General features: G+C 65.8%; 210 protein-coding genes and 12 pseudogenes (1 of these 222 cut by a window edge). 114 read left to right on the plus strand and 108 right to left on the minus strand.

The genetic code is table 11. The features are described from left to right. Positions 1-183: 183 nt before the first annotated feature. Positions 184-357, minus strand: a pseudogene (locus LGN19_RS13045) (IS30 family transposase); the annotation flags it as partial. A 190-nt stretch (positions 358-547) separates the two neighbouring features. Next, positions 548-1201: a TetR/AcrR family transcriptional regulator gene (locus LGN19_RS13050; RefSeq protein WP_226215088.1), complete on the minus strand. Its 654-nt coding sequence runs from the start codon at positions 1199-1201 to the stop codon at positions 548-550. 94 nt (positions 1202-1295) lie between these two features. Between LGN19_RS13050 and LGN19_RS13055 the strand changes: the two genes are divergently transcribed. The 3 genes and pseudogenes from LGN19_RS13055 to LGN19_RS13065 all read left to right on the plus strand — a co-directional run. After that, complete coding sequence (locus LGN19_RS13055; protein ID WP_226215089.1) at positions 1296-1988, plus strand: DAPG hydrolase family protein; 693 nt, start codon at positions 1296-1298, stop codon at positions 1986-1988. Between the two features lie 41 nt (positions 1989-2029). Next, positions 2030-2295: pseudogene (locus LGN19_RS13060) on the plus strand (IS3 family transposase); the annotation flags it as partial. Positions 2296-2433: 138 nt separating this feature from the next. Next, positions 2434-2715, plus strand: a pseudogene (locus LGN19_RS13065) (IS21 family transposase); the annotation flags it as partial. A gap of 311 nt (positions 2716-3026) precedes the next feature. Here the strand turns inward: LGN19_RS13065 and LGN19_RS13070 are convergent. Continuing rightward, the gene (locus tag LGN19_RS13070) at positions 3027-3821 is read right to left on the minus strand and encodes an IclR family transcriptional regulator (protein ID WP_122950547.1); all 795 of its coding nucleotides are present in this window, start codon (positions 3819-3821) and stop codon (positions 3027-3029) included. A gap of 221 nt (positions 3822-4042) precedes the next feature. Between LGN19_RS13070 and LGN19_RS13075 the strand changes: the two genes are divergently transcribed. The 14 genes and pseudogenes from LGN19_RS13075 (at position 4043) to LGN19_RS13140 (ending at position 16173) form a co-directional block, all read left to right on the plus strand. Then, on the plus strand, positions 4043-4885 hold the full coding sequence (locus LGN19_RS13075) for a cyclase family protein (RefSeq protein WP_164462936.1): 843 nt from the start codon (positions 4043-4045) through the stop codon (positions 4883-4885). 2 nt (positions 4886-4887) lie between these two features. Further along, positions 4888-5235: a cupin domain-containing protein gene (locus LGN19_RS39900; RefSeq protein ID WP_122950549.1), complete on the plus strand. Its 348-nt coding sequence runs from the start codon at positions 4888-4890 to the stop codon at positions 5233-5235. Continuing rightward, positions 5232-6035: an SDR family NAD(P)-dependent oxidoreductase gene (locus tag LGN19_RS13085; RefSeq protein ID WP_226215091.1), complete on the plus strand. Its 804-nt coding sequence runs from the start codon at positions 5232-5234 to the stop codon at positions 6033-6035. Before LGN19_RS39900 ends, LGN19_RS13085 begins: the two co-directional genes overlap by 4 nt. A gap of 9 nt (positions 6036-6044) precedes the next feature. Next, positions 6045-6959, plus strand: a complete 915-nt coding sequence (locus tag LGN19_RS13090; RefSeq protein WP_226215092.1) for a 3-hydroxyacyl-CoA dehydrogenase family protein — start codon at positions 6045-6047, stop codon at positions 6957-6959. Positions 6960-6963: 4 nt separating this feature from the next. Beyond that, positions 6964-7902 (plus strand): 3-keto-5-aminohexanoate cleavage protein, encoded by a 939-nt coding sequence (locus tag LGN19_RS13095; RefSeq protein WP_226215094.1) that lies wholly within the window; start codon positions 6964-6966, stop codon positions 7900-7902. A gap of 44 nt (positions 7903-7946) precedes the next feature. Beyond that, the gene (locus tag LGN19_RS13100; RefSeq protein WP_226215096.1) at positions 7947-9143 is read left to right on the plus strand and encodes an amino acid ABC transporter substrate-binding protein; all 1197 of its coding nucleotides are present in this window, start codon (positions 7947-7949) and stop codon (positions 9141-9143) included. A gap of 22 nt (positions 9144-9165) precedes the next feature. Continuing rightward, positions 9166-10053 (plus strand): branched-chain amino acid ABC transporter permease, encoded by an 888-nt coding sequence (locus LGN19_RS13105; RefSeq protein ID WP_226215098.1) that lies wholly within the window; start codon positions 9166-9168, stop codon positions 10051-10053. Further along, positions 10053-11048, plus strand: a complete 996-nt coding sequence (locus LGN19_RS13110; RefSeq protein ID WP_226215100.1) for a branched-chain amino acid ABC transporter permease — start codon at positions 10053-10055, stop codon at positions 11046-11048. The genes LGN19_RS13105 and LGN19_RS13110 overlap by 1 nt, the downstream gene beginning before the upstream one ends. Further along, positions 11045-12592: an ATP-binding cassette domain-containing protein gene (locus LGN19_RS13115; protein WP_226215102.1), complete on the plus strand. Its 1548-nt coding sequence runs from the start codon at positions 11045-11047 to the stop codon at positions 12590-12592. The genes LGN19_RS13110 and LGN19_RS13115 overlap by 4 nt, the downstream gene beginning before the upstream one ends. Before the next feature lie 60 nt (positions 12593-12652). Beyond that, a pseudogene (locus LGN19_RS13120) lies at positions 12653-13780 on the plus strand (porin). 145 nt (positions 13781-13925) lie between these two features. Next, a complete protein-coding gene (locus LGN19_RS13125; protein WP_226215104.1) occupies positions 13926-14612 on the plus strand; it encodes a DAPG hydrolase family protein in 687 nt (228 codons plus the stop codon). A gap of 325 nt (positions 14613-14937) precedes the next feature. Further along, positions 14938-15039 (plus strand): DUF6429 family protein, encoded by a 102-nt coding sequence (locus LGN19_RS13130; RefSeq protein ID WP_413227206.1) that lies wholly within the window; start codon positions 14938-14940, stop codon positions 15037-15039. A gap of 116 nt (positions 15040-15155) precedes the next feature. Continuing rightward, positions 15156-15749, plus strand: coding sequence for an SMI1/KNR4 family protein (locus LGN19_RS13135; protein WP_226215106.1), 594 nt, complete (start codon positions 15156-15158; stop codon positions 15747-15749). Positions 15750-15786: 37 nt separating this feature from the next. Next, on the plus strand, positions 15787-16173 hold the full coding sequence (locus tag LGN19_RS13140) for a VOC family protein (protein WP_226215108.1): 387 nt from the start codon (positions 15787-15789) through the stop codon (positions 16171-16173). 25 nt (positions 16174-16198) lie between these two features. Here LGN19_RS13140 and LGN19_RS13145 read toward each other — a convergent pair whose 3' ends face one another. Next, positions 16199-16639, minus strand: a complete 441-nt coding sequence (locus tag LGN19_RS13145) for a nuclear transport factor 2 family protein (RefSeq protein ID WP_226215109.1) — start codon at positions 16637-16639, stop codon at positions 16199-16201. A 214-nt stretch (positions 16640-16853) separates the two neighbouring features. Between LGN19_RS13145 and LGN19_RS13150 the strand changes: the two genes are divergently transcribed. Next, a complete protein-coding gene (locus tag LGN19_RS13150; protein WP_174957345.1) occupies positions 16854-17264 on the plus strand; it encodes a VOC family protein in 411 nt (136 codons plus the stop codon). 117 nt (positions 17265-17381) lie between these two features. Here the strand turns inward: LGN19_RS13150 and trpS are convergent, their stop codons facing one another. Then, entirely contained in the window at positions 17382-18395 is a 1014-nt protein-coding gene (gene trpS / locus LGN19_RS13155) for a tryptophan--tRNA ligase (protein ID WP_226215114.1), read from the minus strand. Positions 18396-18607: 212 nt separating this feature from the next. Beyond that, positions 18608-18763, minus strand: coding sequence for a hypothetical protein (locus LGN19_RS13160; RefSeq protein WP_164462939.1), 156 nt, complete (start codon positions 18761-18763; stop codon positions 18608-18610). 498 nt (positions 18764-19261) lie between these two features. Here LGN19_RS13160 and LGN19_RS13165 point away from each other — a divergent pair, with 498 nt between their 5' ends. The 7 genes from LGN19_RS13165 (at position 19262) to argE (ending at position 25322) form a co-directional block, all read left to right on the plus strand. Next, positions 19262-19420: a hypothetical protein gene (locus LGN19_RS13165; RefSeq protein WP_226215115.1), complete on the plus strand. Its 159-nt coding sequence runs from the start codon at positions 19262-19264 to the stop codon at positions 19418-19420. 146 nt (positions 19421-19566) lie between these two features. After that, positions 19567-20661, plus strand: coding sequence for a tetratricopeptide repeat protein (locus LGN19_RS13170; RefSeq protein WP_226215116.1), 1095 nt, complete (start codon positions 19567-19569; stop codon positions 20659-20661). 96 nt (positions 20662-20757) lie between these two features. Further along, on the plus strand, positions 20758-21060 hold the full coding sequence (locus tag LGN19_RS13175) for a hypothetical protein (protein WP_226215117.1): 303 nt from the start codon (positions 20758-20760) through the stop codon (positions 21058-21060). Positions 21061-21626: 566 nt separating this feature from the next. After that, the gene (locus tag LGN19_RS13180) at positions 21627-22967 is read left to right on the plus strand and encodes a flavin-containing monooxygenase (RefSeq protein WP_226215118.1); all 1341 of its coding nucleotides are present in this window, start codon (positions 21627-21629) and stop codon (positions 22965-22967) included. Between the two features lie 75 nt (positions 22968-23042). Then, the gene (locus tag LGN19_RS13185) at positions 23043-23480 is read left to right on the plus strand and encodes a RidA family protein (RefSeq protein ID WP_011349682.1); all 438 of its coding nucleotides are present in this window, start codon (positions 23043-23045) and stop codon (positions 23478-23480) included. Between the two features lie 8 nt (positions 23481-23488). After that, complete coding sequence (locus tag LGN19_RS13190) at positions 23489-24166, plus strand: DUF1028 domain-containing protein (protein WP_226215120.1); 678 nt, start codon at positions 23489-23491, stop codon at positions 24164-24166. Next, a complete protein-coding gene (argE, locus tag LGN19_RS13195; RefSeq protein WP_226215122.1) occupies positions 24159-25322 on the plus strand; it encodes an acetylornithine deacetylase in 1164 nt (387 codons plus the stop codon). The genes LGN19_RS13190 and argE overlap by 8 nt, the downstream gene beginning before the upstream one ends. A 69-nt stretch (positions 25323-25391) precedes the next feature. Here argE and LGN19_RS13200 read toward each other — a convergent pair whose 3' ends face one another. Further along, complete coding sequence (locus LGN19_RS13200; RefSeq protein WP_042973786.1) at positions 25392-26315, minus strand: LysR substrate-binding domain-containing protein; 924 nt, start codon at positions 26313-26315, stop codon at positions 25392-25394. Between the two features lie 395 nt (positions 26316-26710). Between LGN19_RS13200 and LGN19_RS13205 the strand changes: the two genes are divergently transcribed. Both LGN19_RS13205 and LGN19_RS13210 read left to right on the plus strand, forming a co-directional pair. Beyond that, a complete protein-coding gene (locus tag LGN19_RS13205; protein WP_122950569.1) occupies positions 26711-28132 on the plus strand; it encodes a purine-cytosine permease family protein in 1422 nt (473 codons plus the stop codon). 330 nt (positions 28133-28462) lie between these two features. Continuing rightward, positions 28463-28849: a RidA family protein gene (locus LGN19_RS13210; RefSeq protein ID WP_175220615.1), complete on the plus strand. Its 387-nt coding sequence runs from the start codon at positions 28463-28465 to the stop codon at positions 28847-28849. An 87-nt stretch (positions 28850-28936) separates the two neighbouring features. Here the strand turns inward: LGN19_RS13210 and LGN19_RS13215 are convergent, their stop codons facing one another. The 4 genes from LGN19_RS13215 to LGN19_RS13230 form a co-directional block, all read right to left on the minus strand. Further along, positions 28937-31216: an FdhF/YdeP family oxidoreductase gene (locus LGN19_RS13215; RefSeq protein WP_122950696.1), complete on the minus strand. Its 2280-nt coding sequence runs from the start codon at positions 31214-31216 to the stop codon at positions 28937-28939. Between the two features lie 125 nt (positions 31217-31341). After that, positions 31342-34182, minus strand: coding sequence for an ATP-dependent Clp protease ATP-binding subunit (locus tag LGN19_RS13220; RefSeq protein ID WP_226215123.1), 2841 nt, complete (start codon positions 34180-34182; stop codon positions 31342-31344). A 621-nt stretch (positions 34183-34803) separates the two neighbouring features. After that, a complete protein-coding gene (locus LGN19_RS13225) occupies positions 34804-35073 on the minus strand; it encodes a hypothetical protein (protein WP_226215125.1) in 270 nt (89 codons plus the stop codon). 102 nt (positions 35074-35175) lie between these two features. Then, positions 35176-35991 (minus strand): family 1 encapsulin nanocompartment shell protein, encoded by an 816-nt coding sequence (locus LGN19_RS13230; protein WP_122950573.1) that lies wholly within the window; start codon positions 35989-35991, stop codon positions 35176-35178. 449 nt (positions 35992-36440) lie between these two features. Here LGN19_RS13230 and LGN19_RS13235 point away from each other — a divergent pair, with 449 nt between their 5' ends. Next, positions 36441-36830, plus strand: coding sequence for a GIY-YIG nuclease family protein (locus LGN19_RS13235; RefSeq protein WP_226215127.1), 390 nt, complete (start codon positions 36441-36443; stop codon positions 36828-36830). A gap of 205 nt (positions 36831-37035) precedes the next feature. Here the strand turns inward: LGN19_RS13235 and LGN19_RS13240 are convergent, their stop codons facing one another. Further along, positions 37036-38097, minus strand: a complete 1062-nt coding sequence (locus LGN19_RS13240) for a Dyp-type peroxidase (RefSeq protein WP_174957333.1) — start codon at positions 38095-38097, stop codon at positions 37036-37038. A gap of 368 nt (positions 38098-38465) precedes the next feature. Between LGN19_RS13240 and LGN19_RS13245 the strand changes: the two genes are divergently transcribed. The 6 genes from LGN19_RS13245 (at position 38466) to LGN19_RS13270 (ending at position 42163) form a co-directional block, all read left to right on the plus strand. Continuing rightward, complete coding sequence (locus tag LGN19_RS13245) at positions 38466-38837, plus strand: LysR family transcriptional regulator (protein ID WP_226215129.1); 372 nt, start codon at positions 38466-38468, stop codon at positions 38835-38837. Further along, positions 38834-39283 carry a phosphate-starvation-inducible protein PsiE gene (locus tag LGN19_RS13250; RefSeq protein ID WP_122950578.1) on the plus strand — a complete coding sequence of 150 codons (450 nt, stop codon included), beginning with the start codon at positions 38834-38836 and terminating at the stop codon, positions 39281-39283. The genes LGN19_RS13245 and LGN19_RS13250 overlap by 4 nt, the downstream gene beginning before the upstream one ends. A gap of 54 nt (positions 39284-39337) precedes the next feature. Further along, entirely contained in the window at positions 39338-39535 is a 198-nt protein-coding gene (locus tag LGN19_RS13255; RefSeq protein ID WP_122950579.1) for a hypothetical protein, read from the plus strand. A gap of 68 nt (positions 39536-39603) precedes the next feature. Then, entirely contained in the window at positions 39604-40059 is a 456-nt protein-coding gene (locus tag LGN19_RS13260) for a DUF1269 domain-containing protein (RefSeq protein ID WP_226215131.1), read from the plus strand. 34 nt (positions 40060-40093) lie between these two features. After that, the gene (locus LGN19_RS13265; protein ID WP_175220606.1) at positions 40094-40348 is read left to right on the plus strand and encodes a hypothetical protein; all 255 of its coding nucleotides are present in this window, start codon (positions 40094-40096) and stop codon (positions 40346-40348) included. A gap of 390 nt (positions 40349-40738) precedes the next feature. Next, the gene (locus LGN19_RS13270) at positions 40739-42163 is read left to right on the plus strand and encodes a PLP-dependent aminotransferase family protein (RefSeq protein ID WP_226215133.1); all 1425 of its coding nucleotides are present in this window, start codon (positions 40739-40741) and stop codon (positions 42161-42163) included. A gap of 30 nt (positions 42164-42193) precedes the next feature. Here LGN19_RS13270 and LGN19_RS13275 read toward each other — a convergent pair whose 3' ends face one another. Further along, positions 42194-43354, minus strand: coding sequence for an NAD-dependent formate dehydrogenase (locus tag LGN19_RS13275; protein WP_226215135.1), 1161 nt, complete (start codon positions 43352-43354; stop codon positions 42194-42196). A gap of 239 nt (positions 43355-43593) precedes the next feature. Here LGN19_RS13275 and LGN19_RS13280 point away from each other — a divergent pair, with 239 nt between their 5' ends. Together LGN19_RS13280 and LGN19_RS13285 are read left to right on the plus strand one after the other, a co-directional pair. Then, positions 43594-45126: an FAD-dependent oxidoreductase gene (locus LGN19_RS13280; RefSeq protein ID WP_226215136.1), complete on the plus strand. Its 1533-nt coding sequence runs from the start codon at positions 43594-43596 to the stop codon at positions 45124-45126. 37 nt (positions 45127-45163) lie between these two features. Beyond that, positions 45164-45541 (plus strand): DUF5594 family protein, encoded by a 378-nt coding sequence (locus LGN19_RS13285; protein WP_226215138.1) that lies wholly within the window; start codon positions 45164-45166, stop codon positions 45539-45541. A 38-nt stretch (positions 45542-45579) separates the two neighbouring features. Here LGN19_RS13285 and LGN19_RS13290 read toward each other — a convergent pair whose 3' ends face one another. After that, positions 45580-45798: a DUF6566 family protein gene (locus tag LGN19_RS13290; RefSeq protein WP_011349700.1), complete on the minus strand. Its 219-nt coding sequence runs from the start codon at positions 45796-45798 to the stop codon at positions 45580-45582. 134 nt (positions 45799-45932) lie between these two features. Here LGN19_RS13290 and LGN19_RS13295 point away from each other — a divergent pair, with 134 nt between their 5' ends. Continuing rightward, the gene (locus LGN19_RS13295; protein ID WP_226215140.1) at positions 45933-46571 is read left to right on the plus strand and encodes a MarC family protein; all 639 of its coding nucleotides are present in this window, start codon (positions 45933-45935) and stop codon (positions 46569-46571) included. 45 nt (positions 46572-46616) lie between these two features. After that, entirely contained in the window at positions 46617-47087 is a 471-nt protein-coding gene (locus LGN19_RS13300; RefSeq protein WP_226215142.1) for a hypothetical protein, read from the plus strand. 196 nt (positions 47088-47283) lie between these two features. On the opposite strand, the gene LGN19_RS13305 is transcribed toward LGN19_RS13300, so the two are convergent. Then, entirely contained in the window at positions 47284-47958 is a 675-nt protein-coding gene (locus LGN19_RS13305; RefSeq protein WP_226215144.1) for an HAD family hydrolase, read from the minus strand. A 203-nt stretch (positions 47959-48161) separates the two neighbouring features. Here LGN19_RS13305 and LGN19_RS13310 point away from each other — a divergent pair, with 203 nt between their 5' ends. Beyond that, entirely contained in the window at positions 48162-49346 is a 1185-nt protein-coding gene (locus tag LGN19_RS13310; protein WP_226215146.1) for a sugar transporter, read from the plus strand. Positions 49347-49406: 60 nt separating this feature from the next. On the opposite strand, the gene LGN19_RS13315 is transcribed toward LGN19_RS13310, so the two are convergent. Further along, positions 49407-50183 carry an SDR family NAD(P)-dependent oxidoreductase gene (locus LGN19_RS13315; protein WP_226215148.1) on the minus strand — a complete coding sequence of 259 codons (777 nt, stop codon included), beginning with the start codon at positions 50181-50183 and terminating at the stop codon, positions 49407-49409. A gap of 182 nt (positions 50184-50365) precedes the next feature. On the opposite strand from LGN19_RS13315, the gene LGN19_RS13320 reads away from it, so the two are divergent. Together LGN19_RS13320 and LGN19_RS13325 are read left to right on the plus strand one after the other, a co-directional pair. Continuing rightward, a complete protein-coding gene (locus LGN19_RS13320; RefSeq protein ID WP_226215150.1) occupies positions 50366-51268 on the plus strand; it encodes a LysR family transcriptional regulator in 903 nt (300 codons plus the stop codon). Between the two features lie 231 nt (positions 51269-51499). Further along, positions 51500-51931 carry a hypothetical protein gene (locus LGN19_RS13325; protein WP_226215153.1) on the plus strand — a complete coding sequence of 144 codons (432 nt, stop codon included), beginning with the start codon at positions 51500-51502 and terminating at the stop codon, positions 51929-51931. A gap of 8 nt (positions 51932-51939) precedes the next feature. Here the strand turns inward: LGN19_RS13325 and LGN19_RS39905 are convergent, their stop codons facing one another. Next, a complete protein-coding gene (locus LGN19_RS39905; RefSeq protein WP_226215154.1) occupies positions 51940-52206 on the minus strand; it encodes a transposase in 267 nt (88 codons plus the stop codon). Between the two features lie 24 nt (positions 52207-52230). Here LGN19_RS39905 and LGN19_RS13335 point away from each other — a divergent pair, with 24 nt between their 5' ends. The 10 genes from LGN19_RS13335 (at position 52231) to kdpA (ending at position 63421) form a co-directional block, all read left to right on the plus strand. Then, positions 52231-52944, plus strand: coding sequence for a helix-turn-helix transcriptional regulator (locus LGN19_RS13335; RefSeq protein ID WP_226215155.1), 714 nt, complete (start codon positions 52231-52233; stop codon positions 52942-52944). Positions 52945-53047: 103 nt separating this feature from the next. Next, positions 53048-54520 carry an indoleacetamide hydrolase gene (gene iaaH / locus LGN19_RS13340; protein ID WP_226215156.1) on the plus strand — a complete coding sequence of 491 codons (1473 nt, stop codon included), beginning with the start codon at positions 53048-53050 and terminating at the stop codon, positions 54518-54520. A 562-nt stretch (positions 54521-55082) separates the two neighbouring features. Next, entirely contained in the window at positions 55083-56219 is a 1137-nt protein-coding gene (locus LGN19_RS13345) for a muconate/chloromuconate family cycloisomerase (protein ID WP_226215157.1), read from the plus strand. A gap of 52 nt (positions 56220-56271) precedes the next feature. Beyond that, positions 56272-57216, plus strand: a complete 945-nt coding sequence (gene catA, locus LGN19_RS13350) for a catechol 1,2-dioxygenase (protein ID WP_174957319.1) — start codon at positions 56272-56274, stop codon at positions 57214-57216. Between the two features lie 114 nt (positions 57217-57330). After that, a complete protein-coding gene (locus LGN19_RS13355) occupies positions 57331-58689 on the plus strand; it encodes a Rieske 2Fe-2S domain-containing protein (protein ID WP_226215158.1) in 1359 nt (452 codons plus the stop codon). Continuing rightward, positions 58686-59174 (plus strand): benzoate 1,2-dioxygenase small subunit, encoded by a 489-nt coding sequence (gene benB, locus LGN19_RS13360; RefSeq protein ID WP_174949956.1) that lies wholly within the window; start codon positions 58686-58688, stop codon positions 59172-59174. Before LGN19_RS13355 ends, benB begins: the two co-directional genes overlap by 4 nt. 39 nt (positions 59175-59213) lie before the next feature. Then, positions 59214-60236, plus strand: coding sequence for a benzoate 1,2-dioxygenase electron transfer component BenC (benC, locus tag LGN19_RS13365; protein WP_226215160.1), 1023 nt, complete (start codon positions 59214-59216; stop codon positions 60234-60236). A gap of 2 nt (positions 60237-60238) precedes the next feature. Beyond that, positions 60239-61009: a benzoate diol dehydrogenase BenD gene (benD, locus tag LGN19_RS13370; RefSeq protein WP_226215162.1), complete on the plus strand. Its 771-nt coding sequence runs from the start codon at positions 60239-60241 to the stop codon at positions 61007-61009. A gap of 89 nt (positions 61010-61098) precedes the next feature. Beyond that, on the plus strand, positions 61099-61497 hold the full coding sequence (locus LGN19_RS13375) for a RidA family protein (RefSeq protein WP_226215571.1): 399 nt from the start codon (positions 61099-61101) through the stop codon (positions 61495-61497). Between the two features lie 115 nt (positions 61498-61612). Beyond that, positions 61613-63421 carry a potassium-transporting ATPase subunit KdpA gene (kdpA, locus tag LGN19_RS13380; RefSeq protein WP_226215164.1) on the plus strand — a complete coding sequence of 603 codons (1809 nt, stop codon included), beginning with the start codon at positions 61613-61615 and terminating at the stop codon, positions 63419-63421. A gap of 92 nt (positions 63422-63513) precedes the next feature. Here kdpA and LGN19_RS13385 read toward each other — a convergent pair whose 3' ends face one another. The 4 genes from LGN19_RS13385 to LGN19_RS13400 all read right to left on the minus strand — a co-directional run bounded on the left by LGN19_RS13385 (position 63514) and on the right by LGN19_RS13400 (position 66429). Beyond that, positions 63514-63735 carry a hypothetical protein gene (locus tag LGN19_RS13385; RefSeq protein ID WP_174957313.1) on the minus strand — a complete coding sequence of 74 codons (222 nt, stop codon included), beginning with the start codon at positions 63733-63735 and terminating at the stop codon, positions 63514-63516. A gap of 441 nt (positions 63736-64176) precedes the next feature. Next, positions 64177-64389 (minus strand): hypothetical protein, encoded by a 213-nt coding sequence (locus tag LGN19_RS13390; protein ID WP_226215166.1) that lies wholly within the window; start codon positions 64387-64389, stop codon positions 64177-64179. A gap of 114 nt (positions 64390-64503) precedes the next feature. Continuing rightward, positions 64504-66171 carry an NRAMP family divalent metal transporter gene (locus LGN19_RS13395; RefSeq protein WP_226215168.1) on the minus strand — a complete coding sequence of 556 codons (1668 nt, stop codon included), beginning with the start codon at positions 66169-66171 and terminating at the stop codon, positions 64504-64506. Positions 66172-66288: 117 nt separating this feature from the next. Next, positions 66289-66429, minus strand: coding sequence for a hypothetical protein (locus tag LGN19_RS13400; RefSeq protein WP_164462854.1), 141 nt, complete (start codon positions 66427-66429; stop codon positions 66289-66291). A 799-nt stretch (positions 66430-67228) separates the two neighbouring features. Between LGN19_RS13400 and LGN19_RS13405 the strand changes: the two genes are divergently transcribed. From LGN19_RS13405 to LGN19_RS13415, 3 genes are all read left to right on the plus strand, one after another. Beyond that, positions 67229-68041 (plus strand): creatininase family protein, encoded by an 813-nt coding sequence (locus LGN19_RS13405; RefSeq protein ID WP_226215170.1) that lies wholly within the window; start codon positions 67229-67231, stop codon positions 68039-68041. A 61-nt stretch (positions 68042-68102) separates the two neighbouring features. Continuing rightward, positions 68103-69281, plus strand: a complete 1179-nt coding sequence (locus tag LGN19_RS13410) for a hypothetical protein (RefSeq protein WP_226215172.1) — start codon at positions 68103-68105, stop codon at positions 69279-69281. Positions 69282-69520: 239 nt separating this feature from the next. Further along, positions 69521-70003 (plus strand): DUF1641 domain-containing protein, encoded by a 483-nt coding sequence (locus tag LGN19_RS13415; protein WP_122950603.1) that lies wholly within the window; start codon positions 69521-69523, stop codon positions 70001-70003. A gap of 159 nt (positions 70004-70162) precedes the next feature. Here the strand turns inward: LGN19_RS13415 and LGN19_RS13420 are convergent, their stop codons facing one another. From LGN19_RS13420 to LGN19_RS13440, 5 genes are all read right to left on the minus strand, one after another. Beyond that, positions 70163-70873, minus strand: coding sequence for a response regulator (locus LGN19_RS13420; RefSeq protein ID WP_226215573.1), 711 nt, complete (start codon positions 70871-70873; stop codon positions 70163-70165). A 388-nt stretch (positions 70874-71261) separates the two neighbouring features. Further along, positions 71262-71726 (minus strand): hypothetical protein, encoded by a 465-nt coding sequence (locus LGN19_RS13425; protein WP_226215173.1) that lies wholly within the window; start codon positions 71724-71726, stop codon positions 71262-71264. A gap of 460 nt (positions 71727-72186) precedes the next feature. Then, a complete protein-coding gene (locus LGN19_RS13430; RefSeq protein ID WP_174957306.1) occupies positions 72187-72726 on the minus strand; it encodes a GNAT family N-acetyltransferase in 540 nt (179 codons plus the stop codon). A 523-nt stretch (positions 72727-73249) separates the two neighbouring features. Beyond that, positions 73250-73471: a hypothetical protein gene (locus LGN19_RS13435; protein WP_021158205.1), complete on the minus strand. Its 222-nt coding sequence runs from the start codon at positions 73469-73471 to the stop codon at positions 73250-73252. Between the two features lie 64 nt (positions 73472-73535). Continuing rightward, entirely contained in the window at positions 73536-73799 is a 264-nt protein-coding gene (locus LGN19_RS13440) for an HPr family phosphocarrier protein (RefSeq protein WP_226215175.1), read from the minus strand. Positions 73800-74160: 361 nt separating this feature from the next. Between LGN19_RS13440 and LGN19_RS13445 the strand changes: the two genes are divergently transcribed. Next, a complete protein-coding gene (locus tag LGN19_RS13445) occupies positions 74161-74505 on the plus strand; it encodes a zinc ribbon domain-containing protein YjdM (RefSeq protein WP_021158207.1) in 345 nt (114 codons plus the stop codon). Between the two features lie 42 nt (positions 74506-74547). Continuing rightward, positions 74548-75384: a spermidine synthase gene (locus tag LGN19_RS13450; RefSeq protein ID WP_226215177.1), complete on the plus strand. Its 837-nt coding sequence runs from the start codon at positions 74548-74550 to the stop codon at positions 75382-75384. 33 nt (positions 75385-75417) lie between these two features. Here the strand turns inward: LGN19_RS13450 and LGN19_RS13455 are convergent, their stop codons facing one another. Both LGN19_RS13455 and LGN19_RS13460 read right to left on the minus strand, forming a co-directional pair. Beyond that, positions 75418-75603, minus strand: coding sequence for a ribbon-helix-helix protein, CopG family (locus tag LGN19_RS13455; protein ID WP_021158209.1), 186 nt, complete (start codon positions 75601-75603; stop codon positions 75418-75420). 87 nt (positions 75604-75690) lie between these two features. After that, on the minus strand, positions 75691-76449 hold the full coding sequence (locus LGN19_RS13460) for a YoaK family protein (protein ID WP_122949778.1): 759 nt from the start codon (positions 76447-76449) through the stop codon (positions 75691-75693). Positions 76450-76700: 251 nt separating this feature from the next. On the opposite strand from LGN19_RS13460, the gene LGN19_RS13465 reads away from it, so the two are divergent. Then, entirely contained in the window at positions 76701-77051 is a 351-nt protein-coding gene (locus LGN19_RS13465) for a hypothetical protein (RefSeq protein WP_174957450.1), read from the plus strand. Beyond that, positions 77048-77260, plus strand: a complete 213-nt coding sequence (locus LGN19_RS13470; protein ID WP_006489184.1) for a twin transmembrane helix small protein — start codon at positions 77048-77050, stop codon at positions 77258-77260. The genes LGN19_RS13465 and LGN19_RS13470 overlap by 4 nt, the downstream gene beginning before the upstream one ends. 319 nt (positions 77261-77579) lie before the next feature. On the opposite strand, the gene gcvA is transcribed toward LGN19_RS13470, so the two are convergent. Further along, on the minus strand, positions 77580-78470 hold the full coding sequence (gene gcvA, locus LGN19_RS13475) for a transcriptional regulator GcvA (RefSeq protein WP_175220561.1): 891 nt from the start codon (positions 78468-78470) through the stop codon (positions 77580-77582). A gap of 129 nt (positions 78471-78599) precedes the next feature. Between gcvA and LGN19_RS13480 the strand changes: the two genes are divergently transcribed. Together LGN19_RS13480 and LGN19_RS13485 are read left to right on the plus strand one after the other, a co-directional pair. Continuing rightward, positions 78600-79997: an MFS transporter gene (locus LGN19_RS13480; RefSeq protein WP_226215179.1), complete on the plus strand. Its 1398-nt coding sequence runs from the start codon at positions 78600-78602 to the stop codon at positions 79995-79997. Beyond that, positions 79994-80617, plus strand: a complete 624-nt coding sequence (locus tag LGN19_RS13485) for a glutathione S-transferase family protein (protein ID WP_226215188.1) — start codon at positions 79994-79996, stop codon at positions 80615-80617. Before LGN19_RS13480 ends, LGN19_RS13485 begins: the two co-directional genes overlap by 4 nt. 156 nt (positions 80618-80773) lie before the next feature. Here LGN19_RS13485 and LGN19_RS13490 read toward each other — a convergent pair whose 3' ends face one another. Next, complete coding sequence (locus LGN19_RS13490) at positions 80774-81328, minus strand: hypothetical protein (RefSeq protein WP_226215190.1); 555 nt, start codon at positions 81326-81328, stop codon at positions 80774-80776. Between the two features lie 785 nt (positions 81329-82113). On the opposite strand from LGN19_RS13490, the gene LGN19_RS13495 reads away from it, so the two are divergent. Continuing rightward, a complete protein-coding gene (locus LGN19_RS13495) occupies positions 82114-83331 on the plus strand; it encodes an acyl-CoA dehydrogenase family protein (protein ID WP_226215192.1) in 1218 nt (405 codons plus the stop codon). A 44-nt stretch (positions 83332-83375) separates the two neighbouring features. Here LGN19_RS13495 and LGN19_RS13500 read toward each other — a convergent pair whose 3' ends face one another. After that, positions 83376-84563: an LLM class flavin-dependent oxidoreductase gene (locus LGN19_RS13500; protein WP_226215194.1), complete on the minus strand. Its 1188-nt coding sequence runs from the start codon at positions 84561-84563 to the stop codon at positions 83376-83378. Between the two features lie 388 nt (positions 84564-84951). Further along, a complete protein-coding gene (locus LGN19_RS13505) occupies positions 84952-86136 on the minus strand; it encodes a porin (protein ID WP_174957284.1) in 1185 nt (394 codons plus the stop codon). A gap of 486 nt (positions 86137-86622) precedes the next feature. On the opposite strand from LGN19_RS13505, the gene LGN19_RS13510 reads away from it, so the two are divergent. Together LGN19_RS13510 and LGN19_RS13515 are read left to right on the plus strand one after the other, a co-directional pair. Continuing rightward, on the plus strand, positions 86623-86967 hold the full coding sequence (locus LGN19_RS13510; RefSeq protein ID WP_226215196.1) for a DUF3088 domain-containing protein: 345 nt from the start codon (positions 86623-86625) through the stop codon (positions 86965-86967). 50 nt (positions 86968-87017) lie between these two features. Further along, complete coding sequence (locus LGN19_RS13515) at positions 87018-88016, plus strand: ABC transporter substrate-binding protein (protein WP_226215197.1); 999 nt, start codon at positions 87018-87020, stop codon at positions 88014-88016. Here the strand turns inward: LGN19_RS13515 and LGN19_RS39910 are convergent. From LGN19_RS39910 to LGN19_RS13530, 3 genes and pseudogenes are all read right to left on the minus strand, one after another. Further along, positions 88017-88280: pseudogene (locus LGN19_RS39910) on the minus strand (integrase); the annotation flags it as partial. Between the two features lie 30 nt (positions 88281-88310). Next, positions 88311-88382 (minus strand): annotated as a pseudogene (locus tag LGN19_RS39915) (hypothetical protein); the annotation flags it as partial. After that, complete coding sequence (locus tag LGN19_RS13530) at positions 88375-89304, minus strand: LysR family transcriptional regulator (RefSeq protein ID WP_226215199.1); 930 nt, start codon at positions 89302-89304, stop codon at positions 88375-88377. The gene LGN19_RS13530 and the pseudogene LGN19_RS39915, both read right to left, overlap by 8 nt. Positions 89305-89398: 94 nt before the next feature. On the opposite strand from LGN19_RS13530, the gene LGN19_RS13535 reads away from it, so the two are divergent. Further along, on the plus strand, positions 89399-90496 hold the full coding sequence (locus LGN19_RS13535; protein ID WP_226215201.1) for an alpha/beta fold hydrolase: 1098 nt from the start codon (positions 89399-89401) through the stop codon (positions 90494-90496). A 1-nt stretch (position 90497) separates the two neighbouring features. Here LGN19_RS13535 and LGN19_RS39920 read toward each other — a convergent pair. Beyond that, a pseudogene (locus tag LGN19_RS39920) lies at positions 90498-91009 on the minus strand (Tn3 family transposase); the annotation flags it as partial. A gap of 32 nt (positions 91010-91041) precedes the next feature. After that, positions 91042-91362 carry a hypothetical protein gene (locus LGN19_RS13545; protein ID WP_122949822.1) on the minus strand — a complete coding sequence of 107 codons (321 nt, stop codon included), beginning with the start codon at positions 91360-91362 and terminating at the stop codon, positions 91042-91044. A gap of 417 nt (positions 91363-91779) precedes the next feature. Between LGN19_RS13545 and LGN19_RS13550 the strand changes: the two genes are divergently transcribed. Together LGN19_RS13550 and LGN19_RS13555 are read left to right on the plus strand one after the other, a co-directional pair. Further along, positions 91780-95556, plus strand: coding sequence for a tetratricopeptide repeat protein (locus tag LGN19_RS13550; RefSeq protein WP_226215203.1), 3777 nt, complete (start codon positions 91780-91782; stop codon positions 95554-95556). A 283-nt stretch (positions 95557-95839) separates the two neighbouring features. Beyond that, complete coding sequence (locus tag LGN19_RS13555; protein WP_226215204.1) at positions 95840-97429, plus strand: tetratricopeptide repeat protein; 1590 nt, start codon at positions 95840-95842, stop codon at positions 97427-97429. A 164-nt stretch (positions 97430-97593) separates the two neighbouring features. On the opposite strand, the gene LGN19_RS39790 is transcribed toward LGN19_RS13555, so the two are convergent. Then, positions 97594-98838: a glycosyltransferase family 9 protein gene (locus tag LGN19_RS39790; protein ID WP_226215205.1), complete on the minus strand. Its 1245-nt coding sequence runs from the start codon at positions 98836-98838 to the stop codon at positions 97594-97596. A gap of 656 nt (positions 98839-99494) precedes the next feature. Here LGN19_RS39790 and LGN19_RS13565 point away from each other — a divergent pair. The 3 genes from LGN19_RS13565 to LGN19_RS13575 all read left to right on the plus strand — a co-directional run bounded on the left by LGN19_RS13565 (position 99495) and on the right by LGN19_RS13575 (position 103436). Next, on the plus strand, positions 99495-100967 hold the full coding sequence (locus LGN19_RS13565; protein WP_226215206.1) for a benzaldehyde dehydrogenase: 1473 nt from the start codon (positions 99495-99497) through the stop codon (positions 100965-100967). Positions 100968-100981: 14 nt separating this feature from the next. Continuing rightward, positions 100982-102109 (plus strand): NAD(P)-dependent alcohol dehydrogenase, encoded by a 1128-nt coding sequence (locus LGN19_RS13570; protein ID WP_175220503.1) that lies wholly within the window; start codon positions 100982-100984, stop codon positions 102107-102109. Between the two features lie 163 nt (positions 102110-102272). Next, entirely contained in the window at positions 102273-103436 is a 1164-nt protein-coding gene (locus tag LGN19_RS13575; protein WP_226215575.1) for a helix-turn-helix domain-containing protein, read from the plus strand. A 58-nt stretch (positions 103437-103494) separates the two neighbouring features. Here LGN19_RS13575 and LGN19_RS13580 read toward each other — a convergent pair whose 3' ends face one another. The 5 genes from LGN19_RS13580 to LGN19_RS13600 form a co-directional block, all read right to left on the minus strand. Next, complete coding sequence (locus LGN19_RS13580) at positions 103495-104442, minus strand: NAD(P)H-dependent flavin oxidoreductase (protein WP_226215207.1); 948 nt, start codon at positions 104440-104442, stop codon at positions 103495-103497. Positions 104443-104516: 74 nt separating this feature from the next. Beyond that, positions 104517-106163, minus strand: coding sequence for an AMP-binding protein (locus LGN19_RS13585; protein WP_226215208.1), 1647 nt, complete (start codon positions 106161-106163; stop codon positions 104517-104519). Further along, the gene (locus tag LGN19_RS13590; RefSeq protein WP_226215210.1) at positions 106156-106941 is read right to left on the minus strand and encodes an enoyl-CoA hydratase/isomerase family protein; all 786 of its coding nucleotides are present in this window, start codon (positions 106939-106941) and stop codon (positions 106156-106158) included. The genes LGN19_RS13585 and LGN19_RS13590 overlap by 8 nt, the downstream gene beginning before the upstream one ends. An 86-nt stretch (positions 106942-107027) precedes the next feature. Beyond that, the gene (locus LGN19_RS13595) at positions 107028-108224 is read right to left on the minus strand and encodes a CaiB/BaiF CoA transferase family protein (RefSeq protein WP_175220495.1); all 1197 of its coding nucleotides are present in this window, start codon (positions 108222-108224) and stop codon (positions 107028-107030) included. After that, positions 108221-108985 (minus strand): enoyl-CoA hydratase/isomerase family protein, encoded by a 765-nt coding sequence (locus LGN19_RS13600; RefSeq protein ID WP_226215211.1) that lies wholly within the window; start codon positions 108983-108985, stop codon positions 108221-108223. Before LGN19_RS13600 ends, LGN19_RS13595 begins: the two co-directional genes overlap by 4 nt. A gap of 335 nt (positions 108986-109320) precedes the next feature. Here LGN19_RS13600 and LGN19_RS13605 point away from each other — a divergent pair, with 335 nt between their 5' ends. The 12 genes from LGN19_RS13605 (at position 109321) to LGN19_RS13660 (ending at position 122396) form a co-directional block, all read left to right on the plus strand. After that, on the plus strand, positions 109321-110313 hold the full coding sequence (locus LGN19_RS13605; RefSeq protein WP_226215213.1) for a hydroxymethylglutaryl-CoA lyase: 993 nt from the start codon (positions 109321-109323) through the stop codon (positions 110311-110313). Continuing rightward, the gene (locus LGN19_RS13610; protein ID WP_175220488.1) at positions 110306-110737 is read left to right on the plus strand and encodes a PaaI family thioesterase; all 432 of its coding nucleotides are present in this window, start codon (positions 110306-110308) and stop codon (positions 110735-110737) included. Before LGN19_RS13605 ends, LGN19_RS13610 begins: the two co-directional genes overlap by 8 nt. 50 nt (positions 110738-110787) lie before the next feature. Continuing rightward, on the plus strand, positions 110788-112221 hold the full coding sequence (locus LGN19_RS13615; protein ID WP_175220486.1) for an NAD-dependent succinate-semialdehyde dehydrogenase: 1434 nt from the start codon (positions 110788-110790) through the stop codon (positions 112219-112221). Positions 112222-112686: 465 nt separating this feature from the next. Continuing rightward, positions 112687-114045 (plus strand): aminotransferase, encoded by a 1359-nt coding sequence (locus LGN19_RS13620; RefSeq protein WP_175220484.1) that lies wholly within the window; start codon positions 112687-112689, stop codon positions 114043-114045. Positions 114046-114143: 98 nt separating this feature from the next. Next, on the plus strand, positions 114144-115202 hold the full coding sequence (locus LGN19_RS13625) for an ABC transporter substrate-binding protein (protein WP_226215215.1): 1059 nt from the start codon (positions 114144-114146) through the stop codon (positions 115200-115202). 36 nt (positions 115203-115238) lie between these two features. Further along, positions 115239-116303 (plus strand): ABC transporter ATP-binding protein, encoded by a 1065-nt coding sequence (locus LGN19_RS13630; RefSeq protein ID WP_226215216.1) that lies wholly within the window; start codon positions 115239-115241, stop codon positions 116301-116303. A gap of 2 nt (positions 116304-116305) precedes the next feature. Next, the gene (locus LGN19_RS13635) at positions 116306-117223 is read left to right on the plus strand and encodes an ABC transporter permease (protein WP_226215218.1); all 918 of its coding nucleotides are present in this window, start codon (positions 116306-116308) and stop codon (positions 117221-117223) included. A gap of 1 nt (position 117224) precedes the next feature. Further along, a complete protein-coding gene (locus LGN19_RS13640; RefSeq protein WP_175220478.1) occupies positions 117225-118040 on the plus strand; it encodes an ABC transporter permease in 816 nt (271 codons plus the stop codon). Positions 118041-118160: 120 nt separating this feature from the next. Continuing rightward, the gene (locus LGN19_RS13645; RefSeq protein ID WP_175220476.1) at positions 118161-118715 is read left to right on the plus strand and encodes a MarR family winged helix-turn-helix transcriptional regulator; all 555 of its coding nucleotides are present in this window, start codon (positions 118161-118163) and stop codon (positions 118713-118715) included. Between the two features lie 223 nt (positions 118716-118938). Further along, on the plus strand, positions 118939-120108 hold the full coding sequence (locus LGN19_RS13650; protein ID WP_226215220.1) for a porin: 1170 nt from the start codon (positions 118939-118941) through the stop codon (positions 120106-120108). Positions 120109-120249: 141 nt separating this feature from the next. After that, entirely contained in the window at positions 120250-121272 is a 1023-nt protein-coding gene (locus LGN19_RS13655) for a histone deacetylase family protein (RefSeq protein ID WP_226215221.1), read from the plus strand. A gap of 62 nt (positions 121273-121334) precedes the next feature. Continuing rightward, a complete protein-coding gene (locus LGN19_RS13660; protein ID WP_226215222.1) occupies positions 121335-122396 on the plus strand; it encodes an ABC transporter substrate-binding protein in 1062 nt (353 codons plus the stop codon). A 182-nt stretch (positions 122397-122578) separates the two neighbouring features. Here the strand turns inward: LGN19_RS13660 and LGN19_RS13665 are convergent, their stop codons facing one another. The 5 genes and pseudogenes from LGN19_RS13665 to LGN19_RS13685 form a co-directional block, all read right to left on the minus strand. Then, on the minus strand, positions 122579-123010 hold the full coding sequence (locus tag LGN19_RS13665; protein WP_226215223.1) for a MarR family winged helix-turn-helix transcriptional regulator: 432 nt from the start codon (positions 123008-123010) through the stop codon (positions 122579-122581). Continuing rightward, positions 123003-123425, minus strand: coding sequence for an SRPBCC family protein (locus LGN19_RS13670; protein ID WP_174957275.1), 423 nt, complete (start codon positions 123423-123425; stop codon positions 123003-123005). Before LGN19_RS13670 ends, LGN19_RS13665 begins: the two co-directional genes overlap by 8 nt. A 116-nt stretch (positions 123426-123541) precedes the next feature. Continuing rightward, positions 123542-123758 (minus strand): annotated as a pseudogene (locus LGN19_RS13675) (integrase); the annotation flags it as partial. Between the two features lie 148 nt (positions 123759-123906). Continuing rightward, complete coding sequence (locus tag LGN19_RS13680) at positions 123907-124590, minus strand: DJ-1/PfpI family protein (RefSeq protein WP_175220466.1); 684 nt, start codon at positions 124588-124590, stop codon at positions 123907-123909. A gap of 24 nt (positions 124591-124614) precedes the next feature. Further along, complete coding sequence (locus tag LGN19_RS13685; RefSeq protein ID WP_122949833.1) at positions 124615-124986, minus strand: DUF6616 family protein; 372 nt, start codon at positions 124984-124986, stop codon at positions 124615-124617. 148 nt (positions 124987-125134) lie between these two features. Between LGN19_RS13685 and LGN19_RS13690 the strand changes: the two genes are divergently transcribed. Continuing rightward, positions 125135-126166 carry a GlxA family transcriptional regulator gene (locus tag LGN19_RS13690; protein ID WP_175220462.1) on the plus strand — a complete coding sequence of 344 codons (1032 nt, stop codon included), beginning with the start codon at positions 125135-125137 and terminating at the stop codon, positions 126164-126166. A gap of 479 nt (positions 126167-126645) precedes the next feature. Here the strand turns inward: LGN19_RS13690 and LGN19_RS13695 are convergent, their stop codons facing one another. Next, positions 126646-127602 carry a PDR/VanB family oxidoreductase gene (locus LGN19_RS13695; RefSeq protein WP_226215224.1) on the minus strand — a complete coding sequence of 319 codons (957 nt, stop codon included), beginning with the start codon at positions 127600-127602 and terminating at the stop codon, positions 126646-126648. A 1-nt stretch (position 127603) separates the two neighbouring features. After that, a complete protein-coding gene (locus tag LGN19_RS13700; protein ID WP_174957270.1) occupies positions 127604-128653 on the minus strand; it encodes an aromatic ring-hydroxylating dioxygenase subunit alpha in 1050 nt (349 codons plus the stop codon). A 111-nt stretch (positions 128654-128764) separates the two neighbouring features. On the opposite strand from LGN19_RS13700, the gene LGN19_RS13705 reads away from it, so the two are divergent. Further along, positions 128765-129694, plus strand: coding sequence for a LysR family transcriptional regulator (locus tag LGN19_RS13705; RefSeq protein WP_226215225.1), 930 nt, complete (start codon positions 128765-128767; stop codon positions 129692-129694). 239 nt (positions 129695-129933) lie between these two features. Here LGN19_RS13705 and LGN19_RS13710 read toward each other — a convergent pair whose 3' ends face one another. Next, positions 129934-130776, minus strand: a complete 843-nt coding sequence (locus LGN19_RS13710) for a hypothetical protein (RefSeq protein ID WP_122949838.1) — start codon at positions 130774-130776, stop codon at positions 129934-129936. Positions 130777-131046: 270 nt separating this feature from the next. Here LGN19_RS13710 and LGN19_RS13715 point away from each other — a divergent pair, with 270 nt between their 5' ends. Next, positions 131047-131397 (plus strand): hypothetical protein, encoded by a 351-nt coding sequence (locus LGN19_RS13715; protein WP_226215227.1) that lies wholly within the window; start codon positions 131047-131049, stop codon positions 131395-131397. Positions 131398-131479: 82 nt separating this feature from the next. Here the strand turns inward: LGN19_RS13715 and LGN19_RS13720 are convergent, their stop codons facing one another. Continuing rightward, entirely contained in the window at positions 131480-131821 is a 342-nt protein-coding gene (locus tag LGN19_RS13720) for a rhomboid family intramembrane serine protease (RefSeq protein WP_226215229.1), read from the minus strand. After that, positions 131733-133273: pseudogene (locus tag LGN19_RS13725) on the minus strand (AAA family ATPase). Before LGN19_RS13725 ends, LGN19_RS13720 begins: the two are co-directional and overlap by 89 nt. Positions 133274-133763: 490 nt before the next feature. On the opposite strand from LGN19_RS13725, the gene LGN19_RS13730 reads away from it, so the two are divergent. The 3 genes from LGN19_RS13730 to LGN19_RS13740 all read left to right on the plus strand — a co-directional run bounded on the left by LGN19_RS13730 (position 133764) and on the right by LGN19_RS13740 (position 135980). Next, positions 133764-134237 carry a hypothetical protein gene (locus LGN19_RS13730; RefSeq protein ID WP_122949840.1) on the plus strand — a complete coding sequence of 158 codons (474 nt, stop codon included), beginning with the start codon at positions 133764-133766 and terminating at the stop codon, positions 134235-134237. Between the two features lie 143 nt (positions 134238-134380). Beyond that, complete coding sequence (locus tag LGN19_RS13735; protein WP_226215233.1) at positions 134381-134851, plus strand: universal stress protein; 471 nt, start codon at positions 134381-134383, stop codon at positions 134849-134851. Positions 134852-134990: 139 nt separating this feature from the next. Then, positions 134991-135980 carry a zinc-dependent alcohol dehydrogenase family protein gene (locus LGN19_RS13740; protein WP_226215234.1) on the plus strand — a complete coding sequence of 330 codons (990 nt, stop codon included), beginning with the start codon at positions 134991-134993 and terminating at the stop codon, positions 135978-135980. A gap of 25 nt (positions 135981-136005) precedes the next feature. On the opposite strand, the gene fnr is transcribed toward LGN19_RS13740, so the two are convergent. From fnr to LGN19_RS39925, 3 genes and pseudogenes are all read right to left on the minus strand, one after another. After that, on the minus strand, positions 136006-136779 hold the full coding sequence (fnr, locus tag LGN19_RS13745) for a fumarate/nitrate reduction transcriptional regulator Fnr (protein ID WP_226215235.1): 774 nt from the start codon (positions 136777-136779) through the stop codon (positions 136006-136008). A gap of 337 nt (positions 136780-137116) precedes the next feature. After that, positions 137117-137764 (minus strand): response regulator transcription factor, encoded by a 648-nt coding sequence (locus LGN19_RS13750; RefSeq protein ID WP_174962675.1) that lies wholly within the window; start codon positions 137762-137764, stop codon positions 137117-137119. Beyond that, a pseudogene (locus LGN19_RS39925) lies at positions 137761-138126 on the minus strand (sensor histidine kinase); the annotation flags it as partial. The gene LGN19_RS13750 and the pseudogene LGN19_RS39925, both read right to left, overlap by 4 nt. Positions 138127-138803: 677 nt before the next feature. On the opposite strand from LGN19_RS39925, the gene LGN19_RS13760 reads away from it, so the two are divergent. Beyond that, positions 138804-139274: a universal stress protein gene (locus LGN19_RS13760; protein WP_122949846.1), complete on the plus strand. Its 471-nt coding sequence runs from the start codon at positions 138804-138806 to the stop codon at positions 139272-139274. Between the two features lie 48 nt (positions 139275-139322). On the opposite strand, the gene LGN19_RS13765 is transcribed toward LGN19_RS13760, so the two are convergent. The 4 genes from LGN19_RS13765 to LGN19_RS13780 form a co-directional block, all read right to left on the minus strand. Then, a complete protein-coding gene (locus tag LGN19_RS13765) occupies positions 139323-140156 on the minus strand; it encodes a universal stress protein (protein WP_122949847.1) in 834 nt (277 codons plus the stop codon). Then, the gene (locus LGN19_RS13770) at positions 140153-140656 is read right to left on the minus strand and encodes a universal stress protein (RefSeq protein ID WP_226215237.1); all 504 of its coding nucleotides are present in this window, start codon (positions 140654-140656) and stop codon (positions 140153-140155) included. The genes LGN19_RS13765 and LGN19_RS13770 overlap by 4 nt, the downstream gene beginning before the upstream one ends. A gap of 83 nt (positions 140657-140739) precedes the next feature. Continuing rightward, entirely contained in the window at positions 140740-141939 is a 1200-nt protein-coding gene (locus LGN19_RS13775; protein ID WP_226215238.1) for an acetate/propionate family kinase, read from the minus strand. An 8-nt stretch (positions 141940-141947) separates the two neighbouring features. Then, a complete protein-coding gene (locus LGN19_RS13780; protein ID WP_174962684.1) occupies positions 141948-142787 on the minus strand; it encodes a universal stress protein in 840 nt (279 codons plus the stop codon). A gap of 395 nt (positions 142788-143182) precedes the next feature. Between LGN19_RS13780 and LGN19_RS13790 the strand changes: the two are divergent. Together LGN19_RS13790 and LGN19_RS13795 are read left to right on the plus strand one after the other, a co-directional pair. Next, positions 143183-143392: pseudogene (locus tag LGN19_RS13790) on the plus strand (phosphate acyltransferase); the annotation flags it as partial. 41 nt (positions 143393-143433) lie between these two features. Continuing rightward, complete coding sequence (locus LGN19_RS13795) at positions 143434-144474, plus strand: zinc-dependent alcohol dehydrogenase family protein (protein WP_226215239.1); 1041 nt, start codon at positions 143434-143436, stop codon at positions 144472-144474. A 70-nt stretch (positions 144475-144544) separates the two neighbouring features. Here the strand turns inward: LGN19_RS13795 and LGN19_RS13800 are convergent, their stop codons facing one another. After that, a complete protein-coding gene (locus tag LGN19_RS13800; RefSeq protein WP_122949853.1) occupies positions 144545-145948 on the minus strand; it encodes an MBL fold metallo-hydrolase RNA specificity domain-containing protein in 1404 nt (467 codons plus the stop codon). 286 nt (positions 145949-146234) lie between these two features. On the opposite strand from LGN19_RS13800, the gene LGN19_RS13805 reads away from it, so the two are divergent. Then, complete coding sequence (locus LGN19_RS13805) at positions 146235-146681, plus strand: hypothetical protein (RefSeq protein WP_226215240.1); 447 nt, start codon at positions 146235-146237, stop codon at positions 146679-146681. Between the two features lie 28 nt (positions 146682-146709). Here LGN19_RS13805 and LGN19_RS13810 read toward each other — a convergent pair whose 3' ends face one another. From LGN19_RS13810 to LGN19_RS13835, 6 genes are all read right to left on the minus strand, one after another. Next, positions 146710-146865 carry a hypothetical protein gene (locus LGN19_RS13810; RefSeq protein ID WP_226215242.1) on the minus strand — a complete coding sequence of 52 codons (156 nt, stop codon included), beginning with the start codon at positions 146863-146865 and terminating at the stop codon, positions 146710-146712. Between the two features lie 87 nt (positions 146866-146952). Continuing rightward, positions 146953-148077, minus strand: coding sequence for an ABC transporter permease (locus LGN19_RS13815; protein WP_122949855.1), 1125 nt, complete (start codon positions 148075-148077; stop codon positions 146953-146955). 2 nt (positions 148078-148079) lie between these two features. Then, a complete protein-coding gene (gene rbbA, locus LGN19_RS13820; protein WP_226215244.1) occupies positions 148080-150875 on the minus strand; it encodes a ribosome-associated ATPase/putative transporter RbbA in 2796 nt (931 codons plus the stop codon). Next, positions 150872-151945, minus strand: coding sequence for an HlyD family secretion protein (locus LGN19_RS13825; RefSeq protein WP_122949857.1), 1074 nt, complete (start codon positions 151943-151945; stop codon positions 150872-150874). Before LGN19_RS13825 ends, rbbA begins: the two co-directional genes overlap by 4 nt. Beyond that, positions 151942-153450: an efflux transporter outer membrane subunit gene (locus LGN19_RS13830; protein ID WP_226215246.1), complete on the minus strand. Its 1509-nt coding sequence runs from the start codon at positions 153448-153450 to the stop codon at positions 151942-151944. The genes LGN19_RS13825 and LGN19_RS13830 overlap by 4 nt, the downstream gene beginning before the upstream one ends. Positions 153451-153539: 89 nt before the next feature. Further along, complete coding sequence (locus LGN19_RS13835) at positions 153540-153902, minus strand: hypothetical protein (protein WP_226215247.1); 363 nt, start codon at positions 153900-153902, stop codon at positions 153540-153542. A gap of 265 nt (positions 153903-154167) precedes the next feature. Here LGN19_RS13835 and LGN19_RS13840 point away from each other — a divergent pair, with 265 nt between their 5' ends. The 6 genes from LGN19_RS13840 to LGN19_RS13865 all read left to right on the plus strand — a co-directional run bounded on the left by LGN19_RS13840 (position 154168) and on the right by LGN19_RS13865 (position 160972). Further along, positions 154168-155220, plus strand: a complete 1053-nt coding sequence (locus LGN19_RS13840; RefSeq protein WP_175220382.1) for an ABC transporter substrate-binding protein — start codon at positions 154168-154170, stop codon at positions 155218-155220. After that, positions 155217-155402 carry a hypothetical protein gene (locus LGN19_RS13845; RefSeq protein WP_226215248.1) on the plus strand — a complete coding sequence of 62 codons (186 nt, stop codon included), beginning with the start codon at positions 155217-155219 and terminating at the stop codon, positions 155400-155402. The genes LGN19_RS13840 and LGN19_RS13845 overlap by 4 nt, the downstream gene beginning before the upstream one ends. Positions 155403-155469: 67 nt before the next feature. Beyond that, on the plus strand, positions 155470-157083 hold the full coding sequence (locus tag LGN19_RS13850) for an ABC transporter substrate-binding protein (protein WP_226215249.1): 1614 nt from the start codon (positions 155470-155472) through the stop codon (positions 157081-157083). 53 nt (positions 157084-157136) lie between these two features. Continuing rightward, positions 157137-158150: an ABC transporter permease gene (locus LGN19_RS13855; RefSeq protein ID WP_226215250.1), complete on the plus strand. Its 1014-nt coding sequence runs from the start codon at positions 157137-157139 to the stop codon at positions 158148-158150. Beyond that, entirely contained in the window at positions 158147-159103 is a 957-nt protein-coding gene (locus LGN19_RS13860; RefSeq protein ID WP_226215251.1) for an ABC transporter permease, read from the plus strand. Before LGN19_RS13855 ends, LGN19_RS13860 begins: the two co-directional genes overlap by 4 nt. Further along, complete coding sequence (locus LGN19_RS13865) at positions 159104-160972, plus strand: ABC transporter ATP-binding protein (protein WP_226215253.1); 1869 nt, start codon at positions 159104-159106, stop codon at positions 160970-160972. Positions 160973-161036: 64 nt separating this feature from the next. On the opposite strand, the gene LGN19_RS13870 is transcribed toward LGN19_RS13865, so the two are convergent. Genes LGN19_RS13870 through LGN19_RS13885 form a run of 4 tightly spaced genes read right to left on the minus strand, consistent with a single transcriptional unit; the run spans position 161037 to position 167636 of the window. Then, entirely contained in the window at positions 161037-162263 is a 1227-nt protein-coding gene (locus LGN19_RS13870; protein WP_226215255.1) for an MFS transporter, read from the minus strand. A gap of 29 nt (positions 162264-162292) precedes the next feature. Continuing rightward, on the minus strand, positions 162293-163702 hold the full coding sequence (locus LGN19_RS13875) for an aldehyde dehydrogenase family protein (protein WP_174962706.1): 1410 nt from the start codon (positions 163700-163702) through the stop codon (positions 162293-162295). 11 nt (positions 163703-163713) lie between these two features. Beyond that, complete coding sequence (locus LGN19_RS13880) at positions 163714-165315, minus strand: GMC family oxidoreductase (RefSeq protein WP_226215257.1); 1602 nt, start codon at positions 165313-165315, stop codon at positions 163714-163716. A 26-nt stretch (positions 165316-165341) separates the two neighbouring features. Continuing rightward, on the minus strand, positions 165342-167636 hold the full coding sequence (locus LGN19_RS13885) for a TonB-dependent receptor family protein (RefSeq protein ID WP_226215259.1): 2295 nt from the start codon (positions 167634-167636) through the stop codon (positions 165342-165344). A 464-nt stretch (positions 167637-168100) separates the two neighbouring features. On the opposite strand from LGN19_RS13885, the gene LGN19_RS13890 reads away from it, so the two are divergent. Then, positions 168101-169219 (plus strand): LLM class flavin-dependent oxidoreductase, encoded by a 1119-nt coding sequence (locus LGN19_RS13890; RefSeq protein ID WP_226215261.1) that lies wholly within the window; start codon positions 168101-168103, stop codon positions 169217-169219. A 76-nt stretch (positions 169220-169295) separates the two neighbouring features. Here the strand turns inward: LGN19_RS13890 and LGN19_RS13895 are convergent, their stop codons facing one another. The 3 genes from LGN19_RS13895 to LGN19_RS13905 form a co-directional block, all read right to left on the minus strand. Then, positions 169296-172004: a TonB-dependent receptor gene (locus LGN19_RS13895; protein WP_226215262.1), complete on the minus strand. Its 2709-nt coding sequence runs from the start codon at positions 172002-172004 to the stop codon at positions 169296-169298. A 111-nt stretch (positions 172005-172115) separates the two neighbouring features. Then, positions 172116-173333, minus strand: coding sequence for an LLM class flavin-dependent oxidoreductase (locus tag LGN19_RS13900; RefSeq protein WP_226215263.1), 1218 nt, complete (start codon positions 173331-173333; stop codon positions 172116-172118). A 316-nt stretch (positions 173334-173649) separates the two neighbouring features. After that, entirely contained in the window at positions 173650-173916 is a 267-nt protein-coding gene (locus LGN19_RS13905) for a hypothetical protein (RefSeq protein WP_226215264.1), read from the minus strand. A gap of 50 nt (positions 173917-173966) precedes the next feature. Here LGN19_RS13905 and LGN19_RS13910 point away from each other — a divergent pair, with 50 nt between their 5' ends. The 4 genes from LGN19_RS13910 (at position 173967) to LGN19_RS13925 (ending at position 177825) form a co-directional block, all read left to right on the plus strand. Continuing rightward, positions 173967-174431: a hypothetical protein gene (locus LGN19_RS13910; protein ID WP_226215265.1), complete on the plus strand. Its 465-nt coding sequence runs from the start codon at positions 173967-173969 to the stop codon at positions 174429-174431. Positions 174432-174659: 228 nt separating this feature from the next. Then, complete coding sequence (locus LGN19_RS13915; RefSeq protein WP_226215266.1) at positions 174660-175013, plus strand: hypothetical protein; 354 nt, start codon at positions 174660-174662, stop codon at positions 175011-175013. Positions 175014-175500: 487 nt separating this feature from the next. After that, positions 175501-175815, plus strand: a complete 315-nt coding sequence (locus LGN19_RS13920; RefSeq protein WP_226215267.1) for a helicase — start codon at positions 175501-175503, stop codon at positions 175813-175815. Positions 175816-176454: 639 nt separating this feature from the next. Next, positions 176455-177825: an MFS transporter gene (locus LGN19_RS13925; protein ID WP_226215269.1), complete on the plus strand. Its 1371-nt coding sequence runs from the start codon at positions 176455-176457 to the stop codon at positions 177823-177825. A 306-nt stretch (positions 177826-178131) separates the two neighbouring features. Here the strand turns inward: LGN19_RS13925 and LGN19_RS13930 are convergent, their stop codons facing one another. Both LGN19_RS13930 and LGN19_RS39930 read right to left on the minus strand, forming a co-directional pair. Then, entirely contained in the window at positions 178132-178320 is a 189-nt protein-coding gene (locus LGN19_RS13930; protein WP_122949870.1) for a hypothetical protein, read from the minus strand. Between the two features lie 136 nt (positions 178321-178456). Beyond that, complete coding sequence (locus tag LGN19_RS39930; protein WP_368041706.1) at positions 178457-178513, minus strand: hypothetical protein; 57 nt, start codon at positions 178511-178513, stop codon at positions 178457-178459. 164 nt (positions 178514-178677) lie between these two features. Here LGN19_RS39930 and LGN19_RS13940 point away from each other — a divergent pair, with 164 nt between their 5' ends. Together LGN19_RS13940 and LGN19_RS13945 are read left to right on the plus strand one after the other, a co-directional pair. Continuing rightward, positions 178678-180819, plus strand: coding sequence for a radical SAM protein (locus tag LGN19_RS13940; protein ID WP_226215586.1), 2142 nt, complete (start codon positions 178678-178680; stop codon positions 180817-180819). A gap of 109 nt (positions 180820-180928) precedes the next feature. Beyond that, positions 180929-181468 (plus strand): DUF4303 domain-containing protein, encoded by a 540-nt coding sequence (locus tag LGN19_RS13945; RefSeq protein WP_226215270.1) that lies wholly within the window; start codon positions 180929-180931, stop codon positions 181466-181468. 194 nt (positions 181469-181662) lie between these two features. On the opposite strand, the gene LGN19_RS13950 is transcribed toward LGN19_RS13945, so the two are convergent. After that, a complete protein-coding gene (locus LGN19_RS13950) occupies positions 181663-183993 on the minus strand; it encodes a putative bifunctional diguanylate cyclase/phosphodiesterase (protein ID WP_226215272.1) in 2331 nt (776 codons plus the stop codon). Positions 183994-184046: 53 nt separating this feature from the next. Continuing rightward, the gene (locus LGN19_RS13955; RefSeq protein ID WP_226215274.1) at positions 184047-186149 is read right to left on the minus strand and encodes a putative bifunctional diguanylate cyclase/phosphodiesterase; all 2103 of its coding nucleotides are present in this window, start codon (positions 186147-186149) and stop codon (positions 184047-184049) included. Positions 186150-186252: 103 nt separating this feature from the next. On the opposite strand from LGN19_RS13955, the gene LGN19_RS13960 reads away from it, so the two are divergent. After that, entirely contained in the window at positions 186253-186483 is a 231-nt protein-coding gene (locus tag LGN19_RS13960; RefSeq protein WP_226215276.1) for a hypothetical protein, read from the plus strand. A 75-nt stretch (positions 186484-186558) separates the two neighbouring features. Here the strand turns inward: LGN19_RS13960 and LGN19_RS13965 are convergent, their stop codons facing one another. The 3 genes from LGN19_RS13965 to LGN19_RS13975 form a co-directional block, all read right to left on the minus strand. Beyond that, positions 186559-186810, minus strand: coding sequence for a hypothetical protein (locus tag LGN19_RS13965; RefSeq protein ID WP_226215278.1), 252 nt, complete (start codon positions 186808-186810; stop codon positions 186559-186561). A gap of 110 nt (positions 186811-186920) precedes the next feature. Next, the gene (locus tag LGN19_RS13970; RefSeq protein ID WP_226215280.1) at positions 186921-188618 is read right to left on the minus strand and encodes a M4 family metallopeptidase; all 1698 of its coding nucleotides are present in this window, start codon (positions 188616-188618) and stop codon (positions 186921-186923) included. A 686-nt stretch (positions 188619-189304) separates the two neighbouring features. Continuing rightward, entirely contained in the window at positions 189305-190519 is a 1215-nt protein-coding gene (locus tag LGN19_RS13975) for an MFS transporter (RefSeq protein WP_226215282.1), read from the minus strand. Between the two features lie 472 nt (positions 190520-190991). On the opposite strand from LGN19_RS13975, the gene LGN19_RS13980 reads away from it, so the two are divergent. Beyond that, positions 190992-191522: a toxin gene (locus LGN19_RS13980; protein WP_174961941.1), complete on the plus strand. Its 531-nt coding sequence runs from the start codon at positions 190992-190994 to the stop codon at positions 191520-191522. A gap of 18 nt (positions 191523-191540) precedes the next feature. On the opposite strand, the gene LGN19_RS13985 is transcribed toward LGN19_RS13980, so the two are convergent. The 6 genes from LGN19_RS13985 to LGN19_RS14010 form a co-directional block, all read right to left on the minus strand. Beyond that, positions 191541-192290, minus strand: a complete 750-nt coding sequence (locus LGN19_RS13985; RefSeq protein ID WP_226215284.1) for an SDR family oxidoreductase — start codon at positions 192288-192290, stop codon at positions 191541-191543. 244 nt (positions 192291-192534) lie between these two features. After that, positions 192535-192942, minus strand: a complete 408-nt coding sequence (locus LGN19_RS13990; RefSeq protein WP_226215286.1) for a VOC family protein — start codon at positions 192940-192942, stop codon at positions 192535-192537. Positions 192943-193258: 316 nt separating this feature from the next. Continuing rightward, a complete protein-coding gene (locus tag LGN19_RS13995) occupies positions 193259-194059 on the minus strand; it encodes a hypothetical protein (RefSeq protein ID WP_226215288.1) in 801 nt (266 codons plus the stop codon). A gap of 528 nt (positions 194060-194587) precedes the next feature. Next, the gene (locus LGN19_RS14000) at positions 194588-194878 is read right to left on the minus strand and encodes a hypothetical protein (RefSeq protein ID WP_226215290.1); all 291 of its coding nucleotides are present in this window, start codon (positions 194876-194878) and stop codon (positions 194588-194590) included. 124 nt (positions 194879-195002) lie between these two features. Beyond that, positions 195003-198617 (minus strand): YadA family autotransporter adhesin, encoded by a 3615-nt coding sequence (locus tag LGN19_RS14005; protein WP_226215292.1) that lies wholly within the window; start codon positions 198615-198617, stop codon positions 195003-195005. Positions 198618-199531: 914 nt separating this feature from the next. Next, complete coding sequence (locus tag LGN19_RS14010; protein ID WP_164462876.1) at positions 199532-199669, minus strand: hypothetical protein; 138 nt, start codon at positions 199667-199669, stop codon at positions 199532-199534. Positions 199670-199751: 82 nt separating this feature from the next. Between LGN19_RS14010 and LGN19_RS14015 the strand changes: the two genes are divergently transcribed. Beyond that, complete coding sequence (locus LGN19_RS14015) at positions 199752-200558, plus strand: response regulator (protein ID WP_226215294.1); 807 nt, start codon at positions 199752-199754, stop codon at positions 200556-200558. A 9-nt stretch (positions 200559-200567) separates the two neighbouring features. Here the strand turns inward: LGN19_RS14015 and LGN19_RS14020 are convergent, their stop codons facing one another. Further along, positions 200568-201593, minus strand: coding sequence for an AraC family transcriptional regulator (locus LGN19_RS14020; RefSeq protein WP_226215296.1), 1026 nt, complete (start codon positions 201591-201593; stop codon positions 200568-200570). Between the two features lie 351 nt (positions 201594-201944). Here LGN19_RS14020 and LGN19_RS14025 point away from each other — a divergent pair, with 351 nt between their 5' ends. The 6 genes and pseudogenes from LGN19_RS14025 to LGN19_RS14050 all read left to right on the plus strand — a co-directional run bounded on the left by LGN19_RS14025 (position 201945) and on the right by LGN19_RS14050 (position 208199). Continuing rightward, positions 201945-203192, plus strand: a complete 1248-nt coding sequence (locus LGN19_RS14025) for a dienelactone hydrolase family protein (RefSeq protein WP_226215298.1) — start codon at positions 201945-201947, stop codon at positions 203190-203192. A 40-nt stretch (positions 203193-203232) separates the two neighbouring features. Next, a pseudogene (locus LGN19_RS14030) lies at positions 203233-203972 on the plus strand (SDR family oxidoreductase). A 64-nt stretch (positions 203973-204036) separates the two neighbouring features. Further along, positions 204037-205275: a styrene monooxygenase/indole monooxygenase family protein gene (locus LGN19_RS14035; RefSeq protein ID WP_226215300.1), complete on the plus strand. Its 1239-nt coding sequence runs from the start codon at positions 204037-204039 to the stop codon at positions 205273-205275. Between the two features lie 5 nt (positions 205276-205280). Continuing rightward, positions 205281-205808: a flavin reductase family protein gene (locus tag LGN19_RS14040; protein ID WP_226215303.1), complete on the plus strand. Its 528-nt coding sequence runs from the start codon at positions 205281-205283 to the stop codon at positions 205806-205808. A gap of 36 nt (positions 205809-205844) precedes the next feature. Then, a complete protein-coding gene (locus LGN19_RS14045) occupies positions 205845-206801 on the plus strand; it encodes a transporter (protein WP_122950613.1) in 957 nt (318 codons plus the stop codon). Between the two features lie 135 nt (positions 206802-206936). Then, positions 206937-208199: a serine hydrolase domain-containing protein gene (locus tag LGN19_RS14050; RefSeq protein ID WP_226215307.1), complete on the plus strand. Its 1263-nt coding sequence runs from the start codon at positions 206937-206939 to the stop codon at positions 208197-208199. 198 nt (positions 208200-208397) lie between these two features. On the opposite strand, the gene LGN19_RS14055 is transcribed toward LGN19_RS14050, so the two are convergent. The 20 genes from LGN19_RS14055 to LGN19_RS14150 form a co-directional block, all read right to left on the minus strand. Then, a complete protein-coding gene (locus tag LGN19_RS14055; RefSeq protein ID WP_226215311.1) occupies positions 208398-210341 on the minus strand; it encodes a heavy metal translocating P-type ATPase in 1944 nt (647 codons plus the stop codon). Then, complete coding sequence (locus LGN19_RS14060; protein ID WP_226215313.1) at positions 210338-211381, minus strand: SPFH domain-containing protein; 1044 nt, start codon at positions 211379-211381, stop codon at positions 210338-210340. Before LGN19_RS14060 ends, LGN19_RS14055 begins: the two co-directional genes overlap by 4 nt. Continuing rightward, complete coding sequence (hflC, locus tag LGN19_RS14065; RefSeq protein WP_175221173.1) at positions 211378-212421, minus strand: protease modulator HflC; 1044 nt, start codon at positions 212419-212421, stop codon at positions 211378-211380. Before hflC ends, LGN19_RS14060 begins: the two co-directional genes overlap by 4 nt. A gap of 93 nt (positions 212422-212514) precedes the next feature. Continuing rightward, positions 212515-214410, minus strand: a complete 1896-nt coding sequence (gene hflK / locus LGN19_RS14070) for a protease modulator HflK (protein ID WP_226215314.1) — start codon at positions 214408-214410, stop codon at positions 212515-212517. Positions 214411-214612: 202 nt separating this feature from the next. Then, positions 214613-215110 carry a hypothetical protein gene (locus LGN19_RS14075; protein ID WP_226215316.1) on the minus strand — a complete coding sequence of 166 codons (498 nt, stop codon included), beginning with the start codon at positions 215108-215110 and terminating at the stop codon, positions 214613-214615. A gap of 406 nt (positions 215111-215516) precedes the next feature. Next, positions 215517-216494, minus strand: coding sequence for a type II secretion system F family protein (locus LGN19_RS14080; protein ID WP_226215318.1), 978 nt, complete (start codon positions 216492-216494; stop codon positions 215517-215519). Between the two features lie 36 nt (positions 216495-216530). Next, positions 216531-217508 (minus strand): type II secretion system F family protein, encoded by a 978-nt coding sequence (locus tag LGN19_RS14085; protein ID WP_175221167.1) that lies wholly within the window; start codon positions 217506-217508, stop codon positions 216531-216533. Between the two features lie 33 nt (positions 217509-217541). Continuing rightward, entirely contained in the window at positions 217542-218909 is a 1368-nt protein-coding gene (locus LGN19_RS14090) for a CpaF family protein (RefSeq protein WP_122949891.1), read from the minus strand. A 19-nt stretch (positions 218910-218928) separates the two neighbouring features. Then, a complete protein-coding gene (locus LGN19_RS14095; protein ID WP_122949892.1) occupies positions 218929-220137 on the minus strand; it encodes an AAA family ATPase in 1209 nt (402 codons plus the stop codon). Positions 220138-220159: 22 nt separating this feature from the next. Then, the gene (locus LGN19_RS14100; protein ID WP_226215320.1) at positions 220160-220603 is read right to left on the minus strand and encodes a TadE/TadG family type IV pilus assembly protein; all 444 of its coding nucleotides are present in this window, start codon (positions 220601-220603) and stop codon (positions 220160-220162) included. Beyond that, positions 220600-221133, minus strand: coding sequence for a TadE/TadG family type IV pilus assembly protein (locus LGN19_RS14105; protein WP_226215322.1), 534 nt, complete (start codon positions 221131-221133; stop codon positions 220600-220602). Before LGN19_RS14105 ends, LGN19_RS14100 begins: the two co-directional genes overlap by 4 nt. Before the next feature lie 13 nt (positions 221134-221146). Further along, positions 221147-222418, minus strand: coding sequence for a pilus assembly protein TadG-related protein (locus LGN19_RS14110; RefSeq protein WP_122949895.1), 1272 nt, complete (start codon positions 222416-222418; stop codon positions 221147-221149). Between the two features lie 25 nt (positions 222419-222443). Continuing rightward, positions 222444-222737 (minus strand): hypothetical protein, encoded by a 294-nt coding sequence (locus LGN19_RS14115; protein ID WP_122949896.1) that lies wholly within the window; start codon positions 222735-222737, stop codon positions 222444-222446. A gap of 20 nt (positions 222738-222757) precedes the next feature. Continuing rightward, the gene (locus tag LGN19_RS14120; RefSeq protein ID WP_226215324.1) at positions 222758-224695 is read right to left on the minus strand and encodes a type II and III secretion system protein family protein; all 1938 of its coding nucleotides are present in this window, start codon (positions 224693-224695) and stop codon (positions 222758-222760) included. 104 nt (positions 224696-224799) lie between these two features. Continuing rightward, positions 224800-225639, minus strand: coding sequence for a Flp pilus assembly protein CpaB (cpaB, locus tag LGN19_RS14125; protein WP_122949898.1), 840 nt, complete (start codon positions 225637-225639; stop codon positions 224800-224802). 35 nt (positions 225640-225674) lie between these two features. Next, entirely contained in the window at positions 225675-227075 is a 1401-nt protein-coding gene (locus LGN19_RS14130) for an ATP-binding protein (RefSeq protein WP_226215332.1), read from the minus strand. 32 nt (positions 227076-227107) lie between these two features. Further along, complete coding sequence (locus LGN19_RS14135) at positions 227108-227647, minus strand: prepilin peptidase (RefSeq protein ID WP_226215334.1); 540 nt, start codon at positions 227645-227647, stop codon at positions 227108-227110. Between the two features lie 28 nt (positions 227648-227675). Further along, positions 227676-227882, minus strand: a complete 207-nt coding sequence (locus tag LGN19_RS14140) for a Flp family type IVb pilin (protein ID WP_226215336.1) — start codon at positions 227880-227882, stop codon at positions 227676-227678. A gap of 91 nt (positions 227883-227973) precedes the next feature. After that, positions 227974-228156, minus strand: a complete 183-nt coding sequence (locus LGN19_RS14145) for a Flp family type IVb pilin (RefSeq protein WP_122949902.1) — start codon at positions 228154-228156, stop codon at positions 227974-227976. Positions 228157-228296: 140 nt separating this feature from the next. After that, positions 228297-228488, minus strand: coding sequence for a Flp family type IVb pilin (locus tag LGN19_RS14150; protein ID WP_122949903.1), 192 nt, complete (start codon positions 228486-228488; stop codon positions 228297-228299). 1051 nt (positions 228489-229539) lie between these two features. On the opposite strand from LGN19_RS14150, the gene LGN19_RS14155 reads away from it, so the two are divergent. Further along, positions 229540-230686: the 5' portion of a glycosyltransferase family 87 protein gene (locus LGN19_RS14155; protein ID WP_174962597.1), read on the plus strand. It continues 95 nt past the right edge of the window; only the first 1147 of its 1242 coding nucleotides appear in the window; it begins with the start codon at positions 229540-229542; its stop codon lies off the right edge, out of view.

Consider the following 230686-nt stretch of genomic DNA (forward strand, 5'->3'; position numbering starts at 1 on the left):
TTGCCGAATTGCTCCAGCAACTCGGCGGGAATCGCCGGCAGCTCCGCCGGCTTGGTTTTCGGTTTGCGAGGCATACATTCTCCTTGGGAGCATCATATGCCTTGAACACGAAATTACTGACAGGCCCTGAAGAAGCTCTCCATCGGTGCGTTGTTCCACGCGTTGAAACGCCGGCTCATCGATTCCGATCGCAGATCGGTTCAAGCCGATGATCAGGTTGCCTTCCCAATGCCCCGGTACAGCACGATCTTGAGATTCCGCCGGGCGTCCGGAGATCATCACGTCTTCGCTGACATGTGCCCACGCCTTGGCTTGCGGCCTGGCCCTCGGCACTCTCAGTGCTCGTCCGCGGCGCAGAAACCAGACGGGGTACCGAATGGGGCAGAACCTTGCCGATGCGCCGACATTCCAACGTTGTGGCGTGCGCGCTAGCCAACGAGCTGGCCCGCATCGCTTCAGGGCATCATTTATTGGCCGCATACAGCTGGAACATGGGCCTCACAAGCTCCGCTCTTTGCGACAGCCCGCGCGCGCTGGGCAAACCTGGCTACAGCTCCCGACTGCTCGGTTGAACAATTAGAAGCGAAAGCACCTTCATGCATGCATCAAGGTGAGAGCCGACGGTTCCTTCTGGCAGAGGGCGCATCACACCGAGCGCGATTTGGCGCAGGGGCTCGGCCACTGCCACTGCCAAAATGGCATTCGCCAGCAACGCTGGCTCCGGGGCATGCAAAAGCCCCTTGCGTGACTGCTTTTCAAGCCAACCGGAAAGCAACATCCTCCCCCGTTCGATACCGTTGCGCTCATAGCTGTCCAAGAGCTCTCGTTTACCGGGGAACTCTGTTGTCAGCAGACGGAAGAGACTGACCGCCGTTTCGGACAGTACATGCGTGCAGATGTTTTCCAGGATCGCTCGAAGTGCTTGAGCAACGTCGCCAGCATCCTGCGGATCTGTCTGCATGGACGGAGCATATTCCTCCGTCCACTGGCGAACCGCCAAGCCAATCAGTTCTTGTCGATTCGCTGCATAGCGGTATGCGGTTTTCTTGGCTACGGCGGCGCGCTTGGCTATCGCTTCCATCGTGGCGCCTTCATAGCCGCTTTCCAGCAACACATCCATGGCACTTTGCAAAAGCTCCCGTCTCGCATCTTCTTCTGCTCGGGGCGGTCGTCCTCGCTGTCTTTTCGTTGGCTGGGTCATTGGAATTTCTTCGCTGTGAAAATCACGCACATGATATAGGAAACGATGATCGTTTCCTATATCATGTGTCCGTCTTCAATCTCAAAAGAACCCGATGATGTCGCTACTCGCCAAACCGTGGCTTGACCACACACCCCTTCTCAATCCCGCTCCCATGACACTGGAGATGGGGGTGCAATATCTCGAAAACGGCAATCTGCTGGTAGCAGTGCGTACTGATCTTCATGGCTGCAAGGGAAGGATGCTTGATTGGTGGTTCACGTTTTTCGAAACTACTCAGCACATCAAATGGTGGCATCCGGTGGATCACGTTGAACATTCGGGATGGGATTCAAACTGGAGGAAGGGTGCGAGCTACCACGGTGCCAGCATCTCTGCTATCGAATCCTTGGCGGAAATCCCGCCAGTTGCCGCCAAGCTCAAATTCCATGATCCCCGCGATATCTTTACCCCCAAAACAGTAGAAGACGTTTTCGCCAGCGGCCAGGTGTCCGCCATCGTTGCCGCCCGGATCGGTTTTGGAGATCAGGTGAAGCTGGATGAGAATGGTGATCCAATGAGCGGACAAATGTTGCATGTCGCCAGGGACACACCTTTTGGTTGTGTGCTTCGCAGTCGTTTCGTCCTGGGGTTGGATGATGAACATGCGGATCATGCGCCGAGTGAAGCCATGGGGCTGGCGCTGATGCGACATTGCTATACGGAGTTCACCTTCCTTTCCCGCTTTTTGCCATCGCTTTATTATGGTGAAAAGGCCAACGGTGAGGATGTCCCTCTGCCATGGTGAAGTTCAAATTCCGATGGATCAGGTTTGCGTGCAAATCAACGCCAGGTGGAACCCGGCCGCCGATTCAAGTCCTGAAGGCGTTTGCCGATCGGCATCGCAGCGCCTTCGTGCATGATCTTATGGATTGCCCCGTCGGGGTACCGACGCTATGGTGTACGGCTTCGTGATTCGGCCAAACGCTGCACTCGCGCCAAACGCGATGAGATGCTGCGACGGGAGATCAAGCGTGTCTGGCAGGCCAACGCAGGTCGATGGTGTGCCGAAGGTCTGGAGGCGGATTAATCGGGAAGGCATCGTGGTTGACCGGTAGGCGGGGCGGGCCAACGAATGATGCAATGTCATCTGGAAGGTCGGGACGAGGCTCGGCTTCGATCTGATCGATTGTCAGGATGTCTGATTAAAGTGCGGGCAGGATCTCGCGCATGAGTTGGTATTCGGCCACGCCCAGGTGCTGCGTTATGGCCCACGCGCACCGCAACCGTGCGTGCTCGATCCGTTCGTCCACTACGTCACCGAACGTGTGCGCGAGTTTCCGGACCTGAGCGTCGAGAGTCCGCTGCGCTAGACTCGGGCCATGGGGTATATCGGTACCCGCACGGCGCTGGGCGATCTGGTTCGAGAGGTCCGGCCACCTCGCCAACGCGATTTCAAGGTGCGCTTTGAGATGCCTGCCGGGCATCAACCGCAGGTGGATTTCGCCCGCTTTAATGTCGAGTTGCGTGACGCGCTCGAAGTGTTCGGCGATAGCGTAGTCGCCGCGGCGCGGTGCAACCTGCCGTCTTCCCTGAATCTCGCGCCCGCTGAACCGGTTCAGCGGCGCCCGGCTCGCCCTCGAAGGAGCGAGACAAATCCGGTTCTGGCCCGTAGTACCAGGATGATCGGCAAGCAGCTACTCGTCTAACTGCACATCTCGGGCAGCTGCGATCTGCGTGCCTGCGCGCTACCTCGCACAAATTTGTCGATGAACCACTGGCGCCCGTCGGCTTGTTCTGCAATCACTTTGGACCACGTCAGCCGAATGCCCCTTGGACGCTGCTCCTAAAGGCGCTGCTGCAATTTATCGCACTGTTCCAGAAGTAGCGCCTCCAGTTGCCCACGAATATCCATAAAGCGTTGCGTGGGAACAGGAATCGAGATGGCTGCAAATTCGCCAGTCGGCAGTCGTAGCGATGCCGCGATTGCGCAAATGCCTTCTGCGTTTTCTTCAAGATCGCTACTGATGCCGCTACGACGGATCTCCGCGAGGGCGGCGTCGAGTTCTGTCCATGAATCAATGGTTCGGGGCGTGAGCTTACCTAGGCGCAGCACCTCCCTGAAGTGCTCAAGTTCGTCCTTCGGAACCGCAGCCAACATTGCTTTCCCTGGTGCACTTGAATGCAGCGGGAATGAAATCCCTACATCGGATTCGGCACGTAGCCGATGGGTGCCGCGGACCTGATCCACGAATACAACCTTGTCCGCATCGAGTAGCGAAAGATCGACTGTCTCCCCGCACTCACGCGAGATGTGCTGAAGCGTTGGACGCGCAATATCGACAAAGCCAAATTTGGCTGCTGCTGCCAACGGCAGAAGCGCCGGCCCCAGTCGCACCCCTCGCGCAAGTGAGGCGGCAATTACAAGATTCTCCGCATGTAGCGCATCAACGATGCGCTGAACCGTTGAGCGCGGCAGAGCGAGAAGTTTTGCAAGTTCCCCCAATGAAAGACCGTCGGGATGTGCCTTCAATGCCCTGAGCACTGCGGCTGCTCTGGCGATCACCTGTACAGCCGGCCGCTCTTCAGGTGACTTCGCGGCCTCCTGATGCTCGATCTCTTTCTGTCTCGCCCTGCTCATCTCACTCTGCCCGGTAAGTAAATGTCGATAGTTTGCCAGAGCTTCGCGCCAGCATCCGTTCTAGTCACTGAAATATGTCGAAGCCCGAATCTGGTCTCTCCGGGTTCATCCCTATGGTTTCAACTTCTCGCAGGATTAGTATCCATGTCACCGATAAACGGTACAAGTGTACCGCAATACGGTACACAATTCAACGATATTTTTTAGACCGGAGCACGCAAATGACAGTGACCGTCAGAGGCATCAATTATCAGGAGAACTTACATAACGACATGGGGCTCGAATTCTACGACCTCAGTCATCCGTGGGGCCTCGGTCAGCCCTGCTGGCCGTATTTCGAAGACGTGAAAATCGAGCGCCTTCATAACATGGCCAAATCCGGTGTCCTGACCCAGCGCATTACGACCGTGATGCACTCGGGCACTCACATCGATGCCCCAGCACACGTCGTCGAGGGCACGCCGTTCATGGACGAGGTTCCGCTGCCTCACTTCTTCGGAACGGGCGTCGTGGTCTCGATTCCGAAGGGCAAGTGGGAAGTGGTCACGGCGGAGGACCTCGAAAAGGCGAGCCCGCAGATTCGCGAAGGTGACATCGTCATCGTCAACACCGGCTGGCACAAGCACTACAGCGACAGCCGCATGTATTACGCCTATTCGCCTGGATTCTACAAAGATGCCGGCGAGTGGTTCGCGAAGAAGAAGGTGAAGATGATCGGCACGGACACGCAGGCGCTCGATCACCCGCTCGGTACCGCGATCGGACCGCACGGCCCCGGCTGGCCGAACGGGCTGCTTCCGCAGGTAAACATGGAGTACGAGCGCGAAACGGGGCGCAAGGTCATCCAGGATTTCCCCGAATGGGAACCCTGTCACCAGGCGATCCTGAGCGCTGGCATTTGCGGCATCGAAAACGTCGGCGGTGAAATCGACAAGGTCACCGGCAAGCGCGTCACGTTCGCGGCATTCCCGTGGCGCTGGACGCAGGGCGATGGCTGCATCGTGCGTCTCGTTGCGATTGTCGACAAGCGCGGCACCTACCGTATCGAAAACGGGGAAGGCTAACCATGATAGTCACCCGCATCGGCGAGGCCCGGCGTTATGAAGCACCCAATCATCACGAAGTGTGCGCATTGCGGCTCCAGGGTTTTGCACCCGGTGGGCCGGAGTCTTTCTGGGTTGGACTCTCGCACTTTCTGCCAGGAGGTGGCGCAGGACCGGACAGCTCTCCGCTGGAAAGGGTCTACGTTGTCCTCGCCGGCGAGGTGACTGTCCGAACCGGGGCTCAGGAGGTCGTTCTGGGCCCGCTCGATAGCTGCACCATCCCATCCGATGAAGTACGCGAAGTCAGAAACAACGGTAACGATGTGGCCACGATGCTCGTCGTAGTGACATACGCGGAGGCAGTTGCATGAGTACAGATTGGATCAAGTCCCCGGGCTCACTCTTTGACGTCCGCGGCAAGGTTGCGGTCGTAACCGGGGCATCAGGGGCCTTTGGTGCACTTGCGGCGCAGGTGCTGGCTGGAGCGGGAGCGAAGCTTGTGCTCGTCGCCGGCAACGAAGAAGCGCTCGGCGAAACTGCACGGAAATGCAGGGATCTCGGTGCGCACGTAGAGACTATCGTCCGCAGGCCTGGCAATGAAGAGGATTGCGAAGCAATAATGGATGCCGCATTGGCGGCGTTTTCAGGGCTAGACATCCTGGTCGTCGCGTCCGGGCTTAACGATCCGTGCCCAATCATTGAAATGTCTCCCGAGCGATTTGACACTGTGATGCACGGCAACATCACCGGTGCCTGGCTGCTGTCCAGAGCCTTTGGCAAGCGGGTCATCAGACACGCGACTCGCGGGAAAGTCGTGCTTGTATCGTCGGCCCGCGGCAAGCTCGGACATCCCGCAGGCTACTCCGCATATTGCGCGTCCAAGGCAGCGACTGATGGTTTGACCCGTGCATTGGGATGCGAATGGGGCAAATACGGCATCACGGTGAATGCGATCGCACCGACCGTATTTCGCTCCCCACTGACTGCGTGGATGTTCGAGGACACGGAAAAAGCCAACAAGGTCCGTTCCGAATTTCTCTCGCGCGTGCCTTTGGGCCGGCTGGGAGAGCCTGAAGACCTTGCCGGGCCTTTGCTCTTCCTGTGCTCGAAAGCGTCCGATTTTCACACCGGGCATACCGTTTATGCCGATGGTGGCTACACAGCGGGGTGAATGAAAACTATGGAAAAGATCGGTATCGTCGGCGCGGGCCTTATGGGTCAGGGAATTGCCCAGGTTTTTGCCCTGGCGGGCCACCACGTCAAGGTATTCGACGTGAATGGCGATGCGCTCGCGTCGCTGGTGACACGCACGACGCGCAACCTGCTCGACCTTGAACTCGACACCTCCGTGGTTGCGAACATCGCTCCATCGGCAGATCTCGAAGAGGCAGTCAACGACGCCGACGTCGTATTTGAAGCCGGCCCCGAAAATCTCGCATGGAAGCAGGAACTCTTCGCAAAGCTCGAGAAAGTCGCACCGGCGAGCGCAATCCTGGCAAGCAACACCTCCGCGATTCCGATCACCAGCATCATGAGTAAGGTTGAATCGGGGCACCGGGCCATGGGAACGCACTGGTGGAATCCCCCGTTTCTCGTTCCGCTCGTGGAAATTGTCAAAACGCCTGCGACTGATCACGCGGTTGCCCTTCGGATGTTCGATCTGCTGACACGCGTGGGCAAAACGCCTGCAATGGTCGAAAAGGATATTCCGGGATTTATTGGCAACCGCCTCCAGCATGCCCTCTGGCGCGAAGCGATTTCCCTCGTAGCCCATGGCGTCTGTGACGCCGAAACCGTCGATACGGTGGTAAAGGCAAGCTTCGGTCGACGACTGCCGGTTCTCGGACCGCTGGAAAACGCCGACCTCGTCGGCACCGATCTCACGCTCGCGATTCACCAGGTGCTGCTGCCTGCTATCGAATCTGAAGCAGAACCGTCGCCGTATCTGGACTCGCTTGTCAAGCGTGGACATCTGGGCATGAAGACCGGGCAAGGCTTCCGTCAATGGACCGCCGAACAGCAGGCGAATCTGCGCTCGGAGGTGTTTCAACATCTAAAGGCAATGGATGCGGCAAGTCGTCGCGAGGAAAAGTAATCAAATGGCCAGGAACCAGAAAAAGGTAATCATCACGTGCGCCGTGACCGGTGCGATCCACACGCCGTCCATGTCGCCGTATCTTCCGTTGACCCCGGCGGAGATTACGACACAAGCCGTTGAGGCCGCCGAGGCTGGCGCCGCAATTCTCCACCTGCATGCGCGCGATCCGAACGATGGTCGACCCACAGCCGATCCCGCGATATTCGAGCGGTTCCTTGGCCCGATCAAATCGCAAACCGACGCGGTCATCAATATCACGTCTGGGGGCTCAACGAAGATGACGCTTGAGGAGCGGCTCGCACCTCCTCTCCGGTTCAAGCCGGAAATGGCGTCATTGAATATGGGCTCAATGAATTTCTCAATTCATCCAGCCGCGCAAAAAATCAAGGAGTGGAAATATCCGTGGGAGAGGGACTACGTCGAAGGAACCGAAGACATCATCTTTCGAAACACCTTTCGCGACATTCGCCACATCCTTGAGCACCTTGGTGACGGCTGCGGAACGCGCTTTGAATTCGAGTGCTACGACGTTGGCCATCTCTATAACCTCGCCCATTTCGTCGACGCGGGGCTGGTCAAGCCTCCGTTCTTTATCCAGACGATCTTCGGCATCCTCGGTGGAATCGGGCCGGATCCCGAATGCGTGACTTTCATGCGAGAAACGGCGAACCGACTCTTCGGGGAAAGCTATCAGTGGTCTGTACTTGCGGCTGGCCGTCATCAGATGCCGCTACTGGCGCAGGCTGCCGTCGCCGGTGCAAACGTGCGCGTCGGTCTGGAAGACAGTCTTTACCTGGGGCGCGGCCAGATGGCACAGAGCAATGCCGACCAGGTCCGCAAAATCCGGCGCATCCTCGATGAGCTGGGGCTGGAGATTGCAACGCCAGACGAAGCCCGTGAGATGCTGAATCTCAAGGGATCAGCTAACACCGCATTTTAGGCACAAGAAATAGAACTAAAAAAACACATATACCAGGAGACAAAATGGATAGGCTTCGAAACAGATGGGCGATTGGCCTCGTTTTCACTTCGGCTGTCGTGTTCGCAACGGCGGCTACGGCCGATGAGATAACGATTGGTGCTTCCCTGCCACTTTCCGGCCCGCTTGCAGGTTTCGGAGCCTATCAGAAGTGGGGTTATGAAACGGCTGTGAGCGACGTCAACAAAGGCGGCGGGCTCAAGGTCGGAAACGCGCAGTATCAGGTAAAACTCGTTATCCGCGACGATAAAACGGATCCGAATGTTACCGCGAGCAACACCGAGACGTTGATCTCCAGGGATGGTGTTGTCGGGATGCTTGGCTCATGCACGCCGGCGCTGGTGAATGCCGGCTCGCTTGTTGCAGAGCGTCGAAGCGTCCCGATCGTTTCCGGTTGCGTCCCACTTGGCGCGTTCAAGGCGGTCCGGCGATGGAAGTATGCATGGGCAGTCTTCTTCGACGAGTCTGAATTGGGCGTCGCCCCATTCCGGATGATCGCTGACTACCGCCTTCAGACGAACAAAAAGGCGGTGATTTTGTCCGACAACGGTCCGGATGGACGAGTCGTCGGCGGACGGATCTGGCCCAACGCCATATCAACAGGCGGCTTCACGCTCGTTCAGCAAAACTCGTTTCCCGTCGATTCACAGCAGTTCACCACCATGATCGCGCAAGCGAAGGCGGATTACGCTGACATTGCACTGGTTGACGCGATCCCGCCACAGGCGATCGCGATGCGAAAGCAGATGGCCGCGGCGGACTTTCATCCCAAGTTGCTGGTCATGGAAAAGGGGGGGGAGCCCGAACAGTTTGCCAGGGCCTTGGGCAAGCTCTCCAATGGAGTCCTGGTGGGCGGTTATTGGGATCCCAGTTTTCCTTATCCTGGTGCGGCTGAACTCGGCAAGCGCTTCGAAACGGAAACGCATCAAACACAAAGCCAGCATATCGCCGACTCATACGCCGCCGCCCAGGTCCTCCTGGATGCAATCTCGGCGGCCGGTAGCATCGACCGCGAGAAGATCAATCAGGCAATCGGCAAAACGGACAAGTCGTACGTCGTGGGTCCGGTGAAATTTGATGCAGACCATACGTCACGCATCCCGGTCGTCGTCATGCAATGGCAAGACGGGAGGGCGGTGACCGTATGGCCCAAGGAAAAGGCCAACGGAAAATTGGTCTTTCCGCTCCCGGCACTTCACTAACGCATGGTTTGAGGAATTGATCATGCTCCAGATATACCATCCAAATTTATCAGTTATCCTGAGTGGTATTGCGTCAGGATTCCTCCTGGGCGGAATGCTCGCGCTTACTGCTTTGGGCCTGTCTATCGCACTTGGCGTGATGCGCCTTGTCAACCTTGCACACGGAGAGCTTCTGGTTGGTGGGGCCTACATCGGCTTCTTTCTCGTTCAGTTCGCTGGCATCGATCCACTTCTGGGCCTTCCACTTGTCGCCGCGATCATGGGGGCAATCGCGTTGCCGTTCCATAAGGTTCTTGTCCGGCCACTGGCGAACAAGGGGATGGAAGCGCCGATGATGACAATGTTTGGCGTTTCCATCATCCTCCAGAATCTTTACCTGCTCTGTTTCAGCGCGGACACACGTGCCATCAACACGGACTATGCAGCGCGTCCACTTGTTTTTGGTCCAGTGACGATCGGCGAAATCTACGTGATCGGATTCGTCGTTTCCGTCGCGCTTACGCTCGGCGTGCACGCCCTGATCACCCGGACCCGGTTCGGTCGTGACCTTCGAGCAGCCGCAGTGGACCCCTCGGCCGCGGCCGTGATTGGCGTCGACGTCGCAAAAGTGCACGCGCTGACATTCGCGCTGGGAGCAGCTTGCGCCGCAATGGGAGGCGTGCTCATTGCCACCGCATTCTCATTTACGCCGAGTACCGGTTCGACCTACCTGCTCATGAGTTTTGCGGTCGTCGTGATGGGCGGGATCGGCAACATATTTGGAACACTCGCGGCCGGAATCACGCTCGGTATTTTGCAGAGCATCGGCGCACTCGCATTCGGCGATGGCTATCGTGATCTGGTGGGCCTGGTCATCTTTCTTTTCGTTCTTGCGCTGCGTCCTCAGGGCATGGTGCCGGGAGTACGCTAATGACGAATCTATCAAACAATCCGGCGACTTCTGTAACGGCAGGGCAGATACGCAATGCGCTCTCCCGATCGACCGCGACTGCCTCGGTTCCAGTTGCCGTCACCGCAGTCCTGCTCGTTCTCATCGGAATCGTCGTGCCTCGGATGGGGGACTATGCGCTTGAAGTCGGGTTCAGACTATTGCTGCTACTGACTATCGCCGAAGCATGGAATCTCATGTCCGGTTTCGGGGGAATGGTCTCGCTCGGCGCAGCTGCATTCTTCGGTGCCGGTGCGTATTCGATGACTGGCCTCGTCAATCTGCTGGACATGCCACCGTGGCTGGCCGTACCCATGTCAGGGTTCACGGGAGCCGTTCTAAGCGTGGTCGTCAGCAGAGGTGTGTTCCGGCTTCGCGGTCTGTACTTCACTGTCGGCACCCTTGCACTTGCGGAAGCACTCCGTCTTTTCATGGTCAACTACAGCGGCTTCGGTGGTGCATCGGGGCTCGTGCTCGCTCTGGATCCGCCGGGGCTGCGCACGTTGTTCCTCATGGCTCTCGCCCTGGCCACCGTGACCATTGTATTGATGAGCATCGCAACACGCTCGCGGTTCTCGGTGTTGTTACGCGCCGTGCGCGACGATGAGGACGCTGCATCGCAAATGGGCGTGCGTACGTTTCGGATCAAGCTTCTCGCCTTCTTGGTGTCGAGTGCGCTGACCAGTATCGCGGGTGCCCTTCAGGCCTTGAAGCTGGGGACAGTCGAACCCTATGGCACGTTCGGCATTCAATGGACGGTCAGCGCACTGTCCATCGTGATAATCGGGGGGCAGGGGAAACGTGCCGGCCCATTTCTGGGGGCAATCTTCGTTGTCGTGCTAGGCGAGTTGCTCGCTGACTGGCCGGCGCTCCACCTCGCCATTACCGGCGCCATTCTCATTACAGTCATCCGGTTCGCTCCTCAGGGAATAGCGGGACTGCTCCAGAAAATCGCAAACCGGAAGGCAATGTCATGAGCATCGAACATTCCACACCACTTCTTCATGCTACAGATCTCGTCAAGCGTTATGGCGGACTCGTTGCTACCGATTCCGTATCCATTTCTGTTTCGCACGGCGAAGTTCTCGGCATGGTCGGCCCGAACGGCGCCGGAAAGTCCACTCTCATCGGTTTGCTGGGCGGAGCGGTGAAGGCGGACGGCGGCTCTGTCTATTTGGACGGTGAGGACATAACCAGGTTCGGATCTGCCGAACGCGCGCGCTGCGGGATCGGTCGGACTTACCAGATTCCGCGTCCATTCATGGATATGACCGTGCGCGAAAACCTGCTTGCGGCCCGGTTCAGCCTGCATCCTTTCTGCCCGAAGCGCGAAGCGCTCCTCGCTTGCGACAGGATCCTCGAGCGTACCGGTCTGCTCGAATCGGCGAACCTGCCTGCGCGCCAACTGCCGCTGCTTCGAAGAAAGCGCCTGGAGGTCGCAAGGGCTCTTGCCCTGGACCCGAAGATTCTCTTGCTGGACGAGGTAGGTGCAGGCCTTGTCGACAGTGAAGTGACTGAACTCATCGACCTCATTCATTCGCTTTCGGGCGAGATTCAGGGCGTCATCATTATCGAACACGTCATTCGCGTGGTCCGGGAGTGCTGCCAGCGCCTGATCGTTCTGAATTTCGGCCGCAAGTTTGCCGAGGGGCCGACGAGGGAAGTCCTCTCAAGCGACGAGGTCGCTGCTGTCTACCTCGGCACGGCGCATCGCAGCCTCCCGGATACCCCGTCGTCAAAAGTGAAACATGAACACGTCGAGTCCGCCTCGACGGCGGTGCCGCGTGTTCGGGAAGAGGGCGCTTCGGCCCCGCTACTGGAACTGAGCGATATCCACGCCGGATACGGTCAGGCCCGCGTGCTTAACGGGATCGATCTGACCGTCCACAGCGGAGACGTCATTGCGATCCTCGGTACGAATGGCGCAGGTAAGACGACCCTCGCAAACGTGCTTTCTGGAACGGTGCGTCCGACCGCAGGGGAAATCAAGGTCGACGGAAAGGTACTCGGCGCAAGCGCGCCCCATCGTTTCGCGGCGCTGGGCTTGGCCCAATGTATGGAAGGCCGCCGGATCTTCAGTTCGCTGACAGTTGAGGAGAATCTCGTTCTCGCTGCACGTAACGCCCCGGCCAATGACGTTCAGGAGCGCCTTGATCACGTATACAGCCTCTTCGCCGACCTGCGAGAGCGGCGCAGAAACGCGGGTACTTCGATGTCCGGCGGCCAGCAACAGATGCTCGCGATAGGCCGGGCCTTGATGGCCCGCCCCCGTCTCATCGTCTTTGACGAAATCAGCCTTGGGCTGGCTCCAGTAATGATGGACCGCCTATACCTCGCGCTGCGCGAGCTGAAGGCAGCGGGCATGACGATGTTGATCGTCGAACAGGACGTAGAGCGCGCGCTCGATCTGGCGGACCACGTCCACGTGATGGAACACGGACGCTTTGCCCTCTCCGGCCCGATCGATTCCATCCGCAACGACCCACGCCTCCGACATCTCTATCTCGGGACGGCCGACTAGTACAGACAAACGATAGAAACACCGCAGTGCAACATCACAAATAGAACTATCGGAGACAACATGAGGAGACACGCAATTACACTGGTGGCAGTGTCGGTCGCTGCTGCGAACGCACACGCACAAAGCTCGATCACGATGTTCGGATTCCTGGATGCCGGGATTACTTACGTGAGCAACCAAGGGGGACATTCGAACACACTGCTCGACACTGGCGTCTGGGCACCGAGCCTGTTCGGCTTGAGAGGCGCCGAAGACCTCGGCGGTGGCACGAAAGCGATTTTCATGCTCGAAAGCCAGTTTGATACGGCCAACGGTTCGACGATACCTTCTGCGGGTGCTCTTTTCGCACGTCAGGCGTGGGTCGGCCTGTCGGACCCGAGGCTGGGCGACATCACGGCCGGCAATCAACACGACTTCATGTGGGAGTCGCTGCTGTTCGGAGAGTTTCACGACCAGAACGCCGGCTTTGACGGCTCGCTTCTCTATGGCGGCTTCTATAATTTCAGGCAGGGTCCATTCTCTGCACTCGGGATTCCTAATAATGCTACGGGATCATCCGACTTCGATCGCGTGGCCGGATCGTCCCGCGTCTCGAACTCAGTCAAGTACAAATCACCCGATTTCTCAGGCTTCACATTCGGGGCGCTTTACGGCTTTGGACAGGTCGCAGGAGATTTCTCGTCCAGCAATTCGGTCAGCTTCGGTGCCAACTACTCTCGCGGCCCGTTCGCTGTTGGGGCGGCCTATACGGAAGTCAAGTACCCCCAGATGAATAACGGCCACGACGGCATACGAAACTACGGTGTTGGCATGCACTACAACTTCGCAGGGATTGTTCTCGCCAACGTGCTCTATACCAATACGAAGAACACGTTGACCGGCGCGCGTATTGACGTCGGGCAGATTGGCGCGAACTGGTTTATTTCGAATGTCTGGACGCTCGGTGCGAACTACGAATACATGAAGGGCAACGAGACCTTGCTGAACAACAAGGCTCACTAGGTGACCGGCGCTCTGATGTACTGGTTCTCCAAACGCACCGCGGTCTACCTGGAAGGGGTGTATCAGCACGCCTCCGGTGACAACCCGGATACCGGAGCCTGGATCAACGGACTGTTTGGCCCGACAGCCGCTTCGTCCAGCCACTCACAAACCATTGGTCGCCTGGGGCTGACAACGGCGTTCTGAGGTTCTACAGCCTCGAACAGCGCCGCTGCCGGCGCAGCCGGCTTCGCGGTTCGCCGCGAACCGACATGCCTCGCACGTGAGTCACAGCTGTAGCTGTAACGCAAGTTTCGGCATCGGTGCCGAACAACCTATCGTGGAGAGAGAGATGAAACTCGAAGAAGTTGGTCAACTGCTGAATCCGGCCCCGCTGCGCATGGAGACGGGCTACGAACGACTGGAAAACGGCGTGCTCCACGTCGCTTGCCGTACCGATCTGCACAATTGCACCGGTGAGATGTTCGAGTGGTGGTTTCGGTCCCGCCCGGACACCCGCCACTATCGCTGGTGGCATCCGGTGGATCACGTGAGCAGCGCGTGGGCGGAGGGCACACCCGATACCCACGTGGGGTCGGTCCATCTCGTTGAGGAGTTTTTCACGGGACTGCCGGCACAGCGGCTGGCAATTCAGTTCAGGGATGCGACCGAGTTTTTCGAGGCAGATGCGTACGAGAAGGCGCGTAGCGATGGCCGCCTGAGCGCCGCGGTATGTGGTCGTATTGGCTTGGGCGAGAACCCTGAACGGACTGCTGACGGCAAGGTTATCGGCGGGCGGCTGCTCCATATTGGCCGGGACGCGGAATGGGGCCTTGCGCTGCGCAGTCATTTCTACATTGGGCAGGACCTTCCCGCTCTTGGAAACAGCCCGTCGGAGATCGCTGAAATCTTCCCCGACGCTTTCGGACAGGCGTTGCTCATGCACTGCTACAACGAATTCACGTTTCTCTCGCGGTTTCTCCCGTCGCTGTTCCTCGGCGACAACCGTGAAAGCCTCAAGATCCCATTGCCTTGGTAGGCAAACAAAACCGAACGGGGAGACGCCCCAGTGTTCACTCGATCCGGTATCAAGGGTGTAGCAAAGTCGAGCATGCGCTTTCTTCGTGAGTGGATCGTAGCCGGCATGAGACTGCGGGCTCAGGGAGACATGCTGTACGTCCCTGAAGATGACACTCACAATCAAGCAGGAGGCGCGAACGAAGATGAGACCCGTAGTACCGGCGTGTCCCGCTCTCAAAGGGCGAGACCGCGCCAATATTCAGACGACGAACAGGATACGGAAATATGAACTGACAAATTGACCAAGCGGTTCAGCGAAACTGCGGGTCACTCGGCAAACCGTCTTGAATTGGGATGCACTCAACCGACCCGATGACCGCGGTCTCATTGGCGATCTCGTCAGCAAAACGAGATCGGTGATCCTCACCGACGACGGTTTGCGCTAATCCGAACGTCTGTTCAAGCAGCACTGCGTCACCGCAGGCAGCAAAATCGATTCATGAAACGAATTTGCAACTCACGACACTAAAATGGCGTGTGCCCGTTCTTCGGACCTGACGCAATGACCCTCGTCGATACCTATCTCGCCGGCCTGCGCGCCGCGCTGCCCGATACCGACAACGCGGCGCTTGCCGCCGCCACGGGCGCGACGCCCGCGCAGCTCGACGCGCTGCGCGCCGCGTATCCGCAGTGCCCGGCCAGCCTGATCGAACTGCTCGGCAAGCTCGACGGGACCTACCGGCGCGACTACGGCGGCACGACGGTCAAGGTGCTGGTGCTGGGCTCCGACGTCTACGAATACCCGTATTACCTGCTGTCGGCCGCCCAGATGCTCGAGAAAGGGGCGAAGTACCGCGACAGCATCGAGGAGATGTATGGAGACGACGCAAACGACGACGGCGAACTCGTCGATCCGCGCATCGACATCGCGCTGCCGTTGGGCCGGCGGCTGTGCTTCTCGCATTGCGTGAACAACGGCGGCACGTCGCAGCTCTACATTGATTTCGACCCGGCGCCGGGCGGCAAGGTCGGGCAGGTCGTGCGCTACCTGCACGATCCCGACAACTATGCGGTGATCGCCGACGACTTCGACGGCTACCTGCGAAAGCTGATCGACGGCGGTTATGCGTTTGTCATCGATTTCGACGAAGAATAGTGGCGGGGCGGTGGCTGCCGCTACAGGAGAGATGGAAATGCGAATCTACGTGACGAGTATCTTCGTCGACGATCAGGACAAGGCGTTGACGTTCTATACCGACAAGCTCGGTTTCAAGCTGAAGAACAACGTGCCGGTAGGCGAGTACCGCTGGCTGACCGTGGTGTCGAAGGACCAGCCGGACGGCACCGAGCTGCTGCTCGAGCCGAGCCACCATCGCGCGGTCGGGCCTTACAAGCAGGCGCTGTACGAGGACGGCATTCCGGCGGCATCGTTCCAGGTCGACGATCTCGACGCGGAGTTCGAGCGGCTCAAGGCGCTCGATGTCCGCTTCACGCTGGAGCCGATGGACGCCGGGCCCGTGCGCGTCGCGGTCGTCGACGATACGTGCGGGAACCTGATTCAGCTGATGCAGATGAAGTGAAGTAAGGCGCCGCCGCGCGGGGCATTCAGTCGGTTGCGGCCGGCAGCGCATCGTGCATCCAGCTGCGCTCCTGCGTGCGGCTCCGGATGCGCCACCCGCATTCGGTCCGCACCAGCAGGTCGCGATACCAGAGCCCGACGAAGCACACGCGGTCGACGCCCGTTTCATCGGCCGAGATCATCATCGCGTGGCCGGCCGTTCGCGCGGTCGCGGCGTCGCCGTCGACGACCAGCAGCGACGTCGAGATCGTGTGCTGCGTGCCGCGCATCGCCGACGTCACCTGTTCCAGATAGGCGGCAATTTCCGCACGGCTGCCGACCGGGCCGCCGAAGGCCGTGTAGTCGAGGGTCGCATTGGTTGCGAAGAGGCGCTCGAATTCATGCCAGTCGTGGCGGTCGACCGCGTGGCAATAGCGGGTCAGCAGATCCTGGATCTCCATCCGGTCGATCGTTTCCTGGGGCGTCATGGTGTCGTGGGTGGGTGGATGACGGGGAAACGATAGCGGGGGCGGGCGGGGGTGGCATCGGCGGAGTGGACTAAGGGCCGGCCCGTTGTCGGCGCGAACGACTTCGCACGTGTCGGTGGCGGGCGCTCGGGTATCGCCCACGAGCAGCAGGGTGACTTCGATGCGAAATGCCACGCTCATGTAGACTCGTGTGCCCTTCAACGGAGTAGATGCGATGCAACTGCTTGATCACGTGTCAATCAGCGTGCCGGATATCGAACTGGCCCGTCCGTTCTACGATGCCATCATGGCCGCGCTGGGCGCAGCCAAGGTCTATGACCGTCCGACCGCGCTCGGCTATGGAGAACGCTGCAATGCGAACGACACCGCGTCGACATTTCTGGCGGTCTATCTGGATCCCGCTGAAATCGGCGTGAGCAAGCGGCACTGGTGCTTCAAGGCCGCGAGCCGCGAGCAGGTGGACGCGTTTTTCAAGGCTGGCCTGTCGACGGGCGGGCAGTCCGACGGCGAACCCGGCTTGAGGCCGCATTACCACGGCGAATACTACGGCGCGTTTCTCGTCGACCCGGCCGGTAACAGGGTGGAAGCGGTGTGTCACGCGGCCGTGCCAACGCACGCATCGTGATGAGGGTGCGGTTGCATCGACGCTCGCTTGCGCATGTGACGCGGCGGTGATCGCCACACGCCGGCCCGATACCGGCCGGCGCGCGGAGCGCGTTCGCATGCTCGCAGCCTGCGCCGTTCAATCGAAGTAGTTCAACCCCATCGCTCCCTTCACCTCCGCGAGCGTCGCGCCGGCGACGTCCCGCGCGTGCATCGTGCCGCGCTTCAGGATCGCCATCACTTCGGCCTTGTCGGCCTCGAATTCGCGTCGGCGTGCGCGGATCGGCTCGATCAGCGCCTGCAGCCGCTCGTTCAGCACGCGCTTGACGACGCTGTCGCCGAGCCCGCCACGACGATAGTGGGCCTTCAATTCGTCGACCTTCTGCACGTCGGGCTCGAACGCATCGAGGAACGTGAACACGACGTTGCCCTCGACCTGGCCGGGATCGCTCACGCGCAGGTGGTTCGGGTCCGTGTACATGTCCTTCACGGCCTGCGTGATCTCGTCCGGCGTCGAGCCGAGCGTGATCGCGTTGCCGAGCGACTTGCTCATCTTCGCCTTGCCGTCGATCCCCGGCAGCCGCGTGACCGCCGACAGCACGGCCTCGCATTCGACCAGCACGGGCTGCTCGACGGTTGCGTTGAAGCGGCGCACGAGTTCGTTGGTCTGCTCGATCATCGGTAGCTGGTCGTCGCCGACCGGCACGTGCGTCGCCTTGAACGCGGTGATGTCGGCCGCCTGGCTCACCGGGTAGGTCAGGAAGCCGGCCGGGATGTCGCGCTCGAAGCCGCGCAGGCGGATCTCTTCCTTGATGGTCGGATTGCGTTCGAGGCGCGCGACCGTGACGAGGTTGAGCAGGTATTGCGACAGCTCGGCAAGCTCGGGCACCTGCGACTGCACGACGATCGTCGAGATCGCCGGGTCGATGCCGACGGCGAGATAGTCGAGCGCGACTTCGATCACGTTCTCGGTGACGCGCTGGCGGCGGCCCATGTTGTCGGTGAGCGCCTGCGTGTCGGCCAGCAGCAGGAACTGCTTCGCTTCGTGCTGCATTTGCACGCGGGCGCGCAGCGAGCCGATGTAGTGCCCGAGGTGCAGCGGGCCGGTCGTGCGGTCGCCGGTGAGGATGGTCGGACGGGTCGGGCGGGTCATGTTGGTCGTTGCTCCGGGTTATCGAAGCCGCCAGCCATGGTGTCTGCGCAGAAACGCAAATGCCGCCATCGCTGGCGGCATCACGTTTGGGACATGCAAAAGGAAACGGGCCGCCTGGGTCAGGCGCGCCACCAGCAATGCACGTTCGGCGAGGCGGGTCGGGTTTCCATTGCGAGAGTATAGCGTAGTGCGGAGATGGACGGCCGTGCGCGTCAGCGGATCACCGACTCCATCGCGAGGTAGGCGGTTTCGGCCGACGGCCACAGCAGGTACAGCAGGCCGGCCATCAGCAGCAGCGCGCCGGTGCGCGCGAGCGGCGTGCGGTCTTTGCCGTGCGGAGGACGGGGGGACTGCTTCGGTTTCTTCATGCTTGCAGGCGCGGGGAGCGCCACTCCAACGGTTGCTGCAACGGGTCGCGCGGGGCGATGCCGGGGTGTTGCGGGGGTGTTGCGGGGTTCAACGGGGCGTCCCGACACGTCGTACTGCGTTTGACCATGCATTCGGTACGTGGGGCGGCCCGGCACACGACGATCCCGGGCAGATCGGTCGCATGCGACGCGCATGCTATCAGCTTGGCAGACCGAGAACCGTCAAGAATTGTCGGGCAATGGCCGGCTCGACGTGCGTTCAAACACGGCGACGTTTGTCGCCGGCCTTTAGAAAGAATGAAAAAATCAATAAAATCAATGAATTGTATTTCGTCGAGGCTTCATCAAGCCTTCCGTCGCGCGATCGCGCGGCCGCTGGCATGGTGCGATTGTTTTTGCGTGAACGTTGCAATTAAAATCAATGACCAAACAATTAAGTGCGCAGGTGGCTTGGCGGTCTGAGAGCGCCGTTGCCGAATGCCCTATCGACAAGTGAACGTGACCGAAATGCTGCGCGCCTTCGTTGGCGCGCTCGATCAGAACAATCGTGCGATCCGGTTTCACTGGGGCCGTCACCAGGATGCGCTGGCCCACGTCCTGGTACCGCAAACATCGATTGGCCGGAAGGCCTCGGTGCCGGGAGCGAAGGGCACCTGACCTGCCAGTCTTCATGCCCGGATCTTCCGCCCTCCACCTTTCTGGGGTTGCCGCTTGCGGTGCAACCGAGATGGATCGAGGAAGCCGTACCCGATCAACGGGATCATCACTGATGTCCGCGCCGACCGGCTTCCCGCATCCGTTCCATGATGCGCGTGCAACAGGCGTTCGCTTTTCCTGAGCAGGCTTCCCAAATCGTGCTGAATCAATTGCGTTCGACTCCCGCCAACCGCATCGGCTTGACCCGGTTGATTTCGGCTTTCCTGTTCGTTGCATGCGCAGCCTGCTCAATGAACGATTCTCCTTCTCGCAACATGTCGTTGACCGCCTTCAACCCTCATCGCGCAGCGTTTGAGTGCAAGCACGAGGTTGACGTGGCTCCCCCGCTCGATCCCGAGGCCGATCGATGGAATCAGCAGGCATTGGTGCAGACCAGCGCGCTGTTGTGGCCGAACCAGCGCGATTACAAGGGCGCTGTCGATTTGTGGACGAAGGCGGCCGAGCGCAAGCACTGGAAGGCAATGCTGAATCTGGCGAATGCCTACGCCCAGGGGGAGGGGGTGGATCGTGATCCCGAACATGCGCTGCAGATCACCGAACAGGCGATGAAACTGGGTATTCCGGCGGCCTACGATCTGATGGGTACGTATCACATGGACGGGATGGGCGTAAAGCAGGATGCCAGTCGCGCCTATGCATTCTGGCAATTGGCCGCCGATATGGGTAGTCCGAGTGCGATGGCGTATCTGGGTGACAAGATGGACGCGCTCTATGACAATCCCAAGGCGGGGTTCTGGGGCAACCGCAAGATCGCACTCCAGATGCTTGAATGTGCGGTGGCGCAGGACAACGGACGTGCGGCGTATGTGTTGGGAACGACGATTGCGGGCGATCGAGCCGAGTTGGGCGAGAACAACGAACGCGCGCTCAAGACGCTGCATGCGGGCGTGAAATTCGGCAGTGCCGAGAGTGCTGGATATTTGTTCGGTGCGTTCGATGATGGCGATCCGGTAGCCGGTGGCGTGAAGGATCGCGCTCGTGCCGAGCGTTATTTCGTCCTTGCCGATCGCCTGGAACGCGACCCCGACCTGCGTCTGCCGAACCTGGACAAGGTGGTGCCGCTGCCGCCGGCCAAACTGCCCAAGTGGGACGGCAACAAGGAGACGTTGATCAACGCGGCGAAGGCGGCGACATCCGCGCCGGCGTCGCCGGCCGAGCCCGCCGTGAACCCGGGTCGCTGAGTACGGGCCGCGCGCACGTGCCCGATGGCGACATGCCGCTGCAGAAGCCGCAGGTCAATGTCGGCAACGCTGCCGAGAACGCTTGACGGAGCAGAGATGCGTAAATCGACGATTGCAGCGATGGTGTGTGTCGGCGGCCTGATCCTGACTGCCTGGGCTGCGTTTGCAGTATTGCAGGCCGTGGCCCAGATCAGCGGAGGTGGCTACGGTTCGCATGATGTTAACGATTTTGCGATCGAGCATTTCCTGCTTCTCGGTCCGCTGCTTGCGTTGGGTGGCTTGGTCGCGTGGTTCGCCAGCCGGGGTTCGGCGACATCTGACGACGATGTGGATGAACAGCCCTCGGGCAAGGATGAACGCGATCCGGCCGCGCCCGCGCACCGGGACGCCGACCGATAAGCCGTGTTGAAATAGCCTGCAGGCAAGATCGGTGCAGTTTTAAATGCCCCGGTCTTGTGGGCCAGGGGCACTTGAGCGCGTCGGGCGAGATCCGCCTGCGGAGGTGGCGGCCGGTCGGCGAAATTCGACACGGCGTTGCCGGCGCGCGCATGGGCGGCCGACTCGATCTGCATGGCCAACACGCTGCGCGACCACCCATGCTCGAGCGATTTTTCCGCATATCCAGGCCGCTGCAGGGCGTCATCAAACGTGTCGAGCAGTGTCACAACGTGCGACCACGGTCATTGTGAAACGGGCGGGTGCACACATTCCGGCCGCGGAAAGGCTTGTGCGAGGGCGCGCATGTACTGGATTCGCACCGCAGCCAGACATGGCCATCGTCTCTCGCGTGAGCGCCGTAAAGCTACCCGCACCGCTCACCACCCCCGCCGCCCCCAGCTTTTTGTTCATCAACACCAACAAAAATCATCATTTCGCGCCCGCCTGCGCATCAGCAGAATGTCTCCATTCCAACTCACGCGACAGCACGAGCGTCGCACTGAGCCGCACTTCAGAAGGAGACAGCCGTGGCAGTCGAAACAACCTCAATCGATACACTCGTCGTCGGCGCCGGTCAGGCCGGCGTGGCCATGAGCGAGCACCTGGGCAAGCTGGGCGTACCGCATCTCGTGCTGGAGCGCAGCCGCATCGCCGAGCGCTGGCGCACGGGGCGCTGGGATTCGCTGGTCGCGAACGGCCCCGCGTGGCACGACCGCTTCCCCGGGCTTGAATTCGACGGCCTCGATCCTGACGCGTTCGCGTCGAAAGACCAGGTCGCGGACTACTTCGAAGCGTATGCGCGCAAGTTCAACGCGCCGATCCGCACGGGCGTCGAGGTAAAGAAGGTCGTGCGTAATACGGGCAAGCCGGGCTTCGTTGTCGAGACGTCCGACGGCACGATCGAGGCGAACCGCGTGGTCGTCGCGACCGGGCCGTTCCAGCGCCCGGTGATTCCGCCGATCGCGCCGGACGACGCGCGCCTCGTGCAACTCCATTCCGCCGACTATCGCAACCCGGCGCAGCTTCCGGAAGGCGCGGTGCTGGTGGTCGGCGCGGGGTCGTCGGGCGTGCAGATCGCCGACGAGCTGCAACGCGCTGGCCGGCAGGTCTACCTGTCGGTCGGCCCGCACGATCGCCCGCCGCGCGCGTATCGCGGCCGCGACTTCTGCTGGTGGCTCGGCGTGCTTGGCGAATGGGACAAGGAAATCGCGACGCCCGGCCGCGAACACGTGACGATCGCGGTGAGCGGCGCGCGCGGCGGCCATACGGTGGATTTTCGCAAGCTCGCGAACCAGGGCGTGACGCTCGTCGGGCTGACGAAGTCGTTCGACGGCGGCGTGGCCGTGTTCGAACGCGATCTCGCGATCAATCTCGCGCGCGGCGACGAGAACTACCTGTCGCTGCTCGACGCGGCCGACGCCTACGCGGCGCGCAACGGCCTCGACCTGCCGGAAGAACCGGAAGCCCGTCGCATCCTGCCGAACCCCGCCTGCGTCGCGCATCCGATCCTCGCGCTCGACCTTGCCGGTGCGGGTGTCACGTCGATCATCTGGGCGACGGGCTACGCGGTCGACTACGGCTGGCTGAAGGTCGACGCGTTTGCCGACAACGGCAAGCCGCAGCACCAGCGCGGCGTGTCGAAGGAGCCGGGCATCTATTTCCTCGGGCTGCCGTGGCTGTCGCGGCGCGGCTCCAGCTTCATCTGGGGCGTGTGGCACGACGCGCGGCACATCGCCGATCACATCGCGACACAGCGCACCTACCTCGACTACCACGACGCATCGCAGCGCCGCTCGACCTCGCACGCGGAGCAGGACGGCGCCGCGTCGCACGCCGACGCGCAGCCGCTTGCCGACGCGGTGAACTGACCGAACCCATGCCGCCTGCCGCACCGCGTTCGCGTCCGGTGCGGCGGCGTGATCCCTGACGACTGAAGGATTTCGATGAGCCAACCCACCCATACCCGTATCCGCATGTTCAACACGAAGGATACCTACCCGAACCAGACGCTCGACAACGACCTGTGCCAGGCCGTGCGGGCCGGCAACACCGTCTACGTGCGCGGCCAGGTCGGTACCGATTTCGACGGCAAGCTGATCGGCCTCGGCGATCCGCGCGCGCAGGCCGAGCAGGCGATGAAGAACGTCAAGCAACTGCTGGAGGAAGCTGGCAGCGACCTCACGCACATCGTGAAGACGACGACCTACCTGATCGACCCGCGTTATCGCGAGCCCGTGTACCAGGAAGTCGGCAAGTGGCTGAAGGGCGTGTATCCGATCTCGACGGGGCTCGTCGTGTCCGCACTCGGCCAGCCGCAGTGGCTGATGGAAATCGACGTGATCGCCGTGATCCCGGACAACTGGCAGCCGAACCGCGCGTAGGAGGCGACATGACATTCTCCATCGTCGGGCGCTGCCCGGAGACGGGCCAGCTCGGGATCGCGATCAGCTCGTCGAGCATCGCGGTGGGTGCGCGCTGCCCGTGGGTGCGTGCAGGCGTCGGCGCCGTGGCGACGCAGAACATCACGCTGCCGGCGCTCGGCCCGCAGATCCTCGACCTGATCGAACACGAGCAGCTTGCGCCCGCGGCGGCGCTCGACCGCGCGCTCAGCGCGAACGGCTGGAGCCAGTATCGGCAGGTCACGGTGATCGACGGGCAGGGGCAGACGGCGTGCTTCACCGGCAAGGAAGCGCTCGGTACGTATCACGCAGTGCGCGGCGACCAATGTGTGGCCGCCGGCAACCTGCTGGCCGCGCCGGCTGTGATCGACGCGATGGCGCGTGCCTTCGAACAGGCGCCGGGCCTGCTCGCCGATCGCCTGCTGGCCGCGATGCATGCGGCGATGGCGGCCGGCGGCGAAGCAGGGCCGGTGCATTCGGCCGCGTTGAAGGTGGCCGGCGACGTGACCTGGCCGATCGTCGACTTGCGCGTGGACTGGGCCGATACTGACCCGATCGGGGCGCTCGACGCGCTTTGGCAGGCGTATCGGCCGCAGATGCAGGACTACCAGACACGCGCGCTGAATCCGACCGCCGCGCCGAGCTACGGGGTGCCGGGCGATGAATGACACGTCGAGCCGCGCGCTGCTCGAACGGCTGATCGCTTTTGCGACGGTCAGCCGCGATTCGAACCTCGAGATGATCGGGTTCATCCGCGATTATCTTGTGGGCTTTGGCGTCGAGAGCGAACTGTTCCATAACGCGGAACGCACGAAGGCGAGCCTGTACGCGACGATCGGGCCGCGCGATCGCGGCGGCATCGCGCTGTCGGGTCATACCGACGTGGTGCCGGTCGACGGGCAGGCGTGGACGGTCGAGCCGTTCCGGCTGACCGAGCGCGACGGCCGCCTGTACGGCCGCGGCACGGCCGACATGAAGGGCTTCATCGCATCGGTGCTCGCAGCCGTGCCGGCGTTCGTCGCCCGGCCGCTGAGCGTACCGGTGCATCTCGCGTTCTCGTACGACGAGGAAGTCGGCTGCCTCGGCGTGCGGCCGATGCTCGAAGCGCTGGCCGCGCGCGAGCACCGGCCGCGCCTGTGCCTGATCGGCGAACCGACCGAACTGAAGCCGGTGCTCGGTCACAAGGGCAAGCTCGCGATGCGATGCCACGTGAGGGGCGCCGCGTGCCACTCCGCGTATGCGCCGTCGGGCGTCAACGCGATCGACTATGCGGCGAAGCTGATCGGCCGGCTCGGCGAGATCGGTGATGCGCTCGCGCGGCCCGAACGGCACGACGAGCGATTCGATCCGCCGTTCTCGACCGTGCAGACGGGGCTGATCAAGGGTGGCCGCGCGCTAAACATCGTGCCGGCCGAATGCGAGTTCGATTTCGAGGTGCGGGCGCTGCCGGATTTCGATGCGCAGGACGTGCCGAGGAAGCTGCAGGACTATGCGGAATCCGAACTGTTGCCGAGGATGCGCGCGGTGCAGCCCGATACCGACATCCGGCTGCAGCCGCTGGGCGCGTATCCGGGGCTTGCGACCGCACCGGACAGCGAGGCCGCGCGCCTGCTCGCGATGCTGAGCGGCTCCGATGCGTTCGGTACGGTGGCGTTCGGCACCGAGGGCGGGCTGTTCTGGCAGGCCGGCATTCCGACCGTGGTATGTGGGCCCGGCAGCATGGACCAGGGGCACAAGCCCGACGAGTTCGTCACGCTCGACCAGCTTCACGGCTGCGACGCGATGCTGGGCCGGCTGGCTGCGCATCTCTCTGCGGCCGCCTGAACTGCCGAGCGGCCGGCACGCACGCAACGCATCTCGCGGCGCGTGCGTTTTCCTGTTCATTCCCGTTCCTTATCGCGCCGTTTCCGCGACGATCTGCGCGAGCCGCTCGCGGCAGAAATCGACGAACGACTGCGCCTGCTTCGTGAGCTGACCGCGCTTCAGCCGCGCACTCACGAGCCCCGACGGGCTCACCGTTTCGCTGAGCCCGATCGTCACGACCCGCTGGCCGTCGTACGTGTATTCGGAATGCGGGCGCGTGACGAGCAGCGAGAAGCCGAACCCCTGGCCGACCATCCCGCGCACCATCTCGATCGAAGGCGACCCGAACACGATGTTCGGCGTCAGTCCGAGCTCGTGAAAGAGGCTGACGAAATACGTGCGGCTCGGCTGCACGTCGAGCAGGATCATCGGTTCGACGCAGAGGTCGCGCAGCGACACGTGCGTCTGGCCCGCGAACCGGTGGTTCTCCGGCAGCAGCACGTACGGCTGCTGCGGCGGCATCAGCGGCTCGGTCTCGATCGTGCCGTCGAGATCGTGGTCGTACATGAGCGCGAGATCGAACGTGCCGGACGTCAGGCCCTGCACGAGTTCCTGCTGGTCGCCGTCGCGCAGCCGGATGTTCACGCCCGGGTAGCGCTCGCGAAAGCCTGCGATCAGTTGCGGCAGGTAGAGCGGCGCGACCGTCTCGAAGCAGCCGATGTCGATCTGCCCGGTGATCACGTCGTTGTCGGCGAGCGCGTTCTGCTCGAATTCGTGCGCGATGCGCAGCAGCTCCTGCGCTTTCCGGTAGAAGCGCGTGCCGCCCGGCGTGAGCGACACGCCCTGCGCGTGATGGCGGATGAACAGCTTCACGCCGAAGCTTTCCTCCAGCCCCTTGATCGCGCTGGAGATCGACGGCTGCGCGATGAAGAGCTGGCGCGATGCCTCGGCGACGCTGCCGGATTCCACCGTCGTCACGAAGTATTTCAATTGCCGCAAAGTGTAGTGAGCCACAAGCACCTCTGATGCACGGCCCCGGCGTGCCGCCGCGGGCGCAATCTGTCCATGGTTGTGCGTAGCACCTTACCTGAAAGCCCCCCGGGGCCGGAATGTCCGCTGCAGAGCTTTTTCGTATGTCCCGGAAATATTTTTAGTATTTTCCGGCCACGATGCGCGTGGCGCACCATCGTCTCCAACCTGGATCACGACGATCACGAAGCGGTTGCGCACGCGGCAGCGGGACATGTCATCCGTCCCCGCATGCGCATCGTCCGCGTCGTTCGACACCGCCGCGCGTGCACGCGGTGCGTCGTCGCTCGTGTATCCGGACCCGATTGCAGGCGCGTACCCCAACGCGCGCCGGCTGACACGGCACGCGCGCATCGCCGCGCAGGACAGGAGACATCGCCATGACGAACGTGGACCGCAATGCGTCCCCGATGATAGAGAAGCACACGATCGGCTACGTGCCGCCCGCGGAACGCCACGGCAAGGTGCGCGACCTGTTCACGCTCTGGTTCGGCGGCAACATCGCGCCGCTGCCGATCGTGACCGGCGCGCTCGGCGTGCAGATGTTTCACCTGAACCTGATGTGGGGCATCGTCGCGATCGTCGTCGGTCAGGCGGTCGGCGGCGTGCTGATGGCGCTGCATTCGGCGCAGGGGCCGCAGATGGGCATCCCGCAGATGATCCAGAGCCGCGCGCAGTTCGGTTCGTGGGGTGCGCTGCTCGTGACCGTGATCGCGGCCGTGATGTACGTCGGCTTCTTCGCGTCGAACATCGTGCTCGCCGGCAAGTCGGTACACGGCATCGCGTCGTCGGTGCCGGTACCCGTCGGCATCGTGATCGGCGCGGTGGGCTCGGGGCTGATCGGGATAGTCGGCTACCGGTTCATCCACATCCTGAACCGGATCGGCACGTGGGTGCTCGGCATCGGTATCGTCGTCGGCTTCTGGATGATCCTCACGCACGTGACGACCGACGATTTCCTGACGCGCGGCGGCTTCGACTTCGCGGGATGGCTCGCGACGGTATCGTTGTCGGCCTTGTGGCAGATCGCGTTCGCGCCGTACGTGTCGGATTACTCGCGCTATCTGCCGGAAGACGTCGGCGTGGCGTCGACGTTCTGGGCGACCTATCTCGGCTGCACGATCGGCTCGACGCTCGCGTTCATCTTCGGCGCGGTCGCGGTGCTCGCGGTGCCGGCCGGCGCGGACACGATGGACGCGGTCAAGCAGGCGACGGGCCCGCTCGGCCCGCTGATGCTCGTGCTGTTCCTGCTGAGCGTGATCAGCCACAACGCGCTGAACCTGTACGGCGCGGTGCTCGCGGTGATCACGTCGGTGCAGACGTTCGCATACAAGTGGATTCCGACCGCGAAGGCGCGCGCGGTGGTGTCGGTCGTGATCTTCGTTGCGTGCTGCTACGCGGCGATCGGCGCGTCGACGAACTTCGTCGGCAACCTCGTCGATCTCGTGCTCGCGCTGCTCGTCGTGCTGGTGCCGTGGACGGCGATCAACCTGATCGACTTCTACGTGATCCACAAGGGCAAGTACGACATCAAGTCGATCTTCATGGCCGATGGCGGGATCTACGGCCGCTTCAACCCGCAGGCGCTGCTCGCGTATGCGATCGGCATCCTCGTGCAGATTCCGTTCATGAACACGCCGATGTATGCGGGCCCCATTCCCGCGCATCTCGGCGGCGCGGACCTGTCGTGGGTCGTGGGGCTGGTGCTGACGTCGCCGTTGTACTACTGGCTCGCGACGCGCGACAGCGCGTACCGGCGCCGGCAGACGGCCGCGACGATGCCGCCGACAGCGGCGCGTTGAGCGGCGCATGGCGCGGTGCGCGGGAGGCGGGCAGCGTGCCGTCTCCCGCGCTGCGTGGTGGAGGGGGCGATGAATGCCGAATACCGAATGCAGGCTTGCCGTGCAGTCATCGCACCACGGCCCCGGCTTCGGCAGGCAACGTGTCCGGTCGTTCGCGACGAGATGCGGAATCCGCCGATGGAGTAGAGTGCATCGTCCGGTCCGGCCGGATGTGCGGGAAACGCAGCGACGCGCCCGCGCATGCGGCCACACACGACCGGATCGCATCTCCATCCGCTGATGCCGGCAACCGGCCGACGCGAGCCCGACAATCGATCGTGGAGCAGGAACATGCCCCTTCAGCTGCATAATCCGGCCGGCGTTGCCGAGCCGTTTTCCCGTTACAGTCACGGCGTCTCGGCGCCGGCCCAGGCACGCTGGCTGCACATTTCCGGCCAGGTCGGGGTCGCGCCCGACGGCAGCGTGCCGGACGATCCCGAGCGGCAGATGGAACTGGCCTGGGACAACCTGTTCGCCGTGCTGGCCGACGCCGATATGGTGGCGTCGGATCTGGTCAAGGTGGACGGGTTCCTGACCCGTCCGGATCTGGTGCCGCTCTATCGCACCGTGCGTGAGCGGCGGCTGGGCGGCCACGCGAGCGCGTCGACCGTCGTGATCGTCAGCGGCCTGGTCGTGCCGGCGCTGCTGGTCGAGATCCAGGCGGTCGCGGCGAAGTAGCCGGGCGAGCCGTGCGCGGCACGGCGTCGCCGGCCGGCGGCAGGCCCGCGCGGCGCGCCGATCCGCGCCCGCGAGCCTGCCGCTGCTTCAGACCACCGCCGAGCGCGCGACGCGCACCGGCACCGACTTGTACGACGGCGTGCCGCTTTCCTTGTCGATGTAGTCGAGCGGCACGAGCACGTTCGCTTCCGGGTAGTACGCGCCGACCGACCCCGGCGCGATGTCGTACTCGATCGCGGTGATCTTCTCGAGACGCAGCGTCCGGCCCGACGCGGTGACCGTCTCGATGTCGACGAGGTCGCCGTGTTCGAGCCCGTACTTCGCGAGATCGGCGGGGTTCATGAACAGCACGTCACGCCGGCCGAACACGCCGCGATAGCGGTCGTCGAGCCCGTAGATCGTCGTGTTGTACTGGTCGTGGCTGCGCAGCGTGATCAGCCGCAGCACCTGCTCGGCGCCCAGCACGTCGGCATCTTCCTTCACACCCTTGTAGACCGAGAACATCGCCTTACCGGTCGGCGTCGGCCACACGCGCTCGGTGGGCGGCAGCGGCAGGCGGAAGCCGCCCGGCGTGCGGATGCGCTCGTTGAACGCCTCGAAGCCGGCCACCGTGCGGTCGATCAGGTCGCGGATGCGGTCGTAGTCGTCGATCAGGTCGAGCCATGCGACCTTGCTCGCCGGCAGCGTCGCATGCGCGATCCCCGCGACGATCGCGGGCTCCGAGCGCAACTGGTCGGACGCCGGCTTGAGCTTGCCGGCCGATGCGTGGACCATCGACATTGAATCCTCGACGGTGATCGACTGCCGGCCGGTTGCCTGGATGTCGAGCTCGGTGCGGCCGAGCACCGGCAGGATGAAGGTTTCCTTGCCGACCAGCAGGTGCGAACGGTTCAGCTTCGTGCCGAGATGCACGCTCAGGTCGAGTTTCGCCATTGCCGGGAACGACAGCTCGGGATCGGGCAGCGCGACCGCGAAGTTGCCGCCGAGGCACAGCAGCGCTTTCGCGGTGCCGTCGACCATCGCCTGCATCGCCTGCACCGCGTCATGCCCGTGATGCGCGGGCGGCGTGAAGCCACACACGTCCTCGATCTTCTTCAGGAACTCGGCTGACGGCTTCTCGGTGATGCCGACCGTGCGGTTGCCCTGCACGTTCGAATGGCCGCGCAGCGGGCAGACGCCGGCGCCGGGCTTGCCGATGTTGCCGCGCATCAGCAGCAGGTCGGCGATCAGGCGCACGGTTGCCGTGCCCTTGTTGTGCTGCGTGACGCCCATTCCGTACGTGACGATCGTCGCGTTCGACTTCGCGTACGCGAGCGCGACCTGTTCGAGCTGCGCCTGGCTGAGCCCGCTCGCGCGCTCGATGTCGTCCCACGACGTGGCTTCGAGATCGGCCGAGAACGCGTCGAAGCCGTTCGTATGCTGCGCGATGAAGTCGCGGTCGAGCACGTCGCCGCGTTCGGCTTCGAGCTGCAGCAGCGCCTTCATGATGCCCTTCAGCGCGGCCGCGTCGCCGCCGGCGTCGAGCTGGTAGTACGTCGATGCGATCCGCGTCGAGCCGAACGACGCCATCTCGATCATGTCCTGCGGATCCGCGAAGCGTTCGAGCGCGCGCTCGCGCAGCGGATTGAACACGATGATCGGCACGTTGCGGCGCGAGCACTCGTGCAGCGTGCCCATCATCCGCGGGTGGTTCGTGCCGGGGTTGTGGCCGATCGAGATGATCAGCTCGCAGTGGTCGAAATCCTCCAGCGACACGGTGCCCTTGCCGATGCCGATCGACTGCGGCAGGCCGACGCTGGTCGGTTCGTGGCACATGTTCGAGCAGTCGGGGAAGTTGTTGGTGCCGAGCTCGCGTGCGAACAGCTGGTACAGGTACGCGGCCTCGTTCGATGCGCGGCCCGACGTATAGAACTCGACCTGCTCGGGCGGCAGCGCGCGCAGCACTTCGCCGATGCGCGCGAATGCGTCGTCCCATTCGATCGCGCGGAACGTGTCGGTCGCGCGATCGTAGACCAGCGGATGCGTGAGCCGGCCCATGTTCTCCAGCTCGTAGTCCGACATGCGCAGCAGCGACGACACGGTGTTCGCCGCGAAGAACTCGGGCGTCACGCGCTTGGTCGTCGCTTCCCACGTGACGGCTTTCGCGCCGTTCTCGCAGAACTGGAACGTCGACTTGTGTTCCTTGTCGGGCCATGCGCAGCCGGGGCAGTCGAAGCCATCGGGCTGGTTGGTCCGCATCAGCACGATCGGCGCCTCGATGGTGTCCATTTGCGTGCGCACCGCATCGGCCGTCGCGCGAAGCGCGCCCCAACCACCGGCGGGCCCGTCGTACTTCCTGATGCCTGGCACTTCGCGTCGATTTGTCATGTGAATCTCCATCTGCCGGTCCCGATACGGGCGGCTCGGTTTGCGCCGTGTCGCGGCGTGGGGCGGCTCCGTCGCATGGACGGAGCCGGTCATGCGTGCCCCGGGCGAGCGGGGCATGCGGGGTTTCAGTGCGCGTCCTTCTTCGCGCCGGACGATTTCCTGGTGGACGGTTTCGCGGCGGGTGCGGGCGGCGGTGTGTCGGCGGGCGTGTCGCCGGCCTTCGCATCGTCGGTGGCCTTGGCCGTCTTGCCGTTCGGTTTCGCCTTGCCGTCGGCGTCCTTCTTGGCGTCCTTCGCTTCAGCCGCCGCGAGCTTGTTGAACTTCACTTCGTCGCTGGCCTTGTCGTAGTCGACTTCGCATCGATCGCCCGACTGCAACCGGTCGGCAAGGATTTCCTTCGCGAGCCGGGTCTCGATGGTCTGGCGGATCTGGCGCTTCAGCTCGCGCGCGCCGAACTCCGGCTGGTAGCCGGCTTCGGTCAGGTGCTCGACGAGCGAGTCGCCCATCACGAGCGTGATGTCCTGCGCGGCGGCCGTGCGCACCACGCGGTCGAGCTGGATCTGCACGATCGCGCGGATGTTCTCCTTCGACAGCGCATGGAAGACGATCACCTCGTCGATCCGGTTCAGGAACTCGGGGCGGAAATGGCCCTTCAGCACCTGCATCAGTTCTTCGCGGATCGCCTTGTCGGTCTTGCGCGCGGCTTCCGGCTGCGTGAGGTTGTCCATGATGATCGCCGCGCCGAGGTTGCTCGTCGCGATGATGATCGTGTTGCTGAAGTCGACCACGCGGCCCTTGCCATCGGTCAGGCGGCCGTCGTCGAACACCTGCAGCAGCACGTTGTAGACGTCCGGATGCGCCTTCTCGATCTCATCCAGCAGGATCACGCTGTACGGGCGGCGCCGCACGCGCTCGGTGAGCTGGCCGCCTTCGTCGTAGCCGACGTACCCGGGCGGCGCGCCGATCAGCCGTGCGACCGCGTGCCGCTCCATGTACTCGGACATGTCGATGCGGATGATCGACTGCTCGTCGCCGAACACGGTCTCGGCGAGCGCCTTCGCGAGCTCGGTCTTGCCGACGCCCGTCGGCCCGAGGAACAGGAACGTCGCGATCGGCCGGTGCGTCTGGCCGAGCCCCGCACGGGACAGCCGCACCGCATCGCTGACGGCCACCACCGCGTCGCTCTGGCCGACCACGCGCTCGCGCAGCTGCTCTTCCATCTTCAGCAGCTTCTGGCGTTCTTCCTGCGTGAGTTCGGACACCGGGATGCCGGTCAGCCGCGACACGACCTCGGCCACCGACTCGACGGTCACTTCGAGCGTTTCGGAGCCGGTCTTGCGCTGCCACGCCTCCATCATCTCGTCGACGGCTTTCTGTTTCTCGGTGATCTGCTCCTCGAACTGCTTCGCCTGGTCGAAGCGCTTGCGCGACGTCGCGTAGTCCTGCTCGCGCTTCAGTTGCGCGATCTGCGCTTCGCCTTCCTGGATGTCGACCGGGCGCGACGTCGCACCGATCCGCACGCGCGCGGCGGCCTGGTCGATCAGGTCGATGGCCTTGTCGGGCAGGAAGCGCGACGTGATGTAGCGGTCGGCGAATTCCGCGGCCGCGACGAATGCATCGTCGGCGAACGTCACCTGGTGGTGCGCCTCGAGGCTGTCGCGCAGCCCGCGCAGGATCACGATCGTCTGCTCGACGCTCGGCTCCGGCACGAACACCGGCTGGAAGCGCCGTTCGAGCGCCGCGTCCTTCTCGATGTACTTCTGGTATTCGTTGAGCGTCGTCGCGCCGATCAGGCTCAGCTCGCCGCGCGCGAGCGCGGGTTTCAGCACGTTCGCGATATCGAGGCCGCCTTCGCCGCCGCCCTGGCCGGCACCGACGATCGTGTGCAGCTCGTCGATGAACAAAATCAGTTCGTCCTGCTTCGCAGTGACCTCGTCGATCAGCTGCTTCGCGCGCTCCTCGAATTCGCCGCGATACTTCGCGCCGGCCACCATCGAGTTGATGTTGACTTCGACAAGGCGCTTGTCGCGCAGCACTTCGGGCACGTCGCCGTTGACGATCCGCTGCGCGAGCCCTTCGACGATCGCCGTCTTGCCGACACCCGGCTCGCCGATCAGCACCGGGTTGTTCTTCTTGCGGCGCGCGAGCACCTCGATCGTGCTCTCGATTTCCTGCGCGCGGCCGAGCACCGGGTCGAGCTTGCCCTGGCGCGCGATCGCGGTGAGGTCGCGGCCGAACTTGTCGAGGTTCGGCGTGCCGGTCGGCGCATCGACGCGGCCGTCCTCGGCGCCTTTGCCGACCACCTTCACGACTTTCTGGCGCAGCGCCTCGGGCGTCACGCCGTATTTCTTCAGCAGCGTGCCGGCGACGCTGTCCGGCACCGACGCGAGCCCGATCAGCAGGTGCTCGGGGCCGATGTACGAATGGCCAAGATCGCGCGACGCCTGGAACGCGTACTGCACGGCCTTTTTCACGCGCGGCGAGATCGACAGCTTGTCGAGCGGCGCATCGGGGTCGGCCGTGCCGGTGTGCGCATGCTCGTCGATGTATGACCGGAGGTCCTGCGGCGACAGCTTCAATTCTTTCAGCAGCGCGGCGCACACGTCGGTGTCCGCGAGCGCGTACAGCAGGTGTTCGGAATCGAGCTCGCTGCGGCGCAGCTCGTGCGCCTTCTCGGCCGCGCGCTGCAGCAGTTCCAGCGTCTGCTCGCTGAACGCGTCGGTCGGATCGACCGATTCGCGCGGAATCTCTGCGGCGAGCGGCGCGTCGTCGTCGAGCCCGCCGAACAGCGACGACGAGCCGCCGCCTCCCAGCAGCGAATCGAACGGGTTCAGCATGCTCTGATGCCGCATCAGCTGACGGAAGTGGTAATCGCAGATCGAGATCGTCTTGCGCTCGCCGTCCTGCATCACGGTTGCGCGCGCGACGGCCGGCCGGGCGTGGCAGATATCGCAAAGTGCGGGCATGGTGGTCTGGCTCCTGTCGGTGAAAGTGGGTCGAAGGGTGAAGTCCCGATGCGGTGCGGCGCTTGGCGCTTCCCGACCGCGAACGCACGGCACGCAACACGGCGGTGCGCGGGCGGCACCCATGCTGTCGCGCAGCGCGCGCCGGCGTCTTGCACGGTCGCGGTCGGGGCGGCAAGCGTGCGTGCCGGGAGGAGCCCACGGCATCGCTTCGACTGCGTTCAAAATAGCGAATCGGCGGAGGCCATCCAAGACACAGTTCCGCAGCGGCTCGGCCGCGAATTGCACCCTCGCATGCACTTGCGCACGGGTGGCAAGGAGTACAGACGGGCACGCGCACGGCGGCACGGGCGTGCGCGGCGTGTGCGGCGTGTGATGGCAGGAAGCGGGAGCGGGTGGAACGCGAACGGATCGTGGTGCGACATCGGCGCGCAGGGCGCCGGTTGCCGGTGGGGGGAGGGCACCGCGGGTGCGCAGGCGCGACACAAACGCCGCAGGGGGAACGTGCCGCGACCGGCTAAGTGAGACCGCACACGCACCGCGGGCGATGCGTGTGTGACGGCCGAAGGAGAGGGCGGGTTGCACGGTCCGGGCCGGACACGGCGCAACCTTGGCGTGCCGCGCTCAGTCCGGAAGTGTCATCGCGTGCCGTTGCCGCGCGATCTGCTTCACGTCGGTTGACAGTGCCGCATTCGGCAGACCATTGGCCCAGACGGAGAACGAATCCTCGATCAGGTTGCGCGTGTCGGGCGGCAACTCCGCCAGGACCAGCGACATGACGGTGAACAGCACGGCGGTGTCGCCGGCGTGGCTGCTCGCGTTCGCATCGACCGCCTGCTTCAGGTGGTCGACCGACGCCTGCAGCGCCTGCAATGCCTCATTCGAATCGCTCATCACACACTCCATGCAAGATGGGTTCGATCGGCGACGAACATGCTCGGCGGTGCGGCCAGCCGCGCGCGACGCCTGGCGGGCATCGCGCGCGGGCAACCGCGGTCAGGCCGCCGTGCTGCCCTGCGGCGCCACGGCCACCGATGCTTCGCTCGTCAGCATCAGGAACGTGAACGTTTCGCGCAGGTACAGGCGGACGGCCTTGTCGGTATGGCTCGTGTAGCCGATGGATACGTCTTCCCCGAGATGCAGCTCGTAATCGCCGCCGCGCGTGGACAGCACGCAGCCGCCGCTGATCGCCGGCGCCCAGATGATCTCGCCGCTGACGATCCGCTTGATATGGCCGAGGACCGGATAGCCCTGGTCGCGCGCTTCGCTGAGCGCCGTGTACGCGTCCGAACCGAGCACCACCGAGTACGGGCCGTCGACGCCGGCGAGCCGCAGCGCCTCGAGCGCGTCGCTGATCGCGTCGGGATACGCGCCGACGTCCGCGGGCAATGTGAGCTTGCGGTTCGACGTGCCTTCGCGGATGCCGACGATGCCTGCCGCCTGGTAGCCGTCGAAAATCGCGCCGTCTTCGGCGAACGCGAGCCGCTGCGCGGCGTCCTTCGCCGGTTGCCAGTCGGCGTCGCGCGCGCCGCGCTCGACGCTGTCGATCGCATCGCGGCTCAGCTCGAACGGCACCGTCAGCTCGACGATCGTGCGGACTTCGCGCAGCCGCGCATTCACTTGCTCGCGCGGCGCGGCAACGTCGACCAGGTGCCCGGTGCCGACGGCCGACAGCTCGGGGCCTTCGGGGCCATCGACGTCGACGACGCGGCGGCCGGCCACGGATCGTTTGAACGTGCGTGCCACTTCCTCCTCGATTTGTTCCCAGGCGGACGCGGAGATCGGGGCGAGTTCGCGGTGCAGGTTGTTCATGGGTTCTTGTTGCCTCACGTCAGCGAAAACACTTCATGGTGGGCCGATCGGCGGAAGAACTGCGCCTGATGCCAGGCGGGCCGATCACGGGCGAAAATGCATATTAGCAGGCTCGATTGACACCACTGCAGCACAAATCGAAACGACACCGTGCGGTGGCGCAACTGTTATGCAATTCGCGCGTGGGGCGAGGGTGGGTGCATGCGCGGCATGCCGCGACTGGATTGCGACACCCGGGGTTCGTGCCGACGCTGACGCCGTTCGGGCCGCGTTCGACGCTGTGCGGAATCCATTCCGGTCGACGGCCTATCGCATGTCGTGCATTCTTACGAACATTCATCCAGCCGGGTTTCTGGAAGCCGGGGTGAGCGGCGTTCCGTCGTCGCGACCGAGTCCGGATGAATCATAGACGCAGCCTATTGAAGCTTCACAACAAGTGGAGGTCGTTCATGGCACTGCAACTCGTCTCGCCCGAAGACAAATACATGCTGAAGACGGGCGTCATCAATCACGAGGATGTCATCGGGCATTTGCGGCAGGTGTTGAACGCGTTTGCCGCGAAGCCGGAGTACAGCAAGTTCTATATCGGCATCACCAGTGACCTGAATACCCGGCTGGCGAAACATCGCGCCACCAAGCCCGATTTCAAATTGATGTGTCCGATCTATCTCGAAGCGCACAACCTGGTCGGGAACGCGTTCGACCGTCTGGAGCGCAAGGCCATCGAGACCTTCCGCACCGGCATCACGCACCCGCAATCCGGCGAACGGCTGCTTGCATGCAGCAACGGGCCGGGCGGAGCGCTGCCGAAGAACTGGCTCTATATCCTGGTCGGTTGATTCGCGCGGACGGCGTGCGGGGAATGTAAGCCTGCGCACGTCACGGCGTGCACTCGGCGGTATCGCGGAAGGGCGGCGCCTGCGCAGCGCCGCACGCCGCGCCACGCCGCGCCACGCCGCACGAGCGCCCCGGCCGACTGAACTGCAGCCGTTCCAGACCAGCCCGGCGCGGGGTAGCGCGCCGGACTGCCGTTGGCACCTTGCGTTACGACGGCACGCCTTTCAGCGAGCCGATTTTCAGCGAACCGTCGCGATGTGGCGCCGCCGCCGACGGTTCCGGCTGCGCCGCATCGGCGGCCGGTGCCGCGCGATCGGCGAGCGCTTCGAGCAGGTCGGCGGACGGCACGAAGAACAGCGATCCGGTGACCGCGCGGCTGTAGTCGAGCAGGCGGTCGTAGTTGCCGGGCGGGCGGCCGACGAACATGTTCTCGAGCATCTGCTCGATCGGCGCCGGCGAACGCGCATAGCCGATGAAGTAGGTGCCGAATTCGCCTGCGCCCGGGCGCCCGAACGGCATGTTGTCGCGCAGGATCTTCACTTCCTGGCCGTCCTCGTCGAGCGTGGTCAGCGAGCTGTGCGAACACGACGGCTTCACGTCCGGCGCGAGCTCGATATCGGCGAGCTTGGTGCGGCCGATGATGCGCTCCTGCGTCTCGACCGCGAGCGCGTTCCAGCCGGCCATGTCGTGCAGGTACTTCTGCACGATCACGTAGCTGCCGCCCGCGAATTCATCATCCTCGTCGCCGATTACCGTGAAGTCGACCGCCTCGCGGCCTTCCGGATTCTCGGTGCCGTCGACGAAGCCGATCATCGCGCGCTGGTCGAAATTGCGGAAGCCGTGCACCTCGTCGACGACCGTGACGGCATCGCCGAGCGCGCCGAGCAGTTGCGTCGCGAGTTCGAAGCACAGGTCCATCGCTTCCGCGCGAATGTGCAGCAGGATGTCGCCCGGCGTCGCGACCGCGACGCGCTGCCCCGCGCCGAATTCACGGAACGGATGCAGCGCGGCGGGGCGCGGGTTGCCGAACAGCGCATCCCACGCGTCGGCGCCGAAGCCGCACACGCAGGTGAGGTTGCCGCCCGGCACGCGCTTGCCGACCGAACGCACGAGCGCGGCGATGTCGCCGCACCATGACCGGATCGTGTCGGCGTGATCGGCACCGGGATTGATCGTCGCCACGAGGAAGATCGCGCTGCGCGTGATCGTGCTGTGAACGTTTTGGGAGAGCGGGGGAGGTGTCTGCATCGTGGCCTGCCGGTCAGTCATGTCGGGACGGAAGTGCCGTGGCGCGCGAAGGCGAACGGTTGAACGGTGTCATGCGACTGTTCTCTTTGTGTCATGCGGATGAAGGACGTTGCGCGGATCTCGCGCAACGGGCCGCAGCGGTGGCGGCCGGCCGCACGGTGCGTGACCTGCCCGCACCGCGTAACGTCGTCGAGCAAGCAATCTAGCAGCTTCGGCCAGTCTTTGGAACACGTATCGCCAATCTGTCATTCGAATGCGTCAAACAGGGCCGGATTTCGTGCGATGCCCGCGCAGCTGTACTCCTGGCGTGCGCGGCGCTGTGCTCTTGAGCGCGGGTGCCGCGTGCAGTAGATTAGGTCCCGCTGCGCCCGCCGACGAGGAGCGTCATCATGAACCTGCTGGAAGCGATGCGTGTATATGTCGCGGTGGTCGAGCATGGCGGCCTGTCCGGCGCCGCGTCCGAACTGCGGCTCGACGAAATGCAGGTGAGCGAACGGATCGACGGCCTCGAACGGTATCTCGGCTGTCGCCTGCTGCTGTGCCGCGAGCCCGACGACGTTGCCTGCACCGACGCGGGCGACGCGTTCCACGTGTGTTGCCGCCGGACGCTGTCCGCGGTCGAACAGGCGATCGGCGCGGCTGGCCAGCACGTGGCGGATGTGCCGGACACGCACGATACCGCGCATGCCGCCGCACGTGATGCGGATTTCCCGCCGCCGCCCGGCGCCGCTCATGCCTCAACACAGCGACTGTCACCTTGAATACGACCACCGTTCCCTGCTCGCCGGCCGAGCGCATTCGTCGCCGCTTCGGCCATTTCCTTCACGCGGCCGAACTGGCCGGGCTGATCGTGATCGGGCTCGCGACCGCGTTCGCGATGGCGCAGGAAGCGTGGAAGGTCGTGCTCGCGGGCGAAGTGTCGCTGACCGACCTGCTGCTGATGTTCCTGTATCTGGAAGTGCTCGCGATGGACGTGCGCTACCTGCGGCTCGGCCGGTTGCCGGTGCGGTTTCCGCTGTTCATTGCGATGACGTCGCTCGCGCGCGACCTGATTCTGCGCGGTGCGACCGACAGCCCCGAACGGATGCTGATGACCACGTTCGGGATCGTGCTGCTCGCGGTGGGCGTGCTGATCCTGAGTTTCGGCCAGCATCGCTTCCCGGCCGACGTCGCGGATGTCGAGGACGATGCGCATGCACACAGGTGACGCACGAGCGGCAGGCCGCGTGAATTTTCCCTGTTCCTGCAAGGAGGGTGCCCGATGAGCACGGATTCCGTCGAAACGAAACAGGCGATCGAACTGCAGCGCGTGGCGTCGGACGCCTACCGGCTGGCGCGCGACACGCGCGATGCCGATCCGGCGCTCGCACGCGCGCCGTCCGTCGCCGGGCTGCAGCGGGAGGCGGCGCACGCCTATGCCGACGCGGCGCGTGCGCGCGTGGCGGCCACCGGCATCTGAATCGAATTCCGGCCAGCCGCATGCGGTGCGGCGGCTGAAACTGACCATCCAACCGAGCGAGGTGTCGAATGACCAAGCAACTGATCGTCGCCGTGTTCGGCAGCGTCGACACGGCCCGCCAGGCCGCGAACGATATCGAGGCGCTGTCGGAGAAAAACGAAGGATTCAACGTCGAGAACGGCGTCGTCGTCGAGAAGGACGCGACCGGCAAGCTCGCGGTACTCCATGCCGAATCGCGTCCGTTCAAGGGCGGTGTGATCGGCGCGATCGCAGGCGGTTTGCTCGGCCTGCTCGCCGGGCCGATTGGCGTGGTCACGGGCATGGCGGCCGGCGCGGGGGCCGGCATTCTCGCGGAAGCGGCCGGCAACGCGCTGCTCGACGGCACGTTCGTCGAGACGGTTGCGGCACGGCTCGTGCCCGGCAGCGTCGCGATCATCCTGGAAGCGAAGGAAGACATGCCGTTCTCGGTCGACAACGTCGTGACGGGATTCGGCGGCAAGGTCTACCGTCAGGCGCTCGATTGAGACCATCCATTTCGACCGACTTCGGGAGAACCGCATGCGCATCGATCAATCGTACCGTCGCTTCGACATCGCGGCGACGCTGTCGCCGCTGCCCGGCAACGGCAAGCGCGCGATCGCGATCGTCGACGTGACGACCGACGATCCGGCCCGCCTCGCCGATCTCGGCACCGGGCAATTCCTGCAGATCCGCAAGTGGGTCGAGTCGAACGACGTCGCATTGCTGACGGTGGTGTTCGACGAGTGCAAGGTCGCGATCGATCACTACGCGGACAACGTCGACGACGCTTGAGCACACGCGGGGCCCGTGCATGACCGGGCTTCGCGCGATGGCTGCCCGACTGCCATCGGCAAATCGCGATGACGCGCGCCGGCACAGCGCCCGGCGAATGGTTGCCGCGCGATCGCGCGGGGCCGCGCCGTCGCGTTCGCATCTGTTCACCACGCCGGCCGGATTTGATGTTTCCTCGCCAAACTGTCACTTACATTCGTCGAAATGACGCAGTAGGATGCCGAACCTTGTCTTGATGAGATTCGCATTGCTATCCGCCTTCAATTTCGATAACGGACGAGGTTCGCACCGGGACACCCGCGCCCGGGCACGGCTATCCGGCTTCGTGCACCGGCGCGGTCGTGCCGCTCACGCATCGCAGGCCGGTTCATCGCTGGCGGGGCGAGGCGGATGAAGCTCTACGAGAAATTTGCAAACGACGTAGAGCGACTCATCCGGCAAGGCGTATATCGACACGGCGATCGTGTGCCGTCGGTGCGGCAGGCGAGCCAGCAGCACCGGATCAGCATCACGACCGTGCTGCACGCGTATCTGCTGCTGGAAAGCCGCGGGCTGCTGGAAAGCCGCCCGCAGTCCGGCTATTTCGTGAACCTGCGGCGCGACGACAGTCATGCGCCGGTGCGCGAGTTGCGGCCGTCGAAGCCGATCGCGATCTCGTCGTCGGTCGACGTGAGCCGGCTCGTGCTGTCGACGCTGCGCTCGATCGGCACGGACGACGCGGTGCCGCTCGGCTCGCCGTACCCGGACCCGAGCCTGTTCCCGTTCGAAAAGCTGAACCGCTACGCGTACGCGGCTGGCCGTGACAAGTCGCTGTGGGGCGTGACGGACGGGCTGCCGCCCGGCCATCCACGGCTGATTCGGCAGATTGCGCGTCGCTACCTGGAAAACGGGATGTCGGTGGACCCGAACGAGATCATCGTGACGGTCGGCGCGACGGAGGCGATCAATCTGTGCCTGCAGGCCGTTGCAAAACCGGGCGACACGATCGCGGTGGAGTCACCGACGTTCTACGCGATGCTGCACGCGATCGAGCGGATGGGGATGAAGGCGATCGAGGTGGCGACGCATCCGGAATACGGGATCGACATCGCGGCGCTGGCCGCGATTGCGAAGTCGCAGCCGATCGCCGCGTGCATGGTGATGCCGAACTTCCAGAACCCGCTCGGCTTCCAGATGCCCGACGAACGCAAGCGTGAACTGGTCGAGTTCGCCGCGAAAGCCGATCTGCCGATCATCGAGAATGGCGTGTACAACGAACTGTACTTCGGCAACATCCATCCGAGCACGCTGAAGGCGTTCGACCGTCACGACATCGTGCTGCATTGTTCGTCGTTCTCGAAGAGCCTGACGGCCGCGTACCGGATCGGCTGGGCGCTGCCGGGCCGTTATCGCGAGCAGGTCGAGAAGCTGAAATTCCTGAACACGCTCGCGACGCCGTCGCTGCCGCAGCTCGCGATCGCGGAGTTTCTCGAACGCGATGGCTACGAGCATCACCTGCGGCGGATTCGCAAGGCGTATGCGCAGCAGGCGAACCTGATGCGGACGATGGTGTCGCGGTTTTTCCCGGAAGGTACGCGCATTTCGAGCCCGGCCGGCGGGTACGTGCTGTGGATCGAGCTGCCCGCGCAGGTCGACGCGATGCGGCTGTACCAGCTCGCGCTGGAGCAGGGGATCACGATCGGGCCCGGCTACATGTTCTCGATCGCGGACAGCTACCGGAATTTCATCCGGCTGAACTACAGCAGCCCGTGGTCGCCGGAGATCGAGCAAGCGGTCGTGACCGTCGGCAAGCTCGCCGCCTACTGTCTCGACTGAACATACCGCCGCGCGTCGAGCGTAGCGTCGTCAAGTCAGCCGGTACGACTGCGCGCCCGTTCCCGCGAGCGCGCCGCCATCGACGATCAGGTATTCATTGCGGATCGGCTTGCCGTCGAACCAGCATTGCAGGATCTCCAGCGTGCCGGCCGCGTAGCGTGCCTGCGCGGACAGCGACGTGCCGGAGATGTGCGGCGTCATCCCGTTGAACGGCATCGTGCGCCACGGGTGATCGGCCGTCGCCGGCTGGGGAAACCACACGTCGCCGCCGTAGCCCGCGAGATGCCCGGACGTGACGGCGTTCACGACCGCGTCGCGGTCGACCAGCTTCGCGCGCGCGGTGTTGATCAGGTACGCGCCGCGCTTCATGCGCGCGATCATCGCCGCGTCGAACAGGTGCTCGGTCGACGGGTACAGCGGGATCTGCAGGTTGACGATGTCGACGGCGCTCGCGAGTGATGCGGCATCGGCGTGATACGTGAGCCCGAGTTCCTGCTCGATCGATGCATCGAGCCGGTGGCGCTGTGTGTAGTGCAGATGCAGCCCGAACGGCTTCAGCCGGCGCAGCACGGCGAGCCCGATGCGCCCCGCGCCGACCGTGCCGAAATGCATGCCTTCGACGTCGTAGCTGCGCGACACGCAATCGGCGATGTTCCAGCCGCCTTCCTGCGCGATGGCATGTGACGGCAAGTAGTTGCGCACCAGTGCGAGCGTCGTCATCACCACGTGCTCGGCCACGCTGATGCTGTTCGAGCCGGTGACTTCGGCGACGGTGATGTGCGCGCGCGCGGCGGCGTCGAGATCGACGTGATCGGAGCCGATGCCGGCCGTCAGCGCGAGCTTCAGTTTCGGCGCGCGGGCAATCCGTTCGGCCGTCAGGTACGCGGGCCAGAACGGCTGCGAGATCACCACGTCCGCTTCGGGCAGCCGGCGCTCGAATTCGGAGTCGGGGCCGTCCTTGTCGCTCGTGACGATCAGCGTGTGGCCGTGCGCCTCCAGATAGCCGCGCAGCCCGAGCGCGCCGGACACCGAGCCGACGAGTTCGCCGGGCCGGAAGCCGGGCGGGCCGGCGGGCGTCGGCGCGGTTTGTCCGTCCGCGTACTGCGTGATGACCGGAATCGCATCGCGCACGTAGCGCGGCGGATAGCCGTCCACGGGATCGGGGTAGAGCACGCACAGAACGGTGGCCATCGGGTAGCACTCCGGGTGACGGGGGGAAGGCGCGCGGCATGCGGATTGCGCACGACGCGCGACGTGCGCCGCGGGTGGCGCGCGTGTTGCGCCGCAACGTTGATGACGTTCTACGCCCGTCATGGATCTCGTACAAGCTACAGTGCGTGTTTGCGTGCGCTGCGGGGGCGTCTGTACCTGTTCTTTTCATGAAGGACGCCGATAATGGGATCGTTACCTGACTCTGCGGGAGCGATGTCATGTCCGGAAGCGATTCCTCGTCTTCACGTCCCGATCTCACGCAAGGCATCGCGCTCGACGATCTCGCCGACGGTGCAATGATCGAGGGCCATGTCGGTGACGCAGCGGTGCTGCTGGTGCGCCGCGCCGACGAACTGTTTGCCGTGGGCGCGCAATGCCCGCACTACGGCGCGCCCTTGGCCGACGGCCTGCTGGAGGGCGACACGATCCGCTGCCCGTGGCATCACGCGGCGTTCTGTCTGCGCACCGGCGAGTTGCTGCGCGCGCCGGCGCTCGACGGGCTGCCATGCTGGCGCGTCGAACGCCGCGACGGCCGCGCCGTCGTACTCGATGCGCAGCCGGCTGCCGTGCCGCCTGCATTGAATGCAGCAGGACTGCCTGCTTCGATCGTGATCGTCGGCGGCGGCGCAGCAGCGATCGCGGCGGCCGTGACGCTGCGGCAGGAAGGCTATCCGCATCCTGTCACGCTGCTGACTGCCGATTCCGATCCGCCTTACGACCGGCCGAACCTGTCGAAGGACTATCTCGCCGGCACGGCCGAGGCCGACTGGCTGCCGCTGCGCTCACCGTCGTTCTATGCCGACCACCACATCGACGTGCGGTGCGGCACGCGTGTCGTACGCATCGATCCCACGCAGCAAGCGGTCGAACTGGCCGACGGCAGCCGTGTCGGATACGGCGCGCTGCTGCTGGCAACGGGGGCCGAACCGAACCGGTTGACCGTGCCCGGCGCGGATCTGCCGCACGTGTGCGTGCTGCGCTCGCGCGCCGATTGCGATGCACTGATCGGCAAGCTGAAGACGGCGCGCCGCTGCGTCGTGGTCGGCGCGAGCTTCATCGGGCTCGAAGCCGCCGCCGCGTTGCGCACGCGCGGGCTCGACGTGCAGGTCGTCGCGCCCGATGCGCATCCGATGGCGCGCGTGCTCGGCGAAGCGCTCGGCAGCACGATCCAGGCCCTGCACGAGTCGCACGGCGTGGTGTTCCATCTCGGCGCGACGCCGGCGCAGATCACGCCGGACAGCGTGACGCTGTCGACCGGCGACGTACTGCCGGCCGATCTCGTGGTGGTCGGCATCGGCGTTCATCCGAACGTGGCGCTCGCGCAGGACGCGGGGCTGGCCGTCGAGCGCGGCGTGACGGTCGACCGCTTCCTCCAGACGAGTGCGCCCGGCATCTACGCGGCCGGCGACATCGCGCGCTGGCCCGATCCGCTGACGGGCGAGCGCATTCGCGTCGAGCACTGGGTCGTTGCCGAGCGGCAGGGCATCGTCGCCGCGCGCAACCTGCTCGGGCAGCAGCGGCCGTTCGATGCGGTGCCGTTCTTCTGGAGCCAGCATTACGACCTGACGATCAACTATGTCGGGCATGCGGAGCAATTCGATCGTGTCGAGATCGATGGCGACCTCGGCGCGCACGATTGCTCGATCGCGTACTGGCGCGACGACACGCGGCTCGCGGTCGCGACGATCGGCCGCGATCTCGACAGCCTGAAGGCGGAAGCGGCATTCGAGCGACAGATTGCAGCCGCGTGACAGCGGCGTGACGACATGATTCGAACCTGGAGGCGAGATGAATCCCGATGTCCGTGCCTGTTTCGAAACCGAGTTTGCGCCGCGTATCGCGGCGCGCGTGCTCGGCCTGTATCAGCCTGGCGATGTGAGGGTGGACGTCGTGCCGCACGACGGGCAGGGCAGCCCGACCTGTGTCGATGTCATCGGCCTCACGTCGACGGTCGGATTGCCGAACCGGCTGAATGCACGGCTCGCGTGGCGTGACGACGCGATCGATGCGCTGCTGGCCGAGCCCGACCGCAGCCGCTTCGACCGCTATCTCGCGGCGCTGCCGGTCACGATCCAACGCTGGCAGATGGAATTGCCGGTCGATTTCAGCACACGAACCCAGCGCGATCGCGAGATCCTGATCGGCGATCTGGATTTCGATGCGTGAAATGCGCCGTGCGCTGCGCACCGATGAGCCGGTTGCCGCTACCGGTCGCGTGTCTTGATGATCACGCGGCCCTGATCGATGCCGCCGCGCAGCGCTTCGTCGCACGTGAGCCATTCGGGCGTGACGAGCTCGGGTGCGGGCAGGTCGACCGGCGCGCCGTCGCGGAAGATCCGCACCTGCGCGACCCACGCGCCGTTCGCGTTGCGCGTCGCGTCGACGCGAATCTCGTGATCCATGAAAGTGTCGGTGGCTTGCATCGGTCGGGGCCCTCCGTCGTGCGTGAACGCGGTGCGTCGATCGTAGCAGCATGGCGGGCGCCGTGCATCCGATACGAAGCGGAACCTGCGCGCGATTCGAAGCACGTGTCGACGCGCGAGACGGGAGCGAACCTGTGGCCTTCGACCTGACCTTTTCCATTAAGGTGTTTGCGGCACTGTTCGCGATCATGAATCCGATCGCGAACATCCCCGTGTTCCTGTCGCTGACGGAAGGCGCGGCGGACGGCGTGCGCCGCAAGGTCGCGCTGACGGCGGCGATCGGCGTGACGGTCGGCTGCATCGTGTCGGCGGTCGCGGGTGGCGCGATCCTGCATGTGTTCGGCCTGACGATCGACGATTTCCGCCTCGCGGGCGGGCTGCTGGTGCTGCTGATCGCGCTGTCGATGCTGCACGGCGCGCCGAGCCGCCAGCATGCGCCGGGCGAAAGCGAAGGTGCCGATCCGGCGACGGCCGAGAGCGTCGCGATCTATCCGCTGACGATCCCGCTGCTCGTCGGCCCCGGCACGATCGCGACGATGATCGTGCTCGGGCACAGCGCGTTGTCGACCGGGCAGGAATTCGCGTTCGCGCTCGGGCTCGCCGCGTTTCTCGTGTTGCTGGCCGTTTCGTTGCTGTCGGCACCGCTGATCGGCCATTACCTGTCGCCGCGCGTGACGGCGGTGACGCAGCGGCTGATGGGGATGATTCTCGCGGCGATCGCGATGCAGATGATCGTCGCGAGCCTGAAGGCCGCGTTCGGGCTGCCGCATTGAGCGCGGCGCATCCTGAACCGGCCGCCTGATTTTACGGAGTGGCGGATGAATACGCTGATTGTGTTGTCCTATCCCGACCTCGCGGCCGCCCATCGTGCGCTTGCCGAACTCGATACGTTGCGCGACCGGCATGTCGTCGCGCTGTCGGGTATCGCGATCGTCGAGTGCGCAACGGATGGACAGTTGCGCGCGCATGCAGTCGACCCCGGACGCACGCCGCCCGGATCGCTGCTCGACAGCGTGGTCGAGCACATCGAATCGTCGCTCGATGCGTGGCGCGAGCGGCCGGTGGACGACGCGCTGATCGACCGCGTCGCGCGCAAGGCGCGCCCCGGCACGGTGTCGCTCGGGCTGGCCGCGACGCAACTCGACATCTATGCACTGAGCACGGGGCTTGCACCGTTCGGCGGCGAAGTGATCGACACGACGCTGTCGATCGACGACGAACTGAAGCTCGTCGAAGCGATCTCGAACGCACGTGACGGTGGCGGTGGCAGCGATGCAGCGACCGGCTGACGCGCACGGGCGTTTTCAATTGCGCAGCCGAGCGGTCTGTGCCGCGCATCGCAGGCTGGTCGGGCATCGATGCGCATGACCCTTCGTAGCAGGGCCTGAATCGAACGCAAGCGGCCGCGCCCGTTCATCGCCGCGACCGCAATGGCCCCGTGCAGCCCTGCATGCGGCGCGGCGGGATCGATGTCGAACCGGCGGTTCAGGGCCGCGCGGCAATCTCGTCGAGATGCCACAGCAGATCGGCCGGATCGTCGTACACGCGCAGCGCGCCCGCGCGTTCGAGTTCGTCGCTGCCGTATCCGCCCGACAGCAGCCCGACGCCGAGCGAGCGGCAGCGGGCAGCGGCAAGCATGTCCCAGATGCTGTCGCCGACCACGACCGTATGTTCGATCGGCACGTTCAGCTGCGCGGCGGCCGTCAGGAACAGGTCGGGATCCGGCTTCGCATACTTGACCTGATCGCGCGTGACCACGACGTTCTTCGCCGGATCGACGCCGAGCGCCTCGAGATTGATGGCGGCCGTTTCCATCCGCCCGCTGGTCGCGATCGCCCAGCGAATCCCCGCCGCCGACAGCGCGGCCAGCAGTTCACGTGCACCCGGCAGCGGCCGCACCTGCGCGCGCAGCCGCTGGTACGCGGCCGCGTGCAGCCGGGCAAGCCGCTCGACGCGCTCGGCGTCGAGGTCGACCGACGTCTCGCGCAGCAGCTGGTTCAGGAACAGGCCGCCGCTCATGCCGATCTTGCGGTGGATGCGCCACACCGACAATTCGATGCCTTCGGCATCGAGCGCCTCCTTCCAGGCGAGCACGTGCTGGTAGACGCTGTCGACGAGCGTGCCGTCGAGATCGAACAGAAAGGACGTTTCAATGCGCATGGGATTCTCCAGGCTCGACAGGGATCGAGCGAACGGGTCGTGGAAGCCGGTCGGCACATTATCGGCGCATGGCCGTGTCATGACCATGTCCCGCGGGCAACCCGCACCGCGCCGTGTCATATGCCGCTGGTACAATCGCGACGATCGCCGGGCCGGGCTCTCCGCGCCGCGCGCCCCCAACTCTCGTCTCGTCGATTCCAGGTATGGCCACACCGGACGCCGTCAGTTCCAAGCACTCGTGGTGGGGCGTACTGGCCCTGGCACTCACCGCCTTCATCTTCAATACCACTGAATTCGTGCCCGTCGCGCTGCTCAGCGCGATCGGCGACAGCCTGCACATGCAGCCGACCGACGTCGGCCTGATGCTGACGATCTACGCGTGGGCCGTGGCCGTCGTGTCGCTGCCGCTGACGCTGGCCACGCGCCATGTCGAGCGCCGCAAGCTGCTGATGGGGGCGTTGCTGGTGTTCATCGGCAGTCACGTGGTGACCGGTGTCGCGTGGAATTTCGCGGTGCTGATGGTCGGCCGGCTGGGCATCGCGTGCGCGCATGCGGTGTTCTGGTCGATTTCCGTGCCGCTGGCCGTGCGCCTCGCGCCGAGCGACTGGAAAAGCCGCGCACTGAGCCTGCTGGCGATGGGCACGGCGATCGCGATGGTGGCCGGCATCCCGCTCGGGCGTGTGGTGGGCGAGACGTTCGGCTGGCGTGTCACGTTCCTGATCATCGCCGGCGCGGCGGGTGTCGCGTTGCTGCTGCTGCGCGCGACGTTGCCGGTGCTGCCGAGCCAGGGCGCCGGGTCGCTCAGCAGCATCGGCGTGTTCCTGCGCAAGCCCGCGCTGGTGGCGCTGTACGCGATCACCGTGCTGGTCGTGACCGCGCACTTCACGTCGTATACGTACATCGAACCGTTCGTCCAGAGCGTCAATCACGCGAGCAGCAGCCGGATTACCTACGTGCTGATCCTGTTCGGCATCGCCGGCATACCGGCCGCGATCTGCTTCAACCGCGTCTATCCGCACCGGCCGGACGACTTCCTGCTCGGGTCGATCGTCGCGCTGGCGGGATGCCTGCTGATCCTGTTCCCGTGCGCGCTGAACATCGTCACGCTGTCAGTGCATACGCTGGTCTGGGGCGGCGCGATCGTCTGCTTCGGGCTGGCGATGCAGGCATGGGTGCTGAAGCTGGCGCCGGAGGGCACCGACCTGGCGGTGTCGATCTTCTCCGGGCTGTACAACGTCGGCATCGGCGCGGGCGCGCTGATCGGCAACCATATCGCCGGCGACTTCGGGCTGCCGTGGGTCGGCACGTTCGGCGGCGTGGTCGGCGCGGTGGCGGTCGGGATCGCGTGGCTCGCGTTGCGGCTGCATGCGAGGCAGGCGGTGGCGTAGCCGCCGCCGGGCCGCGGCGTGCGGCGAACACGGCCACCGCCCGGCCTCGCGCCTCACCGGTCATGCAACCGAGTAACCGCCGTCGGCCACGAGCGCGTGCCCTGACACATAGCTGGAGTCATCCGACGCGAGGAACGCGACGATCGTCGCCATTTCCTCGGCGGAGCCCCAGCGTCCTGCCGGCGTCGATGCGGCAAATGCCTGTTGCGCATCGTCCGACGGCCAGATGCCACGGTGATGGAACGGCGTTTCGATCAGCCCCGGGCACAGTGCGTTCACGCGCACGCCGCGCTTGAACCATTCGATCGACGCGGTCTTCGTCATCCCGATCACCGCGTGCTTGCTCGCGATATAGACCGACGCATTCTCGAAGCCGATCAGCCCGCCCATCGACGCGTTGTTGATGATGCTGCCCGACCCCTGCCGCAGCATGATTTCGGCGGCGTACTTCATCGAATTGAATACACCGCGCACGTTCGGTTCGAACACCCTGTCGAACCGCTCGGCATCCTGCTCGAGCAGCGGCGCGAACACGCCTTCCGTGCCGGCATTGTTGAACGCGATGTCGAGGCGTCCGTAGGTCGATGCCGCGAAATTGAACAGCTTGCGCAGATCGTCTTCGTTCGCGACGTCCGCGACGAAAGCCTTGGCGTCGCCGCCGGCGGTCATGATTTCGTCGACCAGCTGGTCGAGTTCGGCCTTGCGCCGGGCGGAGACGACGACCTTGGCGCCGCGACGCGCCAGTTCGATCGAGGATGCGCGGCCAATGCCGGAACTGGCGCCCGTCACCAGGGCGATGCGGCCGTCGAGTTGGGCCGGTTTCGTGCTTGCGTTCATGATGAGATTCTCCAGAGTGAGGGATGAAAGCGCCGCATGTGGCTGAGTCGGATCGGTTGCGATGCACGCTTGATGTGCATTGTGGTCGCTCGCTCATCGTAAAAAAATGGAACAATGGCGCATTCAGAATTCCCGTTTTAGGAATGAAAAACGCGACCGCATGCGCGTCAGGAGGGTTCTCCATGCTCAACCGACTCGATATCCTGAAGATCTTCTCCGCGGCTGCTGCGGCACCCACGTTTCGCGAGGCGGCTGCGCGTCTCGGCGTATCGCCGCAGGTCGTGACGCGTGCGGTGCGCGAACTGGAGGAGATGCTCGGCGAAACGCTGTTTCACCGGACGACCCGGAGCATCCGGATTACCGCGTTCGGGCAGGCGTTCGCGCGCGACGCGCAGACGGCGCTGGCCGCCGTCGACGGGCTGTTCGGGCCCGCGACCGGCCAGGCCGACGAGCCGGTGGGCGTCGTCCGGATCACGGCGCCGTCGGGCATGGGGCGTCATTACGTCCAGCCGATCCTGAGCGATCTCATGCGGCGCTATCCGGGGCTCGTGCCCGACCTGCGGCTGTCGGACGTGCCGTCGCCGGTGGTCGACGAACAGATCGACATCGGCGTGCGCGTCGGGGCGATCGGCGACAACCGCTTCGTCGCGCGCATGATCGGACCGTTGCCGATGTGGATCGTCGGCGCGCCGTCGCTGCTCCGGCGGTTGGGTGAGCCGAAGAACCGCAAGGAACTCGAATCGATGCCGGTCACCTGCCTGATCGATCGCGCGAGCGGGCGGGCATGGCCGTGGATGTTTCGCGGGGAGCACCAGTTCGTCCCGTCGTCGCCGGCGTATCTGACCGACGACACCGAGGTGGAGATCGAGGCCATATGCGCGGGGGTGGGGCTCGGCCAGTGCTCGGAGTATCTCGTCCGGCCTTACATCGACAAGGGGCGCCTCGTGCGGCTGCTGCCCGGCCTCGACCCCGAACCGTGGAAGCTGCACGTCTATCGGCCGCGACGCGGGCCGATGCCCCGGCGCATCCGGGTCGTGTACGACGAGCTGGTGGCGAAGCTTGCGGACGCAACGTGGCGGGGGTAGACGGTGCGGCCGGGCTGTCCGGCCGCTGATCGCGTTGGCGCGAAGCGGCGTCACCCACCGCTCGACGGCATCGGCGCACCGGCGCAACAGCAGCGTGCCCAGCGCGCGGCCATCCGGCCACGGGTGGTCGCACCATTCGCCCCCAGACACGCGGCAAGCCGACATATTGCGGCATCATCATGGTGCCGCCGCACCGGCATTCGGTGCCCGATATTCGACTGGAGACTGTGCATGCCGATACCCCGGATTGAAACCCGCGACGCGATGGGCGATCCCGATGTGGTCTATCTCAACCCGGATCACGTGCTGTGGATGTCGCAGCCGACCGCTGCGCAGCGGCGGCCGGGCGGCACGGCCATTCGCGTGGACGACCGCGTGAAGGGCGGTTCGCTGCTGATGGCCGACAATCCCACGCGCCTTCTGCAGGATCTCGGGCCGTTCGTGACGGTGACGCTGGCGAACCCGTCGTCCGACTATCCGGACGGTCTCGTGCATGTGCGTGCGCAGGCGATCGTCAAGATCGCGACGGACGACCACGACAAGCCGCTCGCCGAGCGCACGCTTGGCTGGGTCCATGTCCAGGACGGCTCCGCTTTCAAGGTCAGGGATTACGCCGGCGTGGCCGCGCAATGGCAGGCGTCGGTGGCGGCTGCCGGCCGCTGAGCAGGTCTTCACGCGTGCGCCATGACGCGGCGGCCCGTCGTGCGGCAGTTGGCCGGCCGTGTTTCTCGTCGGAATACCGGCTGTCTTGCCTCGTGCGCCGCGGCGAACTGCCCGGGCGTCGGATGGCCGGGTGAACTATGAGCCCGCCCGGTGTCGGATTCGATACGCGATGGGTCGATCAGCCGGGTAACATGGCGCATCGTGACGAACCCGTGCTCGTTCGGGCCCTGGTCGCGGAATCGCCCGTCGAAGCGCTCGATACAGGTGTTCTCCACCGGCTTGCCGAGGAACCGTCCGCCATGAACCTTGCCGTGTCCGATATCACGCCGGAGGAACTCCGGCTGTTCGGCGACATCGTCGCCCGCCTGGAAGAACTGGGGCCGGTCGTCGACGTGAGGAAGGTCGTGCTGCCCGCGATCACGCAGCTGCTTCGCGCGGATTTCGCCGCATCGTTCGATTGCGATGAACAAACCGGCCTGTGGCGAAACGGGTTCGCGTACAACGTCGATCCGATGCAGATCGCCCGGTACGAAGCGTGGTTCCAGCATATCGATCCGGTCACGTCGCAACTGCGCGCGCGCCGCGTGGCGACCTGCGTCGACGAGGTGGTGAGCCGGCGCGAGCTGGAACAGACCGAGTTCTACAACGATTTCCTGCGCCGCGACGGCATGCACCACGGTATCAACGTGTATGCGTTCGACGGCGCGACGCATGTCGGCGACCTGCGCATCTGGCGGGCGCAAGGGCGGCCCGATTTCACCGAACGCGACAAGCTGCTGCTGAACGGCATCGAGCCGTTTTTCCGGCGTGCGCTGCTGCGGCGGCGCCATGCATGCGCGGGGCTGACCGAGCGCGAGAGCGACGTCGCGCGGCTCGTCGCCGCCGGTTATACCGACAAGGACATCGCGCGCACGCTCGGCATCGGGCTGTCGACGGTCCGCACGCATCTGCGGCGCGTGATGGCGAAGAAGGGCGTCGCCAACCGCGCGAGCCTGGCGGCCGCACTGGCGTGACCGGCTGCGCGGCCGACGCCCCGGGGTCATCCATTGTGATGATGGGCGTCAAAATCGGCGCGCCCTACCTTGTGACGATCCCCTGTTACGAGGAACGACGACGATGCCCACCCTGGGACACCTGACGCTCACCGAAGCCCGGCACGCGCTCCTGCGCCGGGAGTTCTCCTGCGTCGAATACGCGTACGCAATGATCGAGCGGCACGCACGCTGGCGCTACCTGAACGGCTTCACGTGCGTCGACGATGCGCGGCTGCTCGCCGAAGCGGCCCGCTGCGACCGCGACCTCGCGACGGCGGCCACTCCGCACGCACTGCTGGGCCTGCCGATCGCGATCAAGGACAACATCGACACCGCGTGCCTGCCGACCGGCAACGGCACGCTGGCGTTGCATAACCGCGTGCCGCCGCAGCATGCGCCGGTCGTCGCGCGGCTGCTGGCGCACGGGGCGCTGATCGCGGGCAAGGCCAACCTGCACGAGCTGGCATTCGGCGTATCGGGCAACAACCGCGTGACGGGCGCGGTACGCAACCCGTATGACTTCAACCGGATTCCGGGCGGCAGCAGTAGCGGCTCGGGCGCGCTGGTCGGCGCCGGCGTGGTGCCCGCCGCGCTCGGGACGGACACCGGCGGTTCGGTGCGGATTCCGGCGGCGCTGTGTGGTGCCGTCGGCCTCCGGCCGACCGTGGGGCGCTACCCGTCGGGCGGTGTGGCGCCGATTTCGCGTACGCGCGACACCGTCGGCCCGATCGCGCGGTCGGTCGAGGACATCGCGCTGCTCGACGCGATTCTGTCGGGCACCGGCACGCCGACATCGCTGCCCACGCGCAACACAACGCGCCCGGTGCGCCTGGCGGTCCCGCGCACGACGTTCTGGCGCGGCCTCGCGCCGGATGTCGACGCAGTGGCGAATGCCGCGGTGGCGAAACTGTCGCAGGCGGGTTTCGAGTGCGTCGACATCGACCTGAACGACTATCCGGGGTTCTTCGACGACGAGCCGGCTATCATCGCGATGTACGAATTCCGTTCGTCGATGCATGCGTATCTGATCGAGAACGGCTATGACCTGTCGGTCGACGACATCGTCGCGAACGTGGGGAGCCCGGACGTCGCGAAGATCGCCCGCCACATCACCGGCCCCGATGGTATCGGCGAAGCGGCGTACCGCACCGCGCTCGACCGGCGCACGCGGTCGCGTGCCGCGTATCGGCAGTGCCTCGCCGACAGCGGGGCCGACGCGCTGGTCTTTCCGGCCGCGATCGCGACCGCGTGCCCGATCCCGTCGGGTGACGCGATGATGCTCAACGGCGAACCCGCTTCGGTGTTCTCGACCTACATCCGGAATACCGAGCCGGGCAGCAATGCCGGCGTACCGGGCATGACCGTCCCGGCCGGCCTGACGGCGGCCGGGCTGCCGGTCGGTCTCGCACTGGATGGGGCGGCCGGCACCGATCTCGAACTCATCGCGGTCGCGCTGGAGGTCGAGCGGGTGCTCGGGCGGCTGCCGGCGCCGGACGATGGGTATGGGGTGGAGGGCAGGTTGGGCGGGTACCCGGGCGGCGACGGTACGTCGTGACGCTGTGCCGCTGCGCCGGGGCGGTGCGGCGGCTGAATGAATCGCCAAAGCCGCCGGCGCTCGCGACGAAGCCGGCCAGGCACGTCCTGTGGATTGCCCGGACGCCGCCCCCCGCACGTGCTCGACCCGGTGCGCAAGCACCGCTGCCGTGATTCCTGTCGGCACCACATCGGCTTGCGCCGACAATCGGTCGAACGAACGGCCGCGAAGCCGGCCGCCGACCGCGCATGCCGAGAAACTGCCCACGAGCCCCCGGGTGAGGCATCAGGAAAACCCTGACAGCGGCCCGCCGAGGCCGCTTTGTTGCGTCGCTGCGCGCGTGGCGACCGATGCCATCCCCATCTGCGGCCGCCCGCATCCCGGGTGGCCGCTCCCCTCGATCCAGCATGGCTTCCAGGCCGTATCGCCTGTCATGGAGGGTATGGTAAACCGTGAAATCAAACGAATATTTCCGAATTTCAATACCTGTCAGGTATTGAAATGGCCGCCTAAAAGTATTGGACGCTCGATTCGGCCGAGACGTATAAATCGCCTCAAGAACTTCACCCCCACGGCGTGCCCCATGTCCTCCGTCACCATCGAACGCATCGAAACCCGCCTCGTCGACCTGCCGACGGTCCGCCCGCACAAGCTGTCGGTGGCCACGATGTACGGCCAGACGCTGATGCTCGTGAAGGTGTTCTGCAGCGACGGCGTGACGGGCCTCGGCGAAGGCACGACGATCGCCGGCATGGCGTATGGCCCGGAAAGCCCCGAGGCGATGAAGCTCGCGATCGACACGTATCTCGCGCCGGCGATCGTCGGCCAGGATGCGACGCGCATCCAGACGCTGATGGCGTTCCTCGGCAAGCTCGCGAAGGTCAACCACTTTGCGAAGAGCGCACTCGAAACCGCGCTGCTCGACGCGCACGGCAAGCGGCTCGGCGTGCCGGTGAGCGAGCTGCTCGGCGGCCGCCGCCGCGATCGCCTGCCGGTCGCGTGGACGCTCGCGTCGGGCGACACGGCCACCGACATCGCCGAAGCCGAGCGGATGCTCGACCAGCGCCGCCACAACGTGTTCAAGCTGAAGATCGGCGCGAAGGCGCTCGATACGGATATCCGCCACGTGGCCGAGATCAAGAAGGCCGTCGGCGATCGCGCCTCGGTGCGCGTCGACGTGAACATGGCGTGGAGCGAAACGCAGGCTGCACGCGCGATTCCGGCGCTGGCCGATGCCGGCTGCGAACTGGTCGAGCAGCCGGTGGCGTCGGCCGCGGCGCTGGCGCGCCTGATGCGCCGCTTCCCGATCGCGCTGATGGCCGATGAAATTCTGCAGGGCCCCGACAGCGCCTTCGATATCGCGAAGCATCACGGCGCGGACGTGTTCGCGATCAAGATCGAACAAAGCGGCGGCCTGTTCGCGGCGCAGCGCGTCGCCGCGATCGCGGACGCCGCCGGCATCGAGCTGTACGGCGGCACGATGCTCGAAGGCGCGTTCAGCACGGTGGCGTCCGCGCACCTGTTCGCGAGTTTCGCGAACCTGCAGTGGGGCACCGAACTGTTCGGGCCGCTGCTGATCACCGAAGAGATCCTGACGCAGCCGCTCGATTACAGCGACTTCGAACTGACCGTGCCGGACGGCCCTGGCCTCGGCATCGAACTCGACGAGGACAAGGTCAGGCGTTTCACCCGCGACGGGCTGACGAAAGTCGCGCGATAACCCGAGCCAGGCAACGGCCGTCATTCCCCCTAATACACGTGGAGACACCATCATGAGCGTCAAAGTTTTCGATACCCGGGAAGTGCAGGATCTGCTGAAGGCCGCGTCGAACGCGGGTGCGGACAGCACGAACGGCGGCAACGCGCGCACGCAGCAGGTCGTGCTGCGGCTGCTCGGCGACCTGTTCAAGGCGATCGACGATCTCGACATCACGCCCGACGAAGTGTGGGCCGGCGTCAACTACCTGAACAAGCTCGGCCAGGACGGCGAAGCGGCGCTGCTCGCGGCCGGCCTCGGTCTCGAGAAGTATCTCGACATCCGGATGGACGCCGCGGACAAGGCAGTGGGCCTCGACGGCGGTACGCCGCGCACGATCGAAGGGCCGCTGTATGTCGCGGGCGCACCGGTGCGCGATGGCGTGTCGAAGATCGACCTCGACGCGGACGACGGCGCGGGCCCGCTCGTGATCCACGGCACGGTGACGGGCCTCGACGGCAAGCCGATCGCGGGCGCGGTGGTCGAATGCTGGCACGCGAACTCGCACGGCTTCTATTCGCACTTCGACCCGACCGGCAAGCAGAGCGATTTCAACCTGCGCGGCGCGGTGAAGACGGGTACCGACGGCAAGTACGAATTCCGCACGCTGATGCCGGTCGGGTACGGCTGCCCGCCGCAGGGCGCGACGCAGCAGCTGCTGAACGGCCTCGGCCGCCACGGCAACCGCCCGGCGCACGTGCACTTCTTCGTCGACAGCCACGACCACCGCAAGCTGACGACGCAGTTCAACATCGACGGCGATCCGCTGATCTGGGATGACTTCGCGTATGCGACGCGCGAGGAGCTGATCCCGCCCGTGGTCGACAAGACCGGCGGCACGGCGCTCGGCATGAAGGCCGATGCGTACCAGGACATCGAGTTCAACTTCGTGCTGACGCCGCTGGTACAGGGCAAGGACAACCAGATCGTCCACCGCCTGCGCGCAGCCGCGACGGCCTGACCGCCCGCCGGCGCGGCGCGGATGCGCCGCCGCCGGCCGGGTTCCCGCGAGATTCAACCGATTACCGATGCGAGCGTGCTTGCAGGACGCGGCACGCGCATGGAAGGAGCCAACATGTCCGCCACGATCGACCAAGCCACCGACCTGGATCACCTGCTCGCCACCGCCGTGCAGGACGACAAGGCGGCCGGCGTATTCCGCTGCCGCCGTGACATCTTCACGAACGCCGAGCTGTACGAGCTCGAGATGAAGCACATCTTCGAGAGCAACTGGGTGTACCTGGCGCACGAAAGCCAGATCCCGGCCAACAACGATTACTACACGACGTGGATCGGCCGCCAGCCGGTCGTGATCACGCGCGACAAGACCGGCGAGCTGCACGCGGTGATCAATGCCTGCGCGCACAAGGGCGCGATGCTGTGCCGCCGCAAGCACGGCAACAAGGGCAGCTTCACGTGCCCGTTCCACGGCTGGACCTTCTCGAACACCGGCAAGCTGCTGAAGGTGAAGGACGAGAAGACGACCGAGTACCCGGTGCAGTTCAACACGCACGGCTCGCACGACCTGAAGAAGGTCGCGCGCTTCGCGAACTATCGCGGCTTCCTGTTCGGCAGCCTCAGCGCCGACGTGTTGCCGCTCGAAGAGTATCTCGGCGAAGCGCGCGTGATCATCGACCAGATCATCGACCAGGCGCCGGACGGGCTCGAAGTGCTGCGCGGCAACTCGTCCTACATCTACGAAGGCAACTGGAAGATGCAGATGGAGAACGGTTGCGACGGCTACCACGTCAGCACCGTGCACTGGAACTACGCGGCGACGATGGGCCGCCGCAAGGAAGACGGCACCAAGGCCGTCGACGCGAACAGCTGGAGCAAGTCGGTCGCGGGCGTGTACGGCTTCGACAACGGCCACATCCTGCTGTGGACGCAGACGATGAACCCGGAAGTGCGGCCCGTGTATCAGCACCGCGAAGAGATCAAGGCGCGCGTCGGCGACGTGCAGGCCGACTTCATCGTCAACCAGACCCGCAACCTGTGCGTGTACCCGAACGTGTTCCTGATGGACCAGTTCAGCACGCAGATTCGCGTGGTGCGGCCGCTCGGCGTCGACAAGACCGAAGTCACGATCTTCTGCTTCGCGCCGAAGGGGGAGAGCGAAGCCGATCGCACGATCCGGATCCGCCAGTACGAGGATTTCTTCAACGTGACGGGCATGGGTACGGCCGACGACCTCGAGGAGTTCCGCGCGTGCCAGGCCGGTTATGCGGGCATCACGGCGATGTGGAACGACCTGTCGCGCGGCGCGCCGCTGTGGGTCGACGGCCCGGACGAGAACGCGAAGAAGATGGGGCTGAACCCGCGCATTTCCGGCGAGCGCAGCGAGGACGAAGGGCTGTTCGTGTGCCAGCACGAACACTGGGTGGATGTGATGCGCGATGCGCTGAAGAAGGAACGCGGGGAGGTGGCAGCATGAGCTTCGATTACCGGACTGTCTGCGCGGCGCTGTATCGCGAAGCGCGCCTGCTCGACGATCGCCAGTGGGACGAGTGGCTGACCTGCTACACGGAGGACGTCACGTACTGGATGCCCGCGTGGGACGACGACGATCGGCCGACCGAGGATCACCAGAGCCAGATCTCGCTGATGTACTACCCGGACCGCGGCGGCCTCGAGGATCGCGTGTTCCGGATCAAGACCGAGCGCAGCGGCGCATCGACGCCCGAGCCGCGCACCAGCCACAACGTGACGAACGTCGAGGTGCTGGCCGAACGCGACGACGAGGTGGACGTGCGCTACAACTTTCACACGCTGAACCACCGCTACCGCGTGACCGATCACTTCTTCGGGACGATGTTCGTCACGTTGCGCCGTGCGGGCGATGAACTGCTGATCTCGTACAAGAAGATCGTGCTGAAGAACGACTACATCCGGCAGGTGCTCGACGTCTATCACGTCTGACACCATAGCTTTGTCATGAAAGGAAGTGGAGGTGACGCCATGTCCAACTACAAGATTGCACTGAATTTCGAGGACGGGGTAACCCGCTTCATCGACTGCAAGGCCGGCGAGAAGGTGCTCGACGCGGCCTTCCGCGCGAAGATCAACCTGCCGATGGATTGCTCCGACGGCGTGTGCGGCACCTGCAAGTGCCGCGCCGAAAGCGGCAGTTACGACCTCGGCGACGACTACATCGACGACGCGCTCACCGAGGACGAAAAGGACGGCGGCCTCGTGCTGACCTGCCAGATGGTGCCGCAAAGCGATTGCGTGATCGCGGTGCCGACGTCGTCGGTCGCGTGCAAGACGGGCCAGAGCGGCTTTGCCGCGACCGTGACGAAGGTCGAGCAGCACAACGACGCGGCTGTCGTGCTCGAACTCGACGTCGGCGCGGCCGCGCCTGTCTTCCTGCCGGGTCAGTACGTGAACATCGACGTGCCCGCGAGCGGCCAGCACCGTTCCTACTCGTTCTCGTCGGCGCCGGCCGACACGAAGGTCAGCTTCCTGATCAAGAAGATTCCCGGCGGCGTGATGAGCACGTGGCTCGAATCGGCGCAGCCCGGCGACAAGCTGGAACTGCACGGGCCGCTCGGCAGCTTCTACCTGCGCGACGTGGCGCGGCCGCTGCTGTTCCTCGCGGGCGGCACGGGGCTTGCGCCGTTCCTGTCGATGCTCGAGGTGCTCGCGCGCACCGGGTCGCAGCAGAAGGTGCACCTGATCTATGGCGTGACGCGCGATCTCGACCTCGTGCTGGTCGAAGCGATCGAAGCCTACGCGGCGAAGCTGCCGAATTTCAGCTTTGCGACGGTCATCGCGGATGCGGAGTCGAGCCATCCTCGCAAGGGCTGGGTCACGCAGCACATCCCGGCCGATGCGCTGAACGACGGCGACGTCGACGTCTATCTGTGCGGGCCGCCGCCGATGGTCGACGCGGTGCGCAAGTTCTTCGACGACGAAGGCGTGAAGCCGAACAGCTTCCACTACGAGAAGTTCACCCCTAACGTCACGGCAAAGGCGGCGTGATCATGCAACGATTCTCTGGCAAGGTCATCGTCGTCACGGGCGCCGCGCAGGGCATCGGCCGCGGCGTCGCGCTGCGCGCGGCGGCCGAGGGCGGCAGGGTGCTGTTCGTCGATCGCGCGGATTTCGTCGCCGAGGTCGCGGCCGAAGCGACGGGTTGCGAGACGGCCGGCTTCGTCGCCGATCTTGAAACGTACGAAGGTGCGCACGCGGCGATCGCGCACGCCGTGCAGACGTTCGGCGGCATCGACATCCTGATCAACGGTGTCGGCGGCGCGATTCGCATGCGCCCGTTCGCCGAATTCGAGCCGGCGCAGATCGATGCGGAAATCCGCCGTTCGCTGATGCCGACGCTCTATACGTGCCACGCGGCGCTGCCGCACCTGCTCGCGCGCGGCGGCGGCACGATCGTCAACATCTCGTCGAACGCGACGCGCGGTATCCGCCGCGTGCCGTACTCGGCGGCGAAAGGCGGTGTCAATGCGCTGACGGCGGCGCTCGCGATGGAATACGCGGAACACAACATCCGGGTCGTGGCCACCGCGCCGGGCGGCACCTGCGCGCCGGCGCGCCGCGTACCGCGCAATGCGGCCGGCGACAGCGAACAGGAACAGGCATGGATGGGCGAAGCCGTGCGTCAGGTCACGGATTCGACGTTCTTCAAGCGCTACGGCAGCCTCGACGAACAGATTGCGCCGATCCTGTTCCTCGCGTCGGACGAGGCGAGCTACATCACCGGCACGGTGCTGCCGGTTGCGGGCGGCGATACGGGTTGAGCGGCGCGTCGTGACGCCGCTTGCAAGTGTTCAACGTGTTCATCGACAACCCACCGGCCGGCGCGAAGACGCCGGCCACGGAGACCTCCATGCGTGATCGCAAAGCCATCGTTCCGGCGGGAATGGAAGCGGTGTACGAGAAGATTGGGTACGCGCCCGGCCTGAAGGTCGGCGATACGCTCTACGTATCCGGCCAGATCGGCCGCGATGCGGCGATGCAACTCGTCGAAGGCCGTGAAGCCCAGATCGTGCAGGCGTTCGAGAATCTGAAGCTTGTGCTGGAGGCCGCCGGCGCATCGTTCAACGACGTGGTCGACCTGACGACCTTCCATACCGACATGCGCGACCCGCCGTTGTTCATGCGGGTGCGCGACCGCTACCTCGACGCCCACCCGAAGCCGGCGTGGACGGCGATCGGTGCGCACATGCTGGGCGGCGCGCTCGGCTATATCGTCGAGATCAAGGCGGTGGCCGTGTTGGCGGCGTGATTCGCGTTGACGGGATGTTTACGCGATGTCCCGCAGTCTATGCATCGATTTGACTTTTCACGAGATGAAATAGGGTGAGAGACTCTTCGATGCACAGTGGCTGCGGGAGGAAGAGATGGTTGCAAGTGCCGGCTTTCAGGTCGGACTGTTTCTGGTCGTACTGATTGCGCTCGTCAAGCCGCTCGGGCTTTATATGGCGCGCGTGGCCGATGGCGACGCGCCGTTGCTGTCGGCAATCGGGCGACCCGTCGAGCGCTGGATCTACCGGGCCGCCGGCGTCGATCCGAAGGCCGAAATGAGCTGGAAGACCTACGCGTTCGCACTGCTGCTGTTCAGTGCGGTCGGCGCGCTCTTCCTGTATGTGCTGCAGCGCGTGCAACCGTGGTTGCCGCTCAATCCGCAGGGGCTGCCGGCCGTGGCGCCGGATTCCGCGTTCAATACGGCGGTGAGTTTCGCGACGAACACCAGCTGGCAGGGCTACGCGGGCGAAACGACGTTGAGCTACCTGAGCCAGATGCTCGGCATCACGGTGCAGAGCTTTCTCTCCGCGGCCAGCGGCATGGCCGTGATGTTTGCGTTGATGCGAGGCATTGCGCGGCGCGGCTCGGCGACGGTCGGCAACCTGTGGGTCGACCTCACGCGTGCGACGCTCTACGTCCTGTTGCCGCTGTCCGCGGTGTTCACGCTCGCATTCATGGCGCAGGGCGTCATCCAGAATTTCTCCGCGTATCGTGACGTGGACACGGTGCAGGCCGTGACGTGGCAGCAACCGACGCTGGACGCGCAGGGCCAGCCGGTGCACGACACCGCCGGTAACGTCGTGCAGCAATCGATGCGCTCGCAACGACAGCACCTGTCGCTGGGTCCCGTCGCGTCACAGGAATCGATCAAGCTGCTGAGCGGCGACGGCGGCGGTTTCTTCAACGCGAATTCCGCGCATCCATACGAAAACCCCACGCCGTTGACCAATTTCCTGCAGATGATCGCGATCCTGCTGATACCGGCCGCGCTCTGCTACACGTTCGGTGTCGCCGTCGGCGACCGGCGGCAGGGATGGGCGCTGCTGGCCGCGATGACCGCGATGTTCGTCGCCGCGGCCATGATCACGATTCATGCGGAGCAGCAGGGCTTCGGGCCGCTCGCCGCGCCGCATGACGGGGCCGCGGCCCTGTCGATCGAGCGAGGCGGCAACCTGGAAGGCAAGGAGACGCGGTTCGGCGTCGTGTCGTCGGCGCTCTATGCGACCGTGACGACGAGCAGCGGCGACGGCGCGGTCGACGCGATGCACGATTCGTTCACGCCGGTGGGCGGTCTCGTGCTGATGGCATTGATGCAGACGGGCGAAGTCGTGTTCGGCGGGCCCGGCTCCGGCCTCTTCAGCATGATCGTCGTCGCGATCCTGGCCGTGTTCATCTCCGGGCTGATGATCGGCCGTGCGCCGGAATTTCTCGGCAAGAAGATCGATGCGTACGAGATGAAGATGGTGGCCGTTGCGATTCTCGCGACGCCGCTGCTGGTGCTGGTCGGCACCGCGATTTCCGTCGTCACGCCGGCCGGGATCGCTGGGATCGGCAACCCGGGCCCGCATGGGCTTAGCGAAATCCTGTATGCGTTTTCTTCAGCCGCCAACAACAACGGCAGCGCGTTCGCGGGCCTGTCGGCCAACACGCCGTACTACAACGGGATGCTGGCGATCGCGATGTGGTTCGGCCGCTTCGCGGTGATCGTGCCGGTGCTCGCGATCGCGGGGTCGCTCGCGGGCAAGCGGCGGCGCGCGGCGGGAGCCGGGACGCTGCCGACGCACGGCGCGCTCTTTGTCGGGCTGCTGATCGGGACGGTAATCATGGTCGCGTCGCTCACGTACTTGCCGGCACTTGCGCTGGGGCCGATCGTCGAACAGCTGAGCGCGGCGGCGGGCCGCTAGCCGGTGCCTGCGTGCGACGAATCGCGGGCCCTTCGTCAGCGCGGCATCCGGCGTCTCGATGAAGCGCCGCCCAGGCGATGCATCACGGCAACCTACTGGCCGTGCAGCAAGGCCGACAGACAGTATTTTCCGTAGACGAGGCAATGCACCGGTTGCGCATCCGGTGTCCGGGGCGTGCCTTCGGACGTGGCGGGCGGGGCGGCGGAGGGTGAACGGCAAACGCTGCCCAGGATCGTCAGTGCCGACACGAGCGCCACCATGCCGCCCAGGATCGGCGCGACGCTTGTCTTGTGAAGCGGGTGTGCGTGATTCATGTCGAGGACTCCCATTCGCACAGGTAACGCAGTCTCGCGATGTCCGGGGGCGCCGTCGTCAAACCACGCCACGCGGGCGTGACTTGACGCGTATCGCCCCTCGGCCGGCCAGGTGCCCGGGGTTACTGGCTGGCGCCGGAAGCCGGTGACGCAGAAGCGGCTTCCTCCGACGCCGCCGGGTCGTCTGCCGCGGCCGACGTGCCCGACGCCGCGGTACCGCTATCCGCAGCCGCAGCCGGCGCCGACGCGGATGACGCGTTGGCGGGAGTGCTGGGCACGTCATCGTCGTCGGCATGACTGCATGCAGCGAGTGCGACAACGGCGGCTAGTGTTGCGACGTAAAGGTATTGCTTCATGTGTTGATCCCGTGGTTGAAGTGTGAACTGCGATTGAATGCTCATGGTTTGTATGAAGGCATCCTGATGATCTTTTCTGGCGTGATCACGGCGCGATGCGCATGGCGCGAACGAGCCCGACCAGCAACGACGCCCAGACCAGCGACGTCAGCATGCAGGCCCACAGGATGAGCAGGACGCGCTCGGTCAGGCTGAGCGGCGCGTGACGTAACGTACGGCGTACGCGCGACAGGCGCACGCGGGCCTGTTGCCCTGCCAATCGCATGGAACGTGCTGAGACGATACGAATCCGGCTCACGATGTCGGTTCCTTGTTGACCTGGACGCACCCCTGCCACACACCCGGCGGATGGCAGGCGCGTGGACGAGGCCTGCGGCACGCATGTCGGCGCATGCATGCCGCAGTGCGATGCTTACTTGATGAACGTCATTTGCACGACCTTGACGACGACGAGCGCCACGGCAAGCAACAGATAGCCGCGCAACACGCCCATCCAGACCCGCTTGGCCAGGGTCAGGCGGGGCGGCGGCAGCTCGTCGAGCGGCGGCATCCGCCACGTGTCTCGCGCGCCTTCCGGCCACACCTGCACCGTCCCCGAGCCGTCTGCCGGATCACGTCGCAGCTTGCGGACGGCGACCGTCGCCGCATAGCCGACGATGGCCAGCAGCGTGCCGCCGGCCAGCATGTCGAGGATCGTTTGTCCGCTCATGTCCGGGTACATCACCGAGGCCGTCAGGATGATGGACAGCATCACGAGCACCCAGATCACCGCGCCCGTGAACACGTTCAGCTTCTTCGAATTGACCCACGGGCCCAGCACCGCCTTGTCGTTGCAGAGCAGCAGCAGGAATACCGTCGCGCTCGGGAGCAACACGCCGGCGAGCGTTTGTACGGCTTCCGTCAGCAGGCCGAGCGGGCTGCCGGGAATCAGCACGATCGCGGCGGCGGCGGCCACGATGCCGAAGTAGACGAGATAGAAGCCCTTTGCATCCGTCACGCTGCGATGCAGTGAATGGCGGATCTTGAACACGTCGCCGATCGCGTAAGCGGTCGACAACGACACGGCTGCCGCGCCGATGATCGCGGCGTCGAACAGCGCAACGGCGAACAGCACGGCCGACGTGTGGCCTGCGTATTTGTCCAGCCCGTTGATGATGCCGCCGGCATCGGTGAAGTTGCCGAACTCGGGTTTGCCGGCATAGAGCTGCGCACAGAACGCGATCATGGCCACGGCGCCGACCAGCACGAAGCCGATGCCGATCCAGAGATCCGCCTTTTCGTACTTCATGAAGCGCGGCGTGATGCGCTTGTCGACCACGTAGCTCTGCTGGAAAAACAGCTGCCAAGGCGCCACCGTCGTGCCGACGATGCCGATCACGAGCAGCATCACGTCGGAGAGCTTCGAATGCGCGGGCCAGTTCGGAATGAAGAAGTCGCGCGCCATCTGGCTGACCGGCGGGTGGATCGAGACGAGCACCGGCACCAGCAGCAGGCTCAGGAGGCACAGGAACACGGCGAAGCGTTCAAACCGCCTGAAATTGCCCGTGCTGACGGCTGCCATCGTGAGCGCGGCGGCGATGCACACGCCCGCGATCTTGGATACGCCGAAGAAGTCGAGTACGAACGTGATGCCGATGAACTCGGTCACGATCGTCAGCGCGTTCAGGAGAAACAGGTCGATGACGCTGAACGCCCCCCAGAACTTGCCGAATCGCTCGAATATGAGCCGCGCGTGCCCGACTCCCGTGACCGCGCCGAGCCGCAGCACCATTTCCTGGTTGACGAACAGCACCGGTACCAGGAGCAGCATGGTCCATAGCAACGTCGTGCCGTAGTTTTGCCCTGCCTGCGTATAGGTACCGAATGCGCCGGCGTCGTTGTCGCCGACCATCACGATGAGACCGGGGCCGAGAATGGCGAGCAGCGTCCGGAAGCGGGCCCACCAGCTGGTGCGTGGCGCGACGTCGTGGTGCGCGATGGTGCCGAGCGCGCCCTTGATGTCGCCGAGGTGGGCTTCGTCGAGGACAGCACTGCGTTCGTGCGCAGTGTCGCGAGGTGAGATGTTGGCAGGTACCGACATTTTGTTTTCCTCCCTGATGAGCGATGAGCGAAACGGGTAGGCGCCGCCGGTATGCGCAAGGACGCGAATCGTCGAACGATCGTGTCGCTTGCGTATGCGGGAGCGGGGCGTGAACGGTTACGAAACGAGGGCCTTGAGGCCGAGCCAGAAAGCGGCGAACCGGTGCGATTCGCATGGTTTGAGCGACAGCATCGCGTCGTAGCAGACGCGCGAATCGTCGATGTGCGGCAGATTCGACAGGAGAAGGCCGAAGTTCATGATCGTGCTCCGTGCGCCTGGCTTGACGCGTGATTGCGAAAAGCCAGCAGACACGGAAATCGCGCGCATCATGGGCGCGGCGACTGGGGCCTACTCGCTTTCCTCAGTGAATGACAACACTGGCGATGAATGACATAAGGGATAACTGTCGGTGCCGGGCATTTCGGTTCCTTGCGAACGATTGGCACGCACGATGGCTGCGCACGTGTTTATCCACGCGCCTGCGAATGAATGATCGAGGCGCGAACGAATGCGGCCGCGAGCCGATGCTCGCGACGCAGTGCCCAAGTGGAGCGCACGCGAACGCACGCGCCAGAAGGCGTCAATCAACAAGGTGCACGGAGGGTGTTGCCGGGCGCGCACCGTCTGCCTGATGGCAAGACGGCGGCTGGGAAAAGGGAGCGCGGACGTCCTGCCGATCAGGCAGCGAAACTGTTCGAAGATCGACTACTGCAACTGTCCAAGGTATCAGCCCCTTTTGTGAAGACCTTTAAATTTTAGGTGGCGCGAGATTGTGAAGTCAATACGCTTCGATAAGCATAACCAATATATTTTTAGAGTGTGTGATCGCCGCGAATTAACGTCCCATCCGGGCGGGCCTGATCCTTTCAAATTGGAATGATCGGATTATTTTCCTGAAAGAAATGTCTGATGGAAATGAGAAGCGGAATCACGGAGAAGCGTTTTCTCATGACCGTCGACATGAGTCGTTGCTCTGCACTCGGCGACAAGTCGGGCGAGTTCGTTTATGGTGCGAGGGAACGCAACGTCGCCTCTTTCCTTCCGCCGAGAATCCGCGATGAAATGCCTGCCACGCACCATCTTCGCCGCCCTCGCTTTCACCGTCGCGCAAGCCGCGCTTGCCCAGGCGCCGGGAACGGTGCAGCTCGAAGACATGACCTGGACCGAACTGCGCGACAGCATCCGGGCCGGCAAGACCACGATCCTGATTCCGATCGGCGGGACCGAGCAAAGCGGGCCGTACGTCGCGCTCGGCAAGCACAATGCGCGGGTCAGGGTGCTGTCCGAACGGATCGCGGAAGGCCTCGGCAACGCGATCGTCGCGCCCGTCATCGCCTATGTGCCCGAGGGCGGCTATGCGCCGCCGACGTCGCACATGCGCTTCCCGGGCACGATCACCGTGCCCGACGACGTCTTCGAAAAGACCCTCGAATCCGCAGCCAACAGCTTCCGGGTCCATGGCTTCACGAACATCGTGTTTCTCGGCGACCACGGCGGCTACCAGAACGACATCAAACAGTCGGTCGCCCGGCTCAACAAGTCGTGGGCCGGCACGGGCACGCGTGCGTTCATGCCGGCCGCGTATTACGGCACCAGTTCCGACGGTTACGACCAGATCCTGCGCGAGCACGGCGTGCCGGCCGCGGATATCGGCACGCATGCGGGGTTGGCCGACACGTCGCTGCTGCTGGCGGTCGCGCCGGGCATGGTCCGGGCCGACAAGCTGCGCAATGCCGCGAAGCCCGGTGCCGTCGACGGCGTCTACGGTGGCGATCCACGTCATGCGAGCGTCGAGCTCGGCCGGCTGGGCACCGACGCCATCGTGTCGCGCACCGTCGACGCAATCAGAAAGGAAATCGCCGGCCGCTGATGCAGCCGCACCGTCGCGCTACTTTTGCCGTCGTTCCATTCAATCGAACAGGGACCCCGTCATGCAACCGCGCTTTAGCCGTCACTTCCGCTTCCCCCGTCTCGCGATCGTCATTGCGGCAGCGCTTGCCGGCATCTGCGCCGACAGCGCGATCGCGGCGTCCGCCGTTGCGGCCGTACCCGGCATGCCGCCCGTCATCAACCCCGACAACCTGTACAGCGAGGCGCAGGCCGGCCGCATGAGCGTGGCGGTGTCGGGTGCGTTGCCGCGGATCTATGTGCCGAACCTGAGATCGAACGATGTTTACGTGATCGACCCGGCCACGTACAAGGTCGTCGACAGGTTCGCCGTCGGCCGCAGTCCGCAGCACGTCGTGCCGGCGTGGGATCTGCAGACGCTATGGGTCGCGAACAATGCGGAAGGGCGGACCGACGGCAGCCTGACGCCGATCGATCCGAAGACGGGCAAGCCCGGCCAGGAAGTGAGCGTCGACGATCCGTACAACATGTATTTCACGCCCGACGGCAAGGAGGCGATCGTGGTGGCCGAGGCGCATGCGCGGCTCGACTTCCGCGACCCGAAAACGATGGCGCTGAAATCGAGCCTCGATGTCCCGCAATGCAAGGGCATCAACCATGCCGATTTTTCGATCGACGGCCGGTATGCGCTCTTCACGTGTGAGTTCGGCGGCAAGCTGGCCAAAATCGATCTCGTGAACCGCAAGGTGATCGGCTACCTCGAGCTCGACCGGAAAGGGATGCCGCAGGACATCCGCGTGTCGCCGGATGGCAAGGTGTTCTATGTCGCCGACATGATGGCAGACGGCGTATACGTCGTCGACGGTGACCGCTTCGCGAAAATCGGCTTCATCCCGACCGGCGTCGGGACGCACGGGCTGTATCCGAGCCGCGACGGCACGAGGCTCTATATCGCGAATCGCGGCTCCAATCTCGTCCACGGGCCGCGCCACGGCAAGGGCAGCGTATCGGTGCTCGATTTCGCCACGCGCAAGGTGGTCGCGACCTGGCCGATCCCCGGTGGCGGCAGCCCCGACATGGGCAACGTCAGCGCGGACGGCAAGACGCTGTGGCTGTCGGGCCGCTTCGATGACGTCGTCTACGCGATCGACACCGCGAACGGCGCGGTCCGGTCGATTCCCGTCGGCATGGAGCCGCACGGCCTGACGGTGTGGCCGCAGCCGGGGCGCTATTCGCTGGGGCATACGGGAAACATGCGGTAGGACGGCGGCCGGTCGGCGCGTCTCGACACGGCCGTTCGACAGGCGGGCGCATGGCTCGCCGATGGAGACGGCGCTAGCAGCCGGCGCGGCTTAAACGGCGCGCGGTTCGAGCGCCTGCCTGGCCCGTTGCCACGCATCGCGGCGGCGGCTGCCGGGCACGCGGGGCGATGAGCGAGACGCAACCGGCGTGCGTGGCAGCCGTCGTGACGGCCACGTGGCGTCCCAACCGGAGAAAGCCGATGACCGAACATCAGTCCCCCGACACGAACCCTCCGCACGCGGAGCCCGGTGCGCACGACGCGCTCGAACACCTGCTCGGTAGCCTGCACCGGCATGGATTCCTGCATTTGGCGAGCGAGGTCGTCAGCGCGAACGCGCGGCTGGCCGACACGTTCGTCGATGCGCTCGACAAGCCGGGCATGCAGAGCGGCATGCAGAATCTCGCGGTGCTCTTGATGGCGCTGTCGCGCATTCCGCCGGAGCAGTTCGGCAAGGCCGTGTTCGCGGCCGCCGACGCGCTGCACCACATTGGCGCGTGGCAACCGGCGCAGCATGCGCATGTCGCACCCGGCGTGCGCGGCGCCTACCGGCTGCTGCACGACGAAGCGCTGTGGGACGCGCTGACGCCGTTGCTCGAAGGATTGAAGGTGTTCGCGCAAGGGCTTGCGCGCGATCCGGAGACGCCCGTCACCGCGCTCGGCGAGAAGACGAACGGCACGTGACGGTGTCCGGTTGCGTGCCGGCCTCGACGTGCGCGAGCCCGAACGGCAACGGCTGCAGGTGCTGCACGCGTGCAGTGGCAAGTGCGCGACCGGTCAACGCGTGCGCTCGTGTGTCACGACAGGCCGCACGCGAAGCAGCGTGCCGACCCGTATGCCGCGCTATTCCCATGCGTGCTTGCTGAACTGATAGCCCTTGCTGCGGATCGTCTTGATCCGCTTCGGTTCCGTGATGTCATCGAGCAGCTTGCGGCGCAGCTTCGAGATCCGGCCGTCGATCGAGCGATCGAAACCGTCGAACTCGATGCCGCGCAACAGCACCGTCAGGTCTTCCCGGCTGACCACCTCGCCGGCGCGGCAGGCAAGGGCCCACAGCAGGTCGAATTCGGTTGACGTCAGGCGAGGCGCGCTACCGTCAGGAAGGCGAACCTTGCGATCCGCCCGGTCGATCGAAAACTTGCCGAACTCGAATCGCTGCGGGGAGGCCGGCACGTAGTCAACCGGCCGCATGCGTAGCCGCCGCAGGTGGGCCTTGATCCGCGCGAGCAGAATGCGCGGCTCGACCGGCTTGTGGAGAAAGTCGTCCGCGCCGAATTCCAGGCCGAGCAGCTCGTCGAACAGTTCGTCGCGGGCCGTCATCATGATGACGATGCCGTCGTACTGCAAGCGTGCCTCGCGGCAGATTTCGAAGCCGTCCTTGCCCGGCAGGTTGATGTCGAGCAGCACCAGGTCGGGGCGGCACGTGACGATCGTCGACACGGCATCGGTGCCGTCAAGCAGCGTGTCTACTTCGTACTGATGCTTGCGCAGATAGTCTGCGGTCAGTATGGACAATTGAACGTCGTCTTCAACGAGCAGGATTCGGATGGGCATCGCTAAACGAGGGGGCAAAACGGGAAAATGGCGAGCGGTTAGGCCCAGTCCGAACGCGTGGTAGCCGAAGCGACGCGGATAATACTGCGTAACATTCCAGAGGAATGTGACGATATCTGCATCGTCCGCTGAACCTGTCGAAACGGAAATCTTTGCCGCCTTGCAGTAAACGCCGACGAACGGCTCGACGATCGGGCAAAATGCGTCGGCGCGATATCCGGCGCGTTGCCGGGACAGAACCCCGACCCGGCGCCGTTCGGGCAAAAACGTTGGCGGAAATCGGCTGGTGCGGACGCCGCTACGTCACTCGACTTAGGCCAGGTAAAGATTACTCGACAGATCATTACGAAATATTACACGATCTACCTTCAAGGCTCCTTACAGTTCTTCAATTGATGAGGAACAGGACGAGACGCGTGTCCGGCCCGCTGTCAAAGACCGGGTGAAGACAACGGCGACGACCGGTACTCGCGGCGACCCGCACCCGGTGCGTGACTGCCGCCATTGCATGCGTGCGGATCGGCGCTGACGCCGCAGCGGCCGTTGAGGGGTGTTCCGGTGTTCCTGTCGACGGCACGATCGACGAATAGGAATGCGAAATTCTGCCGTTGCACGTCATCCACAGCCTCCAGGCGCTCAGGAATGTGATCGAAGTCGGGTCGCCCGCGTCGACTGGAGCGAGACCGTCGGGGCTGCGGAAACCCGTTTGGTGCTCTTGATGACGCTCGCGCCCGATCAACCGGACGAGGCTCACACGGCGATCCGGGTAATGCGGGAGATCGATATCCGGATCTCCACCGCAGCACGGGAAGCGCTGCAAACACGTGTCACCGGGGGCCGGAAAGCGTTGCATGAGACCCGGTGCGTGGCGCAGGCGTTGACGGCGCAGCCGCCGTTGCCCGGGGCGGGAGGCCGTGGCCTCCCGATCCCGTTCATGGCCCGCATGAGTTTCGCGGCTCCGCGGCGATGCACATGCTCAATACGCGGACAGGTCGATGGACGTGCCTGTCACGTCTCAGCGTTTCGGCGATCGAGAAAACGCATCGGTGATGTCGATGCAACACGGTGGTGCGTCGATGGCGACCATGACCGGGGGGAGCCCCGCGAAGGGGGCGGGCGGTCGCCACGCCGGAAGGCTGATGTCCGGTGAAACCGGGTGACTGGCTATTGATGGATGAGCGTGGCAACTGCTGGCCGATGGACAACGGGCGCTTTACCCGTCTCTACGAACCGGTCGCGCGGTGAGCGGGGATCAAGCACCGGCGCCGCAAGCCGATGCGGCGCGCTGACGATGGCCGGTACGCGATCGTCGCTTACCGGCTCGCGCGCGAAAACAGCAATGAGTCGGTGTCGTTGAACCGGATCCGCTTCGGCTCGCCATACCCGGCTTTCTCCGCCACGCGGATCGAGGCGACGTTGGTCGGCGCGATCACGCACACGCTGCGCTCGAACCGCTGCTGCCCGTCGAGCCACGCAAGCGCGGCCGCGAGTGCCTCGGTCGCGTAGCCCTTGCCGTGCGCCCACGTCGCGAGTGCCCAGCCGGCTTCCGGCACGCCGCGAATCGACGGCTCGATGAGACGGTAAAAATCGGCGAAGCCGAGATCGCCGACATAGCGGCCCGACGCCTTCTCGCGAATCGCCCAGTAGCCGTAACCGAGCAGCGGCCACAGCCCGCGATACGCGAGCATGCGCATCCACGAGTCACGCGTCGCGGACGGTTCGCCGTTGAAGATGTGCTCGACGACCTTCGGCTCGGCCCACATCGTGGCGAGCGCATCGAAGTCGCCGAGCGGATGGCCTTCGAGGATGAGGCGCGGCGTGTCGAGAACGGGCGGGGAGGAGACAGGCAGCATCGTGATTTCCGGAAAGGAGGCAGCTTGAGACGGCCAGGCCGTCAGCACGTCGATGCCGCGCTGGTTGTGTCCCGTCCGCGCACCCGCTGGCAGATCGGGCGGCGATGTTCCTCGACGAGCGACGGCGTGCGATCAACGGCAGGCGACGGCGGCACTCTGCGAGCGGGCATGTCCATTTCGGCAAGACAGGGAGCCGGAATGATAGCAAAACCCTTGCACGGACGGGCGCTGCGCCGAGCGCCCGGGATTGACGCCGCCGCATCGGCGGCGACCGCTAACAGGAAGGGAGCGGTGCCGCCGGCGACCTTGCGGACTTGTACGCAGACGCCGACGATTGCCCCGGCGGCGGATTCGACGCCGGGACGGCGATGCGGCGCATCACTGGCTTCCTGATCGGAACGCTGCCTGATGCCCGTTCATTCCGGGTGACGCCACTTTACAAGCGCGGAACGATCCTCATGAGACGCACATTTGCCAATACGGTGCTCCAAAAGGATCGAGCTGATTCACCGCCGCTGGCGATCTACTTGCGGCTCTTCAGGAAGGTTCGCCCTTCGGCCGTGATCGACGCGCCGGAGCGGCCATGTGCGGAATGGCTGACGAAGCCTGCGCTGACGAGCTCACGCGCGATCGACCAGCCGAGTGCCGGCGCATCGCGCCCGTAGCGGACGTCGGCGAGGCGTTCGAGCGCCCAGATGGCGGACGCCGACAGGTTCGGGGTGTTTGACGTGAAGTTGTCGCTCATCGCTTCCTCGTGAAGTGGGGATTCGGGTTGGGCGGGATGCCATGACATCGGGTGGCGCGCGATGTCAGCGCGCTTGCAGCACGGGCAGTAGCGCCTGCAGTGCCGCCTCCTCGTCGGGGCCGGTGGCCAGCACTTGCGCGGACGTGCCGCCGTGCACCTGCAGCGCCGCGATGGCGGCGCCGTCTTTCGCGTTGCTGCTGATTCCGTTCGCGATCAGCAGGATGTCGCTTGCGAAGCCGCGCGCCGCGTCGACGGCTGCTTCTCGTGCGGCGTAGCCGCGGTTGCGGTTCCACGCGGGGCCGATTTCAACGTACACAACGGTTGCCACGATGTCGGAAAGCCTCTGGACGGGACGTCGGAATCGGTGTGCGGCGCCGGGCCGGCAGTGCGCCAGGCACGCGTGAAACGCGCTGTCCCGTACGACTCAGGGCGACCGGCAGCGCAGCCGGGGTATGTCATCCTGCTTGGATGTGCCGGCATTCTCGGTGAAACGGGCCGCAAGTCCGGCGAACGGCCCGAAAGCGAGAATTATAATACAGCGGTCAAGATATGTGTATTGCATTATAATGTCGTGTGCGCCGACGGCGGCCCGCCGATCCGTCGGCGCGTGCCTTCTGGCCATTCGGGCGACGCTGCCAGCGCGCCCGGCATTATTTCGACGACCCAACTCCTCCCGAATGGAAGCTGCAATGAACGCCGCCCCCGCCTGCCCGCAATGCGCGATGGAAAACACTTACCCGGACGGCACGCTGACCGTATGCGCGGACTGCGGCCATGAATGGTCGGCCGGTGCCGGCGCCGAAACGGGCGACGAACCGGCGGGCGACGTCGTCAAGGACGCGAACGGCAACGTGCTGTCGGATGGCGATTCCGTCGTGCTGATCAAGGACTTGCGCGTGAAGGGCTCGTCGATCACGCTGAAGATGGGTACCAAGGTCAAGAGCATTCGCCTCGTCGGCGGCGATCACGAGGTCGACTGCAAGACCGACATGGGCGGCTTCATGCTGAAGGCCTGCTACCTGAAGAAAGTCTGAGCGCGCAGTCCCGATCGACCGCTTGCAACTCACTATCCGCACATGGCCGAGGAACGAATTTCCTACGACGCGTTCGTCAGATTCCTGGCGACGCCGCTGAACGACGGCCGGCCATTCGTGCTGGAGACGCAGCACGCGCTTTCGCTGCACTTCGACCATTTCGGCACGCAGAGCTTCATGTCGCTCCGGGATCCGGGGCGGCTTGAACTCGGCTATACGCGCGTGATGATGGGCTTTCTGCTGCTGCAGCCCGAACCCGCGCACATCTGCATGCTCGGGCTCGGCGGCGGTTCGCTGGCGAAGTACTGCTACCGGCACCTGCCCGGCGCGGCGATCGACGCGGTCGAGATCAACCCGGACGTGATCGCGCTGCGAGACGTATTCAGGATTCCTGCCGATGACGGCCGGTTCAAGGTGGTGTGCGCCGACGGCGCGGATCATCTGGAACGGGCGGATGTCAGGACGGACGTGATCCTGCACGATGCGTTTGTCGCCGACGGCCTGCGGGGTCGGTGTACGGGCGCCGCATTCCTGGCTGCATGCCGCGAGCGCCTGAGCGACACCGGCGTGCTGGCGATCAACTTCATGGACGACGATCCGGCGTTGCCGCAGCATCTCGAGCACCTGCGATCGGTGTTCGGTGCGTCGTATACGCTGGTGCCGTGCGGCGACGACAACAACTTCATCGCGTTTGCGTGGAAGGGCGGCAACCGGTTGCCGTCGTTGCGCATCCTGCTCGAGCGCGCACTTGCGTGCGCCCAGGCCGGCGAGCTCAAGCTGGCGGCCACGGCGCGGCGCATGAAAGCCGGGGAGGGCGTCGAGCCTCGGCGGCTGGTGCAGCGCGCGCAGCCGCACGAGCGATGGGAGATCGGCGCGTAACCGGCGCCGCGGGCGCGGCCTGTGCGGCCGCGCTTACTTCACGCGCTTGCCGAGCGCGCTTTTGGTCTTGTACGTCACGCCGTGGCGGTCGAGATACTCGCGGATCAGTTGCCGCACGACCTGCGAAGGCGTGAGATCCTGCTCGGCGCAGAGCATCTCGAAAGCTTCCTTCTTCGCGGGGTCGATCAGGACGGTCAGGCGGGCAGTTTTCGTTTCCATTGCGGGGCGAGGGTGGTCGGTATGTTAATCAAATTATAATCGATCCGCCTTCGGCGCCACCGCCGAAAACGCTCTCCTGATGCGCGATCAGCGCTTGCTGCGGAGCAGCGCGAGCAGGTCGTCAATCACCGGCACGATCGCGAGCGCGACGAGCACCGCGGCGAGCGGCACGGTCGACACGTAGCCGACATGCTTGAAGCCGATCGCGCCGGCCAGGCCGCCGATGAAGAACGACGCGAGCATCGTCGCGTGAATCCGCAGTTTCGAGCGGTTGGCGATGACCGCATGCGCGTCGACGTCGACCGCCGACCGGTTCCAGTAGAACAGCTTCCCGAGCTCGATGCCGAGGTCGGTCACGATGCCGGTCATGTGCGTCGTGCGGATCTCCGCACCCGACAGCTTCGTGATCGTCGCGTTCTGCAGCCCCATGATGAAACACAGCAGCGTCACGGTCACCGGCACGAAGAAGGTTTCCCACAGCGCGAGGTGGCTGCCGAGCAGCCCGAACAGGAGCAGCAGCGCGGCCTCGACCAGCAGCGGCAGCACGAACTGGCTGTGCAGGCCGCGGCGGCGGCCCCAGTTGACGAGGATCGCCGAGCAACTGGCGCCGACCAGGAACGACCCCAGCGAGCTGATGCCGGCCAGCGCGAGCCGCACGTCGCCGAGCGCCGTCTGGTCGGCGATCGCCGACACGATGCCGCTCATGTGCGACGTGTATTGCTTGACCGCGAGGAAGCCGCCGGCATTGGCCGCGCCGGCGACGAACGCCAGCGAAAACCCGAGCTGACGGTTCGCGGTCGCGCTGCGGTGTTTTCCCGTCAGGTTTCGAAAGTACTGCGCTGGCATAAGGGCTTCGCTCAATCGCCGCGGATCGCGGGCACGGACATGAAGACCGGCGCCGGGCGGCAGGGCGGGCACGCCGCCTGCGCATGGGCGCCGGGTCTCTCGAATTATGTGACGAAAATGATAATCACATTATCATACTCTGTTAGCCGCATAGGGCTTTCAGTACAATGTCATGCGGCGCGGCCTGACGGCGGCTTCGCTGCCGGATGGCCGCGCCGCCCGCCTTCGCGATCACTTCTGCCCACCGTTTCATGACCCCGATCAAGTTCATTCTTCGCTACACGGCGATCCCGTTCACGGCCATCGTGGCCGTGGTGATCTGGACTGTCATACCATCGTCGAAAGAGATCGATGCGAGACAATATGCGGCGCTGTCGCGCGCGTACGCGAGTTTCCCGCTGCCGTTTAGGCGCGAGATCTCGGAAACGATGGACCACGGCCGGATCAACGACCGGCGCTACCAGGCGCTCGTGCGCGATTCGCTGGGCAATGGCGTCGCGCTGGACTGGCCGGCGTCGGGCGTTGGCGGCCTCGCCGACGAGCGGCAAAAACTGGCCGAACTGATTCAGGCCGATTCCGATCTTCAAGGGCATCACCAATGAAAACTCTGCTGGTTTCCGTGGCATTCGCGATGATCATCGCGAGCCTGATCTTCGCGCTGTATTTCATGAATCACGATCGCGGCAAGTCCAAGCGGATGGCATGGTCGCTTGCGGCCCGCGTCGGGCTGTCGGTCACGCTGTTCCTGTCGCTGCTGATCGCTTACAAGCTGGGCTGGATCGAGCCCACGGGGCTGCCGATCGGGCGCTGAAAGACGGACGCCCCGTTGCATGCGGGGCGTTCGCGAAAACGCAGGTTTGGATCTCTGATCGAGCTATTGTGATAAGAATACTTATCTTTATAGTTCGATTCTCCGTTCGAGTTCGGGTCTGGTGCAACGTGTGATCGGGGCTGGTGGCGCTGCAATGGCGCCGCACGGGCGTTGACACCGCGCTTTGCGACGCTGCGCGCGGTGCAGATTCAATTCGCGGCAGACAACCTGGCCATCGCCGGATCCGGCGGCGATACGGCAGTTCGGCAGTTCGGCGGTGGGGCGACGACAAAGAAGAACTGATAACGAAGGGCTTGATTCAGGCCGATGCTTTCGCTTCTTCCGCGATCCAATCCGCGAACGCTTTGACTTCCGGGCGCTGCATCGCACCCGGCAGCGTGACCAGGTAATAGGCGAAACGTGCCGGCCAGGGCTTGTCCAGCACCTGCACCAGACGCCCTGCGGCGATTTCCTCGCGTGCGTATTCCTGCGGCACCAGGGCCAGTCCTTGACCGGCCTCGGCCGCCCGGATCAGCAGGTAGTCGTCCTCGAACGCAGTGCCGCGCTCCGCCCGTGGATCGTCAGTCACGCCGTGCGCTGCGAACCACAGCGGCCAGTCAGCCCGGTCGCAATCGTGCAGAAGCGGGTAGTTCAGGCAGTCTCCCGGTTCTTTGACGGCATGACTGTCTGCCACCAGGCCGGGGCAGGCCACCGGCACCAACACCGGAGCCATCAGGCGAGTGACTTCCAGGCCAGGGTAGTGTCCCAGCCCATGCCGCAGCGCCACATCCACCCGGTCACGGCGCATGTCCGCCAGCGCCGAAGTCGCCTCGACCCGCACTTCGATCTGCGGATGCCGCTCGTTGAAGCGCCCCAGGCGCGGCACGAGCCACGATGCGGCAAAGGTGGCGACGGTACTGACGGTCAGGGTCTGGCGTCCTTTGATCGCTTCCAGCCTATCGACGGCCTTGTCGATTTGCGCAAAGGCTTCGAGCAACGACGGATGCACGCTGGCCCCGGCTTCGGTCAGACGCAACCCCTGCCGCTCCCGAGTGAACAGCGCCATCCCGAGCCGGTCTTCCAGCAAGCGGATCTGCTGACTGATCGCGCCGGAGGTGACGTGCAACGTTTCGGCAGCAGCCTTGATGCTGCCGCGCTGGCCGACTTCAACAAAGGTGCGCAGCGCTTGCAGGGGGAGTGATGCAGCCATTTGATTTAGGTTTTCTAAAGTCTGAACGCAAAAATGATCGCTTCTGATAACTCATAGTCACGGCGATGGTGGCACAAGTTTATGGACGATGCGCTGCTTTAGTAAAACTACATTGACTGGACGATAACCATGACCCATCCGCATTGGCGGCTATGCCTGATCCTGCTTTGCACGACGCAGTTCGTTGCGTTGCTCGACTTTTCCATCACCATGATCCCGCTGCCTCAAATCCAGCAAAGCCTGGGTTTCACGCCCGGCGGGTTGCAATGGGTCATCAATGCGTATGGCGTAGCCATCGCGGGCTTTCTGCTGCTGGGCGGCCGCGCTGCCGACATGTTTGGCAGGCGGCGGATGTTTCTGATCGGGCTGACGCTCTTTACGGCGGGTTCGCTGCTGGGCGGCTTCGCACAAGGCCCGGCGATGCTGATTACCACGCGTGCCATGCAGGGCTTGGGTGCCGCGATGTTTTCGCCTGCGGCGTTCTCGTTGCTGCTGGCGGTCTTTCTCGACCCTCGGCAACGAAACCGGGCGCTGGGCGCCTGGACGGCGGTGGCCGCCAGTGGGTTCGTCGCGGGCCTGATCCTGGGCGGCATCATCACGGACGTGCTGGGATGGCGCTGGGTGTTGTGGATCAACGTGCCGGTCGGTGTGCTGGTCATCGCGTTGTCGGGTGTACTGCCGCTTGGCAAGCCGGATGCCCACACTGCGTCCGGGCGCCTGGATGTATGGGGCGCGGTGCTGGTTGCCAGCGGCGCGGCAACATTGGTCTTCGCTTTTGCCAATAGCGAACACGTCGGCCTGGCATCCCCTGCGACCTTCGGGCTGATTCTGCTGGCGCTGGGCCTGCTGGCTGCCTTCGTGCAGGTGGAAAGCAAGGTCGCGTCTCCATTGATGCCGTTGCCGATTTTCTGGCGGCGCTCGACGGGCGGGGCGAACCTCGTCTCCCTGCTGGCGAATACCGCGTTGGGGCCGACGTTCGTGGTGGTCGCGCTCTACATGCAGGAGGTCCTGGGTTTTACCGCAACACAGACCGGGCTGGGCCTGCTTCCGATGGCAACCGCTTTCACGCTCTCCAGCGCGTGGGTCGGGCCGGTCCTGATCGCAAGAATGGGCACCAAGCCCGTCATCCTTGGCGGGATGGCGCTGTTCATCGGCGGTCTTGCATTGCTGGGCACATCGTTGTCGGCGGATGCCTCGTGGAGCACGTCCATTCTGCCGGGCACCTTGCTGGCCGGCATCGGCTATGGCGTCGCTTTTCCTGCCTGGACAGTCGCCGGCATCGAAGGCGTCGATTCTGCCGACCATGGCCTGGCGGGCGGAATGCTGACCACCACCCAGGAAATCGGCTCGGCAGTCGGTCTTGCGGTCGGTGTTGCCGTGAGCATTGCCGTCCTCGCCAATGGCGGCAGTGCGGCCCAAGGCTTCAGCTACGCCATCCTCGTTTCCGCCTGCATGGTTCTCGTCGGCCTGGTTTGCGCGGCAGCCATCCTGCCGGGGCAAGCCACCCGTTTGGGCGTGACGCGATGATCGACCTTTACACCGACAGCTCACCCAATGGCTTCAAGGCAACGATCGCCCTGGAAGAACTGGTGCTGCCTTACCGCCTGCATCATGTCCGCATCGAAGCGGGCGAGCACCGGCAGCCGGATTTCCTGGCCCTGAACCCGCATGGCCGCATTCCGGTCATCACCGACGATGACACCGGTATCACGCTGTTCGAGTCGGCCGCCATCCTGCTCTACCTGGCCGAGAAGACCGGCCGGCTGCTGCCGCAGGAGCCGGCGGCACGCTGGGAGGCGATCAAGTGGCTGCAATTCCACTCGTCCAGCGTCGGCCCGATCATCGGGCAGCGGGTCCACTTCGAACTGTTCGCCGAGGAAAAGCTACCCGCCGCCATCGAGCGTTACCGCCGCCTGACGGAGGGCGTGTTCGCCGTGCTCGACAGTCATCTGGCCCGGCACCCGTACCTGGCCGGGGACGATTATTCCATCGCCGACATTGCGCATTTCGGCTGGACGCACATCGCCCGCATCATCGGCTTCGATTTCAGCCGGCACCGGCACATGAGCGTCTGGCATGAACGGGTGGCGCAGCGGCCTGCCGTGCGCAAGGGCATCACGCTGCCCGAACCGGCAACACGCGCATGAGGGAGGCTGACACGATGCGCACCGCCATGATCCTGACCATCAACGTGCATTATCGGAAGCCATCGGCTCCAATTGAGCGAGGTTGATTCGCCATCCGAAATTTTTGATGAGGCAGGGCATACCTTTCAAAACAGGCTCACATCTTTTCCTCGATATCTATTCGACGTCCGACGATACACGGCGGCTGTCCAGATCCTTCAATGCCGGAAATGCGTCGCGGTCCCACGAATGCAAGCCATACGATTTCCAGACGATATTGCGCCTGACGAATATTTCGAAGGTGGGTGTGCCTGGCGACAGGTTGCCCAGTCGCTGGCGTCGCTCAAACAGCCATTGGACAACGGGTGGATAGCTGTCGATGGTTTCGGGCACGGCGATGGCCTCCCGCTCCACGATGAACAGATGGACGTCGGGATGCGTCTTGGCCCACGACTCGAAATCCCCTTTGCCGCCCAGTGAACCTTCCCAGCGCTGGCAATAGACGCAGTCCTTGGCCGAATGCACGATCAGGACGATCGGTTCGCCCTTTCGCACTTTTGCCTGACGAATGCGATCTGCCCAGGAGAGCTTCGGCGGTGGCTCCGGTGTGTTCTGGCCGGTGTTCGCAGTCGGTTCGTCGCCGGCCAGAACGACTTGTGGTGAAACGAGTGCCAGCGATAAAGACGCTGTAGCCACCCATGCCAAGCGCGGGACCCACTTGCGAGGCGCCATTTTCGTGCTCCTGCGAAGAATCGCGGACGTCAATTGACGAAAGGACCGGGTCCGCCACGGGAAGTATTGTAGTGACTGCGCGTCGGCGATTGCAAACTCCAAACCCCTGTTCGTTCGGCCGTGTCGAGGCGTCAGCCATCCCTGCATGGTCGCCCGTGCCGCCACGCGTATGCCGCCGCGCATGCAATCGGCCCGGGAGCCGTCGAGCGCGCACGGCATAGTCAAGATTGACCATGTACGTCTTGCGCGTCTTCGCCGATAAATTCACTGACGGAGCGCGGAGACCAGACTTTGCGTTCGGTTGAGCGGCGCGGACACGCCGCATGGCATGCTGACCACGTCGAGCCCGACCTTTCCGATCCCGATCGCGGCCAATGCCATCCGCCCGTCGTCAAGGCCGATGTGGCCAACACCCGGCCGAGTGCGAAATCGCCGACCGCGCGAGCGCGGAGGTCGTACCGCCAATACGCATCCGCGACGAGCACGGGCTGATCGACATCCGGAATCTGGAAGGCACCGTGCACGTACTCGACCCGTCGACGCAGTCGCGACGGCCGCGCTCGGCCCGGTTCGTATTCGACACGCGCGACCGTGCAGCGCCAGCGCACCCCACCACGGCGCGATGAAGGGCGACCATTCCCGGCCCACGCATAACAAAAGCTGAAATCGGTTTTTAGCGCGCGCCGGGTGCATCCCTATACTTTGCGATGCTGCGCATGTGGCGGTTCGCGAATGCCGCGATCGCGCGACGCAGCGCCCGATCTTCTCGAACCAGGACCTGCCGAATGACTGCCCGTGATGCCGTCGATCCGCGCGCCGCGTTGCGCGACGCGCTTGCCGCGCTGCCCGAGCTCGCGAACGCGATCGGACAGGATGCCGCGCAACGCGAGGCGCGGCGCGAGCTGCCGTTCGAGGGTTTCGCGATCTTCCGCCGCTCGGCGCTGGGCGTGCTGCGGATTCCGGTCGCGCGCGGCGGTCTCGGCGGCACGCTGGTCGATCTGTTCGACACGGTCGCGACGCTGGCCGCCGCGGATTCGAATCTCGCGCACGCGCTGCGGATCCACTACGACCAGACCGAGACGCTGCGGCTGTCGGCGCGCACGCCGTTCAACGACGTGCAGCTCGAACGTGTGCGGGCCGGCGCGATCTTCGGCGGCGCGTCGACCGAACGCGGCACGTCGCGGCCCGGCGAGAACACCGCCGTGCTGCGCCGGGACGGCGATCACTATCGCGTGGCGGGCCGAAAATACTATTCGACCGGCACCGCGTTTGCCGATTTCGCACGCATCAATGTGGAAAACGAGCAGGGCGATGCCGTCGCCGTGATCATTCCCGTCGCGCGCGACGGCGTGCAGGTGCTCGACGACTGGGACGGCATGGGGCAGCGCATGACCGCGAGCGGCAGCCTGCTGCTCGACGACGTGCAGGTGTTCGCGGATGAAGTGGCCGCGCGCGACGGCTCGACGCTCGTTGGCCGCCATTGCGGCGCGCTGCGGCAGCTGCATCTCGTCGCGACGGGCGCGGGCATCGTGCGCAACGTGGTCGCCGATGCGCGCCGCTACGTGCTCGCGCACGGCCGCCCGGCGCTGCACAGCCCGGCGCCGACCGCGCGCGACGATCATTTCATCCAGCAGGTCGTCGGCGAGCTGTCCGCGCACAGCCACGCGATCGATGCGCTCGTGCGCGAAAACGCGCGGGCGCTCGACCGCTCCGCCGACGCGATCGAAGCCGGCGATGCCGATGCGCATGCACTCGTGCTCGACAGTGCGCTCGCCACGGCGCGCACGCAGCTCATCGTCAGCAAGCTTGCGCTGCATGCGGCGGAGCGGCTGTTCGAAGTCGGCGGGGCATCGGCGACGGCGCGCGAACACAACCTCGACCGGCACTGGCGCAACCTGCGCACGATCTTCAGTCACAACCCGCTGCTGCACAAGGCGCGCGTGATCGGCGACTACGAGCTGAACGGCGTGACGACGCACCTGACAGAAGGCCGGGTGTTCTAACCTGACCGTGTCGTGCCGGCGCGCACCGCAATCACTTCCTGACGTCAGCGCCGCAGGCCGGCGTCACGCAGCAGCGGCAGCACGCGCTCGCCGAAGAAGTCGAGATCGGGCTTGAAGTCGTAGAAGCTCAACTGGATGCCGTCGATGCCTGCACGGTGCAGTCGCACGATGGTATCGGCGACTTCGTCCGGCGAGCCCGTAATCGAGATATTGCCGCCGATCGCGCGTGCCGCGGCCTGTGAGCGCTGCTCGAATCCGCCGCGCCAGGCATGGGCATCGCTGTCGAAGCGATGAAAGCTGCCTTCGTCCGCATGCGCGACGATCGCGTCGCGGTACGCGCGAGCTTCGGCTGCCGTCTCGCGGCAGATCACGAGCGGGTTGAGCAGCGTGCGGATCGTCCGGCCGCGCGCCGCGGCGGCGGCCTTCACGCGTGCGGTATGTGCGGGCAGCGCATCGAGCGCGCGTTCGGCGTCGGGGCCGGCCGGGCTCGTGACGAACACGATGTCCGAATAGCGTGCCGCGAAGTCGATGCCTGCGTCGGAGCCCGTTGCATTGATCAGCAGCGGACGGCCATGGCACGGCTTCGGCGTCACGAATGCACCACCCAGCCGCCAGCTCGACAGCGCGGGCGTGTAGCTGAAATTGTCCGGTTGCGCCCACAACTGCTGGACCGCATCGAGGAACTCGGCGGCCATGTCGTAACGCCGGTCGTGCTCGATCCGGTTCCAGCCGAACATCTCGTGCTCGATCGCGCGGTGGCCGGTCACGACGTTGATGCCCCAGCGCCCGCGCGAGATGTGATCGAGCGTCGCGGTGAATTTCGCGAAATGCAGTGGATGCCACGGCCCGTAGAGCACGTGGCTCGTCGCGACGAGGATGATCCGTTCGGTACGCGCGGTCAGCGCGGCCAGCGTCATGAACGAGTCGAGCGCGTGGCCGTCGAACACGCCGCCGTAGCCGCCTTTCGGCAGCCACTGCGACAGCGCGAACACGAGATCGAAGCCGAGCGCCTCCGCGCGCGCGACCAGGTCGGCGTTGTAGTCGAACGTCCAGTCGGTCGTGCGCGGTAGCGTCGACGCGCTCCAGCCGCCGGCCTGGATCGGCAGGAACAGCCCGAGCATCAGCGGCTGCGCGAGGACGCGCGACACTGGGCTGTCGGGGAAATCCGCCGGCGAGCGAACGTCGACGAACGGCGACGGCGCGACCGGCGTGGCGACGGAGGTGTCGCTCATGATGGCTTCCTTGCGGGTTGGGCACGCACCGAACGGCAACGTCGGGCGCTGAGGAGGATCACGTCGCGTTGGTGCGGCTTCGGTGAGCCGTAGGGCGGCGGCAGCGACTGCGCGCGTGTCAACAGCGGCAGGCCGAGCGGGACGCGCGGTTGGCTCGCCAGCGTGCCACCGGCAGGCAACACTGCGGTCACCCATCCGTTGCCGAGCTGGTGCAGTGCCGCGCGCCAGCTGCTGCGCGGCGCGCGAGGAGGGAGACGGGAGTCGATCATGGTCAAACACGTATCGCACGCGGGAAACGCCCATTCTCGACAACCGGACACGGCGCGGCAAACAACGATTCCCGCTTTGCTTATCGCGCGATGCTGCGCCGTGCCCGATGCGCGTGCCGTCAGAACTTCACGCGCAGCCCGCTGACGAGCGCGACCTGGCGGTTGGTCGACGACGCGCTGCCGATGTTCGAGATCGCCGCGATCGTGCGATAGCCGCCCGCCGTTGCCGTGCTCGGATCGCCGGCCGCGAGCTGGTAGATGCCGGACAGGTAGAGGTCGGTGCGTTTCGACAGCGCATAGTCGAAACCGAGCGTGAACTGGTGCCAGCGCGGTTTCAGCGTCTGGCCGCCGGTGCCCGGCAGGCCGCTCGCGCGCCCGTCGGTGAACGTATAGACGCCAATCAGCGTGGCCGCCGGCGTGATCTGGTAACGCGCGTTCACGTCGTAGTTGTTGAACTTGCGCGACGAGCCGTCGAGATAGTCGAGCTGCGTGTGGCTCCACGCAAAGCCGAGCGTCGCCCGGCCGAGCGCGTAGTTCGCGCCCACCACGCCGATCTGCTGCTTGCGCACGCCGCCGTTCAGCCCGTAGAAGAACGCGCCGCTGTAGTCGTTGCCGGTGGTCGAGGTCGCGCCGCCCACGGCGCCGCTGGTATTCGACGTCGAATTCGGATGATTGAAGCGCACATAGCCGGCGCCCACCGACAACGGGCCGTTCACGTAGTTCGCCGACGCGCCCCACGCGTTGTTATTCGAGAACCCGGTGCCGGCGCCGCCGTTGGCCTGGTTGCTGAACGCATAGAGCAGGTCGGCCGTGAAGCCGGCGATCGTGTCGCTGCGGAACTTCACCGCGTTGTTGAGCCGGAAGCTCTGGTTCATGTTGTCGTTGTCGCCCACGTGCGTGGCGGGCGACCAGAAGCCGGACCCCGAGTACGGCGCGACGAGGTCGGTGATCGGTTCGTACTGGCGGCCGAAGGTCAGCGTGCCGATGCCCGACTTGGCCAGGCCCACGTACGCGGAGCGGCCGAACAGGCGGCCGCCCTGGCCGAGCCCGCCGTCGCTCGGCCGGAAGCCGCTTTCGAGCGTGAAGACCGCCCGCAAACCACCGCCGAGATCTTCCACGCCTTTCAGGCCCCAGCGGCTGCCGCTCAGCTTGCCGCTCGTCTGCTGGATGTTGCTCGCGCCGCCCTGGTTGTTCGTATAAGCGAAACCGGCATCGACGACGCCGTACAACGTGACCGAACTCTGCGCATGCGCGCTGACCGAAGCGATCGAAACCAAACCCAGGACTACCGATTTTTTGATCACGACTATCCTCTGTTTTTATGGGTACATCTGCGAGGATCACGATGCTATTGATGACGGACGTGCCGGCGAACGGCCGATCCGTGGTTTGTAAATCGCGGCGCGGCCGATTTGCAATGTGCGTCGCCGCACGCCCGGCATGTGCGTCGCGATCGCGTCCGGCATTCATGCTGCGGCGAACGCATTGCACGAACGGCGAACGTCACGCGCCCGAAACGCGCGAGCGTCGTCATATCGATCGATGAAATCGTTCGATATCCGCAATACATCCGGCCCGGCGCACGATGTTTTTATGCAACGCACGCTGTGCGGCGGGTGCCCGATGCGCTACATGCATCCGCATATCGATTCCGCAAAACGTTGGTAGGGCCGTGCGATGGAGGACGGTAGAGTCGGGCATCCGGCCTCGGGCCGGCATGCTCCGGGAACGGAAGGGCGCACAAGCGCGCGTTCGTCCCGGCTGAACAACCTACACGGGAGCCGTTTGACATGAGTCGCGATGTGCTGTTTCTGCTGGAACCGGGCTTTGCCGATCCGAAGCATCCGGGCCAGCGCTTCGTCTGTCCGCATGGCCTGTCGATCGAGGGGCTGCTCGCGAGCGCGCCGGATCGCGCGGGCCGCATCGACGTGAAACGCGTCGGCTTCGAGCGGCCGCGGCACGCGGTGATCGACGCGCTCGACGATGCGCACCAGGGGCTGCCGGTCCTCGTGCTCGGCCGCGACCAGCCGGCACCGGAGGACGCACGGACGCTCGGCGACGTGCGCTTCGTCACCGACGCGCGCCGCATCCTCGAGCTGCTGGCCGAGCGCCACGGATTTCCGGTGCTGCATTGACGCGGCGGTTTTCACGTCCCATCCGATCGACCGACTGACAGGAGTATCCGATGTCGTCCATTTCGGCGGCACGCCGCCGTTTGCTGCTGGCCGGCACCGCGGTCGTGGCGGCCCCATTCGCCGCGAAGGCCGTGCTCGCGGCGGCCGTCGTCAACGCCGATCTCGCCGGCACCACGTTGCGCGTCGCGACCTACAAGGGCGGCTGGCGTGCGCTGCTGCAGGCGGCCGGGCTGGCCGACACGCCATACCGGATCGACTGGCGCGAGCTGAACAACGGCGTGCTGCACATCGAGGCGCTCAATGCGGATGCGCTCGACATCGGTTCGGGTAGCGAAATTCCGGCCGTGTTCGCCGCGCGCCAGAAGGCCAACGTCCGGCTCATCACCCGCGTGCGCGAAGATCTCAACAACCAGGTCACGCTCGCGCGCAAAGACACGTCGATCCACAGCATCGCGGATCTGAAGGGCAAGCGCGTCGGGTACGTGCGCGCAACGACATCGCACTACTTCCTGTATCGCCAGCTCACGGAGGCCGGCCTGGGCTTCTACGACATCCAGCCGATCAACCTGTCACCGACCGATGGGTTGTCCGCCTACGACCGCGGCGATATCGACGCATGGGCGATCTACGGCTACAACGGCCAGCTCGTGCGCAACCGCTACGGTGCGCGCGTGCTGAAGACGGGGAAGGGCTATCTGTCGGGCAATTTTCCGGTCTATGCGAACCCGCGCACGCTCGACGATGCGCGCCGTCGTGCGGCGACGGGCGATCTGCTGCTGCGATTTCGGCGCGCGTATGCGTGGGCGAACGGGCATGTCCGCGACCATGCGCTCGCGCAGAATCGCGAGACGCGCGTGCCGGTTGCCGATCTCGTCGCGATGTTCGACCAGCGCAGCGAAGACTACGCGCTGCTGCCGGTCACGCCCGACGTGGTGGCGCAGCATCAGCAGGTCGCGGATGTGTTTGCGCGGATCGGTGTGCTGGATGGGCCGGCCAATGTCGCGCCGCTCTGGGATACGTCGTTCAACGCGCTGCTGGCGGCGACGTGATCGGAGGCCATGAGAAGACGCCCGGGTGAGCGGGAGATTCGGGCGAATACGCGCTGTCGAAAGCTCGTCCTGGATCGCATCGGCGACCAGCACGAAAAACCGCCTCGGCACGCGCCAGAGTCGAGTGCTTTCGATACGGGTGCCGTCCTCCTCGAGACTTGCGACAAGCGGCGTCGCCGGGTTCCAGCGCGAGGGCGTGACCGGCAGTCCTCGCTGAACGAGAGCTGCCGTCAGGTATCCGCTGTGGCTGCTATCGGCGAGCGCTTGCCGGCGACACCTCATCTTGCGGATTTCGTTGTTGCGGGAGTCTGCTGCGTACACGTTGCCGCTGGCGTCGACCGCAACGCCAGTCGGACCATTAGACAAGGCTGCCGCCTCTCGTGGACGTTGGAACGCTATCGATCGCGTCGCTCGCTTCGTATTCCTGGAACAAGCGCCACACCCTTTTTACATGGGGCGATGCGGGCCGCTGGCTCATGAACATGGCGAGGGGCCACGTCGGGAGACTCGCGTCCAGGACGCGAGCATAGCGAACCCCTGCGAACTGGAGGCGTTGTGTCGAGGTCGGCAAGAGCGTGGCGCCGAGTCCGGCGGAGACCAGCGATAAGAGGCTCAATGCGCGGTTGGCTTCCGCGACGATCCGTACATCCATTCCTGCCTTGGTAAAAGTATCGAGCAATTGTGCATGCAGGACCGGCCCTTGAGAGGCGGGGAACAAGATCAGCCCCCGGTCGGCAATGTCCCGCAGCGTGGTATCTCCGTGTTGTCCGTCGTCGAACAGCGCCGCGATGCTGTTCTCCGGGGTGAAGGGATGAACACGTAGTGGGCCAGCGAGGTTGAACGGCGGGTGGGCGAATCCGATATCGATCCTGCCGCTTGCGAGCGCACTCAACTGGTCGTTAGTCGAAAGCTCGCGCAATTCGGGTTGAATTGCCGGGAACCGCGTCCTCATGGCGAGTAACCGTCGGGGCAGGTGCTCGTACAGGGCGGCCGAATCGAACCCGATTCGAACGACCCCTGCCTCGCCGCTTTCCACTGACTGTGCGATGGCGGTCGCGCGATCGGCATGGTGGACTGAGGCTTGCGCCTCCTCACGGAAAGCTGCGCCCGCGACGGTCAAGGTCAAGCGCCGATGGGCGCGGGCAAACAACCGAATTCCCAGTTCCTTTTCCAGGCGTGCAATGGATTGACTGAGCGGTGGTTGCGCCATGCCAAGCCGCTGAGCAGCGCGTCCCATATGCAATTCCTCGGCGACAGCAAGAAAATGGCGCAGGTGGCGAAGTTCCATATCGCAGCGATATCAAAAATATTCAAAGCCATTATAGATAGATCATCGATAGATCGGGACAATCTTCCCTACCGCTACTGCCTTTGGGGACACGATGCGTCATGCCAAGTGGGCCATCGCCACATTGCTTAGTTTTGCTTCCTACTCTGCGCAGGAAGTTCGTGCTGAAGTGATGCGTCGCGACTACACCGTACGGGCCGAAGATGGCCTGAAAATTTTCGTGCGTGAACTGCGCGACGACAAGGCGTGCGTCGATCGCGGCCCCATGCTTCTGGTCAACGGCGGCAGGCCGGGCGTTTTGGCGAGTTGGGACGTCGATGCGAGGGAGCCTTCCACGGCGGAGGCGTTCGCAAAGGCCGGACATCATCTCTATCTCATGGATGTGCGTGGTTTCGGGCGATCGGAATTTCCGCCCGAAATGGACGACGGGCGCCTTGGCGCACCTCCGGCCGTGCGATCCAACCAGGCGGTGCGGGACATTGCGACGGTCGTTCGCGAGATTCAGCGCCGCAACCCGGGGGAAATGCGCCTGACGGCGATGGGATGGGCCACTGGCTCGCAGTGGCTCGGCCATTATGCGTCGCTCTACCCGGAAAGCATCTCGCATCTGATCTACTACAACGGCGCGTATGGCGGCCCGGCGGGCGGCTGGCACTTGCAGGCGGAGTTCGGCGATCCGGACGATCCCGCACAACTGGACCGGAAGCGTTATGGTGCCTACCAGTCCTCGACCGCCGGTTCGCTGGGCAACCGCTGGCGCGACGAAGGCATCGATCCTGCCTTTCTGGAGCGCTACGTTGCGGTGGCCATGGAAGGAGACAAGGCCGCGAAGACCCGGCATCCTGCCAGTTTTCGCCATCCCACCGGGCCGCTTGCTGATACCTTGCTGATGGTCAACGGCCGGCCCATCTTCGATGCGTCGTTCATCCGCTCGCACGTGCTGATCCTGCGGTCGGGCAATGATTTCTGGTCACGGCCGGTGGATGCGCAGACCTTGTTGGCACATCTGACTAATGCGGCTTCCACACGATTCGCCGAACTGCCGGGCGCATCCCACTACGCGCACCTGCTGCCCGGCCCAGATCGGCGCGCATTCATCAAAACCGTGCTTGCCTTTACGGCACCGCTGGCCGCAGGGAGCGACACCGTGAGGCGGGAGTGTGCCGATAACAAGCGGGGGGTGCATTCGTAAATTCATCGGCGAGGATATCGGCGACGCCGTTGAGCAGGACCACAAGGTCTTCGACCTGATCACGCTGCTTGCGCTGAATCACCTCCCACTCGTCGCTCGCACGCTTGTGGATGGCGCCCATGGGCTGCATGAACATGTCGGCGAGATCGTTGCGGGCGCGCACCCGTATGCGATTGAGAAGCGCGACGATCAGCGTATAGCGCTTCTCAGGCAGCGTGTCGTTCTTGAGCGTCGACGCATCGAGCACCATCGCCTGCTGGGCGAGCGTGCGTAGTTTCGCAGCGGAAATGCCGGCCGTGGCGAGCGCGAAATCGCCGAGTCTGTCGAGCCAGCCGATCTGGTCGATCAGCAGGTCCAGGCGTTGCCGGGACAGGCGTTTCGCATGGCGCCTGATGCGGTTGTAGGCGGTCTGCCGGCTCGACAGATTAGCGCGAGCAACCGGTCCAGCGCGAGCTTCTGTTCGTCAGTCAGGCGCCGTGTGACGTGCTTGAATAGCCGCGACTGCGCACGGTGTGAGCCGCGTCGTGAATGCCTGCATGACCGGATCAGGCGAACGTCGTCGCCACCATGATGCCGAACACGACGCCGATCGCAATCCCACAGAGCCGGCCGTAAATCGATGCGCGCACATTGTCGTCGAGCACGAACGGCGAGCGTTTGTGCTTCCATACCGTGCTGAATGCCACCGGGCGGGTCAGCAGGGCGATACATGCGAGCAGTACCGGCGTGGCGATGAGCATCGCGATGCGTTGCCCGTTCCAGTCGACGCCGTGCATCGCCAGCGAAACGATCGCGGCAAGCGGAACCTCGACGCACAGGCCCAGCAACGAGCCGTTGACGAAGGAATCTCCGGGGGACTGAAACATGATCGGTCCTAGCGTTCGAATGAAATCGGCGCTCGGCTCGAGCTCCCGACAATAAAAAAACCACGGCCGTTGCCCAAGGTCGGTCGACCGTATTCGACATAAGCCAGGATGACGGGCGGATAGTACGGCAAATCATTGGCCCGTTGGCGGTCATTCAAGCTATTTAACAAATGTCGCGGGCAGCGATGCATTTTTATGCTGCGCCGGGATGTCGCGCCGTGATAATAATCGGGCACCTTGTCGTCGGTGGCGTGCGTGAAGGCTGCGCGTCGACATGGCCGAAGCCGCAGCATTGCCGTTCCGGCACGAAATATGACCCTGATCGGTTTCCGAAGCATCTGCCGGGCTTGTTCCGGAGCGGGGCACCGGGCGGATTGAACCGATGGCCATGGCGAAGCGTCACCCATCCAGTCGAACATGAGCGAACACAACGTTACGGGCAGCGATGCGCCACGCGTCGGCGCGGCAAACGCGGAATTTTCAGCAGGTGTCGCCGCGCATCACGCCGGGCAGGCGGCGGATGCGGCGCGGCATTACCGGGCGGCGATTGCGCTTTACCCCGATCACACCGAGGCACTGAACAATCTCGGTATTCTGCTCGAGGACGATGGGCATGCCGGCGAGGCCGAGCATTGCTACCGGCGAGCCATCGAGATTCACCCCGACAACGTGGACGCGTGCGTCAATCTCGGCCTGCTGCTTCATGATGGACAGCGCTTCGATGAAGCGGAGGCCTGCTACCGCCGCGTATTGGCGTTGCATCCCGGCCATGGTCCGGTGCTGCGCAGGCTCGGCCTGCTGCTGCAGGTCACGGACCGTCACGCTGAAGCCGAACGTATGTTGCGCGATGCGGTGATTGCCCGCCCGGGCGACGCCGTGGTTCATGCCGATCTGGCGATGCTGCTTCAAGTGCTCGGGCGAGCCGACGAAGCAGAGAGGCATTATCGGGAATCGCTCGTGCATGAGCCGAACGCCCTCGCGACGCTCAACCGGTTCGGCGCGCTGCTTCACACGCTCGGACGGTTGCCGGAGGCCGAGACGTGTTTCCGGCGTGCGGTTTCGCTGCAACCCGACGCGCGCGAGGCGCGCGGCAACCTCGGCAACGTGCTGTTCGCCCAGCAGCGATACGGCGAAGCCGAAGCGTGTTACCGCGACGTGCTCGCATACGATCCGTCGTTCGCGGAGGTATGGAACAACCTCGGCCGGCTGCTGCATGAGGTCGGCCGGCTGGACGAGGCCGCCGCTGCGTTGAGACACGCGTTGACGCTCGATCACGACCGCGTGCCGACCACGTTCAACCTGAGCCTGGTGCTGCTGGCGATGGGGCAGTACGAAGCAGGATGGCGGCACTACGAAGCGCGCTTCCAGCCTTCCTCGCACTGGGGCGACGCTTCGTCGTATCGCGTCCTGGCAAGCCTGCCGGCGCCGTGCTGGCAGGGCGAACCGCTCGACGGCAAATCGCTGGTCGTCTGGCCCGAGCAGGGGTTCGGCGATGTCGTGCAATTCGCGCGCTATCTGCCGCTGCTCAAGCAGCGCGGCGTGTCGATGCTGACGGTGGTGTGTCCGGCTGCGTTGACGCGCCTGATCGCAACGGTCGATGGCGTGGATCGTTGCGTCGGGATTGACGAAGCGGCGGCGCTCCCGGCACACGATTACGCCGTCCCGATCATGAGTCTTCCGTTGCGCTGCGGCACGACGCTCGACACGATACCCGCGGCGGTGCCCTATCTGCACGTGCCGGCACCGCTCGTCGAGCACTGGCGGGGCAGCGTGCCGGCTGCCGGCCTGAAGGTCGGGTTGGTCTGGGCTGGCGATCCGCGCCCCGATCAGCCGCAGGCACACGCGACGGATCGCCGGCGCTCGCTTCCGGCAAGCGCGTATCTGCCGCTGCTGACGATTCCGGGCGTGAGTTTCGTGAGCTTGCAGAAGGGCGAAACGGCCCATCGGCAGATCGACACGATTCCGTCGTCGCTGCGTCCTGTCGATCCGATGGCGCACGTGCGCGACTTCGCGGACACGGCGGCGATCATCGCCCATCTGGATCTCGTGATTACCGTCGATACGTCGGTTGCGCATGTGGCGGGCGCATTGGGCAAGCCGGTCTGGATCCTGTCGCGCTTCGACGGCTGCTGGCGCTGGTTCGCGGATCGCGACGATTCGCCGTGGTATCCGCGTGCGCGACTGTTCCGTCAATCGGAACCGGGGCAGTGGAACGATGTCGTCGAGCGTGTAGCGGGGGCCCTCGAGCACCTGCGTGACGAACGGAATGCGTCGCGCGTATCGGCAGCACCTCAGGAAGCACTGGATCGGCAGTTTTCGCAGGGCCTGCAGCTGTGTCAGCAGCGCCGTTTGGCGGAGGCGCTCGCCTTTTACGATGCAGCGCTCTCAACCGCGGCGGATCCGTCCGTTCGAGCGTACCTGCTGGGCTATCGGGCGCAGTCGCTCAACGGTCTTGGCCGCGTCGACGAAGCGCTTGAGCAGACCGATCACGCGTTGCAACTCGATCCTTCCCAGTTGAGTGCGCTCTGCACGCGCGCTTATGCGTTGTTGCTGAAGCAACAATTTCAGGCGTGTCTCGAATGCTGCGACCGAGGGCTGGCATTCCATCCCGGCCGAATCGAACTGCTGCACAACCGTACCGCCGCGCTGGCCGGGCTCATGTGCAATGAAGCGGCGCTGGAGACGAGCGAACGCATCCTGGCGCAGAACCCGAACGATGCGAGGGCGCTCAACAACAGCGCGGTCATGCTCGACCGCTTGGCGCGTTACGACGAGGCGGCCCAGCGTTACAAACGCGCGGTTGCGATCAATCCCGACGAGCCGTGGGTGCTGGGCGCGTTGTTGACCGCGCAGCTGCGCACGTTCGACTGGGACGGGCTTGACGGGCTACAGCGGGGCATCGCCTCCCGGGTGGCCGAGGGCCGCCCGACCATCGAGCCGTTTCGCTACCTGGCCGTATGTGCCGACCCGCAGCAGCAACTGGATGCGGCCCGGATCTATGTTGCCCAACGCATCCCCAGGCCCGCGACGCATTCGGTCTTTCGGTCCGCAGGCATGCCGCGCAGAAAGATCCGTATCGGCTATTTTTCATCGGACTTCCGCACGCATCCGATGATGGAATTGATGGCTGAAGTGTTCGAGCTGCACGATCGGGAGCAGTTCGAGATCCATGCATTTTCGTTCTTCGACGACCCGCACGACCCGGCACAGCGGCGAGCGCGAACGGCCTTCGATCGCTTTCACGATGTCGACGGCATGACATCGGACGAGATCGTTGCCATCGCACTGAACGAGACGCTGGATATCGCCATCGACCTGAACGGACACACCATGGGCGCGCGGCCGACGGTGTTCGCGACGCGCATCGCGCCGGTGCAGATCGCCTACCTGGGCTATCCGGCCAGCACGGGTGCCGACTATATCGATTACATCGTCGCCGACGAGGTCGTGATTCCGCGCACGCACCGGCACTTTTATTCAGAGCAGGTCATTTACCTGCCGGGTTCGTTTCAGCCCAACGATCGTCATCGCGAGCAGCCTGGCAGGCGACTGGATCGTTCGGCCTATGGGCTGCCGGCGCACGGATTCGTATTCAGCTGCTTCAACGATCCCGTGAAGCTGCTGCCGTTCATGTTCGAACGCTGGGTCAGCATCCTCAAGGCGGTCGACGGCAGTGTGCTCTGGCTCCACTGTCGAGACAGTGAAGTTGCACAGGGCAACTTGCGGCGCGAAGCGGCCGCGCGCGGGCTCGATCCCGAACGGATCGTCTTTGCACCACGCGTGCCGTTGGCCGACCACTTCGCACGTCAAGCCTGCGCCGATCTCTTCCTCGATACCGTTCCGTTCAACGCCGGAGCCACGGCAAGCTGCGCGCTTTGGTGCGGGTTGCCGGTACTGACGGTTCCGGGCGACACGTTTGCCAGCCGGTATGGCGCGAGTCTGCTGGCGGCGCTCGGGTTGCCGGAGTTGATCGCGCCGGATCTCGACATGTATGAAGCCATCGCAGTGGATCTTGCACGCTCGCCAGGCAAGCTCGGCGCAATCAGGCAAAAGCTCCGTGACGCACGGGATCGGTCACCGCTCTTCGACACGCGTCGCTTCGTGCGTCATCTGGAGCACGCTTACCGCATCGTCGTGCAGCGATATGCGAGCGGTTTGCCGCCGGACAGCATCGACCTGGCGAACGCGGATTGACCACGCTAAATGCGCCGGCGCGACGAATATCGGGGAAAAAGGAACTGCTGGATAATGCGCAACAAAGTCAAACCTGGCGCTCGCGCCGCCAGACGAAATTCGAACACTGCGGAGAACGCCGGTATGCGGGCCTGTTCGGCCCATGAGATCGAGTCGCCGCCACACTGAATTGGCGTGGCCGATCGGCAATCGTGCGTTGCGCCCATCCAAGTGGCGTAGCGCGCAGAAGCATGATGGGCAGGTCGATGCTGTCGAATTGCATAACTAACTATCGGGGAACGGGATGTCGTTTGATGAGGACTTCAATGGCGTCGCTGCACAGGTGCGCGACGCGGAGGCTGCCGGACAGTTCGATCGGGCGGCTGAGCTTTTCCAGGTCCTGTTTGAAAAGTATCCACGTCACGACATCGCTCTGAAAGCCTATCTGGACGCACGCTTGCGTCAGGGGCAGACAGGAAAGGCACTCGAGGCTTGCGATCGCGCCATCGCCGCGACTCCCGAGTCGACCATGCCGTGGCGCGAAAGGGCGCTGATCTGCTTCAATCATCTGAACGATCGCGCCGCCGCCATCGCCAGTCTAAAAGACGGCCTGGCCGCATTTCCGTCCAATGCCGAGTTGCATCTGATGCTGGCCGACGCGAGTTTTCAGATGCTCGACTTCGATACGACACGCCGGCATGGCTTGAAGGCGGCTGAATTCGGCGACCTGACCATCGCGTTGCGGGCACGCCATCGATTCCTCGAAGATCATGAAGGGGCCGTACGCATCGCGCGCGCGATCCTGGAGCAGTACCCGACGGAGATGGGCGCGCTCGTGCAGGGCGGCATCTCGCTCTACTTGCTGGGGCGCTTCGAAGAAAGCCTGGGCTATCTGTACCGGGCCGCCGAACACGATCCCTATCGAGGCGACGTCCTGTTTCCCCTCGCGAATCTGCTTTTGCTGCTGGGTGACACGAAGGCCGGCTGGCGCCGATATGAAATGCTGGCGGATCTTGCATCGCTCGGCAGCGGCCCCGGTGTCCTGACCGCCCATCACGACCGCTTGTGGCGCGGGCAGTCTCTCGAAGGCAAGCGCATTCTGGTGATCAGCCATCTCGGCCTTGGCGATTGCCTGATGTACGCACGTTATGCCCGAGACCTGAAGGCGGCGGGCGCCCATGTCACGCTCTGCGTCAAACCGGAGTTGATGCGGCTTCTGCGCGAACTCGAAGGCGTCGACGAATTGTTGAGCGCCTGGCCTGTCGAGACCTGGAGCAACTACGATTACTGGATCTTCGAAAACTTGCTGCCCGCGAGACTGGGGGCGAGCGAAGGGGTGGTACCTACCTACCGGGACGGCTATATCAAGCTGAAGGCCCCGGACTTCGCGAAGGCACTGGCCGACCGCCGTCGCGCATCCGACCGGCTGCGAATCGGCTTGTGCTGGGACACGTCACCCAATTATTTCGCGGGGCGCGCTCGCAGTCTCGCACCTGAAGATCTTCAGCCGTTGGCCGAGATTGAAGACGTCGACTGGTTCGTGCTTCAGAAGCATCCGCTCGAGCCGGATTTCGCGGCACGTAGCGGACTGTCCCTTCTGAATCGATCCGCTGAATGGAACGATCTTTACGATACGGCGGTATTTGCCGCATCCCTGGACCTGACTCTCTCGATCTGCTCGGCGCCCGTGCACCTGGCCGGCTCGCTGGGGCTGCCCGCGTGGGTCATGCTCGGTGCGCCGGAGTGGCGCTGGGGCACGCACGGCGATACGGGGCCGTGGTATCCGCAGATCCGGACCTTTCGTCAGGCGGCACCCGGTAACTGGCGCAGCGTTACCGAGGCGGTGCGTGACGCACTGGAAGCGGCGCGCGGGAGCTTGCGCCACGTGGAGTGACGGGCGACACATCGTCGTCGCAGCGGGCATCGACGCGCGCCGGGCGCGGCGATCATCGCTTTGACGAGTGAGGCGTGCGGTGCCCGGCATTCCGGTTCAATCACGACGCCGTGGGTACGCGTACCGACAGGTGCGCGTGCCGCGGCGCCAACACGTGGTATCGGCTACCACGCTGAGTCGTTGCCGGACAACGCATCCGCGATCTCCAATACCGGTCTGCTCCAGTCGCCCAACGTTGCCTGCCGATACAACTGCATGGATCGGTACCACGGCGTATCGCGATGGCTGTTGGACCAGCGCTCATCGCATGCGGCCGACAGCAACAGCCACACTGGGCGCCCAAGTGCGCCTGCGAGGTGAGCCGGCCCGGTATCCACCGTAATCAGTAAATCCAGCGCATCGAGGATGACGGCCGTATCACCGAGATCGTTCAACGCATTGCCCATGACGCCAATACCGTGTTTATCCAGCAGCGCATGCTCTTCATCGGTGATCGTGCCGAACTGTAGCGCGTGGAAACGGGTCGCCGGCGCACCGAACAATGGCTCGAGTTGCGCCAGTGAGATGGATCGATACGGTTCGTGGCGCACCGAAGTATTGCTGCGCCAGATCAGACCGATCTCGCGAACGCCATCGCGTCGATTGTTGAACGTGTCGGCGATACGTGGCGGCAGTTCTCGTCCGGCAGGCGCCTGTACGTATGGATTCGTCCAGCTGGGGAAGTAGGGCGTCGTTTGATACCGGGCAAAGAGGTCGAAGGTGCAGAGGATGCCGTCGCTTTGATCAATGGCTTCGCTGGCGTTCTCGACAATCGTGATCCAGTCATAGGCGGCGAATACCGGTGCCAAGATGCGTGGCACCTGCAACACGATGGTCGACGCACCTTCGTCCCGCAACAAGTGCAGATACCGGGAAAACATGATCACATCGCCAAGACCGCCTTCCTGAAGGATGAGCACGCGCCGTCCGGCGACCGACTCGTCGAATCGAAGCAGCTTGTCGATAATTCGCCCGTACTCGCTCGTGTGCGCGGGATAAATATTCGAAACCACACCGGCTCGCCCCCATGCATCGCGCGATCTCCGATCGAGCGCGCGAGCTTCGCGGAAATGACCTTGAGCGTAGTGTGCGATCACGAGTTCGGCGCTCAACACCCGGAGGTCGGGTTCGTGGTGAAGTTCCGTGAGCGATTGCTTCAACAGCGTTTCGGCCTGCGCAAACAGGCCGAGATGGTTCATGTCGATACCGATCTGCGCGCGCAGAAACGGATCTTCAACCCGGTCTGCGATTTCTTGCACCACCCGGATCGCTTCTTCGGCGTAACCCGAGCGTCTGAGCGCGCGACACAGCGCAAGTCCGGTGCTCGCGGATTTGTCCCGCAGGTAGGCCTGGTATGCGCTGTCGAGCACGGATTGGTCGCTTGTCAATTTACCCCCTGTGAAATGGAGCTGGCCCGGTCGCGAACATATGCTCGACGTCTGCTTCTGTCTCGGGCACGGTTTGCGCTACGACGGGTGCTTCAACCTGGCGCAACGAGAGCGGCGACCTCGGTGATATGCGCTCGCCTTCGCACGGGCCTGTGTTGCGAAACGATCCCGATTATCGCGCATTGCTTGCACGACGCGGTGCGTTCTCGGCAAGCCGGTTGCCGACCGAACCTGGCGCCCCGGGTCTTCACGTTCGCCGATGGCTCGTTCGACGTTGGGCCCGCGGTGCCGGACACGTCGACAGCGCACGCCTGCAACGACCTTTCCTATGCGGTGATCCGGTTGGGATGCACATCGATCGGTGCGTCGGTTCGACCGGCGTCCGGTTGCCCTCGACTGCCGCCAGAGCCACTTTGGCATGGGCCGTGGGTGCGGAATCGACACGCCCTTCGCGCGGCGTATCGAAGTGTTCAGTTTCCGCACACGTCGATGCCTTCCCCCACCGACCGGCGCGGGTGCGGCGGGTGGGAACAAACCCGGATAGCGCCGTGTCCTCCCGGTCGCCTACCGTCGCGCGGATGCCGGTCGGGGTGATCCCGATCTCGATTCGGCGGGTCGCGATTTCATCAGGAGCGTACATGGATAGCAGCAACAACACGGCACTGTTCGACGCCGCCGTCTGGCACGGCAAGACCTTCAACGGACGCTGGCACGCGAGCCCGCACGTGGCCGACGTGATCGAACCCGCGACCGGCAACACGCTCGGCCGCATCGGCGTCGCGGACGGTGCGGCCGTGGCCGACGCGGCGGTGGCCGCGCATCGCGCGCAGCGCGCGTGGATCGGCCTGCCGTACGACGAGCGCGCGGCGGTTCTGCGCCGCGCGGCAACCGTCGCGGAAACGCACTTCGATGCGATCGTCGACTGGCTCGTGCGCGAGAGCGGCTCGACGCGCCCGAAAGCGGCGTTCGAGACGTCCATCACGATCAAGGCACTGCACGAGGCGGCCGGGTTGCCCTCTCGCGCGGCCGGAGAGGTGCTGCCGTCGGCGGCTGGCCGGCTGTCGCTCGCGCGCCGCCGCCCGCGAGGCGTGGTCGGCGTGATCTCGCCATTCAACTTCCCGCTGTACCTCGCGATGCGCGCGGTCGCGCCGGCGCTCGCGCTCGGCAATGCGGTCGTGCTGAAACCCGACCCGCGCACTGCCGTGAGCGGCGGCGTCGCGATCGCCCGCGTGTTCGAGCTGGCCGGCTTGCCGGAAGGCGTGCTGCACGTGCTGCCCGGCGACGGCGCGGCCGGTGCGGCGCTGGTCGCCGATCCGCACGTCGCGATGATCCAGTTCACCGGCTCCACCGCGGCCGGGCGCAAGGTCGGCGAAGCGGCGGGCCGCCACTTGAAGAAAGTGTCACTCGAACTCGGCGGCAAGAACTCACTGATCGTGCTCGACGACGCCGATCTCGAGCGCGCGGTCGCCAACACGGCATGGGGCGCGTACTTGCACCAGGGCCAGATCTGCATGGCAACCGGCCGCGTGCTCGTGCAGCGCGAGATTCACGACCGCTTCGTCGCGAAGCTCGTCGAGAAGGCGCAAAGTCTGCGGGTGGGAGACCCGGCGACCGCGGACGTCGGCCTCGGCCCGCTGATCAATGCCGCGCAACGCGACCATGCGGCGAGCCTGGTCGACGCGGCCCGCCGCGCCGGCGCACGCGTCGAGACGGGCGGCGGCCATCGCGACCTGTTCTTCGAGCCGACCGTGCTGAGCGGCGTCGCGCCGGGCAATCCGGCGTTCGACAACGAGATTTTCGGGCCGGTCGCGGTCGTCGTGCCGTTCGATACCGACGAGGATGCCATCGCGCTCGCGAACCAGAGCGAATACGGGCTGTCGATGGCGATCCTGTCCGCCGACGTCGGTCGCGCGCTCAGGATCGGCGAGCGGTTGAATACCGGGCTGTTGCACATCAACGACCAGACGGTCAACGATGAAGTGATCAATCCGTTCGGCGGCGTCGGCGCATCGGGCAACGGCTCGAGCATCGGCGGCAGCGCGAACTGGGAAGAATTCACGCAGTGGCAGTGGCTGACGATCAAGGGTGACGCGCCGCTGTACCCGCTTTGACAAGGAGACCGACCATGTACACCGAAAACGATACACGCGTGATGACCGCAGCCGTGGCGCGCGCCGCCGGCGCGCGCTTCTCGATCGAATCCGCCCGGATCCGTGCGCCGCGCGGCGACGAGGTGCTGGTGCGCGTCGTCGCGACGGGCTTGTGCCACACCGACCTGATCGTGCGCGACCAGTACTACCCGGTGCCGCTGCCGGCCGTGCTCGGTCACGAGGGCGCCGGCGTGGTCGAGGCGATCGGCCCGAACGTGAAGACGCTCGCCGCGGGCGATCACGTCGTGCTCACCTATGGCGCGTGCGGCCACTGCACGTCGTGCGTCGGCGGTCACGGTGCGTACTGCCGACAGTTCTTTCCGCTGAATTTCGGCGGCGCCGACGCCGACGGGCAGACCGCGATCCGCGACGCAGCCGGACAGCCACTGCACGATCATTTCTTCGCGCAGTCGTCGTTCGCGAGCTATGCGCTCGCACGCGAGAACAATGCCATCAAGGTGCCGACGGAAGCGCCGCTCGAACTGCTCGGGCCGCTCGGCTGCGGAATCCAGACCGGCGCCGGCGCGGTGATTCATTCGCTCGCGGTGCGTCCGGGCAGCAGCTTCGCGAGTTTCGGCGCAGGCGCGGTCGGCATGAGCGCCGTGATGGCCGCACGCGTTGCGGGCGCCAGCACCATCATCGCCGTCGACATCGTACCGTCGCGGCTCGCGCTGGCCCTGGAGCTCGGCGCGACGCACGCGCTCAACAGCAAGGACGTCAACGTCGTCGACGCGATTCGCGAGATCACCGGCGGCGGCGTCGACTTCGCGCTCGAATCGACCGGGTTGCCGGCCGTGCTGTCGCAAGGGATCGACGCGCTCGGCTCGCGCGGCACGATGGGCGTGGTGGGGGCGCCGAAGCTCGGCACGAAAGCCGAATTCGACGTGAACAGCCTGCTGCTCGGCGGCCACACGATCCGCGGTATCGTCGAAGGCGATAGCGTGCCGCAGACGTTCATTCCGCAGCTCGTGCAGCTCCATCTGCAAGGGCGGTTTCCCTTTGACCGCCTGGTGAAGTTCTATCCGCTCGAACAGATCAACCAGGCAGCGGAGGACAGCAGCAACGGCCTGACACTCAAGCCGATCCTGCGTTTGCCGCAGTGAGCGCGGGGCGCCGCCGTGGGCGACCCCGAGTCGACCGCGCGCGGCGGCGCCCCCGTGGAAAACACGCCGTTTCGGACACTGGGCTATATTGCGAATTCGCGCGACACGCCGGGCCGGTACGCCCGGCCCGGACATTCGACCCCATATGGAACGCAGCGTGAAGATGGCCTCTGAATCCCTTTCACGGCCCGTCGACCTCGACCGGCTCCGCGCCCGCTTCGCGGCGGGTGAGCCGCTGCCGGAGACCGCGTTGCCGGCCAGCGTCGCGCGCTCGTGGCTGCGTTCCCGTGACGCCGGGCTCCGGCCGTGGCAAACCGCCCACTACGAAATGCTCGGCGAGCTCGACGACTCGCGCGCGGGCCGGCGGCTGTACCGCTGCGTCGCGCAGGAAATCGAATCGCTGTGGGCCGCGTTCGGCGGCAGCGACTGGACGATCTTCTGCGTCGATCCGCACGGCACGGTCGTCCATGTGCGACGCAGCCCGCATTGCGACGAAGCGCTGCTGACGCCGATCGTTGCCGGGCGCCGGATCGTCGAGCCGAACATCGGCACGACCGCGCCGAGCTGCGTGATTCACGACGGTGCGGAGGCCGTCGTCGCGGGCGCCCAGCACTATCTTGACGAACTCTCGCGGGTCTTCTGTCTCGCGGTGCCGCTGGTCGGCTTCGACGGCGAGGTGATCGGCGCGCTCGACATCACCGGTATCGGGCGGCGCAATGTCGTGCAACTGCATGAGCAGTTCCGCCATGCGGCGCTGTCCGCCGAGCAGCGGCTGTATGCAATGCTGCGCGACTGCCATCTGCTGCAGGTGCAATACGATCCGCGCTGGCTCGGCACGCCGCTCGCCGGCGTCGTCGCACTCGACGAAACAGGCCGCGTTCGCGCGGTGAGCCGCCTGGCGCGCCAGATGCTCGATCTTGCACCGGCCGGGCCGATCGGCGCGTGCGAGGTTCGGCAGTTGTTCCCCGGCGCGACGCCTGCGCAACAGCGTCGTTTGCTGACACCGTCGCGCACGCCGCAGCGGATCGCGCGCGACGACGGCAGTCACGTTTGGGTGCGTACCGTGCGCGCACCGCTCGATCGGGTGTCGATGCCGCGCCAATCCGATACGCTCGAGTACGCAGCCGACGTCTGCGGCACGGCGTCGGCTGCCAGTCCGCTGGCCAGCCTGCACGAGCAGTCGCTCGATGCAATCCGCCGGGCGCTCGACGAACACGACGGCAATGTGTCGGCCGCCGCGCGGCAGCTCGGTATTTCGCGCACCACGCTGTACGCGAAGCTCAGGCAGCTCGATGCGGCGGGACTCAAGCACAGCGGGCCGCACTGACGCATCGCGCATTAGGCGGAAGAGACCGACGCGTTCGCGCCGCGGTATGCGCATCGATTCACGACAGGCGATCGACAGCCGCCCGATACTCGTCCACGAGCCGGGCCACCACGTCGCCCGCGCCGGGCAGGTCGGTCACCAGCCCGGCCGACTGCCCGAGTTCGACCTTGCCGCGTTCGGTGTCGCCGTTGAGCGCGGCCTGTTTCAGCGAACTGGCGGCAAACAGCGCGGCGTAGCGGTCGTCGTCCAGCCGCTCCGCATCGGCGCGCAGTACGTCCTGTGCGAACGCGTTGCGCGTCATCCGGACGGGCAGCTTGCGAATGCCAACGAGCGCGGTGCCGTCGATTTCCGTCTCCAGCACCGCGCGCTTGTAGTTGTCGTGCACGCCCGCTTCCCGCGTCGCGATGAAACGCGTGCCGAGCTGGACCGCGTCGGCGCCGAGCGCGAGCATCGCGGCAACGCCGAAGCCGTCGGCGATGCCGCCGCCGGCGACGATCGGCATGTCCGGCAGCACCTGGGCCACACGCCGCACGGCGACCAGCGTGCTGACGCCGTTCACCGGTGGATGACCACCCGCTTCCGCGCCGACCACGACCAGAGCATCGACGCCCGCATCGGTGGCCTTGCGCGCGTGTTCGAGCGTCGACACGACGTGGATCCAGCGCGTGCCGAGCGCGTGAAAGCGGGCGAGATGCGCACGCGGACCACCCTGCGACGCGATCAGGATCGGCACCCGTTCGGTCTCGATCACGTCGAGGAAACGCTCGGCGTCGGGGCGGTAAAGCGGCAGGTTCACCGCGAACGGCTTGCCGCCGACTGCGTCGCGCACGGCGCGCACCGTGTCGCGGAACGCATCGAGGTACATCGGGCCGGCGGCGATCACGCCGAGTGCGCCGGCCTGCGTGACGGCGATGGGCAGCGCCGCGTTCGAGGACGCCCAACTCATGCCGGCCTGAATGATCGGATAGCGGAGGTCGAGCAAACGCGTGAGGCGGGTGGGCTTCATGTGAGGGGGGTCCGGGAAATGAGGGGCGATCCGGCGGGCCGCCCGCACCGATCGGGAGCGGGCGGCGCCGGCGGTCAGGCGAGTCCGAATTCGCGGATCGCGTAGTCGCGCAGCTTGTTCTTCTGCACCTTCGAGCTGCCGGTCATGCCGATCTCGTCGAACGACGGCACGATCCGCAAATAGCGCGGCACCTTGAAATTCGCGCAGCGCGCCTTGCAGAAGGCGATCAGGTCCTCGCTCGACGCATGCGCGCCGGGCCGCAGCACGATGAACGCGGCGGGCACCTCGCCGAGACGCGCGTCGGGTACGCCGACCACCTGCGCAAGCTGCACGGCCGGATGGCCGAACAGCGTTTCCTCGACTTCGGCCGGCGCGACGTTCTCGCCGCCGACGCGGAACACGTCTTTCAGGCGCCCGAGCATCCGCAGCCGGCCGTCGTCGTCGATCACGCCGAGATCGCCGGTACGCAGCCAGCCGTCGTCGGTGAATGCCGCCGCGGTCTCGTTCGGCTTGTTGTAGTAGCCCTTCATCACGCTCCAGCCACGTACCTGGATCTCGCCCGGCGCGTTCGGCGGCTGGAGCGTGCCGGTGTCGGTCGCGACCGTGCGGATCTCGATGCCGGGATGCGGATGCGCCCAGCCGGCGACGCGCACCGCGAGCGGATCGCGCCAGTCGTTCAGCACGACGTTCGGCGACGCCTCCGACTGCCCGTAGGCGCCGACCATGTACGGCACGCCCATCACGTCGTGGATCTGCTGCATGATCTCCGGCCCCGCGGCCGCCCAGCCGCCGCGCAGATGGATCCGCTCGCGGCGGAATGACGGATCGCTCATCAGCATCAGGAAGATCGTGTCGTTTCCGGACGTCAGCGTGCAGCGCTCGTCGTCGAGCAACGTCAGCACCTTCGCGACGTCGAACGACGGTATCGACAGCAGGCACGCGCCGGTCACGAGTGCGACGAGCAGCGACATCGTCGTGCCTGCGACATGGAAGAACGGCCGCACGCTGAAATAGCGGTCGTCCGGCAGCACGCCGATCCGCAGCGCCGACGCGGCCGCGTTCATCAGCATGTTGCGATGGCTCAGCAGCACACCTTTCGGAAACGACGTGGTACCGGACGTGTACTGGATCAGCAGCGTATCGTCAGGCATGACCCGCTGCGCGCGCCGCGCAACCGCGTCGCGCAGCGCGGGCGTGTCGGGCAGCGCCTCGAAGCGCTCGACGCCGGCCGGCAGCGCACGATCGGTCACGCCGACCCGCACCGCGCGCCGCAGCAGCGGCAGCACGTCGCCGGGCAGCGACCGGTCGAACGCCGGCTCGACGTCGCGCAGCAGTTGCGTGTAGTCGATCTTCAGGAACGTGTCGACGTAGAACAGCACGCGCACGTCGCCTTGCTTCAGGCAGTAGTTCAGCTCGTCGGTCTTGAAGCGGGTGTTGACCGGCACGGTAACCGCACCGATCGACGCGGCCGCGTAGAACAGCACGACCCAGTCGATCGAGTTGCCCATCATGATGCCGACGTGCTCGCCCGGCTCGACGCCCAGGGCGATCATCCGTGCGGCGGCACGCGTCACGCGTTCGGCGAGTGTCCGGTAGTCAATGCGCTCGCCATCGATCACGAGCGCCTCCGCGTCGGGTGTGCTGCTCGCGCGGGCCGCGAGGATCGCGGGCAGGGTGATCGGGTCGCGCAGACCGAATCGTTCGACGAATGAATCAGTCATGGCGATGCTCCCCGTTCGATCCGCCGGACGCGGACGTGCCAAAGTTCGAAATCGTGCTTTTCCAGTCCGCATTCTGCAGCAACGTGTCGATCGCCAGGATCTCGATCGCGAGCGCGCCGGCCGGATCGGATTCGACGCCGCGCTCGATGCAGTCGCGCGTGAGCTGCATCGCGAGCGGTGGCGCGGCGGCAATGCCGCCGGCGAGCGCGCGGATCGTTGCGAGCGCGTCGGCCGCGTCGACGACGCGTGTGACGAGACCGGCGTCGTGCGCCTCGGCAGCGGACAGCGTCCGGCCGGTGTACGCCATGTCCTTCGCGAGCCGCTTGCCGACTGCGCGCGGCAAGCGCTGCGTCGCGCCGACGGTGCCCCACAGCGCCTCCGGCGTGCGAAAGCTCGCGTTCGGCGTTGCGACGATGAAGTCGCACGCCATCGCGATCTCGCCGCCGGACCCGACGGCCGGGCCCTCGACGAGTGCGATACACGGCTTGCCGATGCGCTCGAGCGCGTCGTACGCGGCAAACGCCTTCTGGCGGCGGGCCCGGACGGCATCGATGTCCATGCCCTTGCGCTCCTTCAGGTCGGCGCCGGCGCAGAACACCGGGCCGTTCGCGCGAACGATCACACAACGCACGGCGCCGTCGCCGCGCAGCGCGACCGCCGCGGCGCGCAACGCGTCGCACATGGCGCCGTTCAGCGCGTTGCGCTGGTCGGGCCGGTTCAGCACGATCTCGGCCACCGCGTCGCGGCGCTCGACGATCAGAACAGCGGATTCATCCATACAGTCTCCTCGTATCGCCGCGGCGCGTTTCGGGTTCCGCGCCACGCGATGTCGCCGGATCTCGTCCGGCCTGGGTCGGGTGGGGTTCAGATCGCGCCGTCGCGGCGCAGCATGTCGATCCGTGCGTCGTCATAACCGAGGCGCTCGCGCAGCACCTGATCGGTGTGTTCGCCGAGCAGCGGCGGACGCGCGATGTCCGGATTCGCGAAGCCGTCGAAGCGGAACGGCATCGGCAGTGCACCGAATTCGCCGATCCCGGGATGCGTGAACGCGCCGACCATCCCGCGCGCGCGCACCTGCGGATCGTCGAGCACCTGCGCGACGTCGTTGATCGGGCCCGCCGGCACGTCGGCCGCGTCGCAGGCCTCGCACAGCGCGGGTTGGGTCCATCCGGCGATCGCCTGCGTCAGCGCGGCCATCACGCGCTCGCGATGCGCGACGCGACCGGCATTGGTCGACAGTGCCGGATCCGACGCGAGCGCGTCGAGCCCGAGCAGGCGACACAGCGGCAGCCAGTGCTGGTCGCTGCAGGTGATGTGCACGTGACGGCCGTCCACGCACGCGAAGGTCGCCGACGGCACGCGCCCCGGATGCTCGGTGCCGAGCCGCGGCGGCACCTCGCCGAGCGCGAAGTAGCGCGCGGCCGCCAGCGTCAGCAGGCTCACCTGGCCGTCGAGCATCGAGAAATCGACATGGGTGCCGGCGCCCGTCAGCGCACGCCCGTTCAGCGCCGAGAGGATCGCGATCGCGATCCACAGGCCGGACGACAGGTCGGCCATGGGCAGGCCCGGCTTCACCGGGCCGCCGTCGCGCTCGCCGGTCAGGCTCATCAGCCCGCCCATCGCCTGGAATACCGTGTCGTAGCCCTTGCGTTTCGCGTACGGGCCGGTCTGGCCGAAGCCCGTGCACGACACGTAGATCAGGCCCGGATGCGCGGCGCGCAGCGACGCGTGATCGAGCCCATAGCGCGCGAGGGTGCCGACCGGGAAGTTCTCGAGCAGCACGTCGGCGCCGCCCGCGAGTTCGCGGACGATCGCCCGGCCCGCGTCGGTCTTCAGGTTCGCGGTGACCGACAGCTTGCTGCGGTTGCACGCGAAGTAATACGCGGACTGATCGCCGACGCGCGGCTCGAACGTGCGGGTCTCGTCGCCGCTACCGGGCTGCTCGATCTTGATCACGGTCGCGCCGAGTTCGGCGAGGATCATGTCGGCGAACGGGCACGCGAGCACGCGCGCGAGTTCGACGATCGTCACGTTCGACAGCGGTTTGACGGGCGCGCTCATGCGGCATCCCCGCGCGACGCGCGGAAGCCGCGCATCATCATGTTGGTGTCGAGCGCGGCATCGAGCGCGGGCAGCAGCGGCAGGTCCGCGACACGGTGGAACAGCCGCTTCGTGGCGGCCATCGCGGGCGCATCGAAGGCCGCGAGACGGTCGGCGAGTTCGATCGCGGTGTCGAGCATCGCGCCGTCGGGCACGACGCGGTTGACCAGCCCGAGCGAGCGCGCGCGCTCCGCGTCGAGCGTATCGCCGAGCGACACCAGCTCGAACGCAGCCTTGCGCCCGACCTGGCGGACCAGGTTTGCCATCACGATCGCAGCGACGATGCCGTGCTTCAGTTCCGGGTAGCCGAGCTTCAGGCTGCTGCCGGCGACCACCAGATCGCATGCGATCGCGAGACCCGCGCCGCCGCCCATCGCGTAGCCGTGCGCAGCGGCCACCACTGGCTTGCCGATCTGCGAAAACGCGCGATGCAGGTTCGTCGTCAGATGGGCGCGCGCGAGCGCCGCTTGCGCGGCGGACCCCGTATCGGCCGGATTCACGAAACCACCGAACTCGGTGATGTCGGCGCCCGCGCAGAACGCGTTGCCAGCCCCCGTCAGCACGATCGCGCGGATCGCAGGATCGCGATCCGCGTCATGCAGCGCGGCGAGGAGCGCCGTCGTCAGCGCATGGTTGAGCGCATTGCGCTTGTCGGGGCGATCCATCGTGAGTACGCGTACGGCGCCATGATCGTCTGTCTGCAGGCTGGAATGGGTGTTCATCGGCGAGTCGTCTTCGGAAGGCACGGCAGGAGGTTGCCGCAGTGAATGCAGGTTAATTCATGATGCGTGATTCAGTCAAATAAATACGTGACACTGAATCATTGTTCTTTCGTAGCCATGTCGGTGTTTACCCGCTCAAGATACTCTGGACGGGACGTCTTCTATCCCGGAAAGCACGCTATCACGGCTGTGGAAATTTCATCAAATCATTGATGTAAATGGATATTTGTCGGAATGTGAGCGCCATTGAGTCTTTCCAAGTCATCCCGATGCACGACGAATCAGACGATTCGCTTCCCCGGAAATGATTGACATCGAATCATTGTTTTGATTTGATGCGTGTCATTGTCAACGACTTCCAGACCACTGCGACTCCCGACATGGCCGACCTGATCCTCTGCGAATGCTTTGCCCGCGACGGGCTTCAGCATGAATCCGACTTCGTCGACACCGCGCGCAAGGTCGCGCTGATCGACCAGTTCGCCCGTGCCGGCTTCGCCCGCGTCGAGGCGACTTCGTATTCGAATCCGGCGGTCGTGCCGCAATTCGCGGACGCAAGCGACGTGCTGCGCGCGCTGCCGCGCGTCGACGGCGTGCACTACAAGGCGACCTGCGCGAACGTGCGCGCGGTCGAACGCGCGCTTGCCGACCTGGACGCCGGATTCGGCGCGAACGAGATCAGCCTGCTCGTGTCGGCCAGCGATGCGCATTCGCAGCGCAACCTGAAGCAGACGCGCGACACGCAGTGGGCGCGTATCGACGCGATGGCCGCCGTCGCGCATGGCCGCTTCCGGCTGGTCGGCACGATCTCGGTCGCGTTCGGCTGTCCGTTCGACGGCGACATCGACCCGGTGTCGGTGTTGCGTGACGTCGAGCGCTTCGCGCGCGCCGGCGTGCGCCACGTGACGCTCGGCGACACGATCGGCGTCGCGACCCAGGCGTCGACGCGCGCGCTGTTCGCGCAGATGCTGCGCGAATTCCCCGACGTGCACGCGATCGCGCATTTCCACGACACGCGCGGTACCGGCCTCGTCAATTACCTGGCCGCGCTCGAGGCTGGCGTCCGCTGCTTCGACGTCGCGTTCGGCGGGGTCGGCGGCCATCCGGCGAAGGTCCGCTATGGCGGCGGCGTGACCGGCAACGTTTGTACCGAGGATTTCGTCAACGTACTCGAAACGATGGGCGTCGATACCGGCATCGACCTGGCCGCGATGATCGACGCATCGCGCGCATGCGAGGCCGCGCTCGGTCGCGAACTGTCGAGCCGTGTCGCGCGCACCGGGCTGAACCCGCGGCTCGCCGCGCGTGCCGAGCACGCGCATGTCTGAGCGTGCCGCCGACACGTCGTCGGTCCGCATCGATTCGGCGTTCTGCGTCGACCACGGCTTCGTGCTCGTCGCCCATGGCGACGGCTGGGCCGAAGTCGCGTGCGAGACCCGCGACCGTCACGTCAACCGGCACGGCAACGCGCATGGCGGGCTGATCGCCGCGCTGCTCGACACGTCGATGGGCGTCGCGACGCGCGCCGGCGGCGACGTCGACAACCTCGGCACCGCGACGCTGAACGTGTCGTACCTGCGTCCCGCACGCGGCCGGCTGATCGCGCGTGCGTCGGTGTTGCGCAGCGGCGCCAGGCTCGCGTTCTGCGAAGCCGTCGCACGCGACGGCGGCGGCGCGATCGTCGCGACCGCGAGCGCGGTGTTCGCCGTCGCGCGCCTGTCGCCCGAACCGGGGCCCGACGGCGCGCGGTGACGCGGCGCCGGGCTCAGTCGATTTCCTTTCTACGAACGAGGACCGCTTTCATGTATCAGGATGTGCAGTTGTATATCGACGGAACCTGGCGCAACGGTGCGGACGGACACACCATCGACGTGCTGAATCCGACGAACGAGACGGTGCTCGGCACCGTTGCGGTCGCGGCGCGCGCGGATCTCGACGCCGCGCTCGACGCCGCGCAGCGCGGTTTCGCGACCTGGCGGCGCGTCAGCGCCTGGGAGCGCGCCTCCATCATGCGCCGCGCCGCGCAATTGCTGCGCGAGCGCGCGCCCGACATCGCGCGGCTGATGACGCTCGAGCAGGGCAAGCCGCTCGCCGAGGCAACGGGCGAAGCGATGTCGGGGGCCGATCTGATCGACTGGTTCGCGGACGAGGGCCGTCGCGCGTACGGCAAGCTCGTGCCGTCGCGGATTCCCGGCTCGTACCAGATGGTGATCAAGGAGCCGGTCGGGCCAGTCGCCGCGTTCGCTCCGTGGAATTTCCCGATCAACCAGGTGGTGCGCAAGCTGTCCGCCGCGCTCGCCGCCGGCTGCTCGATCGTCGTGAAGGCGCCGGAAGAAACGCCTGCCGCGCCGGCCGCGCTAGTGCGCGCGTTCGCGGATGCCGGCGTGCCGGCGGGTGTGATCAATCTCGTGTACGGCGATCCAGCCGCGATTTCGTCGTATCTGATTCCGCATCCGGTGATTCGCAAGGTGTCGTTCACGGGCTCGACCGTCGTCGGCAAGCAACTGGCCGCGCTCGCGGGCCAGCATATGAAGAAGGTGACGATGGAGCTGGGCGGGCACGGCCCGGTGCTGGTGTTCGACGATGCCGACGTCGAAACGGCCGCCGCGCAGCTCGCCGCGTTCAAGCTGCGCAACGCGGGGCAGGTCTGTACGTCGCCGACCCGCTTCATCGTCCAGCGCGGCGTGTTCGCGCGCTTCGCCGACGCGTTCGTCGACGCAATCGGCCGGGCGCGAATCGGCGACGGCCTGGAGGAGAGCACGACGATGGGGCCGCTGGCGAACGCGCGCCGGCTGGATGCGCTCGAGCGTCTTGTCGGCGACGCCGTGTCGAACGGCGCGACGCTGCGCGCAGGCGGTGCGCGCCTCGGCGCGCGCGGCTACTTCTTTGCGCCGACGGTGCTGACCGGCGCGAGCCCCGCCGCGCGCATCATGAACGAGGAGCCGTTCGGTCCGATCGCGGTGCTGAACGCGTACGACACGATCGACGCGATGATCGCCGAAGCGAACCGGCTGCCGTACGGGCTCTGCGCATTCGCGTACACGCGCTCGGCACGCACTTCGCATCGCGTCGTCGACGAAGTCGAGAGCGGCATGATCACGCTCAACCAGATCGCGATCGCGTTCCCCGAGGTTCCGTTCGGCGGCGTCAAGGACAGCGGCTACGGCACCGAAGGCGGCGCCGAGGCGCTCGATGCGTACCTCAACCTGAAATACGTATCGCAACTCGACCTCTGATCGATCCGCGCGGGTGCGCGCGACGACCAGGCACACGCAAAAGAACGGAGGCGGGCGATGAACCTGGAACGGCCGGCAGCAGCGCATGGCGCTGGAGCGACCGGGTCGCACCTTTATTCATGTTGACTAAGTCACAAATAAATTGCCGTATTCGTTCGCCAGGGACATCGATGGCCGGTGCTTCTCAGACGCCTCGGCGAAGTCGTCTCCGTTCGCGTTAAAACCGAATTCACATCGGTATTGATAGTGAAATTTGCCTAAAAAACGTCGCCTCGCCCTTGATGCGCAGCGCTGCAGGCAGTCGAAAGAGGCTGCGCCACCGAGGGTAAATCACGACGTTCGATTTGTTTTTGATTGTTTGACATGCGTGACATGGTCACTTAATCTGAATTCCAGACGATGCCGCGGACTGCAAGCGCGGCCCGCTTCTTTCACCCATTCATTCTTTCGAGGTAGACAGCTGCCATGGAACACACTTCGCTGCGGTCACGCGATGTCGCGTATCAGATCCATCCGCACACCAATTTCGGCGCGCACGAGTCGTCGGGGCCGATGGTGATCGCATCGGGCCGGGGCATCTTCGTGACCGACGAGTCGGGCCGGGAATACCTCGAAGGCATGTCGGGGCTCTGGTGCACGAACCTCGGCTTCAGCGAGCCGCGGCTGGCCGACGCCGCTGCTCGCCAGTTCGCACGGTTGCCGTACTACCAGAATTTCGCCAACAAGGCGACGGAACCGGCGATCGCGCTCGCGGAGAACCTGATTCGTCATGCGCCGGCACCGATGTCGAAAGTGCTGTTCCAGAGCTCCGGCTCGGAGGCGAACGACACCGCGATGAAGCTGGTCTGGTACTACCACCACGGCATCGGCAAGCCCGACAAGCGCAAGATCGTCAGCCGCCAGCGCTCGTATCACGGCACGTCGGTCGCGACCGGCAGCCTGACGGGTTTGCCGCACATTCACCGCGACTTCAATCTGCCGATTCCGGGCATCGTGCACGTTGCCTGCCCGCATTTCTATCGCGGCGCCGAACCTGGCGAGACCGAGGACGATTACGCCGCGCGGCTCGCCGACGAGCTCGAACAGACGATCCTGCGCGAAGGCCCGGACACCGTTGGCGGCTTCATTGCCGAGCCGGTGATGGGCACGGGCGGCGTCGTGGTCCCGCCGCGCGGCTACTTCGAGCGTGTGCAGGCGGTGCTGCGCAAGTACGACGTGCTGTTCATCGTCGACGAGGTGATCTGCGGGATGGGCCGCACCGGTCACTGGTGGGGCGCCGACGCCTACGCGCTGCAGCCGGACATGCTGGTCAGCGCGAAAGGGCTGTCGTCCGCCTATCTGCCGATTTCGGCGCTGCTGATCAACGAGCGCGTCTATGCGGTGCTGAAGGAACAGACCGCGAAGATCGGCCTGTTCGGCCACGGCTACACGTATGGCGGCCATCCGGTGTGCGCGGCAGTCGCGAACGAGGTGTTCGACATCTACCGCGAGCGTGACGTGATCGGCCACGCGAAGCGCGTCGGCGATTACTTCCAGCGCGCGCTGCGCAAGCGCGCCGACCATCCGCTCGTCGGCGAGGCGCGCGGCCTCGGGCTGATGGGGGCGCTCGAACTGGTCGCCGACAAGACGACCCGCGCACCGTTCCCGGCGGAGCGGAAGATGGCGGCGACGGTGTCCGCCCGCGCGCAGGACGCGCTGCTGAACGTGCGCCCGCTTGGCGACGCGATCTGCATCGCACCGCCCGTGATCATCACCGAAGCCGAGATCGACCTGCTGTTCGAGCGCCTCGACACGGCGCTCGACCAGGCCGCCGCGTCGCGCTGAGCGACGGCTGGCTGCCCATGCCGCGACGGCACCGTCCGCGCCTTGAGTGCGGGCGGAACGCGGCCGATCACAACACCATGCAGAACGGAGAAGGAGACATGAGTCACACGTGCATCAAGTCACGCGGCCGGGCGGCCGCGCTCGCAGCGGTCGCGCTGCTCTGCGTGAACGTGCCTGCCCGGGCGGCCGGCAGCGTCACGTTCGCCGGTTACGGCGGCGATTATCAGAAGAACATCGTGAAGGCGTTGATCCGGCCGGCCGCCGACAAGAACGACGTCACGCTGCGCACCGAGAGTCACGACGGTCTCGCGACGGTGCGCGTGCAGGTGTCATCGGGGCGCCCGGCGTGGGACATCGTGCAGCTCGGCGCGGAAGAGTGCGCGACCGGCAGCGCGCAGGGGCTGTTCGAGAAGCTCGATTACAAGCTGATCAACGTCGACGGCATCCCGGCCACCGCGCGCGCGGACGACTGGATCGCGAGCAACTACTACTCGGTCGTACTCGCGTATCGCACCGACAAATACAAGAACAACCCACCGAAGACCTGGGCTGACTTCTGGGACGTGAAGAAATTCCCGGGACGCCGTGCGTTGGCGCTGCAGCCGCAGGAAACGATGGAAGTCGCGCTGCTCGGCGACGGCGTGAGCCCGGACAAGCTCTATCCGCTGGACCAGAAGCGCGCGCTCGCGGCGCTCGGACGGCTGAAGCCGGACGTCGCCGCATGGTGGACGAGCGGCGCGCAGTCCGCGCAATTGCTGCGTGACGGCGAGGTTGACATGGAAGCGATCTGGGGCAGCCGGATCGCGCCGGTGATCGACTCCGGCGCACCCGTTGCCTTCACGTTCAACCAGGGGCTGCTCGCGTATGCGTGCCTTGCGATTCCAAAGGGTGCGAAGCACGTGGCCGAAGCCCGCAAAGTGATCGCCGACGTGATGACGCCGCCGATCCAGGCCAATATTCCCGAGGTGATGCCGTTCTACGGGCCGGTGAACATGAGGGCGTTCGACGTGCGCAAGTTCTCCCCGGACGTGCTCGCGAAAGCGAATTCGTCGCCGCGCAATCGAACAATGCAGGTGCAGATGAATGGTGCGTACTGGGGACAAAACCAGAACTTGCAGCAAGGCAACGAGGCGCTGCGCGCGCTGATCAGCCGGTAACGGCATGCCGCACGGCGGCTTTTGAGCGAGGTTGAAATGGCATCGCAAGTGTCGATCAGGAATGTCTGCAAGACCTACGAGAACTTCACGGCGCTGCGCGACGTGTCGCTCGACGTCAGCGCGGGCGAGTTCGTCACGTTGCTCGGACCGTCCGGATCGGGCAAGACCACGTTGCTGATGGTGCTCGCCGGATTCGTCCGGGCCACATCCGGCAGCGTCAAGGCAGGCGGCGACGAACTGCTGCTGAAGCCGCCCCACCGGCGCGGCATCGGCATGGTGTTTCAGAATTACGCGCTGTTTCCGCACATGACGGTCGCGCAGAATGTCGCGTATCCGCTGCGGCTGCGCAAGATGGACCGCGCCCGGATCGCCGAGAAGGTCCGGCATGCGCTATCGGTCGTGCGGCTCGACGATCTCGGCGGGCGCAACATCGCGCACCTGTCCGGCGGTCAGCGCCAGCGTGTCGCGCTGGCCCGCGCGATCGTGTTCGAGCCGGACATCATGTTGATGGACGAACCGCTGTCGGCGCTCGACAAGCAGTTGCGCGAGCACATGCAGATCGAGATCCGCCGCCTGCACGAACAGCTCGGGATGACGACCATCTACGTGACGCACGATCAGACCGAAGCACTGACGATGTCGGATCGCATCGCGATCATCAACAAAGGGCAGCTCGTGCAGTTCGATACGCCCGACACGATCTACGAACGGCCGGCGAGCAAGTTCGTCGCCGATTTCATCGGCGAGACGGCGTTCGTGCCGCTCGACGAGCAGCGCGGCGAATTCTCCGCGTTCGGCCAACCGTTCCGGACCCGGGGGCCGACTCCGGACGGCGTCGGCCGGCCGTGGCTCGCGCTGCGTCCGGATCGCGCGATCCTGCTCGACGCGCCGGCGCCGGAGCTGAACTGCCTGCCGGGCGTCGTGCGCCAGCGCATATATCAGGGCGATTCGCATCTGTTCTATGTCGATCTGCCGCACGGGCACGAGATCATGATCCGCCGCGGCACGGGCGGCGCCGACGGCGGCGCGCGCCGGCTGGAGCCGGGCGACCGGATCACGGTCGGGGTACGCGCGGAAGACACCGTGGTGGTACGGGACTGACCATGAAAGACGCTACCGTGATGATGCATCCGATGCCGGCCGGGGCCGGCGGCGCCGAGAACCAGGCCGCGCTCGCGCGCAGCCGCCTCGTCGAGCAGCTACGTCTCGGCGTGCTGATGGTGCCGGCGCTGCTGGTCGTGCTGGTGGTGCTGGTCGCGCCGATCCTCTGGCTCGGCTGGCAGTCGCTGTTCGACCTGTCCGGCATGCTGACGCTGTCGAACTACACACGTCTGCTGACGCCGGTGTACCGCCACGCGTTCGTGTCGACGTTCGAGATGTCGGCGCTCGTAACGGCGCTCGTGCTGCTGCTCGGCTATCCGCTTGCCTACCTGCTATCGCAACTGCCGGCGCGCATCGCATCGATCTGCATGGTGTTCGTCGTGCTGCCGTTCTGGACCTCGACGCTCGTGCGGACTTACGCCTGGATGGTCCTGCTGCAACGCACCGGGCTGATCAACACGTGGCTGACGAGTACCGGCCTGATCGATCATCCGCTGCAGCTCGTCAACAACTTCACCGGCACCGCGATCGGCATGACCCATGTGATGCTGCCATGCCTGGTGCTGCCGCTGTACGGCGCGATGAAGGCGATCGACCCGGTGTACATGCGGGCCGCGGCGAATTGCGGCGCCACGCCGGTACAGTCGTTCTGGCAGGCGTACTTCCCGATGACCGTGCCGGGGCTGTCGGCCGGCATCGTGCTGGTGTTCGTGCTGTGCCTCGGTTTCTACGTGACGCCCGCGCTGCTCGGCGGCGGCCGCGTGAACATGCTGTCGATGCAGATCCAGTCGGACGTCGCGATGTCCGGCGATCCGGGGGCGGCGAGCGCACTCGGCATCGTGCTCGTGATCCTGACGATGGTCGTGCTTGCCGCGATCGGCAGGCTGTTCGGGATCGAACGCATGTATGGAGGGAAATGACATGTTCGGCTATGCCACCGACACCCAGATCACGCATGCGCAACGGCTCTGGCTGTACGCGTTCTGCGCGGTCGTGATGCTGTTCCTGATCGTGCCGTGCGCGATCGTCGTACCGATGTCGTTCTCGAACGCGAGCTTCCTGGAGTTTCCACCGCGCGTCTGGGGGTTCCGCTGGTATCACGCGTATTTCTCGTCGCACGAATGGCGGGCGGCGACCGGCGTGTCGCTGCGCGTCGCGGTATCGGCGACCCTCGCAGCGGTGATCGCCGGCACGGCGGCGGCCTACGGGCTGCGCGCAATCGAGAGCCGCTGGGCGAAACGGCTGCGCACCGTGCTGATGCTGCCGATGATGGTGCCGCTGATCCTGGTCGCGATCGGCACGTTCTTCGTCTACGTGCGCGCCGACCTGAACAACACGCTGACCGGCCTGATCATCGCGCATACGATGCTTGCGTTGCCGTTCGTCGTGATTTCGGTCAACGGCGGTCTCGAGACCTACGACGCGAACCAGGAACTCGTCGCGCGCAGTCTTGGCGCGTCCAGGCTGACCGCGTTCCTGACCGTCACGTTGCCGCAGATCCGGCTGTCGATCTACGCCGCGGGATTCTTCGCGTTCATGACGTCGTTCGACGAGGTCGTGATCGCGCTGTTCGTGTCCGGCGGCGAAAACGCGACGCTGACGCGGTTGATGTTCGAGGACATCCGCGATCAGCTGGATCCGACGATCACCGCGATCTCGACGCTGCTGATCTCGATTTCGGTGATCTCTCTGATCGCGCTTCAATGGGTCGGCGGGCGGCGCCGGGCGCGGGCCTGACGCGCGACGCGGTCCAGCCGGCTTCGGCGGGCCGGGCCGCGGGTAACGCTCTGGTAGACTGTGTGACGTTGTCATGCAATTCCGCCTGTCGTCGGACAGGCATCGTGGCGGGAGCAGAACGTGAATACGTCGGAAAAAAAGAGCAGGCAGAAACATCCGGATTCGAGCGTGGTGGGCCTGCGCGATTTGCGCGATCTGGTGTCGTTCCAGTTGCGCCAGTTGACCAACATCTACACGAAGGGATCGTCGAGCGCATACGAACGGCGCTTCAACCTGACGATGAACGAATGGCGCTGCATCGCGTTGCTGCACGGGCGGCGCGGCATCTCGATGAATCGTCTCGCCGAGCATGCGCAGTTCGATCGCGGCCTGACGAGCCGTACCGTACGCGGGCTCGAGGAGCGTGGACTGGTCGAACGCGAGGCCGACGAGCATGACGGCCGCGGTGTCGTGATTTCGTTGACCGACGCGGGCCGCACGCTGGTCGCGGAGGTCTTCCCGGTGGCCGACGAGCGCAATTCCCGGTTGCTGTCGTGCCTGACCAAAGCCGAGCGCGACATCCTGCCCAGCATCCTCGAAAAACTGACCCACCAGGCGCGCGCGATGCTCGACCAGGAGCGCGAGGAGGCCGGGGGGTACGACGAACCCGGCGCACACGAGCGTGCCTCCGGCTGACGTGACTGCGCAGGCTGGCCGACGGTCAATCCGTCGACCGGCCGCACACTTCCGATTCGTGCGCCGCGACCGGCGCATTTCCTGAACGAAGAACGATTCGCGTCATCCGGCGAAGGGTGTCGCTCGACTCCGGCCTGCATTGGCAACCGGGTATTTTAATTAGTAGTGCAAATCTGTAGTGCAAGCCGATGGACCACGCAATTTCAATTCAGAGGAGACCGGAATGAGCAAGCGGGTGATGGCGGCAGGCGGGTGGATCGTAGTGACGGGGCTCGCGCATGCACAGGGCAGCGTGACGCTATACGGGCTGATCGACGAGGGCGTGAACTATACCAACAATGTCGGCGGCAAGGGGCTCGTCGCGATGTCGAGCGGCGATGTGCAGGGCGGCCGCTGGGGGATGAGGGGCAGCGAGGATCTGGGCGGCGGACTGTCGACCGTGTTCAGGCTCGAATCGGGCTTCGACGTCAACACCGGCAGGCTCGGGCAGCAGGGCCGTGCGTTCGGGCGGCAGGCGTTCGTCGGACTGTCGAGCACCCACTTCGGCACGTTGACGGTCGGGCGCCAGTACGATTTGGTCACCGACTACCTGGCCGGGCTGACCGCGAACGGCAACTGGGGCGGCGGCGTGTTCACCCATCCGTACGACAACGACAACACCGACGATACGTTCCGGCTCAACAATGCGATCAAGTATGCGAGTGTCGATTACCGTGGTTTCAGTTTCGGCGGACTGATCGCGCTCAGCAATGGCACGTCATTCGGCCGCAATCGTGCGGTGAGCGCCGGCGCGCAGTATCGGAACGGCCCCCTCGCGCTCGGTGCCGCATATCTCGACATCGACTATCCGAACGCCGACTCGTCGGGCGCGGTGTCGATCGGGCCGAACGGCAATCCGGACGGCAGCTGGACCGCACGACGCCAGCGGATCTGGGGGGCTGGCGTGAACTATACGATCGATGCGACCACGCTCGGGCTCTCGTTCATTCGGACCGATCTTGCGAATCCGACCGGCACGCAATATGCGAACTACGCGGCCAGCCCGACGCTCGGCGCCGCGTCGTCGATCCGCTTCGACAACATCGAATTCAACGTCAGGTATCAGTTCACGCCTGCCTTCTACGCGGGCGGCATGTACACCTATACGCGTGCGACGCTCGATGGCACGTCGGGACACAGCGCGTCGCCGAAATATCACCAGTTCGGTGTGATGGCCGACTACAACCTGTCGAAGCGAACCGACGTCTATACGCAGGCCGCCTACGTGCTCGTCGCGAACGCGTCGTCGGTGGCCGGCACCGGTCTCGAATTCGCGGCGAACCCGGATACCGCCGGACCTTCTTCCACCAACCGTCAGGTGATGGCTCGGATCGGGATCCGTCACAAGTTTTGAGCGTCGCGTGCGCCGGCTCGGCAAATGCCGCGCCGGCGCGTGCCAGCAGGTTCGATTGCGTCGGCGGCAGTGTGTGAATCGTTCATGCACGTGCCGTCGATGCCGCAGCGGCCGCGCGAGCGGCCGGAGAGGAGGGGAGTCGTGCTGGCTGTCTACCACCCGGATCAGGAAGCGCATCGACCGTTGACGCGGCTCGTTTACGGAGTGCTGAAAGACAACTTCGAGACGCCCGAGCGCGCGACGCTGCTGCTCGACGCGTTGCATGCCGAGCGATCGCCGATCGTCGAGCCGGACGATTATGGACGCGATCCGTTGCTGCGGATCCATTCGAGCGACTATCTCGCGTTCATCGAGCACTGCCATCGCGAGTGGCAGGGAATTCCCGGCGCCGGCACGGAAGTCAGGCCGAGCCTGCATCCAAATCGCTACATGGATCGCCGCCCGGACGACCTGCTCGGGCGCGCCGGCTACTACATGGCCGATGCAGGCTGTGTGGTGCTCGACGGCACATGGAAAGCGGCGTATGCGGCGGCGCAGACGGCGATCCATGCCGCCACGCTCGTCGCCGGCGGTGCGCGGGCCGCCTATGCGCTGTGCCGCCCGCCCGGGCATCATGCCTATCGCGATATGGCAGGCGGCTTCTGCTACCTGAACAACGCCGCGATCGCAGCCGGTGTGCTGCGCGAGTCGTTCGGTCGCGTCGCGATCGTCGACGTCGACGTGCATCACGGCAACGGCACGCAGGCGATCTTCTACGCACGGCCGGACATCGCGTTCGCATCGGTGCATGCGGACCCGCTGACGACGTATCCGTACAACGCCGGCTACGCAGACGAAACCGGCAGCGGGGCAGGCGTGGGCCTGACGTTGAACGTTCCGCTGCCGCCAGGCAGCGGCGATTCCGCATGGCTGGACGCCACCGGGCGTTGCATGCGGTTCGTGGCCGGGACCGACGCGGAAGCACTCGTGATTTCCCTGGGTCTCGACGCGTCGGTCAACGATCCATTCCGCTGCATGCAGGTGTCGCATCGCGGGTTCGCGGCGATCGGGCAGCGGCTCGCGGCAGCCGGTCTGCCGACGGTGATCGTGCAGGAGGGCGGATATGTATCGCCGTCGCTACCGGTCGATCTGGTTCATTTTCTGCGCGGATTCGGAACGGTTTGAATTCGCCGGTTCAACCCCGGGTGCGGAGGCGTGCGGTACCGGCCCGTCAGCGAGGAGAAGTCATGCGAAAGCAGTTCGGATTCGGAGGCCAGGCATCGCGATGCGCATGCGGCGCGATGGCTGCCGCGGCCCTGTGTGCGTCCGCGCAGGCGCAGGATGTGGTCACATTCGCGAGCTACGGCGGCGAATATCAGAAGAACATCGTGAAAGCGTTGATCGGGCCGGCCGCCTCGGAGGCGGGTGTCGGGTTCCGGCAGGAAACGCACGACGGTCTCGCGCCGGTCCGGTTGCAGGTCCGCTCCGGCAGGCCGGCGTGGGATCTCGTGCAGCTTGGCACGACCGAGTGCTCGATCGGCAGCGCGGAAGGGCTGTTCGAAGCGGTCGATTACCGGCAGGTACCGAAAGACGGGCTACCCGCCGATGCGACGAGCCGCGACTGGGTCGGCACGAACTACATGTCGGTCGTGCTTGCATACCGGACCGACAAGTACCGCGATCGTCCGCCACAAACCTGGGCCGACTTCTGGAACACGGCGAAATTTCCTGGCAGGCGTGCACTGGAAGGGACGCCGGAGGAAACCATGGAGATTGCGCTGCTCGCCGACGGCGTCGCACCGGACAAGCTCTATCCGCTCGACCAGTCGCGCGCACTCGCCGCGCTGAAGCGGATCCGGCCACAGGTGGTCGCGTGGTGGACGTCGGGGGCGCAGGTCACGCAGTTGCTGCGCGACGGCGAGGCGGACATGGTGCAGATCTGGGGCAGTCGCGTGCCGCCGCTGATCCGCGACGGTGCGCCAGTGGCATACACGTACAACGGCGCGCTGCTGACGTATTCGTGCATGGCCATCCCGAAGGGGGCACGTCATGCCGCTGCGGCGCAACGATTGCTCGCGCACATCGTATCGCCGGCCGTCCAGGCGAATCTGATCACGGTGATGCCTTATTACGGGCCGGTGAATACGCGGGTATTCGAGCGCGGCCACTACACCGCGGCCCAGCTCGCGGAAACCAATTCCGCACCTGGCAATCGCGCGAAACAGGTCGTGCTCGATCCGGGTTACTGGAGCCGGCCGGGGTTGCAGCAAAAAGCGTCGCTCGCGTTGCGCGCGTTGATCAGCGAATAGCGGGCGCCAATATCGTGACGCACCATGCGCGCAGCCGTCGTCGCGCATGGTGCGAGCGGTTCGACGTCATATGGCGTGACATCGAGCCGGCGCAAAGTCGAAGACGGCTAAAGGGGCGCTTGAGAAAACGGAAAATAAAGCACGTTCAGCGGCACGAGGCCACAACGTCGCATTGGCAGGAATCATCGACCAAGCGCTTTTAGCACGGCCATCAGCGCCTGTTGGTCCTCAACGACTTCAAAGAAGGCACGATCTGCATCTTCAACAACCTTCACCGCCCGAACGGCGAGGTCTGCGCCCCCGGACGTGATGTCGATGATCCAGGCTCGCGAATCAGATGGATCAGGCATTCGCGTCAGCAGCTCCCGCTCGGCGAGTACGCGGAGGACCTGCGAGGTCATCATCGGGTCTGTATTGGCGTGCTCGGCAATGCGGCGCTGACTTGGCGTCTCCCCGGCAACACGTGTGATCCACCAGGTACTGGTCAGCAAGACGAATTGAACGTGCGTGAGCCCCAACGGCTTCAGCGCTGCAGTAATACGACGCTGCCAACCCAGCGTCGCCCGCCAGAGGAGAAGTCCGGGACTGTCGCCAGGTTGAAGGGATTCACTCACCCAACTGCTCCGCCCGCAAACCAAGGGCAGCGATCACATCTGCGAAGTCGGACGTGACAGCCTCACCGACCGTCCCGGCAACCGGCTCCGGTCCGTCGACTTCGCAGCGATACGTGATCAGCGTGCCACGCTCGGTCGGCGACAGTTCGTGACGAACGCGAACAAGCACCCCGGCGTCCGGTACTTCAGTGACATCCTCGAAGCCCTTGTCGGCCTCAACCCACGCGAAGCGGAACGGCAATCTCGTCGAGTCCGGCAGAACCATCACCGCCGTCGTGCCTGCCTGGAACGCCCCGTGCATCTCGATTCTCAGGACACCTTTGTTCCATTCCGACCATTTCTCCGGCTCCGCCAGGACGCTGAAGACCTGTGCCGGTGTCGCGGCACATTCGCCTGTAACCTCAACTGACCACATGCCTGCTCCTTTTTTGAAATAGTATGCGCGCATAGTATTCAGAAACAGGTTCCGTCGTCAACCATCTCACGGCCAGCAGCCGTGAGCCACGGTAGCCCGGTAGCGTGGGTATCCAGTTACGGTGCTGCGAATGCCTGGTCCATCTGTCGGAAGCGTTTTGCCTCGTCGCGCTGAAGGTAGATCGAGGTCGTTGCGATAGAAGCGTGGCGCAGGTTGTCCCGCACGGTGGTCAGCTCCGCGCCGCGAACGGGCGGGCGCGTGCGTGGCGTGGGTATCGCGTGTCCGGTGGCGGCTGGCGCGACGCAACTTCTCAGCCAGCACGGGATGATCGGCGCCGCTGGCATACCCACGGAGACGCTCTTGGACGCGGCCGCGCATCGGACGTCACGCCACACGGTTGCGGTGCGATCTCCCTGCCGTGTCACTTCCTGATTCTGATCACATGTGGGCCGTTGGCGAGTACCCGATGATGCTTGCGACGTCAGGCGCCGAAACCGCGACGCTTCGCTGTCTCGTCGACTACCGCGTTGGGCATTTCCTTGGCCAGGATCTCGTTGGCCGCCGCCAGCACCTCCGGCGGCGCGAGTTCGGGCAGGCCGGCGTTGTACGGCGGTTTCGGCGCGTACTCCATGCACAGCTGGGTCAGCTGCCCCGAGAAGTCGCCGGCCCAGAGGCCGATCATGCCGAGCGCGAAATCGATTCCGGCGGTCATGCCGCCGCCGGTCGCACGGTTGCGATCGACCACGATGCGCTCATTGACCGGCTCGGCACCGAACCTGCGCAGGTAGTCGCGCGAGTACCAGTAGCAGCCGGCCTTGTAGCCCTTCAGCAAGCCGGCCGCGCCCAGCAGCAGCGAGCCGTTGCACACGCTGGTCACCCAGCCGGCCTTGGCTCCCAGGCGGGCTACGTGGTCGATGAAGCGGTCGTCCTGCAGCGCTTCGAATACACCGCTCGCGCCACCCGGAACCAGCAGCACATCGGGCTCCTGGAAGCAGTTGTCGAAGTCGTGCGTGGCGTTGACCGTCAGGCCGATGTCGGTGACCACCGGGCCGGCCTTTGCGGCCGCCAACTGGATCTGGACCCCCGGGATGAACATCCAGGTATTGGTGGGACCGATCAGGTCGATGGCGGTGAAGCCCGGGAACAGGGCGGCGAGAATCTTCATGCTGGGTCTCCGGTGGAGCAGGGATCAGTTGCCGGCGCCCGAGGCGGTGCCGGGCATGACGAGCTGGATGTGCTGGCGGAGCATGTCCGGCGGAGCCACCTGTGTGCCGCCGGCGTTGACGTGCTCGAAGTAGTCATACCAGCCGGAACCGGCAACGGCCTTCTGAAACTCCTCGAACAGCGCCCGGTTGGGCATGCGGTATACGCCGAAGGCGTCGTAGTCGGCACGGCGGTCCACGCCGGGATCGTTGTAGCCCCAGGCGACGATCTCGATGCCCGCGGAGAGGAGGTCCTGCAGCGCAGGCAGCAGGTTTTCGACGTACCGGGTTCGAACGTCCACGCCGGCGTGCTTCCAGCTGTCCTTGAATTTCCAGAATTCGATGAAGATGTGTTCCATGACCAGTGCTCCTGCACGAGTTGAGAGGGAAGGGTGTCGGTAGAATAAGCAGCCCACGCTTCACGCTTCGGACAATCGACTGTCAAATCCTGCCAGGGCTGCGGCAGTTCGATCACGGCCCGTCGTCGGCTCCAAACGCTCCGCTACCATGACCCTGTCCTTTCCCGCTGCCCGTCAACCGACCGCCGACACGGCATCGCCGCGCACCGTCGTCATCCTCGCCTTTGACGAGGTGACCGCCTCGGACATCTCCAGTGCCGCCGACGTCTTTGCCGTGGCCACGAGGTTTCACCAGGGCCCGCACAACTGCGCCTATCGGGTCGTGGTCGCCTCCGTGCACGGCCAGCCGATCACGAGCTTCTCGGGCATGACCATCGCCACCACGCCGCTGTCGGCGATCGACCCGGCATCGATCGAGACGTTGATGGTGCCCGGCGGCGGCCCGCCGGAGGCGCCGCCGGTACCGCGGGACGTCGTCGAATGGCTGGCACGCGAGGGGCGGAAGGCGCGGCGCCTGTGCGGCATCTGCACCGGCACCTTCCTGCTGGCCGAGGCCGGGTTGATTGGCGAGCGGCGGGTGACCACCCACTGGCAGGCAACCGAGGCGTTGAAGACGCGCTACCCCCGGTTGCGGGTCGAGCCGGACCGGGTCTATCTGCACGACGATGGGCTCTGGACCTCGGGCGGTTTCACCGCGGGCCTGGATCTCGGCCTGGCGCTGCTGGAAGAAGACCAGGGCCACGCCACGACCATGGCCGTGGCGCGCTCGCTGCTGCTGTTCGTCAAGCGACCGGGGGAACACGCACAGGTTTCCGCCGCGCTGTCCAGTCAAGCCGCGTCGGATCGGCAGTTCAGTCATCTCCATGCCTGGATCATGGATCACCTCGACGAGGATCTGCGGGTGGAGGTGCTCGCCGAGCAGGCCGGCATGACCCCGCGCACTTTCGCACGCCACTACACCAGGCAGACTGGCCACACGCCGGCCAAGGCGGTGGAGGCCATGCGCATGGAAGCGGCGTTGCGCGAATTGAATGATGCCGGCACGAGCCTGAAGCAGGTGGCGCGCAGATGTGGTTTCGGCAACGAACAGAACTTGCGTCGCACCTTCCTTCGGCTGCACGGCACCACGCCCGAGCACTACTGCCAGCTGCGTCCGCGGCTCGATGGCACGACGGGGTGATGCCGCGCATCAGCCGGCGGCGTAAGCCCCTCAACCCGGTGGCAACGGCCAGCGCCACGCGTCGCCGGGTGGGGAATCCCACGCCTCGCGACATCGCGACCTCGGGATCGCGTGGCCCCGGATGACGGCAGCTGCCTGCAGCGACAGGTCCCCGCGATGGTCTCGATCACGTTGGGCGCTTCGGATATTCGGTAAGCGGTATCAGGACGGGAGCCTGTTGGCGGCAAGGCGGGGAGGGGCGAAGTCATACCGGCGCCGGAACCGGCCGACGCACACTAGCAGGTTCGGGAACGTCAACACCTGCCGCCGCGTCTGTGCTGAGTGCGAGGGGCTTCCTTTTGCTGGAGTTGTACGCGAACGCGAAGGCCCCATGCGCCGCTTCAGCGCCGCCCGCGAACGTGCGAGGCGGCCTGCACCCGGACACGGGGACGTCATTGCGTGAGCCAAATTCAGTGGAAGTTGAAAGTGCGCTTCGACGCCTAGAGATCGATCACCAACTCGCTGGACCTGGCGCGCGAAACACAAATCATCAGCGATCGGTTCGCCTTCTGCTCATCGTCGCCAAGCACGTAGTCGCGATGGTCCGCCTGGCCCGACAGGAGCGCCACTTCGCAGCTCCGGCACAGGCCCTCTCTACACGAATGCGCCGCACGTACGCCGTGGCGTTCGAGGCATTCGAGAATCGATTCGTCAGGCTCGACCACGCATCGCAGACCCTGTCGGGCAAGCACGACAGAGAACGATCCGTTTTCCGCGACATCCTCACTTTGGGCGGGCGCAGCAAATCGCTCGAAGTGAAGCCGCTCCGGTGCGAGCGCCGCTTGTGCGCCATGGGCCGCTACGGCATCCATCAGACCCGCGGGTCCGCAACAATAAAGATGCTCATCGGGAAGCACATCGCGCATCATCGCGCCGACGTCGTGCGGAAGAGACCCTGCGTTCTCGTCATCGGCGTACACATGAACCGGTCCACCGAACGAGCGCAGTTCGTCGATCCATCCCGCATGTGCACGCGAACGAACGCAATAGTGGAGTTCCCACGGCAGTGCGTAACGCACGCACCAGCGGATCATCGCGAGTATTGGCGTAATGCCGATGCCGCCTGCAATAAACCGATGCCGCTTCGCCACCGGAGACAACCCGAACAACGCGCGCGGCTTGCCGATCATCAGCGTGTCGCCGAGTCGCAGCCGTTCATGAACGTAGGCCGACCCGCCTCGCGACGTCGCGGATCGGCCGATCCCGAGGCAATAACGCGACCTGTCCCACGCCTCGTTGCACAACGAGTACTGACGCGTCATGCCATCGGGCAGATGAACATCGACATGCGCACCTGGTTCGAACGGCGGAAGCGGCGCGCCGTCAGTGGGACGCAAATCGACACCGACGATTCCTTCGGCCTCGATTCGAAGCGCCGTCACTTTCATCTCGATCATGTCAGCGCTCCGCTCCGGCCTGTGTTCGGGCCTCGCATTCCTCTTCCAGACGGGCTTTCACGGCCCAACGAAACTGGGAAAGCGCCGAGTCGATACCGAAGGGCGTCATTTCAAAGCCGGGGTCGAGTGCCAGGTTCCTTTGCTGCGCCGTAATGATGTCCCGGTCTTCATCGAACGCATCGACGACGGACTGGTGAACGGAGCGAGTGACATCAGGGTTGTCGATCGCAAAGTTGTGGGGATGCGCGAAGAAGTAATGCGTCGAACTTTCCGTTTCGGGCGTCAGCGCCTGACATCCGCGAAATTCAGCCGCATCGACGCGTACACCGTCGTGCGCGCCCGTGCCTGCCGGCGCCATGCCAGAGTCCATGCGCAGAATGGCGGGCAGCGTGAAGTCGTAGATATTCCACCGATCCACCTTTCCGGGCCAGCCCTTTACGGCCACCGCGAACGGCGGCGGATCGGTATTCAACACCCAGCGCGTGATGCGCACGCCGTTTTCGATACGCTCGACCTTAGGCTGCACTTTCGCGTAATCCTCGGAGCCGCCGAGCGTCGTCGGATGAACGAAGGGCAGATGCGAGAAGTCGAGCAGGTTGTCGCAGATGAGCAGGTAGTTGACGTGATAGTGAATGTACCCGGGCAGGCTGCGCCATGAAGGATCGTCGACCCAATGCGTATCGGGAATGGTGTTCGGGTCGGCAAGCGCGGGATCGCCCATCCAGATCCAGATCCAGCGATGCCGCTCGACGACGGGGTAGCTCCTGACTTTCGCGCGCGGCGGAATGCGCTGCTGGGCGGGTGCTTCAACGCACACACCGGCGCTGTCGAACTTGAGTCCGTGATACATGCAGCGCACGCAATCGCCTTCGCGCCGGCCGACGGAAAGCGGTGCACCACGATGGCAACACCGGTCTTCAAGGGCAACGATGCCCCCGTCATCCTTGCGATACATCACCACCGGTTTTCCAATGACGACGCGTGAAAAGAGCGCATCGGATGCGACTTCGTGAGACCACGCGATCACATACCACGTGTTCTGGATGAACATGCTCGTCTCCTTGAATTCTTGTCTGCGCCGGCTCGTCGGGCGCTTGACTGCAAGATAGGATCGACGTGATTATGCGTCAAGCTAATGCCATTAATGGAGACAATGCACGCCATGCATATCAGAGACCTGGATCTGAATCTGCTGGTCGTGTTCGAAGCCCTGTTCCGCGAGCGGAGTGTGACGCGTGCGGCGCAGGATATCGGGCTGACACAGGGCGCGATGAGTCACGCGCTCAACCGCCTTCGGACATTCTTCGAAGACCCGCTATTCGTGAAGACAGCGGAAGGCATGATGCCCACGGCGAAGGGCGATCAATTGGGCGGCACCATCTCGGAAGTGATCGCATCGATTCGGGAAAAGGTCGTCGCCGAGGCCGGCTTCAACCCGCTGACTGCTCAGCGTGCTTTCGTGCTCTGCATGACCGACATGGGGGAGCTCGTCTTTCTGCCGCCATTGATCCGCCGGCTGCGCAAGATCGCGCCGCATTGTACGTTGCGCTCGCTACAGGGGCCGCTGGAACAGATCGAAGGGATGCTGTCCTCCGGTGAGGCGGATTTGGCGCTTGGCTCGATTCACGCCGCGCCGGAGGGGCTGTATCAGCAGCAGCTCTTCATGCATTCGTTCGTGACGCTGGTGAGTGCTCGAAACCGGAAGATCGGCAAGACACTGACGCGTGCGCAATTCGAATCGATGCCGCAAATCGTCGTCTCGCTGACGGGGCGTGCCAGCGCAGCGTACGACAGTGCGTTCGACGCCTATGGCATCAGACGGAACATCTTTCTCACCACGCCGCACTTCCTGGCCGTGCCCCATCTGATCGACGCGCAACCCGACCTCATCGCGACGGTTCCGCTGGAACTCGGCAAGGTCTTCTCGAAGCTGGGTACCGTCAGGATGTTGCCTCCGCCCGTCGAACTGCCGCCGTTCGCCCTTCGTCAGCATTGGCATTCGCGGTTGAATACCGATCCAGCCAACGTCTGGCTCCGCCACCTGATCAAGGAGACGTTCAAGGACTATCCGAACATCAACGAGCAGGACTGAGGTCAAGGGTCGTTGCGCGGTGCAAACAGATGGTTGCGGAGTCGGCACGAGCTGCGCATGGTGCGCCGATTTCGGCCGCCGGCATGCCCGGCTCGGCTTGCTTCAGCGCAATTCATCGCCGCGCTCAAGAAGAGGGAGTCGGCGCCGGCGTGTCTATCGCGCCGGATATCCTCGTGCGGTACGTGTGATGTCCCGGCAACCGGGCGCGCCGTATTCCGATGCGCGCCCGTTCACGTGCATCAGGCGGTGAAAATCCGGCGTTGATAGTCGAGGATCAGCCGGTCGATGTCATGACCGGAACGCCGCGGCTGGCTTTTCGGCTCGAGCCAGATCCATCGCATCATCCGGTAACGCGCCTCGACGCACATGAGCCACGCGTCCCAGTCCGACCAGTGGCGCAGCAACGGGATGTTGCGAATGTCCCGCAAGCCGTCGCGAATCTCGTACACGTGGAAATGCTCGCTGGCGCGCTGGCTCAATTCGTCGAACGCGCGTGCGGCTTGCTCCGGGTCGGCCAGCAGGAAATCATGGATTTCGATGATGACGTGGCTGCCGGACAGCTGTTCCAGCAGCGCGTGGTCGAACAGCTCGAACTCCGCGCCCTCGATATCGCACAGGATGACCCGTTCGGCCGGCTCGCCGCCGTGCTCCGCCAGGATGACGGGCAGGTTGCGATCGGCCTGGCCGAACACGGCGACCCGGTCCGCCAGCCCCATCTCCGCGGCGCGATGCTGGATGGCCTGGCGGCGCTGCTCGTCCATTTCGAAACACACGCTGCGGGCGAAGACGTTGTTCCGGACCAGGCCGATGCCGAAAATCCCGTCGGCGGCCCCCAGGTCGACCAGCACCTTTTCGGGCGAGCCGAGCGCTTCGAGAATCGCGCAAACGGCGATCTCGTAAGTGCCGAGCAGGTAGCCGCCCACCGCGACTTCCGCCCAGTGGCTGACGCCGATGGGTAAGCCCCGAAGGATGCCGTACTGGACGATCGAGCCGGTCTGCTCACGCAGTAACTGCGTCAGATAGTGCAGACGAAGATTCGCGGCCTGAATCGAGCTTTGGCTGAAGTACTGCGCGTGGTCCATTTTTCTCGGTCTCCCGGGGTGAAGAAGCGCGTCGGAAAGGCGGCGATGACGGGATGTCGTCTGTGAATGCGACGCGTGTTGCTTTGCGTTGCCTGGGAGGAGAATATAACGCGCTTGTTGCGGCAGGGGGCGAGAGCGGCTGGCGGCTGACGTGGCATCGGTCGCGGGCTCGAGAAGAGAGGGATGTGTCGGCCTCCCTGAAAGACATCGCTGGGGATCGTTGCGATTTCACCTATCGATCAGGCGATTGGGCAAGCCAGAGTGGATGCGATGGATTTTGGCACCATTCGCCCGTCACTCGCCTGGTACCCATCCAATTTCATTTGGAAGATTCCAATGATTGAACTCGAGCAGTACTACGGAGGCGACGAATCCTGGGAAAATTTCTCCGGTTTATTTGCCCAATACATCGACCTCCCGGAAGTCAAGGAGTTGGCCGCGGATCTCAACGGCCACATTGATCTCGCTTATACGATCTATTGGGTGGCTGGCCCGAGATCGGCCAAGAAATGGATTGTTTCGAATGTGCCAGCACTCGACGGAATTCGGCCTGTCGATTGCGTCAATGATCCAGCGCTTGTCAAGCGTCTACGCGAGTGCCTGATGCGCATGCCAAATTGAGCGGCGAAATACGTTTGAAACTCGACGCCTATGGAACCGCTCGGGCGTGTCAGTTCGTCAACGAAGATCACGCATCGCGCTTTCAGGTGCCCGTCACGTGGCGGCCGCGGCACAGGCGGCGCGCGTGTCCCAGCACGCGTTCGACGTCGGGGCCGAACATGCAGAGCCCGAACATGTTGAACGAGACATGCGCGAGACCCGCATGCAGCCTGCCGCAGGTCAGCGACTGCCAGATGTGGAAATCAGCTGCCGCAGGCGCCCCCGTCCGTGAAGGCGGCCACCGACGAGCAGCCAGCCGCTCGTTTCGACGATGAATCCGGCAAGCTTCGCCAGAATCAAGGTGCAGGTAATGGGAAAGCCATCCGTGGAACGAGCGTGGCGAGCAACGGCGCCCAGAACGCACGGCTTCCGTACGCCGCGACATCGCAGTCGGTCTCGAAGCGGATCGCGATCGCGGCCTCGGACCCATCCAGCGGGTCGGCATGCTCGATCTGCCGGGCCAGTACGGCCGTGTCGGCGTCGGATGCGTCCCGCCCGCGTGCGGCCCGGGCCGCGACACGCGCGGCGAGCGTCGCGTGGCTCGCGGTGAAGTCGAGAATCGCGACGCGCACGCCGAGCTGCGCGGCGAGCGAGATGAAGGTCGCCCGGTTGTGTCGGTGCAGGAACGTCGCATCGACGATCGCCGTGTAGCCGCTGGCGAGCACCACGCCGGCCTGCGCTTGCAGTTTTTCGTAGATCGCGTCGATGGCCGTGTCCGAGTAAGCGGCAGCAGGCAGCCGGGTGTGCTCGGGCGCGCAGGCATCGCGCTTGCGCTCGACGTCGCTGGACAGCCTGATCGCGCCGAGCCGTTCCGCCAGCGAGCGGCTGGCCACCGATTTGCCCGAGCCGGACACGCCATGACACAGAAGCAGCACGGGTTGCGCATCGCGCCGCGTCTGCGCCATGTCCGACGCAACACGCAGGTAGCGGCTGCGCGCCGCCTCGTCGCCGCGCAGCCGCGCAGTCATCGCACGCACCAGCGCGCGATAGACGAAGTAGCACGGCAGCACGCCTAGTGCCGCATGGTCGCCCGTGCGTGCGATCCATCCGGACAGGAGACGGTGAGCGCAGTCAGTGCGCCCGCGGGCGGAATAATCCATCAGCGCAAACGCGAGATCGCTCGCCACGTCGATCCAGCGCAGCGTGTCGTCGAACTCGATGCAGTCGAACATCAGGATGCGGTTTCGCCAGCGGACAATGTTCTCGAGATGCAGGTCGCCGTGGCACGCGCGCACGAAGCCGTGCGCATGCCGCTCGGCGAGCCACGGCACGATGCGGGCCAGCTCGGCCTCATACCAGCGGCGCAGCGCGGCTTCTCCGGGCACCGTGACGTCGAGCGTGTCGCACAACGGCCGGCATTGAGCCGCGACGCTCGCCACGCTGCCCGGGCGGCCGCGCGGCGCCCGGCGTGGCGCGTGAAGGTGATGGCGGGCCAGTGTCTCCGCGAGTGCGTCTGCGTCCGCCAGCCCCACGTCGCGCGACGCGCTGCGCACCGATAGCATCGCAGCCGCATCGAACCGGCGCATGCGCACCACATACTCGCCCGGTACCGCCGCGTGCCGGCGAACGGCCGGTTGAGCGTGCACTCCGCGAGCGCGCAGCGGCGCCGCTGCGCGGGGCGCACCAGATCGACGAAGGCGAATCGAACGGGCTTGATGCGCTTGTACGCATAGCGCCCCGCCAGATACACGACGGACAGGTGCGTTTCGATCCGTTCGATCCGGCCGGCGGGGTGCGCATAGGTGGCGGGCCGACGCAATGCGCGATCGAACTGCATGGTCTTTCGTCGTGCGGCTCCGCGACTCGACTTGAACGGCAGGCGTAGTGCTCGGGTCATGGTGAACGGATCGATGGGCAGGGTGCCGGCATGTCGCAGCGCCAGCGGGTTGTAGTCGAACGGAAACGGCACGTTCCCGTCTGCTCGATGTCGCGGGATCGGGACGGCAGGCCCGGGGGCACGCGTGCGACGCCCCTCATTGCAGCCGACTGTCGCCGGTTCCGGCTTGATGCGTGTCAAGCGCGTCGATGGTGCGTCTGCGGACGGCTTCCCGAGGCCCGGCGCCGGTGCGGTATCAGCGCAACGCCGTCCGCATTCACGCCTTCGACAACCTTCCGGCTCGTGCGCACCGCACCGTACCGGCACGCGATTGACGCAGGTCAACCGCATTCCCCATGGCCGCCATACAGTCGATTCGAGCGTTCGGGCGATGCGGCACATGACCGCGTGCTGAATGCGGGCAGTCAGCCATCGCACGGCCGGATGGTTGTCGAGCGGATTCATGCCGCCCGATTTCGAGCGGAACTCGATGTGTTGCGGAGCAGTGGCGATGAAACAACGCGGATGGGCGGTCGGCATGCTGCTGGCATTGGCGGCATGTGCCGGTCCGGAACGGAACGCGGCTTTCCGGTCGACGGAAACGCAATTGTTCGCGACGCGCCAGGCCGCGGTGCTGCGGTGTTCGACACCTGCCGAGTGCGACCGTGCGTGGGACTTCGCACGCCGCTACGTCGAAGCACATTCGTCGACCCGAATCACGCGCGCCGGAGCGGAGACGATCGAGACGGCGCCCCCGTTCCTGGCCGGCGAAGTCTATTTGTGGGCATCACGCACGGCGTCGGGTGGCGGCGCGTCGGTGATCCGGCTCAAGGCGATGTGCAAAGGCATGTACGACAGCGATGGGGGCCCGGGCTGGCAGTACGACGCATGCGCGACGAAGATCCTCGACATCGAGCGAGGCTTCGGGGCGTACGGGAACCTGGCGCGCTCCCCGGATGCGCCGACGTCGGTCGTGCCGCGATGATCCGGTGCTTCGCGCCGACGCGCATGCCGGTTCGCGTGTGATTTCGAACCGTTGATTTCCGTCAACGCCTGCGTGCGGCGAACGCCGATGATGAAAACCAATCCGAACGCCGCCGGCGCGTCGGGTCATCCAGCGAGGTCGGTATGTACACGAACATCATGGTCGCCGTGGACGGCAGTCCTTCATCGCAACGGGCGCTCGACGAGGGCCTGAAGGTGGCGCGATCATGTGGCGCACGCCTGTTCGCGGTTTTCGTCGTCGACAAGTCGCTGCTGATCACTTACAGCGGGCGCATGGATCCGGATGCATTGCTCGACGAGATCCGGCGCGACGGTGCGTCGGTCCTGCGACACGTGGAACGAACCATCGCGTACGCGGCAGTCAACGGCGAAACGGAACTCGTCGAGACCGAGCTCGGCGAGGATATCGCCGCACGGCTGCAGCGCTACGTCGCCGACCGGTCGATCGATCTGGCCGTGGTCGGCACCCACGGACGGCGTGGCGTCCGGCGGCTGTTCCTCGGTAGCGTCGCCGAACGTTTCCTGCGTGGATCGAGTTGCCCGGTCCTGCTGGTGCGCGGCAGTGACGCCGCACCGGCCGCGGCGGCGGCGTGACGCTATTTCATCGTGTCAGCAACCGGCCGGCGGCCGTTGACCCACGTCAAGCGCGCGTCACCGGGGCGTGCGCAACCGGCGGCAGGCGACTAGCCTTGGAATGCGAAGCGCGCGCGAACGATCGCGCGGGGAGGCGAGCATGCTTGCGATGATGTTTGACGGCACGACACCGCACCTGCGCGAGGCGCGCGTGCCGGACCCGCTGCCGGCGGCGGGCCAGTTGCTGATCGACGTACACGCATGCGGCGTATGCCGGACGGATCTCCACGTCGTCGACGGCGAACTCGCGCATCCGAAACTGCCGCTGATCCCGGGGCACGAAATCGTCGGCACGGTGCGCGCGCTCGGCGCAGGCGTGACGGGCTTCGCCGTGGGCGATCGCGTCGGTGTTCCGTGGCTCGGGTCGACGTGCGGCCATTGCGCGTATTGCACGACCGGCCGCGAAAATCTGTGCGACACCCCGGGATTCACCGGTTATACGATCGACGGCGGCTACGCGGAGCGCACCGTCGCCGACCATCGGTATTGCGTGCATCTGCCGCGGCGCTATTCCGATCTCGAGGCCGCGCCGCTGCTGTGCGCCGGCCTGATCGGTTATCGAACCTTGCGCATGGCGGGCGATGCGCGTCGCATCGGCATCTACGGCTTCGGCGCGGCAGCGCATCTCGTCGCGCAGGTTGCGCATGTCGAGGGGCGGAAGGTGTTCGCGCTCACGAAGCCCGGCGATACCGTGGCGCAGCAGCTGGCACGTTCACTCGGTGCCGCGTGGGCAGGCGGCAGCGACGAGGCGCCGCCGGAGCCGCTCGATGCCGCGCTCATCTTCGCGCCGGTCGGTGCACTGGTGCCGGCCGCGCTTCGCGCGCTCGACAAGGGCGGGATCGTCGTGTGCGGCGGCATCCACATGAGCGACATCCCCGGCTTTCCGTACGCGTGGCTGTGGGGCGAGCGCCGCATCGCGTCGGTGGCCAACCTGACGCGGGCCGACGCCGTCGAATTCATGCGGATCGCCGATGCGATGCCGCTGCGGGTCGAGGCCGTCCGCTACGCGCTGACCGACGCGAACCGCGCGCTCGACGACTTGCGCTCGGGGCGCGTGTCGGGCGCCGCGGTGCTCGGCATGCGCGGCTGATCCACGCGCCGCGTGCGCGGCGCGGTCAGATCCGCCCGAGGCCTTCCGGATCGACGATGCGGATCTGCTTGCCTTGCGCGGCGACGAGCCCGTTGTGCTGGAACTTCGACAGCATGCGGCTGACCGTTTCGAGCTTCATCCCGAGATACTCGCCGATCTCGTCGCGCGTCATCCGCAGCACGAATTCGGCGGCGGAGTAGCCGCGCGCCTTGAAGCGCGAGGAAAGGTTAAGCAGGAACGCGGCCACGCGCTGCTCGGCGGTCATCGTGCCGAGCAGCAGCATCAGCGCGGATTCGCGGACGATTTCGCCGCCCATCATCTGGTACACGTGATGCTGCATCGGCCGCACCTCGCGGCACATCTGCTCGAGCTGGCCGAACGGAATGATGCAGACGGTGCTGTCCTCGAGCGCGACCGCATCGCCGTTGTGGTGCCCCGTGTGCACGCCGTCGAGCCCGAGCGATTCACCGACGATCTGAAAACCGGTGATCTGCTCGTCGCCGTCGCGATGCATCACGACGGTCTTGAACGACCCGGTCCGCACCGCATAGATGCTGTTGAACGCGTCGCCCGCGCGAAACAGCGTGTCGCCGCGTCTGACGTGCCGCGTCGTGCAGATCATCGCATCGACACGCGCGAAATCGTCGGGCGAAAGGTCAGCCGGCATGCAGACGGTGCGCAACGAACACGTCGAACAGCGGGACGCGGCGCGCTTCGGTTGTTCCGCCCGTTCGACGGGATGCAACGGGACGAACGGGCGTAACGGCATGGTCGGCGAAACATTGGCATGACTCTGCATGATCGGCTCCAGTATGTTGGGGACAGCGGCGAAGCGCCGTGCGGCGGGATCGCGCTGGTGGTAGCGCCGGCGGCTCTGGTGGTAGCCGCCCTCATAGGGGAAGCACCGCGCCCGACGGGCCGGGAGACCTGTCCCGACGGCGATTGCCGCCGTTGCTCCGCGAGGCGCGTGCTTGTTTTTCTTGATCCGGAGTATGGATGTTGCGCGGCGTCAAGGAAATCAGCAGGCGTTGAAGATGCGGTAGGGCACTTGGAAGCGTTGTAGGCGGTTTCCTACACGGGTGCGGCATTCTGTCTCGGGCGACGTGGCGGAGCAGCGGTCGCGTGCCGCAGCCGCATCAGAGATCGTCCGGATCGTCGAACAGCTTGTGGCGCATCGCATAGCGTACGAGCGCCGTGTCGTTCGGCATCTGCATCTTCTCGAGAATCCGCGTCTTGTACGTGCTGACCGTCTTGACGCTGACACAAAGTGCCTCCGCGATTTCGGAAATCGACTCGCCGGTGGTGACACGCCGGAACACGTCGAACTCACGGTCGGACAGGCGCTGGTGCGGCAGGAGATCGGTCGGTTCGTTCAGGCTCTGCGCAAACTGTTCGGCCATGGTCAGGCTGACATAGACGCCCCCGGCCGCGATCTTGGTCAGTGCCGCGACCAGCTCGGCGCTCGCGCTCTCCTTGGTCATGTAGCCGGACGCGCCGGCGCGGAAGGCGCGCACCGCGTATTGCTGCTCGGCGTGCATCGTCAGCACGAGGATATGCAAGGCCGGTTTCTCGTCCTTGATCTGCTTGATGAGCTCGACGCCGTTCCGGCCAGGCATCGACAGGTCGAGCACCAGGACATTCGCGGCCGTGTCACGCACGAGCGCGATGGTGGACGCACTGTCGCTGGCTTCGCCCGCGACTTCGAACCCGCTTGCGCTCTGCAGGATGTGCCGCAGGCCGTCCCTGACGAGGGCGTGGTCGTCGGCGATGAGTACCCGGATCATGACAGCACATCTCCTTGCTCGATGGCGTGAAGCGGCAACGCCACGGTAATCGCGAATCCCGTTCCCGGCCGGTTGTCGATCGTCACCGTGCCGTCGGGCATGGGTGCGCGCTCGCGGATGCCGATCAGGCCGAACGACGGACGATCATGCTCGTCGCGAGCGCTTTCCGTTGCACCGTGACCGTTGTCCGCGATGCGCAGCATGCGGTAGCCGTCTTCCACTTTCAACGCGAGCGTCACGTGCGTCGCATCGGCGTGCCGCGCGACGTTGGTGAGCGCCTCCTGCACGAGGCGGAACAGCGTGGTGGCCCCGGCGCTGGTGAACGCGCCATCGGCAGGGGCGATGTCCCGGTCGACCGCGACCTTGCCGCTTTCCGCCGTTCGCTGCAGCGCCAGCCGGGGCGCCTGATTGTCGTCGGCGGCGCTCGGCTCGATTCTTCCGACGCTGCGGACGGGCGACTGCAAACCGTCCAGATTGAGACGGGCAAGGTAGCGGCGCCACGCGTCGCCGGATTGCGGCACGGCCAGCGTCGATGCGAAGCCACGCGCGCCACGCAACACGGTCGCGGCGCCGAGGAGGCTGCGCCGCAGGTCGGACGTCGCGAGCGTCGCCGATTGCGCGAAGCGCGCCTGGGCGACTTCCTGCGCCCGGTTCTGCAGAAGCCGGGAGGCGACAAACGACGACGCCATGCCGCGCGCCAGCGTCAGCAGCGCGGCCAGGGTCGCATATCGCGCAGGCCGAATCCTGCGCGGAGCCGGCCCGGCCTTGAAGGAGGGCGCATTGGCTGTCATTGCCGTTCATCCTGACGGATTTTGCCGGCGGCGGGCGGGCGGCGGGGCGGGCGCGAGGCACGGGAAGCGGGGCGGGCCGACACTGCGATGTCGCCCGAAAGTGTGCGCGTTTTGTCGGGGTTAGCCAATCGGGACCGATGCGTACGCCGGCTGCCGGGAGGGCTTGACCGGCGTCAACCGGATGATGCGCGGCGGGCCCAGACTGGTTGGACATTTCAATCGAAACCGGACGGCAACAGGGAGGCAGCATGTATGCACGGATCTTTGCGGCACTCGACGGCAGCCGCAGTTCGCGACTCGCGCTCGACGAGGCAATCGCGCTCGCCCGCGATTCAGGTGGCCTGATCGTCGCCGTGTGCGTGGTTGAGGACGCGCCACGGCTGGCCGACGTCGACAGCGGCTATATCGACCAGCGCGATCCGTCAGGACTGGATGCGGACAAGGCCGCGATCGCGGTGGCGGACGCCGAGACCGCGTTTCGGCTGTGCGGTGTGCGCGGCACCGCCCGCACGATCGACGCGTGCGGCGAGAACGTGTCGTCCGTGCTGGCGCAAGCCGCCGCCGAATGCGAGGCGGACCTGATCGTGATGGGCACGCACGGGCGTCGCGGCGTGCGGCGCGCGTTGCTTGGCAGCGTTGCCGAATCGCTGGTGCGCACCGCAGACCGGCCGGTGCTGGTCGTGCGGGAGGGGCGGGGTGCGTGTGCGGCCGTGTTGTGACCGGAGCGGGCAGCCGCGAGCGGCTGCCCCGTTGTCATGTGTGCGGCGTCAGTGAGACAGCAGCACCGGTACCGTCATCGTCTCGAGGATCGTGCGCGTCGCACCGCCCAGCACGCGTTCGTGCATGCGCGCATGGCTGTACAGGCCCATCACGAGCAGATCCGCATGCAGGTCGGTCACCCGGTTCAGCAGCGTCGCGCCTACGCCGACCGACCGGTCGCGCGGCGTCGTCGAGAACGACGCGCGAACGCCGTGCCGTTCGAGGTACGCGGCGACATCGACGCCCGCCGGCGTCTTGTCCGGATCGGGTTGACCGCGGACGACCGTCTCGACGTTGACGAAGCGCGCGCGGGCCAGCAGCGGCAGTGCATCGGCCATCACGCGGGCGGCTTCGCGCCCGCCATCCCAGCCGATCAGCACGTTCTCGCCGATCGTTCGCACGTCGCCCGCGTAGGGCACGACGATCGCCGGGCGGCCGCTGCCCATCACGACATCCTCGATGAAATGGCGTGCGACGTAGGTCATGCGATCGTCGGGGTCTTCCTGGCCGAGTATCAGCAGATCGGCGTGGCGGGCGTGCAGAATGGCGGCAGCGGTCGCTTCGCCGGTCGGTGCCTGCCATTCGACGCTGCGTCCCGCGCGCTCGGCGGCCGTCAGGAATCTTTCTTCGGCGTCCTTGCGCCGCTGGTCGCACAGGCGCTCGTAGACGGCCAGCTTGAGCGGTTCGTCGGGCCTTCGCAACGGTTCGAAGAGATCCTGGCAAACCACGTAGAGGCCGATCAGATGCGCGTTCCAGCGTCCCGCGAGTTCGAGCGCGAGGTCGACGCGCGTCGCGCAGCGCTCGCTGTCGTCCAGGTGGACGAGCAGGGTCTTGTAGCTCATGACGGTTCCTTTTCGGTTGATGCCGCGGCGGTTTCGGCGGGTTTCTCCGACGGGCAGCTCGCCGGAATCATCAGGACCGGGCGCGTCGCCAGACGCAGCACGCGCTCGGCCACGCTGCCGAGGAAGAGGCGCTGAACGCCGCGCCGGCCGTGCGTGCCCATCACGATCAGGTCGGCCTCGAGTTCGTCGGCAAGCGCGACGATCCGGTGCGGAATGTCTTCGCCCGCCGGCTCGACGTTGGAGATCTGCGGCGTGCCGGCGACGTCGCGCGCCTTCAGGCGTCGCGCCGCGTCCTCGGTGACGCGCAGCCCTTCTTCACGAAAGGCGTCGACCAGGATCGACGGATCGTAGCCGTACATGTCGTAGGCCGGCACCAGGAAATCGACGACGTAGACGGGAGTCAGCCGGGCACCCGTTTCCGCCGCGATAGCCAGCGCGGCGTCGAGTGCACGGGACGACGTGTCGCTGCCGTCGAGCGCAACCAGAATGTTCGAGTACATGGCGTTTCCCTTCAGCGGATGTGGATGAAATCATCATCGGCGCGTGCGCGACGATCGCGCTGATCTGGATCAAGCGTCCCGATTCAAGCGTCCCGATTGCCGCGCAGCACGCGCACGGCGGCGCGCGCCGCGATCCACGCTTCGTTGGTCGGCTCGACGACCACCGTGACCGCGCTCGACGCGGACGATACGACCTGCGCATGGTCCGCGTTCGCTTGAGGGTCGATGGCGATGCCGAGCCAGCCGAGCGCCGCGCAGATCCGCTCGCGCAACACGGCCGAGTGCTCGCCGATGCCTGCGGTGAAGACCAGCATGTCGAGGCCGCCAAGCAGCGCGATCAGCGCACCGGCTTCACGGACGATGCGATGGACGTAGAGTGTCAGCGCATCGCGGGCCAGTGCGTCGCCGGCGGCTTCGCACGCCAGCAGCACGCGCGGGTCGCCCGATGCGCCCGACACGCCCTTGAGGCCCGACTCGTGGTACAGCATGTGACCCAGCGTATCGCCCGACAGCTTGCCGATCTCGAGCAGGTGCAGGACGACACCGGGATCGAGCGTTCCGCAGCGCGTGCTCATCATCAGGCCGTCGAGCGCCGAAAAGCCCATCGTCGTCGCGACGCTGCGGCAGTCGAGCATCGCGCACAGGCTGGCGCCGCTGCCGAGATGGGCGGCGATGACGCGGCCGTGTGCACGCGCGCCGAACTGCTCGTCGAGCGCGACCGCCAGATATTCGTACGACAGACCGTGGAACCCGTAGCGCCGCACGCCCTGGTCAAACCATACGTGCGGCAACGGCAGCAATTGCTCGGCGCGCGGTAGCGTGCGATGAAACGCGGTATCGAACACGGCGACCTGCGGCACCTCGGGAAACACGTTGCGCAGCATGTCGATTGCATCGAGGCTGTGCGGTTGATGCAAGGGCGCGAGTGGTGTCAGCGTGCGAAGCGCGTCGAGCACCGCGTCGTCAACGACGACCGGGTCGACGTACCGGGCACCGCCGTGCACGACACGATGCGCAATCGCGCCCAGCGCGATATGCGGCAGCTGCACGCGGATCCACATCGCGATCTGCGCGAGCACGGCGCGGTACGGATCGCCCGCGCCCAGCGGCAGCGTGCCGCCCGGGGCCGCGTCGAAGCGGATCGACACGCTGTTGCCCGTTGCGACCGCTTCACCCTCGTGCAGCGATCGGCGCACGGGATCGCCGTGCGGCGGATACGCAAAGACCGCGAACTTCACGCTCGACGAACCGGCGTTGACGACGAGCAACGCGAGCGTGCGCATCGACCGGTTCAGTGCGACATCAGGACCGGCATCGTCATCGACGCCAGCACCGTGCGCGTGGCACCGCCCATGACGAGTTCGCGCCAGCGCGCATGGCCGTAGGCACCCATGACCAGCAGGTCGGAACCCGTTTCATACGCACGTGACAGCAGCGTGTCGCCGACCGACTCGCCCGTGCCGGTACCGATGTCTTGCACGTTCACGTCGTGCGCATGGCGCGCCAGCATCAGCGCGGCATCGGCGGCTGGAATGCGGGTGGTCGCGGCTTCCGAATCGCCGTCGACCACGGCGACGATCGTCGTGCGCTTCGCATGCTCGATAAAGGGGAGCGCGTCGTGCGCGGCGCGGGTCGCTTCGCGGCTGCCGTCCCATGCGACGAATACCCGATCGCCGATCGACGGGAATTCGCCGGTGTATGGCCAGAACAGCACCGGACGACCGGCGGACAACACGAGGTTCTCCGGAAACTGGTCGTCGATGAAGGTTTCGGGATCGTTCGGGTCGCTTTGCCCGGCAATCACGAGGTCGGCAAGACGAGCGGCGCGCGGCACGGCCACATTCGCGCGCTCATCTGTGTGAACCCAGGTGGCCGGCACTTTTGCACGAGCGGCCTCCGCATGGAACAGTCGCTCCAGCGCGGCGAGCCGTTCGTCGCGCTGTTCGTGGTGCGCGCGGAAATAGTCGGCGGAACCGGCCATCACGTAAAACGAGTAGGGCTCCGGTGTGTAGACCGCGAACAGCCCGGTGAGATGCGCACCGAAGCGCCGGGCAAGACGTAACGCGAACTCGAGACGCGAATGCGCGCGGGCGCTCGTATCGAGGTGCACGACCAGGCTTTTGTAGCTCATCGGAATCGCTCCATCGACGGGTGATCCGCCATTGCAATCCAGTCTACGAAGCAGGGTTTCCGCGTGGTTGACTCAGATCAACGGGTGCCATGCGCGACGGTCGCACAGTGAAGCGGACGCCAATTCATCGACCGGATCGAAGGAGGCAATACGATGAGCCCCCAAGCTTTGACCACACCGAACGACGCTTGCCGCGCGGGCTGTGATCTCGCGCCGCGCATGCCAACGTTGCCGCGATGACCTTCGGGCTGTCGCCCGTGTCGCTGGCGCTGGCCATGCTCGACTGGGGCGCGCACCTGGCGGTGTCGCCGGGCAAGTGCTTCGAACTCGCGACGCAGGCGTGGCTGGCGAGCGCATCATCGGTGGCCGAACCAGGCGCGGCGGACGACGCCGACGCGGATAGCCTGGCCGTGCCCGATATCGAAGCGGGCAACCTGCTCGCGAAGCAGCTCGAATACCTGGGCGGCGCCGTCAGCGCAGGCATCGTCGTGGGCGCGCGCGTGCCGATCGTGCTGACGAGCCGCGCCGACAGCGTCGCCGTCCGGGTCGCGTCCTGCGCACTCGCGATGGTGCCGGCGCAGGTTCGGCATGCACCGCCATCCTGATGAACGATTCCGCAACCCTTTCTTTCGATGGAGGAACCGCAATGAAAGCACTTGTCTATCACGGCCCCGGGCGCAAGACGCTCGAGCAGCGGCCCATGCCGGAACTGCAGTCGCCGACCGACGCGATCGTCCGCGTGACACGCACGACGATCTGCGGCACCGACCTGCACATCCTCAAGGGCGACGTGCCGACCTGCGAACCCGGTCGCATTCTCGGCCATGAGGGCGTTGGCATCGTCGAGCAGGTCGGCGCCGCGGTCGACGCACTGAAGCCGGGCGATCACGTCCTGATTTCCTGCATCTCGTCGTGCGGCCGCTGCGAATATTGCCGCCGCGGCCTGTATTCGCACTGCACGACCGGCGGCTGGATCCTCGGGAACCGGATCGACGGCACGCAGGCCGAGTACGTGCGCATCCCGCATGCACAGACGAGCCTCTACCGGATTCCGCCGGGCGCGGACGAGGAGGCGCTCGTGATGCTGTCCGACATCCTGCCGACCGGGTTCGAATGCGGCGTGCTGAACGGCAAGGTGCAGCCGGGCTGCTCGGTCGCGATCGTCGGCGCAGGCCCGATCGGGCTGGCGGCGCTGCTGACCGCGCAGTTCTACTCGCCCGCGCAGATCATCATGATCGATCCGGACAGCAACCGGCTCGACGTGGCGCGGCGTTTCGGCGCGACCGATTGCTTCGACGGCCGCGCTGGCGACCCGGTAGCGGAAGTCATGAAAGTGACCGACGGCGTCGGCGTGGATTGCGCGATCGAGGCGGTCGGGATTCCGGCGACGTTCGAGATGTGTACGTCACTGGTGGCACCGGGCGGCGTGGTCGCGAACGTCGGCGTCCACGGGGTCAAGGTCGACCTGCACCTCGAGAAGCTGTGGGATCGCAACATCTCGATCACGACCCGGCTCGTCGACACGGTCAGCACGCCGATGCTGCTGAAAACCGTGCGCGCCGGGCGCCTCGATCCGACACGCCTGATCACGCACCGGTTCTCGCTCGACGACGTCGAGCGCGCGTACGACACGTTCGGCCGCGCGGCGCAGACGCAAGCGCTGAAGGTCATCATCGAAGTCGGCTGATGGCCGGGTAGCGCGTGACGGGAACCGGCGTGCGACGTTCGGTTCCCGTCACGTCCGGCCGGTCACACCATCACGAGGAAAGCGCGGCCGGCTCGCGTGTGTCGCCGGATTCGACCGCATCGAGATCGACGCACTGCGCATACACCGGCACCTCGCACGGCCAGTGCAACCGCTCCGCGATCCGTCGCCGCATCGCATCGGCCGCTGCCGGTTCGCCATGCGTGACGAAGGTCCGCACGGGCGCACGCTGCATCGTGCCGAGCCAGCGGAGAATCTCCTCGTAGTCGGCGTGTGCGGAGAGCGTCGTGATCGACTCGACCTGCGCACGCACGCGCACGTACTCGCCGTGGATCTTCAGCGTCGGCTCGTGCGCGGCCAGCGCCGCGCCGCGCGTGCCGGCCGCCTGGTAGCCGACCAGCGCGATCGTGTTGCGCGCATCGGGCGCGTAGCGGCTCAGGTGGTGCAGCACGCGGCCGCCCGTCGCCATCCCGCTGCCGGCGATGATGACCATCGGGCCCTGATGGTCGGCGATCGCCTTCGACTGCTCGACCGAGCGGATCATCGTGGCCGCGTGGCCGAGCGCGTTCGCTTCGGAAGGCGTCAGCCGGTGTTCAAGGATATGGTGGCGATAGATCTCGGTCACGTCGGTCGCCATCGGGCTGTCGACGAACACCGGGACGCGCGCCATGCGGCCGGAAGCCTTCAGGCGGGCGATGTAGTGCAGGATCTCCTGCGCACGGCCGACGGTGAAACAGGGCATCACGACCACGCCGCCGCGCGCGAAGGTCTTGTCGAACAGCGCGGCCAGTTCGCTCTCGGGGTCCGAATCCGGATGCAGCCGGTCGCCGTACGTCGATTCGACGACCAGGTAGTCCGCATGCGCGGGCGCCAGCGGCGGCTGCATGATCGGGTCGTGATAGCGGCCGAGGTCGCCCGAGAACGCGAGCACCTTGTGATCCCAGTGCATCACGACGCTCGCCGCGCCGAGAATGTGGCCGGCCGGCAGCAGGCGGAACGCCAGCCCGCCGCCCAGCGCGGTGCAGTCGTCGAACGCGACGGGCTTCAGCAGGTGCAGCGCGCGCTGCGCATCGTCCAGCGTGTAGAGCGGCTGCGCCGGATGATGCTTCGAGTAGCCGTGACGGTTCGCGAAGTCGGCTTCTTCCTCCTGCAGCCGCGCGCTGTCGCGCAGCATGATGTCGCAGAGTTCGGCCGTGGCCGCCGTGCAGTACACCGGCCCGCGAAACCCTTCGCGTGCCAGCACCGGCAGATAGCCGGTATGGTCGAGATGTGCGTGCGTGAGCACGACCGCGTCGAGCGTGTCGGGCGCGACCGGCAACGGGCTCCAGTTGCGCAGCCGCAGGTTCTTGGTGCCCTGGAACAGGCCGCAATCGACCAGCACGCGCCGGTTGCCGTGCTCGACCAGGTACTTCGAGCCGGTCACGGTTTCGGTCGCGCCGAGAAAAGTCAGTTTCATGGATCGCCTCACGGGAGTGAAGGGGGCAGTGAATCGATTACAGCGCGGATGCGCGCGAAGCGATTGATGGAAATCAGGGATTGCCGTATCCGTGCCCGCGGCGCGTGAGGTTCGTCCTCCAGCCGTTGCGGCTCCGGGTTGACGTCAATCAACGGCCGGGCCGGATGGCGGCACGATAGTGGTCATATGCGCGCAGGCGATGTCGTGATTCCGCCGTCCGCGCCGGCCGCGTACACGCCGTACGCAATGCGCAGCGAGATTTCGACGCTATAGGGACGAACCCATCATGACGCTGATCGCCAATCTGGACGGCGCGCGGACCGGCTACCGGCTGTGCTTCGTCCGCGCCCCCTGGGCGTGGTTCACCTGCCTGCCGCTCGATCTGCAATGCGGCCAAAGCTGGGCCGACGTGCCCTACCAGGACATCGCGCAACCGCCTTACAGCGATTCGCGCGCGCAGCTGCTGCGCGTGGCGTTCGACGCGCCGCGGCTGCTGCCGCCCGAAGCCGGCCGGCACGGGCAGGACTGGAGCGTCGAGCAGATCAACGGCGGCGCAGTGCCGTGGCTGCGCAGCGAGGAATTCGTCGACGCGATGAAGCTGGCCGTGCCGGCCGGGGCGACGCTCGCCGAATTCGTCGAGACGATCGAGGCCGCCGGCGGCACGGTCTACGGCCCGCTCGGCTGGGCCGAGCTGCCGCCCTGGCAGCGGCCCGACGTCGTGGCACATACGTAGACAGGCTGACCGCCCGCACCGTCGCGTCTCAGCCCGCGTCGCCCCAGCCGCCGCCGAGCGCGACCGTGTCCTGCAGCCGCTGGGCGACCGCCTGCGTGCGCGCGTCACCTTCGCCGAACCATTTGGTGACACCACGCGCGTCCGCAATCGCGGCCGCGACGGCTTGCGCAAGTCGTGACGTCATGATCGCGTGAAGGGTTCCGCCACGGTTGATCTGTATCAACGGGCGAATCCGGGCGCCGCGAGGGCATCCGGCCGCTTACCCGGTCGCTTACGCCATCTGCGTGATCGTCTTGCGGAAGCGCATCAGCGACAGCAGGAACAGCGCGCAACCGATCGCGAACAGCACCGCGAACTGGATCCAGACCGCATCGAGGCCGGCGCCCCGGTACAGGATGCGTTGCGCGAGTTCGACGAAATGCGTGGTCGGCGCGGCCAGCATGATGTCCTGCACGGCGAGCGGCATGCTCTCGCGCGGCGTCAGTCCGCCCGACAGCAACTGCAGCGGCAGCAGCACGAGCACCAGCAGCATCCCGAACTGCGGCATGCTGCGCACGAGCGTCGCAAGGAAGATGCCCATCGACGTCGTCGCGAACAGGTGCAAGGCCATCCCGGCCACGAACAGCGGGATGGAGCCGGGAATCGGCACGCGCAGCGCGCCGCCCACGACCAGCGTCAGCGACGCGACAGCCGCCACCGTGACGACGAGCCCCATCGACCAGACCTTCGCGAGCATGATTTCCGCCGCGGTCACCGGCATCACGAGCAGATGCTCGATCGTGCCGTGCTCGCGCTCGCGGATCAGCGCGGCCCCGGTGAGGATCATCGACAGCATCGTCACGTTGTTGATCAGTTCCATCAACGCGCCGAACCACACCTCGTCGAGATTCGGGTTGAAGCGCATCCGCATCGCGAGATCGACGGGCGGCGACGACGCGCCGCGATAGCGCCGCACGAACGCGTCGATCTCGCCCGACACGATCTGCTGCACGTAACCGCCGCCGGTGAATGCCTGGGTCATGCGGGTCGCATCGACGTTGAGCTGGATCGTCGCATGGCGTCCGGCAAGCACGTCGCGCTGGAAATCCGGCGGAATGTCGAGCGAGAACGTGTAGTCGCCGTTGTCGAGACCGCGGTCGGCCGCAGCCGCGCCGACGATCGGGGGCGGGGCGAACTGCGGCGGGAAGAACGCAGCGGCGATGCGCGCGGACAGCGGCGACGCGTCTTCGTCGACGATCGCGATCGGTACCTTGTGCAGCGTTTCCGGGCGCGCGGTCGCGGCGACGTAGATCGACGCGCTGAATGTATAGACGATCAGCACGAGCAGGATCGGGTCGCGAGCGAGGCTCCAGAGTTCCTTGACCCCGAGCCGGAAAATGACGAGCAGGCGCGACATGGTCAGCGCTCCTGTTTGCGCAGCAGCACGGCGGTCATGACGAGGATGACCGGCGCCGCCGCGAGCAGCGGCCAGAACTGCGACGACAGGTCGGCCAGGCCGAGTGCCTTGTTGAATACGCCGCGGCTGATCGCGAGCATGTAGGTGGCCGGGTAGACCGTCCCGATCCACTTGCCGGCGCCTTCCAGCGACGACAGCGGCGTGAGCAGCCCCGAGAACTGCACGACGGGAATCAGCGTGCCGACGATCGTCATGAAGATCGCGGCGATCTGGCTGCGCGTGAACGTCGACGCGAACAGCCCGATGCCCGTGGCCACCACGTTGAAGACCAGCACCGCGGCCGCCAGCGTGAAGAAACTGCCCTTGATCCGCACGCCGAACGCGAGGTCGGCCAGCACGACCATCAGCAGGAAGTTCAGCATGGCCAGCATCACGTAGGGCGCCTGCTTGCCGAGCAGGAATTCGGCCCGTGTGACCGGCGTCACGTACAGGTTGACGATCGACCCGAGTTCCCGTTCGCGGACGACGGCCAGCGCCGTCAGCATCGCGGGCAGCATCAGCAGCAGCATCGGCATGATGGCCGGGATCATCGCCGGCAGGCTCCTGACGTCCGGGTTGTAGCGATAGCGCACGGCGATCTCGACTGCCGGTGCGAGCGACACGCCGAGCCGGCGCTTGGCCTGGTCGCGCAGCCAGTTCTCGTGCATGCCGGCGACATAGCCGCGGATCGTCTCCGCGCGCATCGGCATCGCGCCGTCGATCCACACGCCGATCTCGACGCGCCGGCCGTGCGCGACGTCGCGGGCAAAGCCGGGCGGAATCTCGATCGCGAGCGACAGCTGGCCGTTGCGCATGCGCCGGTCGATATCGCGATCGTCCACGAGCGGCGCGCGCGGCACGAAGTAGCGGGAGCCGCCGAGGTTCTGCGCATAGTCCTGGCTCAGCATCGACTGGTCGTGGTCGAGCACCGCGAACGTCAGGTTGTCGACGTCGAGACTGATGCCGATGCTGATGACGCACATCAGGACGAGCGACCCGAACAGCGCCAGCGTCGCGCGCAGCGGGTCGCGCCGCAGTTCCAGCACTTCGCGCCACAGGTAGCTGCCGGCGCGTGCGGGGCTGAACCATGCGGCCGTGCGGCTGGTGCCGGCGGCTTCGGGCGGCGCGGTCAGCCAGCCCGCGTCGGACGCTTCATCCATCGGCGCGCTGTCCGCGCGCTGCGCATCGGTCAGGTACGCGATGAACGCCTCTTCGAGCGTGCCGGCACCGCGCATGCGCACGAGTTCCCCCGGCGCGGCGCTGGCGAGCACCCGGCCCGCGTGCATCAGCGAGATGCGATCGCAGCGCTCGGCTTCGTTCATGAAGTGCGTCGAGATGAAGATCGTGACGCGATCGTGCCGCGCGAGCTCGATCATCAGCCGCCAGAAATCGTCCCGCGCGACGGGGTCCACCCCCGAGGTCGGTTCGTCGAGGATCAGCAGTTCGGGCTTGTGCACCATCGCGACCGCGAGCGACAGCCGCTGCCGCATGCCGAGCGGCAGGCTTTCGGGCAGCGTGTCGAGCGCGCCGGCGAGCCCGAAGCGCTCGACCATTTCGGCGACCCGCCCCGGTACGTCCGCCTCCGGCACGCCGAACAGGCGCGCATGCAGCACGAGGTTCTGCCGCACGGTCAGCTCGCCGTACAGCGAAAACCCCTGCGACATGTAGCCGACCCGCCGGCGCGTGTCGATGTCGTCCGCGGCGACCGGCTGGCCGAACAGTGTCGCCGTGCCTTCGGAAGCGGGGAGCAGCCCCGTGAGCATCTTCATCGTCGTCGACTTGCCGCAGCCGTTCGAGCCGAGGAAGCCGAAGATCTCGCCGCGCCGGATCTGCAGGCTGACGTGATCGACCGCGACGAAATCGCCGAACCGCATCGTCAGCCCGTCGGCCTCGATTGCGTAACCGGCGGCGGCATCGGGCTGGAACGGCGCGATCCGGATCGGCTGGTGCCCGCGCCGCTGCGCGTCAGGGAGCAACGCGACGAACGCGTCCTCGAGCGTGCCGCATCCGGTGCGGGCCAGCAGCTCGTCCGGGCTGCCGGTCGCCAGCACCCGCCCGGCGTCCATCGCGATCAGCCGGTCGAACCGCCTAGCCTCGTCCATGTACGCGGTGGCCACCAGCACGCTCATCGCCGGCCGCGCGGCGCGAATGCGCCCGATCAGCTCCCAGAACTGGGCGCGCGACAGCGGATCGACACCGGTCGTCGGTTCGTCGAGGATCAGCAGGTCCGGATCGTGGATCAGCGCGCAGCACAGGCCGAGCTTCTGCTTCATGCCGCCCGACAGTTTGCCGGCGGGCCGGTCCAGAAACGGGTGCAGGCCGGTGCTGCGCGTGAGCGCGTCGATCCGGCGGCGCCGCTCCGCCGCATCGTGGCCGAACAGCCGCGCGAAGAACTGCAGGTTCTCCTCGACGGACAGCGTCGCATACAGGTTCCGGCCCAGGCCTTGCGGCATATAGGCGATGCGCCGGCAGACGCGCGCGCGGTGGCGGCGTGACGACAGGTCGCCGCCGAGGGTCCATACGCGCCCCTGCTGGATCGCGCGGGCGCCGGACACGAGCGCGAGCAGGCTCGACTTGCCGACGCCGTCCGGCCCGATCAGCCCGATCATGCGGCCGGCCGGGATGTCGAGCGTCACATCGTCGAGCGCGGCCTTGTCGCCGTAGCGCAGCGAGACGCCGGACAGGCGCGCGACCGGCGCGGGTTCCGGCGGACCTTCGGTCGCGCCTGCGGCGGTATCGGCCGGGAGCGTCGACTTCATTGAGGAACCTTGATCGTGAGGCGTGCGGGCCACGCGGCATTCGGATCCACCTTCAGCCACGCGACACCCGGCAGCCCGGTCTTGACGAGCTTCAGATGGCGCTGCAACAGGTCGCGGTCGATGCGCGCCTTCACCCGGAACATCAGCTTCTGCCGTTCGGTGGCCGTCTCGACCGTCTTCGGCGTGAACTGCGCGGTGCTCGACACATAGGACACGCGGGCCGGAATCACGTATTCCGGCGCCGCATCGAGCACGATCCGCACGTCGGCGCCGAGCGGTACCCGGCCGACAACCGTCTCGGGCAGGAAGAACGTCATGTAGACATCCGACAGGTCGACCACGTTGAGCACCTTGCCGCCGGCCGGTAGCACCTCGCCCGATTCAGCCACGCGATACTGCACGCGCCCGTCGCGCGGCGAGCTCAGGTCGCTGTCCGAGAGGTCGGCCTGCACGCGCGCAACCGTCGCCTGCGCGGCCGTCACGGCGGAATGCGCGGCGACCAGCTGGGCCCGGGTCGCGTCGATCGCGGCCTGCGCGGCCTGCACCTGCGCGCGCGCCGCGTTCACGGTCGCCCGCAGGCTGCCGGCCCGCGCGCGGTCGTCGTCGAGCTCCTGCATCGACGACGCGCCGTCGCGCGACAGCGTCTCCGAGCGCGCGAGCCGTCGCGTCGCCGCATCCAGTTCGCTTTCCCGCTGCACGACGACGGCCTCGGCCGCCGCCTTGTCGCTGCGCCGCTGCGCGACCTGCGCGTCGATGCTCGCCGCCGTGTTCACCGCCTGCTGCTCCCGGGCACGCGCTTCGTCGAGCTGCGCCTGCAGGACGACGACGTCCATACGCGCGAGCGGCTGGCCGGCCTTCACGAAGTCGCCTTCGTCGACGAGCATCGCGGTGACGCGCCCCGGCAGCTTGGTCGCGACGTCGATCTCGGTGGCCTCGATGCGGCCGTTGCCGCTCACGAGGCCGGCATCGGCCTGTCCGTCACGCCAGCGCATCCATCCGTAGTAGGTCATGCCGATCACGAGCACGGCGACGCCAGCCCCGATCAGAAGAGGGCGCTTGAGGGTTTTCATCGTGTGGATTCCGGATTCGTCGATTCGTTGGTCGGTGGCGCGGCAGGCGCGTCGCTGTCGCGCGTGGCGCCGCCGAGCGCGCCATACAGCGCGACGCGGCTCGACAGCAGCGCGCGGCGCGTCATCACCCATTGCTGCTCCGCGTTCATCAGATCCCGCTGCGCGTCGAGCACCTCGAGGAACCGCGTCGCGCCGCTGTCGTAGCGCAGCTTCGCGAGGCGGGCCCGTTCGGCCTGCGACGCCAGCGTCGCGTGCTCGATGCGCACCTCGTCGGCCAGCCAGTAACGGGACGCGAGCGCATCGGACACGTCGCGGAACGCGCTTTGGATCGTCCGCTCGTACCGCGCGAGCGCTTCGTCGCGCTGCGCGTGCGCCAGCGCGAGATTCGAGCGGTTGCGGCCGCCGTCGATCAGCGGCAGCGTCACGTTCGGGATCACCGACCAGACGCCGGTGCTGGACGTCAACAGCTCATGCAGCGCGCTGCTGCCCGAGCCGATCGAGCTCGTCAGCGCGATGCGCGGAAAGAACGCGGCGCGCGCCGCGCCGATGTTCAAGCGGGTCGCCTGCAACTCGTGCTCGGCCGCGATCACGTCCGGCCGCCGGGCGAGCAGCGACGAGGGCAGGCCGGGGGCGAGCGACGGCGCGACGGCGCCGTCGTCGAGCGTGAGCGGCGTGCCGGCCAGATCCGGCGGCGCCCCGACCAGCAACGCCAGCGCATCGGCTGCCGACGCGCGCGCCTGCTGCAACTGGGCGCCGAGGGATTCCGCCTGCTGCAGCAGGATCTCGGCCTGTGTCAGGTCGAGGCGGGAGATCGCGCCGGCCGCATGGCGAAGCCGGAAAATCCGCAGCGACTCGCGGCGCGTGTCGATCGTCGCGCGGGTCAGCGCGATGCGCTCGTCGTACTCGCACAGCGTCAGATACGCGTTGGCAACCGACGTGATCACGCTCAGCGTGGCGGCACGCCGCGCCGCGTCGCTCGCGAGATAGCGCTGCAGCGCCGCGTCCTTCAGATTGCGTACACGGCCCCAGAAATCGAGTTCCCATTGCGTTTCGGCCAGCTGGACCTCATAGACCTGACCGATGAACGGGGAGGGCGTGAGAACCCCGCCCGGTGCACGAAACCGCGCATAGGCCGCCCCGGCGCCGATCGTCGGCCACTGGTCCGCGCTGCGGATGCCGTAGACGGCGCGTGCCTGTTCGACGCGCGCAACGGCCGCGCGCAGGTCGCGATTGTTGGCCAGCGCCTGCGCGATCAGCGCCCGAAGGCGCGTATCGACGAAGTAGTCCTGCCACTCGGGCACCGGGGCAGCCGCAGTTGCAGCCGCAGGCGTGGCGCCGGACGACGGATCCGGAAAGGCAGCGGGGATCGGCGCGGCGGGGCGCCGGTCCGGCGGTGCGAGCGACAGACATCCGGACAGCATGCCGATACTCGTTGCGAGCGCAACGAAACGCACGTACCGGACAGCTGCGATGCGGAAGACGACGGGAAGCGCGATGGCGCGCATGGGATGCCTCGGCGAATACGGAAACGCGGGGTGGCGCCGCCTCGTGACGTCGCCGCTTCGGGTTCACTTATATCCGACGATTGATGCTCCTACCCTTGATCTGTATCACTTCGGCGGGAATGCGTTTCGAGCGGTGCTTCGGTTGACAGGCGCGCTGGAGCATGGCTCCGGGCCGGCGGGTGGCGCCAGACCCGACGCCGTCGCGCGCGTCGCGGCCGGTCGCCCGGGGCGAGGTTCAGCAGGATGACGAACGAGAGGATGCTCAGGATCAGCGTGACGATCGAGTACCTGAACACGCGTTCGTCGAACATCTCGGCTTGACACATAACATTCGATTGCTTCTCACATTGAATGTCTTCGCTTGCCTTGCATTGCCCGGAAAGATACTCGTCCGACTGGGCGTCCATCTGGCTCATGCGGAGAAAATGGTCGAACGCGACCGTCTTCTGCACGAGGCGCAACAGTTTGCGTCGTAATTTGTTGCGTGAGCATCATGCCCGGATGTCCAGGCAAAGGCCGATGATCATCCGCATCCCCGTACGGTAAACGATGCAGGCGACTCGACTCTGCATGGCACGTTTTCTGCTTATGACCGACGTACGTTATCGGCCGCTCTTGGCGTTCTGATGTGGCGGCCTTCGAGGAACGCATGTACGGCACGTGTCAGCTGCACCCTTGCAGCACGCATGTGGTCAACCCTGTCTGGAAAACGCATACATGAACACACCGCTCGATACGTTGTGGTACACCCGTTGTCCTGTGCCGACCGGGCTCGGCATTGCCATGCAGCGCGGCTGGCTGGAGGCGAGCTTCGCGGCTCGGCACACCGTCGTCAAGTCGTTGCGCGAGTCGGACGATCAGGCGGTGCGCGAATCGCATTTCGATCACACACTGCGCAACTCGGTGCGCCATGGCGGCAGCATCCCGGCGATCTGGGCGCGCGCGGCCGGACGCGACACGCGCGTGATCGGGCTGTCGTGGGCGGACGAGACGCAACTGATCCTGACGCGTCCGGACACGCGGATCCGCACGGTGCGCGATCTCGTCGGCCGGCGCTTTGGCCTGCCGAACTGGCGAAACGTGCAGATCGATTTCACGCGCGCGCAGGCGCTGCGCGGCATCGACAACGCACTGAGCACCGAGGGCCGCTCCGCGGCCGATGTCGAGCGGATCGACTTCGACATCGGCGGCACCTACAGCGATGCGCCGGGCCGCACCGGACAGGGGCCGCTCGAATTCGGCGGCGTGCCGCGCGCGCAGCATCCTGAACTGCTCGGACTGTTGCGCGGCGACGTCGACGCGATCTTCCTGAAGGGCGCGCACGCGGCACAGCTCGCGAGCCAGCTCGGGCTGGTCACGGTGATCGACATCGGCGCGCATCCGGAGCCGCTGCTGCGGGTCAACAACGGCACGCCGCGCACGTTGAGCGTCGACGCGCATCTGCTCGACCGCCACTTCGACGCGGCGACGCAGATCGTCGAACAGGTGCTGCTCGCCGAGCAGTGGGCGCATGCGCATCCGGACGACACGCGCCGCTTTCTCGCGTGGGAAACCAACAGCAGCGAACACTGGGTGCGCGTCGCATATGGCGACGACGCGCATCTGCGGCTGCGCACCGGCTTCGATCCGATCGCGGTGCGCGCGCTGACGGAATTCAGCGCGTTCCTGCATCGCTGGGGCTTCATCGCACAGCCGGTCGACGTGCCGGCGTGGCTCGACGCGCACGCGTTCGATGCCGCGCGCGAACGCGTGGCGGCGCGGGCCGCGTGACGAACGAATACGCGGCGCACGGTTGCGACGCGTTCATCTTGTCCGGCTTCCCGCTGATCGAGGAGACGCATCGCGTCGCGCATCCGTTGTTCCCGCTGCTCGATCTCGATCATGGCTTCGATGTGCGGGCGCTGGCCCCGTCGCCACACGGGGCGGCCGACGTGGCGCCGCAGCCCGGATGACGTACGCATTCGATTTCGACCCGTCGTGCGCGCCGCGCACGCCCGGGATTTCGCTACAGGACGACTCATGACCGAACGTTTTTCCCGCCGCGCCTTCCTCGGCGGTTCCGCTGCCTTCGGCGGCAGCCTGCTGCTTGGCGGCACATTGCTCGCCGGCTGCGATTCGCGCCGGCACGACGCCGCGCAGGCCGCGAGCGCCGACGCGCCACGCACGCCGCAACGCGGCGGCCTGCTGCGGCTCGGCATTCTGGACGGCAACCTGGCCGGCAACCTCGATGCGCACAAGCCGGTCGGCGGTGGCGTCGTGCGCGGCTTCGCGCTCTACAGCAAGCTGTGGGAATGGGACGCGAACCTGACGCCGACGCTCGCGCTCGCCGAGGAAGCCGAAGTCAACGCGGACGCGACCGCATGGACGATCCGCCTGAAGCCCGGCCTCGAGTTTCATCACGGCAAGACGATTTCGGCCGACGACGTGATCTTCTCGATCCGGCGCCTGACCGATCCGCAGCTCGCGTCGCCATTCGCGGGCCTCGTCGCGGCGGTGGATCGCGACCGGCTCGAGAAGCTCGACGCGCGCACGGTGCGCGTCCGCTTTCGCGCGGGGCGCAGCTTCCTGTCGCTGCCCGAGACCTGGGTGAACTTTGGCGGCATCGTGCCGACCGACTACCATCCGGTGACGAACCCGGTCGGCGCGGGCCCGTATCGCTACAAGGCGTTCGAACCGGGCCGCCGCTCGCTGTTCACGCGTTTCGAAAACTACTTCAAGCCGGGCCGGCCGTACGCGGACGAACTGGAGATCGTCAGTTTCCAGGACGAGACCGCGCGGATCGCGGCGCTCGAAGCCGGGCAGATCGATCTCGCGAACCAGATTGCGCCGGAGCAGGCCGTGCGCCTGCGCGCGAACCGCCGCGTGCAGGTGCTGGTATCGCAGACGACAGGCTGGCAGTCGTTCGACATGAACACGAGCCGCGCGCCGTTCGACGACGTGCGCGTGCGCCAGGCGTTCCGGCTGCTCGCCGATCGCGACGAACTCGTGCGGCGCGCGCTGAACGGGCAGGGGCGTGTCGCGAACGACCTGTACGGCCTCGACGATCCGACGTTCAATCACGGCATCGCGCCGCGTCCGCACGACGTCGCGCAGGCGCGCCGGTTGCTGAAGGCGGCCGGGCGCGAGAACCTGTCGGTGGAGCTCGTCACGGGACCGTCGACGCTCGGCGGCAACCCGGTCGGCGCGTCGCTGGTGTTCGCCGAACAGGCGAAGCAGGCGGGTGTCGACGTGCGCGTGAAGCAGCTCGACGCGGCGACGTTCTACGGCCCGCAGCGCGACGACTGGCTGTTCAGCAACGGCGGCGGCTTCGGCGGCAATTTCCTGCCGTCGGGGCTGAGCGCGGACGCGCCCGCGTCGGTGTCGAACAAGACGCACTTCCGCAACGCGCGCTTCGGCGAGCTGTTCGAGGCCGCGATGGCGCAGCCCGACGTCGACAAGCGCCGGCCGCTCGTGCACGAAGCGCAGCAGATCCAGTACGACGAAGGTGGGCTGCTGATCTGGGCATACACGAACTATCAGGACGCGGTCGCGGCGCGCGTCGGCGGCGCGACCGCGGAGAAGACGCTGTTCACCACGTGGCGCTTCGATTCGCTGTGGCTCGACGGCGCCGGGCCGTCGTCGGGGGCCGCGTGACGGCGGCGCGGCCGTCGCGTCGACGGGCCGGCGCGGCGCGAGCGTGGCCATGGGTGCGCTGGCTCGCGCGGCGCGCCGCGTACGGCGCGCTGATCGTGCTGGCCGTCACCGCGATCGTGTTCGTCGCGACGCAGGCGCTGCCGTCCGATCCCGCGCGCGCGGTGCTCGGGCCTGACGCGCCAGAATCGTCGGTGCGCACGTTGCGCGCGCAGCTCGGGCTCGACCGGCCGCTTGCGGACCAGTACCTGTCGTGGCTCGCAGCCGCCACGCACGGCCGTTTCGGCGTGTCGCTCGATTCTGGCGTGCCGGTCGCGCGCCTGGTCGGCGAGCGGCTCGGCAATTCGCTGCTGCTGCTCGCGCTGACCGCGCTCGTCGTGATTCCGTTCGCACTCGTCGCGGGCACGGCGCTCGCGGTCAAGCGCGACTCGCTCGCCGATCGCGTTGCGTTGCCCGCGCTGGTGCTGGTCAAGGCGACGCCGGAGTTCGCGATCGGCATCGTCCTCGTGATGCTGTTCGCGACGACCGTATTCCAGTGGCTGCCGGCCGTGTCGCTGCTCGATCCGGCGCATGCGCGGCTCGCGCAGCTCGACTACCTCGTGCTGCCGGTGGCGACGCTCGCGATCGCGAGCGCGCCGTATCTCGTCAGGCTCGTGCGCGGCGCGACGATCGACGCGCTCGATTCCGACTATGTGGCCGCCGCACGACTGCGCGGCATTCCCGAGCGGCGGATTCTGTGGCGGCATGCGCTGCCGAACGCGCTGCTGCCGATGATTCACGGCGTCGCGCTGACGTTCAGCGTGCTCGCGGGCGGCTCGCTCGTCGTCGAGGTCGTGTTCACGTATCCGGGCCTCGGCACCGCGCTGAACGCGGCGATCAACGTGCGCGACGTGCCGGTGATCCAGGCGCTCGTGCTGCTGATCGCGACCGCGGTCGTCGCGATCAATCTCGTCGCCGATCTGCTCGCGGTACGGCTGACGCCGAGGCGGCGCACCGCGGTGACCGATCGTCATGCGCGCAGCGTGCCGCGGTTCCCATCCGAACGAACGACTGAAGGACGCTCACGATGACTCGACATTCCTCGCTGCTGGCCGGACTGGCCTCGATCGAGCCGCTCGTCGATCCAGACGTGATGCACGCGGACGTGCCGCGTGCCGGCAGTGCGTGCGCTGCCCAGGCGCCGGATCCGGCGCACCCGGTACGGCCCGCACGCGGACGGCCGCTCGACGCGCAAATCCGCACCGGCGCGTGGCTGACGCTCGCGGTCGTGCTGCTCGCGTTCGCCGGCCCGTTCGTCGCGCCGCATGCGCCGACGGCGCTGCCCGGCACGATCTACGGCGAGCCGGCGCGCGGCGCGTGGCTCGGCTACGACTACCTGGGCCACGACGTGCTATCGCGCGTGCTGGCCGGTGGCCGCACGCTGATCGCGATGACACTCGCGACCAGCGTGCTCGCGCTCGTGCTCGGCACCGTCGCCGGCGTGATCGCCGGTTACCGGCGCGGCGCGGCCGAACATGCGGCGTCCGCGTTCGCGGATGCGCTGCTCGCGTTTCCGAGCCTGATCCTCACGCTGCTCGTCGTGTCGATGCTCGGCCGCGCGCCGTGGCTGATCACGCTGACGGTCGCGCTCGCGCTGCTGCCCGGCGTGCTGCGGCTCGCGCGCAGCCTGACGGCGGCCGCGACCGACGAGCCGTACGTCGAGGTCGCGCGGATGCTCGGCTATTCGACGCCGCGCATTCTCGCGATCGAGATCCTGCCGAACATCGCGGCGCCGCTGCTCGTGCATTTCGGCAACATGCTGACGTGGGCGATCTCGCTGATCGCGGCGCTCGGCTTTCTTGGCTACGGCGTCGCGCCGCCGGCCGCGGACTGGGGGCTGATGATCAACGAAAACCGCGCCGGCCTGCAGGTGCAGCCGTGGGCCGTGCTCGCACCGATGGCGATGATCGTGCTGTTCGCGATCGGCACGAACCTGCTTGCGGAAGGGTGGGCGCGCGCGCTGGCACGCGACACGGAGGTTTGAATGGCGCACCGTCCTGAAGCGCAGTGCGATGAAGCGGCGAACCACGAGGCAGCGAACCACGAAGCGTCGAACGACACGCGCGCGCCAGACACAAACGATGCCGATACGCGCGTTGTAGCGCCGCGCCTGCGCGTCGAAGGCCTGCGCGTGGCGCTGGCCGACGGCACGCCGATCGTCGACGACATCGATCTGTCGGTCGCGGCCGGCGAGGTGCTCGGCATCGTCGGCGAGTCGGGCTCGGGCAAGTCGACGATCGGCGTTGCGCTGCTCGGCCATGCACGACGCGGCGCGCGGATCGCGGCCGGCCGAGTGCGGATCGACGGCACGGACGCGAGCGGCGCAGGCGCGCACATCGCGTACGTGCCGCAGGATCCGTCCACCGCGTTGAATCCCGTACACCGGATCGGCGTGCCGTTGCGCGAGATGCTCGACGTGCATGCGACGCGCTTCGACGCGCACGCGCGCCGTGCGCGACTGGCCGACGTGCTCGCGGAAGCGGGCCTGCCCGGCGACGACGCGTTTCTCGAGCGCTTTCCGCACCAACTGTCGGGCGGGCAGCAGCAGCGCGTGCTGCTGGCGCTCGCGTTCATCGCGCGGCCGCGCGTGATCGTGCTCGACGAGCCGACGACCGCGCTCGACGTGACGACGCAGCGGCACGTGCTTGCCACCGTGCGTGCGCTGTGCAGCCGGCATGGTGTCGCGGGCGTCTATATTTCGCACGATCTCGCGGCGCTTGCCGTGGTCGCCGATCGGGTCGCGGTGCTGGTGGCCGGGCGCATCGTCGAACACGGGCCGCTCGCACGCGTGCTTGCAGCGCCCGCGCATCCGTACAGCCGCGCATTGCTCGCGGCCGTGCCGGACGTGCGCGCACGCGTGCCGCTCGTCGCGCCGGCGGATGGCGCGGCGAGCGCCGGTTTGCGCGAGCGTCCGACCGGCTGCGCGTTTGCGCCGCGCTGTGCGTCGCGCGTCGCGGCTTGCGTGGACGCGTTTCCGGTGGAGACGACGCTAGCGCCAGGACACCGCGTCCGGTGCGTGCAGCCGCAAACGATACCGCTTGCCGGTCGTCGTGTGCCGACCGATGCCGCCGCGCGGCCGGCCGGCGCGGACGATCCCGCGCCATTGCTTGCCGCGCGACGCATCGACGTCGTTCGCGGCGCGCGCCGGATCCTGCATGGCGTGTCGCTCGATCTGCCGGCAGGCGCATGTGTCGCGCTGGTCGGTGAATCCGGTTCGGGAAAGACGACGTTCGCACGCGTGTTGGCCGGCTTGACGCCCGATGCGGATGGCGCGCTCGCCTATCGCGGCGCGCCGTTGCCGTTCGATACCGCACGACGAACGGCTGCCGCGCGGCGCGAGATCCAGTACATCTTCCAGAATCCGGCGCGCGCGCTCAATCCGCGTCATACGGTCGGCGAGATCCTGCGCACGGCGGCGCGCCATGCGTTCGGCGAATCGGCCGCGCACGCGGATGCCCGCGCGCGGGCGGCGCTCGAACGCGTCGCGCTGCGCGCCGATGCGCTCGCACAATTGCCGCGCGTGCTGTCCGGCGGCGAACGACAGCGCGTCGCGATCGCGCGTGCACTGATCGCCGAGCCACGCGTGCTCGTGTGCGACGAAATCACGTCGGCGCTCGACGTGTCGGTGCAGGCGGCCGTGCTGACGCTGCTGAAGCGGCTGCAGCGCGACGGTCTCGCGATCCTGTTCGTCACGCACGATCTCGGCGTCGTGCGCGCGATCGCCGATCGCGTCGCGGTGCTGCGCGACGGCCGCATCGTCGAGGCGGGTGACGCGGCCGACGTGCTCGATGCGCCCGCGACGTCCTATACGCGCACGCTGCTGGACGATACGCCGTCGCTGGCGGCGACGTGAAGGGCGTGGCGCGAATCCGGCGGCGCCGACGAGTCGCACGGCGCGCCGGACGATCGCGTCACGGTTATCCGCGTCGCACCTGCACGTCCACGGCCGGCTCGCCGGCGGTTCGGGCGCGCCGCGACGGCAAGCCCAGCGGTAACAGCACGAGCGGCAGCAGCGCGGCGACGGTCAGCAACGCGAACAGCGGCAGTCTCGACGGCAACGCGAACAGCGGGAACAGCGCGACCGGACCGATGAACATCGACAGGTACAGGCATTGTTCGGCCACGCCGCCAGCGCCCGTCACGTCGCCGCCGACCGACATGCTCGGAATCCGCGTGAATACCCACGCCATGACGAAGCTGCCGAAAAAGCCCTGACCGATTTTCGCGGCGATCGCGACCGGCGCGCCGACACCCGGCACGAACACGAGGATTTCCAGCGCGAGCCCGACGGCGGCTGCGCCGAGCACTGCGATCGGCCCGGCGACGGGGCGTGTCAGCACGTAGCCGGCCAGGATGCCGGCCGCGACGCTCGACAGGATACCGACGGTCGAGATCAGCCCGATCGCCGCGGGCGACACGCCGAGCGATGTGACGAAATACGCGGGCTCGATGATCACGAGCCCGAGCGCGACCGTCAGCGGCGCACCCACCGCGAACGCGAGCCGGCAGATCGACGGATTCGCATAGATCGCGAGCACCTGCGACAGCCGGCGCCGTTCGGCCGGCCGCGCGCCGCCGGTGTCGGGCAGCAGCGGGGTGGCCGCGAGCAGCGCCAGCAGCACGATCGCGTGGCCGCTGAATGCGACGCGCCATGCACCGCCGACGAGCGGCGACACCGCGAAGATCGCGAGCGCGCCGCCGAGCGGCGACGCGACCGACCAGAATGCGAGTGCGGTCGTGCGTTGCCGGCCGGCGGTCAGGTGAATCAGCAGCGCGAGCGCGGCGAGCACGACGCTGATGTAGCCGACGCCCTCGACGACGCGCAGCGCGACGAGCGTCGAAAAGTCGTTCGCGCGGCTTTCCGCGAAACTGCAGAGCGCCGCGACGACGAGCCCGAACGCAATCGCGCGCCGCTCGCCGATCTCGGCAACGGCCCAGTTGACGAACGGCGAGCCGATGGCTGCGACCACCGCGACGGCCGACACGACCCAGCTCGCGTGCGCGGGGCTGACGTGATACGCGTGCGCGATATCGGTGACGAGGACGATCGTCTTGCCGTGGCATGCGGCGATCAGCACCGCGAACGTCAGCACGAGCGCGACGGACCATCCGTTGCCGCGCGCCGGTTGGGATTGATGTGACATCGTTGTTCTCCGGAAAGGGTGTCGCGCGCTCATCCGCGCGCGACGTTGACGACCTGCAGTTCGCTGAACTGGTCGTAGCCGCGCGCGCCGCCTTCGTATCCGAGGCCGCTCCACTTGTGGCCGCCCTTCGGGGCGCCCGGCAGGATTTCGCCATGCTGATTGACCCACACGAGGCCCGCTTCGAGCCGCCGTGCGACCGCGAGCGCGCGGTCGACGGAGCGCGACCACACCGACGCGCCGAGCCCGTAGCGGCTCGCGTTCGCGGCCGCGATCGCGTCTTCCGGATCGTGGAATGGAATCAGCGGCAGCACGGGGCCGAACTGCTCTTCGTCGACGAGCGCATCGCCGCTGCCGACGTGCGTGACGAGTGTCGGCGGATAGAAGAAGCCCGCGCGTTCGAGCGGTACGCCGCCGGTGTGGATACGGGCGCCGCGCGCCCGCGCGTGGTCGACGAGCGCCTGCACGCGGTCGAACTGCTCGCGCGTCGTCAACGGCCCGAGTTCGCTCGCCGGTTCGAGCCCGGGCCCGACAACGGTGCGTTGCGCGCGCGCGACGAGCGCGGCCAGCAGCGGTTCGAATACGCGCTCGTGCACGTACAGCCGCTTGATCGCGAAACAGACCTGGCCGCTGTTCCAGAATGCGCCCCAGAAGAGCGGCTCGGCGATCGCTTGCGGATCCGCGTCGTCGAGCACGATCGCCGCGTCGTTGCCGCCGAGTTCGAGCGTGAGCCGTTTCACGTCGTCCGCGCCGGACGCATACAGCCGCTTGCCGGTGGCGACGCTGCCGGTGAAGGTGACGAGCCGGACTTGCGGATGCGCCGCCAACCGGGCGCCGGTCGAGCCAGGCCCGGCGATCACGTTCAGCACGCCGGGCGGGAAGGCGGGACCTAGAATCGACGCGACGCGCAACGTCGACAGCGGCGTGTGTTCCGACGGTTTCGCGACAACCGTGTTGCCCGCGTGCAACGCGGGCGCGACCTTCAGAAGCAGCAGCACGACCGGCACGTTCCACGGCGCGATGGCTGCGACCACGCCGAGCGGCCGCCGCTCGACGCGCGCAAAGCGGGTGTCGTCGTCGCGCAGCGATTGCGGCGGCGGCGCGTCGAATGCCGCATGATGTTCGAGCACCGCGATAGCGCCCGCCACTTCCGCGTGCGCGAAGCGCAGCGGCCGGCCCTGCTCGCGCGTGATGAGCGTGGCGACCTCGTCCGCATGTTCGCGCAGCGCGGCGGCCGCCGTACGCAATGCGTCGCGCCGTGCGGCGGGATCGGCGGCCCAGGCGGGAAACGCGCGTCGCGCGGCGTCGACGGCCGAGTCGAGTTGTGCGTCGCTGGCGCGCGCCGCGTAGCCGACGACGGCTTCGGTCGCGGGATCGATGACGGGATCGGACGCGTCGCCCGCTTGCGCGACGCCGTCGATCCAGAGTGGATGAATTGACATGGAAACCTCCTTCAACGTTGCGCCTTGATCGCGTCCGCGATCTTCTCGGCGAGCATCAGAACCGGCAGATTGGTGTTCGCGGTCGGTACGGTCGGCATCACCGATGCGTCCACGACGCGCAGCCCGCGCACGCCGTACACGCGGCCGGATGCGTCGACGACGGCATGCCGATCGTCGGCTGCACCGATCCGGCAGGTGCCGCTCGCATGCCAGACGCCGGACACGTTTTCGCGCAGATAGCGTTCGAGCGCCGCGTCGTCCGCGAGCAGCGCGTCGAGCGGCGGGCCGCCGAGCGCCGGCTCCGCGAAGCGCGATGCGACTGGCCGCAGTTCGTGGCGGGCGAGTGCGGGATGCGCGAACAGTCGCGCGACCGTTTGCAGTGCGACGCGCAGCCGTGCAATGTCGCGCCGGTCGCCGAGCAGCCCGAAATCGATCCGCGGCGAGCCGGCCGGATCGGCCGGGTCGAGGTGCAACGCGCCGCGCGAGTTCGGCTTGTTGATCCAGAACACCGAGCTGACGAGCCCGAGCGCCGGATTGGCGCCGACATGCAGGAACAGGTCCGATGGCGTCGCCGGATCGACGCCCGATGACAGCCGCACGCCGATCTGATGCGGCGGTGCGCCGGGCGCACTGGCCGCGTCGGCAGCCGCGCTGCCCGGCAGCGGCGCGGCGACCGCGAGCGACGCGTGATCCCACAGGTTCTGTCCAACGCCCGGTCGATCCGCGACGACCGGAATCTGCAGCGCTTGCAGTTGCGCCGCGGGCCCGATGCCCGCGCGCAACAGCAGCGCCGGCGATTGCAGCGCGCCGGCAGCGACGATGACCTCGGAGGCATGCACCGTCTGCGTGATGTCGCCGCGCCGCACCTCGACGCCATATACCGTCGCGCCGTCGACGAGCAGCCGTGTCGCGTGCGCGCCGGTCCACAGCGTCAGGTTCGCTCGCGCGCGCGTCGACGCGTCCAGATACGCATGTGCCGCCGACACGCGCCGGCCGTTGCGCGCGGTGAACGCGGGCGAGAAGTAGCCGTCGACGTCGGTGCCGTTCTGGTCGTCGAGATGGTTCAGGCCGTCCGCTTCGAGCGCGTGCGCGACGGCGTTCGTGAAAGCGGTCCAGTGGCGCCGGTCGACGCGGTCGATCGGGATCGGACCGTCGCGGCCATGTCGCACCGGATCGGAGACGCCGAACTGCAGGTCGTGTTCGAGCTTGCGGAAATACGGCAGCACGTGCGTCCAGTCCCAGCCTTGCGCGCCGAGCGCGGCCCACTCGTCGTAGTCGCGCGGCAGCCCGCGATTGGCGACCGTCATGTTTACGCTCGATCCACCGCCGAGAATCCGTCCCTGCTCGTAACGCTCGCGTGGTCGCACGAAACCGGGCAGATCGTCGACGCGCGATACGGTCAGCCCGGGCCAGAAGTAGCGATCGCCCGCGAAGCGCGGCAGCCACGGTTCGAGACCGGTCGCGATGTCGGGCGGCGTGTCGTGTTCCGGCGTGTCGATGCCGGCCTCGATCAGCAGCACGCGCACGCGCGGGTCGGCCGACAGCCGGTGCGCGAGCACGCAGCCCGCGGTGCCGCCGCCGACGATGGCATGGTCGAAGAGGGGAGTCGTCATGTCGAATTCCTTTGCGGCGACGGCGCCTAGAAGTTGAGTGCGAGATTGGCGAACACGTTGACGGGCTGCGCGAGCCAGTACGTCGGCGCTGCATAGAACGCCGAGCCCTGCGCGGCCGATACCGTGCCCGAGTTGACGCTCGACAGGTAATGCCGGTTGAACAGGTTGTTGACGTTCAGGCTGAGCACCGCGTTCTTGATGAACACACCCGGCGGCTTGAAGCGGTAGCCGAGGTTCAGGTCGACGACGGTCGCGCTGCCGATTCGCTCGGTGTTCGCGAGATCGCCGAAATAACTGCCCGTGTAGCGCGCGACGACGTTGGCGTAGAAATGGCTGTCGTCGTAGCCGACGCCGAGCGATGCGACATTGCGCGGCGTGTTGTACAACTGGCGGCCGCGCGTATTCGCGGTCAATCCGTTCGCGCTGTAGTCGTCGTCCTGCGTCGCGCGCACATAGGTCCACGAGCCGAAATAGTTGAAGTGGTGCGGCAGCCGGCCCGCGAACGACAGCTCGGCGCCTTCGGTCGTCACGCTGCCTGCATTGAAATACGACGTCACGCCGGTCACGGGCGAATACGACACCTGCCGGTTGCGGAACCGGTCGTAGAACAGCGCGGTGTTGACGAGCAGGTCGGCCGTCGAGAAGCGCCAGCCGATCTCGTGGTTCAGCGTCGTTTCCGCGGTCTGCGGGCTCGTCGCGGTCGACGAGAACACCGACGACACGGCCGGCGTGCGAATATTCGATGCGACACTCGCGTAGAGCTGGTTGCGTGCGTCGAGCTGGTACGACAGGCTCGCGGACGGCAGCACGCGGTTGTAGTGCGCGGCATTGCCGGACGCATTGCCGCTCAGCAGCCCCGCGACGTTGGTGCCCTGCAGCAGCGTGTGCTGGTAGGCGACGCCGGCCGTCAGCAGCCAGTTCGGCGAGAAGTTCCAGGTGTCCTGCAGCCAGACCTTCTGCGTCGAGATCCGGTCCTGCTGATTCGTGAAATACAGCGGCCGCCCGTCGACGCCGGCGACGATGCCGCCGCCGTTGGTGCTGACGGGCGCGCCGTCGGCGCCGATCGCGACGGCCGGCTGCTGGTTGTTCGCGTGCGTGTAGTCGAACCAGCTGCCGAGCTGCAGGCTGTTGGTGTCGGACACCGTGAAATCGAGCCGCGTCGTGGTGCCCAGCCGGTACTGCGACGGGAAGATTTCGAGTGCGACCGGGCGTGACCCCGACGTCGCGCCGCCGCTGACGGCCGGGCTGAGCAGCGCGTTCGGCAGCAGCACCGCGGCGACCGATGCGGCGCCGTCGGCGACGCGCACGTAGTAGGGATCGACACGCAGCCGGACCGAGTCGCCGAGGTTGAACAGGCCATTCAGCGCGTAGGTCTGGATGCTGAAGTCGGCGCGTTGCAGTTTCGCGCTCGCGCCGCCGCCGGGCAGCCCCGCGCCGGCGCCGTATGCGGGGCCGGCTGTCGGAAACGCGACGTCGGGATAACCTGTGCCGTACGGTTGCGCGTTGAATTGCGCGAGCGTCGGGTTCAGGTAGTTGTTCGTCTTCATGTCGAACAACGAGAAGATGCCGTTGATGCGGTTGCCGTTGCCCCACCGATACTGCAGATTGCCTTCGAAGCGTGTCGCGCGCTGTTCGCCTGCGCCGTCGGTCCACAGATTGCCTTCGGTGTGCGACGCGGACAGCCATCCCGAGAAGCCGTTGTACTCGCCGGAATTCGCGCGGAAATAGGTGCGGCGCAGGCTATCGCTGCCGAACCCCTGCTTGAACAGGAAGTCGCGCTCCGGCGTCGGCGCGACCGTGCGGATCTCAACGCTGCCGCCACTCGCGGTGAGCGTCGGCGCATCGATCGCGGCGGATCCGTACAGCACGCTGACCGAGCCGTAGTTCTCCGGATCGCCCATGAAATCCGCGTGTGGCGTCAGATAGAGCGGATCGTTGACGGGCACGCCGTCGCGCGTGAAGCCGATCTGGTCCTTGCTGAAGCCGCGGATGCTGAAGTTGCCTTCGGCGATGCCTGACGCGTCGCCGCCGCCGAAATGCACGCCCGGCACGTAGGCGAGCGCTCCCGTGACGGCCGACGACAGGCCGACGAACTTGTCCAGTTGCTCCTTCGTCAGCGTCGCACGCGATCCGGATTTCGTTTCCTTCTTCGTGTCGGCGACCTGCGCCTGGCGATCCGCGCGAACGGTCACGGTGTCGAGGCTGGTCTCCTTGCCGGCCGGCACGTCGCCGGCCGCGATGGCGGCCGGCGCGGCGGACGTCGCGGCCAGCCCGATCAACAGGCAAGGTGCAATCGCCTTGCCGCCAAAACTGATGGTCATACGTATGGTTTCCGGAAGTTCGGAGGACACGTGCGGTCCTTCTGGTCCTTGTCGAGAGTGACGCGCAGCGGCGACGTACCGGCGTGGCAGTGCGCATCAGCTGCAGCACATCGATCAGCAAGAGCCGTACCAGTGCGTGCCCCGCCGGCTGCTGAACGTCAACCGACGCCGTGGCGCCCGCGACCGGGCGTCCCGCCGCACGCGCATGCGTTTCATGCAAGCGGAGTAACGGTGTAATGCCGTCGCGCGTCATGCCGGAAAAACTGTTGCTGACACAACAATCCGGAGCGCGGGCTGGCTGATTTTCAGCAATCGTGTGGTTTGCATACGGAACCGTCGCACACGCGGTGCCCGGAAACGCATGCCGAGCAGGGCGGGCCGGCACGTTCGGTGTGGTGGCACGGTCATTGCGTGACCGGAAGCGGTCCATACGTGACATTTGCCACTGCAATGCAAGGAGCATCATGACGACGGAATTTTTCTGGCGGCTGCCGCTCGGCAGCGACGGTCCCGATTTCGCGATCGACAAGAACACGCGCAACGCGCCGGTGTGGCGACCCGGCAGCATCGCGCCCGGGCGCCTGCCCGACGGATCGCCGGACGGCTTCACGTACCTCGACTACATCGCACAGGTTGCGAAGGCCGCGGAACTGGCGGGCTTCGAGGGCGCGCTGCTGCCTACCGGCCCGGAGCCGTGGATCGCGGCGGCGGCGATCGCACGCGAGACGCGCCGGATCCGGCTGCTGGTCGCGTTCCAGGCGACGTGGACGCTGCCCGCTTATGCGGCGCAGCAGGCCGCGACGCTGCAACTGCTGTCACGCGACCGGCTCGAATGGAACATCATCACGGGCGGCGTGCCCGCGCATCAGCGCGCGCACGGCGACTTTCTCGAACACGACCTGCGCTATCGGCGCACGGGCGAATTTCTCGACGTGATCGACGGGTTGTGGCGCAACGAGCGCTTTTCATACGAAGGCAGGATCTACCGGCTCGAGGACGGAGCGTTGCCGCCGCCGCTGCGCACCGCGCGACGGCCGGCGGTGTATTTCTCAGGGTTTTCCGACGCGGCGCTCGAGGTTGCCGCTCGACATGCGGATGTCTACCTGAACTGGGCCGAGCCGGTCGACCGACTGCGCCCGCACTTGCAACGCGTGCGCGAGCGGGCCGCCGAGCACGGACGCACGCCGCGCTTCGGCATCCGTGTCGACGTGCTCGCGCGCGAGACCGAGGACGCCGCGTGGGCCGAAGCGCGCCGGCAGTATGAGCGTATCGACGCCGATACCGCGCGCGCGATGCAGCGGATTTCCGCGGGCTCGGATTCGGTCGGCGCCGCACGCCAGACCGCGTATCACGCGGACGCATCGCGTTTCGACGACCTGATCGCGGGCCCGAACCTGTGGGCGGGCTTCGGCAAGGCGCGACCCGGCCCCGCGATCGGCCTCGTCGGCAGCTACGAGAACGTCGCAGAGCGGCTCGCCGAATTCCGCGATGCCGGGATTTCGACCTTCATTCTCGCCGGCAATCCGCATCTCGAAGAGGCGTTGCGCGTCGGTCAGGAAGTGTTGCCGCGTCTGGCGCGTTGATCGACACGAAACGCGCTGCGCAATACAGCCCGGCCTTCGTACGGCGCGGCGTCGCACGACGCCGCGCCCCAGCCCGTCAGAACCGGTACGCAACCTGCGCGAGTATCGCGAACGGCATCAGCGGCTGCAGGAACTCGCCGGTGCCGCTCGCGTTGAGCGCCTGCACGAAGTTGTGCTGGTTCGTTACGTTCATGAAGTTCAGGCTCACGTCCCAGCGCGGCTGCCGGTAATACAGCGCGACGTCGACGTTGTACTCGTTCGGCACGCGCACGGTCTGGCTCAGGTTCGTGTACCAGCCGCTTGTCCACCACGCGGACACCTGCGTGCCGAAGCCCGAATCGAACTGGTAGTTGACGAAGCCGTTGACGCTCCACTTCGGAATGCCCGGCGCCGGATAGGCGCCGGCCGGACGCTTGTTCAGCGCGTTGCTGTCGCCGAACACGGTCTGGTTGTCCGCGTAGAAGCCGAACGGCGAGAAGCCGCCCGGTACGACCGACGTATAGCGCGCCTGCAGCACCGTCGCGTTCAGTCCGGCGCTCAGATGGCGGTCGGGCTGGAAGCGCAGCGCGCCGTCGATCCCCTTGACGCGCAACTTTGCCATGTTGCCGTTGGTGTCGGGCGACGTATCGCGCGTCTGCTGATACGCGGCGATCGATGCGAACAGGCTCTTTGACAACTGGAACTTCGCGCCGATCTCATACAGTTCGCTGACGCTGTGGAACGCGTCCGGGTTCAGCGCGTTGCCGGGCCCCCACACGAGGCCTTCCGTGAATACGCCGGTATTGAGCGCCTGCGAGCGGTCGTACGTGAAGTACACGGTACTACCCTCGGTCGGCTTGAAGTAGACGCTCGCCTGCACGCTCGGCAGCTTGAAGCTGCCCGAGCTCGAACGGACATCGGCGGGCGTGAGCACGACGGGGTTGTTCATCGTCGCGTCGATGAACGTCTCGCTGAAGCCGACGTTCACGCCGATCCGGTCGGCGATCCGCAGGTTGTGCTGCGTAAACAGGCTCACGTCGGTCCAGCGCCCCGCCGACGTGTACACTGCGCCGTTCGGCGGGAAGCCGCCCTTTTCTGCATAGAGGTCGCCGTACTTGACCATCGGCGGCAGGTTCAGGTAGCCGAAGTAAGACGAGTGCTGCGGCACGCCGGCCTGGCCGATCCACGAGCCGGGGCCGGCGGGCGTCGGCAGGCCGAGCAGTGCGCCCGGGTTTTGCGTATTCGACGGTTGCGTGAGATCGTACGGCGAGAAGTTGAAGTTGTTGTTCGCGGCGATCTGCTCGAAGCTTTCACGTCGGTACGACACGCCCGTGTTGCTTTCATCCTTCAGGTTCAGCCCGAACGTCGAGAAGTCGAACGTCTTGCGCACCTCGACGCGGTTTTCGAACAGGTTGTCGTGCGCCTGCACGAAGAAGCTGCCGACCGAGTTGTTGAAGCTGTCCGAACGCTGATAGTAGGTACTGTTGACGATCGACAGTGTCGGCGACAGGTCGACGGTCTCGCGCAACTGCAGGTTGATGCGTCGTGCGGAGTTGCGGTCGTCCGGCTGGCCTGAGCCCTGCGACGCGTTCAGCTTCGTCGCGCCGTTGCCGGGCAGGTTCGGGTCGTACACCCAGCCGACGATCTTGCCGGCCTTGTCGGGCGTCGAGTTCGGCAGCGGCGTGGTCTGCACCGGGCCGGCGATGTACTGGTTCTGGCTGTTCGGCGTGCGCTGCTGCCAGCCGATCACCGACGAGTTGGCCGCGCCCGATGCGAACACCGGCGACCAGATGCCCGCGCCCGGACTGCTGATGAGCGGTGTCGCACGGCCCGCGTAATACGTGCCGACATCGTCGATCATCTGCTGCGTGTTGCGGTTCCAGCCGCGCGTGATGTTGAAGTCGTAGTAGTCGTCGTATGCGCCGTTGAAGTCGATCCGCACGTTCGACTTCGGCTTCCACGACAGCGCACCGTAGATCGCGTTGAAGTTGTTCTGCACGTTGTTGTAGTACGTGTCGGCAGCCTGCTTCGTGACGCTCAGCCGGTACGCCAGCTGGTCGTTGATCGGGCCGGTCGTGTCGAACGTCACCGCGTTGTCGTGAAACGAGTTGTCGCCCGGCACCCAGGTGCCGATCTTCGCCTTGACCTCGCTGTGCTGCGCGTCGAAATCGGGCTGCTTGGTGATGTAGTTCACGTAGCCGCCGGTGTTGCTGCCGGGGCCGAACACGACCGACGACGGGCCCGCGACGATGTCGGCGGCCTCGTACGCGTTCATGTTGATCGGATGGTCGTTCGCCTGCGAATAGATGCGTTGCCCGTTCTGGTAGATCTCGGATGCCTGCCCGCGGATCTGCGGCGCGCCCGACACGTTCTGGCCGCCGCCGCGCGTGATGCCGGGCGCGTACTTGACGAAGTCGTCGGTGCTGCGGATCACGTCGTTGTGCAGTTGCTCGCTGTTGACCTCCGACACGACGCGCGGCACGTCGACGACCGCCGCCGACGTACCGTAGACCGACGCGACCGCGCGATTCGGCACAACCTGGCGCGCCGGCGCGACGGTGCGCGTGCCGGTCACGGTGACGGCGCCGAGTTCGGTCACGTGCTGCGGGTCGCCACGGCCAGGGCCGTTGCCGCGCGTGGCGGCCGCATCGCTGGCGCGGGCCGGCGCGACGGCGGCGGTGGCGGCCGGTGTGGCTGCCGGAGGAGCGGGGTCCGCGCCGAACGCGTCGTGCGTGACGCTCAGCGCGAGCAGCGCGCCGACGCTCGTCGGCAGCAACGCTTTGCGGGGGAGGGGGCCTTTATGCATGTCGATAGGTCGTGAGGTCTCCCGGCGGACGGGCGCAACGCGCCGTCCGGCCGTGGTGGTCGGATGAGCGGCGCGCGGGCGGACCGCGCGCGGGAGAGGAGCGCGCGGCGCTTACTGGTTCGCGGCGCGCAGCGCGACGGCGTCGTCGGCCGCCGGTCCGGCGGGCGTGAAGCCGGCTTCGTCCTGCGTGTCGGCGCGGAAATGCGGCAGGATGTGTTCGCCGATCCGGTACGCCTCTTCGAGGTGCGGATAGCCGGCGAGGAAGAACATCGACAGGCCGATCGCGTGGTATTCGCGAATCCGCGCGACGACGTCCGCGTAGCTGCCGACGAGCGCGCAGCCCGGCGGAATGCCGATATAGCCGAATCCGGACCACACGTTCGGGTGGATGAAGAAGTCGTCGAAACTCGGCGCGTCGGCCTGCGCGTATTCGTGCTCGTAGCTGAGCCTGCGCGCGGAGCGCAGCCCCGCATGCGCGGCCGCCGCGCGCGCCTTGCCGGTCGCAATGCCTTCGTCGAAGAAGCGCTTCGCCTCGTCGCGCGCGAGCGCATCGGTCTCGCGCGCGATCACGTCGATCGACATGCCGAAGCGGATCGCGTCGGCACGCCCGTGCCGGCGCGCGCGATCGCGCACGTCGTCGATCAGGGCGCGGACGTCGTCCGGCCGTTCAGCGCGCATCAGATAGTAGTCCGCATGCTTCGCGCCGAATTCGCGCGCGGCCTCCGACGAGCCCGCGGTGCAGATCAGCGGCAGCTCGGCCTTCTTCAGCGGGCCGCGCAGCCCGCCGCCGTCCGCGCGGTAGAACTTGCCTTCGTAATGGAACGATTCGTTGTTCCAGTAACCTTTCACGACGTCCATGAATTCGTTCGCGCGCAGATAGCGATCATCGTGCGCGACGAAATCTCCGACCTGACGCTGGATCGCCTCCGAACCGCCGTTGATGATGTTCCATGCAAGTCGATTGCCCGTCGCGCGCTGATAGGTTGCAGCCATCTGGACGGCATTCCAGGGCGTCAGGTGATACGGCTGGAATGCACTGACGAACTTCAGGGTGCGTGTCTCTCGTGCGAGCAGGGAGCATACGGTCCATGGCTCTTCGCCGGTCGGTGCGTTGACCATCAAGATGCCGGAGAAACCGTTGATTTCGGCCGCGCGCGCGACTTGAGACAGGTAGTCGATATAGGTGAACGGATCTCCGACCTTGAAGCGCGATACTGCGCCGGTGGCGGCCTCTCCTGAACCGTTCCAGTCGCCGCGATTGCGACCGTCTCCGGGCATGAACTGCGTCTCGCCGTGCAACGGGAGGCGGGAGAAGAATTTGATGCTCATCGATGTCCTGTTTGTGTCGTTGAAATTCGAGCGTGCGTCGAATGACGCCGGATTCGGATCGCTCATCATCGAAGCTTCAAGCAGTTACCATGCCAGCGGCAATGCGATTTGCCGTTGTTTCGCCATACGATATAAATCTCCAATAGAGACCGGTATGCGAATGAATCGGCGGCGCTGGTCTATCGATTTTCGGAAGCAAGATTTCACGAAGTGTTGGTGCAGAAACACCCGGAAAACAGATCTTGATCGCATTGCAGCAATGCCGGATCGTGCTGCTTCGAGTGGATGCGCGTCTTTGGACCGGCCACATTCGCGATTAAAGACGCTTCGGCGAGCAGACCGGCACGATCGTCTCGCCGGCGAGCACGCGCTTCACGAACGGAATCGAATCAGCGAGCGACGCGTTTACGGTGCCGTTGGGTTCGCGGCCCGCATACAGATGCGCGTTGACCGTCGTGCCTGCCGCATACGCATCCTTCGCGAGTGCGAGCTCGAGCGAAACGGCGCGCCCTGATGGCGTCGACGGCGCGATCGATCCGCATGTGCGCCGCTGGCACGATTGCTGTTGATTCCTTTGCCGCATGCCGTCATCCGGCGGCACGATTCATTCAACCGGAAAAGGAATCCGCATCCGTGTCAGTCACCCAAACCATCGACAGCCACGAACTCGTGGCCTTCGTCGAACGCGCGTCGCGCGAGTTCGCGCAGGCCGCGCGCGTGCTGAAGGACACACGCACGCTGTCCGCAACGAATACGTTCCAGGCGTTCCAGCGCGTGCCAGGCACGGAGCTCGTTGTCGCGTTGTCGGCGCCGAGCCCGTGGGCGGCGTCGCAGGAGATCCAGCCGGTCGTCGTCACGTTCGATGGCGACGTGCTGCACGGCGACGCGCACGTGGGCGGCAACGGGCCGCGCTACGGGGCAGGTTTCGATTTAAGGGCAGTTCTCTTGGACTCTATGTCCGCCAGGGCGCCGGCTTGCCGGATCTTACGACGGTTGGGGCCACACAATGGCAGTTCTCTAGCCATGTCTGGCAGAGCGAACTGGCGCACGCGATCCTCAAGGAACTGGAGTCCAACGGGCACGCGTTCCAAGGTTTGAGTTCGCGAGTAGCGTGTCTTGGTAGAGGCAAGAAGTTGTACTTGACCCGCAACCTCCCAGAGTCCGTGTGACAAGCTTCGTGTGCCTATGTCGTCATCCGTTACCGTATAGCGGACGGTAAACCGGGTGGCGGTTTCTTGCGAAGATTAGCTTTGTTGACCCCGCATCAAGGCCGACGCTAATATGAAATGGCCCGCAGACAGCGGCCTGCGAGGAGTTGAGGCAGCCGTGGAAAAGATGAGCTGCGAGAGGTATTTTGTGCTCATCTTACGGCGATGGCGCTGGCTGCATCCGACTTTCCCGATGCTGCTGTTGGTACTGCGAAAGCGACACCGGGTTTGCCACCCTGAAACAGGATTTAGGAGGATCGAAATGTCGAAAGATCACGACAAAGCCTCACACGGATCGCAGGACGCACGCCGTCATAAACTCGACCATCAAACAAGAAACGAATGGCTGGGCAGAGACGCCGGCCTTCAGGATGCATGGCAAAAATCCGGTATGACGCGAGATGACTTTATCCGGCACAACGAGGACATGATCGATAAGGTTATCTTCGAAAGGCTTGACGCAGATCGATAAGTCGAGGGATCTTCTGAAAAGATGCAGGCGCTGCTCGAACTGTCACTGTTTTTCGTGCATATGATGCCACTGTCCGGGCGATTACCCGCACAAACAGGGAGGTCGTTGCCCACATCGCGTGGGTAGCGGTCGTCACGGTTTTGCCGTTGCTCAACATCGTCTCCTATCTTTTGCTGGGAGAGAGAGTTGTTCACGAGGCGGTGTTGACACGACCTGTCCCAGTTCAACGGGATTGCCCGGCGCTCACTGATTTTACATAATACCTATGATCAACATTTTTGATTGTCGTAGCTAAGTTCAAATGTCCGCTTTGGCTATTTACAGATGTCGTGTTTCTGACTGCTGGCATGCTTGCGGCGGCACGCCTCGTCAGAAATCGCCCTTGCCAGACTGCCTCGCAGCGACCACGGCCATCGCACAACATGGCCGATTTTCGGTGGATCCTCGCGCGGCGTTAGAATAGCGCCCCTTCTCATAGGAGACGAAAATGTCCTGGTTCGTATACGAAGTGCCCGAATACCACGAAGATGCTGCGCGCATCGAGCCCTTCAGTGACCTGCGTAGCCGAGTGCTGAAAGTCGGCGACCCGGCCATGGCCGACGAACTGGAAAGCGTTCGCGAGAACGCCGCGGCGACGGCGGACACGCCCGAGCGCCCCCTGCGTACGCCGGAAAATCCGCATGTTTTTCCGATTCCTTACGCCGAATCCATGATCCTGGTCGGGTTCATCTTCGATCTGAAACGCGAATTCCGGCAACTGGTCGTGTCACCCGTGGAAATGCCCTGGCTGAAAGAGGCGTAAAAGGTGGTCGAAACGGAAGTCGACGGGAGCGTGGCGCCTGTTTTGGGGCCGGGTCCGAGTATTCAGCGTACGCTTCCGGATACACATGCCTCAAGTTGGAACCGTCAGTCGGACTGAGTCGAACTACGTGGCTATTGAAACCGGGGAACTGTCGTGAAAACACCGTCACAGTTTCGATGGCAGTCTTGGTTGGTCCGCCGCCAATCACCCCGTATCGCATAGCCGCTTGTCCTTTGCTTTCCGACTCGGCTTTCCAGCACTGCGATAGCTTCACGCACGCTATCGGCCACTTTTGAATGTCAGCGACGGTTACCCTCGCGCGTCGCATTGCGCATGCAAATCAGCCGGTTCGACATCGTGCGCTGATGGTCGCGCAGCGCGAGCCGTAACGGCGTCAGGTACGGTCGTCGAACGTTCCGCGAAATCCCAGCTCGGCATCTGCGTGCGTTCAGTTCGAACATCACGCCACCCCCATCGCTGCCCCAGCGAATAACAATTAAGTATCATATTATGATAAATAAGGATCGCTGAATAACAGACCCAGCCGCTGCAGCAGACACTCTCAGCTCGCGCTTGCCGGAACCTGTCGCGGGGCGTATGGTTTATTTCTCTATCGCCCTTTTTCCGGGAGATATCAAAATGGCTGCCATGCAATCCGCGGCCACGCCCCTCTCCGACGAGGAAGCCCGGCGCCAGTTACACCGCGCCGTCATCGCCAGCACGATTGGCACCACGATCGAATGGTATGACTTCTTCCTCTACAGCACGGTCACCGGCCTGGTCTTCGCAAAGCTGTATTTCCCGCAATCCCACCCGCTCGTCGGCACGCTGCAGGCGTTCCTGATCTATGCCGTCGGCTTTGTCGCACGGCCGGTCGGCGCGGCAATCTTCGGCCATTACGGCGACCGCATCGGACGCAAGGCCACCCTGATCGTGACCCTGTTGCTGATGGGGCTCGCCACGTTCGCCGTGGCCTTCGTTCCGACCTACGCCGCGATCGGCATCTGGGGCGCCATTATCCTCACGATCCTGCGCTTCATCCAGGGCGTTGGCGTGGGTGGCGAATGGGGCGGCTCGGTCCTGATGTCGATGGAGTGGGCGCGCACCAATTCGCATCGCGGTTTCGTCGCGTCGTGGCCGCAGTTCGGCGTGCCGGCGGGATTGTTCCTCGCCAACCTTGCCGTGCTGGCCATGAGCTGGTTTTCCGGCAGCGCCTTCCTCGCGTGGGGCTGGCGCGTGCCGTTTTTCCTCAGCATCGTGCTGGTTGCAATCGGGCTCTATATCCGCCTGAATATTCTCGAGACACCGATCTTCGCGAAGCTGCTGGCCGAGCGTCGGATCGAGAGGACGCCGATGCTCGAAGTGCTGCGCAAGCAGCCGAGGGATATCGTGCTGTCGGCGTTTGCGCGGATGGCCGAACAGGCACCGTTCTACATCTATACGGCGTTCGTGTTCACTTACGGGATCACGGCGCTGGGTGTCACGCGCGAGCTGCTGCTGGCGGCGGTGCTGGTCGCATCCGTGGTCGAGTTCTTCACCATTCCGCTGTTCGGGCACGTGTCGGATCTGATCGGGCGGCGGAGGATGTACATCATCGGTGCGGCGGCCGTCGGCGTGTTCGGGTTCATCTACTTCGCGATGGTCGATAGCCGGAATCCGGTATGGATCTTCGCGGCCATCGTGTTGTCGCTGGTCCCGCATTCGATGATGTATGGACCGCAGGCCGCCTTGATCGCCGAGTCATTCACAGGGCGGTTGCGGTATAGCGGCGCGTCGATGGGTTATCAGCTCGCTTCGGTCATTGCCGGTGGCCCGGCACCGCTGATCGCAACGGCACTGTTTGCCTACTACCACTCGGGGTATGCGATCGCGGCGTACGTGCTGGTGTGCGCGGTGCTGAGCGTGGTCGCCGCATCGAAGCTCGGGGACTATACGAACAAGGATATTTCGCGGGAATACGACGACGCTCGGGGCTTGGGGGATCATGGGCACGCGCCGCCGGTGACTTGACGAATTCGCCAGCTCAGGCTGGCGATGACGACCGCAGCCGCGATCCCATAGCGTCACGGACGCATCGAAGCGCCCTGGGTAGGCCGACACGCTGGGCTGGGCCGCGCCGCGAGACGGCGCGGGGCGACGCACTACACCGAGCCGTCCCGTCCGGAACAGGTCTGACGACGGGGCGCGATATGCGTGCTCGCCGTTCGTGATTCGATGCTCGCCGTCCGGCGGGCGCGTTTCACATGGCTCGAAACGGGGGGCCGCCGGACGGTGAAATCGCCGCCGTCGCGCAGCGGCTCGCCCGGCTTAACCGGCTTATCGCTCGCTGACCTTCGCGCGCGGCAGCCATTCCGCCACGGCGCCTTGCGTACCCTTCAGATGGGCGGGAGTCGAGTCCTGAACGTGCGCGTCGAAACGGCGTGCCGCCTCGGTGTCGAGATGCCGGCCGTCAAACGTCGACTGGCGACGGGAAATCATGTTGATGCGAAGACGTTTTGCCGCCATGGTCGGTATTCCTTGAAAAAACAGTACCCCGCCGACTGGCGAAGTGCCATAGATTTACGTGAGAAAGATGTCGCTGCGATGACGCGACGTGCAACGCGAATCCCTCGCCCTCACCGCTTTCCTCCAGCATTCCCCCTCAAGCATCCATCCACATCCTCAACAGGTTGTCATACGCGCCGGTAAGCTGCAACAACGACTCCCCGCCACGCCCTGCTGCGTCAATCGCTGGATCGAGACGCCCGTACAGCGGCCGCGCTTGTCGGCAGCCGGCTACGCCGGGATAATTTCCTTTTCGCGCACAACGCGCTCAAAGTAAATACAGCAGTCTCCCACAGCGACACTGGATTTACGTTGACCGTGGACAAAAAAAAACAGAGGGCCTCGCCGATGCCGGTTTCCACTGGTTTTGATCGCAATGCATTCCGGGAATATCCACTGGATGGCGCACTGCTGCGCTTTCACCCCGCGACAGGAACGCACATCCGGATCGAGAATCCGGCGACCCGCCACTTGCGGCGCCTCGCCCCTCGAGTCGCCATGTTCGGGATAACGAACAAGTGCAATCTGTCTTGCGATTTTTGCTCGCGTGACGTGCGACGCGATAGCGCCTGGTCGGTCCAGTCGGCCGCCGATGTCCTTCGCGGCCTGAGCGCAGCAGGAACGCTGGAAGTCGCCTTCGGCGGCGGCGAGCCGTTCGCGTTCCGTGGCTTCGCCGAGTTGATCGACATCCTCCATGACACCACGCCGCTTGCACTGAACGTCACGACCAACGGAACGCTGATCCGGCGCAACACGTTTGCACCCTACGCCGGCCGCTTCGGCCAGGTCCGCGTCTCGCTCTACGACGAGGTGCGCTGGCGCGACGCGGGCACGGTCCTGTCGGAATACGGACAAAGATGGGGGGCCAACCTGATCGTCGACGACTCCGTGCTGCCGGGGCTTCCCGCGCTGCTGGCCGAGCTGGCCGCGCTGGGTTGCCAGGATGTCTCGTTGTTGTCTTACATCGGCCCCGATCTGCGCAGGCACCTTTCGCCACGGGGACGGGCGCGGCTTGCGGCGATCGTGCAGGATTCGCCGCTTGCGTGCCGACTGTCCGTGTGCTTTGGCGACGCGGTTCCCGTACCCAGATTGTTCGATGGAGCCGATGGAAGTGGCGACTGCGGCGCAGGCCTGGACTTCGTTTCCATCACGCCTGATCAACGCATGCAGGGCTGCTCGTTCCATGACGGCGGCCTGCCTGCGACCGGAGCGGACGAAATCCTGCATGGCTGGCGGAATGAGCGCGCGCGCCTCGAGCAGCCAAGCGCGCGGCGCGGTTGCGCACGGCGCGACGCAGAAGCCCGTCGAACCCGGCCCATGCCACCGGTCAGTGTGTGGCAGGCATTCTCCGGCAACAACAGCGGCGAGTGCGTGATGGTCGCAAAGTTCGAGACCATCGCGGATGCGGACGCCTACCTCGCACAACTGCTGCCGTCATGGGCACCTGACGCCGAGTACTCATCCGAGTGGAAGCGCCTGTTCAAGGAAGAAGCGGTGGCGGGCCCGCGATTGTCGGGCGGAGGATCGCCTCGCGAGCTGGCGGCGATCGGCCGCTCGGTGATCGCGACGGGATACGACGCAGCAGACCTGTTTCCGGAGTTGCGCGCCCTGGCCTGGAAGAAAGGCGCATACGTGGTGCCTGACGGCGTCCACGCCCATGACGTGTTCCTGCTGGCGGCGGTGCGTGCGTCAAGCGCAGATGACGCCCGCCACCGGGCCAGCCTGACGCCCCATCCAGCCGCCAGGACCTGGCTGCATGGCGATGTCATCCTCGTCACGCTCGAATTGCAGGGGGATAGCGTGCCGGGTGAGCTTGTCGAGATTCGGCAATGGCTCACCGCCTTTGCGGCCGGCCGGCCACTCGCCGCCGAGCTTGTGTTTGACGACCTGGATGATGCGGCCATGCTGTCGGTCTTGAAGCGGCTCGGTGCGGAGATCGGCACGACGCCAAGGCTTGCGCTGCATTTCGGATGGCGTGAGGATTCCGGCCAGAGAGCGGCTCGATTCGCGCAAATGATCGAAGAAGGCCAGACGAGCATCGCAGGCACATGTGTATTGGTATCGGGCCTCGAGCGGCGAAAGCGGCTCGCTGTGCTCGCCTATCGGCAGGGGGCGCATGTCAGCGCCATCGACGGATCGGAAGTGCGTGTCAACGCCAGTTTTTCCGTGCCTGATGCCAAACCTCAACCGGGCCGGCGCGCAGTACCGGGCGAGATTGATATTGGCCGGGTTCGCGAAGCGCTCCACCAACGGTTCCCGGGCAGCATACGCATTGAGGTCAAGGCGGGATATCGTCGAAGCATGGCTTTCGTGAACATCGTCACCGCAGACCCTGGATACGCTTTCGCACAGCTCGAGCAGCTTGCCGCGTTGTTCAATGCCAGGCTCTCCATCGGGGTTCAAGAGGTCGATCCGCTGGCGTTTGCGGTTCGACGCGTGATCGCGGACGTACGTTCCTGATCTGCCGCGCAACATGGCGGGTCGGCCGGGCCGATGTCCTGCAGATTGAACATGTACGTGTGATGTCCCCAGCTAAACACGTTAACGATACGGCGAGGTCAAGAAAAACATGCATCCTGAATTCGCGAGCGAGATTGCCGACGCGGCGAGCGTGACCTATCGAGCGCTTCTTGCTGCCCATCCGGACGAACATTTTTATGCGTTCGCCCTCTACACCGACAGCGGCGCGATGACCGTCGTACCGGCTGCCAACTCCGACGAAGGATTGAAGCGGGTTCGCGAACGGATGGAGGTCGACGACGACGAGAAGGCGCCGGAGTTCACCTGGGCAACCGGCGAATGGGCGTATGAAGCCGCCGAGGCTGATTCGTTCAATCCGCTCTGCGAGAAGTTGGCCGATACGGTACTGGGCCCGAATATTCCCGAAGCGAAGTTCGGCGAGTTTTTCAGGGACCTTCAGCGCGACATGATCGAGGCGCTCAGGCTGCTCGACCAGGAAGGATTGTTCGGAACGGGTGCGGCGCGCGAGAAGATCACGCTGTTCGTCACGATCAGTGACGACAACGGGGCCGAGGCACTGGAGAACGAATCCGCCAGGATCCTGAACCCGCCCGCCGTCTTCGATCGTTTCATCAACCGGTACGCGTAGCGGCGAAAAAACCGACACGAAGCGTTCAAGACGCGGCATGCGCTGATGCCAAGGGCCGTTCGCTGATCGGCAGACCGCACGAGTTCGTCGGTTTCACGGAAGCCATCTCGTCGACCGCGTGGCGATGGCGTCGACCGACCCACTGCGCGCCGAAGCGAGCGCCCTGCCCGCTTCAGCGGGCGCCCATTCTGCGCTCACGCCTGCCTGGTCGTGGCCTGTTCGGCCAGCGCGGCCCGTTCGATCCAGTGGATCGCCGGCGCATCGTGCTCGCCCGGCATGGGCCTGCCGATCAGGAAGCCCTGCACTTCGCGGCAGCCGGCATCCGTGATGCACGCCAATTGCTCCTCCGTCTCGACGCCCTCCGCGACGGTCGTCACGCCGAGACGCTTGCCGAGATCGGCCACCGCGCGCACGACGGCCGCGCAGTCCGGGCGCGTGACCGCATCGCGCACGAAGCTGCCGTCGATCTTGATCTTGTCGAACGGGAACGCGCGCAGATGCGCGAGCGACGAGAAGCCCGTGCCGAAATCATCGAGGGCGACGCGCACGCCCATCGAACGCAGCGCACGCAGGTCCGCGATCGCCTTGCCCTCGTCGTGCAGCAGCGCGGTTTCCGTCACCTCGATTTCCAGCCGGTCGGGCGCGAGGCCCGCGCCGGCCAGCGCCGCCGCGAAGGCCGGCACGATCGTGCCGTGGCCGAGCTGCCCCGCCGACACGTTGACGGCGACGCGCGCGCCGTCCGGCCAGCGCGCCGCCTCCCGGCAGGCCTGGTCGAGCACGAACCGGCCGAGCCGGTCGATCAGGCCGCCGCGTTCGGCCACCGGAATGAAGCGGCCCGGCGAAATCCAGCCCGCGTGCGGGTGATACCAGCGCAGCAGCGCCTCGCGGGTGGTGATCCTGCGGGTCCGGGCATCGACGATCGGCTGGTAGAACACGTACAGCCCCTGGTTCTCGTCCAGCGCGAAGCGCAGCTTCGACTCGAGCGCGATGCGCTCCTGCGCGCTCGTTTCCATGTCCGGCGAGAACATCCGGTACGTGCCCTTCCCGGCTTTCTTGGCCGCATAGAGCGCCATGTCCGCGCGTGACAGCAGCACGCCGGCGTCGCTGCCGTGATGCGGCGCCAGCACGCAGCCGATCGACGCGCCGATGCGGAACTGCCGGTCGGGCGACGGCGCATAGGGGGCGACGAGCGTGTCGACGAGCCGCGCGGCCGCCCCCATCGCGCCGTCCGCGTCGGTGTCGCGCAGCAGCACCGCGAATTCGTCGCCGCCGATGCGCCCGAGCATCATTCCCGGCTCGGGGCACTGCCCGCGCAGGCGTTCCGCGACCTGGCGCAGCACCTCGTCGCCCGCCGAATGCCCGCGCGCGTCGTTGATCAGCTTGAAGCCGTCGAGGTCGATGAAGAGTAGCCCGAGCACCTTGTCCGAGCGGCGCAGGCTCGCGTCGAATTCGGCCAGGAAGGTCGCGCGGTTCGGCAGGCCGGTGAGCGAATCGTGATGCGCGAGCTGGTGGATACGCGCCTCCGCTTCGGCCTGCTGCGTGACGATCGACCACGACAGCATCGGCCCGATGTAGCGCCCCTGGGCGTCGCGCACGGCCGACACCTGGATGTCGAGCACTTCCGGCCCGAGCCGGATGCGGGCGCGATGCGGCAGGTTCGCCGGATCGGCAAGCAGGCGGCGCTGGTGCTGCGGGTGCGGGTGGAAGAAGTCGATCGGCGCGCCGAGCGCATCGTCCGCACGAATCGGCAGCAGGTGCTCGATCGAGCGCAGCAGGTTGCGCGACGTCGCGTTCAGGTAGTTGATGCGGAACGTCTCCGGGTCGGCCGTCATCACGGCTACCGGCATGTCGTCGATCATCCGCATCAGTCGCGTCTGCGCCTGCTCGCGCAGACGCGATTCGGCCTGCGCATCGAGGGTGCGCAGGAAGCCCCGGTAGTTGACGGAGATGACGGCGATCAGCGCCGCGGACACGAAGGCCATGTTGACCGCGGTGGCGATGAGTGTCGGCTGGCGCGTCGAGAGAAAGAACGCGATGAACACGACGTTGGCGATCACGGCCACGCTCAGCGCGGCCGTGCGCAGGTACATCAGGCTGAAGATGCAGCCGATCACCGTGATCGCCATGTAGAACGCAACCTGGGCCTTTTGCCATGCATCGCCGTACGCGAACAGCAGCAGCGCCCAGGTGGTGAACGTCACCACGACCGGGATCACCAGCCAGTTCGTGAGCGTGAGCGCGCGCCGCACGGTGTCCGGCGTGGGCGCCAGCAGCCGGGTGCGGTGCCAGTGCAGCAGCCGCGCGAGCGCCGCGAGCGTCATCGCGGCCGGCATTGCGACCGACAGCCACCACGGCGTGCTGCCCAGGTGCGTGACGGCGAGACTCCAGGTGCTCGAGATGAGGATCAGGTACGACACCGGGATCTGGCCGGCGAATACCCGGTATTGCGCCGCGAGCAGGTCCGGGTTCCGGGCCGGCGCCGCGATGCTTGCCAGTCTTGCCATCCGTGCGTAGAGGATTTTCATGGGGGCCTGCCGGCGGCAACCCGGGGGCGGGTTGCCGTGTCCGGCGTCGAGGGTTACGCGCGCCGGTCCGGGGCGATATCGGCCTTGACGGCCGATTCGGACGCGGGAACCGGCGTGCGGACGCGGTTGCCGCCGGTCAGCGCAATCTGCCCGCTGCCGACGATCTCGTTGAGTGGTGCGGGCCGGCCGAGCAGGAAGCCCTGCGCTTCGTCGCAGCCCTCGTCGGCGAGCAACGCAAGCTGGTCGCGCGTTTCGATGCCTTCGGCCAGGATCGGAATGCCCAGGCTCTTGCCGAGCGCGAGCACGGCGCGGATGATCGCGCGATCCTGCGGTTTCGCCTCCGCGTCGGCGACGAACGACTGGTCGAGCTTGATGCGGTCGAACGGGAACGAGCGCAGCGTGTCGAGCGACGAATAGCCGGTACCGAAATCGTCGAGCGCGATGCTGACGCCCAGCGCCTTGATCTGCCGCAGCGTGTCCAGTGCGCGCGCGCGGCCGGCGAAGATCGTCGATTCGGTCAGCTCCAGCTGCAGGCGCGACGCCGGCAGGCGGGTTTCTTCGAGCACGTTGGCCACGAGCGCCGTCAGGTCCGTGTGCATGAACTGCACCGCCGATATGTTCACCGCGACCGCATAGGGCGGCTCCCACGTGGCCGCCCGCGCGCATGCCTCGCGCAGCACCCATTCGCCGATCTCCAGGATCACGCCGTTCTCCTCGGCGAGCGGAATGAACTCGGCGGGCGGAATCGTGCCGAGCGTCGCGTGCTGCCAGCGCAGCAGCGCCTCATAGCCGCGGATCTCGCCGGTCGCGAGCGAAGTCTGTACCTGGTAGTGGATGCTCAGCTGGTGGTCGGCCACCGCGCGGCGCAGGTCGGCCGCGAGGCTGCGGCGCGCGCGGACGATCAGGTCCATCGCCGGCTCGTAGAAGCAGATCGTTTGCGCGATGCTGCCCTTGGCGCGATACATCGCGAGGTCCGCGTTGTTGATCAGGATGGCCTTGGTGATGGCGTCGTCCGGGAAGATCGCGACGCCGAAGCTCGCGCCCGGCACGACCTCGTAGTCGTCCAGCCTGACCGGCTTGTAGAGCGCCGGCTCGAGCCGCTCGAGCAGATCCATCAGGCGCGTGTCGTCGTCCATCCGGCAAAGCGCCGCGAATTCGTCGCCGCCGATGCGGGCGACGAATTCGCCGTCGCGCAGCAGGTTCGCCATGCGCCGCGCGAGGATGCGCAGCACCTCGTCGCCGGCGTGGTGGCCGCGCAGGTCGTTGATTTCCTTGAAGCGGTTCAGGTCGATGCCGATCAGCGCGAGCTTCGTGCCGCGTTCTTGCGCGAGCCCGATTTCGAGGTCCAGCCGTTCGTTGAAGCTCGCCCGGTTCGGCAGGCCGGTCAGCATGTCGCTCAGCGCCAGCCGGCGCAGGTGTTCGAGCGATTCGGCCCGCACGTTGCTGTCGATCACGTAGCTCACGAGCCCCGTGCAGACGATCACGAGCGACATGCCCGCGACCGCCAGCGCCAGCGGGCGCAGCGCGCTCATGTCGGTCCAGGTGCCGTCGAGCGTCAGCGGCGTGATGCGTAGCGCGGACATCCCGGTGAAATGCAGCGCGAGGATCGCGAGCGACAGCACGCCGGCCATCTGGTTGACTGCGTGCGGCGACGGCCGCATCGCGAGGTGCAGCGCGAGCGCCGCGAGGGTCGTCGCCAGGAACACCGACGCGATCAGGTAGCCGACGTCCCACGACACGATGCCCTCGACTCGCCACGCGAGCATGCCGGTGTAGTGCATCAGCACGATCGCCACGCCGACGATCGCGCCGCCGAGCGCGGGCGCGGCCTTGACGGTGCGACAGGTCGTCAGCGCGAAGCCGATCGTGCTGCCGCCGACCGCGATGAGCAGCGATACGAGCGTGAGCGGCAGGTTGAAGTGCACGGGCGCGCCGGCGTCGAAGCCGAGCATCGCGATGAAGTGCGTGCACCAGATCGCCACGCCGGCCGAAATGGCCGTCAGCACCTGCCAGCCGAGCCGCTGCGTGCCGGAAGTGTTCACCGTGCGCTGGAACAGGCGCGCGGTGACCCACGAGCCGGAGCCGCACAACAGTGCGGCAAGCAATACCAGCCAGAGATTGTGCCGATGAACGATGCACCCGAAAACTGTCGCCAAAACCTTCCTTCCCCTATCCGTCGCATGGGCTGATGCTGTTCCCGATCGAAGCGGCGAGGCGATGCCACATCGATCGGGAGCGCCTTCAAGATATCGGCACGTGATGAATAAACTGAACGCCGCGCGGCTGCGCGCAAACGATTTCCCGGAACATATTTTTTTGTGGAAAAAAGTGCCGGAACGAGACGGGATGGGAGTTCGACGGATTGACCGATGGCTTGCCAATCAACCGGGCGGTGTCGGCGATGGGTCATGCGGTGGAGTTCCGCCGTGGCTCACCGCCAGCTTTCGGGGGGACATCGCGGATTACCGGGGAGTGCGGCGCGGATCTTGAAGGCGATGTGTTCCTCGTCGCGGCATCCGCGCCCTGCTGCTGCGCTTCCGACCTTCCGTGCGGAGTGGCGGCAGATCAATGAAACATGCGACGCCTGAATCCGGGCATGAGATTGAGGGTGTCGGCAAGTTTGACATGCCTGTGCTTCGGCGCATCATCGGCCGAATTCGGATAAGCGCGCTCAGTGATGAACGAGAATCGGCACGCGGATTGCTGCCGGCGCGACCGTGCCGGCATGCGGCGCCGATGAACGGGATACGCGACGGACAGGATGAAAGCGGCGTTCCAAAGATCGACCGCCTGCGATCGCAGGCGGTCGATCAACATCTGCCCAATCGTTCGACTGCGTATCGCGTGGCCTCGATCGGCACCGCTTTCTCCGAAACGAAATACCGCCACGCGATCATCGGGCGTTCAACGCACGCACAACGACGCCATCAATTCACCCCGACCGCACTCCATGCGCGAGCGACCGTTGCGCTTTCGGCCGAGTTCGCGCCGTACAGGTCGTTCGCCGCCTGGATCGATGCACGACGTGCGTTCGGGTAGCTGGAGTTGGCGTTCAGGTACACGGTCAGCGTCCGGTACCAGATCTTGCCGGCCTTCTCGCGACCCAGGCCGCTGAAGGTCGTGTCGCCATTGCAGACCAGCTGCGCCTTCGTCAGACCGGTATCGGTCGACGGCACCGTCGGGCCTTCCGCCAGCAGGTAGAACAGGCGGTTGCCGACGCCCGACGTGAAATGCGGATCGTGGCGCGGATTCGACCACGAGAATCCGCCGGACGGGTAACAGCTGAACGACCGGCCATCGAGATCCTGCTTGTACATCTTGCGCAGGCCGCCGCTCACCACGCGTGCACCGATCACGTAGTTGCCGGGATCGTTCGGATTGTTGGCGTAGTACTTCACGAGCGTGCCGAAAATGTCGGACGTCGACTCGTTCAGGCCACCGGCATCGCCCGAATAGTTCAGGTTGGCCGTGGCCTCGGTCACGCCGTGGCTCATCTCGTGTCCGGCGACGTCGACCGACACGACAGGTTTCGGCAGACTGGTGCCGGGTTGGCCGTCGCCGTACACCATCACGTGCGAGGAGAGCCATGCCGCATTCGCGCCGGTCGTGCCGCTGCCGGTATTGAATACCACGTGTGCATAGCTCTTCACGCCGCGGCCGTCGTTGAAGATGCCGTTGCGGTTGTGCGCCGTCTTGTAGTAGTCCCAAGTGAGTGCGAGACCATAATCGATGTCGGCGGCGACAGTCTGCCGGTCGGTGGTCGTGTTGTTGCCCCACACGTTCGTGCTGCTCGTGAAGATCGACAGGTCGGTCGCCTGCTCGACGTCGTCCGAAGTCAGGCCGCGGCCGTCGTAGACCGAACCGGCGCCGCGACTCGGATCGAGCATCCGGTACGCGTTCGTGCCCGTCTGGTCCGTGGTGAGCGTCAGGTCGCCGTAGTACAACGAGCGGCCGGTGCCGGTCGCGGCGGCGGTCTTGATCAGGTCCTGTGCGTCGAGCACGGCGCCGGTGCGCGCGTCGACGTAGTACAGCACCGCATCGCCGTGCGTATCGGTTGCCTTGCCGTATACGCGCACGGCGTAGGCCAGCGTCGGGGTGACGTCGCGCGCGAACACGACGAGTTCCGCGTCATCGACGCGGCGCACGTCCGAGTCGAAACGCGCGGCCGCGATGCGCTTGACCCTGGCCGCGCCGATGTCGGGTGCGTTGCGTACCACGGAGCGGTTTCCGACCTTGCCGATCGTGCCGGCGAGATTGATCGGCGCGAGCTGGGTCACGCTCGCCTGCTTCAACTGCCCCTTGCTCGAATGGACGACGACGTCACCGCCGATTACCGGCAGCCCCGCGTAAAAGCGGTCGAAACGCACGTGCTCGGTGCCGTCGGGATCGACGATCACGTCGCGTACCTGGAACTGATCGCCGTCCGTCGGCGCACTGGCCTGCGGCCCCGCGAACTTCAACGTGCGTGCGGCGCCGCCGACTGCGAGACTGAAGGCGGACGGGTTCTGCTGGATCAGTTGCAGTGCCTTGTCAACCGTGGCCGACTGGTCGCCGGCTTGGGCAAAAGCACTGAGACTCGCGACGGTAATCGCGGTGATGGACAGCAGACGAGACAGTTTCTTCATGTAATCCCCCGGGTTATAAGTGGGTGATGTTCGAGGAATGCATCAAGGTCAGACTTTCAAGACATGTCACGAACAGCAGAGGGATCCTAGAAGGTCATTTTTATAATTACAAGATATTTTCTATTTGATTAATTTTTACCGTCAACCATGTTAATCGAGTCATGTTTTGGTGAGGAATTTGAAATGATCTCGTCGGTTGAGATGGCGGGATCGGCGACATTGCATTGGCGGGATATGCTTGGCGAGCCCGGTGTCACTTGGGGGAGGTAGCGTGTGACGCGGATCGAGCTGGACGGGCGATGTGAAACCAGGGTAAAGCGCCGGATACTATTTGCTTTATTAAATATTGATTTTGATTGTTGCCAATCCGGGTGTATCAACGCGATTTTTAATGCCCCTCGATTTTCGACCTCGACGGAGGTTCCTTTAAATTCGTAGTGAAAGCCTGACGAACGACGCGCGAGATAATGCTTTCTACGAATCTCTTTCTTGCCCGGTGCGACGCCCCCATCTCAAGTACGCGTCACACTTTCTCCCGCATCGGAAGGCCCGCGCTCTGGCACCGGTTGCGCGCGCTTCTGACCACCTGTCGCGCCAGTCATACGTGAAGCGGATGTGCGTTGGCACGCTGCCATTTCCGACGGAGACGCATGCGGTCGACGAACCGTCCGTTGACGATCGGCCGACTACCCGCCCCTCACCTTCAACCGCACCACCAGCCACGTCAGCGCCCCCAGCACGAACACGGCGAGCGTCCACGTGCCGCCATGGTGCTGCAGCACCGCGGCTGTCGCGGCGACGCCCGCCAGTCCTTGCTGAAGGAAGCCGCACAAGGCCATCGCATGCGCGCCATGTTCGTGCGCATCACTGACGGCGGTCGCCATGCTGTTCGGAAACAGCACGGCCTGGCCGAAAATCGCCAGGCAATACAGCGCGATGAAAATCCACAGGCCGGTGAAGTGGGTCAGCAGGCCGCCCAGCCACGACGCCAGCATCAACGTGGTTGCCAGCGCAACCAGCGCGGCGCCGGCATGCATCAGCCGCACGCCGCCGAGCCGTCTCACGAGGCGATTGACGAGCATCGCGCCACTGAAATAGGCGACGCCTAGCAACAGGCCGATACTGCCGAAGCTCGTCACGGCCAGCTTGAAATGCTCCTGGAACACGAACGGACTCACTTCCTGCAAGGTCACGGTCGTCGCGAACCCTAACCCGCCTGCGCAGGCTGGCCACAGGAAACCCGGGCGCCGCAGCAGGATCCAATAGGTGCCGGCCATGCCCGACGTGACCACGGTGCGGCTTCCCGCCTTCAACGGCAACACGCACGAGAGACCGATCGCCAGCACCGCGATGACGGCCATCAGCACGAAACCCGTTTGCCAATGACTGTATCGGCCGATCAGCCCGCCGACGAACTGGCCGCCGCCCAGCGCGGTGATGAAGGCGATCGACAACACGGAGAGCCGTCGCGCCAGTTCGTCACCGCGCCAGTTGTCGCGGACGATGATTCTGGCGATGATCGCCGCGCCGCCGCCCCCGATGCCCTGGATGGCGCGCAACACGAGCAGTGCCGGTGCGACCGTGCAGTTGGCGAGCAACAGGCTGCTGGTGGCGAACAACAGCAGCGAGATCAGCAGCGGGCCTCGCCTGCCCCAGCGTTCCGCAGCGGCGCCCCAGAACGGCACCGGCAGCGCCGCGCCGATCACATAGGCGGAGATGGAGAATTCGGCGCCGCCTTGCGTCATCTTCAATTCGCGCATGACGACAGGCAGCGATGGCAAGTACACCGTCGTCGCCATTTGCGCCATGAATACGATCAGGCACACCAGTACCATCAGGGGAACAGTCGACACGGCAGGTTCGCACGGCGCGCCGGCGGCAAGAACGGGTTTGTCGCTCATGCGCGGTCTCGGTCCGATCGAGACGCGTGCTCCGTCTTGGCCCATCCACGCGCACATCGCGGGATCCCGTCGCAAGCGCCGCCCGCATGCATGCGCTCCCGCAACCCGTGTTCGGTCGTCATCGTTTCTCTCTTTCGATCTTGTTGACGTTCATCGCGGCCGCGTGCTGCCCGCCCCTCGCGCGAGATTGTACAAAACGCGGGACGTGCCTGCACGAGACCCCACGCCTGTCGTTACCATCGCAACGGCGAACATTCGGGAACGGTGTCGCCACGACGTCTCGTGCGGCCGATTCCGGGGACATTCGAACCCGTCCGGTACCGCATGCGCTCAATGCATCGAGGCCCCCAGGACGCGCATGACGCCCCGTGTGCCCGTTGCCCGAACCGATCGAAGACACCGCATCGTTTCGGCACATGAGGCACACATGAGGCACAATAGCCGGCTTCCAAAATCACCCCCGGCCAAACACATGCGCTTCATCGTCGTTGGAACCAGCGGAGCGGGGAAATCCACCTTTTCGAGCGCACTGGCGGCGGCGGCAGGCTGCCCGTACGTCGAGCTGGATCGACTCTACTGGGGCCCGGGCTGGACAGCCGTGCCGCCGGAACAGTTCGAGAACGCCGTGCTGGCCGCGACGGCCGGCGACCGGTGGGTCGCCGACGGGAACTACAGCGCGGTGCGCGACGTGCTCTGGTCGAGAGCCACGCACGTGATCTGGCTCAACTTCGGGCGACGGACGGTATTCTCCCGGGTGCTCTGGCGCACGTTGAGCCGCGGGCTCATGCGCACCGAGCTGTCGCACGGTAACCGCGAGTCGCTGCGGATGGCATTCTCCCGGGAGTCGGTGCTGCTGTGGTCATACACCACGTTCGCGAAGAATCGCGTCAAGTTCGCCGCCCTGCGTGACGACCCGAAATACGCGCATCTCCACTGGACGGAAATCACCGAGCCTTCGCGCACCCGCGCGGTCATCGACATGCTGGCCCGCGCCGGCAGTTGAGCTTGCCCCAACAGGGCATCACTTCACGGCCGCATTGCCGCCGTCGGCGAAGAGGGCCGAGCCAGTCACGAAACTGGCCATCGGGCTCGCCAGGAACAGCGCCGCGGATGCGATCTCGTCGGGGTGGGCAATGCGCTTCATCGCGTGGAGCCCGGCCGCCCATTCCTTCTGCTCACGGTCTCCCCCCATCGCGGTATCCACACCGCCCGGCAACAGTGCGTTTGCCCGAATTCCCCGTGCCGCATAGTCCGCGGCGATTCCCTTCACCAATCCCATCAAACCGGCCTTCGACGCGCCATACGCGGCCATGCCGGGAAGCCCGACGCTGGTTCCGACGAAGCTGGACGTGAAGACGATCGCACCGCCTCCGCGTTCGAGCATCGCGGGAATCTGGTTGCTTGCTCCCAGGAAGGCCGCCGTCAGATTGACGGACAGCGTGTGCTGCCAGTCGTCGAGCGAGATGTCGGCGAGCGGCTTGAGCGGCCCGACCGTCCCCGCGTTGTTGATCGCGATGTCGAGACCGCCGAATTCGCGCTGGGCCGTCGCGACGAGCCGTCGATGCGTATCGGCGTGACCGACGTCGCCGGCGCAGGGGTATGCCTGCCCGCCCTGACGACGGATCTCCTCGGCAACCTGATTCAGGGTGGCTTCGTTTCGCGCGCCCAACACGATTGACGCGCCGTGCGCCGCGAACATCAACGCGATCGCACGGCCGATGCCGGTAGAAGCACCGGTGACGATGGCGACTTTTCCTTCGAGTAAGGTCATTTTTTCATCCCGTGAGTGAGGTTCGTCACGGCAATGTAGGTGACCGTACGCGGGCAGACACTCCGTTTCTTGCTTTTCAAGTCCTGCTCGACGCAAACCGAGCGTCGGGTTGCGGCTGGTGCGGATCGGCCATGTCGCGCACCGCAGCGATCTGCACCGGACGGCAATCCCCAGGCCTTCGCGTACCCGCGCGATCATCGACGGGCTGGCTCGCGCCGGCGCTTGAGCGCGACGCGTACCCGCGTCAGTCGTCGAACGTGCCGCGATATTCCGGCGCGGCATCCGCGCGCGTGTTCAGTTCGAACATCACGCCGCCCGGTGCGCGGCAGAAGAAGCGCGAACCGCGCCCGTTGTTGAAGACGTCCGTCACCATCTCGACGCCGTCTTCCCTGAAGCACTCGAACAACGCGCGAACGGCATCGAGGCTCGGCAGTTCGAACCCGACGTGGAAATTCGTCGGCCATGCCGGCAGGTCGTCGCTGACGTAGTCGATCACCACGTCGAAGCCCGCACGCTTGAGGATCCAGGATTTTTCCCAGCTTCCCGCGATCGTGAAGCCGAGGTGCCGCTCGAAGAATCGGGCCGTCGCCAGTGTGTCGGCCGACGGGAAGCTCAGGTGATTGAGCTTCATGGTTTGCGTAATGGCAGTCATTGCGAGTCTCTGTCATGCGTCGATCGGCGGAGGCCCCATGCCGTTCCGCCCGACGAATTCAGAATACGAGCCGACGCTCACATTCGACAACTCGCATTGGACGCCCGTTTCGACCGCGCGCGAACCCGCGTGGAACCGCGGGCCGAGGCGCGGATGCGATCACCGTGGATCGCGCTACTCGCATTCGGCCTGGGTTGGCCCGAACGACATCATTTCCGGCACCATCGACAGGCTGTTTCTCGGGATAGACATCGCCATTCGATCCTCTTCGTGGACAAGTGGCGCCCTCGTTGACAGCGCCATGCCGGAGGCCGCCCTACGGCTTCGCCGCTTCGTAAACCTTCGTCTTCGGATTGAACCTGTATTCGACGACGTCCGCGGCGCCATAGGTCTTCTTCCGACCGGCGTTGTCGATACCCGTCCCCTTCATCGCCACACGAAGACGCGGCCAATCGCGACCGTCGGTCGACAGGAAGGCCAGGGTCGACGAACCGGCCACGCACGGGATGTGATTGCCGGTGCCGCCGGCATCGCACGCGGCGCCGTTGTCGTTGCCGCGAAACACGTTGCCGGCATAGGTCCAGTCGGTATCGTCAGGATTGCTTGACGCATTGGCATGCTGATAGACGAACATGCTGAACGACTTGATCCGGGTGCCGGCAGCCAGATGCCAGGTCGGGACCGCCAGCACGATCTGCCCGTCCGGCGTTGTCGTGCTCACGGCGGGTTCCTTGTCGTCGATCGTGTCGGCCTTCTCATAGCCGCCAAATTCGCCGATGGAGCGCTCCGACTCGACCAGGTTCCAGCCGGCCACGCCACCGTCCGTGGTCCATTCGAAGGTGGCCTCGGTGATCGTCACCTTGGCATCGGGCGCCGGGGCGGCGGTTTTCTCCTGTTCGGCGTACTTGTTCGGCGTGTCGTAAGCGAACCCGGTGAAATAGTGGTTCCCGTTCAGATCGAACGCGTGGCCGTACCAGTAAGAGGCCTGGCTGCCGTTGGCGATCTCCATCGTGTCCTCGCCATGCGCGTCCTTCTGGTAAATGCCCTCGAGCACCTGGCCGGGCCTCGGCGGCACGGGTGCCGGGCGCTTCTCGCTGCCCTCGCCTTGTGCGGCCACGGCCTGCGTCGCCGACGCGGCGGCCGACTGCGCATTCGATGCAGCATCGGCATGCCCGGATTTATCCCCGCATGCCGCGACCAGAAGCGAAACGACGGACAGCCACGCAAACTTCCCGATCATGTGCCTTTACCCCTGTATGCGATCCCGTGATGCATCGTTATGTGACCCGATGCAATCTCACGGGATGCATTAACGGATATCGCTGTTCGATATCGATTGCCCGGCCGACCGATTCAAGCGCCGGGTTGTGTTGAACGAATGGAGCGGATTGTCCGGGCGTTCAGCGCCACCGGGCGTCGTGACCGGCGGGGAACGCAGACGGCATGACGGCAAGTGCTGCACAGGCAGACGGCCGAATTTGACGCGGCAACGCGAAGCGCTGCTCGGGAAGCATCTTGTTGACGGGTTTCATCGTTTTCATTTGTCGTGGTCGGCGCCAATACGGGATTGGAAGACGTGCTCGGACACGCTCAACGCGGGTTGCGTTGCGCCAGTCGACGATTATCGCCACTATCGGCAAATAAATCATCCATCGACGGCATTGGCGGACGTTGTTTCTCGTAGAGAAATGTCGACCGCATTTGGCGATAACGCGTGAAATACGTTGGCAGTTGGCGCCGAAAAAGCGTTTGCCTTCATACGCTTTACACAATCTGCCAGGTCGCAAGTCACGCTTACCGATGGGGTGTAGCCGGTCGCCCGGACCGATGTCGGCATCCCGTCGATGCCATTTTTCCGGTGCTTGCCGTGTGAAACTCGAGCATGAGGCAAGCCATATCGCGTGCCGGACACGCCCGGCGCGGCCATGTCGATCATCACGGCGCATCAAACGCCGAAGGCCCGGGGGCGACAGCGCCCCCGGGCCACGGATTTCCCGCCGGTGCCGGGCATCACAACCGCTGCCCGGCACCTCCGGTCGATCGATGCTGCGCGAACGACGTCAGAACTGGTAACCGGCGCCCACCACCGCGCCGAAGTCCGAACGCGCGTTGCCCGTCACCGACGCCTTGACGACCCAGCGGTTGCTTTCCGTCACGTACGAGTACCCGGCGGCGAAACCCTGCTGGCCGTGATAGTTCGACGTAGCCGCCGAGACCATCGAGCGGCCCGCGCCCGTCGGTTGCGGCAGGCCGGCGACGGCCATTGCCGATGCCACACCACCGTACATGTCCTTCTTCAGATCGTTGAACGAGTTGTACACCTGGCCGATGCGCTGGTCGGTGTAGCCCTTCGCCTGCGTCGTAGCGGTCGACAGGTTGTCGTTCAGCTGCTGCACGTTCACCGCGTCGGTCGGCGCCGTGCCGGCCGCGACGTTCGTGACCTGACGTTCGCTGCCCTTCGCACCGACCGAGAACGAATTGTCGCGATCGGCGACGGAGCCCTGACCGACCGCCACCGCGTTCTTGCCGGTTGCGGTGGCCGTCGACCCGATCGAACCCGCATCGGCACGCGCGATCCACGTGGTGTTCGCATCGGTCGCCGCCGCGCGGATCTGGTCGTTGGCCGCCGCGTTCTTCAGTGCATTGTTGAACTGGCCCATGTTGACCGCGTCGTTGTCCTTCACGCCGGCCGCGACACCGGTCAGCACGCGGTCGCCCGCCGTGCCCGAGAAGTTCACGCTGGTGCCGCCGGAGTCCTTCCCGACCGTGATCGCACCGTTCGGATCCTGCTGCTGCACGAGGCCGGCCTTGCCGTTCGCGATGTTGGTGACGTTCCCCTGCAGGTTCGTGATGTCGGTCGTGTTCTTCGCGACTTGCTGGTTGGTCGCGTAGAGCTGCGAGCCGTTCACCGCGTCCGTGCTGGTCGAGCTGAGCGTACCGGCCTGCACGTTGGTGATGCGCGTGCCACCGGCGCCGCCGAGGGTGATCGAGCTCTTCGAGCTGTCGTCGTACTGCACCGCAAGCGCGCCGAGCTGATTGAGATTCGACTGCACGCTCTTCAGCTGCTTCACGTTCACTGCGTCCGTATCGTCGGTGCCCGCCGCAACGTTCTTCAGCACGACCGCCGCCTTCGTGTCGCCGCCGATGAGCGATACCGAGTTCATCCGGTTGCCGTTTGCGTCGACATCGTACTTGACGACGTTCTTCACGGCCTCGCCCGCCTGATTGGACACCTGCGTGATCTGCTGTTCGAGCGACGATTTCACGCCGGACAACTGGCCGCCGTTCACCGCGTCCGTGCTGCCCGCGGCGATGTTGCCGTCGGCCACGTTGGTCAGCTTCGTCGGGGCACCGCCGCGCGCCGCGTTGTATGCGCCTGCCTTCGGGTCGAACTGCAGCGCGTCCTGCTGCAGCCCGGCGATCGCGGCCGTGTTGCCGGCGATATTCGTTTCAGCATTGCCGATGCGCGTTTCGTGATTCTCGAGCGTCGTCGTGTTGCTGCCGACGCGGGTGTCGAGGTTGGTGAGCGCGTCGCCGACGTTGTTGAACGAGCCGTCGCCGACTTTATACGTCGGCGCGCTGATCGTGCCGTCCGGATTCGCCTTCGCACCGCCGCCCAGCGCAGCCGCCGTACCGTCGGTCGCGCGGCGCAGTTGCGCGCCGTTCACCGCGTCCGTGCTGCCGGCCGCGACGTTGCCTTCCGCGACGTTGGTCAGTCGCACCGGGCTACCGCCGTTGCCTGCGCCGAGCGAAACCTGCTTCTTGCTCGCGTCGTCGTACTTCACGGCGAGCGCATCGAGCTGGCTCGTGCCGTCCTGGATCGCCGCGTTCAACTGGTCGACGTTGACTGCGTCCGTGCCGTTCTTGCCGGCCGCGACATTGCCGATGCGTTGCGGACCGTTGCCGCCGTGGCTCGCATCGTAGGTGCCGAGGTTCGCGTTCCACTGGAGCGCGTCCTGCTGGAGTGCCGCGATGTTGCCCGTATTCGTCGTCACCTGGTTGCCGAGCGTCGTCACGTTGTTGCTCACGGTCGTGATCGACTGATTCAGCGTGTCGGTCGCCTTGCCGAGCTGGCCAACGTTCACGGCGTCGCTCGCGGCAACGCCGTCCGCCACGTTGTGCACGCCAACCGGCGACTGCGCCCCCTTGCCGCCGAGCGTGACACCGCTGTGTGCGTCATCGTCGTACTGCACGGCGTTCTTCGTCGCGTTGCCGATCTGGTTGGTAACCGACGTGCTCAGGTTACCCAGCGTCGTGCTGATGTTGTTCGTCACGCTCGTGCTGAGCGACGACAGGCCGCCGTTCAGCTGCCCGACGTTCACCGCGTCGGTGTTCGCGACACCAGCCGCGACGTTGTGCAGCGTCGTGCCGTTCGTACCGGCGAACGTCACCGAGTCGAATCCGCTCTGGCCGTCGTACTTCACGTTGCGGGCGTCGGCCGCCTGCAGGTTGGTGATATTGGTGGTCGCCGTGCTCAGCGACGTATTGATGCCGGTGACGCTGGTCTGCAGGTTCGTGATGTTCGACGCTGCCGTCGAAATCGACGTCTGCAGCGGTGCGACGGTGCCCTTCAGCTGACCCACGTTGACCGCATCGGTGTCGGCGACGCCGGTTGCAACGCCGCCGATCTTGGTGCCGTTGCTGCCGTCGAGCGCGATCGCCGCGTGCGAATCGTCGGTGTATTTCACGACGTTCTTCGTCGCCGTCACGATGCTGGTGCTGAGGCTGTTGCCCACATTGGTCACGCGCTGGTCGACGTTCGAGATCGTGGTCGACAGCGAATTGCCGACCGACGTCACCCGCGCGTCGACGGTGGCAATGCTCGTGCTGAGCGTGCCGTTCACGTTCTTCAGCTGCTGGACGTTGACGGCGTCCGTATCGGCCGCGCCCGCCGCGACGTTCTTGAGCTGGCGCTCCTTGCCGATCGCGCCGAACGATACCGCGCCGCCGACCGGCGCGGCCGTGCCGCCGAACACCGGTGTGCCGCCGTTGTTTGCGCCGGTGCTGCCCGAGCCGATCGCCACCTGGTTGTTGTCGTTCGTCTGCGCGCCCGCACCGATTGCCACGGATTGCGTGCCGCCGGCGCGCGTTTGGGTGGCCGCGTCATACGACGCGCCGGCCGACACGCCGTCGCTCGTCGTCGGGTTGGCGCCGCCGATCGCCACCGAACGATCACCGCTCGCCAGCGCCGAGTGGCCGAGTGCGATCGAGCTCGTGCCGTGCGCATCGGCGACGTTGCCGAGCGCCATCGAGAAATCGCCGACCGCGGCCGACTGGCGACCGATGGCGAGCGCCGTATTCCCTTGCGCGACGGCGACCGTGCCGATCGCCGTGGCCGAGTTCGCCAGCGCCTGCGAACCGACGCCGATCGCAATCGCGCCGCCGTTGCTGGTACCGCCCTTGCTGGCCGCATTCGACTGGTCGCCGATCGCGATACCGCTGGCACTCGCCTTGGCATTCGTCCCCATCGTGACGTTGTTGGTACTCACCGCCACGTAGGTCCCGCTCTTGGTCGCCACGCACTGCGGGTTGGTCCCGTCGATGCACTGACCGCTCAGCGCGTTGTCCGGGTTGCCGCGGTCGACGAAATTGTCCGCCTGTGCGGTGCCCGCGATCAGGACACCTGCCCCCGTGAACATGGCGGCGGCCAGCGCCGAAATCTGCTTCCTCTTCATGGTCTTCTGCTCCGTTATTTAGCGTTTGGTTTGAATACGGACTACTTAATTTTCTTGAAGGCTTCAGCTGCGATTGCGATTACGACTTCAGTGCGGAACCCGACTCCCGCGCCGGCCTGAGCGTGCGGAAGGCGACACGCATCGTCCGCCCGTGGCGACGGGACGTTCGAAAGCCCGGGCACGCCGTTCGTGTTACGGCCCGTTCCGTTAATCCGGTTAATGCATTAGGAATGCATATTGGTTCGTATGGACGAACTCGCCCAGCGACTGAATCCGGAGATTCAACCCGCCGTTATGGACACCCCTGATTTGATGTCGCGCCGACCGCGACCAACCCCGCTTCTTTTATTTCATCCGCGGCAACCGGATTTTCGCTTGCACGCAACGAACCTGCGTTCGGATACACATCAATTGATGCCCCGGATCCGAATCGCACAACGTCCGTCACAACCCGCCGCGCCTTGCGTTACCTTGTGCAACCCTGCATTCAAAGTTCGGACGAATTATGAGACACGATCTAAAATTATTGAAGGCGACATTCTTTATAGATTGTAAAATTCAATACATTCAATGGGTTACATTGAAAATTCGCGCCTCGCAAACGATTTCGCGCCGGAAAAATTATTCGAAATGTTTTGTCGAGCGGATAAATGCTTTGCTGAAGCGGATTAAGGATAAATTCCGGTAAAAAATTTTCAAAAAATTCGCCCGACCACGAAATTGCGAGCAGGACAAGAACGGCAATGGCGGAAATGGACAAGCATTACCGCCTGTACCACACCACAAGCGCACGCCACAACGCGCATTGGAAAATCAGAAAGACGGAATGGGTGGAATTGCGTCGATGCATCTGGCCAGAATTGAAATATACCCCTACAATTCGGCCCGCATCGATACTGGCAGCCGTACCCTTTTCAAGGTACGGCGACGGCAACGCTCCGCGCCTTTACCGGAGCAGCGATCAAAACAAGCCATGCCGGGTATTCCGCCGATTGGTTGTTGGTCGCGTAGTTTGACGAAATCCGAATATCGATGCGCTTGTGCGTCGTCATAGAGCGGCTTCCGACGATTATTCCGAACCGGGCCGGCCACCCGCAGGAACGCAGCCAGCGGCCATTCCAGAACAGGTGCACGATGCCTCCATCGATCTCCGCATTGGGCGACGTCCATATCCTGATCGTCGACGATCAACCCGACCAGCTTCGCTTGCTGATCGACATCCTGCGCAGCACCGGGTGCCGGATCAGCATTGCATCCGACGGGGCACAAGCGTGCCAGCGCGCGCAGGCGCTCATGCCCGACCTGATCCTGATGGATGTCCGCATGCCGCGCATGGACGGCTTCACCGCGTGCCGGCTGCTTGCCGCCGATCCGCTGACGTGCGCGATTCCGGTCATCTTCCTGACCGTGGCCGGCGCATTGCACGAACGCCTCGAAGGGTTCGAGATCGGCTGCGTCGACTATGTCGTGAAGCCGTTCGAGCCGGCCGAAGTGCTCGCGCGGATTCGCGTGCAGCTCGCGCGGGCGAAGCGCGCCCGGCCCGTCGACACGGAAAGCCCGTTCGCGGCCGGCAAGGATGACGACATCATCGTGCGTGCGGCGATCCGCCACCTGGCACGAACGTTGAACGATCCACCGACGGTGGAGCAACTGGCTCGCGCGGTCGGCACACATGAAAAGCGGCTGTCGCGCGCGTTTCGCGACAATCTCGGCCAGACGGTGTTCGAGTATCTGCGGCACGAGCGGCTGCGGATCGCGCAGGAGCTGCTGGATTCGACCTCGCTCAGCATTGCCAGCATCGCGCAGGAAATCGGTTTTTCCACGCCGGCGAATTTCGCGACCGCATTCCGCGAACGTTTCGGCCTCACGCCGACCGAGTGGCGGCGCCAGCGCCACACTGGCAAACGTGCCGTGCGGCGGGAACCGCAACGCGACGCTTGAGACGCGTCCCTAGGCGCGCACGCGCCGCATCCTGAGCGTCGCCGAAGGCGATTCCCCGAACGCCCGCTTGTACTCGATCGCAAACCGCCCGAGGTGCGCGAAGCCCCATTTCAGCGCGATGTCCGTCACCGACGCGAGCCCCGGCGACTCGTCGGCCAGCAGTTCCTCGCGCACATGTTGCAGCCGCAACTGCCGCACGAAGCCCATCGGCGTGATCCCGTGGCGATGCCGAAAGCCGGCGAACAGCGTGCTCGGGCTGACGCCGGCGAGTTCGGCGAGCCGTTCGATCGTCAGCGGCTCGTCGAGATGCGCGCGGATGTAGTCCTCGACGCGCCGCACGTAGAACGGTGCGAGCGCCACCGGCAGGTGCCGCGTGCCGTTGCGCGCGCTGTTCGGGTGGCCATGCAGCAGCAGGTTGAGCAGCGTCGATTCGAGCTGCTCGAACGCGAGCGGGTGACGCAGCGGATGCGCATCCGTCGCGATCGCGCCGGCGAGGATCGGCAGCATCTGCGCCAGGCATGTGCCCTGCGACGATGACAGGCTGAATTCCGGTTCGAATTCGACCGGCGCACGCCGGTCGTCGCCGAAATGCCGCTGCGCGTGGCGCTCCATCACTTCCCGCTCGATGCGCAGGATGACTTGCGGGCACGCATCGCCCCAGCGCATCTTCAGCGACAGCGTCGGCGAGATCAGCGACGCGGTGCCCGGCGACGACACGAAACGCGCCGCGCCGCACTCGATCTCCGCGTCACCGCGCAGCGGGATCTGCAACAGGAAGAAGTGTTCGAGCGGCCCGGGCTCGATGCTGACCCCGCCGCCATAATCGAGCAGGTTCAACGACAGGTTGCCCCAGCGCGCATGATGCATGCAGCTGTGCAGCGCGCGCGATTCGCCGGTCGGCGTGAGCCGGTGCGGCTTGAATACGTCGGCGACGCGCGCGCGCACCTCGTCGACATCGTTAGACTGCAGCAGCAGGTTGTCGTGATTGAAACAGGCGGCGTCGGCCAGCCAGCCTGTTTCGGAAAATTGCGCCATCGATGTTCTCCCGTCATGCTCGATTGCACTCGCGCCGTGCAGGCGTTCCCGGTATGGGGCATCCGCCGCACGATCCGGATAGCGCCCGGAGTATCCGGACAGTCCGGCCGCCAAAGCACGCAAGTCCCGCGCAAACGACGCAAGAAGCGGACCGTTCGCGCATCGTAGAAAACTGTGCGGGACTTCCGCATCCGCACATACCCGCAGTCAGCCGCGCGCCCGCCCACGCGCGGCGGCCGGTGCAGCAGGTTTCCGGAATTCGCGGATACCGGCCGAAGAAAGCGGATAGAAGTGCCCATTTCGTCCGCCAATACTGGGCTCGTCGCAGCAATGAAACGAATGGAGGGACATATGAAAGGACGTCACATCGAGATTCCGTCGCCGGATGGCGGCACGTTCCGCGCGTACCTGAGCACGCCGGCCGGCGGCACGGGGCCGGGCATCGTGCTGTGCCACGAGATCTTCGGCGCGAACGCGACGATGCGGGAAGCCGCCGACTACTACGCGGAGGAAGGCTATACGGTGCTCGTGCCCGACCTGTTCTGGCGCCAGGCGCCGGGAATCGAACTCGGTTACACAGCCACCGATGTCGAACGCGCGATGGCCCTTTACCGCGAATACGACGAGAACAAGGGCGTCGAGGACGTCGGCGCCGCGCTGGACGCACTCAAGCAGCTGCCGGAATGCACGGGCGAAGCCGGCGTGCTCGGCTACTGCCTCGGCGGCAAGCTCGCCTATCTCGCCGCGTGCCGGCTGCCGGGCGTGGCCGCGGCGGTCAGCTACTACGGCGTGGGCATCGAGCAGGCGCTCGACGAGGCGTCGCACCTGCACGGCCGGCTCGTGCTGCAGATGGCGGGGCAGGACCGCTTCTGCCCGCCCGACGCGCAGCAGCGCATTGCCGAAGCGCTCGCCGGGCGCGACGGCGTCGACGTGTACGTGTATCCGGGCGTCGATCACGCGTTCGCACGCGTCGGCGGCGATCATTTCGACAAGGCCGCCGCGGTGATGGCCCACCAGCGCGCGATTGCCGCGTTCCGTGCCGCGCTCGGCCCGCACTACGATCTGTCCACACTGTGGGAAGTGCATCTCAAGCACGAATTCGACACACGCAACGTCGACGCGACGATGGCGACGATGGTCGCCGAGCCCTATGTCAACCATATTCCGACACTGACGGGCGGCGTCGGCCATGACGAGCTCAAGCGCTTCTACACGCATCACTTCGTGCATGCGAATCCGCCCGACACGACGATCACGCCGATCTCGCGCACGATCGGCGCGAGCCAGATCGTCGACGAGCTGCTGTTCTGCTTCACGCACACCACCGAGATCGACTGGATGCTGCCGGGCGTCGCGCCGACCGGCAAGCGCGTCGAGATTCCGCTCGTCGCGATCGTCAAGTTTCGCGGCGACAAGCTCTATCACGAGCACATCTACTGGGATCAGGCGAGCGTGCTGGTGCAGATCGGCCTGCTCGATCCGGCCGGCCTGCCGGTCGCGGGCGTCGAAACGGCCCGCAAGCTGCTCGACGTAACCGTGCCGTCGAACGGTCTGATGCGCCGCTGGCAGGACAGCGAGCCGCCGACGGGCGGGCATTGACGCGGCCCTTCCCTCACACAACCATGTTCGGAGACACCCCATGACTGCCCTTGCTGGCAAAGTCGCGATCGTCACCGGCGGTGCCACGCTGATCGGCGCCGCGGTCGCGCAGGACCTGAGCCGCGCCGGTGCGTGCGTCGCGATCCTCGATCTCGATGCGGAGAACGGCGCGCGCGTGGCCGCTACGCTCGGCGAACAGGCGATGTTCGTCGCGCTCGACATCACCGACGATCAGGCGATCGAGCGTGCGATATCGGCCATTGCCGAACGGTTCAGCGCGATCGACGTGCTCGTCAACCTCGCGTGCAGCTACGTCGACAACGGCATCCAGGCGACCCGCAACGACTGGCTCGCCGCGATGGACGTCAACGTCGTATCGGCGGCGCGATCGTGAACTTCAGCTCGATCTCGGCCCAGTGCGCGCAAACCGGCCGCTGGCTGTACCCGACGTCGAAGGCGGCGATCCGCCAGCTCACGCGCAGCATGGCGATGGATCTCGCGCCCGATCACATTCGCGTCAACTCGGTGTCGCCGGGATGGACGTGGTCGCGCGTGATGGACGAGCTGACGCACGGCGATCGTGCGAAGACCGATCGCGTCGCCGCGCCGTTCCACCTGCTCGGCCGCGTCGGCGATCCGTCCGAGGTCGCGCAGGTCGTGACGTTCCTGTGCAGCGATGCGGCGAGCTTCGTCACGGGCGCCGACTACGCGGTGGACGGCGGCTATTCCGCGATGGGCCCCGAACAGGCGGTGCCGGCCATTCCGCGTCTCGCGGAGTGACCGTTCGTCGCCGCCGCTTCCCGCAATCACTCCGGCCGGCATCCGGCCACCCAAGGACATTCCCATGAGACGCATCGCCATCGTCGGCGCCGGCCAGTCCGGCCTGCAACTCGCCTTCGCCCTGCTCGACCAGGGCTACCACGTCACGCTTGCGACCAATCGCGACGCCGAACAGATCCGCACCGGCAAGGTCATGTCGAGCCAGTGCATGTTCCACACGTCATTGCAGATCGAGCGCGACCTCGGCCTGAACACATGGGAGGAAGCGTGCCCGTCCGTCGAGGGGATCGGCATCGCGGTGCCGCATCCGGACGGCAATGGCCGCAAGGCGATCGACTGGTCGTCGCGGCTCACCCGCTATGCGCAGTCGGTCGACCAGCGCGTGAAAATGGCCGACTGGCTCGATGGCGTGCGCCGCCGCGGTGCGGACGTGCGCATTGGCGACATCGGCGTGCCCGAACTCGAGGAACTGGCGCGCAGCCACGACCTCGTGCTGCTCGCGGCCGGCAAGGGCGAGATCGTCAACCTGCTCGGCCGCGACGACGCGCGCAGCGCGTTCGACCGCCCGCAGCGCGCGCTGGCCCTCACCTATGTGAAAGGGATGACGCCGAGCCAGCCGTATTCGCGGGTGCGCTTCAACCTGCTGCCCGGCATCGGCGAGTATTTTGTCTTCCCCGCGCTGACCGTGACGGGCCCGTGCGAAATCATGGTGTTCGAAGGCATTCCGGGCGGCCCGCTCGACTGCTGGGCCGACGTGAAGACGCCCGAGCAGCATCTGGACCGGAGCCTGTCGTTCCTGCAGCAATACGTGCCGTGGGAATTCGAGCGCTGCCGCGACGTCGAGCTCACCGATCCGAACGGTACGCTGGCCGGGCGCTTCGCGCCGACGGTGCGCAAGCCGTTCTTCCGGCTGCCGTCGGGCCGCACGGTGTTCGGGATGGCCGATGCGGTGGTCGTCAACGATCCGATCACAGGCCAGGGATCGAACAATGCCGCGAAATGCGCGAACGCGTATTTCGACGCGATCGTCGCGCGCGATGCCGCGCCGTTCGACCAAGACTGGATGCAGCAGACGTTCGAAGGCTACTGGGCCTATGCGCAGCATGTCGTGCGCTGGACCAACTCGCTGCTCGCCCCGCCGCCGCCGCACATCCTCGAACTGCTCGGCGCGGCCGGTCAGCTGCCTTCGCTCGCCGCGGCGATCGTCGACGGCTTCGACGATCCGCGCCGCTTCTCGCCGTGGTGGTTCGAGCCGTCGGCCTGCGCGGCGATGATCCGTGAACACAGCCTGCGTGCGGGGTAACCGACATGGAAACGACCGCCACCGCCAGCCCGGCCCTCGACCCGATGCAATTGCGCGCCGCGTTCGGGCAATTCCCGACCGGCGTGACCGTGATCACCACGTGCGCGACCGACGGACGCAAGGTGGGCCTCACCGCCAATTCGTTTTCGTCGCTGTCGCTCGATCCGCCGCTCGTGCTGTGGAGCCTGCGCAAGCTCGCGCCGAGCCGCCCGGATTTCGTCGCGGCCACCCATTTCGCGATCAACATCCTCGCGCACGACCAGATCGACCTGTCGCGCCGCTTCGCGACGCCCAGCGCCGACAAGTTCGACGGCGTGCTTCACGTCGATTCGCAGACGGGCGGCGTACCCTGCCTCGACGGCGCGAGCGCGCGCTTCGTGTGCCGCAACGTCGGCCACTACGAAGGCGGTGATCACCTGCTCTTCATCGGCCAGATCGAGCAATTCGACGCGTTCGGAAAGGCGCCGCTCGTGTTCCATGCCGGTCAGTATCGCGCGATCGCCGATCATCCCGATCTTTTTCGCGCTGCTTGATTAGTTATACCAACAAATATCCAGGAGGTGGTGAACATGACATTCGGCTCTCGCCTGCTCGTCGTCGCAGGCCTCACGATTGCCGGCATGGCCGCAAGCGCGCCGGCCAGCGCGACCGACCTGCCGGCGGTCAACCTCGGCATGACCAGCTTCCTCGACGGGATGCCGCCGGCCGGCTCCGGCTGGTACGGCACGCAGTACCTGCAGTACTACACGGCCGGCCGCGTTAACGACAATGCGGGCAACAAGGTCGGGCTGCCCAAGCAGGACATCGACCTGTTCGCGGGGCTGAGCCAACTCGTCTATCAGTCGCCGTTGACGTTCGCGGGCATGCATCCCGGCCTTGACGTGATCCTGCCGTGGATCGCGTCGGCGCGGACCGACGACGGCATCGGCAACGTCGCGCTGAATGCGCGTGCCGGCTTCGGCGACCTGCTGATCGGCCCGTTCATCCAGTTCGACCCGGTGATGGGCGCGCAAGGCCCGCGCTTCGCGCAGCGCGTCGAATTCCAGTTCATCGCGCCGACGGGCGCCTACGATCCGTCGCGCGCGATCAACCCCGGCAGCCATTTCTGGTCGTTCGATCCGTACTGGGCGGCAACACTCTGGCTCACGCCCAAGTGGACCGTGTCGTGGCGGCTGCATTATTTGTGGAACGCGACCAACCATCAGCCGGCCACATCGCTCGGCCCGGACGTGACGTCGACGCAGGCCGGGCAGGCCATCCACGCGAACTTCGCGACCGAGTACGAAGTGCGGCCCGGCCTGCGGCTGGGGCTCAACGGCTACTGGCTGAGGCAGACCACCGACATGAAGGAAAACGGGCAGGACGTGCCGGGCACGCGGGAGGCCGTGTTCGCGATCGGCCCGGGAGCCATGTATAGCTTCTCGCAGCAGGATCATCTGATGTTCAACGCGTACTTCGAGACCTATGCGCGGAACCGGCCGCAAGGCACGCGGATGGTGCTGCGGTATGTGCATCACTTTCAGTGACGGCCGCCACCGGGTGAACGGCCCCGATCGCTATCGTCAGACGAAACATGCGGACTGCAGGCATCCGCGCGCCTGTCCTATAGTTTTGGAGAAGGCAACGCAGGCGATACGTCACGACCACGGAGGGTCCGCGCGATGGCCACTTCAGCAACCTCCCGGTTCTTGTCGAACGTATCGCGGCGGCTGGTGCGCGGCATGGTTGCCGTCGCACCGGCCGTGGTCATCGGCCTCGCCGTTTCCGCGTGCGGCGGCGACAGTTCGCCGGCGTCGAACGGGCCCGCGTTCGCAGACGCGGCGCGCCCGCAGATCAACGCGCTGCTCGCGGACACGCTGACACCCGGCGCGGTCGTCTATGTGCAATCGCCGCAGGGCAACTGGCTCGAGTCGTTCGGCACGGCCGTGCGAGGCACGAACACGCCGATACCGACGAATGCGCACTTTCGCGTCGGCAGCGTAACGAAGACCTGGACCGGCACGGTGATCCTGCAACTCGTCCAGGAAGGCCAGCTGAGTCTCGGCGACACCATCAGCAAGTTCGTCGCGAACGTGCCCAACGGCAATACGATCACGATCGAACAGTTGTTGACGATGCGCAGCGGCCTCTACAACTATTCGACGAATCTCGCGTTCAACCAGACGCTCGATGCGCAGCCGGACATGGTGTGGACCACGTCCGAGTTGCTGGGGATCGCGGAAGGCCAACCCGTCTATTTCCCGCCCGGCACGGATTTTCGCTATTCGAATACGAACACGGTGCTGCTCGGGCTCGTCATCGAGCAACTGACCGGCATGAGCGCGGCCGATGCGATGAACGCGCGCCTGTTTGCGCCGCTCGGCCTCGCTAATACCTTTCTTCCGCCGCAGCAGGACACGTCACTGCCGGCACCGGCACCGCAGGGCTATCAATGGGGCACCAATGCCGAAACGACCGACAGCGACACGCTGTCGCCCCAGCGCCAGGCTGACGCGAAAAGCGGCGCGCTGCAGCCGACGAACGTGACCAGCGTCAATACGTCGTGGGCGTGGACGGCCGGCTCCGGCATTTCAACCGTGACGGAACTGGCCGCCTACGTGCAGCGGATGGTCGGCGGCGGCTACCTGAACGCCGACCTGCAGGCGCAACGGCTCGCCAGCTGCACGCCGATCGATGCGACCGATCCGATGTCGGCGAGCTACTGCCTGGGCCTGGCCAAATTCGGCACGTTCTACGGACATACCGGCGAGATTCCGGGCTTCAACACCTTCATGGGCTACGACCCGGTCACGAAAACGACGATCGTCACGTGGGCGAACACGGCTGCCGCGCCCGATGGGCGCGCACCGGCCAACGAAATCGCGCGGATCATCATGGGCGAACTCAGCAAGGCGGCCGAGGTGCCGAGCGAAGGTCGGCCTTGATGCGGTGCAGGGGAATTTGGCAACCGTAGAGGCAGGTCGCCGCTGAACGGCCACCCTTCGACGCAATGCCGCGGTTGCGACGGCATGCCTCGGCGCTCGCGCTGCGTAGGTCGGGACGACAATGCATGGCGGCATGCTCACCGCCGGTTGCAAACGACGACGGCGCTGACCCGCACTCGACGATCGCCTCTCCTCCGTTCACCCGCCGCGATCGTCCTCGTCGATCCGCAGCAGCCGGCCGGCGTTCGCGATCACGACGAACGTGCCGACGTTATGCAGGATCGCCGCCCACACCGCGCCGAGCATCCCGGTCGCGGCGAGCGCGATCACCGCGAGCGTCCACGCGAGGCCGATCGCCGCATTGGTCGTCGCCGTGCGACGGCATTGCCGGCCAAGGCGGATGCAGGTCGGAATCCGCCGCAGGTCGTCGCCCAGCAGCACGACGTCGGCCGATGCGATCGCGATGTCGACGCCGCGCTCACCCATCGCGATGCTCGTCGAGCCGGCCTTGATTGCCAGCACGTCGTTCAACCCGTCGCCGACCACGAGCGGATGCAGGCCGGCGCCGATCTCGCGCATCACGTAATCGAGCTTGTCGTGCGGCAGCGCCTGCGCGATCACCGTCTCGATGCCCGTCTCGGCCGCGACTTTGCTGGCGACGCGCTCGAGGTCGCCCGTCAACAGCGTCTGTCGCGCAAGGCCCAGCGCCCGCAGCTCGGCGAGCGCCTCGCGCGCGTCGGGCCGCAGCGTATCCGCGAAACCGAACCACGCGAGCAGCCGCCCGCCGAGCACGAGGCCGACGAGCGGCCCGTCGAAGCGTTCCGGGGCCGGCGGCAACGCATCGACGTGGTCGGCCAGCAGCGCGGGCCGACCCAGCACGGCCGTGCCGTCCGGCGTGTCGGCGACGACACCGAGCCCGCGCAATTCCCGCGTGCGGTCGAACGGGGCAACGGCGGCGCCGGTGAGGCCGGATGCGGCGGCATCGCGAACGAGCGCGCGGCTCGCCGGGTGCGCGCTGCTTTCGCCTAGCCGTGCGGCCAACGCACGCGCCTGCGCGCCGTCGACGCCAGGCTGCAACCACATCTGGCGGACCTGCAATTCCCCGCGGGTGAGCGTGCCCGTCTTGTCGATCACGAGCGAATCGACTTCGGCGATCTTGTCGAGGAACGCGGCATTGCGAAACAGGATGCCGTGCCTTGCGCCGACCGCGATCCCGGCAATCGCCGTGGCCGGCGCGGCGAGCACCAACGCGCACGGGCACGCGGCCACGATGACCGCGAGCATCGCCGACGCATTCGCGGACGTGAACCAGACGATCGCCGCGATCAGCAGGACGAGCGCGAGATACGCGCCCATGTGCCGCTCGAGCACCTGCGTGACGGGCGGCTTCGCCTGCTCGGCGTGCTGCATCAGCGCGATGATCTTGCCGAGCGTCGAATCCTTGCCGGTGTGAGTGACGTCGATGCGCAGCACGCCATCGAGATTCAATGCGCCGCCATACACGGTGCTGCCTGCGTCGACGTCGTGCGGTACGGATTCGCCGGTGATCGGCCCGTTGTCGACGCTCGACGTGCCCGCCACCACGACGCCGTCGACCGGAATACGCGCGCCGGCCACCACTTCGATGCGGTCGCCCGCACGCAGCGCGTCATACGCGACTTCGACGACACTGCCGTCGGCACCGATGCGACGCACGCGGCCGGCCGTCAGTCGGCCGAGCGCGCGGATCGCTTCCTGCGAACCGAGCACGCTGCGCTCTTCGAGCGCATGGCCGAACGTCATCACGATCGGCAGCAGCGCGGCCGTCGTCATGTCGCCGATCGCCCACGCGGCCAGCATCGCGAGCGCGATCAGGCGATCGGTCACGCCATGCAGGCTCGGTGCGCGCAGGCTGTGCCACGCACTCGCAAACACCGGCCCCGCGACGATCAGCGACGCGAGCGCGGCGAGGAGTTGCGCGAGCGTTTCGCCACCGCCCGACAGCATGCGCCACGCGAACGACAGCACGAGCAGACCGCCCGCGAGCAGCGCCAGCGCGATCTGCCGCGTGATAGTGCGGCGTTCGCCGGAGGACAGCGCGTAGGCCGTCGTGCCGGCGGGAGCGACGTCCGGCTGCGTGGCCGGTTCGGCGAGCGAATTCATCGGGCGTTTCCGGGCAGGATCAGGTTCGAGGTGTCGTGCGGATCGATCGTCGTCACGCGCCCGGCTTTCGACAGCACGCGCTGCACGCGATCGCGATACAGCCGCGCCAGCAGCCCCGGATCGCCGTTCTCGCGGAGCGTCGCGTCGAGCTGCCGGATTTCGAGCGTGTCGGTCTGCGCGGTGGCGACGCGTTCGGCCGCATGGGCCCGCGCGTCCTGGACGATCCGGTCGGCATCCTGCTGCGCGTCTTGCCGTTGCTGTTCGGCGGCGGTGCGTGCTTCGGCGATGGTCCGCTCGGCGAGCTGCAGCGACGTCAGCACCGCGTTGAACGCATCGGCAGCCGCACCGGGAAACGCGGGCTGCACGTCGACACGCGCGACTTCGACGCCGAGCCCCGCGTGCGCCGCGTCGAGCGCGCGCAGGTGCCGCGCGATCGCATCGGCGAGATCGCCGCGCAACCGTTCGCGACGCGCGGCCATCTGCCGGTCGGCGGCCAGTTGCTCGGGCCGAGCCACCAGGATCGCGTCGAGATCGCGGGTCGCCGCGACCTCGACCGCCGACGCGGACACGATCCGCTCGAGCGCTGCGTCGAGACGGTCCCGCTGCAGCACATACGCGTACGGATCGCTGACGCGGTAATAGAGCACCGCGCTCAACGCGACCGCGCCGCCATCGCCCGTCAGTACGTAGCCGGAACCGGCCTGCGCATCGGGCAACCGCGCAACGCCCGGCACGGATGGCGCGAGCGCCCGCGGATCGCGGTCGAGCGAGCGGATCCGCTGTTCGAGCACGCGAGCGGCGCCCGGCACGAGCAGGACCGATTCGAACGGCTGCGGCCATGCGATCACGAGCCCGGCGTCCTGGGTGCGCACGAGCGCGCCGAAACGTATCACCACTGCGCGGCTGTCCGCCGGAATCCGTCGAATGTTCGAGCCGGCCCACGCGCATGCGGCGAGCACCGCGAGCGCGGCGACGAACCAGAACGACAGGCGCACGGCCTGCGCGCCCGGCCCGAGCGGCGGTGCGGACGGTTCGCTCATCGCGCGGCCTTGTGCGTCTTGGGCGCCGGTGCGGCCTGCCCCGACGCGTCGCCCGGGCCCTGCACGAGCACGCGGAACGGCGCGGCGTCGGTGCGCAGGATCAGGTTCGTATTGGTGCCGACCACCGCGTTCAGCGTGTCGAGCGAACGCAGCATCGTGTACAGGTGCGGGTTGCCCGCATAGCTCTTGCCGTAGATGTCGGCCGCGTCCTTGCGCGATTGCGCTTCGATGCCGGCAGCTTTCACGTTCGCATCGGCCAGCGCGATGCGCGCGTCGCGCTCGGCGTCCGAGCGGATCTGCGCGGCCTCGCGATTGCCATCAGCGGTGCGCTGCGCGGCCACCGTCTCGCGTTCCGCGCTCATCCGGTCGACCGTCGCGGCGAGCGTGACGGCCGGCAGCGTGAGCCGTTCGAGCCCGACCTGGGCGACGCGCACGCCGTAAGCCGCATAGAGCTGCGCGTCGATCTGCCGGCGCAACGCCTCTTCGAATTCGCCGATCTTCACCTGTGCCGGATCGGTGTTCACGAGCGACGCGAGATCGTACCCGGCGGACGTCGTCTGCAGCGCGGAGCCGACGAGCGAGCGGATCTGCCGCGCGGCTTCGTCCGGCTCGTTGCCGACCGCACGCATGAAGCGCCCGATGTCGCGCGCATCGGCCGGCACGCGCCACGCGACGTAGGCCTCGACGATGATGCGCAGCCCGTCGCGGGTACCGACATCCTGCAGGCCGCTCGACGTGGTGTGCAGGCGCAGGTCGACGGGCGTCACCGCATCGATCGGCGCGGGCAGGCGCCACGCGAGCCCGGGTTCGAGCAGCACGCGCACGGGCCGCCCGAAGCGCGTGATCACCGACGCCTCGCCGGCACGCACCTGCACGAAGCTCGCGACCGCGAGCGCGACCAGCACGCACAGCGCCGCAACGGTGACGCGCAGGCGGAACGCGCCGGGCGGCTGCGGTGCACCGCGATGCGCGTGACGAGGGTGGTCGTGGCCATGGCCGTGGTGCGCATGATCATGCGCGTGCGAATGAAACAGACTCACGATATCGCCCCGGGTGCGGCGTCGCCCGCGTGTGGTGCGACGGCACGGCCTGCCGCCGTGGTACGCCGCCCACGCGGATCACGCCGCGACATGTCAATGGATGCCGGCCAGATCGCCGGCGGGAGTATTGCGCAGATCGACGGTCGCCCGCGTGCCGTCGGCAAGCCGGTCGTCGATGATCGTCATGCGCGCGTTGTGCAGGCCGCGTTGCAGCCGGTCGAGGTAGTACTCGAACGGAAACGCGGGGCCGCCGAGCCGGTACGCGACCACGTCGGCGTCGAAATCGATCTGCTGCACGCGCGCGGACGACACCGTATCGCCGGCCTGCGCTTCCGCATGCGCGACCCGTTCGAGCGCCTGCTGCTGCGCGTTGCCGAGCAGGCCGGCCGCGAAACCGCGCGCCTGCGCGACGCTGCCCTGCGCGCGGATCTGCGCAGCCTGCACGTCATGGAACGCGGCCGCCGCGCCGGTTGGCGGATGCACGCTCTCGATCACGACCGCGATCACGTCGACACCGCTTTGCAGCCGGTCGAGCTGTTGCTGGATCGCGCGCTTCAACTGGTCGGCCATCGCGGCCTGATTCGTTTCCAGCAGCGCGTCGAGCGTATGCGACGCGAGGTAGTGCACGAGTTCGCGATTGGCGCTCGTGCGCACCGTGCTTTCCGGGTCGATCGTGCGATAGAGCGCCGCGCGCGCGTCGGCATCGGTCGGGCCGAGACGGTAGTCGACCCGCACGTCGGCGTTGACGATCTGGAAGTTCTGGCGGTCGCCGTTTGCGCCGGCGATCACCTGGGTGGTTTCCCAAGGATGCGGTGCATCCCACAGACGGTCGAGGCGTTCGGGCGTCGGGCCGTCGGCGAGCACGGGCGTCGTATCGGCGCTGCCGTCGTTCGCGCTGCCCGCGATCGCGACCTGGTGCACCGCGCCGTTGTCGACGATGCGCGCGCGCCCGAACGGCCAGGGCAGACCGATGTGCAGGCCCGGCTGCCAGACCGCGACTGGCGCGCCGAATCGTTCATACACTGCGCGCTGCTCCGGGTTCAGCACGGCGACGGCGGTGAGCAGCCACGCGCAGGCGACGGTGGCGGCGAGCGCGGCAGGCAGCAGCCGCACGAAGCTGCGCCAGCCCCAGCTTTGCCGTAGGTCGATGCCGTACCGATGGCGCAGTTCGGCGCCGAGCGACGCGAATGGCGACGGGCGCCGGCTCAGCAGCCCGGCGATCGCGCTGGCCGGCACGACGGCGCCGCGCGGCACTGAAAACCACGACAGCACGCCGCGCAGGGCCAGTTCGGCGGCAACGGCTGCGTTGAGCAGCGCGACCGCATGCACGAGCCTGTCCGCCGTGCGGTGCCGGAACGCGAACCAGGCGGTGGCCAGTGCCCCCGCGAGCGCGGTGACGAGCGCGACGCGCAGCACCCGCGTGAGCGACGCGGACACCGCCGAGCCGCTGGCGGCCGCCGCATGATGGCGTTCGGCGACGAGTGTCAGAAAAGCGAGGACGATGCCTGCCGCGCCAGCCGCGAGCGTGGGTTCGGGCGCAGCCATCGCGCGAATCAGCATGACGGGCGACGGTGGCTGCCACGCGAGTGCGGCAAGCGTGACTGAGAGCACACCGCCGGCGGTGACGGCCCACGGCCGCCAGTCGATCGCGGCGGCGATCGCCGGCCACGGGTTGTCGTCGCGCTCAGGTTCATGCTTGCGGCTGAACGCATTGCGCAGCCAGTCGCCGATCAGCGTGGCGGCCGATATTTCCGGAGGATGGCGGCGGGCGCGGCCGGCCAGCAGCACGCCGATCGCGACGACGAGTACGTTGCACCATGCGCTGGCGAGCGGTGCGCACCAGCGCAGGTCGGCAGGCAGGATGTCGACAGCACCCAGCGTGCCGAGCGCGGCGACCAGCAACGCGGCGGCGCCTGCGACCGGCGCGAGTGCGTCGCGGCCGGCCGGGCTGCCGGGAATGTCGTCGTTGCCTTCCGCCTGTTGCCCCATCGGGGGTTCCTTACGTACGCGTTACAGGATGCGCAGGAGTCCGTGCGGAATGCTGCGAGCGGCAATGTAGCGCGGCGGATGATGAAACTCAAGGCATCGATGCGATTGGCGCGCAGGACGAAACAGTCTCAGGGATCGAACCTTTCCGCCGCCTTGCAGCCAACGCGATCGCCGGCCGCCCGCGCGGCGAATCACCCCGGATTCAGATCCGGTGCCGGTACGTCGCCGACTCGATCTCGAGCACCCGGCCGGAATTCGGTACGAACGCGATACGGACACGCTCGCCGTTACGCAAATTGTCAATGGTGTCCTGGTCGACGTCGAAGCGTCGACGCGGCACGTCGGGGCCGTCGTCGGCAATCAGCAGGTAATAGCTCGGCACGCCACCCACACGGCGCACGTCGAGCCTGGCTACCGTGGTGTCGAGCACGAACTTCCGGTTGGCTTTCAGGTCGAGCGAGACCTTGTGCTCGTACCACTTGCCGATCAGATACACGCTCAGGCTGGTTATCACGACGATCCCCGCGACCCACAGGAACGTCAGCAGCGGAAACGCCATCCGCTCCATGAGGAAGACGAGGCCGACCGGCACCGCGGTAAACACGAGCGCCACCACGACGATCAGCAAGCCGCCGCCTTTCATTCCGCGCAAGCGGGCGCGCTCGTGGGGCTCCAGCGGTTCGATCGTCAGCGTCGGCATGGTTCTCCTGTCGTATCGCGACCGGACATGGCGCGTGCAGCGCCGCGATTGCCGCCCATGCTATCGCGCGGCGCCGATCCTGTCATCGCCGCGATTGCGTCCGGGATGAAGCTGACACGCCGGTCGCGATCCGCGACCTCCGCGTCGTCGCGCACAACGCGATGCCGGCAAACTTCGCCGGCATTCAGGTTAGCAGTAGGGGGCAGCCGGTAAGGCGGTGGACTACGGCTAGTTCCATGGCCGACCATGGGTCCAGGATGCATTGACGCCGCTATGGTCAACCTGTCTCGCGGTGCCGCCTGGGGAGGGAGCCTCCATGAAGCCTGTTGCCGTGCCGGCCGGCGGGGGTGGCCGTCCGGCACGCAAAACCTTTATTGACGATTCCGGCGTGACGCCGGCGCGCCGCTCAATGCCCCATCACGGCGAACGTCGGCAACAGCACGCGATACACGTGAATCATCGCCGGCCCGAGCAGCACCAGCATCAGCGCGGGAAAGATGCAGAAGATCAGCGGGAACAGCAGCTTCAGCGCGATCTTCGCGGCCCGCTCCTCGGCGCGCATCCGGCGCCGCGTGCGCAGCATGTCCGACAGCACGCGCAGCGATTCGCTGATGCTCGTGCCGAAGCGATCGGCCTGGATCAGCATCGTGCAGAACGATTCAATATCCTCCACACCGGTGCGCAGCGCGAGATTGCGCAGCGCCGTCTCCTTCGTGAAGCCGGAGCGCATCTCGAGCAGCAGCAGGTCGAGTTCGCTCGAGACCACCTCGCTCGTGAACCGCAGCTCCTCGCTCACCTTCATCAGTGCCGCGTCGAGCCCCAGGCCCGCTTCGACGCACACCGTCAGCAGGTCGAGCGCGTCCGGGAAATCCTCGAAGATCTTCTGCTGGCGCACCTTGATCCGCTGCGACAGCACGATGTTCGGGATGTAATAGCCGATCCCGGCGAGCACGACGAGGATGACCGACAGGATCGCGCGCTCGTCCCCGAGCCGGGTCGTGACCAGCACCAGCAGCGCCGCGCACGGCACCGCGAGCGCGAGGAACGTCTTCGCGGTGAAATACAGCGCGGCCGCGCTCTGGTTGCGCCAGCCGGCATTCATGAGCCGGATGCGCAGCGGCGAATTCTCCCAGCCATCCTTCGGCACCGACAGCTTCGAGATCGGGGTCGACAGTTCCACCAGCTTCGCGACCCAGCGCGACGCCATGTCGTCGCCGTCGCCCGGGCCCACCACGCCGGCACCGGCACCGGCGCCGCCGGCCTGCTGAATCCGGCGCTGGATGTTGCGCGGCGCGAACAGCAGCATCGCGGCGAGTGCGCCGCCGGCCACGAAGAGGAACAAGCCACCCAGCATCACGGCGTGGACTACGCTCAGGTTTTGCATGACAGCCTCGCAACGGTTCGTTATTCGATTTGCGCGTCAGACGCGAATCCGGACAATGCGGCGGATCCACAACAGGCCAAAGAGCATCGACACCAGCATCGCGCCGACCATCCTGATCCCTGCCGGATCCTCCCAGAGCACCGACAGGAACTCGCGGTTCAGCAGCGCGATCGCGCCCGCGGTACCGAACGGCAGCAGCCCGAGAATCCACGCGGACAGCCGCCCTTCCGCCGACAGCACGCGCACCTTGTCGAACAGCTTGAAGCGCTCGCGGATCAGCGCGGAGATGCTGTCGAGCAGCTCGGCCAGGTTGCCGCCGGTCTCGCGCTGGATCAGCACCGCGATCACGAAATAGCGCAAGTCCTGCACCGGCACACGCGTCGCGAGGTTCGTCAGCGCGTCGTGCAACGACACGCCGTAGTTGACCTCGTCGAACGTGATCCTGAACTCGCCGCCCATCGGATCGGGAAACTCTTCGCTCACCATCCCGAGCGTGCTCGTGAACGAATGGCCGGAGCGCAGCGCGCGCGCGATCATGTCGCAGATGTCCGGCAACTGCCGTTCGAGCTTGCGCATGCGCCGCCTGCGGCAGCGCACCACGTACATCGTCGGCAAGCATCCGGCAAACAGCGCGATCGGCAGCACGGCCAGTTGCGGCAACGCGGCGAAGCTCAGCGCCAGCCAGGCGAACACCGGAAACACCGCGCTGAGCACGATCAGCTTCGGCAGCGACCAGTCGAGGCCCGATTGCTGGATCAGGAGATCGAGCGTCTGCACGCGCGGCATGCGCAGCAGCAACCGATCGAACGGCTTCGACTCGTCGAGCATCCGCTTCTTCAGGATCGACAGCCGCTCCTGCTGCACGTTGCCGCCGGCCGACATCGCGCGGATGCGCGACTCGATCCGGCGCGCGGCCGTGCCGTGCCGCGCGTTCCACCATTGATAGGCGCCTTCGATCGTCAACACGACGGCGACGAAGGTGAGAATCACAAAGGCGTAAAAGATCGTGTTCATGAGGCCTCCCCGGCAGCCAACGGCGCCCTGTCGTCAGTTCGTCTCGTAACGCTGCGACGGGTCGTAGAGCGAATCCGGCAGGTTGATGCCGAATGCCTGCAGCCGCTCGACGAACTTCGGCCGCACGCCGGTCGCGCAGAAGTGGCCGCGTACCGAGCCGTCTCGATCCACGCCCGTGCGCTTGAACGTGAAGATCTCCTGCATGTTGATGATGTCGCCTTCCATCCCGGTCAGCTCCTGGATGCTGACGATCTTGCGCTTGCCGTCCGTCAGCCGCGCGGCCTGCACGACCACCGAGATCGCCGACGCGATCTGCTGGCGCATCGTCTTCGGCGGCAGCGTCAGGCCGGAAACGCTGATCATGTTCTCGAGCCGCGTCAGCGCGTCGCGCGGCGTGTTCGCGTGGATCGTCGCAAGCGAGCCTTCGTGGCCGGTGTTCATCGCGTTGAGCATGTCGAGCGCTTCCGCGCCGCGCACTTCGCCGAGGATGATCCGGTCCGGGCGCATCCGCAGCGCGTTGCGCACCAGCGTGCGCTGCGTGATCTCGCCCTTGCCCTCGATGTTCGGCGGGCGCGTTTCGAGCCGCAGCACGTGCGGCTGCTGCAGTTGCAGCTCGGCGGCGTCCTCGATCGTCACGATCCGCTCGTTGCGCGGAATGTAGCCGGACAGGATGTTGAGCAGCGTCGTCTTGCCGCTGCCGGTGCCGCCCGACACCAGCACGTTCACCTTCGCACGCGACAGCGCATCGAGCAGCTCGGCCATCGGCGGCGTCAGGCTGTGGTAGCGCACGAGGTCGTCCATCTTCAGCGGGTTCACCGCGAAACGCCGGATCGACATCAGCGGCCCGTCGATCGCGGACGGCGGGATGATCGCGTTCACGCGCGAACCATCCGGCAGCCGTGCGTCGACCATCGGGCTCGATTCATCGATGCGGCGCCCGACGCGCGACACGATCTTCTCGATCACTTTCATCAGGTGCGCATCGTCGTAGAACGTCACGTCGGTCAGTTCGAGCTGGCCGCTGCGCTCGACATAGACCTGCCGGTACGTGTTCACGAGGATGTCGGAAATGCCGGGGTCGCGCAGCAGCGCTTCGAGCGGGCCGAAGCCGAACATCTCGTCATACACGTCGATCGCAAGCTGCCGCCGCTCGATGTCGTTCGCCGGCATCCGTTCGTCGTCGAGAATGCGCGAGATCAGCGCGGCGATTTCCTGACGGACCTGATCCTGCTGCAGCCGCGACAAGCGCTCCAGCTCCACGCGCTCGAGCACGGCCAGGTGAATTTCGCGGCGCAGCTTCTGGTACGCATCGCGTACCGACGAATGAGCCGGGCCGGCCGGTTCGCTGCCCGCCGCCAGCGGCGGGGTCCGGTGCAACGACATCTGTTCGCGCAATGACATGATCGATTCCCCGAAAGAGTTACATGGACTTGAGCTTCGGCGTGGCCTTGCGGCCGAAGAGCCTGGACATCAGCGGTTCGCTGCGCGCGGCGCCGTGTCCCGCGCGCACCTCCCCTTCGACCAGCTGTTTCGCGTAACCCTGCAGCGCACGCGTGACCGCCGTGCTGCGTGCGAGCCGCGATACCGGATGGCCCTGGTTGACCGCTTCGAGCACGGTGTCGGCGTCGTCGGGCATCGTGCAGGCGGCCTTCATGCCGAGCACTTCCTCGAGCGCGGTGCGGGTCCGGTCGCTCGCGCGCGTCGCACGGTTCAGGACGAGCCGCATCTGGTCGGTCGAGTAACCGAGCGACACGAGTATCTCCAGCAGCCGGCGGCCGGCGCGCACGTGCGGCATCGTGGGCTGCATCACGAGCTGGATCTGGTCGCTGCGATCCAGCGCGACCATCGACAGCGGGTTGATGCCGACGCCGATGTCGAAGATCACGAAGTCGTAGCGCGGCGCGGCGACGCCCAGGATCCATTCGAGCGCGTCCTCGCGCATCTCGGCGGCCTTGACCGGGTCGCCGGCGCCCGCGAGCACGTGGAAGTTCTCCGTCACGTGCGCAACGCTCGCGTCGAGAAACGCGCTGTCGAGCCGCTCGATCTGCGTGCACAGCTGCGGCAGCGTCGACGGCGGGGTTTCGTCGCTGACGAGAAAAGCCGCATCGGCGAACTGCTGGTTCAGGTCGATCAGCAGCACGCGGCGCTTGAAGCCTTCCGCGATCTCGAAGGCGACATTGCTGGCCGCGAAGCTCGTGCCGGCCCCGCCCTTGCACGACATGAACGAGACGATCCGCGTATCGTCGGTGTCGCGCCGCGTGCTTTGCGCGGCCGCGCGTTCGAGCGCGTTGCCGAGCGCCTGCGGGTCGAGCGGCCACTGCAGCACGTCGCGGGCGCCCGCGCGCATCGCGTCGAGCAGCACGTTCGGCGACGCGTCCGCGGTCACGAGGATGCAGGTCAGCCCGGCGTGCGCCCGGCAGATCCGCTCGATCGCCGACAGCTCGGACGCGTCGAGCAACGTGCCGTCGATCAGCACGATGTCGAACGCGTCGAGCCCGTCGGTGCGATGTTCGATCTGCGACGGTCGGCCGGTCGCGCGCGTCGCGCGATAGCGTCCGCAGTCGGCCACGAGGCGCGCGATCTGCGTGAGTCGCGCGGTGTCGTCGGAAGCTACGAGGATGTTGATCATGACGTGTGCCTCGTTTGTTCGATCAGTTGCAGTTGGCGCCGCCGGTCGAGGAAGTCAGGCTTTCCCGCGGCAGTGTCGTCGTGAACGGCGGCATCGTCACCGTGACGTTCACGAACGGGATCATCGTCTTGACCGTGACGTTCGTGACGCTCACGGTCACGAACGAGCACGTGTTCACGGTGCAGTTGGCCGGGGTGTAGTTCACCGACACGTTCGCGCTCGACAGCAGCGGCAGCAGCGCGGTCACGCGCTTCGCGACGCCCGCCGCATTGACGTCGCACACCACCGCCGTGCGCGCGCCCAGGCGCACGGCTTCGCTCGCGGTGTTCCAGTAGAACAGCACGCGGCCGAATTCGAAGATGCCGATCAGCAGCATGATCAGGACCGATGCGATCAGCCCGAACTCGACGAGTGCAGCACCGCGCTGGCCACGCCGGCGCGACAGCGGAAAATGGCGCGCGTTCATGACACTTGCCTCATCACGGTGACGATGTTGCCGAACGTGATCGACGTGATCCCCGGATACACGGGGATCGGCTGGTACTGGTAGCCCTTGATCTTGACTTCGACGACGTTGATGGCGCCCGTCGCCGTACCGCCTGACGCGTTGTTGTTCGCGTCGTAAGTCGGCAGGTTCGCGAATTGCGACGGGTCGGACGCGTCGCTGCAGCCGGTCGTGTGCTGCGCATCGCAGATCGTCACCATCGAGGTCGTGAGCCCCGGCACCAGCTCGGTGCCGGACGCACCGCACGTCGTGCTGCCGTAGACGACGAGGCACTGCGCCGCCGACACCGGATACGCGCTGTCGGTCGGCAGCCAGACCGACAGGTAGCGCGCCGCATCCCGCGTCGCCTTGGTCAGCGTCTCGTACTGGTAGATCGCGCGGCCGAACTCGGCCACGCCGGTCGCGAGCAGGATCATCGGCATCAGCACGATCGCGAACTCCACGGCGACGACGCCACGGGTGCGCGAACGGCGAAACGGACGGGTTTTCATGATCGTCTCTCCGCTATTGAACGAGCATCGGAACCTGGGTCCCGGACGCGCTGCCGCTGCCCGGCATCCCGTGCGTCGCGCACGGGTTGTTGCCGGAAACCGACGAGCCGAGATATTCGAGGTGTGCGACGACACCGCCGCTGCCGGGGCTGAACGGCAGCGGATCGAGCATCAGCACGCAATCCCATTGCGTGACGTGCACCTTGCCGCTGTTGCCGTTCAACGTCGAGCAGTCGCCTTCCGGGGCAAGCGCGACGCGGCGGTCGCCACCGTAGGTCTGGTAATTGGCCGCCGACCACGTGCCGTTGGTCGCGACCCCGCTGCCCGACGGCGGCGCGCCGTCGCCCTGGTAGGTCTTGAAGGTCGTGCGGTCGGTCACGAACTGCGTGTAGGCGTCGCCCTTGATGCCGGCCGTTCCCGGCGGCCCGTAGTTCGGGCCGACGTACGCGTAGCCGGTGAAGTCGGGCTGGCCGCTCGATCCGTTCGCGCCGTTCGTATAGATGCCGAAGCGCGTATTCCAGGCACGTAGCGACCCCGATTTGAGACCCGTGGTGCTCAGGTCCGGCGGGCTCGTGATGTTGCAGGTGTTGCCCGACAGCTCGCCGGCCAGGGTGGTTTCGTTCGTCGAGCCGTCGAGTGCCGCCCAGCCGAAGTTGCCGGGCCCGTAGGTCGACGACGACCCGGACGGCGACGTGATCCAGTCGCCGACGTTGTAGGATGGCGCTCCGGTGGCGCGGCACACGAACACCGGGATCGCGCAGGTCGTCTGGCCACCGCCCACCGTCGCGATCGCGCTGGCCGACACGCTCGCCGCGTTCGCGAGCTTCGTGCCCGGCAGCACGTTCAGCACCTCGATGAACCAGTGCGCGATGTTGCTCAGCGACGCGGTGCACTGCACGTACTTGATATTGGCCGGGTTCGTGACCGAGTTCTTCGTCAGGAACGCATCGGTCAACGAATCGCTGAACGTGACGTTCGCATTCGTCGACAACTGCACCGACTTGTTCTGGAAGAACACGAAGTTCAGGTGGCCGGCGGCAATGCCGTCGGCCTCGGCCACGGACAGGCTGATGGCTCCGGTCAGGTCACGCGCAGCGGACAGCGCGCACGCATCGGCGCTGTTTTGCAATTCGCTGCGCGTGACGTACAGCTTGCCGAGATCCAGCGCGAGGCCGACGAACCCGATCATCACCGCCAGTGCGAGACCGACGATGATCGCGACGGCACCGCGCTGGCGATGCAGGCTGCGACGCATGACTTTCGGATAGCGAGCTGCGCTGTTCATGGCGTTCTCCCTGGGCGTGCCGTCGTTACTGGTTGGACTTGCCGATGCCGATCACGAACGCATTGGCAGGCGGATCGATCTGCTTGAACGACTTGTCGTAGTTGTCGAGCGCCGACGTGGCCGCGCCGCCGCCGACCATCGGTGCAGCCGCGTGATCGGCGGCATGCGGATCGATGATCTGGGCTTGTGTCACGGCGCGGACCGATTCGCCGAAGCGGGTGTCCCACACCGGGGTCGACGACATGCAGCCGGCAAGCGCGAAGGCAAGCGGTGCGGCGAGCGCCGCGCGGCGCACGAATACGAGGTAGGCGGATTTCATGAGTGTCCCCTTGGATGGCATCAACGATCGGTGGACTCGGATTCCGAGCGGGCGATCTGCGCGTGCGCAGCCGCCGGGATCTGCTGTTTCGGTCGCGCCGGCGTTGCCGGCCGGGCCGGTGCGTTGGAGCCGGCCGCGGCAAGGCGCGCGGCGGCGGCTTCGATGCGCGCGATGCGGGCCGCGTTGGCCGCGTCGGGTTGCGGCACGGTGGCCGCCACCGGCGCGGGCGCCTTCTGCGGCTCGGCCGGGACCGGCGGCTGCGCGTCCGCACCTTGCGGTGCGCGCGGTGCGGGCAGCGCGGCGGCCGGGCCGGCCGGCGCGTCCGATTGCGGCGCCGGTGCGGGTGCCTGAGCCGGTGCCTGAGCCGGTGCCTGCGGGGCAGCTGCTGAGCCGTTCGCCGGTTGTGCGCCTGGCTTGCGAACACCACCGCGGCCTTCCATGTTGCCGGTCGCATACACGTCGGCTTCGCTCGGCTTCGAGAAGCTGTCGGTCGGCAACGGCACGTCAGCGGTCTGCAGCGGCTTCACGAGGTGCGGCGTGATCAGGAAGATCAGCTCGGTGCGGTCCTGCTGGAACGACGTGCTGCGGAACAGTGCGCCGAGCACCGGCACTTCGCCGACACCCGGGATCGACTTCAGCGCGCCCGTCACGTTGTCCTTGATCAGCCCGCCGATCGCGAACGATTCGCCGTCGCTCATCTGGACCGTCGTCGATGCGCGCCGCGTCGTGATCAGCGGCAGAATCGACGTGCCGCCGATGTTGGTCGAGCTCAGCGTGACGCCCGTCTGCGACAGTTCCGACACTTCCGGCGCCACCTTCAGGCTGATCCGGCCGTTCGCCAGCACGGTCGGCGTGAACTTCAGCGCGACGCCGAATTCCTCTTCCTGCAGCGTGATCGACGACGTGCCGTTGCCGCTGCTCTGCGGGATCGGGATGAAGATCTTGCCGCCGGCGAGGAACGTCGCTTCCTGGCCGCTGATCGTCACGAGATTCGGTTCCGCGAGGATCTTGACCAGGTTGTCGGTGTTCTGCACATCGGCCGCGATGCTGAACGGCTTGTTGTTCGCCTTGTTGAAGACGGCCCCGCTCGCGACCCCCGCCAGCAGGTTGCTGACCAGCGCGCCGCTCCACGAACCGAACCCGCCCTGGATGTTGAATGCGCTGCCCATCTGGTTCAACAGCGTCTTCGACACCTCGGCCACCTTCACCTCGAGCATCACCTGCTGCGGCGACGTGACGGCCAGCATGTTCAGCACACCGCCACCGCCTTGCTTGCCGCCCGCGGCCGGGTCGCCGGCGCTGTCGCCGTAGGCGCGCGCGATCTGCACCGCCTGTTGCGCGGCCTGCGAGCTCGACACGGTGCCCGACAGCACGATCGTGCCGGCGGCGGTCGTCACGCGGATGTCGCGCTCGTTCGGCATCAGCTGCTGCAGCGACGCCTGCAGGCCGCCGGCATCCGCGCCGACTGCCACGTCGATCACCCGGCATGCACCGCTGCGGCCCTGCACGATCATGTTCGTCGTGCCGACCGACAACCCGAGGATGTACAGCGTCTGCGGCGACACCATCGTGGCCTGCGCGACGGCCGGATTGCCGATCGTCCGATTGCGGACCGGCTCCGGCATCGGCACCAGCAGCGACTTGCCGAGCGGCACGCTGACGCTGGTCGAGTCACGCACCGCGCCGACGCAGTTCGGCCCGTGCAGCGGTCCCGCCGACGCGGCGGGTGCGGCGGCCGCCACCGGCGCCATGCTGATCGTCATCTGCATCGGCCCCTTGCCGACCGCGGCCGGCGCGCTGGCGCCGCCTTTCGTCAGCACGGCCGACTCGACACCTTCCTGAGCCAGTGCGCCATAGACGGTCAGCCATCCGGAACAGAGGATCGCGGCCATCATCGTGCCCCGTGCGACGCGTGTACGCAGCGGGCCGGTACCTGTGCATTGCGGTTTGATCTTCATTTCGTCTGATCCCCCGAGAGACCGGCGCTGCGCCGGTTATCGACTTCCAAGGCCGCCGTGTCTCACTGACGGCCGATCTGTTTATCTGGATGAATAGGTCTGCTTCAGAAACATTCGACGCTGCCCCGTACGCCGGTCAGCACGCCGACGCAGTCGCGCCGTACTTCCGGCGCCGCGTGCGATGCGACGTGTACGCGTACCGTCTTCACATGGACCGGTGCCGGCGGCGCTTCGGGTGCGGGCTCCTTGCCGAGCAGCGTCAGCTTGGTCGCGCCGTCGGTGTTCAGCGTCTTCTGGTCGACCTGGTTGCGCAGCACGAGCGACAGCGTGCCGACGCTGCGTGCGAGGTCGAGCCGTTCGGCCTGGTCGGGCGTGACTTCCAGCGTGACCGCGTTGACGACCTTCGGCGCCGTGTCGTCGCGGCTGACCTGCTGCGCGACGGCGAGCACGAGGATGTGTTCGAGCACGATCTTGGAGATGCTCTGCCCGTCGGTCTTGCCCTGCTGTTCCTGCGTGTTGACGATCACGTCGACGTAGTTGCCCGGCAGCGCGAAGCCTGCGACGCCGACCACATCGTTCACGCGCACCGTGATCGCGCGGCTGCCGTCCGAGATCACCGCGGACAGCCCGCCCTTCGTGCCGACCGGCGCGAGCTTCGACTCGATCACCGGCTCGTCCCGCGACAGGCTGGTGCGGACCACGCGCCCTTCGAGCGCCTTGGTATCGGTGAACGCGCCGGTCGGCACGCTACCCGACGGCCAGCTCACCATGCGGATCTGGTTCGGCCCGAGCGGTTCGCCCAGGTTCAGGTCGGTGGCCGCCACCGCAACCGGCGTGACCGAGCTCGTGGATGTCTGCATCAGCCAGTGGGACGCGAACACAACCGCGGCAAGACCCGCGACCATCGCGACGACCAGCATCAGGACCGCTCGACTGTTTTTCATGGCAATGCTCCTCGACGAATCGTGAAAGAAACCGCTCAACCGGTGACGTAGGTCCGCCCGCCGCGCTCGACGGGCGGCGGATGGCCGCCGTCCCGTTCAGGCGCTGCGCCGAAATAGCTCGCCCATGCGTCGTACAACCCGTCGTGCGTCACTTCGGGCGGATCGCCGCGGTAACGCGCGCCGGCAGCCACGAGACGCAACAGGTCTGCCGGGAAACAGGCGAGAAACGCCTTGCCGGTCGGCAGGTGCAGCCGATGCAGCAGGTAGTCGAACGCATCGCTTGCCGCGACGAGGCCCAGCGACGTGCAGGCCGCGTCGAACAACGCGCGATAGTCGTCGATCGACAGCGCGCCGACGTGCAGCTTCGAGCCGAGGCGGCGCAGGAATGCGTCGTCGCCCAGCTGCTCCGGCGACAGGTTGCTCGAGAACACCGGCCAGACGTCGAACGGCAGCACGAAGCGGTTGCCGGATTCGAGCGTCATGTAATCGACGCCGCGATCGAGCGGGCGCAGCCAGCGATTGAGCAGGTCGCGCGGCTCGACGCGCTGGCGGCCGAGATCGTCGACGACGTACATGCCCATGTTCGCCTTCATGTGCGGCGGCGCCTGGTAGAAGCCGGCGGCCTCGTCGCGGCGCAGGTCGAGCTCGTCGAGCGTCAGTTCGCCGCCGGACATCACGACCGGCCGCTCGCACAGGCGCCAGCGGCGATCGACCGACTGGCCGCCGGGTTGCGATGCCGCGTCGACATGCACGAGCGGATCGTAGATCTGGATCACTTCGCCGGCCGCGCAGATCGCATGCGGCACCGGCACGTACCCGTGCATCAGCGAGCCGAGCCGCTCGGCGAGGAAGGTCTTGCCGCTGCCGGCCGGGCCGTAGATCAGCAGCGGACGGCCCGCGTTCAGCGCCGCGGCCGCCGCGTCGAGCACCGCCGTGTCGATCACGATGCCTTCGAAGGCGGCCCACACATCGCTCTGGCCGATGTGCAGCTTGCGCACCGAATGCGCGGCCACGCATTCGAGATAGGCGCCGAGCGTCACCGGCGCCGGCCCGCTGTAGCCGCTGCGCGCCCGTTCCTCGAGCGCAAGCACGCGGCCCGCGTCGGTCAGGCGGAACGTCACGTCGAGATCGGTCGCACCGCGATGGGTGAGTTCGACGAGGTGCTCGCGCACCAGGAATGCAAAGACGTCGTCGAGCACCGCGAGCGGCAGGCAGTGCCGCTCGACCAGATCGCCGTACGACGGGCGGCCGAGCATCAGCGTCGACTTCAGCACGAGCCCGGCGACGAACGTCTTGCTCAGTCCCGTGTCGTCGAGCGAGCGCGGTGCCGCGGGCAATTGCGGGCCCAGCTTCGTATGCGCCTCCCGCGACGGCAACGGATCGGGCAGATGGGCCACCTGCGCGTCGCGTCTCGGTTCGGTATGGTTCGTGTTCATGGTCGTTCCATCCTCGTTGCGGATGCGTCGCGCTATGCGTACGACGCGAACAACATGGCCAGCGTGCCGGCCGCGATCGCGACGCCATACGGCAGCGAGCCGACCGACGTGATTTCCGCGGCGCCGTCGGTGGCCGCCGCACCCTTGCCCTGCGCGTGCCGCGCGATCAATGCGCGGACGTTTGCCCACATCCGGCGCATCCGGCCGCGCATCAGCACGACCGCGAGTGCACCGATCCCGCCGGCCACGAAGGTGGCCAGCACGATGTAAAAGGTCATGTGTGCGCCGACCCACGCGCCGATCGCGAGCATCAGCTTCACGTCGCCGGCCGCCATGCCGCGCAGCAGATAGAACGGCAGCAGCAGCGCGAAGCCGGTCGCGGCGCCGGCAAGCCAGCCGAGTGCCCCCGCCAGGACGCCGTGCAGCAGGCACTGGGCGACCAGCGCGCCGGCCAAGCCGAGCGCGACGAGGCGATTCGGGATGCGGCGGGCCGCGATGTCCGTGCCGGCCGCGGCGACCGCGAGCAGCGTCACGCACAACGGAATCGGGTAAGGCGGCGCAACGAGTAACATGGCGAACCTCGCGGAGCGGATCGAAGGATCAGGAGACCATCGCCAGCGCGGTGGCTGCGGCGGCCGTGACGGCCGTTGCGATCACCACGTACGTATCGGCAAGCGCACCTCGCAGCGTGACGACGCTGCCCAGCACGGCAACAGCGAACGTCGCCGCGAGGAATGCAGACTCGATCGACGTCACGCCCCGCTCGTCGCCGATCCCGAGGCTTGCGATACGCGCCCTGGCTTGCATGATGGTCTCCGGTTCCGGGTGATCAGAAGTGTGGGAGCGGCTCGAACGCTGCACCGGCCGAGCCGTCCGCACGTCCTGCTTGTCAACGGCCTCAAACGGCCGAGGTCAGATCGGCAGCGATCGTGGTGAACACGGTCTTGAGTTCCGTGCCGACCGCGGTGACTGCGACGATGATGCCGACTGCGATCAGTGCTGCGATCAGGCCGTATTCGATGGCGGTCACGCCGTCTTCATCGCGAACGAAACGGGCGGCTTGTTGAATGAACTTGGACATGATGATCTCCTTGCGTGGTCACTTTCAAAGCCCTCGCGTGCCGGCTGGTCGGATGACCGTGCATCGATACGTCGAGGTCGGGTGTTGTTGCCGTGTGGTGCCGACGAGCGATTCGGATGTGTCGTTCGTCGTACCGTCCATCAGAGTGCTGTTACTGCCGAGTCCAGAGTCGAGGCGATCGTGCTGAACACGGTCGACAGATCCTGACCGATCGTCGTCAACGCGGCGACGATGCCGAGCGCGATCAGTGCAGCGATCAGGCCGTATTCAATGGCCGTCACGCCATCCTGATCCCGAACAAACCACGCGATCTTTTCGATGATTCTTTTCATAAGCACTCTCCATTCGGACTGCTACGTAATACCCTTCGTCTCTCATGACGTCGGGACGGGCACCACCGGCACTACTCGAAAAATCGGAACGCGTCGCTCAGCTGCGGGAACGGGGAAACACACCCCTGTCCGTGCGAACGGGTATCAATGACGCAGAGAGCGAGAGAGGCGTGTACGGTGCGACCGGCCGGATAAACCGGACGATCCGATCGACCGGAACGGCACGACGGCCGTTCGACGCATGGAATCCTGTTGAACGGGAGACAAACTCCCGGCAAAACTGCAATGTGTCTTTAACGCGGTTTGCAAGCCGCACTGTGCTGTGGTCTTTCATTTTTATTCCCCATATGCTGCCATGCCGATTTCTTATTGCCCTGACGATACCGGGTCTCGTTGGTCATTCGACGCAAAATTGCGAGGGTGATCGACCTGGAGCTGCGTATTCCCCGACGCGCTCCGGCCTTCCTTTCCGCAGGTGATTCCGAAGCTGGTTCCGTCTGTCTTTTGCTGGAACCGCCCGGTCGTCACCGCGTCGACTGCCGTGCCAACGCTTACGCAAAGAGCAGGCCACCCCGGGCAGAATCCAGGCGCATCAAGGGTTCCAGCGATGCCCGTGTTCTTCGGCCCGGGGCCCGATGCCGGAAATGTTTCAGAATTGATATAGGTTTTTCCGCAAGCGTTGTAAGCCGGAATGCCCACAGCCGCGCTGCGTCAAGGATCAAAAATTTTTACTCAGGATTTTCCCGAACGCCCTCGACGACCTGCACTTCGCGCGATCGGCGGGATGCGGCACCGGTCAAAATGACGGAATGTTTCAACGCAGAAACAAAAATACCGATCACGTCGATTACTCATACCTGAAAAACCGCTTTTCGCGAGACTCACCGGGCAATCTAAATACCGGCTTTCAGTGCGTGGTTTGCATCACGCGATTTTTTCTTCAACAATGAATTCACCGGACAACGCCATTTCAGTGCGATTCGATCCGCAGGCACGACAACATGAAACGGCTGCGACAGACCACGCAGCCTCTACACACAGACGGGGAATCATGTACACAGCCAATCGTGGGACGCGCGTTCGCGCCATCCGCTGTGCTCAATGGCTGACAGCCGACCGGATCATTCCGTACAGCTGCATCATGCTGATGCTCTTCGTCGCGCTGGTGGTCTTGTGGGGTGTCGTGACCGACGGCTTTACATCGAGCGACGTGACCCGTCCGGGTGTCGACTTCTCGGTCTTCTGGACCGCATCGCATCTCGTGTTGCAAGGCCATGCCGCATCGGCCTACGACCCTTCGTCATTCCTGCTGGCCGAGACCGCGCACTTCGGTGCGTATCTGCAGCATCGGCCGCTCCCCTGGCTCTATCCGCCGACGATGTTGCTGTTCATCGCGCCGGTTGCCCTTGTGCCTTTCCTGCCCGCTTACCTCCTTTTTTCCGCGGGCAGTCTTTTATGCTACGCGTTCGCCGTCTCGCGGTTGTCGGGATTGCGCGCGCATCTTCCCGTGCCGCGCGCCACGGCGCTCGTCGTGATCGCGTACTCGGCCGTGTGCCTGTCCGCACTGTTCGGCCAGAACAGCATCCTGACCGCCGGCATCGCCGCCCTCGCGCTGCATCTGCTCGGCAAGCGCCCGGTCGCGGCCGGTGTGTTGATCGGGCTGCTCGCGATCAAGCCGCAACTGGCCGTGGTGTTCCCGTTCGCGCTGATCGCGGCGCGTGCGTGGCGTGCGTTCGGAGCCGCGGCAATCAGCGCGGCGCTGTTCGCGGCGGTCGGGATCGCGCTGACCGGTGTCGGCGCGCTGCATGGGCTGGACCACGCCGTGGCGACGGTGCGCGACCAGCATTTCATGCTGCCGTCGTACTGGCTCGCGTCGCCGACGCCGTTCGCCGCGCTGCGGCTCGCGGGCGCATCGGTGGCGGTCGCGCTGGCCGCGCAGGTGGTGGTCGCGCTGCTCGCGATCGCGGCGACCGTCGACGTCTGGCGCCGCACGCCCGACATGCGCTTGCGCGGCGCGGTACTGTCCGTCGCCACCTTGCTGATTACGCCCTATCTGTGGCACTACGAACTAACCTGGCTCGGCATCGCGATCTTCTGCCTGATCGCCCACGGCTTTGACGAAGGCTGGATGCCCGGCGACCAGGGCGTGATCGTGCTCGCCTGGCTGCTGCCCGTCTTCGAGATGCTGAACCGGTTGA

It is taken from the genome of Burkholderia sp. AU30198 (assembly GCF_020419825.1).
Lineage (GTDB): Bacteria > Pseudomonadota > Gammaproteobacteria > Burkholderiales > Burkholderiaceae > Burkholderia.

Coding starts and splice junctions, on each gene's coding strand:
- LGN19_RS13050 (WP_226215088.1), bottom strand. CDS start 1,201: ATGACCCAGCCAACGAAAAGACAGCGAGGACGACCGCCCCGAGCAGAA.
- LGN19_RS13055 (WP_226215089.1), top strand. CDS start 1,296: ATGATGTCGCTACTCGCCAAACCGTGGCTTGACCACACACCCCTTCTC.
- LGN19_RS13070 (WP_122950547.1), bottom strand. CDS start 3,821: ATGAGCAGGGCGAGACAGAAAGAGATCGAGCATCAGGAGGCCGCGAAG.
- LGN19_RS13075 (WP_164462936.1), top strand. CDS start 4,043: ATGACAGTGACCGTCAGAGGCATCAATTATCAGGAGAACTTACATAAC.
- LGN19_RS39900 (WP_122950549.1), top strand. CDS start 4,888: ATGATAGTCACCCGCATCGGCGAGGCCCGGCGTTATGAAGCACCCAAT.
- LGN19_RS13085 (WP_226215091.1), top strand. CDS start 5,232: ATGAGTACAGATTGGATCAAGTCCCCGGGCTCACTCTTTGACGTCCGC.
- LGN19_RS13090 (WP_226215092.1), top strand. CDS start 6,045: ATGGAAAAGATCGGTATCGTCGGCGCGGGCCTTATGGGTCAGGGAATT.
- LGN19_RS13095 (WP_226215094.1), top strand. CDS start 6,964: ATGGCCAGGAACCAGAAAAAGGTAATCATCACGTGCGCCGTGACCGGT.
- LGN19_RS13100 (WP_226215096.1), top strand. CDS start 7,947: ATGGATAGGCTTCGAAACAGATGGGCGATTGGCCTCGTTTTCACTTCG.
- LGN19_RS13105 (WP_226215098.1), top strand. CDS start 9,166: ATGCTCCAGATATACCATCCAAATTTATCAGTTATCCTGAGTGGTATT.
- LGN19_RS13110 (WP_226215100.1), top strand. CDS start 10,053: ATGACGAATCTATCAAACAATCCGGCGACTTCTGTAACGGCAGGGCAG.
- LGN19_RS13115 (WP_226215102.1), top strand. CDS start 11,045: ATGAGCATCGAACATTCCACACCACTTCTTCATGCTACAGATCTCGTC.
- LGN19_RS13125 (WP_226215104.1), top strand. CDS start 13,926: ATGAAACTCGAAGAAGTTGGTCAACTGCTGAATCCGGCCCCGCTGCGC.
- LGN19_RS13135 (WP_226215106.1), top strand. CDS start 15,156: ATGACCCTCGTCGATACCTATCTCGCCGGCCTGCGCGCCGCGCTGCCC.
- LGN19_RS13140 (WP_226215108.1), top strand. CDS start 15,787: ATGCGAATCTACGTGACGAGTATCTTCGTCGACGATCAGGACAAGGCG.
- LGN19_RS13145 (WP_226215109.1), bottom strand. CDS start 16,639: ATGACGCCCCAGGAAACGATCGACCGGATGGAGATCCAGGATCTGCTG.
- LGN19_RS13150 (WP_174957345.1), top strand. CDS start 16,854: ATGCAACTGCTTGATCACGTGTCAATCAGCGTGCCGGATATCGAACTG.
- trpS (WP_226215114.1), bottom strand. CDS start 18,395: ATGACCCGCCCGACCCGTCCGACCATCCTCACCGGCGACCGCACGACC.
- LGN19_RS13160 (WP_164462939.1), bottom strand. CDS start 18,763: ATGAAGAAACCGAAGCAGTCCCCCCGTCCTCCGCACGGCAAAGACCGC.
- LGN19_RS13170 (WP_226215116.1), top strand. CDS start 19,567: ATGATGCGCGTGCAACAGGCGTTCGCTTTTCCTGAGCAGGCTTCCCAA.
- LGN19_RS13175 (WP_226215117.1), top strand. CDS start 20,758: ATGCGTAAATCGACGATTGCAGCGATGGTGTGTGTCGGCGGCCTGATC.
- LGN19_RS13185 (WP_011349682.1), top strand. CDS start 23,043: ATGAGCCAACCCACCCATACCCGTATCCGCATGTTCAACACGAAGGAT.
- LGN19_RS13190 (WP_226215120.1), top strand. CDS start 23,489: ATGACATTCTCCATCGTCGGGCGCTGCCCGGAGACGGGCCAGCTCGGG.
- argE (WP_226215122.1), top strand. CDS start 24,159: ATGAATGACACGTCGAGCCGCGCGCTGCTCGAACGGCTGATCGCTTTT.
- LGN19_RS13205 (WP_122950569.1), top strand. CDS start 26,711: ATGACGAACGTGGACCGCAATGCGTCCCCGATGATAGAGAAGCACACG.
- LGN19_RS13210 (WP_175220615.1), top strand. CDS start 28,463: ATGCCCCTTCAGCTGCATAATCCGGCCGGCGTTGCCGAGCCGTTTTCC.
- LGN19_RS13215 (WP_122950696.1), bottom strand. CDS start 31,216: ATGACAAATCGACGCGAAGTGCCAGGCATCAGGAAGTACGACGGGCCC.
- LGN19_RS13220 (WP_226215123.1), bottom strand. CDS start 34,182: ATGCCCGCACTTTGCGATATCTGCCACGCCCGGCCGGCCGTCGCGCGC.
- LGN19_RS13225 (WP_226215125.1), bottom strand. CDS start 35,073: ATGAGCGATTCGAATGAGGCATTGCAGGCGCTGCAGGCGTCGGTCGAC.
- LGN19_RS13230 (WP_122950573.1), bottom strand. CDS start 35,991: ATGAACAACCTGCACCGCGAACTCGCCCCGATCTCCGCGTCCGCCTGG.
- LGN19_RS13235 (WP_226215127.1), top strand. CDS start 36,441: ATGGCACTGCAACTCGTCTCGCCCGAAGACAAATACATGCTGAAGACG.
- LGN19_RS13240 (WP_174957333.1), bottom strand. CDS start 38,097: ATGACTGACCGGCAGGCCACGATGCAGACACCTCCCCCGCTCTCCCAA.
- LGN19_RS13245 (WP_226215129.1), top strand. CDS start 38,466: ATGAACCTGCTGGAAGCGATGCGTGTATATGTCGCGGTGGTCGAGCAT.
- LGN19_RS13255 (WP_122950579.1), top strand. CDS start 39,338: ATGAGCACGGATTCCGTCGAAACGAAACAGGCGATCGAACTGCAGCGC.
- LGN19_RS13260 (WP_226215131.1), top strand. CDS start 39,604: ATGACCAAGCAACTGATCGTCGCCGTGTTCGGCAGCGTCGACACGGCC.
- LGN19_RS13265 (WP_175220606.1), top strand. CDS start 40,094: ATGCGCATCGATCAATCGTACCGTCGCTTCGACATCGCGGCGACGCTG.
- LGN19_RS13270 (WP_226215133.1), top strand. CDS start 40,739: ATGAAGCTCTACGAGAAATTTGCAAACGACGTAGAGCGACTCATCCGG.
- LGN19_RS13275 (WP_226215135.1), bottom strand. CDS start 43,354: ATGGCCACCGTTCTGTGCGTGCTCTACCCCGATCCCGTGGACGGCTAT.
- LGN19_RS13280 (WP_226215136.1), top strand. CDS start 43,594: ATGTCCGGAAGCGATTCCTCGTCTTCACGTCCCGATCTCACGCAAGGC.
- LGN19_RS13285 (WP_226215138.1), top strand. CDS start 45,164: ATGAATCCCGATGTCCGTGCCTGTTTCGAAACCGAGTTTGCGCCGCGT.
- LGN19_RS13290 (WP_011349700.1), bottom strand. CDS start 45,798: ATGCAAGCCACCGACACTTTCATGGATCACGAGATTCGCGTCGACGCG.
- LGN19_RS13300 (WP_226215142.1), top strand. CDS start 46,617: ATGAATACGCTGATTGTGTTGTCCTATCCCGACCTCGCGGCCGCCCAT.
- LGN19_RS13305 (WP_226215144.1), bottom strand. CDS start 47,958: ATGCGCATTGAAACGTCCTTTCTGTTCGATCTCGACGGCACGCTCGTC.
- LGN19_RS13310 (WP_226215146.1), top strand. CDS start 48,162: ATGGCCACACCGGACGCCGTCAGTTCCAAGCACTCGTGGTGGGGCGTA.
- LGN19_RS13315 (WP_226215148.1), bottom strand. CDS start 50,183: ATGAACGCAAGCACGAAACCGGCCCAACTCGACGGCCGCATCGCCCTG.
- LGN19_RS13320 (WP_226215150.1), top strand. CDS start 50,366: ATGCTCAACCGACTCGATATCCTGAAGATCTTCTCCGCGGCTGCTGCG.
- LGN19_RS13325 (WP_226215153.1), top strand. CDS start 51,500: ATGCCGATACCCCGGATTGAAACCCGCGACGCGATGGGCGATCCCGAT.
- LGN19_RS13335 (WP_226215155.1), top strand. CDS start 52,231: ATGAACCTTGCCGTGTCCGATATCACGCCGGAGGAACTCCGGCTGTTC.
- iaaH (WP_226215156.1), top strand. CDS start 53,048: ATGCCCACCCTGGGACACCTGACGCTCACCGAAGCCCGGCACGCGCTC.
- LGN19_RS13345 (WP_226215157.1), top strand. CDS start 55,083: ATGTCCTCCGTCACCATCGAACGCATCGAAACCCGCCTCGTCGACCTG.
- catA (WP_174957319.1), top strand. CDS start 56,272: ATGAGCGTCAAAGTTTTCGATACCCGGGAAGTGCAGGATCTGCTGAAG.
- LGN19_RS13355 (WP_226215158.1), top strand. CDS start 57,331: ATGTCCGCCACGATCGACCAAGCCACCGACCTGGATCACCTGCTCGCC.
- benB (WP_174949956.1), top strand. CDS start 58,686: ATGAGCTTCGATTACCGGACTGTCTGCGCGGCGCTGTATCGCGAAGCG.
- benC (WP_226215160.1), top strand. CDS start 59,214: ATGTCCAACTACAAGATTGCACTGAATTTCGAGGACGGGGTAACCCGC.
- benD (WP_226215162.1), top strand. CDS start 60,239: ATGCAACGATTCTCTGGCAAGGTCATCGTCGTCACGGGCGCCGCGCAG.
- LGN19_RS13375 (WP_226215571.1), top strand. CDS start 61,099: ATGCGTGATCGCAAAGCCATCGTTCCGGCGGGAATGGAAGCGGTGTAC.
- kdpA (WP_226215164.1), top strand. CDS start 61,613: ATGGTTGCAAGTGCCGGCTTTCAGGTCGGACTGTTTCTGGTCGTACTG.
- LGN19_RS13385 (WP_174957313.1), bottom strand. CDS start 63,735: ATGAATCACGCACACCCGCTTCACAAGACAAGCGTCGCGCCGATCCTG.
- LGN19_RS13395 (WP_226215168.1), bottom strand. CDS start 66,171: ATGTCGGTACCTGCCAACATCTCACCTCGCGACACTGCGCACGAACGC.
- LGN19_RS13400 (WP_164462854.1), bottom strand. CDS start 66,429: ATGAACTTCGGCCTTCTCCTGTCGAATCTGCCGCACATCGACGATTCG.
- LGN19_RS13405 (WP_226215170.1), top strand. CDS start 67,229: ATGAAATGCCTGCCACGCACCATCTTCGCCGCCCTCGCTTTCACCGTC.
- LGN19_RS13410 (WP_226215172.1), top strand. CDS start 68,103: ATGCAACCGCGCTTTAGCCGTCACTTCCGCTTCCCCCGTCTCGCGATC.
- LGN19_RS13415 (WP_122950603.1), top strand. CDS start 69,521: ATGACCGAACATCAGTCCCCCGACACGAACCCTCCGCACGCGGAGCCC.
- LGN19_RS13420 (WP_226215573.1), bottom strand. CDS start 70,873: ATGCCCATCCGAATCCTGCTCGTTGAAGACGACGTTCAATTGTCCATA.
- LGN19_RS13425 (WP_226215173.1), bottom strand. CDS start 71,726: ATGCAACGCTTTCCGGCCCCCGGTGACACGTGTTTGCAGCGCTTCCCG.
- LGN19_RS13430 (WP_174957306.1), bottom strand. CDS start 72,726: ATGCTGCCTGTCTCCTCCCCGCCCGTTCTCGACACGCCGCGCCTCATC.
- LGN19_RS13435 (WP_021158205.1), bottom strand. CDS start 73,471: ATGAGCGACAACTTCACGTCAAACACCCCGAACCTGTCGGCGTCCGCC.
- LGN19_RS13445 (WP_021158207.1), top strand. CDS start 74,161: ATGAACGCCGCCCCCGCCTGCCCGCAATGCGCGATGGAAAACACTTAC.
- LGN19_RS13450 (WP_226215177.1), top strand. CDS start 74,548: ATGGCCGAGGAACGAATTTCCTACGACGCGTTCGTCAGATTCCTGGCG.
- LGN19_RS13455 (WP_021158209.1), bottom strand. CDS start 75,603: ATGGAAACGAAAACTGCCCGCCTGACCGTCCTGATCGACCCCGCGAAG.
- LGN19_RS13460 (WP_122949778.1), bottom strand. CDS start 76,449: ATGCCAGCGCAGTACTTTCGAAACCTGACGGGAAAACACCGCAGCGCG.
- LGN19_RS13465 (WP_174957450.1), top strand. CDS start 76,701: ATGACCCCGATCAAGTTCATTCTTCGCTACACGGCGATCCCGTTCACG.
- LGN19_RS13470 (WP_006489184.1), top strand. CDS start 77,048: ATGAAAACTCTGCTGGTTTCCGTGGCATTCGCGATGATCATCGCGAGC.
- gcvA (WP_175220561.1), bottom strand. CDS start 78,470: ATGGCTGCATCACTCCCCCTGCAAGCGCTGCGCACCTTTGTTGAAGTC.
- LGN19_RS13480 (WP_226215179.1), top strand. CDS start 78,600: ATGACCCATCCGCATTGGCGGCTATGCCTGATCCTGCTTTGCACGACG.
- LGN19_RS13485 (WP_226215188.1), top strand. CDS start 79,994: ATGATCGACCTTTACACCGACAGCTCACCCAATGGCTTCAAGGCAACG.
- LGN19_RS13490 (WP_226215190.1), bottom strand. CDS start 81,328: ATGGCGCCTCGCAAGTGGGTCCCGCGCTTGGCATGGGTGGCTACAGCG.
- LGN19_RS13495 (WP_226215192.1), top strand. CDS start 82,114: ATGACTGCCCGTGATGCCGTCGATCCGCGCGCCGCGTTGCGCGACGCG.
- LGN19_RS13500 (WP_226215194.1), bottom strand. CDS start 84,563: ATGAGCGACACCTCCGTCGCCACGCCGGTCGCGCCGTCGCCGTTCGTC.
- LGN19_RS13510 (WP_226215196.1), top strand. CDS start 86,623: ATGAGTCGCGATGTGCTGTTTCTGCTGGAACCGGGCTTTGCCGATCCG.
- LGN19_RS13515 (WP_226215197.1), top strand. CDS start 87,018: ATGTCGTCCATTTCGGCGGCACGCCGCCGTTTGCTGCTGGCCGGCACC.
- LGN19_RS13530 (WP_226215199.1), bottom strand. CDS start 89,304: ATGGAACTTCGCCACCTGCGCCATTTTCTTGCTGTCGCCGAGGAATTG.
- LGN19_RS13535 (WP_226215201.1), top strand. CDS start 89,399: ATGCGTCATGCCAAGTGGGCCATCGCCACATTGCTTAGTTTTGCTTCC.
- LGN19_RS13545 (WP_122949822.1), bottom strand. CDS start 91,362: ATGTTTCAGTCCCCCGGAGATTCCTTCGTCAACGGCTCGTTGCTGGGC.
- LGN19_RS13550 (WP_226215203.1), top strand. CDS start 91,780: ATGAGCGAACACAACGTTACGGGCAGCGATGCGCCACGCGTCGGCGCG.
- LGN19_RS13555 (WP_226215204.1), top strand. CDS start 95,840: ATGTCGTTTGATGAGGACTTCAATGGCGTCGCTGCACAGGTGCGCGAC.
- LGN19_RS13565 (WP_226215206.1), top strand. CDS start 99,495: ATGGATAGCAGCAACAACACGGCACTGTTCGACGCCGCCGTCTGGCAC.
- LGN19_RS13570 (WP_175220503.1), top strand. CDS start 100,982: ATGTACACCGAAAACGATACACGCGTGATGACCGCAGCCGTGGCGCGC.
- LGN19_RS13575 (WP_226215575.1), top strand. CDS start 102,273: ATGGCCTCTGAATCCCTTTCACGGCCCGTCGACCTCGACCGGCTCCGC.
- LGN19_RS13580 (WP_226215207.1), bottom strand. CDS start 104,442: ATGAAGCCCACCCGCCTCACGCGTTTGCTCGACCTCCGCTATCCGATC.
- LGN19_RS13585 (WP_226215208.1), bottom strand. CDS start 106,163: ATGACTGATTCATTCGTCGAACGATTCGGTCTGCGCGACCCGATCACC.
- LGN19_RS13590 (WP_226215210.1), bottom strand. CDS start 106,941: ATGGATGAATCCGCTGTTCTGATCGTCGAGCGCCGCGACGCGGTGGCC.
- LGN19_RS13595 (WP_175220495.1), bottom strand. CDS start 108,224: ATGAGCGCGCCCGTCAAACCGCTGTCGAACGTGACGATCGTCGAACTC.
- LGN19_RS13600 (WP_226215211.1), bottom strand. CDS start 108,985: ATGAACACCCATTCCAGCCTGCAGACAGACGATCATGGCGCCGTACGC.
- LGN19_RS13605 (WP_226215213.1), top strand. CDS start 109,321: ATGCGTGTCATTGTCAACGACTTCCAGACCACTGCGACTCCCGACATG.
- LGN19_RS13610 (WP_175220488.1), top strand. CDS start 110,306: ATGTCTGAGCGTGCCGCCGACACGTCGTCGGTCCGCATCGATTCGGCG.
- LGN19_RS13615 (WP_175220486.1), top strand. CDS start 110,788: ATGTATCAGGATGTGCAGTTGTATATCGACGGAACCTGGCGCAACGGT.
- LGN19_RS13620 (WP_175220484.1), top strand. CDS start 112,687: ATGGAACACACTTCGCTGCGGTCACGCGATGTCGCGTATCAGATCCAT.
- LGN19_RS13625 (WP_226215215.1), top strand. CDS start 114,144: ATGAGTCACACGTGCATCAAGTCACGCGGCCGGGCGGCCGCGCTCGCA.
- LGN19_RS13630 (WP_226215216.1), top strand. CDS start 115,239: ATGGCATCGCAAGTGTCGATCAGGAATGTCTGCAAGACCTACGAGAAC.
- LGN19_RS13635 (WP_226215218.1), top strand. CDS start 116,306: ATGAAAGACGCTACCGTGATGATGCATCCGATGCCGGCCGGGGCCGGC.
- LGN19_RS13640 (WP_175220478.1), top strand. CDS start 117,225: ATGTTCGGCTATGCCACCGACACCCAGATCACGCATGCGCAACGGCTC.
- LGN19_RS13650 (WP_226215220.1), top strand. CDS start 118,939: ATGAGCAAGCGGGTGATGGCGGCAGGCGGGTGGATCGTAGTGACGGGG.
- LGN19_RS13660 (WP_226215222.1), top strand. CDS start 121,335: ATGCGAAAGCAGTTCGGATTCGGAGGCCAGGCATCGCGATGCGCATGC.
- LGN19_RS13670 (WP_174957275.1), bottom strand. CDS start 123,425: ATGTGGTCAGTTGAGGTTACAGGCGAATGTGCCGCGACACCGGCACAG.
- LGN19_RS13680 (WP_175220466.1), bottom strand. CDS start 124,590: ATGAAGATTCTCGCCGCCCTGTTCCCGGGCTTCACCGCCATCGACCTG.
- LGN19_RS13685 (WP_122949833.1), bottom strand. CDS start 124,986: ATGGAACACATCTTCATCGAATTCTGGAAATTCAAGGACAGCTGGAAG.
- LGN19_RS13690 (WP_175220462.1), top strand. CDS start 125,135: ATGACCCTGTCCTTTCCCGCTGCCCGTCAACCGACCGCCGACACGGCA.
- LGN19_RS13695 (WP_226215224.1), bottom strand. CDS start 127,602: ATGATCGAGATGAAAGTGACGGCGCTTCGAATCGAGGCCGAAGGAATC.
- LGN19_RS13700 (WP_174957270.1), bottom strand. CDS start 128,653: ATGTTCATCCAGAACACGTGGTATGTGATCGCGTGGTCTCACGAAGTC.
- LGN19_RS13705 (WP_226215225.1), top strand. CDS start 128,765: ATGCATATCAGAGACCTGGATCTGAATCTGCTGGTCGTGTTCGAAGCC.
- LGN19_RS13710 (WP_122949838.1), bottom strand. CDS start 130,776: ATGGACCACGCGCAGTACTTCAGCCAAAGCTCGATTCAGGCCGCGAAT.
- LGN19_RS13715 (WP_226215227.1), top strand. CDS start 131,047: ATGGATTTTGGCACCATTCGCCCGTCACTCGCCTGGTACCCATCCAAT.
- LGN19_RS13720 (WP_226215229.1), bottom strand. CDS start 131,821: ATGTCGCGGCGTACGGAAGCCGTGCGTTCTGGGCGCCGTTGCTCGCCA.
- LGN19_RS13730 (WP_122949840.1), top strand. CDS start 133,764: ATGAAACAACGCGGATGGGCGGTCGGCATGCTGCTGGCATTGGCGGCA.
- LGN19_RS13735 (WP_226215233.1), top strand. CDS start 134,381: ATGTACACGAACATCATGGTCGCCGTGGACGGCAGTCCTTCATCGCAA.
- LGN19_RS13740 (WP_226215234.1), top strand. CDS start 134,991: ATGCTTGCGATGATGTTTGACGGCACGACACCGCACCTGCGCGAGGCG.
- fnr (WP_226215235.1), bottom strand. CDS start 136,779: ATGCAGAGTCATGCCAATGTTTCGCCGACCATGCCGTTACGCCCGTTC.
- LGN19_RS13750 (WP_174962675.1), bottom strand. CDS start 137,764: ATGATCCGGGTACTCATCGCCGACGACCACGCCCTCGTCAGGGACGGC.
- LGN19_RS13760 (WP_122949846.1), top strand. CDS start 138,804: ATGTATGCACGGATCTTTGCGGCACTCGACGGCAGCCGCAGTTCGCGA.
- LGN19_RS13765 (WP_122949847.1), bottom strand. CDS start 140,156: ATGAGCTACAAGACCCTGCTCGTCCACCTGGACGACAGCGAGCGCTGC.
- LGN19_RS13770 (WP_226215237.1), bottom strand. CDS start 140,656: ATGTACTCGAACATTCTGGTTGCGCTCGACGGCAGCGACACGTCGTCC.
- LGN19_RS13775 (WP_226215238.1), bottom strand. CDS start 141,939: ATGCGCACGCTCGCGTTGCTCGTCGTCAACGCCGGTTCGTCGAGCGTG.
- LGN19_RS13780 (WP_174962684.1), bottom strand. CDS start 142,787: ATGAGCTACAAAAGCCTGGTCGTGCACCTCGATACGAGCGCCCGCGCG.
- LGN19_RS13795 (WP_226215239.1), top strand. CDS start 143,434: ATGAAAGCACTTGTCTATCACGGCCCCGGGCGCAAGACGCTCGAGCAG.
- LGN19_RS13800 (WP_122949853.1), bottom strand. CDS start 145,948: ATGAAACTGACTTTTCTCGGCGCGACCGAAACCGTGACCGGCTCGAAG.
- LGN19_RS13805 (WP_226215240.1), top strand. CDS start 146,235: ATGACGCTGATCGCCAATCTGGACGGCGCGCGGACCGGCTACCGGCTG.
- LGN19_RS13810 (WP_226215242.1), bottom strand. CDS start 146,865: ATGACGTCACGACTTGCGCAAGCCGTCGCGGCCGCGATTGCGGACGCG.
- LGN19_RS13815 (WP_122949855.1), bottom strand. CDS start 148,077: ATGTCGCGCCTGCTCGTCATTTTCCGGCTCGGGGTCAAGGAACTCTGG.
- rbbA (WP_226215244.1), bottom strand. CDS start 150,875: ATGAAGTCGACGCTCCCGGCCGATACCGCCGCAGGCGCGACCGAAGGT.
- LGN19_RS13825 (WP_122949857.1), bottom strand. CDS start 151,945: ATGAAAACCCTCAAGCGCCCTCTTCTGATCGGGGCTGGCGTCGCCGTG.
- LGN19_RS13830 (WP_226215246.1), bottom strand. CDS start 153,450: ATGCGCGCCATCGCGCTTCCCGTCGTCTTCCGCATCGCAGCTGTCCGG.
- LGN19_RS13840 (WP_175220382.1), top strand. CDS start 154,168: ATGAACACACCGCTCGATACGTTGTGGTACACCCGTTGTCCTGTGCCG.
- LGN19_RS13850 (WP_226215249.1), top strand. CDS start 155,470: ATGACCGAACGTTTTTCCCGCCGCGCCTTCCTCGGCGGTTCCGCTGCC.
- LGN19_RS13860 (WP_226215251.1), top strand. CDS start 158,147: ATGACTCGACATTCCTCGCTGCTGGCCGGACTGGCCTCGATCGAGCCG.
- LGN19_RS13865 (WP_226215253.1), top strand. CDS start 159,104: ATGGCGCACCGTCCTGAAGCGCAGTGCGATGAAGCGGCGAACCACGAG.
- LGN19_RS13870 (WP_226215255.1), bottom strand. CDS start 162,263: ATGTCACATCAATCCCAACCGGCGCGCGGCAACGGATGGTCCGTCGCG.
- LGN19_RS13875 (WP_174962706.1), bottom strand. CDS start 163,702: ATGTCAATTCATCCACTCTGGATCGACGGCGTCGCGCAAGCGGGCGAC.
- LGN19_RS13880 (WP_226215257.1), bottom strand. CDS start 165,315: ATGACGACTCCCCTCTTCGACCATGCCATCGTCGGCGGCGGCACCGCG.
- LGN19_RS13885 (WP_226215259.1), bottom strand. CDS start 167,636: ATGACCATCAGTTTTGGCGGCAAGGCGATTGCACCTTGCCTGTTGATC.
- LGN19_RS13890 (WP_226215261.1), top strand. CDS start 168,101: ATGACGACGGAATTTTTCTGGCGGCTGCCGCTCGGCAGCGACGGTCCC.
- LGN19_RS13895 (WP_226215262.1), bottom strand. CDS start 172,004: ATGCATAAAGGCCCCCTCCCCCGCAAAGCGTTGCTGCCGACGAGCGTC.
- LGN19_RS13900 (WP_226215263.1), bottom strand. CDS start 173,333: ATGAGCATCAAATTCTTCTCCCGCCTCCCGTTGCACGGCGAGACGCAG.
- LGN19_RS13905 (WP_226215264.1), bottom strand. CDS start 173,916: ATGCGGCAAAGGAATCAACAGCAATCGTGCCAGCGGCGCACATGCGGA.
- LGN19_RS13920 (WP_226215267.1), top strand. CDS start 175,501: ATGTCCTGGTTCGTATACGAAGTGCCCGAATACCACGAAGATGCTGCG.
- LGN19_RS13925 (WP_226215269.1), top strand. CDS start 176,455: ATGGCTGCCATGCAATCCGCGGCCACGCCCCTCTCCGACGAGGAAGCC.
- LGN19_RS13930 (WP_122949870.1), bottom strand. CDS start 178,320: ATGGCGGCAAAACGTCTTCGCATCAACATGATTTCCCGTCGCCAGTCG.
- LGN19_RS13945 (WP_226215270.1), top strand. CDS start 180,929: ATGCATCCTGAATTCGCGAGCGAGATTGCCGACGCGGCGAGCGTGACC.
- LGN19_RS13950 (WP_226215272.1), bottom strand. CDS start 183,993: ATGAAAATCCTCTACGCACGGATGGCAAGACTGGCAAGCATCGCGGCG.
- LGN19_RS13960 (WP_226215276.1), top strand. CDS start 186,253: ATGAATAAACTGAACGCCGCGCGGCTGCGCGCAAACGATTTCCCGGAA.
- LGN19_RS13965 (WP_226215278.1), bottom strand. CDS start 186,810: ATGTTGATCGACCGCCTGCGATCGCAGGCGGTCGATCTTTGGAACGCC.
- LGN19_RS13970 (WP_226215280.1), bottom strand. CDS start 188,618: ATGAAGAAACTGTCTCGTCTGCTGTCCATCACCGCGATTACCGTCGCG.
- LGN19_RS13975 (WP_226215282.1), bottom strand. CDS start 190,519: ATGAGCGACAAACCCGTTCTTGCCGCCGGCGCGCCGTGCGAACCTGCC.
- LGN19_RS13980 (WP_174961941.1), top strand. CDS start 190,992: ATGCGCTTCATCGTCGTTGGAACCAGCGGAGCGGGGAAATCCACCTTT.
- LGN19_RS13985 (WP_226215284.1), bottom strand. CDS start 192,290: ATGACCTTACTCGAAGGAAAAGTCGCCATCGTCACCGGTGCTTCTACC.
- LGN19_RS13990 (WP_226215286.1), bottom strand. CDS start 192,942: ATGACTGCCATTACGCAAACCATGAAGCTCAATCACCTGAGCTTCCCG.
- LGN19_RS14000 (WP_226215290.1), bottom strand. CDS start 194,878: ATGATCGACATGGCCGCGCCGGGCGTGTCCGGCACGCGATATGGCTTG.
- LGN19_RS14005 (WP_226215292.1), bottom strand. CDS start 198,617: ATGAAGAGGAAGCAGATTTCGGCGCTGGCCGCCGCCATGTTCACGGGG.
- LGN19_RS14010 (WP_164462876.1), bottom strand. CDS start 199,669: ATGACGACGCACAAGCGCATCGATATTCGGATTTCGTCAAACTACGCG.
- LGN19_RS14015 (WP_226215294.1), top strand. CDS start 199,752: ATGCCTCCATCGATCTCCGCATTGGGCGACGTCCATATCCTGATCGTC.
- LGN19_RS14020 (WP_226215296.1), bottom strand. CDS start 201,593: ATGGCGCAATTTTCCGAAACAGGCTGGCTGGCCGACGCCGCCTGTTTC.
- LGN19_RS14025 (WP_226215298.1), top strand. CDS start 201,945: ATGAAAGGACGTCACATCGAGATTCCGTCGCCGGATGGCGGCACGTTC.
- LGN19_RS14035 (WP_226215300.1), top strand. CDS start 204,037: ATGAGACGCATCGCCATCGTCGGCGCCGGCCAGTCCGGCCTGCAACTC.
- LGN19_RS14040 (WP_226215303.1), top strand. CDS start 205,281: ATGGAAACGACCGCCACCGCCAGCCCGGCCCTCGACCCGATGCAATTG.
- LGN19_RS14045 (WP_122950613.1), top strand. CDS start 205,845: ATGACATTCGGCTCTCGCCTGCTCGTCGTCGCAGGCCTCACGATTGCC.
- LGN19_RS14050 (WP_226215307.1), top strand. CDS start 206,937: ATGGCCACTTCAGCAACCTCCCGGTTCTTGTCGAACGTATCGCGGCGG.
- LGN19_RS14055 (WP_226215311.1), bottom strand. CDS start 210,341: ATGAATTCGCTCGCCGAACCGGCCACGCAGCCGGACGTCGCTCCCGCC.
- LGN19_RS14060 (WP_226215313.1), bottom strand. CDS start 211,381: ATGAGCGAACCGTCCGCACCGCCGCTCGGGCCGGGCGCGCAGGCCGTG.
- hflK (WP_226215314.1), bottom strand. CDS start 214,410: ATGGGGCAACAGGCGGAAGGCAACGACGACATTCCCGGCAGCCCGGCC.
- LGN19_RS14075 (WP_226215316.1), bottom strand. CDS start 215,110: ATGCCGACGCTGACGATCGAACCGCTGGAGCCCCACGAGCGCGCCCGC.
- LGN19_RS14080 (WP_226215318.1), bottom strand. CDS start 216,494: ATGCAAAACCTGAGCGTAGTCCACGCCGTGATGCTGGGTGGCTTGTTC.
- LGN19_RS14085 (WP_175221167.1), bottom strand. CDS start 217,508: ATGAACACGATCTTTTACGCCTTTGTGATTCTCACCTTCGTCGCCGTC.
- LGN19_RS14090 (WP_122949891.1), bottom strand. CDS start 218,909: ATGTCATTGCGCGAACAGATGTCGTTGCACCGGACCCCGCCGCTGGCG.
- LGN19_RS14095 (WP_122949892.1), bottom strand. CDS start 220,137: ATGATCAACATCCTCGTAGCTTCCGACGACACCGCGCGACTCACGCAG.
- LGN19_RS14100 (WP_226215320.1), bottom strand. CDS start 220,603: ATGAACGCGCGCCATTTTCCGCTGTCGCGCCGGCGTGGCCAGCGCGGT.
- LGN19_RS14105 (WP_226215322.1), bottom strand. CDS start 221,133: ATGAAAACCCGTCCGTTTCGCCGTTCGCGCACCCGTGGCGTCGTCGCC.
- LGN19_RS14110 (WP_122949895.1), bottom strand. CDS start 222,418: ATGAACAGCGCAGCTCGCTATCCGAAAGTCATGCGTCGCAGCCTGCAT.
- LGN19_RS14115 (WP_122949896.1), bottom strand. CDS start 222,737: ATGAAATCCGCCTACCTCGTATTCGTGCGCCGCGCGGCGCTCGCCGCA.
- LGN19_RS14120 (WP_226215324.1), bottom strand. CDS start 224,695: ATGAAGATCAAACCGCAATGCACAGGTACCGGCCCGCTGCGTACACGC.
- cpaB (WP_122949898.1), bottom strand. CDS start 225,639: ATGAAAAACAGTCGAGCGGTCCTGATGCTGGTCGTCGCGATGGTCGCG.
- LGN19_RS14130 (WP_226215332.1), bottom strand. CDS start 227,075: ATGAACACGAACCATACCGAACCGAGACGCGACGCGCAGGTGGCCCAT.
- LGN19_RS14135 (WP_226215334.1), bottom strand. CDS start 227,647: ATGTTACTCGTTGCGCCGCCTTACCCGATTCCGTTGTGCGTGACGCTG.
- LGN19_RS14140 (WP_226215336.1), bottom strand. CDS start 227,882: ATGCAAGCCAGGGCGCGTATCGCAAGCCTCGGGATCGGCGACGAGCGG.
- LGN19_RS14145 (WP_122949902.1), bottom strand. CDS start 228,156: ATGTCCAAGTTCATTCAACAAGCCGCCCGTTTCGTTCGCGATGAAGAC.
- LGN19_RS14150 (WP_122949903.1), bottom strand. CDS start 228,488: ATGAAAAGAATCATCGAAAAGATCGCGTGGTTTGTTCGGGATCAGGAT.